Annotated in this window: 176 protein-coding genes, 1 tRNA gene, 2 rRNA genes and 2 pseudogenes (2 of these 181 running past the window's edge); 102 read left to right on the top strand and 79 right to left on the bottom strand. The window is 63.0% G+C overall.

The features are described from left to right. The 6 genes from JHX87_RS07805 to meaB all read right to left on the bottom strand — a co-directional run. On the bottom strand, positions 1–296 hold the 5' portion of the coding sequence (locus tag JHX87_RS07805; RefSeq protein WP_271885858.1) for a copper chaperone PCu(A)C. The gene continues 184 nt to the left of window position 1, outside the view; 296 of the gene's 480 nt are visible here — the first part of the coding sequence; its start codon is at positions 294–296; its stop codon lies beyond the left edge, outside the window. 39 nt (positions 297–335) lie between these two features. Further along, complete coding sequence (locus JHX87_RS07810; RefSeq protein ID WP_271885856.1) at positions 336–668, bottom strand: hypothetical protein; 333 nt, start codon at positions 666–668, stop codon at positions 336–338. A 126-nt stretch (positions 669–794) separates the two neighbouring features. Next, entirely contained in the window at positions 795–1,097 is a 303-nt protein-coding gene (rpmB, locus tag JHX87_RS07815) for a 50S ribosomal protein L28 (protein ID WP_271885854.1), read from the bottom strand. 127 nt (positions 1,098–1,224) lie between these two features. Beyond that, positions 1,225–1,971 carry an isocitrate lyase/PEP mutase family protein gene (locus JHX87_RS07820; protein ID WP_271885852.1) on the bottom strand — a complete coding sequence of 249 codons (747 nt, stop codon included), beginning with the start codon at positions 1,969–1,971 and terminating at the stop codon, positions 1,225–1,227. Beyond that, positions 1,961–3,010 (bottom strand): bifunctional transcriptional activator/DNA repair enzyme AdaA, encoded by a 1,050-nt coding sequence (locus JHX87_RS07825; RefSeq protein ID WP_271885850.1) that lies wholly within the window; start codon positions 3,008–3,010, stop codon positions 1,961–1,963. Before JHX87_RS07825 ends, JHX87_RS07820 begins: the two co-directional genes overlap by 11 nt. Before the next feature lie 69 nt (positions 3,011–3,079). After that, positions 3,080–4,054 (bottom strand): methylmalonyl Co-A mutase-associated GTPase MeaB, encoded by a 975-nt coding sequence (meaB, locus tag JHX87_RS07830; RefSeq protein ID WP_271885848.1) that lies wholly within the window; start codon positions 4,052–4,054, stop codon positions 3,080–3,082. 138 nt (positions 4,055–4,192) lie between these two features. On the opposite strand from meaB, the gene JHX87_RS07835 reads away from it, so the two are divergent. From JHX87_RS07835 to JHX87_RS07845, 3 genes are all read left to right on the top strand, one after another. Further along, positions 4,193–4,600, top strand: coding sequence for a thioredoxin domain-containing protein (locus JHX87_RS07835; protein WP_271885846.1), 408 nt, complete (start codon positions 4,193–4,195; stop codon positions 4,598–4,600). 98 nt (positions 4,601–4,698) lie between these two features. Continuing rightward, a complete protein-coding gene (gene serS / locus JHX87_RS07840) occupies positions 4,699–5,994 on the top strand; it encodes a serine--tRNA ligase (protein WP_271885844.1) in 1,296 nt (431 codons plus the stop codon). A 69-nt stretch (positions 5,995–6,063) separates the two neighbouring features. Next, positions 6,064–6,813: a hypothetical protein gene (locus tag JHX87_RS07845; RefSeq protein WP_271885842.1), complete on the top strand. Its 750-nt coding sequence runs from the start codon at positions 6,064–6,066 to the stop codon at positions 6,811–6,813. Position 6,814: 1 nt separating this feature from the next. On the opposite strand, the gene der is transcribed toward JHX87_RS07845, so the two are convergent. The 11 genes from der to JHX87_RS07900 form a co-directional block, all read right to left on the bottom strand. Further along, on the bottom strand, positions 6,815–8,299 hold the full coding sequence (gene der / locus JHX87_RS07850) for a ribosome biogenesis GTPase Der (protein ID WP_271885840.1): 1,485 nt from the start codon (positions 8,297–8,299) through the stop codon (positions 6,815–6,817). Next, positions 8,296–9,624, bottom strand: coding sequence for an outer membrane protein assembly factor BamB family protein (locus tag JHX87_RS07855; protein ID WP_271885838.1), 1,329 nt, complete (start codon positions 9,622–9,624; stop codon positions 8,296–8,298). The genes der and JHX87_RS07855 overlap by 4 nt, the downstream gene beginning before the upstream one ends. A 41-nt stretch (positions 9,625–9,665) precedes the next feature. Next, a complete protein-coding gene (locus JHX87_RS07860) occupies positions 9,666–10,334 on the bottom strand; it encodes a tetratricopeptide repeat protein (RefSeq protein WP_271885836.1) in 669 nt (222 codons plus the stop codon). A gap of 91 nt (positions 10,335–10,425) precedes the next feature. After that, on the bottom strand, positions 10,426–10,974 hold the full coding sequence (locus JHX87_RS07865) for a hypothetical protein (RefSeq protein ID WP_272833907.1): 549 nt from the start codon (positions 10,972–10,974) through the stop codon (positions 10,426–10,428). A gap of 221 nt (positions 10,975–11,195) precedes the next feature. Continuing rightward, positions 11,196–11,795, bottom strand: coding sequence for a superoxide dismutase (locus JHX87_RS07870; RefSeq protein ID WP_271885832.1), 600 nt, complete (start codon positions 11,793–11,795; stop codon positions 11,196–11,198). Positions 11,796–11,955: 160 nt separating this feature from the next. Then, positions 11,956–12,474, bottom strand: coding sequence for a sarcosine oxidase subunit gamma (locus JHX87_RS07875; protein ID WP_271885830.1), 519 nt, complete (start codon positions 12,472–12,474; stop codon positions 11,956–11,958). Further along, on the bottom strand, positions 12,467–15,397 hold the full coding sequence (locus tag JHX87_RS07880) for a sarcosine oxidase subunit alpha family protein (RefSeq protein WP_271885828.1): 2,931 nt from the start codon (positions 15,395–15,397) through the stop codon (positions 12,467–12,469). The genes JHX87_RS07875 and JHX87_RS07880 overlap by 8 nt, the downstream gene beginning before the upstream one ends. Continuing rightward, on the bottom strand, positions 15,394–15,729 hold the full coding sequence (locus JHX87_RS07885; RefSeq protein WP_271885826.1) for a sarcosine oxidase subunit delta: 336 nt from the start codon (positions 15,727–15,729) through the stop codon (positions 15,394–15,396). Before JHX87_RS07885 ends, JHX87_RS07880 begins: the two co-directional genes overlap by 4 nt. Continuing rightward, on the bottom strand, positions 15,730–16,065 hold the full coding sequence (locus JHX87_RS07890) for a TfoX/Sxy family protein (RefSeq protein ID WP_271885824.1): 336 nt from the start codon (positions 16,063–16,065) through the stop codon (positions 15,730–15,732). 108 nt (positions 16,066–16,173) lie between these two features. Beyond that, a complete protein-coding gene (locus JHX87_RS07895) occupies positions 16,174–16,392 on the bottom strand; it encodes a hypothetical protein (RefSeq protein WP_271885822.1) in 219 nt (72 codons plus the stop codon). Between the two features lie 91 nt (positions 16,393–16,483). Continuing rightward, positions 16,484–17,746, bottom strand: coding sequence for a sarcosine oxidase subunit beta family protein (locus JHX87_RS07900; RefSeq protein WP_271885820.1), 1,263 nt, complete (start codon positions 17,744–17,746; stop codon positions 16,484–16,486). A gap of 192 nt (positions 17,747–17,938) precedes the next feature. On the opposite strand from JHX87_RS07900, the gene ccmI reads away from it, so the two are divergent. The 3 genes from ccmI to JHX87_RS07915 are packed head-to-tail and all read left to right on the top strand — an operon-like array spanning position 17,939 to position 19,817. Then, entirely contained in the window at positions 17,939–19,150 is a 1,212-nt protein-coding gene (gene ccmI / locus JHX87_RS07905; RefSeq protein ID WP_271885818.1) for a c-type cytochrome biogenesis protein CcmI, read from the top strand. Then, entirely contained in the window at positions 19,147–19,623 is a 477-nt protein-coding gene (ruvX, locus tag JHX87_RS07910; protein ID WP_271885816.1) for a Holliday junction resolvase RuvX, read from the top strand. Before ccmI ends, ruvX begins: the two co-directional genes overlap by 4 nt. Next, the gene (locus JHX87_RS07915; protein ID WP_271885814.1) at positions 19,620–19,817 is read left to right on the top strand and encodes a DUF1289 domain-containing protein; all 198 of its coding nucleotides are present in this window, start codon (positions 19,620–19,622) and stop codon (positions 19,815–19,817) included. The genes ruvX and JHX87_RS07915 overlap by 4 nt, the downstream gene beginning before the upstream one ends. A 37-nt stretch (positions 19,818–19,854) precedes the next feature. On the opposite strand, the gene JHX87_RS07920 is transcribed toward JHX87_RS07915, so the two are convergent. The 13 genes from JHX87_RS07920 to cyoA form a co-directional block, all read right to left on the bottom strand. Beyond that, on the bottom strand, positions 19,855–20,211 hold the full coding sequence (locus JHX87_RS07920; RefSeq protein WP_271885812.1) for a hypothetical protein: 357 nt from the start codon (positions 20,209–20,211) through the stop codon (positions 19,855–19,857). Positions 20,212–20,215: 4 nt separating this feature from the next. Then, positions 20,216–21,172 carry a DnaJ C-terminal domain-containing protein gene (locus JHX87_RS07925; RefSeq protein WP_271885810.1) on the bottom strand — a complete coding sequence of 319 codons (957 nt, stop codon included), beginning with the start codon at positions 21,170–21,172 and terminating at the stop codon, positions 20,216–20,218. A 66-nt stretch (positions 21,173–21,238) separates the two neighbouring features. Then, entirely contained in the window at positions 21,239–22,297 is a 1,059-nt protein-coding gene (locus JHX87_RS07930; protein ID WP_271885808.1) for an aldo/keto reductase, read from the bottom strand. Between the two features lie 89 nt (positions 22,298–22,386). Beyond that, a complete protein-coding gene (locus JHX87_RS07935) occupies positions 22,387–23,139 on the bottom strand; it encodes an ABC transporter ATP-binding protein (RefSeq protein ID WP_271885806.1) in 753 nt (250 codons plus the stop codon). A 77-nt stretch (positions 23,140–23,216) separates the two neighbouring features. Then, complete coding sequence (locus tag JHX87_RS07940) at positions 23,217–24,104, bottom strand: ABC transporter ATP-binding protein (protein WP_271885804.1); 888 nt, start codon at positions 24,102–24,104, stop codon at positions 23,217–23,219. Continuing rightward, positions 24,101–25,024: a nickel transporter permease gene (gene nikC, locus JHX87_RS07945; protein WP_271885802.1), complete on the bottom strand. Its 924-nt coding sequence runs from the start codon at positions 25,022–25,024 to the stop codon at positions 24,101–24,103. Before nikC ends, JHX87_RS07940 begins: the two co-directional genes overlap by 4 nt. Beyond that, positions 25,021–26,013: an ABC transporter permease gene (locus JHX87_RS07950; protein WP_334220896.1), complete on the bottom strand. Its 993-nt coding sequence runs from the start codon at positions 26,011–26,013 to the stop codon at positions 25,021–25,023. The genes nikC and JHX87_RS07950 overlap by 4 nt, the downstream gene beginning before the upstream one ends. A gap of 99 nt (positions 26,014–26,112) precedes the next feature. After that, positions 26,113–27,711 (bottom strand): ABC transporter substrate-binding protein, encoded by a 1,599-nt coding sequence (locus JHX87_RS07955; protein ID WP_271885800.1) that lies wholly within the window; start codon positions 27,709–27,711, stop codon positions 26,113–26,115. A 172-nt stretch (positions 27,712–27,883) separates the two neighbouring features. Further along, positions 27,884–28,597 carry an SURF1 family protein gene (locus tag JHX87_RS07960; protein ID WP_271885798.1) on the bottom strand — a complete coding sequence of 238 codons (714 nt, stop codon included), beginning with the start codon at positions 28,595–28,597 and terminating at the stop codon, positions 27,884–27,886. After that, positions 28,594–28,986 (bottom strand): cytochrome o ubiquinol oxidase subunit IV, encoded by a 393-nt coding sequence (gene cyoD, locus JHX87_RS07965; RefSeq protein WP_271885796.1) that lies wholly within the window; start codon positions 28,984–28,986, stop codon positions 28,594–28,596. The genes JHX87_RS07960 and cyoD overlap by 4 nt, the downstream gene beginning before the upstream one ends. After that, positions 28,986–29,603, bottom strand: coding sequence for a cytochrome o ubiquinol oxidase subunit III (cyoC, locus tag JHX87_RS07970; protein ID WP_271885794.1), 618 nt, complete (start codon positions 29,601–29,603; stop codon positions 28,986–28,988). The genes cyoD and cyoC overlap by 1 nt, the downstream gene beginning before the upstream one ends. Before the next feature lie 3 nt (positions 29,604–29,606). After that, the gene (gene cyoB, locus JHX87_RS07975; RefSeq protein WP_271885792.1) at positions 29,607–31,610 is read right to left on the bottom strand and encodes a cytochrome o ubiquinol oxidase subunit I; all 2,004 of its coding nucleotides are present in this window, start codon (positions 31,608–31,610) and stop codon (positions 29,607–29,609) included. 12 nt (positions 31,611–31,622) lie between these two features. Then, the gene (gene cyoA, locus JHX87_RS07980) at positions 31,623–32,843 is read right to left on the bottom strand and encodes a ubiquinol oxidase subunit II (RefSeq protein ID WP_272833909.1); all 1,221 of its coding nucleotides are present in this window, start codon (positions 32,841–32,843) and stop codon (positions 31,623–31,625) included. Between the two features lie 249 nt (positions 32,844–33,092). Here cyoA and JHX87_RS07985 point away from each other — a divergent pair, with 249 nt between their 5' ends. From JHX87_RS07985 to JHX87_RS08000, 4 genes are all read left to right on the top strand, one after another. After that, entirely contained in the window at positions 33,093–34,424 is a 1,332-nt protein-coding gene (locus JHX87_RS07985) for an MFS transporter (RefSeq protein WP_271885788.1), read from the top strand. A gap of 252 nt (positions 34,425–34,676) precedes the next feature. Beyond that, entirely contained in the window at positions 34,677–35,687 is a 1,011-nt protein-coding gene (locus JHX87_RS07990; RefSeq protein ID WP_271885786.1) for a TerC family protein, read from the top strand. 110 nt (positions 35,688–35,797) lie between these two features. Next, positions 35,798–36,517, top strand: a complete 720-nt coding sequence (locus JHX87_RS07995; RefSeq protein WP_271885784.1) for an exopolysaccharide biosynthesis protein — start codon at positions 35,798–35,800, stop codon at positions 36,515–36,517. Positions 36,518–36,568: 51 nt separating this feature from the next. Further along, the gene (locus tag JHX87_RS08000; protein ID WP_271885782.1) at positions 36,569–37,858 is read left to right on the top strand and encodes a hemolysin family protein; all 1,290 of its coding nucleotides are present in this window, start codon (positions 36,569–36,571) and stop codon (positions 37,856–37,858) included. A gap of 32 nt (positions 37,859–37,890) precedes the next feature. Here JHX87_RS08000 and JHX87_RS08005 read toward each other — a convergent pair whose 3' ends face one another. Continuing rightward, positions 37,891–38,697, bottom strand: a complete 807-nt coding sequence (locus JHX87_RS08005; protein ID WP_271885780.1) for a pyrroline-5-carboxylate reductase family protein — start codon at positions 38,695–38,697, stop codon at positions 37,891–37,893. Then, positions 38,694–39,338, bottom strand: a complete 645-nt coding sequence (locus JHX87_RS08010) for a TetR/AcrR family transcriptional regulator (protein WP_271886079.1) — start codon at positions 39,336–39,338, stop codon at positions 38,694–38,696. The genes JHX87_RS08005 and JHX87_RS08010 overlap by 4 nt, the downstream gene beginning before the upstream one ends. A gap of 122 nt (positions 39,339–39,460) precedes the next feature. On the opposite strand from JHX87_RS08010, the gene JHX87_RS08015 reads away from it, so the two are divergent. After that, positions 39,461–41,497: an NADH:flavin oxidoreductase gene (locus tag JHX87_RS08015; protein ID WP_271885778.1), complete on the top strand. Its 2,037-nt coding sequence runs from the start codon at positions 39,461–39,463 to the stop codon at positions 41,495–41,497. 91 nt (positions 41,498–41,588) lie between these two features. Here JHX87_RS08015 and JHX87_RS08020 read toward each other — a convergent pair whose 3' ends face one another. From JHX87_RS08020 to JHX87_RS08040, 5 genes are all read right to left on the bottom strand, one after another. Then, positions 41,589–42,566, bottom strand: coding sequence for a zinc-binding dehydrogenase (locus tag JHX87_RS08020; protein ID WP_271885776.1), 978 nt, complete (start codon positions 42,564–42,566; stop codon positions 41,589–41,591). 15 nt (positions 42,567–42,581) lie between these two features. After that, a complete protein-coding gene (locus JHX87_RS08025; RefSeq protein ID WP_271885774.1) occupies positions 42,582–42,989 on the bottom strand; it encodes an organic hydroperoxide resistance protein in 408 nt (135 codons plus the stop codon). Further along, on the bottom strand, positions 42,986–43,624 hold the full coding sequence (locus tag JHX87_RS08030; protein ID WP_271885772.1) for a TetR/AcrR family transcriptional regulator: 639 nt from the start codon (positions 43,622–43,624) through the stop codon (positions 42,986–42,988). Before JHX87_RS08030 ends, JHX87_RS08025 begins: the two co-directional genes overlap by 4 nt. A 72-nt stretch (positions 43,625–43,696) precedes the next feature. Continuing rightward, positions 43,697–44,062, bottom strand: coding sequence for a DUF983 domain-containing protein (locus JHX87_RS08035; protein ID WP_271885770.1), 366 nt, complete (start codon positions 44,060–44,062; stop codon positions 43,697–43,699). A gap of 88 nt (positions 44,063–44,150) precedes the next feature. Beyond that, positions 44,151–45,218, bottom strand: coding sequence for an ornithine cyclodeaminase (locus tag JHX87_RS08040; RefSeq protein ID WP_271885767.1), 1,068 nt, complete (start codon positions 45,216–45,218; stop codon positions 44,151–44,153). A 408-nt stretch (positions 45,219–45,626) separates the two neighbouring features. Here JHX87_RS08040 and JHX87_RS08045 point away from each other — a divergent pair, with 408 nt between their 5' ends. The 6 genes from JHX87_RS08045 to JHX87_RS08070 all read left to right on the top strand — a co-directional run bounded on the left by JHX87_RS08045 (position 45,627) and on the right by JHX87_RS08070 (position 51,766). Continuing rightward, the gene (locus JHX87_RS08045; protein WP_271885765.1) at positions 45,627–46,859 is read left to right on the top strand and encodes an ABC transporter substrate-binding protein; all 1,233 of its coding nucleotides are present in this window, start codon (positions 45,627–45,629) and stop codon (positions 46,857–46,859) included. A gap of 100 nt (positions 46,860–46,959) precedes the next feature. Continuing rightward, on the top strand, positions 46,960–47,847 hold the full coding sequence (locus JHX87_RS08050; RefSeq protein WP_271885763.1) for a carbohydrate ABC transporter permease: 888 nt from the start codon (positions 46,960–46,962) through the stop codon (positions 47,845–47,847). Between the two features lie 22 nt (positions 47,848–47,869). Further along, entirely contained in the window at positions 47,870–48,754 is an 885-nt protein-coding gene (locus tag JHX87_RS08055; RefSeq protein WP_271886077.1) for a carbohydrate ABC transporter permease, read from the top strand. 15 nt (positions 48,755–48,769) lie between these two features. Next, positions 48,770–49,846: an ABC transporter ATP-binding protein gene (locus JHX87_RS08060; protein WP_271886075.1), complete on the top strand. Its 1,077-nt coding sequence runs from the start codon at positions 48,770–48,772 to the stop codon at positions 49,844–49,846. Between the two features lie 39 nt (positions 49,847–49,885). Next, positions 49,886–50,629: a sugar phosphate isomerase/epimerase family protein gene (locus JHX87_RS08065; RefSeq protein WP_271885761.1), complete on the top strand. Its 744-nt coding sequence runs from the start codon at positions 49,886–49,888 to the stop codon at positions 50,627–50,629. A 15-nt stretch (positions 50,630–50,644) separates the two neighbouring features. After that, complete coding sequence (locus tag JHX87_RS08070; protein WP_271885759.1) at positions 50,645–51,766, top strand: Gfo/Idh/MocA family protein; 1,122 nt, start codon at positions 50,645–50,647, stop codon at positions 51,764–51,766. Between the two features lie 46 nt (positions 51,767–51,812). Here the strand turns inward: JHX87_RS08070 and JHX87_RS08075 are convergent, their stop codons facing one another. The 15 genes from JHX87_RS08075 to JHX87_RS08145 all read right to left on the bottom strand — a co-directional run bounded on the left by JHX87_RS08075 (position 51,813) and on the right by JHX87_RS08145 (position 67,099). Further along, on the bottom strand, positions 51,813–52,457 hold the full coding sequence (locus tag JHX87_RS08075) for an isochorismatase family protein (protein ID WP_271885757.1): 645 nt from the start codon (positions 52,455–52,457) through the stop codon (positions 51,813–51,815). A gap of 13 nt (positions 52,458–52,470) precedes the next feature. Continuing rightward, positions 52,471–52,785, bottom strand: coding sequence for a GNAT family N-acetyltransferase (locus JHX87_RS08080; protein ID WP_271885754.1), 315 nt, complete (start codon positions 52,783–52,785; stop codon positions 52,471–52,473). Between the two features lie 271 nt (positions 52,786–53,056). Beyond that, positions 53,057–53,851 (bottom strand): 5-deoxy-glucuronate isomerase, encoded by a 795-nt coding sequence (gene iolB, locus JHX87_RS08085; protein WP_271885752.1) that lies wholly within the window; start codon positions 53,849–53,851, stop codon positions 53,057–53,059. Between the two features lie 144 nt (positions 53,852–53,995). Next, complete coding sequence (gene iolE, locus JHX87_RS08090; RefSeq protein WP_271885750.1) at positions 53,996–54,910, bottom strand: myo-inosose-2 dehydratase; 915 nt, start codon at positions 54,908–54,910, stop codon at positions 53,996–53,998. Between the two features lie 7 nt (positions 54,911–54,917). Continuing rightward, positions 54,918–56,756, bottom strand: a complete 1,839-nt coding sequence (gene iolD / locus JHX87_RS08095; protein ID WP_271885748.1) for a 3D-(3,5/4)-trihydroxycyclohexane-1,2-dione acylhydrolase (decyclizing) — start codon at positions 56,754–56,756, stop codon at positions 54,918–54,920. A 77-nt stretch (positions 56,757–56,833) separates the two neighbouring features. Then, entirely contained in the window at positions 56,834–58,756 is a 1,923-nt protein-coding gene (locus tag JHX87_RS08100) for a bifunctional 5-dehydro-2-deoxygluconokinase/5-dehydro-2-deoxyphosphogluconate aldolase (protein WP_271885746.1), read from the bottom strand. A 10-nt stretch (positions 58,757–58,766) separates the two neighbouring features. Further along, positions 58,767–59,696, bottom strand: a complete 930-nt coding sequence (locus JHX87_RS08105; protein WP_271885744.1) for a TIM barrel protein — start codon at positions 59,694–59,696, stop codon at positions 58,767–58,769. After that, positions 59,683–59,967, bottom strand: coding sequence for a putative quinol monooxygenase (locus JHX87_RS08110; protein WP_271885742.1), 285 nt, complete (start codon positions 59,965–59,967; stop codon positions 59,683–59,685). Before JHX87_RS08110 ends, JHX87_RS08105 begins: the two co-directional genes overlap by 14 nt. 10 nt (positions 59,968–59,977) lie before the next feature. Continuing rightward, the gene (locus JHX87_RS08115) at positions 59,978–60,919 is read right to left on the bottom strand and encodes a sugar phosphate isomerase/epimerase family protein (protein WP_271885740.1); all 942 of its coding nucleotides are present in this window, start codon (positions 60,917–60,919) and stop codon (positions 59,978–59,980) included. Between the two features lie 69 nt (positions 60,920–60,988). Then, a complete protein-coding gene (locus tag JHX87_RS08120) occupies positions 60,989–62,161 on the bottom strand; it encodes a Gfo/Idh/MocA family protein (RefSeq protein ID WP_271885738.1) in 1,173 nt (390 codons plus the stop codon). 25 nt (positions 62,162–62,186) lie between these two features. Further along, positions 62,187–63,209, bottom strand: a complete 1,023-nt coding sequence (locus JHX87_RS08125; RefSeq protein ID WP_271885736.1) for a Gfo/Idh/MocA family oxidoreductase — start codon at positions 63,207–63,209, stop codon at positions 62,187–62,189. After that, entirely contained in the window at positions 63,206–64,111 is a 906-nt protein-coding gene (locus JHX87_RS08130) for a sugar phosphate isomerase/epimerase family protein (protein WP_271885734.1), read from the bottom strand. Before JHX87_RS08130 ends, JHX87_RS08125 begins: the two co-directional genes overlap by 4 nt. A gap of 66 nt (positions 64,112–64,177) precedes the next feature. After that, positions 64,178–64,996 carry an ATP-binding cassette domain-containing protein gene (locus JHX87_RS08135; RefSeq protein WP_271885732.1) on the bottom strand — a complete coding sequence of 273 codons (819 nt, stop codon included), beginning with the start codon at positions 64,994–64,996 and terminating at the stop codon, positions 64,178–64,180. A 13-nt stretch (positions 64,997–65,009) separates the two neighbouring features. Continuing rightward, positions 65,010–66,008, bottom strand: a complete 999-nt coding sequence (locus tag JHX87_RS08140; protein ID WP_271885730.1) for an ABC transporter permease — start codon at positions 66,006–66,008, stop codon at positions 65,010–65,012. 116 nt (positions 66,009–66,124) lie between these two features. Then, the gene (locus JHX87_RS08145; RefSeq protein ID WP_271885728.1) at positions 66,125–67,099 is read right to left on the bottom strand and encodes a substrate-binding domain-containing protein; all 975 of its coding nucleotides are present in this window, start codon (positions 67,097–67,099) and stop codon (positions 66,125–66,127) included. Positions 67,100–67,383: 284 nt separating this feature from the next. On the opposite strand from JHX87_RS08145, the gene JHX87_RS08150 reads away from it, so the two are divergent. Continuing rightward, entirely contained in the window at positions 67,384–68,421 is a 1,038-nt protein-coding gene (locus JHX87_RS08150; RefSeq protein WP_271885726.1) for a LacI family DNA-binding transcriptional regulator, read from the top strand. Between the two features lie 83 nt (positions 68,422–68,504). Beyond that, the gene (locus tag JHX87_RS08155; RefSeq protein ID WP_271885724.1) at positions 68,505–69,527 is read left to right on the top strand and encodes a Gfo/Idh/MocA family protein; all 1,023 of its coding nucleotides are present in this window, start codon (positions 68,505–68,507) and stop codon (positions 69,525–69,527) included. Positions 69,528–69,546: 19 nt separating this feature from the next. On the opposite strand, the gene JHX87_RS08160 is transcribed toward JHX87_RS08155, so the two are convergent. Both JHX87_RS08160 and JHX87_RS08165 read right to left on the bottom strand, forming a co-directional pair. Further along, the gene (locus JHX87_RS08160) at positions 69,547–70,512 is read right to left on the bottom strand and encodes a substrate-binding domain-containing protein (protein WP_271885722.1); all 966 of its coding nucleotides are present in this window, start codon (positions 70,510–70,512) and stop codon (positions 69,547–69,549) included. Between the two features lie 84 nt (positions 70,513–70,596). After that, positions 70,597–71,556: a sugar phosphate isomerase/epimerase family protein gene (locus JHX87_RS08165; RefSeq protein WP_271885720.1), complete on the bottom strand. Its 960-nt coding sequence runs from the start codon at positions 71,554–71,556 to the stop codon at positions 70,597–70,599. A 117-nt stretch (positions 71,557–71,673) separates the two neighbouring features. Between JHX87_RS08165 and JHX87_RS08170 the strand changes: the two genes are divergently transcribed. The 4 genes from JHX87_RS08170 (at position 71,674) to JHX87_RS08185 (ending at position 75,483) form a co-directional block, all read left to right on the top strand. Beyond that, the gene (locus tag JHX87_RS08170; protein WP_271885718.1) at positions 71,674–72,711 is read left to right on the top strand and encodes a LacI family DNA-binding transcriptional regulator; all 1,038 of its coding nucleotides are present in this window, start codon (positions 71,674–71,676) and stop codon (positions 72,709–72,711) included. Between the two features lie 80 nt (positions 72,712–72,791). Beyond that, positions 72,792–73,805 (top strand): Gfo/Idh/MocA family protein, encoded by a 1,014-nt coding sequence (locus JHX87_RS08175; protein WP_271885716.1) that lies wholly within the window; start codon positions 72,792–72,794, stop codon positions 73,803–73,805. 1 nt (position 73,806) lies between these two features. Continuing rightward, positions 73,807–74,796, top strand: a complete 990-nt coding sequence (gene iolG / locus JHX87_RS08180; RefSeq protein ID WP_271885714.1) for an inositol 2-dehydrogenase — start codon at positions 73,807–73,809, stop codon at positions 74,794–74,796. Between the two features lie 150 nt (positions 74,797–74,946). Next, positions 74,947–75,483 carry a GNAT family N-acetyltransferase gene (locus tag JHX87_RS08185; RefSeq protein WP_271885712.1) on the top strand — a complete coding sequence of 179 codons (537 nt, stop codon included), beginning with the start codon at positions 74,947–74,949 and terminating at the stop codon, positions 75,481–75,483. Positions 75,484–75,545: 62 nt separating this feature from the next. Here the strand turns inward: JHX87_RS08185 and JHX87_RS08190 are convergent, their stop codons facing one another. Then, on the bottom strand, positions 75,546–76,709 hold the full coding sequence (locus JHX87_RS08190; RefSeq protein WP_271885710.1) for a Gfo/Idh/MocA family protein: 1,164 nt from the start codon (positions 76,707–76,709) through the stop codon (positions 75,546–75,548). A gap of 109 nt (positions 76,710–76,818) precedes the next feature. On the opposite strand from JHX87_RS08190, the gene JHX87_RS08195 reads away from it, so the two are divergent. After that, positions 76,819–77,154 (top strand): hypothetical protein, encoded by a 336-nt coding sequence (locus JHX87_RS08195; RefSeq protein ID WP_271885708.1) that lies wholly within the window; start codon positions 76,819–76,821, stop codon positions 77,152–77,154. A 461-nt stretch (positions 77,155–77,615) separates the two neighbouring features. Here the strand turns inward: JHX87_RS08195 and JHX87_RS08200 are convergent, their stop codons facing one another. Continuing rightward, entirely contained in the window at positions 77,616–78,056 is a 441-nt protein-coding gene (locus JHX87_RS08200) for a MerR family transcriptional regulator (RefSeq protein WP_271885706.1), read from the bottom strand. An 88-nt stretch (positions 78,057–78,144) separates the two neighbouring features. Between JHX87_RS08200 and JHX87_RS08205 the strand changes: the two genes are divergently transcribed. Then, positions 78,145–80,427 (top strand): heavy metal translocating P-type ATPase, encoded by a 2,283-nt coding sequence (locus tag JHX87_RS08205; protein WP_271885704.1) that lies wholly within the window; start codon positions 78,145–78,147, stop codon positions 80,425–80,427. Positions 80,428–80,773: 346 nt separating this feature from the next. Here the strand turns inward: JHX87_RS08205 and arsJ are convergent, their stop codons facing one another. From arsJ to JHX87_RS08230, 5 genes and pseudogenes are all read right to left on the bottom strand, one after another. Further along, positions 80,774–81,961, bottom strand: a complete 1,188-nt coding sequence (gene arsJ, locus JHX87_RS08210; RefSeq protein ID WP_272833929.1) for an organoarsenical effux MFS transporter ArsJ — start codon at positions 81,959–81,961, stop codon at positions 80,774–80,776. A gap of 68 nt (positions 81,962–82,029) precedes the next feature. Then, complete coding sequence (locus JHX87_RS08215) at positions 82,030–83,037, bottom strand: ArsJ-associated glyceraldehyde-3-phosphate dehydrogenase (RefSeq protein ID WP_271885699.1); 1,008 nt, start codon at positions 83,035–83,037, stop codon at positions 82,030–82,032. A gap of 4 nt (positions 83,038–83,041) precedes the next feature. Next, positions 83,042–83,881: a metalloregulator ArsR/SmtB family transcription factor gene (locus tag JHX87_RS08220; RefSeq protein ID WP_271885697.1), complete on the bottom strand. Its 840-nt coding sequence runs from the start codon at positions 83,879–83,881 to the stop codon at positions 83,042–83,044. Positions 83,882–84,009: 128 nt separating this feature from the next. Next, a pseudogene (locus tag JHX87_RS08225) lies at positions 84,010–84,138 on the bottom strand (arsenical resistance protein ArsH); the annotation flags it as partial. Between the two features lie 241 nt (positions 84,139–84,379). Then, complete coding sequence (locus tag JHX87_RS08230) at positions 84,380–86,743, bottom strand: heavy metal translocating P-type ATPase (RefSeq protein WP_271885695.1); 2,364 nt, start codon at positions 86,741–86,743, stop codon at positions 84,380–84,382. A 100-nt stretch (positions 86,744–86,843) separates the two neighbouring features. On the opposite strand from JHX87_RS08230, the gene JHX87_RS08235 reads away from it, so the two are divergent. The 5 genes from JHX87_RS08235 to JHX87_RS08255 all read left to right on the top strand — a co-directional run bounded on the left by JHX87_RS08235 (position 86,844) and on the right by JHX87_RS08255 (position 88,792). After that, positions 86,844–87,125, top strand: a complete 282-nt coding sequence (locus JHX87_RS08235; protein WP_036702648.1) for a metal-sensitive transcriptional regulator — start codon at positions 86,844–86,846, stop codon at positions 87,123–87,125. Further along, positions 87,125–87,448, top strand: a complete 324-nt coding sequence (locus JHX87_RS08240) for a hypothetical protein (RefSeq protein WP_136650133.1) — start codon at positions 87,125–87,127, stop codon at positions 87,446–87,448. Before JHX87_RS08235 ends, JHX87_RS08240 begins: the two co-directional genes overlap by 1 nt. 94 nt (positions 87,449–87,542) lie before the next feature. Continuing rightward, positions 87,543–88,022 carry a DUF411 domain-containing protein gene (locus JHX87_RS08245; protein ID WP_271885690.1) on the top strand — a complete coding sequence of 160 codons (480 nt, stop codon included), beginning with the start codon at positions 87,543–87,545 and terminating at the stop codon, positions 88,020–88,022. A 3-nt stretch (positions 88,023–88,025) separates the two neighbouring features. After that, positions 88,026–88,481: a c-type cytochrome gene (locus JHX87_RS08250; RefSeq protein ID WP_271885688.1), complete on the top strand. Its 456-nt coding sequence runs from the start codon at positions 88,026–88,028 to the stop codon at positions 88,479–88,481. A gap of 38 nt (positions 88,482–88,519) precedes the next feature. Next, entirely contained in the window at positions 88,520–88,792 is a 273-nt protein-coding gene (locus JHX87_RS08255) for a hypothetical protein (protein ID WP_271885686.1), read from the top strand. Between the two features lie 28 nt (positions 88,793–88,820). Here JHX87_RS08255 and JHX87_RS08260 read toward each other — a convergent pair whose 3' ends face one another. From JHX87_RS08260 to JHX87_RS08275, 4 genes are all read right to left on the bottom strand, one after another. Further along, on the bottom strand, positions 88,821–89,471 hold the full coding sequence (locus JHX87_RS08260; protein WP_271885685.1) for a L,D-transpeptidase: 651 nt from the start codon (positions 89,469–89,471) through the stop codon (positions 88,821–88,823). Between the two features lie 81 nt (positions 89,472–89,552). Beyond that, the gene (locus JHX87_RS08265) at positions 89,553–90,074 is read right to left on the bottom strand and encodes a DUF305 domain-containing protein (protein WP_165455780.1); all 522 of its coding nucleotides are present in this window, start codon (positions 90,072–90,074) and stop codon (positions 89,553–89,555) included. A gap of 24 nt (positions 90,075–90,098) precedes the next feature. Beyond that, positions 90,099–90,698, bottom strand: coding sequence for a DsbA family protein (locus JHX87_RS08270; protein WP_271885683.1), 600 nt, complete (start codon positions 90,696–90,698; stop codon positions 90,099–90,101). Between the two features lie 28 nt (positions 90,699–90,726). Then, positions 90,727–92,223, bottom strand: coding sequence for a multicopper oxidase family protein (locus JHX87_RS08275; protein WP_271885681.1), 1,497 nt, complete (start codon positions 92,221–92,223; stop codon positions 90,727–90,729). Between the two features lie 654 nt (positions 92,224–92,877). Here JHX87_RS08275 and JHX87_RS08280 point away from each other — a divergent pair. Next, positions 92,878–94,140: a tyrosine-type recombinase/integrase gene (locus tag JHX87_RS08280; protein ID WP_271885679.1), complete on the top strand. Its 1,263-nt coding sequence runs from the start codon at positions 92,878–92,880 to the stop codon at positions 94,138–94,140. Positions 94,141–94,191: 51 nt separating this feature from the next. Here the strand turns inward: JHX87_RS08280 and JHX87_RS08285 are convergent, their stop codons facing one another. Continuing rightward, positions 94,192–94,788, bottom strand: coding sequence for a hypothetical protein (locus JHX87_RS08285; RefSeq protein WP_271885677.1), 597 nt, complete (start codon positions 94,786–94,788; stop codon positions 94,192–94,194). A 505-nt stretch (positions 94,789–95,293) separates the two neighbouring features. Between JHX87_RS08285 and JHX87_RS08290 the strand changes: the two genes are divergently transcribed. The 8 genes and pseudogenes from JHX87_RS08290 (at position 95,294) to JHX87_RS08325 (ending at position 101,408) form a co-directional block, all read left to right on the top strand. Next, on the top strand, positions 95,294–95,542 hold the full coding sequence (locus JHX87_RS08290) for a helix-turn-helix transcriptional regulator (RefSeq protein WP_272833915.1): 249 nt from the start codon (positions 95,294–95,296) through the stop codon (positions 95,540–95,542). Then, positions 95,539–95,802 carry a hypothetical protein gene (locus tag JHX87_RS08295; protein WP_271885673.1) on the top strand — a complete coding sequence of 88 codons (264 nt, stop codon included), beginning with the start codon at positions 95,539–95,541 and terminating at the stop codon, positions 95,800–95,802. The genes JHX87_RS08290 and JHX87_RS08295 overlap by 4 nt, the downstream gene beginning before the upstream one ends. After that, entirely contained in the window at positions 95,799–96,197 is a 399-nt protein-coding gene (locus JHX87_RS08300; protein WP_271885672.1) for a VRR-NUC domain-containing protein, read from the top strand. Before JHX87_RS08295 ends, JHX87_RS08300 begins: the two co-directional genes overlap by 4 nt. Next, positions 96,194–97,204: a helix-turn-helix domain-containing protein gene (locus tag JHX87_RS08305; RefSeq protein ID WP_271885671.1), complete on the top strand. Its 1,011-nt coding sequence runs from the start codon at positions 96,194–96,196 to the stop codon at positions 97,202–97,204. Before JHX87_RS08300 ends, JHX87_RS08305 begins: the two co-directional genes overlap by 4 nt. Then, positions 97,201–97,902: a hypothetical protein gene (locus JHX87_RS08310; protein ID WP_271885669.1), complete on the top strand. Its 702-nt coding sequence runs from the start codon at positions 97,201–97,203 to the stop codon at positions 97,900–97,902. The genes JHX87_RS08305 and JHX87_RS08310 overlap by 4 nt, the downstream gene beginning before the upstream one ends. Positions 97,903–98,280: 378 nt before the next feature. Next, positions 98,281–99,534 carry a DNA methyltransferase gene (locus JHX87_RS08315; protein WP_271885668.1) on the top strand — a complete coding sequence of 418 codons (1,254 nt, stop codon included), beginning with the start codon at positions 98,281–98,283 and terminating at the stop codon, positions 99,532–99,534. Positions 99,535–99,538: 4 nt separating this feature from the next. Further along, a pseudogene (locus JHX87_RS08320) lies at positions 99,539–100,045 on the top strand (DNA cytosine methyltransferase); the annotation flags it as partial. 205 nt (positions 100,046–100,250) lie between these two features. Then, on the top strand, positions 100,251–101,408 hold the full coding sequence (locus tag JHX87_RS08325) for a toll/interleukin-1 receptor domain-containing protein (protein ID WP_272833916.1): 1,158 nt from the start codon (positions 100,251–100,253) through the stop codon (positions 101,406–101,408). Here JHX87_RS08325 and JHX87_RS08330 read toward each other — a convergent pair. From JHX87_RS08330 to JHX87_RS08340, 3 genes are all read right to left on the bottom strand, one after another. Beyond that, a protein-coding gene (locus JHX87_RS08330) for an IS3 family transposase (protein ID WP_140849566.1) occupies positions 101,354–102,543 on the bottom strand; the annotation gives its coding sequence in 2 pieces (ribosomal slippage) (positions 101,354–102,291 and positions 102,291–102,543; 1,191 coding nt in all). The genes JHX87_RS08325 and JHX87_RS08330 overlap by 55 nt on opposite strands. Positions 102,544–103,033: 490 nt before the next feature. Beyond that, positions 103,034–103,582 carry a DUF3489 domain-containing protein gene (locus tag JHX87_RS08335; RefSeq protein WP_271886833.1) on the bottom strand — a complete coding sequence of 183 codons (549 nt, stop codon included), beginning with the start codon at positions 103,580–103,582 and terminating at the stop codon, positions 103,034–103,036. 139 nt (positions 103,583–103,721) lie between these two features. Continuing rightward, positions 103,722–104,048 carry a hypothetical protein gene (locus JHX87_RS08340; protein WP_419182192.1) on the bottom strand — a complete coding sequence of 109 codons (327 nt, stop codon included), beginning with the start codon at positions 104,046–104,048 and terminating at the stop codon, positions 103,722–103,724. Between the two features lie 23 nt (positions 104,049–104,071). Between JHX87_RS08340 and JHX87_RS08345 the strand changes: the two genes are divergently transcribed. The 11 genes from JHX87_RS08345 (at position 104,072) to JHX87_RS08395 (ending at position 113,340) form a co-directional block, all read left to right on the top strand. Next, positions 104,072–104,665, top strand: coding sequence for a hypothetical protein (locus JHX87_RS08345; RefSeq protein ID WP_271886834.1), 594 nt, complete (start codon positions 104,072–104,074; stop codon positions 104,663–104,665). Continuing rightward, positions 104,613–106,655 carry a phage terminase large subunit family protein gene (locus tag JHX87_RS08350; protein ID WP_271886835.1) on the top strand — a complete coding sequence of 681 codons (2,043 nt, stop codon included), beginning with the start codon at positions 104,613–104,615 and terminating at the stop codon, positions 106,653–106,655. Before JHX87_RS08345 ends, JHX87_RS08350 begins: the two co-directional genes overlap by 53 nt. Before the next feature lie 3 nt (positions 106,656–106,658). Then, positions 106,659–106,871, top strand: a complete 213-nt coding sequence (locus JHX87_RS08355) for a phage head-tail joining protein (protein ID WP_271886836.1) — start codon at positions 106,659–106,661, stop codon at positions 106,869–106,871. Positions 106,872–106,874: 3 nt separating this feature from the next. Continuing rightward, positions 106,875–108,380: a phage portal protein gene (locus JHX87_RS08360; protein ID WP_271886837.1), complete on the top strand. Its 1,506-nt coding sequence runs from the start codon at positions 106,875–106,877 to the stop codon at positions 108,378–108,380. Next, on the top strand, positions 108,380–109,765 hold the full coding sequence (locus tag JHX87_RS08365; protein WP_271886838.1) for a S49 family peptidase: 1,386 nt from the start codon (positions 108,380–108,382) through the stop codon (positions 109,763–109,765). Before JHX87_RS08360 ends, JHX87_RS08365 begins: the two co-directional genes overlap by 1 nt. 26 nt (positions 109,766–109,791) lie before the next feature. Continuing rightward, positions 109,792–110,172 carry a head decoration protein gene (locus tag JHX87_RS08370; RefSeq protein ID WP_271886839.1) on the top strand — a complete coding sequence of 127 codons (381 nt, stop codon included), beginning with the start codon at positions 109,792–109,794 and terminating at the stop codon, positions 110,170–110,172. Between the two features lie 116 nt (positions 110,173–110,288). Continuing rightward, positions 110,289–111,311 carry a major capsid protein gene (locus JHX87_RS08375; RefSeq protein WP_271886840.1) on the top strand — a complete coding sequence of 341 codons (1,023 nt, stop codon included), beginning with the start codon at positions 110,289–110,291 and terminating at the stop codon, positions 111,309–111,311. After that, positions 111,311–111,625 carry a head-tail joining protein gene (locus JHX87_RS08380; protein WP_271886841.1) on the top strand — a complete coding sequence of 105 codons (315 nt, stop codon included), beginning with the start codon at positions 111,311–111,313 and terminating at the stop codon, positions 111,623–111,625. Before JHX87_RS08375 ends, JHX87_RS08380 begins: the two co-directional genes overlap by 1 nt. Then, a complete protein-coding gene (locus tag JHX87_RS08385; RefSeq protein ID WP_271886842.1) occupies positions 111,622–112,251 on the top strand; it encodes a DUF6441 family protein in 630 nt (209 codons plus the stop codon). Before JHX87_RS08380 ends, JHX87_RS08385 begins: the two co-directional genes overlap by 4 nt. 101 nt (positions 112,252–112,352) lie before the next feature. Further along, complete coding sequence (locus JHX87_RS08390; protein WP_271886843.1) at positions 112,353–112,904, top strand: hypothetical protein; 552 nt, start codon at positions 112,353–112,355, stop codon at positions 112,902–112,904. Positions 112,905–112,920: 16 nt separating this feature from the next. Then, positions 112,921–113,340, top strand: a complete 420-nt coding sequence (locus tag JHX87_RS08395) for an acyl-CoA transferase (protein WP_271886844.1) — start codon at positions 112,921–112,923, stop codon at positions 113,338–113,340. Between the two features lie 7 nt (positions 113,341–113,347). Here JHX87_RS08395 and JHX87_RS08400 read toward each other — a convergent pair whose 3' ends face one another. Then, positions 113,348–113,722, bottom strand: coding sequence for a thermonuclease family protein (locus tag JHX87_RS08400; RefSeq protein ID WP_166331105.1), 375 nt, complete (start codon positions 113,720–113,722; stop codon positions 113,348–113,350). A gap of 188 nt (positions 113,723–113,910) precedes the next feature. Between JHX87_RS08400 and JHX87_RS08405 the strand changes: the two genes are divergently transcribed. The 13 genes from JHX87_RS08405 to JHX87_RS08465 all read left to right on the top strand — a co-directional run bounded on the left by JHX87_RS08405 (position 113,911) and on the right by JHX87_RS08465 (position 126,223). After that, on the top strand, positions 113,911–114,849 hold the full coding sequence (locus tag JHX87_RS08405; protein ID WP_271886845.1) for a phage tail tube protein: 939 nt from the start codon (positions 113,911–113,913) through the stop codon (positions 114,847–114,849). Continuing rightward, positions 114,849–115,286 (top strand): hypothetical protein, encoded by a 438-nt coding sequence (locus JHX87_RS08410; protein ID WP_166331101.1) that lies wholly within the window; start codon positions 114,849–114,851, stop codon positions 115,284–115,286. The genes JHX87_RS08405 and JHX87_RS08410 overlap by 1 nt, the downstream gene beginning before the upstream one ends. Before the next feature lie 68 nt (positions 115,287–115,354). Next, positions 115,355–115,504: a DUF7697 family protein gene (locus JHX87_RS08415; RefSeq protein WP_235931379.1), complete on the top strand. Its 150-nt coding sequence runs from the start codon at positions 115,355–115,357 to the stop codon at positions 115,502–115,504. A gap of 1 nt (position 115,505) precedes the next feature. Beyond that, complete coding sequence (locus JHX87_RS08420) at positions 115,506–117,689, top strand: phage tail tape measure C-terminal domain-containing protein (RefSeq protein WP_271886846.1); 2,184 nt, start codon at positions 115,506–115,508, stop codon at positions 117,687–117,689. 15 nt (positions 117,690–117,704) lie between these two features. After that, positions 117,705–118,331 carry a DUF2460 domain-containing protein gene (locus JHX87_RS08425; protein ID WP_166331097.1) on the top strand — a complete coding sequence of 209 codons (627 nt, stop codon included), beginning with the start codon at positions 117,705–117,707 and terminating at the stop codon, positions 118,329–118,331. Next, entirely contained in the window at positions 118,328–119,212 is an 885-nt protein-coding gene (locus JHX87_RS08430) for a DUF2163 domain-containing protein (protein WP_271886847.1), read from the top strand. Before JHX87_RS08425 ends, JHX87_RS08430 begins: the two co-directional genes overlap by 4 nt. Further along, the gene (locus JHX87_RS08435) at positions 119,209–119,655 is read left to right on the top strand and encodes an NlpC/P60 family protein (RefSeq protein WP_166331093.1); all 447 of its coding nucleotides are present in this window, start codon (positions 119,209–119,211) and stop codon (positions 119,653–119,655) included. Before JHX87_RS08430 ends, JHX87_RS08435 begins: the two co-directional genes overlap by 4 nt. Before the next feature lie 9 nt (positions 119,656–119,664). Then, on the top strand, positions 119,665–123,663 hold the full coding sequence (locus tag JHX87_RS08440; RefSeq protein ID WP_271886848.1) for a baseplate multidomain protein megatron: 3,999 nt from the start codon (positions 119,665–119,667) through the stop codon (positions 123,661–123,663). An 18-nt stretch (positions 123,664–123,681) separates the two neighbouring features. Next, positions 123,682–124,758 (top strand): DUF2793 domain-containing protein, encoded by a 1,077-nt coding sequence (locus JHX87_RS08445; RefSeq protein WP_271886849.1) that lies wholly within the window; start codon positions 123,682–123,684, stop codon positions 124,756–124,758. Next, positions 124,755–125,042 (top strand): DUF6127 family protein, encoded by a 288-nt coding sequence (locus JHX87_RS08450; protein ID WP_166331087.1) that lies wholly within the window; start codon positions 124,755–124,757, stop codon positions 125,040–125,042. The genes JHX87_RS08445 and JHX87_RS08450 overlap by 4 nt, the downstream gene beginning before the upstream one ends. A 95-nt stretch (positions 125,043–125,137) precedes the next feature. Next, positions 125,138–125,812, top strand: a complete 675-nt coding sequence (locus JHX87_RS08455) for a YcbK family protein (RefSeq protein ID WP_166331085.1) — start codon at positions 125,138–125,140, stop codon at positions 125,810–125,812. Further along, on the top strand, positions 125,812–126,063 hold the full coding sequence (locus JHX87_RS08460; protein WP_271886850.1) for a hypothetical protein: 252 nt from the start codon (positions 125,812–125,814) through the stop codon (positions 126,061–126,063). Before JHX87_RS08455 ends, JHX87_RS08460 begins: the two co-directional genes overlap by 1 nt. Continuing rightward, the gene (locus JHX87_RS08465; RefSeq protein ID WP_334220917.1) at positions 126,017–126,223 is read left to right on the top strand and encodes a hypothetical protein; all 207 of its coding nucleotides are present in this window, start codon (positions 126,017–126,019) and stop codon (positions 126,221–126,223) included. The genes JHX87_RS08460 and JHX87_RS08465 overlap by 47 nt, the downstream gene beginning before the upstream one ends. 9 nt (positions 126,224–126,232) lie before the next feature. Here the strand turns inward: JHX87_RS08465 and JHX87_RS08470 are convergent, their stop codons facing one another. Beyond that, positions 126,233–127,195, bottom strand: coding sequence for an SOS response-associated peptidase (locus tag JHX87_RS08470; protein WP_271886851.1), 963 nt, complete (start codon positions 127,193–127,195; stop codon positions 126,233–126,235). 163 nt (positions 127,196–127,358) lie between these two features. Here JHX87_RS08470 and JHX87_RS08475 point away from each other — a divergent pair, with 163 nt between their 5' ends. From JHX87_RS08475 to JHX87_RS08505, 7 genes are all read left to right on the top strand, one after another. Beyond that, positions 127,359–129,410 (top strand): ATP-binding protein, encoded by a 2,052-nt coding sequence (locus tag JHX87_RS08475; RefSeq protein ID WP_271886852.1) that lies wholly within the window; start codon positions 127,359–127,361, stop codon positions 129,408–129,410. A gap of 65 nt (positions 129,411–129,475) precedes the next feature. Next, positions 129,476–130,342, top strand: coding sequence for a hypothetical protein (locus JHX87_RS08480; protein WP_271886853.1), 867 nt, complete (start codon positions 129,476–129,478; stop codon positions 130,340–130,342). A gap of 37 nt (positions 130,343–130,379) precedes the next feature. Then, positions 130,380–131,576 carry a hypothetical protein gene (locus JHX87_RS08485; RefSeq protein WP_272833919.1) on the top strand — a complete coding sequence of 399 codons (1,197 nt, stop codon included), beginning with the start codon at positions 130,380–130,382 and terminating at the stop codon, positions 131,574–131,576. A gap of 477 nt (positions 131,577–132,053) precedes the next feature. After that, positions 132,054–134,804: a type I restriction endonuclease subunit R gene (locus JHX87_RS08490; protein WP_271886765.1), complete on the top strand. Its 2,751-nt coding sequence runs from the start codon at positions 132,054–132,056 to the stop codon at positions 134,802–134,804. Further along, complete coding sequence (locus JHX87_RS08495; RefSeq protein ID WP_271886766.1) at positions 134,801–136,369, top strand: restriction endonuclease subunit S; 1,569 nt, start codon at positions 134,801–134,803, stop codon at positions 136,367–136,369. Before JHX87_RS08490 ends, JHX87_RS08495 begins: the two co-directional genes overlap by 4 nt. Continuing rightward, the gene (locus JHX87_RS08500) at positions 136,366–136,818 is read left to right on the top strand and encodes a hypothetical protein (protein WP_271886767.1); all 453 of its coding nucleotides are present in this window, start codon (positions 136,366–136,368) and stop codon (positions 136,816–136,818) included. The genes JHX87_RS08495 and JHX87_RS08500 overlap by 4 nt, the downstream gene beginning before the upstream one ends. Before the next feature lies 1 nt (position 136,819). Next, positions 136,820–138,295: a type I restriction-modification system subunit M gene (locus JHX87_RS08505; RefSeq protein WP_271886768.1), complete on the top strand. Its 1,476-nt coding sequence runs from the start codon at positions 136,820–136,822 to the stop codon at positions 138,293–138,295. A gap of 25 nt (positions 138,296–138,320) precedes the next feature. Here the strand turns inward: JHX87_RS08505 and JHX87_RS08510 are convergent, their stop codons facing one another. Further along, positions 138,321–139,283 (bottom strand): SOS response-associated peptidase, encoded by a 963-nt coding sequence (locus JHX87_RS08510; protein ID WP_271886769.1) that lies wholly within the window; start codon positions 139,281–139,283, stop codon positions 138,321–138,323. Positions 139,284–139,531: 248 nt separating this feature from the next. On the opposite strand from JHX87_RS08510, the gene JHX87_RS08515 reads away from it, so the two are divergent. Further along, on the top strand, positions 139,532–140,839 hold the full coding sequence (locus JHX87_RS08515; RefSeq protein ID WP_271886770.1) for a tyrosine-type recombinase/integrase: 1,308 nt from the start codon (positions 139,532–139,534) through the stop codon (positions 140,837–140,839). Here JHX87_RS08515 and JHX87_RS08520 read toward each other — a convergent pair. Next, positions 140,796–141,392, bottom strand: coding sequence for a hypothetical protein (locus JHX87_RS08520; RefSeq protein ID WP_271886771.1), 597 nt, complete (start codon positions 141,390–141,392; stop codon positions 140,796–140,798). The two genes, JHX87_RS08515 and JHX87_RS08520, sit on opposite strands and share 44 nt — an antisense overlap. A gap of 254 nt (positions 141,393–141,646) precedes the next feature. Here JHX87_RS08520 and JHX87_RS08525 point away from each other — a divergent pair, with 254 nt between their 5' ends. The 12 genes from JHX87_RS08525 to JHX87_RS08580 all read left to right on the top strand — a co-directional run bounded on the left by JHX87_RS08525 (position 141,647) and on the right by JHX87_RS08580 (position 154,462). Next, the gene (locus JHX87_RS08525; protein WP_271886772.1) at positions 141,647–143,245 is read left to right on the top strand and encodes a S8 family peptidase; all 1,599 of its coding nucleotides are present in this window, start codon (positions 141,647–141,649) and stop codon (positions 143,243–143,245) included. A gap of 330 nt (positions 143,246–143,575) precedes the next feature. Next, complete coding sequence (locus tag JHX87_RS08530; protein ID WP_271886773.1) at positions 143,576–143,812, top strand: helix-turn-helix transcriptional regulator; 237 nt, start codon at positions 143,576–143,578, stop codon at positions 143,810–143,812. Continuing rightward, a complete protein-coding gene (locus tag JHX87_RS08535) occupies positions 143,809–143,973 on the top strand; it encodes a hypothetical protein (protein WP_271886774.1) in 165 nt (54 codons plus the stop codon). Before JHX87_RS08530 ends, JHX87_RS08535 begins: the two co-directional genes overlap by 4 nt. After that, entirely contained in the window at positions 143,970–144,839 is an 870-nt protein-coding gene (locus JHX87_RS08540; protein ID WP_271886775.1) for a helix-turn-helix domain-containing protein, read from the top strand. The genes JHX87_RS08535 and JHX87_RS08540 overlap by 4 nt, the downstream gene beginning before the upstream one ends. Next, positions 144,826–145,311, top strand: a complete 486-nt coding sequence (locus JHX87_RS08545; protein ID WP_271886776.1) for a DUF6362 family protein — start codon at positions 144,826–144,828, stop codon at positions 145,309–145,311. Before JHX87_RS08540 ends, JHX87_RS08545 begins: the two co-directional genes overlap by 14 nt. Before the next feature lie 270 nt (positions 145,312–145,581). After that, the gene (locus tag JHX87_RS08550) at positions 145,582–146,820 is read left to right on the top strand and encodes a site-specific DNA-methyltransferase (protein WP_271886777.1); all 1,239 of its coding nucleotides are present in this window, start codon (positions 145,582–145,584) and stop codon (positions 146,818–146,820) included. A 108-nt stretch (positions 146,821–146,928) separates the two neighbouring features. Beyond that, positions 146,929–148,026: a restriction endonuclease gene (locus JHX87_RS08555; RefSeq protein ID WP_271886778.1), complete on the top strand. Its 1,098-nt coding sequence runs from the start codon at positions 146,929–146,931 to the stop codon at positions 148,024–148,026. A gap of 114 nt (positions 148,027–148,140) precedes the next feature. Further along, on the top strand, positions 148,141–148,713 hold the full coding sequence (locus tag JHX87_RS08560; RefSeq protein WP_272833920.1) for an elements of external origin: 573 nt from the start codon (positions 148,141–148,143) through the stop codon (positions 148,711–148,713). Further along, complete coding sequence (locus tag JHX87_RS08565; RefSeq protein WP_271886780.1) at positions 148,700–150,688, top strand: phage terminase large subunit family protein; 1,989 nt, start codon at positions 148,700–148,702, stop codon at positions 150,686–150,688. Before JHX87_RS08560 ends, JHX87_RS08565 begins: the two co-directional genes overlap by 14 nt. Further along, the gene (locus JHX87_RS08570) at positions 150,688–150,891 is read left to right on the top strand and encodes a phage head-tail joining protein (RefSeq protein WP_271886781.1); all 204 of its coding nucleotides are present in this window, start codon (positions 150,688–150,690) and stop codon (positions 150,889–150,891) included. The genes JHX87_RS08565 and JHX87_RS08570 overlap by 1 nt, the downstream gene beginning before the upstream one ends. A 2-nt stretch (positions 150,892–150,893) precedes the next feature. Then, positions 150,894–152,429 carry a phage portal protein gene (locus JHX87_RS08575; RefSeq protein WP_271886782.1) on the top strand — a complete coding sequence of 512 codons (1,536 nt, stop codon included), beginning with the start codon at positions 150,894–150,896 and terminating at the stop codon, positions 152,427–152,429. 11 nt (positions 152,430–152,440) lie between these two features. Next, positions 152,441–154,462 carry a prohead protease/major capsid protein fusion protein gene (locus JHX87_RS08580; RefSeq protein ID WP_271886783.1) on the top strand — a complete coding sequence of 674 codons (2,022 nt, stop codon included), beginning with the start codon at positions 152,441–152,443 and terminating at the stop codon, positions 154,460–154,462. On the opposite strand, the gene JHX87_RS08585 is transcribed toward JHX87_RS08580, so the two are convergent. Then, positions 154,432–154,617: a hypothetical protein gene (locus tag JHX87_RS08585; protein ID WP_271886784.1), complete on the bottom strand. Its 186-nt coding sequence runs from the start codon at positions 154,615–154,617 to the stop codon at positions 154,432–154,434. The two genes, JHX87_RS08580 and JHX87_RS08585, sit on opposite strands and share 31 nt — an antisense overlap. A gap of 72 nt (positions 154,618–154,689) precedes the next feature. Here JHX87_RS08585 and JHX87_RS08590 point away from each other — a divergent pair, with 72 nt between their 5' ends. From JHX87_RS08590 to JHX87_RS08670, 17 genes are all read left to right on the top strand, one after another. Continuing rightward, on the top strand, positions 154,690–155,061 hold the full coding sequence (locus JHX87_RS08590) for a DUF2190 family protein (protein ID WP_271886785.1): 372 nt from the start codon (positions 154,690–154,692) through the stop codon (positions 155,059–155,061). Continuing rightward, the gene (locus JHX87_RS08595; protein WP_271886786.1) at positions 155,061–155,375 is read left to right on the top strand and encodes a head-tail joining protein; all 315 of its coding nucleotides are present in this window, start codon (positions 155,061–155,063) and stop codon (positions 155,373–155,375) included. The genes JHX87_RS08590 and JHX87_RS08595 overlap by 1 nt, the downstream gene beginning before the upstream one ends. Beyond that, positions 155,372–155,995 (top strand): DUF6441 family protein, encoded by a 624-nt coding sequence (locus JHX87_RS08600; RefSeq protein ID WP_271886787.1) that lies wholly within the window; start codon positions 155,372–155,374, stop codon positions 155,993–155,995. Before JHX87_RS08595 ends, JHX87_RS08600 begins: the two co-directional genes overlap by 4 nt. Further along, the gene (locus JHX87_RS08605; protein ID WP_271886788.1) at positions 155,992–156,417 is read left to right on the top strand and encodes an acyl-CoA transferase; all 426 of its coding nucleotides are present in this window, start codon (positions 155,992–155,994) and stop codon (positions 156,415–156,417) included. Before JHX87_RS08600 ends, JHX87_RS08605 begins: the two co-directional genes overlap by 4 nt. Positions 156,418–156,450: 33 nt before the next feature. Further along, positions 156,451–157,389 (top strand): phage tail tube protein, encoded by a 939-nt coding sequence (locus tag JHX87_RS08610; protein ID WP_271886789.1) that lies wholly within the window; start codon positions 156,451–156,453, stop codon positions 157,387–157,389. 3 nt (positions 157,390–157,392) lie between these two features. Continuing rightward, positions 157,393–157,830, top strand: a complete 438-nt coding sequence (locus tag JHX87_RS08615) for a hypothetical protein (protein WP_271886790.1) — start codon at positions 157,393–157,395, stop codon at positions 157,828–157,830. A gap of 98 nt (positions 157,831–157,928) precedes the next feature. Next, on the top strand, positions 157,929–158,066 hold the full coding sequence (locus JHX87_RS08620) for a DUF7697 family protein (RefSeq protein WP_271886791.1): 138 nt from the start codon (positions 157,929–157,931) through the stop codon (positions 158,064–158,066). Then, positions 158,059–160,470: a tape measure protein gene (locus JHX87_RS08625; protein WP_271886792.1), complete on the top strand. Its 2,412-nt coding sequence runs from the start codon at positions 158,059–158,061 to the stop codon at positions 160,468–160,470. The genes JHX87_RS08620 and JHX87_RS08625 overlap by 8 nt, the downstream gene beginning before the upstream one ends. A gap of 2 nt (positions 160,471–160,472) precedes the next feature. Further along, the gene (locus tag JHX87_RS08630) at positions 160,473–161,096 is read left to right on the top strand and encodes a DUF2460 domain-containing protein (protein WP_271886793.1); all 624 of its coding nucleotides are present in this window, start codon (positions 160,473–160,475) and stop codon (positions 161,094–161,096) included. Next, positions 161,093–161,977, top strand: a complete 885-nt coding sequence (locus JHX87_RS08635) for a DUF2163 domain-containing protein (protein WP_271886794.1) — start codon at positions 161,093–161,095, stop codon at positions 161,975–161,977. The genes JHX87_RS08630 and JHX87_RS08635 overlap by 4 nt, the downstream gene beginning before the upstream one ends. After that, positions 161,977–162,420 (top strand): NlpC/P60 family protein, encoded by a 444-nt coding sequence (locus tag JHX87_RS08640; protein WP_271886795.1) that lies wholly within the window; start codon positions 161,977–161,979, stop codon positions 162,418–162,420. The genes JHX87_RS08635 and JHX87_RS08640 overlap by 1 nt, the downstream gene beginning before the upstream one ends. A gap of 3 nt (positions 162,421–162,423) precedes the next feature. Then, entirely contained in the window at positions 162,424–166,374 is a 3,951-nt protein-coding gene (locus tag JHX87_RS08645) for a baseplate multidomain protein megatron (RefSeq protein WP_271886796.1), read from the top strand. Positions 166,375–166,393: 19 nt separating this feature from the next. Then, a complete protein-coding gene (locus tag JHX87_RS08650; RefSeq protein WP_271886797.1) occupies positions 166,394–167,137 on the top strand; it encodes a DUF2793 domain-containing protein in 744 nt (247 codons plus the stop codon). Further along, positions 167,134–167,571 carry a hypothetical protein gene (locus JHX87_RS08655; RefSeq protein WP_271886798.1) on the top strand — a complete coding sequence of 146 codons (438 nt, stop codon included), beginning with the start codon at positions 167,134–167,136 and terminating at the stop codon, positions 167,569–167,571. Before JHX87_RS08650 ends, JHX87_RS08655 begins: the two co-directional genes overlap by 4 nt. Continuing rightward, positions 167,543–167,839, top strand: a complete 297-nt coding sequence (locus JHX87_RS08660; RefSeq protein ID WP_271886799.1) for a hypothetical protein — start codon at positions 167,543–167,545, stop codon at positions 167,837–167,839. Before JHX87_RS08655 ends, JHX87_RS08660 begins: the two co-directional genes overlap by 29 nt. 86 nt (positions 167,840–167,925) lie before the next feature. Beyond that, positions 167,926–168,594 (top strand): YcbK family protein, encoded by a 669-nt coding sequence (locus tag JHX87_RS08665; RefSeq protein ID WP_271886800.1) that lies wholly within the window; start codon positions 167,926–167,928, stop codon positions 168,592–168,594. Beyond that, positions 168,591–168,830, top strand: coding sequence for a hypothetical protein (locus tag JHX87_RS08670; protein WP_271886801.1), 240 nt, complete (start codon positions 168,591–168,593; stop codon positions 168,828–168,830). The genes JHX87_RS08665 and JHX87_RS08670 overlap by 4 nt, the downstream gene beginning before the upstream one ends. A gap of 256 nt (positions 168,831–169,086) precedes the next feature. Here the strand turns inward: JHX87_RS08670 and JHX87_RS08675 are convergent, their stop codons facing one another. Together JHX87_RS08675 and JHX87_RS08680 are read right to left on the bottom strand one after the other, a co-directional pair. Continuing rightward, positions 169,087–169,527 carry a hypothetical protein gene (locus JHX87_RS08675; protein WP_271886802.1) on the bottom strand — a complete coding sequence of 147 codons (441 nt, stop codon included), beginning with the start codon at positions 169,525–169,527 and terminating at the stop codon, positions 169,087–169,089. Then, positions 169,517–170,674: a hypothetical protein gene (locus JHX87_RS08680; RefSeq protein ID WP_272833922.1), complete on the bottom strand. Its 1,158-nt coding sequence runs from the start codon at positions 170,672–170,674 to the stop codon at positions 169,517–169,519. The genes JHX87_RS08675 and JHX87_RS08680 overlap by 11 nt, the downstream gene beginning before the upstream one ends. Positions 170,675–171,321: 647 nt before the next feature. Here JHX87_RS08680 and JHX87_RS08685 point away from each other — a divergent pair. Both JHX87_RS08685 and JHX87_RS08690 read left to right on the top strand, forming a co-directional pair. Continuing rightward, positions 171,322–172,389 carry a hypothetical protein gene (locus tag JHX87_RS08685; RefSeq protein WP_271886804.1) on the top strand — a complete coding sequence of 356 codons (1,068 nt, stop codon included), beginning with the start codon at positions 171,322–171,324 and terminating at the stop codon, positions 172,387–172,389. After that, positions 172,386–173,303 (top strand): hypothetical protein, encoded by a 918-nt coding sequence (locus tag JHX87_RS08690; RefSeq protein WP_271886805.1) that lies wholly within the window; start codon positions 172,386–172,388, stop codon positions 173,301–173,303. The genes JHX87_RS08685 and JHX87_RS08690 overlap by 4 nt, the downstream gene beginning before the upstream one ends. A gap of 98 nt (positions 173,304–173,401) precedes the next feature. Here the strand turns inward: JHX87_RS08690 and JHX87_RS08695 are convergent. The 3 genes from JHX87_RS08695 to JHX87_RS08705 all read right to left on the bottom strand — a co-directional run. Continuing rightward, a tRNA-Met gene (locus tag JHX87_RS08695) sits at positions 173,402–173,478 on the bottom strand. Positions 173,479–173,546: 68 nt separating this feature from the next. Beyond that, positions 173,547–173,661: ribosomal RNA gene (gene rrf / locus JHX87_RS08700) — 5S ribosomal RNA — on the bottom strand. Between the two features lie 86 nt (positions 173,662–173,747). Next, positions 173,748–175,261 (bottom strand): 23S ribosomal RNA (locus JHX87_RS08705); it runs 1,318 nt beyond the window's last position.

Below are 175,261 nucleotides of genomic sequence, written 5' to 3' on the forward strand. Positions count from 1 at the left end.
CCACGGGCCAGCGCGCGGGTGGATTGCGCCTCGACCGGGAAGCCCTCTTCGACCTTCATCATCTTCATGACGCCATCGGTTTCCAGATTGGTATGCAGCTCGACCCGCTTGGCCGCGTCCGAGGACGCCCCGACCAGCGTGCAGGCCGTCTCGCGGTGATTGTCCAGAACCATGAAGGCCCCGGCGGTTTTCGGGTTGGAGCTGCGGACATAGGCATTCTCGACCGAAACCCCGTCATGGGCAAAGGCGGTCAGGGGCATCATGGCCGCAACAGCGGCAAATATTTGGCGTTTCATCATATTCCTCTTTCTACGCGTTGATATCTTTCGGAAAGATCAAAGCGCAGGAGGCGCGCGGGCAATCCCCGAAGGGGTTGCTCGGCTGACAAGGGCAGCTTCCTGTCGCAGCGCGATCCGCACGGCATGGGCCACGCGGTCGCCGTCGGCCGGGGCCTCGGCAATGGTGCCCGCCAGCAAGGACAGCGACATGTCGGGACAGATATGCGCGCGAAGGCGACCGGGCGCATCGGGACGGTCGACCACGACGACAGCCTCGCCGATGCACAGCACGACCTGACCGCCGACCATCGCAGTGCCGCGCGCCGCGCCAAGACCGATGCTGGTCAGCACGATACACAGGATCAGCGCAAGATAGCCAAAGGGTCTCAACAGGTTCTCCCAGGGAACAGCGATGCTATAGCTGCCCGGGACCGTCCCCGCAATTCACTTTGCTGCAAATGCGAAAAGCCCTGTCATTTCTGACAGGGCCCGATCGCATCGGCGTATGTGCCGAAATCAGGACAGCGCGGCTGCGGTGTCGGCCGATTTCTTGACCAGCTCACGCTTGATTTTCAGCGCACGCTCGGACAGGTCGGCATCCTTGGCTTTGGCCAGGAAGGCATCCAGACCGCCACGGTGATCGACCGAGCGCAGGGCGGCTGCGGAAATGCGCAGCGAATAGTTGCGGCCCAGAGCTTCCGAGGTCAGCGTGACATCGTTCAGGTTCGGCAGGAAGCGACGACGGGTCTTGTTGTTAGCGTGGCTAACGTTATTGCCGGTCATCGGACCTTTGCCGGTCAGTTCGCAAACGCGCGACATGGTTTCTATCCTTCGTCTCAGCTTAGCGGGCGTTCCCGGCAGAAGGGTCCGTCCCAATGTGAAAGGGCGCCGCGTGGCAGCGCCCGGAATTCCGTTTGCGGGTGGTTACAAAAACCCCGCGGAAAGGTCAAGCGAGAATCCTGAATTCTTCGCCCGCCGCCTGTGTCAGCGCTGCCATTGCGGCCCGCCACGGGAAGGGCCCGTGGCTGATCCGCGCAACCTGCAGCGCCGCCAGTTCGTTCGCCGGTGGTGCCGAGGGCGCGGCCATGATGTTGACCGGCAAGGGACATTCGCGGCACAGGGTCGCGATCAGACCGGCATCGGCCAGACCGGGCGCGAAAAAGCACCCTGCCCCGGCCTGCGCATAAAGGCTGGCACGGGCCAGTGCATCCTCTATCAGATCGGCATGCCGCGTGGCCGGGTTTTGCAGGAACAGATCGGTGCGGCCATTGACGAAAAGGTCGGTCCTGTCGCGGATGGCCGCGATTCGCGCAGCATGTTCGCGGGCCGGGCGGATGCCTTGTTCGGGCGGGATGCCATCCTCCAGATTGATGCCGACCACGCCCAGATCCTGCAATCTGGCTGCATTCGCGGCAATCTGGTTCAGGTCATCGGAATAGCCCGCCTCGAAATCCACGCTCAGCGGCAGATCCGAGCTTTGGCGGATCCGCCGCACGACCGTCAGCAGCAGATCCAGCGGCAGTTCCTGCCCGTCCTCATAGCCAAGCGCGCCTGCAACGGATGCGCTGCCGGTGGCCAGGGCGCTGGCCCCGGCCTCCTGCACGGCCCGGGCAGAGCCTGCATCCCAGATATTGAACAGGACCAGCGGGCGGCCGGGCTGGTGCAACTCGCGAAACAGAACATCAGGCTGCATAGCTTCTCTCGATTTCGATCAGTTTTTCCTTGCGCCACAAACCGCCCGCATAGCCCGTCAACGTACCATCGGCGCCAATGACGCGGTGGCAGGGCACGACCAGCGCCAGACGGTTGGTGGCATTCGCGCGGGCCACGGCCCGTGTCGCCGTGGGCCGCCCGATCTGGGCCGCCAGTTCGGCATAGCTGCGGGTTTCGCCTGCGGGAATGGTCTGCAGCGCGCGCCAGACCTGTTGCTGAAAATCGGTTCCATGCAGCGCCACGGGCACATCCAGCATGGCCGCCTGACCAGCGAAATAGCGATCCAGCTGCGCCTTGGTCGCGTCATGGATGGCGGTGCGGCCAAGCCCGATCCGGCCTTTCGTCAGCGCCGACAATTTCCGCAGCCCTTCGGGCAGGGCCTTGCGTTCGACAAATTCAAGCAGGTGCAGGCTGGTTTCATCGGCAATGGCAATCATCCCGCCCAGCGGGGTGTCGATCCAGTCCGCACGCAGATCGGACGCGCCGCGCATCTGGTGGGGCGCGTGGCCGAACAACCGCTCGAACGCGGTGCGAAATCCGGATGCGGAATCGAAGCCCGCATCCAGCTGTGCATCAATCATCATCGATCCTTTCTGAAGCGTCGACAGCCCGCTGCGCAGACGCGCGGCGCGGGCCATGGTCAGGAAGCTTTCACCGAAATGCCGCTTGAAGGCCCGCCGCACGGTCGAGGGATCATAGCCCAGCCGGGTCAGATCGGCCTCGGACCAGCGATGCTCGGGATCGGCCTTCAGCCGGGCGGTCAGATCGCGGATGATCGGGTCGCCCTCGGCCGTGGCGCCGACGGGATAGCAGCGGCGACAGGGGCGAAAACCTGCGGCGGCGGCCTGGGCGGCGGTGGCGAACCAACGGCAATTCGCCGCCAAGGGTTTGCGCGCGGGACAGGTCAGGCGGCAGAAGATCCCCGTCGTCGTCACCCCCACGAAGGCCCGCCCCTCATAGGCGGGATCGCGGGCCATCAGCGCGGCATAAAGCGTGGCATCATCGGGCAAAGCGGGCATGAGTGGTTTCCTTGTCTCTGCCCCTGTTCTAGCCGATTCGTATCACGCGGGCGCCGCAAAATCGGGCGTTTATTTTGCGGCGGTGCTGGTCAGCCAATCCAGCATCTGGCGCGCGGCCTCGGCCGGGGCGGCGTCGCCCCGGGCCACTGCCGTGCCAAGCTGATCCAGCCGCGCCCGCGCATCGGGCGTGTCCAGCCGTGCCAGCAACCCTGCCCGCAGTTCTGCCATGAACCAGTGGCGGGCCTGCTGGGCGCGGTTCTCATCGAAATGCCCGTTCTTCCGACGCCAGTCGGTCAGCGCCTGCATCTCGGCCCAGGCATTCGGCAACCCGTCCTGCGTGGCGGCCGAGACCGGCAGCGCCTTGGGAAAGCCCTCGGGATCCTGCGGCCTTTTGCGCAGAAGGCGCAACGCCCCGGCATAATCGGCCACCGTGCGGCGCGCCGTGGACAGCAGATCGCCATCGGCCTTGTTGACCAGAATCAGATCGGCCATTTCCATGATGCCGCGCTTGACGCCCTGCAATTCGTCCCCGCCCGCCGGTGCCAGCAGCAGCACGAACAGATCGCACATTTCCGCCACCAGCGTCTCTGACTGGCCGACGCCCACCGTTTCGATCAGCACCACGTCATAGCCTGCCGCCTCGCACAGGCGGATCGCCTCGCGCGTGCGGCGCGCCACCCCGCCCAGTTGCGCGCTGGAGGGCGTGGGCCGGATAAAGGCCATGGGATTGCGCGACAGCGTTTCCATCCGCGTCTTGTCACCCAGGATCGAGCCGCCCGAGCGGGTCGAGGAGGGATCGACCGCCAGAACCGCGACCCGCAGCCCGGCCTCGGTCAGCATGGTGCCAAATGCCTCGATAAAGGTGGATTTGCCGACGCCCGGCGTGCCTGACAGCCCGATCCGCAGCGCCTGACGGTCCGGCAGAGTGGCCAGCAGGGACACGGCCCGGTCGCGGTGGTCGCTGCGTGTCGATTCGATCAGCGTGATCGCCCGCGACAATGCGCGGCGGTCGCCCTGAATCAGCGGGTTCAGAAGATCGTCCATGAGACCCCGTCGCAATATGGCGGCATGGCCGCTTGGACCGTGGATAGGCGGCCATGCGTCAAAAGCCAAGGGTCGCGGCCTTGCTTGTGTGGCTGGCAGAGGGCTAGATCGGGCCAAGGTCTTTTCAGGGATCCGCCCATGCTGCGCCGTCGTGGTTTTCTTGCCATCTGCCTTTTCACCGCCTTGCGGGGCGCGCCTGCCTGGTCGGATGCGGCCCGGGGGCTGCGGCTGCTGATGGTCGAAAGCAAAAGCTGTCTCTATTGCGCGGCCTGGCGGGCAGAGATCGGTCCGGGCTATGGTGGATCGGCGATCGGTCGGCGCGCGCCGCTGGTGCCGGTGAATATAGACGGGCCCTATCCTGACGGGCTTGCCCTGGCGCGCCGCCCCGCCCTGACGCCGACCTTCATCCTGCTGCGCGACGGGATCGAGCTTGGCCGGGTCGAGGGCTATGCCGGTGCAGACCAATTTTATCCCCTGCTGGCGCAGATGATGGCGCATGCGGGAATTCCAGTGCAGCAGGGCGGCAAGGGCGTCGCGGATCGGTGACGTTTCTGGATATTTAGACACAGAAGAAATCGATACTCTTTTGTCGGCAGCCGCGATGCGCTAGGCAGGCGGCATTTCTAAATCAGACGGTGACAGACATGCATGATATTCGTGCCATCCGTGAAAATCCCCAGGCTTTCGATGCGGCGCTGCAACGTCGTGGCCTCAGCGGAATATCGGAGCAGGTTCTGTCGCTGGATGCCGAACGCCGCGCCCATATCGTCGAGGCGGAAACCGCGCAGGCCGAACAGAATCGCGCCAGCAAGGAAGTCGGCGCCGCCAAGGCCCGGGGCGATGAAGAAGAGTTTCAGCGCCTGCGGCAATTGGTGGCCGAGAAGAAGGCCGATGTGGCGCGAATGCAGGCCGAGGCGGCGATGCTGGATAACCGGTTGCGCGATTTCCTGATGGGCATTCCCAACCTGCCGCTTGAGACGGTGCCGGACGGGGCGGATGAAGATGACAATGTCGAGCTGCATCGTTGGGGCACGCCGCGCAGCTTTGAATTCACCCCGGTCGAGCATTTCGAGATCGCGGGCGTGAAGCCCGGCATGGATTTCGAAACCGCCGCCAAGCTGTCGGGCAGCCGCTTTGTGCTGCTGAAGGGCGCCGTGGCGCGGGTTCATCGTGCGCTGGCGCAGTTCATGCTGGATCTGCATGTCAGCCGCCACGATCTGGAAGAGACATGGACGCCGGTTCTGGTGCTGGAAGACATGATGATCGGCACCGGCCAATTGCCGAAATTCGGCGAGGACAGCTATCAGACGCGCGAGGGGCATTGGCTGGTCCCGACCTCGGAAGTGACGCTGACCAATACCGTTCATGGCGATCTGGTCGATCAGGCCAGCCTGCCGCGCCGGATGGTCGCCCACAGCCAGTGCTTCCGGTCCGAAGCGGGCAGCGCGGGACGTGATACCACCGGCATGCTGCGTCAGCACCAGTTCGAGAAGGTCGAGATGGTGTCGATCACGGATGCCGAAAGCGGTCTTGACGAACATGCCCGCATGACCCGCTGCGCCGAGGCGGTGCTGGAGGCGCTGGAGCTGCCCTATCGGACCATGGTGCTGTCGACGGGCGATATGGGCTTTGGCGCGCGCATCACCCATGATCTTGAGGTCTGGCTGCCCGGGCAGGACAAATATCGCGAGATCAGCAGTGTCAGCTATTGCGGCGATTTTCAGGCGCGGCGGATGAATGCCCGCTATCGCCCCGAAGGCGGCGGCAAGCCGGAATTCGTCCATACGCTGAACGGCTCGGGTCTGGCGGTCGGCCGGACGCTGATCGCGGTGTTGGAAAACGGCCAGCAGGCGGATGGATCGGTCCTGTTCCCGGCGGCGCTGCATCCCTATCTGGGCGGCGCCACGCGGCTTGGCGCCGATGGCAAGCTTTCCGCCTGATCGCCCATGCAGTCAGGCCCGGCAGGTTGACATGCTGAAACCGCGCAAGCCCTGCGGGCGTTGAGTCACATGGAACGCGCACAGGATATGCTTTATCTGGCGGCGGTACTGGGCTTCGTCGGAAGTACCCTGGCCTATGCGTTACACCCCACGACCGATGTCATCGCGCAGACAGCGTCGCTGACCAGCGGCCTGCTGATGTATCCAAGCATGGTCGTGCCAGAGGCGATGCGCCTTGCCGATCTGCCGCATGTGTTCCTGCATCCGCATAATCTGGTCGTCTGGGCCCTGCTGATCAGCCTTTGGGCGCTGTTGGTGCTGGATGCGATCGTCCGATTCGTGAATCGCGATTCGCAGGACAATGGCTGGGCGCGATTCTATTTCACCATTGCGCTGATCGTCGGCGCGGCCTGGCCCTGGATCTACGAGGACAGTCCGGTCTTGGCGGCGCTTGGCGCGATCATCATGCTTAGCGCGGCGCTGGCGGCTGCGTTCCACGATTCCGAGGTCCGCAGGCCCGCAATCGGCTATTTCGCGGGCTGGAGTACCGGGATCAGCATGATCACGATCCTGTCTTTGCTGTGCGGGCATGTGGGCCTGTCCATGACCGTCACCACCAGCATCGTGATGGTTCTGGCCGCGCTGTTCGGCATCATCGTGCAGACAGAGCTGAACCACAGGGTCAGCTATGCCGTGGCGCTGATCTTCGTGTTCTGCGGGCTGACTGTGGCGACCATGGGCAATGACATGATCATCACATTGGCCGCGATCTTCAGCATCGCCGCCATGACCATCATGCTGATCCGGGCAGCCAGTTAGCTTAGCTGCCCTTGGGCTTTTGCCGGTTCTTGTGCTTGGACAGGGCGCCCGACTGATTGATCTTGTTCGCCTTGGCCCTGTAGGGGTTGTCATTGCCCTGATCGCGAAAGAACAGCCGGATCGGCGTGCCGGGCATGTCGAAATCCTGCCGCAACCCGTTGATGAGATAGCGCTGATAGCTGTCGGGCAGCTTGTCGGTATGCGTCGCCTTGACGATAAAGGCCGGCGGGCGCGTTTTCACCTGCGTCATATAGCGCAGCCGGATGCGCCGACCGCCCGGTGCCGGCGGCGGGTGGCTTTCGGTCATGGCCTCAAGCCAGCGGTTCAGCCGCGCGGTGGACACACGGCGGTTCCAGACCTCATGCGCCTTCAGGATCGCGTTATGCAGCCGGTCCAGCCCCTTGCCCGTGCGGGCCGAGACGGTGACAAGCGGCGCGCCCTTCAACTGCGGCAGCAGCCGTTCGAAGCTTTCGCGCAGCTCTTTCAGCTTTTCGGGCTTGTCGTCTTCCAGATCCCACTTGTTCGCCGCAACAACCACGGCGCGGCCTTCGGTTTCGGCAAAATCGGCGATACGCAGATCCTGCTGTTCGAAGGGGATCGCGACATCCAGCAGGACGACGACCACCTCGGCGAAACGCACGGCGCGCAGACCATCGGCCACGGACAGCTTTTCAACCTTATCCGTCACCTTGGCACGCTTGCGCATCCCGGCCGTGTCGAAGATCCGCATGGGCGTGCCCATATAATCGGTCGTCACGCTGATCGAATCGCGGGTAATCCCGGCCTCGGGGCCGGTCAGAAGGCGATCTTCGCCGATGATCTTGTTGATCAGGGTCGATTTGCCGGCATTGGGCCGCCCGATCACCGCCAGTTGCAGCGGACGCTGGGCCGAAGGGCGCCAGTCTTCCTCGCCCTCGCCGCTTTCGGCGTCCTCCTCGGACAGATCCACGTCGGTTTCCGCCGCGATGGGCGCGGGGCGATCCGCCTCGATCTGATCGGCCAGCGGCATCAGCACGCGATAGAGATCGTCCATCCCCTCGCCATGTTCGGCCGAGATCCGCAGCGGCTCTCCCAGACCAAGGGCATAGGCTTCCATCGCCCCGGCCTCGCCCGCGCGGCCTTCGGATTTATTCGCGGCAAGGATCACATGTCTGGCCCGGCGGCGCAGGATATCGGCGAAATATTCATCCGCCGCCGTCAGCCCCGCCCGGGCGTCGATGACGAACAGGCAGACATCGGCCTCGTCCACGGCCCGTTCGGTCAGGCGGCGCATCCGCCCCTGCAGGCTGTCATCCTCGGCCATTTCCAGACCGGCGCTGTCGATCACGACAAAACGCAGATCGCCCAGACGGCCCGCGCCCTCGCGCAGATCGCGGGTGACGCCGGGCTGGTCATCGACCAGGGCCAGCTTCTTGCCGACCAGACGGTTGAACAGGGTCGATTTGCCCACATTGGGACGGCCAACAATGGCGAGGGTAAAGCTCATCTGAATGCGATCAATTGGCCCTGACGCGACAGGACGTAAAGGGTTTGCCCTGCGACAACAGGGGCCGAGGCCGCGCCGCCGGGGATGGCGGCCTGACCGACCAGTTGCCCAGAGCGCGGATCGAAAGACCGCAGCACCCCGTCAGAGGATGCGACGAACAGGCGCCCACCGGCCAGCACCGGGCCAAAATGGGCATAGATGCTGTCCTGCCGCTTGACCTTGGTGTCGGTATAATAGGGCATGTCGACGCGCCAGATCACGCCGCCGCTGGCCGCATCCAGACGGATCAGCTGAGCCTGATCATTCACCGCAAAGACCGAACCGCCGGCAACGACCACCGGGCTGTTGGCACCATCGCGGCTGGACCAGTTCTCGATCCCGGTGGCGAAGTCGATGGAATTGATCCGCCCGGCAGAGCTGCCACCATAGACATTCCCGCCCGAGATCACCGGATCGCCGGTCAGATCGCGGATGGCGGTATAGGCGCGGCCACGCCGCGTCCCCGCCACCTGAGAGGTCCAGCGCGTCAGTCCGTCCGCCGTATTCACCGCCATCAACTGCCCCGAGGAGAAGCCGAAGATCACCGTATCGCCCTGCACGGCGGGCACGGTCACGCCCATGATCCCCGCCGTCGACGGGTTGCCCGCCGTCTGCCACAGCACCTTGCCATCCGAGGCCCGAACCGCCCAGCCGACATTGTTGCGCGCGGTGACATAGACGACGCCATTCTGGACCGCCGGGCCGCCACCGATCGGCGCATCGACACGCTGGCGCCACAGCACCCCGCCCGAGCGCGCATCCAGCGCCACCAATTCGCCAAAGCCGGTGGTCACAAAGACCCTGCCGGATTCATAGGCCACACCGCCGCCCGAGACGCTGTAAGAGGTTTCCAGCGCAGGCGTCACGTCGGTGGACCATGCCGTCCCACCCGACACGGCCGAGGCGGTCACCCGCGCGCGGCTGTCCAGCGCATAGACCAAACCCCCGCCCACGACAGGATCGCCGCTGATGCGGTGGCGGCGATCATTCGCCGCCCCGATCCTGTTCGCCCAGATCTGCGTGGTGCCCGTCCCAAGGGCTGGATGGCCCGGCTGATGCGCGGGATTGCCGCCGCGCTGCGTCCATTCGGCATTGCTGCGCGGTGCCGCCAGCGACAGGGCGGTCGAGGTGACAGGCGCCGGACCCTGAATAGCCGGCCCATCGGGCGAGGTCACGGCCAGCGGGTCAAGCCGTTCACCGGGCAGGATGACCTCACGATCCCCGCAGGCGGACAGACCGAATGCAACAGCGGTCATGGCCAAGGTCAGTCGCAGCGTGGCGGTCATGCTCGCCTCTCCCTCGTCTTTTCTTTTTCGCTCCGCCGCGATCAGCCCGCGGAGGCGCTTTCCGTCATTTCGGGCTCTTCGCCCAAAGCGATCATCATCTCGGACAGGCGACGACGCAAGGCCTGGCTCAGCCCGTCTTTCTGCTGGATCTGCCGAATCAGGCTGATCGCGTCATCCTTGCGTCCCGCATCGATCAGCGCGATGGCCTTCTGTTCCAGCGCAAGAAGCTCGAACGGGGCGCCCGCACGCGACAGGCGTGCCAGGATCTCGTCGCGTTCGGTCGGCTCCATCGCAGCGCCTTGCAGGATCACCAGCTTCAGCTTTGCCAGATCCTGCAGCGCGGTATCGCTTTCGGGATCATTTGCCACGGCACGCAGCGCCTCGATCGCGGCATCCTTGCCGCCCGCCTCGGCCCAGTCGCCCGCCGCCAGCAATGCGCCGACGATGCGGCGGCCTTCGGACCCGTCCGGGTCGATCTGCATGATCGCCGCCGGATCGCCCGTCTCTTCCGCCGCCAGCACCGCATCGCCCCAGTCGCGGGCGCGGGTTTCATCGCGTGCCTGACTGTATTCGCGCCAGATCACACCGCCCACGATCAGCAGCACGATCAGCAGCGCCAGCCAGCCCCAACGGCGATACAGCCGGAAAAGCCGCTCTCGACGAAGGTCGTCGAATACCTCATCAATGAAACTGTCGTTCTGGTTGGCCATCGGCGCCTTCCGCAAAGTTTGGTTGCGCCCGGTCATATACCGCGATGATGGGAAATGCCAATGCCGCAAGCATGATCTGTGGGCTGACCGATCATCCGAAAATGAAATCGTCCCGGGTCACTTCGCCAAGAGTTGTCCCGTGATACGCCGACAGCGCGTCCGAACCGCGCTCGGCACCCGCTGAATCGGGTTTCGCGACGCTGTTCTGCGCCGTCAGGGGTACAGGGTCATTCATCAGAAGCTTGCTCAGCGCGGATGGAAAATCAATCTGGAACTCTCGCTCGACGATTACGCCGAATTCAAAGTGATCTTCGGGCAAATCGGCACCGGAACCCGTACCAAGCATCGAAAAGACGGATTCCACCAGCGGAAGATCGCCCCAGGACGCCTCGGCACTGTCGCTATAGACCTTGATCTCGAACACTTCGTTCAGGTGATGGAAGTCGCGGGCGCTGAGTTGCAGGGAAAATCGCTCATCCGCACCCAAGAGCAGAGCTTTCGACAGCGATGCACGCTGCGCCGGTTCGACCGAGCTGACCCAGGCATCCGCCCGCAGATCGGCGACATGTCCCGAAAGCGGCGTCACTTCGACAAAGACGGTCTCGGATCTGGGGATATCCTGCTCGATCCAGAAGCTCATTGGCGCCTGTTTCCCGCGCACAATATCGCGCTCCCCCAAATCTGAGGAGATGGTCCAACCATTACTTTGCGCTATGATCGGCATTCATCCACGGGCTTAAAAGAAAATCTATTCATCCTTTCAGCCGATCTGAACCGAGTCAAACATTATTAATGAATGCACATAAACAAAACCCGCTGCAAACTGCAGCGGGTTTCATTCTTGTCACAATTGCAGGGCAATCACATGCGCGAGGCCACGTTTTCCCAGTTGACCAGCTTATTGAGGAAGTTTTCCAGATACTTCGGCCGCGCATTGCGGAAATCGATATAATAGCTGTGTTCCCAGACATCGCAGCCCAGCAGCGCGGTCTGGCCAAAGCACAGCGGATTCACGCCGTTTTCGCTTTTCGTCACCTCAAGGCTGCCATCGGCATTCTTGACCAGCCATGCCCAGCCAGAACCGAACTGACCGGCACCGGCTTCCGAGAATTTCTTCTTGAACTCATCGACCGAGCCGAAAGACTCGGTGATCGCCTTTTCAAGCTCGCCGGGCATTGCGCCCGAATTCGGCCCCATCATTTCCCAGAACTGGCTGTGGTTCCAATGCTGGCTGGCATTGTTGAAGATGCCGTTCTGCGCGACAGCGCCCTTTTGATAGGTGCCGGTCACGATATCTTCCAGCGATTTGCCTTCCCATTCGGTGCCCGCGACCAGCTCATTCAGCTTGTCGACATAGGCCTTGTGGTGCTTGTCGTGGTGATATTCCAGCGTTTCCTTGGACATGCCGCCTTCGGCCAGCGCGTCATGGGCGTAGGGAAGATCGGGAAGCGTGAAAGCCATTTTATTGTCCTTCCTGAAAGGGTTGCTGTTTCGGTCGGGCGCACAGTCCCGCATTCGTCCAGACAACGCAAGAGCCATCGGCCAAGTTCCTGAGCGCAAGCCAGAGGCGCGCGCAAGATGACGAAAAAAACGCGCGCCCTGCCCTTTTCAACGCCTCGTCTTAGCGCGGGGCCAACTGGCTACCCCCGATGGCGGCATTGTTCAGGATCAGCGCCAGATAATCGGCGGTCGAGCGGAAGCCGATCAGGCGGAAACCGCCCTCGACCCGCCAGATCGCGGCGGCGGTCTGGGCCGCGCGGCTGCGGCGCAGGCTACCCGGCTGCAATCCCGCGACATCGACGGGCGACAGCTTGGTCAGGACATCCGCCGCGTCCGGGCCGATCACGTCGAACACGGCCCGCGCATCCGACACATTCGCCACCAGCGCATGTTCCCCCGACAGCGCCTGTTCCAGATCGGCCATCGCCGCGGCCGTTTCAGCCACTGGCAGGATCAGCAGCAATTCATCGGGCGACATCCAGCCCAGACTGCGGCTGCCGTCGCTGGTGATCTGCGTCGCCCCGGGCAGGGACAGACCCGCGGCTTCGGCAATCGCCTCTCCGGCGCGGTCGAAATCGGCGCGGATCGTGACCATGCCAAGGCCCTCGACGCGGGTGATTTTTGCAAGCGCCTCAGCCATTCAGACGGCTCCCTTCCTTGTCATAGAATACCGGATCGACAATGCGGGCCTTCATCACCTCACCCGAGGGCATGGGGAATTCCAGTTCCTGCCCCATCCGCTCCGGTCCGTGCCGGACCAGCGCCATGGCGATCGGGCGATCCAGCGTCGGGGAATAATAGCTGGAGGTCACGCGTCCCTGTGTCTTGCGCTGGCCATTGGCATTGTGACCTTCATCAACCGCATAGGCGCCATCTGGAATGACCCGGTTGTCCAGGCTTTCCAGCCCGACCAGTTGCCAGCGCGCACGTTCCTTCATGAAGCTGCGGGCCTGAGCACGCTTGCCGATATAATCGGCCTTCTTTTTCGAAATCGCCCAGTTCAGCCCCAGATCCTGCGGAATGATGGTGCCGTCGGTTTCATCGCCGATCATGATAAAGCCCTTTTCGGCCCGCATGACATGCATCGCCTCGGTCCCGTAGGGCGTGATGCCCAGATCGCGACCGGCCTCGTGCAGCTTGTCCCACAGGTCCAGACCGCGACCGGCAGGCACGGCGATCTCATAGCTGAGTTCGCCCGAGAAGCTGATGCGATAGATCCGCGCGGGAATGCCCGCCAGATGGCCCTCGGCCCAGGTCATGAAAGGCAGCGCCTCTTGGGACAGGTCGATATCGCCATCCAGACGCTGCAGCAATTCGCGCGCCTTCGGTCCAGCGACGGCGATCTGGGCATATTGTTCGGTCAGGTTGGCGGTATAGACCTGCCAATCCCACCATTCCGTCTGCAGCCAGTCCTCCATATGACCATGGATGCGATCCGCACCGCCCGTCGTGGTGTGGCACAGCCAGCTGTCTTCCGACAGACGCGCGACCACGCCATCATCCATCAGGAAGCCATTCTCGCTGCACATCAGGCCATAGCGGCATTTGCCGACCGGCAATGTGGACATCATATTGGTATACAGCATGTCCAGCAGCTTGCCCGCATCCGGTCCCTTGACCACGATCTTGCCAAGGGTCGAGGCATCAAGTGTCCCGACCCCGCGACGCACGGCCAGAATTTCGCGATTGACGGCCTGATGGCGGTCCTCGCCGCCCCGCGGATAGCAATAGGGGCGGCGCCAATGGCCGACCGGCTCCCAAGAGGCGCCGTGACCCTGATGCCAGTCATGCATCGGCGTCTTGCGGATGGGCTGAAACGCCTCGCCCCGCGCGTCGGCGGCGATGGTGGCCAGGGTCAGCGGCGTATAGGGCGGGCGGAAGGTGGTCGTGCCGGTCGCGGGGATGGGCTGCGACAGCGCATTGGACAGAACCGCCAGACCGTTGATATTGCTGACCTTGCCCTGATCCGTCGCCATGCCCAGCGTGGTATAGCGCTTGGTATGTTCGACGCTGGCATAGCCTTCGCGCGCGGCCAGTTCGACATCGCTGACCTTCACGTCATTCTGGAAATCCAGCCACATCTTGGCCCGCAGCTTATAGGGCGCGTTCTGGGGCATGACCCAGACCGGCATGGTCACGGCCTCGCCCCGTTCCAGATCGCCTGCGCTGCGCAGATCGCCATTCGCCGCCCCGGTGACCGAGACATTGCCCTGCCCGTCCGCGCCACGCGGCGGACGCTCGGGATCAGGGCGGAACATCGCCTCGGCCTCGTCCCACAGCAGCTTACCGCCGCAATGGCTCCACAGATGGACGACGGGGGACCAGCCGCCGGACATGGCGACCACATCGCAGTCCAGCGTGCCCGTGGGCTGGCCGTCGCCCTGCTGCCTGCACAGGACCACACCCTCGACATGGCGGCCGCCCTTGACCTTTGCGATGCCGGTCCGGGTCAGCACCGGGATATCAAGCGCGCGCACGGCCTGCGCCAGATCGCCATCGGCGGTGTCGCGGGCATCGATGACGGCCACGACCTCCAGCCCCGCGCGATGGGCGGTCAGGGCGGTACGATAGGCGTCGTCATTATTGGTCACGACGACGATGCGCTTGCCCGGTGCGACGCCGTAATCGACGATGAAATCGCGCACGGCCGAGGCCAGCATCACCCCCGGCACATCATTGCAGGCAAAGGCCAGCGGACGTTCCAGCGCCCCGGTCGCGGTGATCACATGGCCCGCCCGGATGCGCCACAGGCGCTGACGCGGGATGCCCTGATTGGGATCGTGATCGGCCAGCGCCTCGCGCGCGATCAGGTAGCCGTGATCGTACAGCCCGGTCGCCATGGTATTGCGGCGCAAGGTGACATTTTCGCGCGCCGCCAGATCGGCCAGAAGCTCGTCGATGACCTGCGCCCCGGTGTCGTGATCGACAGGGGTGCGCCCGCCCCAGACAGGCCCCTGCTCCAGCACAAGGACGCTTTGCCCCTGATCGGCGGCCTCTTGCGCGGCGCGCAGCCCGGCGATGCCGCCGCCGACCACGACCAGATCGGCAAAGCCATAGGCCTGCTCATAGCGGTCGGGATCGGGATCCGTCGGCGCCCGGCCCAGACCCGCGCTGCGGCGGATGATCGGTTCGAAGACATGTTTCCAGAAGGGGCGCGGATGCATGAAGGTCTTGTAGTAGAAGCCGGCCGGGAACAGCGGCGACAGCCAGTTGTTCACCGCGCCGATATCGGCATCCAGCGAGGGCCAGCAATTCTGGCTGCCCAGCACCATGCCCTGCTGCAGGGTCGTCGTGGTGGCACGCTGGTTCGGTTCGAACCGGCCGCCCTGCCCCAGGCCGAACAGGGCGTTCGGCTCTTCCGCGCCGCTGGCCAGCGGGCCGCGGGGGCGGTGGTACTTGAAGGATCGGCCCATCAGCATCTGGCCATTGGCCAGCATGGCCGAGGCCAGCGTATCGCCCTGCAATCCGCGCAGGTGGCGACCGTCAAAGCGGAACGGGATCTGGAAGGCGCGGTCGATCAGGCGACCGCCCTGTGGCAGGCGGTAAGGAGCGGTATGGGTCATTCGGCGCTAGTCCAATCGGGGTTCCAGTCCGGGCGAGCCTTGCGGATCGCGGCGACGACATCTTCGGGCGGGTTCGGGGTCTGTGCCTTGTAGGTGGCATAGACCTGAAGCGTGGCGGTATCGCGGGCGGCCAGAAACCATTTTCCGCAGCCATAGGCATGGCGCCAGCGTTCGAAATGCACGCCACGGGGGTTCTTGCGATCGAAGAGATAGGCCTCGAACTGGCGGTCATCGCCTTCGGGGCCCACGCGTTTCAGATGCGCCTCGCCCCCGGGCGCAAGTTCGGTTTCCTCGGCGGCGATGCCGCAATAGGGACAGGTCAGGATCAGCATCTAGACATCTTTCGCAGGCAGGTGAGAGACGAAATCAAGCGACATGCGCGCCAGAGACTGGCGCAGACTGTCATCGGCAAGCGGATCGCCCGACAGCCAGACATAGCCCGGCGCGGCGCGGCCGCCCTGGACCATCGGCCGGGTTCCGGGAAGGGTGAGCGCCCGCGCCTCGGCCGAGCGCCCGACGCGGTACATGGCCCGGCCCTGGCGCGCAGCGCAGAGCATATGTCCGTTCAGCAGATAGCAGAGCCCGCCGAACATGGCGCGGCTGCTGATGCCTGCCGGGTGGCCGAGGTCGTCGAGCATGCGGGATTCGAGTGCGGGATCGCGCGTCATGGCCGTCCCCGCCTGTGCGGGAAAGCCGGGGGCTGACTGCCCCCGGACCCCCGTGGATATTTTGGCACAAAAGATCGGGAATGCGGTGATCCCGTCCTGCCTGCGGCCTTAATTGGCCGGTTCGACCGCGATTGCGTCGCCCGGATCGTCGGTTGCGGGCGCGTCAGTGGCCGGATCGTCAGGCGTTTCCACCGTGACGGCTGAATCGACACCCTGTTCAGCCGTGTCCGGGCCGTCGCCCGACATGAGAAAGAACAGGAGCGCGACCACCACGACGACCCCGCCGATGATGAACAGGAGCCTGTTATTGCTGTTTCCGTCTGCCATGTGTTTCCCTTTCGGAAGTCGGTTGGACGCAAGGAAAATTCGCATCCCGGCAGATAGGTTCCAGCGCTGTGCGGGCTCGGCAAGACCATGCCTAATGCGCCACGCCGGCGGCCACGGATTCGTCGATAAACCGCCCTTCGCGGAATCGGTTCAGCCCGTAATCGGCCGCAAGGGGCCCCGGTTTGCCATTGGCGATCAGTTCCGCCATTGCCCAGCCCGAGCCGGGGATGGCCTTGAAACCGCCGGTGCCCCAGCCACAATTGACGAAGATATTGTCGACGGGCGTGGTCGACAGGATCGGCGAGCGGTCGCCGGTCATGTCCACGATCCCGCCCCATTGGCGCAGCATTTTCAGCCGCGAGATCATCGGGAAGGTTTCGACCAGCGCACGAACGGTTTCCTCGACATGGTGCCAGGAGCCGCGCTGCGTGTAGTTGTTGAAGCCGTCCGTGCCGCCGCCGATCACCATTTCGCCCTTGTCGGATTGCGACAGGTAGCCATGGACCGTATTCGCCATGACCACCACATCCATGCAGGGTTTGATCGGTTCGCTGACCAGCGCCTGCAGCGCCACGCTTTCGATCGGCAGGCGGAAGCCCGCCATCTCCGCGAGTTGGCTGGAGTGACCGGCGACGACCAGGGCCAGCTTGTCGCATCCGATCCGGCCTTTCGAGGTGTTGACGGCGCGGACCTGACCGGCCTCGGTCTCGATCCCCTGCACCTCGCAATTCTGGATGATATGCATGCCCATGTCGGAACAGGCGCGGGCATAGCCCCAGGCCACCGCATCATGCCGGGCAGTGCCGCCGCGCGCCTGATAGAGACCGCCCAGAACCGGATAGCGCGGCCCGTCCAGATTGATGATCGGCACCAGTTCCTTCAGTCGCGCGGGCTCGATCCATTCGGTCGAGACGCCCTGAAGATTATTGGCATAGACCGTGCGCTTGTAGCCGCGAACCTCATGTTCGGTCTGGGCCAGCATGATCAAGCCGCGCGGGCTGAACATGATATTGTAGTTCAGATCCTGCGACAAATCCTCATAGAGCTGCAGCGATTTATTGTAGATCGCGGCCGAGGGATCCTGCAGGTAATTCGAGCGGATGATGGTGGTGTTGCGCCCGGTATTGCCACCACCCAGCCAGCCCTTTTCGATCACCGCGATATCAGTGATGCCGAAATTCTTGCCCAGATAATAGGCCGTCGCCAGACCGTGTCCGCCCGCGCCGACGATCACCACCTTGTATTTGTCGCGCGGTTCGGGATTGGCCCATGCCCGCTGCCAGCCGGTATGCTGGCGGAACGCTTCGCGCGCGATGGCGAAGATGGAATAATGGCCGGAGCGAGGTGACGGCATCAGGGACCCCCAGAAAAATTCTTGCGTCAGCATGGCGGCAGGTCGCGACATGCTCAAGACAGCATGCGGCAGATCAAGGCGAATTGCGACATCTTCGAAGCGATGCTGTCATATCCGTGATCGGCTGCGACAGCTGTGCGCTTTCAGTCGCGGCGGTTTCACACTAAGGGAAGGGGAGAACGGAGGACATGCATGTTCTGGATCATCTGTGCGGCGCTGGTCTTGGTCGTCGCAACCGCCATCCTCAGCCCGATCCGGCGCGCGCGCAGCGAAACGCGGGCGGAACCGGCGGCGGCCTATGATTTGCAGGTCTATCGCGACCAGTTGCGCGAAGTGGATCGCGATCTGCAGCGGGGCGTGATCGGGGCCGGGGATGCGGCGCGGCTGAAAACCGAGATCGGGCGCAAGATCCTTGAAGCGGACCGGCGGCTGAGCGAAAGCCAGCCGCAATCGGGCGGCGGCGCGTCGGTGCTGCCTGTCGCGGCTCTGGCGCTGATTCTGGTTGCTGCGGGCGGCCTTTACTGGCGACAGGGCGCGCCCGGTGCTGCCGATATGCCGATGGCCGAGCGGCTGCGGACCGCGCAACTGTCCTATGACAACCGCCCCTCGCAGGCGCAGGCCGAGGCTGCCGCGCCCAAGGCCGCGCCGGTCGAGATGTCCGAAGAGGATCAACGCCTGATCCAGCAGCTTCGTGAAACGGTGGCAGCGCGTCCCGATGATGCGCAGGGCCTGACCTTTCTGGTGACCTATGAAACCCGCAGCGGCAATATCGCCGCCGCGCGCGAGGCGCAGCAGCGGCTGATCGATCTGCGCGGCAGCAAGGCGACGGCCGATGACTATATGCGGCTGGGCGCGCTGATGGCCGAGGCGGCAGGCGGCATCATCACGCCAGAGGCCGAGCGCGCCATCGGGCAGGCTTTGCAGATCGATCCCGGTCAATCGCAGGCCCGCTATCTGATCGGGCTGATGTATCTGCAGAACGGCCGACCGGACCGCACCTTTGTCATCTGGCGCCAGTTGCTGGAAGAGGGGCCGGAAACCGCACCCTGGATTCCGCTGATCCGCGCCTCGATCCCCGATCTGGCCTGGCTGGCCGGAGAGCCAGATTATACCGCCCCTGCCCCGACCGGCCCAAGCGCCGCGGATATGGCCGCGGCCCAGGATATGACCCCGCAGGAACGGCAGGAGTTCATTCGCGGCATGGTGGCGCAGCTTGAGGATCGTCTGGCCACCGATGGCGGCAGTCCCGAGGAATGGGGGCGGCTGATCTCGTCTCTCGTCGTGGTCGGTGAAGAGGAGCGCGCCCAAAACATCTGGGCCGAGGCGCAATCGACCTTTGCCGCCTCACCCGAGGCGCTTGCCATGTTGCGCGCTGTGGCGGAAAACGCGGGGCTGGGCGAATGATCCATGACGACATCACGGATTTTGCCGGCGCATTGCCTGCTGCCGGGGCGATTGCGGGGCTGGATCTGGGGACCAAGACCATCGGTGTGGCCGTCAGCGACGGCCTGCGTCAGGTGGCCTCACCGATCAGCGTGATCCGGCGTAAGAAATTCACGCTGGATGCGCAGGAATTGCTGACAATCGCGGCAGAGCGTGGGCTGGTCGGTCTGATCCTTGGTCTGCCGCGCAATATGGATGGCAGCGAAGGCCCGCGCGCGCAGTCCACGCGCGCCTTTGCGCGTAATCTGAGCAAGCTGACGGATCTGCCCATCGGCTTCTGGGATGAGCGTCTGTCCACAGTCGCGGCAGAGCGTGCGCTGCTGGAGGCCGATACCTCGCGCAAGCGCCGGGCCGAGGTGATCGATCAGGTCGCGGCAGGTTACATTCTGCAAGGCGCACTGGACCGGCTGCGTTATCTGGCGAGACCGGCGTGATCCAAAGCCCCTGCATCAATATCTGCGTCATGGACAAGCAGCAGGATCTTTGCGTCGGCTGCTATCGCAGTCTGGCCGAGATCGCCGACTGGGGCGGCATGACGCCTGCTGAACGGCAGGCCATCATGGCGCAGCTTCCGGGCCGCAGGCAGGCGCTGAAAGACAGGCGCCGCCGCGACAGGGCGCGGGATTAGCCGCGCGGCGATTTCGCCACGCGGGGGTTGATCCGTGTCAGCTTTCGCTGTCGACGTGAATGATGCGAATGCTGCGCACGGTGGTGCTGATCCGGCCGCGCACCTCATCGGGTTCCGCCGCAACCGCCTGCATCAGCGCCCGCATATCGCCGCGCGCGGTGTTCAGCTGATCGATCAGCGACATTACCATCGACAGTGAATCGTCAGGCAATTCGTAGGCTTCGGCCAGATCGACCAGCAATTGCAGCCGCGCCAGATCGGCCTCGCGATAGGCCGGGCCATGCGCCGTCGTCACCGGAGAAACGACGCGGGCACGGACAAAGGCCCCCAGACGAGGCTGGGTCAGCTCTTCAACGCGGGAAATCACTTCGGTTTCGCTGTAAAAGCGCGTCATGCCGTTACACCTCCGCCTTCAGTTCGGACCGGGGATCATAGCTGTGATCCTTACGCCATTTTTCCATGAATTCCGTTAAATCGTCATCAACTTTGGGTGGCATCACAACTTTCAGCTCGACCGTCTGATCGCCGCCATTGATGCCGCGCCCCTTCAACCGCAGTTTCCGCCCGGTATTAGAGCCTGCGGGAATGGTCAGGTTGACGGTGCCGTCAATGGTCGGGACCCGCACCTTGCCGCCCAAGGCGGCTTCGTAAATGGTGATCGGCAGGCCAAGATGGATATTGTTTCCGTCGCGCTGAAAATCGGGATGCGGCGCAATGGAGATGGTCAGATAGGCATCGCCCGGACCACCCTGCCCCATGCCCGCGCCGCCCTTGCCCTTCAGCCGGATCGTCTGACCGTCGCGCACCCCCTTGGGAATCGTGACGTCCAGATCCCCCCCCTCGGGCAGCGAGATCCGCGTCTTGCCGCCCTTGGCGGCGGTCATGAAGTCGATTTCCAGATTGAAGCGGTAATCCTGCCCGCGCACATGAAAATCGCGCGGGTTTTCATAACCCTGACTGCGATAGCTGCCAAAGCCGCCATCGCCGAAACCGCTGCCAGCCGCGCCGCGACGGCCAAACAGGTCCGAGAAGACGTCAGAGAGGTCGGGATCGCCCTCGAACCCGTAGCTGCGCGAATAGGGGTTATCCGCGGCCTCGGCATGTTCGCGATAATAGCGCCGCTGCGGTTTTTCCTGACCCTGATCGTCGATTTCGCCGGCATCGAAGCGGCGGCGCTTTTCGGGATCCTTCAGCAGGTCATAGGCGGATGACGCGGCCTTGAACCGCGCCGTCGCCGCCGGATCGGGATTGAGATCGGGGTGATCGTTCTTGGCAATCTTGCGATATGCCTTCTTGATCTCGGCATCGCTTGCCGTCTTCTTCAGCCCCAAGGCTTCATATGGATCACCCGCCATCACGGCCCCCGCACAAAACTGCTCTTATCGCTACCACACACCAAGATAGGTGCGAGGCAGGTTTCATCAATAGGGCATCGCATGCCGCTTGTGCGTGCGATTGATCTCTTTCACCAGATCCTCGGACAGCGACAGATCGAAGCCCGCAATCAGATGCTGCAATTGTTCGACCGTGGTGGCACCGATGATGGGCACGACCTTGAACGGTCGGGTCAATTGCCAGGCAATCGCCATCTGCGCCAGATCGAGGCCATGCCGCGCGGCAAGCTGCAGATAGGCGTCGGTTGCGGTCAGGGCCAGATCGGTCTTGCGCCCGCCCAGATCGCCGGGTCCGCCCGTGGCCTTGTCCACCGCGACGCGGCTGCCCTCGGGCACGGCGCCGTCCTGATATTTCCCGGTCAAGAGGCCCGTCGCCAGCGGTGAATAGGACAGCAGCGTCACATCCTCATTCACGGCGACCTCGGCAAGGTCGGTGTCATAGAGACGGTAGAGCAGCGAATATTCGTTCTGGATCGCAGCCATGCGCGGCGCGCCGATCCGGTCGGCCACGTCGCACCAGCGCGTCAGGCCCCAGGCACTTTCATTGGAAAGGCCCACCGCGCGGATCTTGCCCGCCTTCTGCGCCTGCGCCAGCCCGTCCAGCACATCGGCCATGTGATCCAGCGTCCGCTGACGGTTCTGCCCCGAGGGATCGTAATTCCAGTTTTGCCGGAAAGCATAGCTGCCGCGCACCGGCCAATGCAGCTGATAGAGGTCGATGTGATCGGTCTGCAGCCGACGCAGCGAGGCGTCGACCGTCCGGGCAATCGTCGCGCCGTCATAATCCGCGCCATCGCGCACCATCTGGCTGGGACCGGTGATCTTGGTGGCGATTTCCACCTTGTCGCGATTGCCGGGTCTGGCCAGCCAGTTGCCCAGAATTTTCTCGGAATTGCCGACGGTCTCGCGCCGCACCGGGTTGACCGGATACATCTCGGCGCAATCCATGAAGGTCATGCCAGCCTCGACCGACAGGTCGATCTGGCGATGCGCATCGGATTCTGGCGTCTGGTTGCCGAAGGTCATCGTCCCCAGACAGATCTCGCTGACCTCGACATCGCTTCCGCCCAGTTTCACACGCTTCATCGGATTTCCTTTCCTTGCCATCGCAGCGGAAGCTAGCGATAACGCAGGCAGGTTCAAGGCCCCCTTTTCCGCGTCGATGGCAGCGCGGATCAGGCCCGCTCGTAGCCGGCCGAGGCCCGGATCAGATTGCGGGTATAGTCCTGCTGCCCCTGTCCCTGACGCAGGGCGTCGACATCCATCACCTCGACGATGCGGCCATGCTGCATGACGGCAAGCCGGTCGCACATATGGCCGATCACCGCCAGATCATGGCTGACCATCACATAGGTGAGCCCGTGTTCCTTGCGCAGGTCGCTGAGAAGGTTCAGAATTTCTGCCTGCACACTGACATCCAGCGCGCTGGTCGGTTCATCCAGCAGCAGCAGGCGCGGATCACCTGCCAGCGCGCGGGCGATGGCGACGCGCTGGCGCTGGCCGCCCGAGAGCTGATGCGGGTAGCGAAAGCGGAAACCGCGCCCCAGTCCGACATCATCCAGCACTGTGTTGATGCGGCGGTCGATATCCTGCATCCCCTGAAGCTTCAGCGCCTCGTGCAGGACCGCATCGACCGAATGGCGCGGATGGAGGCTGGCATAGGGATCCTGAAAGACCATCTGCACGGTTCTGTAGAAATCGTGGTCGCGGCGGCTGCCGTCCAGCCTCTGGCCCGCAACCTCGATCCGGCCCGACCAGCTGTCGATCAGCCCGACCACCGCGCGCAGGATGGTGGATTTCCCCGAACCGGATTCGCCCACCAGCCCGAAGCTTTCGCCCTGACTGACGGTGAAGGCGGCCTGTTTGACCGCATCGACGCGATCGGGCGGGAAGCCGAACCAGACATCGAGATTGTCGATTGTCAGCATGGCAGGCACCGTTGCAGCGGGGGTTTTGCACCCCCGCACCCCCGCAGGATATTTGGGCACAAAAGATGGGGCATGGGTTAGAGCCCTCCGGGAAATTCGGTTTCGAGGCTTTCATCGAGCAGGTGGGGATCGCGCCAACTGTCCTGGCGTTGCAGCACCGGCAGGCGGTCGACCGGGTGGTCGAGGCGCGGCAGGCTGTTCAGCAGGCCTTGCGTATAGGGGTGGCGGGCCTGATGCAGATCCCTGGCGGCGAGGGTTTCGACGATCTGGCCTGCATACATGATCAACACCCGGTCGCAGAATTGGGCAACGAGGTTCAGGTCATGGCTGATGAAGATCAGCCCCATGCCGCGATCACGGACAAGGCGGTCCATGATATTGAGGACCTCGGTCCGGACCGAGACATCCAGGGCGCTGGTCGGTTCGTCGGCGATCAGGATCTCTGGGTCGGGGGCCAGCATCATCGCGATCATGATGCGTTGGCCCATACCGCCAGAGACCTCATGCGGATAGGCCCCCATGACGCGTTCGGGATCGCGGATCTGCACCGCTTCGAGCATGTCGAGCGCCTTTTGCCGGGCGGCTTTCTTGCCGCCGCCCGCGTGGAGGCGATAGGCCTCGATGATCTGGTCGCCGATGGTCATGACCGGGTTCAGGCTGAATTTCGGATCCTGCATCACCATGCTGATGCGGTTACCGCGGATATCCAGCATCTTGCGTTCGGGGAGGTTCAGGATCGACTGGCCTTCCAGATCCAGCCTGTCGGCGGTCACCTTGCCGGGCGGGCGGACCAGCCCCAGGATGGCGCGTCCGGTCATGGATTTGCCACTGCCGGATTCGCCCACCACGCCCAGCCTTTCGCGCCCCAGATCGAAGCTGACGCCGCGGACGGCATCGAAGACGCCTTGGCGCGTGGGAAAGCTGACCCGCAGGTTGCGGATCGACAGCATGGGTGTTTGCGTCATGTCTTGGCCTCTTTCGGATCAAGCACGTCGCGCAGCCCGTCGCCCAGCAGGTTGAAGGCCAGCGAGACGATGAAGATGGCCAGACCCGGCATCGCCGCGACCCACCAGAAATCGAGGATATAGATGCGCCCGTCCGAAATCATCGCCCCCCATTCCGGCATGGGTGGCTGCGCGCCGAGGCCCAGAAAGCCCAGTCCCGCAGCCGAAAGGATGATCCCCGCCATATCCAGCGCCACCCGGACAATGAGCGAGCTGATGCAGAGCGGCCAGATATGGCGGATCAGCAGCCGCATCGGTCCGGCGCCCTGCAATCGGGCGGCGGCGATGAAATCGGCCTTGCGGATGGTCAGCGTCTCGGCCCGGGCAAGTCGCGCATAGGGCGGCCAGGCGGTCAGGGCCAGCGCCAGCACCGCATTGCCGATGCCCGGTCCAAGCGCCGCCACGAAGGCCAGCGCCAGGATCAGCTTGGGGAAGGCCAGAAAGATATCGGTAATGCGCATCAGCGCCTGATCGACCCAGCCGCCGGTGAAGCCTGCGACGGTGCCGATGAAGAGGCCGATCACCGGCGCGATCAGCGCCACGGTGCCGACGATGAACAGCGTGATGCGCGAGCCATAGATCAGCCGCGACAGGATATCGCGGCCAAGCGCATCCGTGCCCAGCCAATGTTCGGCGGAGGGCGGTTGCAACCGGCCCGCGAGGTTTTGCGAAAACGGGCTTTGTGGCGCCAGCCAGGGCGCGAAGATCGCCATGCCGATCAGCAGGATCAGGATGATCAGCCCCAGCATGGCCAGCTTGTTGGCGCGGAAGGTCAGCCAGCCCTGATAGAAGGCGCCAAGCCGTGCCTGACGCCGGGTCTGGGGCGCATCTGTCAGCAGCCAGTCGCGCAGGCTTTGCGGATCTTGGGATATATCGCTCATGTCGACCTCGGATCCAGCACGCGATACAGCAGATCGCTGAGAAGGTTCAGTGTCACGAAGCAGACGCCGATCACGATCGTGCCGCCCAGAACGGCGTTCATATCGCCGGCCAGAAGGGCCTTGGTGATATATTGGCCCAGACCGGGCCAGCTGAAGATGATCTCGGTCAGGACCGACCCTTCCAGAAGCGATCCGAAGGACAGCGCGATCACGGTGACCAGCGGGATGGCGATATTGCGAAAGGCGTGTCGCCAGATCACCTTGCGCTCTGGCAGGCCCTTGACGCGGGCGGTGGTGATATATTCCGCCGACAGCTGTTCCAGCATGAAGCTGCGGGTCATGCGGCTGATATAGGCCAGGCTGTAATAGCCCAGCAGGCTGGCGGGCAGAATGATATGGCTGAAGGCGTCCCTGAACGCCGCCCAGTCGCGTGCCAGCAGGGAATCGATCAGGATCATGCCGGTGACATCGGGCACCATGCCGTCATAGATGATGCCCTGCCTGCCCGGCCCGCCGACCCAGCCGAGGATGCCGTAAAAGATCAGCAGACCCATCAGGCCCAGCCAGAAGATCGGCATGGAATATCCGATCAGCGCAACGACCCGCGCGACCTGATCGATCCACCCGCCCCGACGGGCGGCGGCGATGACGCCCAGGGGCACACCGACCAGAACGCCGATCAACGTGCCCAATGTGGCCAGTTCGACCGTGGCCGGAAAGACGCGCCTGATATCGTCAACCACCAGTTGCCCGGTCGAGATCGAGCGACCGAAATCGCCGCTGAGCACATCCGACAGATAGCGCACGAACTGAATATAAAGCGGCTGGTCCAGACCCATGGCCTGATAGGCGGCGTCATATTGCGCCTGCGTGGCGCGGTCGCCGACCACTTTCAGTACCGGATCCACGGGCATGACGCGCCCGATAATGAAGGTGACCAGCAGCAGGCCCAGAAGCGTCAGGGCCAGCGACAGGATCGTGCCGCCGATGCTGCGCAGGCGGCGGCGCCGCGCGGCGCTGCGGTCTGAGGGGGTTGGCGGCGGGGTCGTGCCCCGCCCGCCGGTATCGGTATCGGTGCTGGCCAAGGCTTATTCGCCCTTGGTCACTTGCCAATACATGGCCGAGGTGACCGCCCGGCCAGAGTTCCAGTTCTCGACATTGTCGCGCAGGCCGGTGGCCTCGATCCGCTGGAACATCGGGATCAGCGGCGCCTCGGCCTGATACTGCTTTTGCAGCTCGACATACATGTCGGCGCGTTTGGCGGTGTCCTGTTCCAGCGTCGCGGCCACGGTGGCCTGGCCCATCGCCTCGGGCACGGCATAGGCGTTGCGCCATGCCAGCAGACCGGTCGCCTTCGCCTCATCGCTGTTATCGGGGTTATAGGCGAAGGTCGCGGCATTGGTGTTGGGATCGGCGTAATCCGGGCCCCATTCGCCGATGAAGATCGGCACCTCGCGGGCGCGATAGGCGTCCAGCACCTGCGCGCCGGTCATCTGCTGGATATTCAGCGTGATCCCGACCTCTGCCATCGAGGCCTGCAGCGCCTGCGCCACATCGACATATTCGCGCAGATCGCGGACATTGGTGGTGATCTCGCCCGAGGTGATGCCTGCATCGGTCAGGATCTGCTTGGCCTTTTCGGGATCATAGCTATAGGGCATGTCGTCCAGCGCACCCAGATAGCCCTTGGGCAGGAAGGACTGATGCGGCACGAAGGTGCCCTTCAGCAGCGTGCCCGCGATGCCTTCGTAATTGACCAGATATTTCATCGCCTCGATCATGGCCGGGTTCGACAGAAGCTCGTTCTTCTGGTTCAGGCCCATATACATCATGCGGCCGCGCGGCTCGTCCTGGATCTTGACGCCATCGGCGCCCGAGACGCCCTCGACATCCGTGGGCGACAGGCTGCGCGCCACGTCGATATCGCCCTGTTCCAGCAACAGACGCTGGGCGCTGGATTCGGGGATGTTGCGCACGATGACGCGCTTCATCTCGGGCGCGCCGCCGAAATAATCCTCGTAGGCGGTCAGTTGCACGGCCTCATTCGGACGCCAGCCGGCCAGTGTATAGGGGCCGGAACCGGCCTCATTCGTGTTCAGCCAGGCATGGCCGTAATCGTCACCCTCGGCATTGGCCATGACCAGTTCCTTGTCCACCACGCTGGCGACCTTGGCCGTCAGGCAGTTCAGCACGAAGCTGGGCGCATAGGGCTGATCCAGATGCAGGGTCAGGCTGCTGTCATCGAAGGTGATCTTTTCATCGACATTTTCGGGGGTAAAGCCGAATTGCGTCAGGATGAAGGAAGGCGTCTGGTCCAGCTTGACCGCGCGTTGCAGCGACCAGGCCGCATCCTCGGCCCGGACCGGATTGCCGGAATGGAAGGTCACGCCGTCGCGGATGCGGAAGGTGATCGACATGCCGTCATCGCTGACTTCCCAGCTTTCGGCAAGGCTGGGCTGAAAGCCCGCATCCAGATCCATCGGATCGAATTCGACCAGGCGGCTATAGGTGTTGTTATTGACGTCATTGCCCGCAAATTCAAAGGTTTGCGCAGGATCAAGACTGATGATGTCGTCAATCGCATGGGCAACGACCAGCGTATCGGCGGGGGTTTCCGCATAGGCGGCAGGCGCGATCGCCAAAGCCGAGGCCAACAGAATCGCACGCGGGGTCAGCAGATGTCGCATTCTCATTCTCCCTGAGGTTCGCCCGTCTTTTTCAGCACCGGGCCATTCTGAGGAGAAAGTTGGCGTAACAACAACCCGCTGGCAAGCCTTGTCTCTTGCGATGTGGAAAATACCGGGCATTGCGAAGATGCGCGTGATCGGCCTGCCCGGCTGAGCGGCACCTGCCGGTCTGTCAGATCTCGGACGGGTCGCGCGTGGTGCGGCGCAGGGCAAAAACGGTCAGGGCGATTGTGCCGATGGCCATGGCGAACCAGGTCAGCGCATAGCTGAGATGCGGGTTGCGGAAGCTGATGATGGTCAGCCCGCCGATCGGCTGTGCGTCCGAAATGCGCTGTGCGTCGATGAAATAGGGCGCGGCATTCTGGATCCCCGCCTGACGCGCCATCGCTGCCGTGTCGCGCGAATACCAGCGGCCTGCCGCCGGATCATTGTCGCGCAGGAAGGCACCGTCAGGCTGGCTCATCCGCAACAGGCCTGTCACCGTCACCTTGCCCATGGGCAGGGGCCGGTCGTCGCGCCGGTCGGCGGCAACGAAGCCGCGATTGACCAGCACCGTCCAGCCCTGATCCGCGACCAGTGGCGTCATCACCCAGAAGCCCGCCCCACGTTCAGTGACGGCCTGAACCAGCCTGTCCTGATCCGGAACATATCTGCCGCTGACCTGCACCGGCAGGTATTCGGCATTTTCCGGGGTCAACCCCGCCCAATCGGCGGGACCGGGGGCCGCAACCGGATCCTGCGTCACGCGCGCATCCACCCGCGCGATCAGATCCAGCTTCCAGCCAAGGCGCTGGACCTGCCAGATGCCCAGGCCCAGAAACAGCGCCGTTGCAAGGGCAGCGCAGGTCACAAAGACCGCATGCCCCCGCAAAATCGCAAGGCTCACGATCCGATGCCTAGGGCCTCGTGATCCATGGTCGGCATCATATTCGTGTTCATGTGATACATGACCCAGATCGAGCCAGCCAGAACCACCACAAGGATGATGATGGTGAAAACCATCGACATGAAGGTCCAGCCCTCATCGCTGCGGGTGTTCATATGCAGGAAATAGATCATGTGGACCACGATCTGCACGGCGGCGAACCCGACCACCAGCAGCACGGTCATCAGGCGGCTTTCCAGCCCGCCCGACATGACCACGGCAAAGGGGATCGCCGTCAGGATGACCGACAGCACGAACCCGGTGAAATAGGATTTGTAGCTGCCGTGGTCATAGCCGTTGGCGGCATGGTCATCGGTCTGATGATGCGCGTCCTGAGTATGTACAGACATCAGATCATCCCTATCAGATAGACAAAGGTAAAGACGCCGATCCAGACGACATCAAGGAAGTGCCAGAACATCGACAGGCACATCATCCGCCGCTGGTTCGCCGGGATCAGCCCGCGCTGCGCGATCTGCACCATCAGCGTCACCAGCCAGATCGACCCGAAGGTCACATGCAGGCCGTGTGTGCCGACCAGCGCGAAAAAGGCCGACAGAAAGGCCGAACGCTGCGGTCCCGCGCCCTCGTGGATCAGGTGGCTGAACTCGTAGATCTCGACCGAGAGGAAGGCCAGACCAAAGAGTAGCGTCACCCCCAGCCACATCAGGGTGCTGGTCTTGTTGCCCTTGAACATCGCCAGCATGGCAAAACCGAAGGTGATCGAGGATATCAGCAGAAATGCAGTGTTCAGCGCAACCAGGTTCAGGTCGAACAAATCCTTCGGCGCGGGCCCGGCCGCAAAGGCCCCCGCAAGCACGCCATAAACCGCGAACAGAACCGCGAACATCAGGCAATCGCTCATCAGGTAGACCCAGAAGCCGATACCGGTCGAGGCACCCTCTTCATGGTGATGGGGGTCGGTTTCCCAGAATTCACCCGGTGATGTGGTGTGAATCGCGCTCATGTCTCAGGCCCCCAATGCTGCAAGTTCGCGGTCGCGCTGATCCTCGGTCTCGCGGACCTCTTCGACCGGGATGTAATAGTCGCGGTTGTAGTTGAAGGTATGCGCAATCGCGACCACGACGATCCCCAGGAAGGACAGCGCCGCCAGCCACCACATGTACCAGACCAGCGCAAAGCCGCAGATGGTGGACAGCGCGGCGATCACCACCCCGGTCCCGGTGTTGCGCGGCATGTGGATCGGCAGATAGGGCGCCTTTGGCCGGGTCTGGCCGAACCGCTTCATATCCCACCAGACGTCCAGACCATAGCAGACCGGCGTGAAGGCAAAGTTGTAATGCGGCGGCGGCGAAGAGGTCGCCCATTCCAGCGTCCTGCCATCCCAGGGATCGCCCGAGACATCCTCCAGCGCCTCGCGGTCGCGGATCGAGACATAGAACTGGATCAGCATCGCCAGGATACCGGCCGCGATCACGGCGGCGCCGATGGCCGCGACGATGAACCAGATCTGCAGGCTGGGATCGTCAAAGACCCGCATCCGGCGCGTCACGCCCATCAGGCCCAGCACGTAAAGCGGGCCAAAGGCCAGCCAGAAGCCCACATTCCAGCAGATCAGCGACACCATGCCCCAGAATCGGTTCAGCCGGAAGCCAAAGGCCTTGGGCCACCAGAAATTCACCGCCGCAAAGCAGCCGAACAGCACGCCGCCAATGATCACGTTATGGAAATGCGCCACCAGGAACAGCGAGTTGTGCAGCACGAAATCCGCCGGCGGCACGGCCAGCAGCACGCCGGTCAGACCGCCAATGACAAAAGTGAACATGAAGGACACCGCCCACAGCATCGGCAGCTCGAACCGGATCTTGCCGCGATACATGGTGAACAGCCAGTTGAACATCTTGGCCCCGGTCGGGATCGAGATGATCATCGTGGTGATCCCGAAGAACGAGTTCACCGTCGCCCCTGCCCCCATGGTGAAGAAGTGGTGCAGCCAGACCAGATAGGACAGGATGGTGATGCAGACCGTCGCATAGACCATCGAGGTATAGCCGAACAGACGCTTGCCGCTGAAGGTCGAGACGACCTCGGAAAAGACGCCGAACAGCGGCAGGATGAGGATATAAACCTCGGGGTGGCCCCAGATCCAGATGAGGTTGATATACATCATCGGATTGCCACCAAGGTCATTGGTGAAGAAATTCGTGCCCAGATAGCGGTCCAGCGTCAGCAGGATCAGCGTCATGGTCAGCACCGGGAAGGTGGCGACGATCAGCACATTGGTGCAGAGCGCGGTCCAGGTGAAGACCGGCATCCGCATCATGGTCATGCCGGGGCAGCGCATCTTCAGGATCGTGACCAGCAGGTTGATCCCCGACAGGGTCGTGCCGACGCCCGCGACCTGCAGGCCCCAGATGTAATAATCCACCCCGACCCAGGGGCTGTAACCGATGCCTGACAGCGGCGGAAAGGCCAGCCATCCGGTCTGGGCAAACTCACCGATGAAAAGCGACGCCATGACCAGCACCGCACCGCCCACCGTCATCCAGAACGAGAAATTGTTCAGGAAGGGAAAGGATACGTCGCGGGCGCCGATCTGCAGCGGCACGATATAGTTCATCAAACCGGTGACGAAGGGCATCGCCACGAAGAAGATCATGATGACGCCATGCGCCGTGAAGATCTGGTCGTAGTGATGGGCGTTCAGATAGCCCTCGGAGCCGCCAAAGGCCCAGACCTGCTGGATCCGCATCATGATCGCGTCCGCAAACCCGCGCAGCAGCATGATGATCGCCAGCACCAGATACATGATGCCGATTTTCTTGTGGTCCACCGAGGTGAACCATTCATGCCACAAATAGCCCCACAGCCTGTATTTGGTCAGCACCGCCAGCAGCGCGACCCCAAGGATCGCAACCACGACAAAGGTGGCCCAGACGATGGGTTCTTGCGGGATGGCACCGAAATTCAGGCGCCCGAAGAGGAAGGTTGTCTCGTTACTTGGAATAGCCATGTCGTGATCCGGTTAAAGGTTCCGATCCACGCCGGCGTCCGGCGCTGTCTGCGTAAAATCATTCGGGGTCGTCTGCTTGAAGATCCCCTCGGGCTGCGGCAGGGCACGGCTGCGCAGCGGCGTCGGATCGCGCAGCGGCGTGACCTTCTTGCGCTGCGATGCGGCAAACATCTGCTCCAGCTCGTCCACGGTGCAGATGCCCGCCACCTGGAAGGGATCCCAGCCCAGCACCGGGCGCGCGGTGCCGCGGCGTTCGTATTTGTCATAGGTCAGGGCCTGCACGTTCACGGTCCCTTCAAGCCCCATCCCGCCAGCCCGATCACGGGCCATCATCTCGGCCATGCACATCTTGCCTTCCTCGACACACATGTTCACGGCGCGCTGGAACAATTGCGGATCGACCCTGGAAAAGGCCATCGGATCGACGTTTTCGGTCGGCTTTTCCAGTTCAAGATAGCGGGCACGATCCAGCGTCTGGTCGCTGTCCTCCAGCTTGGCGATCCATTCGTCGAAACCGGCCTGATCGCGGGCCATGGCGGTGAAGTTCATACCGGAAAAACCCGCGCCCGAATAATGCGAGGCGATGCCGTGATAGTCGCCCGGCTCGTTGAAGACGCCGTGCAGCTTGGTCTCCATCCCCGGCATGGCATAGATCATCCCGGCCATCGCAGGGATGTAGAACGCATTCATCACCGTCGAGGAGGTCAGCGTGAATTCGATCGGCCGGTCGACCGGGGCGGCCATCTCATTGACCGATGCCACGTTATATTCGGGATAGATGAACAGCCATTTCCAATCCAGCGCCACAACCTGAACCTGCAGGGGCTCTTTGGCGACGACCTCTTGCGGGGTTCCGTCCAGATGGGTCGCGGTTTCGATCTGCAACGGGCGGTAGGGATCCAGCAGATGCGTGCCAACCCAGGTCAGCGCGCCCAGGGTAATAATGATCAGCAGCGGAATCGCCCAGATCACCAGTTCCAGCTTGGTCGAGTGATCCCAGTCCGGCTCATAGGTCGCATCCTTGTTCTTGGCCCGGTAATGCCAGGCGAACAGGCCGGTCATCAGCATGACGGGGATGATGATGACCAGCATCAGCAAGGTCGAGATCACCAGCAAATCCCGCTGCTGCGCGGCCACATCGCCCGAGGGCGACAGCACGACCGGCTTACATGCCGTCACGGCCAGCGCCAGAAACAACCAGGAAATTCGTTTGAGTGTCTTTGCCAAATTCATTCATGCCCCCCGGTTTGGGGCCTGTGCCCCGACCTGTCTCGGCTCTACTGTGATGCGCCACGCCCCATGCGGGACACAACCCGATATGACTCAAGCGCAATTTGCGACAGAAGACAATTTGTCGCGTGTGCAAAATGAAGTTAATGTAGCAAGCCTATGCCGAACACGGGTGCAGATCCCGCAAGACAATGATATCTGTGCACCACTAGTCTTTTATCTCGGAACGTCGATCACGGAGTGCTTGGCATCATGGTCCATACGGTCGAATCAGCCGCCACAGAGTCAACTGAACCAAGGGATGCCGCCGACCATCCCATCTCGCCCTCGGATATTGCCGTCGGCGTGATCATCGGCCGCACGTCGGAGTTCTTCGACTTCTTTGTTTTCGCCATCGCATCGGTCATCGTCTTCCCCGCGCGACTGTTCCCCTTTCTGGAACCGCTGGAAGGGACTCTGGCCTCTTTCGTGCTGATTTTGCTGGCTTTCGTCGCCCGCCCCATCGGCAATGCCGTCTTCATGCGGGTGGACCGGAATTACGGGCGCGGCGCGAAACTGACCATCGCGCTGTTTTTGCTGGGCACCAGCACGGTGGCGATGGGCCTTGTGCCCTCTTACGCGACTGTTGGGGTCTGGGCGATCGTCATCATGGCCATTTTGCGATTCCTTCAGGGTCTGGCGCTTGGCGGCACATGGGATGGTCTGGCATCGCTGCTGGCCGTCAGCGCGCCCAAGAAACGCAGGGGTTTTTACGCCATGGTGCCGCAGCTTGGCGCACCGCTTGGGCTGATCGTCGCCGCCTTCCTGTTTTCCTATCTGGTCGGCAGCACATCGGCCGAGGATTTTCTGGACTGGGGCTGGCGCTATCCGTTCTTTGTCGCCTTCGCGGTGAACGTCGTGGCGCTGTTCGCCCGGCTGCGAATCGTCGTGACGCCGGAATTCCAGCGCGCCTTCGAATCGCAAGAGCTGCAACCGACCCCGATCCGCAGGACCATCGCCGAAGATGGCCGCGCCATTGCCATCGGCATCTTCGTCCCGCTGGCGACCTTTGCGATGTTCCACATGGTCACGGTGTTCCCGCTGGCCTGGATCTATCTTTACAGCGATGAAACGCTGACCACCTTCCTGAACCTGATGGCCTTCGCGGCGGCGGTCGGGGTGCTTTCGGTCACGCTGTCGGGCTTTCTGTCGGATGAGATCGGGCGCTGGCGGGTGCTGCTGATCGGCGCGGTGGCCATCGGGATCTTCAGCCTTGTCGCGCCCCTGATGCTGCGGGGCGGGATCCTGGGTGAAGCCGGCTATATGATCATCGGCTTCATCATCCTTGGCATCAGCTTTGGCCAGTCTTCGGGCGCGGCGGCGTCGATGTTCGGCAGCCGCAACCGCTATACCGCCTCGGCGCTGGTTTCGGCCCTGTCCTGGCTCTTCGGGGCGGGCTTTGCCCCGCTGACCGCATTGTTCCTGTCAACGACCTTGGGCCTTTATGCCGCCGGGCTTTACCTGCTGTCCGGTGCGATCTGCACGGTGCTGGCGCTGTGGGCCGTGCGGCAGCTGGAATTCCAGGGCGGCGAAGGCGTGGAATAGACACACCACCATCAATCCCGAAGCGGCGCCCCACCGGGCGCCGTTTTCAATTCCGCCACCCTGCATGAAAATTTCGCCCTCCCCCCTTGCGGCAGGCGCGGCGACCGCCCATGTCACCCTCTGCGGGACCGGGCCCCTCTGACGACAGCGAATGTCGTGATGTCGGACCGCATCGAGCGTGCTCGATGTCAAACGGCCCGAACCTGACCTTCCGTCTGACCTCTCGGCACTCAACTGGAATGACGAGGGCAAATGGAACTTCTTTTTCTGACTTTTCTGGGGCAGCCGACATGGATGTGGCTGCTGTTCATCGGCTTGGTTATCACCCTGCTGGCACTGGATCTGGGCGTTCTGAACAAGGGCGACCAGGAAATCGGCGTGGCGCAAAGCCTGAAACTCTCGGCGATGTATATCGCGCTTGGACTGGGCTTTGCGGGCTTTGTCTATTGGCAGATGGGCGGCGAGGCGACGGCGCAATATCTGACCGCTTTCGTGGTCGAAAAGACGCTGGCCATGGACAATATCTTTGTCATGGCGCTGATCTTCAGCTTCTTCGCGATCCCGCGCCGCTATCAGCATCGGGTGCTGTTCTGGGGCATTCTGGGCGTGATCGTGCTGCGCGGCATCATGATCGCCCTGGGCGCGACCATCGTGACGCAATATCACTGGGTGCTGTATATCTTTGCGCTGTTCCTGATCTTTACCGGCATCAAGATGCTGTTCGCATCCGAGGAAAATCACGATCTGGCCGATAACCGGGTGCTGAAATTCCTACGCAGGCGGTTTCGCGTCACGGACGAGCTGCACGGCAATGCCTTTATCGTGAAGCAACCCGATCCCAAGACCGGCAAGATCGCCCGCTATGCCACCCCGCTTCTGCTGGCGCTGGTCCTGATCGAGATCGCCGATATCGTCTTTGCCGTGGATTCGGTCCCCGCCGTCTTCACGATCACCACCGATCCCTATATCGTCTATACCTCGAATATCTTTGCCATTCTGGGCCTGCGCGCGCTGTATTTCGCGCTGTCAGCGATCCTGCATCGTTTCGCCTATCTGAAATATGCGCTGTCGCTGCTGCTGGTCTTTATCGGCTCGAAGATCTTCATCGCCGATGCGATGGGCTGGGAGAAGTTCCCGCCGGCATGGTCGCTGGGCATCACCTTCGCGATCCTGGCTGCGGGCGTGCTGTTTTCGCTGTGGAAGACAAGCGGCAGCGATCAGCCCGCGCAGAGCGGCAAAAACGGCGCCAAAAATCGCGGATAAGCGTGCAAACGTCGAAAAATCGATCCACCGGCTTGTTTGCGGGGATCGCATGAACCAAACTGGACCCGGCAGCGTTACCTGCCGGGTTATTCACGAGTCAGTACGCGACGATGCAGGACAAAGATTGCCAGGCCGGGACGGCCCCGCCCACGGGGTCCGATCAGGACAAGCCTGACGAAAGCGGCGCCGAAGAGGACCGAAGTCAGCCATCACCCGACGGCCCCAGACGCCGCAAGAAACTGTCCGAAGTGCTGGCCGAGATTGCCGCAGATGACAGCCGCGAACGGATCTCTGTCTCTGACCTGATGGAAGAGACACGCTTGCGGGCCTCGGGCGCGCTGATCCTTCTGTTCGCGCTGCCCAATGCGCTGCCAGCCCCGCCAGGCACCTCGGCCATATTGGGCCTGCCGCTGCTGTATCTGTGCATCCAGATGGCGCTTGGCCGGACGCCGTGGCTGCCGAAATTCATCCGCGACCGGTCGCTGGCGCGCGACGATTTCGTGGCCCTTCTGGGCCGGATGGGACCGATCCTGCAACGTGCCGAACGCTATCTCAGGCCCCGGCTGTTGCCGCTGACCACGCGGTCTGCGGAACGCCTTCTTGGCGGTTTTTGTGCCTTTCTGGCGCTGCTGGTCGCGCTGCCCATCCCCCTGGGCAACATGCTGCCCGCGCTGGCCATCAGCATCATCGCCATCGGCATGGTCGAACGCGACGGTGCGTGGATCATCGCCGGGCTTTGCGTGGGCATAGCCTCGATCATCCTTGTCTGGGGGGTGCTGGTGGTTCTTGTCAAAAGCACAGCATACCTTCTTACTCAGGCATTTAGCTGATATGCACGGCCTGAAAGCTTTCTTTATGTCCCCTTATCCAACCTTCGAGCCATGATCCTAGAAATTGCAATTGTCCTTCTTCTGACCATGTTCAATGGCCTTCTGGCGATGTCCGAACTGGCCATCGTCTCGGCCCGCCCGGCGCGGCTGAAGGTGATGGCGGAACAGGGCAATCGGGGCGCACAGATCGCCTTGGAACTGGGGGCAGAGCCGGGGCGCTTTCTGTCCAGCGTCCAGATCGGCATCACCATGGTGGGCGTGCTGTCGGGCGCATTTTCGGGCGCGACACTGGGCAACCGGGTGGCCGCCGCGCTGATCGATGCGGGGATGTCGGCCACGATGGCCCAGACCCTGGCCGTCGGCGGCGTGGTTGTGGTGATCACCTATCTGTCGCTGATCATCGGTGAACTGGTCCCGAAACAGATCGCGCTGCGGTCACCCGAAGGTGTGGCTGCGCGGGTGGCGCCGATCATCCTGTGGATCTCTCGCATCGCGGCGCCGATCGTCTGGGTGCTGGACAAGTCGGGCAAGGCGGTACTGCGCCTGCTGGGGCAATCGGGGGAAACCGACCGTTCGATCACCGATGAGGAAATCAAGGTCGTCATTTCCGAGGCCCGTCTGGCCGGCGTGATCGAGGATGCCGAGCGGGACATGATTGCGGGCGTGATGCGCATCGCCGACCGCACGGCGCGCGGGCTGATGACGCCGCGCCATGAGGTCGAGACGGTCGATGTCGGGGCCTCGCTGTCTGCGGTGGCCGAGGATTTCAAGAAATTCGACCGCTCGCGCCTTCTGGTGCGCGACGGATCGGATGATGAGATCATCGGCATCCTGACCAGCCAGGACCTGCTGGGTCACACGGATGAGGACACGCCCGATCTTCGCGATCTGGTGCAGCCGGTGCCGGTGATCCGCGAGGGGCTGCCCGCGCTGAACGTGATCGAACAGTTGAAGACCACGCCATCCCGGATGCTGCTGGTCTTTGACGAATATGGCCATTTCGAGGGGGTGGTGACCTCGATGGACGTGCTGGAGGCGATTGCGGGCGATTTCCCGGAACCCGGCGATGACGAGCCAAAGGCCGTTACCCGCGAAGATGGCAGCATGCTGGTCGCAGGCTGGATGCCTGCCGATGAATTTGCGGACATGATCGGGCTGAACCTGCCAGAGGATCGCGGCTATGAATCCGTCGCCGGTCTGGTGCTGGAACATGCGGGCATCCTGCCCGAGCTGGGATCGGTCTTCACCATCGGCAACTGGCGGGTCGAGGTCGTGGATATGGATGGCCGCCGCATCGACAAGATCCTGATCTCGCGTGAGGCGGAACCGGCATCGGAATAGGCGCTCGCCCGCTCCGACCCAGCCCGGCCCGGCTATTCGCGCGACATGGCGTTGACCCGGTCGATCCCGGCCGTCACGGCGGCGCGAACCGCGTCCTGAAATCCGGCATCCTGCGCCGCCGACAGCGCCGCGGCGGTGGTGCCGCCGTAATCGATGTAATCCGCGACAAGCTGCGTGGCGCCCTCGATCTGCCCCGCCATCATGGCGGGCGCGTCGCAGATCATCGCCTCGACCGATTTTCGCGCAATGTCTTCTGGCAGACCGTGATCGCGTGCCGCCTGCAACAGCGCATCGGCCAGCAGCGCGGCATAGGCCGGACCGGCACCCGACAGGATCGTAGCCGCTGCCAGATCCTCTTCCCGTGGCAAGGCATCCGCATCACCCACCGATGACAGGATCGCGGCGACAATGTCCCGGTCGCGCGCCGTGACGTCCGGGGTAGGAAACCAGGGCGAATAGGACCGACCGATCCCCGCCGCCGCATTGGGCAGCGCCCTGACGATCCGCTCTGCGCCCGTGCTGTCGGCGATTTCGGCGCAGGACACACCGGCCATGAAGGACAGCACCAGCCGGTCCCGGCAATCCAGCGCCATCTGCCGGAAATCCTGCGGCAGGACCGACAGGATCACGATATCCGCCCTGCCCGCCGCTACAGCCGGATCGGTGCTCCACTCCAGATCCGGCCAATCGTCATAGGCCGGATGCGCGCCTGACCGATTGGCCGCGATCAGATGGCCCGGCGCGACAACGCCCTGTCGCAGCATCGCGGGCCCGAAGGCGCGACCCAGCCATCCCGAAGCGCCAATCAGCGCGACCCTGTCCTGTCCGATATCACTCATTCCTTCCCCTCCACATCATTGACCCCATGCCGCGCGTGAAACCGCGCCAGATCCCGCGCGCTTGGCACCTGCCCGGTATAGGTTTTCACATAGGCCGGGATCCGCGCCATCCGCACCGGCAGCGTTTCCTGTACCTGCATCGAGATATAGCCGATCTGGACCAGATAGACGGTCCGCGCGCGCACATCCGCCTCGTCCGGATCAAGATCGAAACGCAGGAACATCTGCCTGATGGCGTCCAGCCGTTGCGCATCCGCCGCCGCGACCCGCGCCATCACCGCATCGGATTGCAGCGCCCAGCCGCGAATGGCGAAATCAAGGCGGGGATCGAAATCTTCGTCCCGCAAAAAGACGCTCAGCAGGTTCAGGATCGCCTCGGGCAAAGTCTCGGCATAGGCGGCGCAGGCCTGGGTCAGCGCCCCGGTATTGGTCGCGTCCCAATCGGCCAGCAGCGCGTCCAGAATCGCGGCCCGATCCTTGAAGAACCAATAGAAGCTGGTGCGCGACAGGTTCAGCCGCGTCGCCAATGGCTGGATCTTGACCGCATCAATCCCGCCCTCCAGCAGCGCGGCGCGGGCCGCCTCCAGCCAAAGGTGACGCGATCCGCGCCAGCCCGTCTCTTTCTCGTCGCGATCAGCCATCTGCATGGCCACAGCCTAACCGCGCGCACACGACGCCTCAATATAAATCGACATTGGTGAACCTAAACTTGACATAACTGAACATTTCTGCCCTGCTGACGGGAAGCCAACAGGAGGTTGTGATGTCGAATGATCCTCTTCTGCAGCCATATCAGCTGAAACATCTGCGGCTGAAGAACCGGCTGATGCTGACCAGCCATGAACCCGCCTATCCCGAAGACGGCATGCCCAAGGATCGCTATCGCGCCTATCACGTGGAACGGGCGCGGGCGGGGATTGCGCTGACCATGACGGCAGGATCGGCCTCGGTCTCTCGCGACAGCCCGCCGGTCTTCAACAATATCCTGGCTTGGCAGGATGAGGTCGTCGGCTGGATGAAGCGCCTGACGGATGAATGCCACGATCACGGCTGCGCGGTGATGATCCAGCTGACCCATCTGGGCCGGCGCACCCGCTGGGACAAGGGGGACTGGCTGCCGGTCGTCTCGGCCAGCCATGCCCGCGAACCGGCGCATCGCGCCTTTCCCAAGCGGGTCGAGGACTGGGACATTGCCCGGATCATCACCGATTACGCCGATGCGGCGGAACGCATGCAGGCGGCCGGGCTGGACGGGATCGAGATCGAGGCTTACGGCCATCTGATGGATCAGTTCTGGTCGCCGCTGACCAATGATCTTGAGGGGCCCTATGGCGGATCGCTGGACAATCGCCTGCGCTTTACCTTCGACACCCTGCGGGCGATCCGCGACCGCGTCGGGCCGGATTTCATTGTGGGCATCCGCTATACCGGCGACGAGGTTCTGCCCGGTGGATTGACGCGAGAGGACGGCTTGCAGATCTCTGGCCGCCTGAAGGATAGCGGTCTGGTCGATTTCCTGAATATCATTCGCGGCCATATCGACACCGATGCCGGGCTGACCGACGTGATCCCGGTGCAGGGCATGCGCAGCGCCCCGCATCTGGATTTCGCCGGAGAGATCCGCGCCGCGACCCGTTTTCCCACCTTCCACGCCGCCAAGATCCAGGATGTCGCGACCGCGCGCCATGCCATTGCCAGCGGCAAGCTGGACATGGTCGGCATGACCCGCGCCCATATTGCCGATCCCCATATCGTCGCCAAGATCCTGCGCGGCGAGGAAGACCGCATCCGCCCCTGCGTCGGCGCGAATTACTGTCTGGACCGCATCTATCAGGGCGGCATGGCGCTGTGCCTGCACAACCCCGCCACGGGACGAGAGCTTGAGCAGCCGCATATCATCCCCCGGACTGACACCCCGCGACGAATCGTGATCGTGGGGGCAGGTCCGGCGGGGCTTGAAGCCGCGCGCGTCTGTGCCGAACGCGGCCATGAGGTGATCCTGCACGAGGCCGCCTCTGAACCCGGCGGTCAGGTCCGACTGACCGCCCGGACGCCGCGCCGCCAGGATATGTATCAGCTGATCCAGTGGCGCCTTGATGAATGTCAGCGCATGGGCGTGCGGTTCCACTTCAACAGCCTGGCCGAGCCCGACACCGTGCAGGCCGAAGCGCCGGATGCGGTGATCGTCGCGACGGGCGGGCTGCCTGCGACCGATGGTCTGGCCACGGGCCACGATCTGGCCGTCACCGGGTGGGATATCCTGTCAGGCGATGTGCGGCCGGGTGCCGATGTCCTGATCTATGACGATGCGGGCGATTACGTGGCGCTGCAGGCCGCCGAGAAGATCGCCGCCACCGGTGCGAGGGTGGAGATCGTCACCCGCGACCGCAGTTTCGCGCCCGAGGTCATGGCAATGTCGCTGACCCCGGCCATGCGGGAACTGCAACGACGCGACTGCCGCTTTACCGTGACCTGGCGTCTGGACGCGGTGCGGCGCGAGGGCAATCGGTTGATCGCGACGCTGGGCAGCGATTACGGCGACATGACGCAGGAACGGACGGTCGATCAGGTGGTGCTCAATCAGGGGACGCGGCCGCTGGATGACCTCTATTTCGATCTGCGCCCGGCCTCGACCAATCTGGGAGAGGTCGATTACGAGGCGCTGATCCGGGGCGATCCGCAGCGCCTGATCGGAAATCGCGACGGCGCCTTTCAGCTTTTCCGGATCGGCGATGCGGTCTCTGCAAGAAATACCCATGCCGCGATCTATGACGCGCTGCGTCTGGCCAAGGCGCTGTAGGAAAACGCCATCCGTGTGGCGCCGGCTTGCTGAATGCCAGCGCGGATCCACATTCGGAACAGGGCTGCGGCGCTGGCCGCAGCCCATGCCATTACGGGCGCAACAGAACCTTGCCCGCCTTGCCCGGCGTCAGAGAGGCGCGCATGGCATCGGCGACCTGATCCAGACCAAAGACGCCCTCGACCGGCAGGTTCAGCGTGCCATTGGCCACAAGGGTCACGATCTCTGTCAGCAGCGCCACCCGCTTCTCGGGCGCCATTTGCGCAATGACGGTGCTGCCCCAGAACCCCTTCACGGTCGCCTGCTTGAAGATCAGATCGCCCGAAGGGATCTGCATCGGCGCGCCCTCCATGCTGCCAAAGCTGACCAGAAGGCCGTTTTCCCCCAGCAGCCCGACCAGATCGCCGCTGGCCTGACCGCCGATGGAATCCACCGCCGCGCGGATCGGGGCGTCGCCGGTGATCTGACGCACGCGATCCTTCCAGCCCTCGCTTGCGGTCGAGACGACATTGTCGATGCCTAGCTGCGACATCTCTTCGACACCCGCATCGCGGCGGACCAGCCCGATGACATTGACGCCGCGCGACTTGGCCAGCGTGAACAGCATCTTGCCCACGGCACCGTTGGCCGCATTCTGGATCACCCAATCCCCGGATTGGACATTCAGGAAATCCAGCAGGCAGATGGCGCTGAAGGGCATCGCGATCAGCTGCGCGGCAGATTCGTCCGAAATCGCGTCCGGCACCGGCAACAGCCCGCCCGCAGGGGCAATGAAATATTCCGCCCAGGAGCCGTGGACGCTGGCCGTCGCCACCCGCTGGCCGACCTGAAAGCCCGTCACATCGGGGCCAAGCGCGTCGATGATGCCGACCCCTTCACTGCCGCCAATGGCGGGCAGTTCCGGCTTGTAGCCATAGCTGCCGCGGACGGTCCAGATATCGTGATTGTGGATCGGCGACAGGATCGTTCTGATCCGCACCTTGCCGGGACCCGGTTCGGGAATGGGGGCCTCTTCCATCGCAAGGACATGGGCCGGTTCACCGAATTTGTGATGCATTGCGCTGCGCATGTTCATCTCCGGCATTCAGGCGGCGGTGACGTGCAGGCGCACATCGACATTGCCGCGGGTGGCATTGGAATAGGGGCAGACCTGATGCGTGGCCTCGATCAGCTTCTGTGCCTCGTCCCGGCTGATGCCGCTGGTCTCGACATGGATGTCGATATCCAGCGCATAGCCGCCCTCGGCACGCTGACCGATCCCGACCTCGACCGAGGTCTTGCTGGTTGTGTCCAGCTTCATCTGCTGGGCCACCAGCGACAGGGCGCTGTCGAAACAGGCGGCATAGCCGAGCGCGAAAAGCTGTTCGGGATTGGTGCCGCTCTTGTCAGTGCCGGGCTGCGCCAGGTCGAAGCCCAGCGAGCCGTCATCCAGTTCCGTACGGCCCGAGCGGCCTCCGGTCGCGGTGGCACGGGTCTTGTAGAAAATCTTCATCGACTATTCCTTTCGGGCATATCGCCAACCTCGCAGGCCAGCAGGTGTTCCGTGGCCACCACCGCCCGCCGCATCGGTTGATCCGTGCGGGTCAGTTTGGACAGCAGCGCCGCCCCCAGCCACATCTGATACAGACATTGCGCCAGCGCCCCGGCCTCGGCCCCTGCGGGCAGCGAACCATCGGCACGGCCCTGGGTGATCAGCGCCGCGATCCGCGCGACCAGCCTGTCGGTCGCATGGGTCAGCACCAGCCGCATGTCTTCGGACAGATCGGCAACCTCGGCGGCAAGCTTGACCACCAGACAGCCTTCGGCCCAGCCCGCAGCCGCCGGGTCATCCGGGTCGGCGATCCAGGCCTGCCAATAGCGCATCAGGCGGTCGCGCGCCGTTCCGGGCCGGTCCAGCAGGACATTCAGCCGGTCCGCATAGCGCGCCACGTAATCGGTCAGAAGTGCCGCCCCGAATGCCTCTTTCGACGGGAAATAGTGGTAGAAAGAGCCCTTCGGCACGCCAGAGCTGCGCAGGATTTCCTGCAAGCCCAGACCGGCAAAGCCCTTGTTCAACACCAGCGCATAGCCCGTATCCAGGATATGCTGCCGTGTCGCCTGGGCCTTGGGTGTCAGTTCTGTCTGCATCATAGCGACAAAAATAGACCGGTCGTCTAGCGGATCAAGGCAGGGTCGTTCGAAATTCGGAATGACGTGGGGTCAGGCCCCGCGATCCTTTTCGTGATTGGCCCAGAGATAGCCGACAAAGGCGCCCTTCACATAGCGCAGCAGCGCCAGCGTCAGCACGGTGATCAGCACCCCGATGACCAGCGACAGGGTGACAGGATCGGGGCGGAACAGCACCCATCCGAATCCAATGATCGGGATCAGCAGCAGCATGACGATGGTGATGGTGAAAAAGGCCGGGCCATCCGCCGCAGGATATTCGCCCAAAGGCTCGCCACAGCTGTCGCATTTGCTGACGACCTGCAGATAGCCGTCGAACATCCGCCCCTTGCCGCATTTCGGACAGCGGTTCATCGCGCCCAGTCGCGCGGCGGTCTTCACGTTCCGAACCTCTGTCATGATCGGCAAGCCCCTTGGTCAAATCGAATATCACTATCGCGCGGACGTAAATCAGAGGCCGAGCATAGCGGACATGAGTTAAAATGTCTCAGGCGGCGTCCATGCTTTTGCCAAAGCGCTCGATCATGCCGAACAGGTCGCGGGGATCGTCGGGATCGGCCAGCAGGTCCAGCTTCTGGAAGCTGTCGCTTTGACGGACCAACTCGTTGATATAGCGCAGGGCGCTGAAATCCTCGGTCGCGAAGCCCACGGAATCGAACAGGGTGATCTGACGCGCGCTGGTGCGGCCCTTGGTCGCGCCGGTCACCACCTGCCAGAATTCGGTGACGGGGTGATCTTCGGGCAATTGCTGAATCTCACCCTCGATCCGGGTCTGGGGCGGATATTCCACGAAGATGTCCGAGCGGGTCAGGATGTCGCGGTGCAATTCGGTCTTGCCGGGGCAGTCACCGCCAATGGCGTTGATATGGACGCCCGCGCCGACCATGTTGTCGGTCAGGATGGTGGCGAATTGCTTGTCGGCGGTGCAGGTGGTGATGATTTCCGCGCCCTCCATCGCCTCTTCCCCGCTTTTGCAGGCAACGACATTCAGGCCCTTGCCCTGCAGGTTACGCACCGCCTTTTCGGTGGCGTTCGGGTCGATGTCATACAGGCGGACATTTTCGATCCCGCAGATCGCCTTGAAGGCCAGGCACTGGAATTCCGACTGCGCGCCATTGCCGATCATGGCCATCGTCTTGGCCCCTTCGGGCATCAGATATTTCGCCACCAGCGCCGATGTGGCCGCCGTGCGCAGCGCCGTCAGCAGGGTCATCTCGGTGATCAGCACCGGATAGCCGGTTTCCACATCCGACAGCACGCCAAAGGCCGTCACCGTCTGCCGGCCCGAGCGGAAATTCTTCGGATGCCCATTCACATATTTGAAGCCATAGCTGCGCCCGTCCGAGGTCGGCATCAGCTCGATCACGCCCTCGGGCGAATGCGCGGCGATGCGGGGGGTCTTGTCGAACTGCTCCCACCGGCGGAAATCCTCTTCGATATATCCGGCCAGCTCGACCAGCATCTTTTCCACGCCCTGCTGCACGATCAACTGCATCATGCCCTCGACACTGACAAAGGGAACAAGGCTCATCGGACCCGGCTTGGGAAGCGACATGATACTCTCCTGTTGGGGCGGCGCATGGGCCGTGTGGCGCGTTCATCAAGATATAGCCCAGAAGCCAGCCCATCCGCCAGCCTGCCGGGACGTCAGGCAGACACCGCCGGATCGCGCAGGACCAGCGATCCGGCGCATGATTCGAGGGGTGACGCAGCGATATGCGCGGGAAACGACGCGAAAGATCAATCTTTTTCTGGCGAATACAGAACCTTACATCGCCAACCCTCGCCTCGCAAAGCAAGCCGCTTGACAAGTAATCCCATCGCTTCAAAGATGCATGTAATGGTTTTCATTGGCAAACCCTCCTGATGGGAAAAAGGGTGCGCCATGACGCAATCAGATGCGATTTGAGGAGATCGCATATCGCAAGGGGCGCCCCATCGCCCCAAGGGAGGGGAAAGACATATGACCAAGACACGGATGATGCTGGCCGCAAGTGCCGCGATCTGTCTGGGCGGCAGCGCCTGGGCCGAAGAGCTGGAGGTGACGCATTGGTGGACCTCGGGCGGGGAAGCGGCGGCGGTGGCGGAATTCGCCAAGGCCTTCGACGCGACCGGCAACAAGTGGATCGACGGCGCCATCGCCGGATCAGGGTCCACCGCGCGCCCGATCATGATCAGCCGCATCACCGGCGGCGATCCCATGGCCGCGACGCAGTTCAACCACGGTCGGCAGGCCGAAGAACTGGTGGATGCGGGGATGATGCGCTCGCTGACCGAACTGGCCGAAGCCGAGGGCTGGGCGGATGTGATCACCGCGCCCTTCCTGCTGGAAAACTGCACGCTGGACGGCGAGCTTTATTGCGTGCCTGTCAATATCCATTCCTGGCAATGGCTGTGGCTGTCGAACAAGGCCTTCGAGGATGCGGGCGTGCCCGTGCCGACCAATTGGGATGAATTCGTCGCCGCAGCGCCCGCGCTGGAAGCGGCGGGCAAGGTGCCGCTGGCCATGGGCAAGCAGGGCTGGCAATCGGGCGGCGCGTTCAACAGCATGGTGCTGTCGCTTGCCGGTCCCGACATTTACATGAAGGTGTTCCAGGATCACGACGCAGAGACGGCTGCCGGGCCGGAAATGGCCAAGGTCTGGGCCGCCGCCGATGCCGCGCGCAAGATGGCGGCAAATTCCAATGTGCAGGACTGGAACCAGGCCACAAACATGGTCATCACCGGTCAGGCCGGCGGGCAGATCATGGGTGACTGGGCACAGGGCGAATTCCAGGTCGCCGGGCAGGTCGCGGGCAAGGATTACACCTGCCTGGCAGGACTGGGCGTGGGCCAGTATCTGTCGGCCAATGGCGATGCCTTCTATTTCCCGAAACTGTCGGATGATGCGAAATCGGAAGCCCAGGGCGAGTTGGCCTCGGTCATGTTCTCGCCCGAGGCGCAGGTGGCCTTCAACCTCAAGAAAGGCTCGGTTCCGGTGCGCAAGGACATCGACCTGGCCGCCGCAAATGACTGCATGAAGAAGGGGCTGGAAATCATCGGCGCGGGCAATATCGTCCCGGGCACGGATGCCCTCATCACCCCCGACACCAATACGCAGCTGGAAGACCTGCATAACCAGTTCTTCAGCGACATGAGCCTGTCGGCCGAGGATGCGCAGGCCCGTTTCGCCCAGATCATCGGCGACGCCTCTTGATCGCCTGCATCGGGCTGCCGTCACCCTGACCGGCAGCCCAACCACGCAACACGTCCCGTCCGTTGCCCCGCGCAATGGCCAACCTGTCCGAGGATGACGCATGTCTCATCGTCCCTCACGTCTGTTTCAGAATCTCAGCGCCAAGGTCGCCGCCATTCCCATGGTTCTGACAGCGATGGTCGTCTTTCTTGGCGGCAGCCTGTGGACGATTGTCTACTCTTTCACCGACTCCAAGATGCTGCCCCGCGAAAGATGGGTGGGGTTCAGCCAATATGACCGGCTGTGGGGCACCGAAAGATGGGTCGTCTCGATCGAGAATCTGGCGATCTATGGCGTTCTGTCGCTGATCTTCAGCCTTGTGATCGGCTTTGTGCTGGCGGCGCTGATGGATCAGAAGATCCGGTTCGAGGACGCCTTTCGCACGATCTTCCTCTATCCCTTTGCGCTGTCCTTCATTGTCACCGGACTGGTCTGGCAATGGCTGCTGAATCCCGATTTCGGCGTGCAAAGCGTGATCCGCGCCCTGGGATTCGACAGCTTCACCTTCGACCCGCTCTATAATGCCGATATCGCGATCTATGGCATCCTGATCGCCGGTCTGTGGCAGGGCACCGGGCTGGTCATGTGTCTGATGCTGGCCGGATTGCGCGGCATTGACGAGGATATCTGGAAAGCCGCGCGGGTTGACGGGATCCCGATGTGGAAAACCTATCTTTTCATCGTCATCCCGATGATGCGCCCTGTTTTCATCACCACGCTGGTCATCATCACGGCAGGCATCGTCAAGCTGTATGATCTGGTCGTGGCGCAGACCGGCGGCGGGCCCGGCATCTCGACCGAGGTGCCCGCAAAATACGTCTATGACATGATGTTCCGGGCGCAGAATCTGGGACAGGGGCTGGCGGCCTCGACCATGATGCTGCTGAGCGTGATCATCATCATCATCCCCTGGGCCTATCTGGAATTCGGAGGAAAGCGCCGTGGCTGATCTGTCCCATCCCGCGTCCCGCATGACCGACGGCCCGCGCGGCCCCCGCCCCAACCGGGCGCTGTCGGGGCGCAATATCATGATCTACGGCACGCTGATCCTGGTGGCGCTGTATTACCTGCTGCCGCTTTACGTGATGGTGGTGACCTCGCTGAAGGGGATGCCGGAAATCCGCATGGGCAATATCTTCGCCCCGCCGATGGAGATCACCTTCGAACCGTGGAAGAAAGCCTGGGCCGAGGCCTGCACCGGGCTGAATTGCGACGGGTTGTCGCGCGGATTTGGCAATTCGATCAGGATCACGGTGCCCTCGGTCCTGCTGTCGATCGCCATCGCCTCGATCAACGGCTACGCGCTGGCGAACTGGAAGTTCAAGGGCGCGGATATCTTCTTTACCATCCTGATCATCGGCGCCTTCATCCCCTATCAGGTGATGCTGTACCCCATCGTGATCCTGCTGCGCGAAGCGGGGCTTTACGGGTCGCTGACCGGGCTGGTCATCGTGCATACGATCTTTGGCATGCCGATCCTGACGCTGCTGTTTCGCAATTACTTCACCTCGGTCCCCGAGGAATTGTTCAAGGCGGCACGGGTCGATGGGGCAGGTTTCTGGGGCATCTATTTCCGCATCATGCTGCCCATGTCGCTGCCGATCTTCGTGGTCGCGATGATCCTGCAGATCACGGGCATCTGGAACGATTTCCTGTTCGGCGTCGTCTATACCCGGCCCGAAAACTACCCGATGACGGTGCAGCTGAACAACATCGTCAACTCGGTTCAGGGCGTCAAGGAATACAACGTCAACATGGCCGCCACGCTGCTGACCGGGCTGGTGCCGCTGATCATCTATTTCATCTCGGGCAAGCTGTTCGTGCGCGGCATCGCGGCCGGCGCGGTCAAGGGCTGAGGGGGCAACATGACTATGGAACCAAGTATCTCGATCCGCAATCTGGACCTCAGCTTCGGTGCGGTGAATGTGCTGAAAGACCTGAACCTGGATATCGGTCAGGGCGAATTTCTGGTCCTGCTGGGATCGTCGGGCTGCGGAAAATCCACGCTGCTGAACTGCATCGCCGGGCTTCTGGAGGTCACCGACGGCCAGATCTTCATCGGCGGGCGCAATGTGACATGGGAAGAGCCCAGCAAGCGCGGCATCGGCATGGTCTTTCAAAGCTATGCGCTTTATCCGCAGATGACGGTCGAGGGGAACCTGACCTTCGGGCTGAAAAACGCAGGCGTCCCCAGGGCCGATATCGAAAAGCGCGTCGCCCGCGCCGCCAGCATCCTGCAGATCGAGCCGCTGCTGAAGCGCAAGCCCGCCGCCCTGTCGGGCGGGCAGCGTCAGCGCGTGGCCATTGGCCGGGCGCTGGTGCGCGATGTGGATGTGTTCCTGTTCGACGAGCCGCTGTCCAATCTGGATGCCAAGCTGCGCGCCGATCTGCGGGTCGAGATCAAGCAGCTTCACCAGAAGCTGGACAATACCATGATCTATGTCACCCATGACCAGATCGAGGCGATGACCTTGGCCGACCGCATCGCCATCATGCGCGGCGGGCTGATCCTGCAACTGGGCACTCCGGATGAGATCTATTCGCGCCCGGTCAACAAATATGTCGCGGAATTCATCGGCTCTCCGGCGATGAATTTCTTTGACGGCCATCTGGATGACAGCGGCTTCAACGCGGGCGATGTGACCTTCACCGTGGATGGCTATGACTTCGCCAATGCCCGCCGCCACGGGCCCGCATGGTTCGGCATCCGGCCCGAACATATCCGCACCGGAGCCGAGGCCGAAGGCCGCGCCGTCCGCATGACCGGACAGGCCGAACTGGTCGAGCCGCTGGGCTCGGACACGCTGGTGCGCCTCAGGGTGGGACAGCGCCTGATCTGGGTGCGCATGGACGGCCGGATCAAGCCCGCCCCGGGCGAGGAATTGCAGATCGGCTTCAACCCCGCACGGGCCTCGATCTTCGACCGGGACAGCGAAGAACGGCTGTAAGCCCAGATCTTTGAAACTTCACTTTAAAGGAATGACATCATGGATATTTCCTTCCAGCTTTATTCGGCGCGCAATTTCACCCCCTGGCCGGATGTGCTGCGCAAGCTGGCAGATCTGGGCTATACGCAGGTCGAAGGCTTCGGCGGCGTCTATGACGACCCGGCGGCGTTCCGGGCGGCGCTGGATCAGGCGGGGCTTTCGATGCCATCGGGACATTTCTCGGTGGAGATGCTGGAAAACGATCTGCCCGCCGCGCTGGATATTGCCAAAACGCTGGGCATCACACGCATCTATTGCCCCTATCTGATGCCCGATCAGCGTCCCCGGGATGCGGCAGGCTGGACCGCTTTTGCCGAACGGCTGGCCGCCATCGGTGCGCAACTGCGCGCAGAGGGCTATCCCTTTGGCTGGCACAACCATGATTTCGAGTTCGAGCCGCTGCCCGATGGCAGCATCCCGATGCAGATCATCCTGGACACCGCGCCGCAGATCGACTGGGAGGCCGATATCGCCTGGATCACCCGGGGTGGCGCCGATCCGATGGGTTGGATCGCCCGGCATGGCGACCGGATCACCGCCGCCCATGTCAAGGATATCGCGCCCGATGGCGACAATACCGATCAGGACGGCTGGGCCGATGTCGGCCATGGCACGATGCCCTGGGCCAAGATCATGGCCGCCCTGCGCGACGCGAACTGCGAGCTTTACGTGGCCGAGCATGACAACCCCTCGGATATCGACCGCTTTGCGCGTCAAAGCATCGCCAGCATCCGCAGCTTCTGACAAGGAACCGCAAGAATGAGCAAGACTTTGGGGATCGGCGTCATTGGCGCCGGCAATATCTCAGCCGCCTATCTGCGCCTTGCACCGCTGTTTCGCGGGATCCAGATGCGCGCCGTGGCCGACCTGAATGCCGAGGCCGCAAAGGCCCGCGCCAAGGAATTCGGCATCCGGGCCGAAACGGTGGACAGCCTTCTGGCGGCCGGGGATATCGACATCGTGGTCAACCTGACCATTCCCGCCGCGCATTACGAGGTCTCGAAAAAGATCCTGCTGGCGGGCAAGCATGTCTATTCCGAAAAGCCCTTCGTCCTGACGCTGGAAGAGGGTCAGGATCTGGACCGGATCGCGGCGGAAAAGGGCCTGCGCATCGGATCGGCGCCGGATACCTTTCTGGGCGGAAGCCATCAGCTTGCGCGGCGGCTGATCGACGATGGTGTCGTCGGCAAGATCACCTCGGGCACCTGTTTCGTGCAAAGCCCGGGGATGGAGATGTGGCATCCGAACCCGGATTTCTTCTTTCAGCCGGGCGGCGGCCCGGTGCTGGATCTGGGTCCGTATTACATCTCGGAAATGGTGCAACTGCTGGGCCCGGTCACGCGTGTCGCCGCGACCAGCGGCATGGCCAGCCCGACCCGGACGATCACGTCGCAACCGCGCTTTGGCGAGGAAATTCCGGTCGATACGCCGACCACCTTCCACGCCATCCTGCAATTCGCCTCGGGCGCGCAGATCGCCTATATCACCAGCTGGGACGTCTGGCATCACGACCACAACAATATCGAGCTTTATGGCCGTGACGGCACGCTTTACATCCCGGACCCGAATTTCTTCGGCGGCGAGCTGCGGATGACCCGCAAGGGCAGCTTTACCACCATCGGACTGGACTGGGATCACCCCTTCATGCAGGAAAACGACAATGGCCACGCCAATTATCGCGCCGCCGGGCTGGCCGATATGGCGCTGGCCATTGTCGAAGATCGCCCGCATCGCTGCAATAACAGCTTTGCCCTGCATGTGGTGGATGTGATGACCGCGATCCTGAAATCCGGCGACAGCGGCGCGTTCGTGCAGATCACCACAAGCTGCGACCGCCCCGAGGCGCTGGACCCCGAACAGGCCCGCGCCCTGCTGGCCTGACACCGACGACGGCAAAAGGGCGCGAGGTCATCGCGCCCTTCCTTCTTCAGATCTTGCCCTCTTTCAGCAGGGCAAAGCGCTTGGGGAAATACCATTGCAGCACTTCGCGGAACCGCTGAGAGCTGTCGCGCGCCCAGTTGCGCATCAGTTCGGACCCGAACTGGATCGCGGTGATGGGCGTGGCGCCCGCAGCCTGCATCCGCTCGATGGCGCGATCATGCGCGACGGGGGAAATCCCGCCCACAGCATCGGCAACCGGATAGACATGATAGCCCTCGGCCTGCATGTCCAGCGTCGGGAATGTCAGGCAAACCTCGGTCCACAGCCCGGCCATGACGATATTCTTGCGCCCGGTGGCCGCGACGGCATCGCGAAACTCTTCATCTTCCCAGGCATTCACACCGCTGCGGTCGATCTCTTTCACGCCGGGCAATTCCGCCATGATCTCTTCCGCCGTGCCGGTATTCACGCCCATATCCACACCCACGGTCGAGACGATGACCGGAATGTCATAGGCCTTGGCCAGCTTGCACAGGGCAATGACGTTCAGGTCAATCTCTTCGCGGGTGGAAGAGGTGATGGTGCGATATTGCTCGGGCTGGTAATCGATCAGCACGATGGCACAGTTTTCCGGCGTCAGCAGACGGTCTGACTTCGGATCGCGGATGGGCTCTGGTTCAGTCTTGGCCATGGTCATCTCCTGTTCATGGATCTTCGCCGGGTTTGGTCGTAAACAGTTCGGCCCATTCGGGATGGCGGGCATATTGGCCGCGCACATAGGGGCAGATCGGTATGATGCGGAACCCGGATTGACGCGCGTCATCCAGCAGGAAATTCAGCAGGGCCCTGGCAACCCCCTGTCCCGACATCGCATCGGGCACGCCAGTGTGATCGGCGCTTATGATCCCCTGCCCCCGATGGGTAAAGGTGATCTCTCCTTCCGCATCCACGCCCTCGATCCGGGCCACATAACGCCCGCGCAGCGCGCCATCCTCTTTGGTAATCGTCACCTCTGCCATTTCAGACCTCTCCCTTTCGGGTCACGGCCAGCCGGGCCATGACTAAGACTGTACAATAAGGCAGTAGCAGACACGGATATAAGCCGGATGGAAAGCGAAACCGGCATTCGATGGCAAAGAACGGCCCGCAGGACAAAGAAGGATCGCAGCGACCGTCAGCCCATCTGGCCCGCGCAACATCTGCCCTGAGGTGATCTCACCCGAGGCGACGCCAAACGTCACCGGCCATCATTGGCGCGACAGCGGTCGCCGCCTCCGCTGCACCTCTTTTTCAGAACAGATGCTCGACTTCCGGTGCGGGAACGAAGCGCCAGTTGCGGCGCGGCCCGGCCATGACGTTCAGGTAATAGAGCTCGAACCCATGTGGCGCGCCGCAGGGATGGTGTCCACGCGGCACGCAGACCACATCGCCATCCCTGACCGCCATCACCTCATCCAGCGATCCGTCATCGGTATAGACCCGCTGAACGGCCCAGCCATTGCCGGGATTGATCCGGTGGTAATAGGTCTCTTCCAGATAGGTGATGCGCGGAAAGTCATCCTCGTCATGGCGATGGCTGGGGTAGCTGGACCAATGCCCGGCAGGGGTAAACACCTCGGTCACCAGCAGGCTGTCGGCGACATCCTGATCCTCCATGGCGATATTGTTGATAAAGCGTGCATTCGTGCCCTCGCCTCGCTGCGTCAGCGTGATCCCCTCGGGCCCGATCCGCCGCGCGGGATGGCCGCCGCGACCGGGCGCATGACAGACAGCAATCACGCAATCCGTCTCGGCCTCGGCCTGCCAGTCCTGACTATTCGGAACATACAGACAATGCGGCGGGGTCTTCTCGAAGACATTCATGCGCTCGCCCAACACGCCCCAATCCTGCCCGGCGGCCCGGATCCGCGCGCGGCCCTCAACCATGACCAGGATCACCTCGCGATCGCCGGTCGCATCCCCGGCCCGGTCCCCGGCCCGCAGCCGATGCAGCCCGAACCCCACATAGCGCCACCCGGCATCCGCCGGAGTGATCCGATGCACCTCGCCCCGGGTGCCAAAAGCCTTGCGAAGAAGGTGACTCATCCCCTGTCCTTTCCTGAACGCGGCCCGACGGCCCCTGCACATATCCCCATCCGGACGTCCACCACCCGGCCTTTCTTCTTTGCCCAAATATCCCGGGGTGAATTGGCCGCAGGCCAAGAGGGGCAGCGCCCCTCCACCCCGGCCTCAGACCGCCAGATGCCGGTCCAGACCCGCACGCGCAGCCATCTGCCGCAAGGCCCGATGGCCCATGGACTGATAGTGCAGCGGATCGCGGATGGCACTGTCCTGCTCGGCCTCGATCACCAGCCAACCGTGATAACCGACCTCGGCCGCAATCCGCAGCACCGGGGCAAAATCGACGCAGCCCTCGCGATCTCCCGGCACGGTAAAGGCCCCGCGCCGTACCCCCTCGATAAAGGACAACCCCTCGGCCCGCACCTCTTCCATCACCTCACGCCGGACATTCTTGCAATGGATATGCCCCACCCGGCTCATGTATTTTCGCGCCACCCGGGCCGGGTCGGCCCCGCCAAAAGTGCAATGCCCGGTATCCAGCAACAGATACACATCAGGACCGGCGCCCGCCATGAAGCGGTCGATATCATCCGCGCTTTCCACGCAGGTGCCGACATGGTGGTGATAGCAAAAGCGCATCCCCTGCCCCGCCGCATGGGCGGCCAGATCATTGATCCCCGCCATGAAGCGCTCCCATTCCGCATCGCTCAGCACCGGCCTGTCATTGGCGGCGACCTGATCATTGCCATGCACCGTGTTCGAGCATTCGCAGATGATGATCACATCGCTGCCCGCCGCCTTCGACATGGCGATATGGGCATCCATCGCGGCACGCTCGACCTCGGGCGTCGATCCCGTGGCAAGGATATTCGTCGAATGCCAGCCGCCGATGAAGCGCAGCCCGTAGCCGCCAAGCGTCGCCTTCAGCGCCGCCCCGTCCGAGGGCATCTTGTGCCCCTTCTCGATCCCGTCAAAGCCGATCTCGCGGCAATCGGACAGGCAATCGTCCAGCGACAGATGCGCACCGATGCTGTGATCGTCATCATTGGACCAGGCGATGGGATTGGTGCCGTAAAGGATCATATCGACCTCAATTAACCAGCCGCTGACGCGCGGCGTTTTGCAGGTAACCGGCATAAGCCGCACGCAGCTTCTCGGTCTTACCGACCTCGGGCACGGCCACGTCCCACCAATGGCCAGCGCCCGCCAGCCCGTCGCCGGGACCGGGCACCGCCGTGGTGTCGATGACAATGACCGTCGGAATATCGCGGCTCCGCGCGGCGGCGATCTCGGCCTCCAGCGCCGCAATGCCGCCCGCCTTGACCGCATGCGCGCCCATCGACCCGGCATGGGCGACAAAATCGATCTGCGGCTGCACCTCGATCCGGCTGTCCACATACATGTTGTTGAAGGCCGCGCCGCCCGTGCCCTGCTGCAGCCGGTTGATGCAGCCATAGCCCCGGTTGTCGGTCAGCACGACGGTAAAGGGCACCCGCCGCATCACCGCCGTCGCCAACTCGCTGTTCATCATCATATAGCTGCCATCGCCGACAAAGCAGATCACCTCGCGCTCAGGCCGCGCCAGCTTCAGCCCCATGGCACCCGCGACCTCGTAGCCCATGCAGCTATAGCCATATTCCATGTGATAGCCGTGTCGGCTGGCCTGCCACAGCAGCTTCAGCGCGCCGGGCATGGTCCCGGCCGCACACATCGCAATCGCGTCCTCGCCGGTCGCGCGCTGCACCGCCCCGATCACCTGCGCATCGGTCGGCAGATCATTCCCGCTCGGCGCCGCGCAATGCGCATCGACCGCCGCCAGCCAATCCGCCCGGATCGCCGGATCGGGGGCCTCGGCCCGGTGATCGCCCAGTTCCGCCGTCAGCGCCTCCAGCGCCACCTTCGCATCCGCCACCAGAGAGACCCCGCCATGCTTGGCTGCGTCATAGGGCTGGATATTCAGGCTGACCAGCTTCGCGCCCCCAAACAGCGTCCGCGAACCGGTGGTGAAATCCTGCAGCCGCGTGCCGATCCCGATCACAAGGTCCGCGGCCCCCGCCACCATATTCGCCGCCGCCGAACCATCGACCCCGGCCGCGCCGTAGTTCATCGCATGGGCCTGCGAAAGCGAGGACTTCCCGGCCTGCGTCTCGATCACCGGGATATTGTGGCGCGTCGCGAACTCGGCCAGCGCCGCCTCGGCCCCGGAATAGATCACCCCGCCCCCGCAGACGATCACCGGACGCGCGGCCCCCCGGATCAGCCCCGCCACCTCAGAGAGTTCCTCCGGATCGGGCGCAGGCCGCCGGATACGCCACACACGCGGTTCAAAAAACGCCACCGGCCAGTCATAAGCCTCGGCCTGCACATCCTGACAAAAGGCCAGACAGACCGGCCCGCAGTCGGCCGGATCGGTCATCACCCGCATGGCGCGGGGCAGCGCGGTCAGCAGATGCTCGGGCCGGGTGATGCGGTCAAAATAGCGCACAACGGGGCGGAAACAGTCATTGGCGCTGACCGTGCCATCACCCCAATCCTCGACCTGCTGCAGCACCGGATCGGGCCGCCGGTTGGCAAAGACATCCCCCGCAACGATCAGCAAGGGCAACCGGTTCACATGGGCCAAAGCCGCCGCCGTCACCACATTCGTGGCCCCCGGCCCGATCGAGGTCGTCACCGCCTGTGCCCGCCGCCGCCCCTGCCCCTTGGCATAGGCAATCGCGGCATGGGCCATGGATTGCTCGTTCTGCCCGCGCCAGGTCGGCAAGCCATCGCCAATCCCGTGCAGCGCCTCGCCCAGACCAGCCACATTGCCATGCCCGAAGATCGCCCAGACCCCCTCGATGAACCGCTCGCCCTCCTCCGTCATCTGCACCGAGAGCCAGCGCACCATCGCCTGCGCCGCCGTCAACCGGATCGTCTCACCGCTCATCACGCCGCCCTTTCTTCTTTGTCCAAATATCCCGGGGTGAATTGGCCGCAGGCCAAGAGGGGCAGCGCCCCTCCCCCTTACGCAACCGCCCGCGCATCGGCCCGCGCCCGGTCCCAGATCGCGCAAAGCCGCCGGAACCGCCCGGCCATCTGCGCCACCGCCGCCTCGTCATCGATCCGGCCCTCCAGCCAGCCCCGCGCCGCATCGCCAAAGATCGTCCGGCCCACGGCAAAGCCCCTGACCAAGGGCTGAGCGGCGGCCAGCGCAAAACTCTCGGCCAGCTCATCCTCGGGCGCATCCAGCCCCAGAACAACGATGCCGCGCGTGTTCGGATCATTCCGCTCAATCGCATCCACCGCGTTCTGCCAGGCCGCGGCATCGCGAAACGGCTCCAGCTTCCACCAATCGGGGTAAACGCCCAGATCGTAGAACCGCTGGATGAGATGCGCGGTGGTCATGTCATCCACCGGGGCCACCTTCGACGGGATCACCTCCAGCAGAAACTCCAGCCCGCTCCTGCGCGCCGCCGTGAACAGCCGCAGGACGGTCTGCTCCTGCGCGGCCCAGGTCGCGGCATCGTCATCGGGATGACAGAAGCACAGGCATTTCACCACCTGATCCTTCGGCCATTCGGAAAGCCCGCCCAGATCAGCGCCCAGTTCCGGCTCCAGCTGCAAGGGCCGCGACCCCGGCCACTCCACCGGCCGCCCGACCCACAGGCCAGAGCCCATCGCCGCCTGCAGCGCAGACCGCCCGATCCGGTCATCGCACAGAATGCCGTAACCCGGCTGGCCATCCGCCACCTTCAGCGCCGCCTCAAGGCACAGCTCCTTGAAGGCACCGCCCTTCTTGCGGCTGTAGCCCGGCATCTCCTCCAGCTGCATCCGGTGATCAAAGGCAAAGGTCCGGATCGTGGACCAGTCGCCGCCATTGTGATTGCGCGCCCGGTTCGTAGCCCAATGCACCTGCTCCAACTCGGCATCATTGCGCAGATCGGCCCGCGTGACCCCGCGCCTCAGGAAGAATTCCAGTTCCGTCAGCGAGGGATAGGCCGGGGTGCAACCATGCCGGCTGACCGCAAAGGCCCCGCAGGCATTGGCATATGTCAGCGCCGTCGGCCAATCCGCCCCATCCAGCCAGCCCTTCATCAGGCCCGAGAAAAACCCGTCCCCCGCGCCCAGCACATTGAAGACCTCGATCGGAAAGCCCGGACCCGTCTGGCCATCGTCAAGACTGTCGGGGACCGCGCCTTCAAAGGCCACCGCCCCCGCCGCGCCGCGCTTGCAGACCAGCGTGGCATCACTGACCTCACGTACGTTGCGCAGCGCCGTGATCGTATCCGTGCTGCCCCCGGCTATGTGGAACTCTTCCTCGGTCCCGACGATCAGATCAAAGAGATGCAGCGTCTTTTGCAGCTCTGCCGTCACCTCGGCGCTTTCCACGAACCGGCTTTCCCCCTCGCCATGCCCGGCCACGCCCCAGAGGTTTGGGCGGTAATCAATATCCAGCGCCGTCCGCGCCCCATGCTTCCGCGCCAGGCCCAGCGCCTTCAGCACCGCCGCCTTGGTGCGGGGATGCGACAGATGCGTCCCCGTCGCCAGCAGGCTGCGCGCCTCGGCGATGAACCCCTCGTCGATATCCTCCTCGGTCAGCCCCATATCCGCGCAATTCTCGCGATAGAAAATCAGCGGAAAGCTGTCCTCATCCCGGATCCCCAACAGCACCAGCGCCGTCAGCCGATCCGGGTCCACCTTCACCCCCCGCGTATCCAAACCCTCGCGCAAAAGCTGCTCGACAATGAACCGCCCCATATGCTCATCACCCACCCCGGTGATCACCGCAGAGCGCAACCCCAACCGTGCCGTCCCGCAAGCAATATTCGTCGGACTCCCACCGATATACTTCGAAAACGACCCCATATCCTCCAAACGACCACCAATCTGATCGCCATACAAATCAACCGAACTGCGGCCAATCGTGATCACGTCCAAGGACTTCATGTGCATTCTCCTAAAATCCGGTGTGGCGCAGGAAGGCGCGGCTGGCAGAGAGGTCTGCAAGAATTGATCCGTCATTCTGCGGATCTCGTTCCTGCTCGATGGTGATATAGCCGCCATAGCCAAGCTCGCTCAGCAGGCGACGGATGGCGGGATAGTCGATAGTGCCGCGCCCGATGGGGCACATCACACCCCGCGCGCAGGCATCGAAGAAGCGAATTCTTTCGCTCAGTATGCGATCATAAATCGCCGGATCGATATCCTTGAAATGGAGATAATCCACGCGGTCCCAATAGCGGCGCAGCGTTTCCAGCGGGTCCATGCCGGAATAGGCCATGTGTCCGGTATCGAGGCAAAGCCCGGCCAGATCGGCCGGAATATCGGCAGCCACGCGGTCCAACTCGTCGGCGAATTCAATATAGCCGCCCGCATGGGGATGGACCACGGCGCGCGGACCATGATCTGCGGCGCGGGTGGCGATGGCGCGGATATTGGCCATCATGCCTTCCCACGCCCCCGCATCCAGACGTGGCGCGCGGTCGGAATGGCCGGCGGCATAGTCCCGTTCATCATGGCCACAGTCCATCACCGTCAGGTAGGGCGCGGGGAAGCGCTGGCCCCTATGGGTCGCGGGTTTCGGCAACGCGGCGATCAGCGCGCAGATGTCGTCGGTCTGGCGTAGCAGGTTATCGCGGTTTGCGGGTGAGACGAGGTCGTCGAAGATGGTGCCCGCTACGATGGAAAGGCCGCGACGATCAAGCGCCTCCGTCAGGACCGTTACGTCCAGCGGCATATAGCCATAGGGCCCCAACTCCAGTCCGCCAAAACCTGCAGCGGCTGCTTGATCCAGAACCGTTTCCCATGCGGGTAGATGCGGGTTTGTCACATCATCCACGCCCCAGCAGCAGGGCGCGCAGGTGAGGGTGATGTCAGTCTGCGACATTGACCGTCTCGAATGTCAGGCTTTCATGGAACTGTTCATGAAAGGCGATGAAGCCTTTGGTGTAATCCTGCTGCATGTGGAAATCGTGGGCGGCACGGTCCGTCCAGCTTTCGACGAAAACCAGCCGTTCGGGATTGTCGGTGCAGGTGTAGAAATCATAGGCGATGCAGCCCGGCTCGGCCCGCGTGGCGGCCTGCACTGCGGGTGCGCGCGACAGGATGGTGTCGCGCGTTCCCGGGCGGCAGTCGATGGTAATGATGAACTTGTACACCTGCAGGCCCTCAGCGGCTGATGGTTGCTTGCAGCGCGTCGATGGAGGACTGGATGCCCGCATCGGTGGACATGGTGAAGTCCTCCATCTCCAGCGAAACCCAGTCGTTATAGCCCATCATACGCACGACCGAGAAGAATTCCCTCCACCATTGCAGATCCTTACCCGCACCAACCGCGACATAGTTCCAGGTGCGGTTGGCGACATCGGTCACCTCGCGCAGTTCCAAAAAGCCATCGACATCGGCACGGCCGCGTTCAATGCGGGTATCCTTGCCGTGGCAATGGTGGATCGCATCGCCAAGCGCGCGGGCCGAATGGATCGGGTCGGCGCCCATCCAGATCAGGTGGCTGGGGTCTAGGTTCATGCCCACTGTCGGGCCAACCTCACCCCGCAGCCGGAACAGGGTTTCCGGGTTCCAGACCAGCATGGCCGAGAAGTTTTCCAGCGCGTATTTTTCCACGCCGACCTCTTTGGCCAGCTTGACCAGATCGTGCCACAGCGGAAAGGCGCGGTCTTCCCATTGGTAGCGGTCGCGTTCGGGCATCTCGTTGGGCCAGCTTTTGGTATAGACCAGCCAGTTCGGGACCATATCGCCCGGCGCGGCCTCTGGCAGGCCCGACATGGTAACGATCTTCTTCACCCCGATCTCGCCCGCCAGACGGATCGTGTCCTGCATTTCCTTCAGATGGCGCTTGCCCATCTCGCCCGGGTCCAGCGGGTTGGCCGAGCAGTTCAGCGCCGCAATTTCCAGCCCTCGGGCTTCGATCTCGGTCAGCTTCTGCTTCAGCAGCCCCTTGTCGGCCAGAAGTTCATCGGCACGAAAATGCGGCGCGGGCGACCAGCCGCCGCCAGTCATCTCGACCCCTTCGACACCAAGGGCCACGCATTTATCCAGCATGTCCGTAAAGGACAGATTGCCCATGACATCGGTGCAAATCGAAAGTTTCATTTCTTGGTCTTTCTGATGCGATGAAAGTTGGGCGCACCGGGTGGAGGAGGTCCGGCGCGCCCGTTCCGGTTATTGATAATCCACCCAAGTCCCGCCCGCCTTGGCCGAGCGGACACAGTTTTCCAGCCAGCGCACACCTTCGGTGCCCGCTTGCATGCCGGGATAGCGGTGGGTTTGCAGGAATGCCTCATCCCCGCGTCGTTTCGCGTCGATGGCCTGAGCGATCCACAGATAGATATTGGCCCAGCTATCGCCCAGCCCCTCGGTGTGCAGCGCGCCCATACGATCCACGGCAAGGCTTTCGGGTTCCAGATAGGGCATGCCGTGATGCAGGATCTGTTCGGGTTCGCCCTGCACCTGATACAGCAGCTGATCGGGGCGGCTGTCGGACCATTCGACCGAGGCCTTGGACCCCACGAAACGATAACGCTGCGAGCCCATGTTGCCGGTATCGACCGAGCTGACCCACAGATGGCCCCGCGCGCCATTGTCGTAATGCATCAGCACCGTGGCGTTGTCTTCCAGCGGTGCGCGCGAGGGGATGAATGCCTTGCGGTCGCACAGCAGCCGCTCGATCCGAAGATCGGGCAAGACGACCTCGGACAGGTAGAACAAGTGCGTACCGATATCGCCCAACACGAAGGTCGGGCCGGATTTCGCCGGATCGGTGCGCCATTTCTGGGCCTCGGACGCGTTGGTGTCATCGCCCGCATTGAAGCCGTGAGTATATTGCAGATCGACGATGCGGATCTCGCCCAGCACGCCGCTGGCGATCATCGCCGCCATCTGGCGCACCAGCGGGTGGCCGGTAAAGCCATAAGTGACGCCGACGATCAGGTTCCTTTCGGCGGCGAGCGCCGCGATCTCGTCGCATTCGGCGACGGTGAAGAACAGGGGCTTCTCGCAGATCACGTGGATGCCCGCCTCCAGCAGCGCCTTGGTGATCGGGAAATGGGTGAAATTGGGCGTGGCGACGGAGACGACCTGAACGCCATCTTCGCGGTCCGCCTCACCGGCGATCAGCGCCTGAACATCGTCATAGCAGCGATCGGGATCGACGCCCAGATTGGTGCCGAAATCGCGGCCGCGCTTGGCATCCAGATCGAAGGCCCCGGCAACCAGCCGATAAGTGCCGTCGCGCAGCGCGCCGGTGCGGTGCTTGTAGCCGACCTGACCGGTACGGCCGCCACCGATCATACCCCAACGCAGGGGCGCGGCGATTTTGCGTTCTCCGTTGATCATCTGCGCTGCCCCCCTCTGGTTCAGTTCATGCCGCCCTGGCGGCTGCCTTGCCGTAAAGCGCCGGTTTCTCGATCATGGTAATGGCTTCGCGCGCGCCGGAATCGACGGCCCGCAGCGCCGCATCGCCGACCAGCGTGGCGGCGTATCCATCCCAAGTGCTGGGGCCGGTGGCCGTGCCCTGCCCCGCCGCGACGATCCATTCGCGGAACTCCTGATCATAGGCGTCGATAAAGCGTTCGCGCCAATCCTCGGGGATCGCCTGCCGGATGCCATATTGGTCGCTGACCACGACCGCAGGGCGATTGGGCAGCGCTGCGACGCCGTTTTCGCAGCTGACCTCACCGCGAATGTCATAGCCATAGGCAATGTTCACGCTGATCTCGACATCGACAATCGCGCCCGAGCCCATGTGCAGCAGCACCATCACCGGGTCGCGCAGATCCTTGCCGCGTGTGTTCCGACGGGGCACACGCACCTCGACGGCCGCGACCTCATCCTCCAGCAGCCAGCGCGAGATATCAGCGTCGTGCACCAGCGTATCGTTCAGCGGCATGTCCGAGGTATACAACCCCTCGGGCACGGACGCATTGCGATGGGTCGAATGATACATCAGCGGCGCGCCAAGGCTGCCGCCGTCGATGACCTTTTTCAGCCGACGGTAATCGGCATCGAAGCGGCGCATGAAACCGACCTGAACCAGACGCGTGCCATGGGCCACCTCGGCTGCGATCACGCGGCGCGCCGCTGCCTCGGACGTGACCAGCGGCTTTTCGCAGAAGACCGGCTTGCCCGCCGCAATGCAGTCCAGCAATTGCTCTTCATGCGCGGGGCCCCAGGAACAGATCACCACCGCATCGACCTTATCGGAATTGATCAGCGCCTTGGGCGTGTCGAACACCTCGGCCCCTTTGGGCGCGGCGGTGGCGGCGCGAGCGCGGTCAATATCGTTGACCGCGACCACATCGACGCCTGACAAGACCTGCGTCAGCCGGCGGATGTGATCCTGACCGATCATGCCAGTTCCCAGAACTCCGACCCGCAGCGTCATTGGCCCACTCCATGCTTTTCGATCAGGCGCTGCATTTCGTTGCGCATGAATTTGCCGGATTCGTCGGCCTTTTCTTCCCAGGCGAAGACGCAGGCGGTCATGATGCCGTCAAAGCCGATCTCGGCCAGCGTCTTGTAGAAATCGTCCCAGGGCACCTCACCCTGACCGATGTTCAGGTGCTGATGCACGCGCGCCGTCGATCCGGGCGGGTTGATGATATAGCGCAGCCCGCTGCTGGCCTTGTGGTTGAACGTGTCGGCGATATGGACATGGGCCAGCACATCCGCGCATTCGCGCAGCATCGCCACCGTGTCATCGCCGAAATAGAAGGTATGCGGCGTGCAATATAGGAACCTGACGCGCGGGCTGTTTACCGTGCGGATCAGGTCCACGGATGGCTGCAGGGTCTCGGTCCAGTCCTCGGGATGCGGTTCGATATGCAGGTTGATGCCTTCGCGTTCGAAGACCGGCACCAGTTCTTCCATGCTGCGCCACCAGGCATCCTCGCAGGCCTCGATCATGCTGCCGGTGTGGCAGCAGTAGCAGCTGCCCTTGTCGGGATGCGGGCCACGGCCGAATTCGCTGTTCATCGTGTCGACGCCCAGTTCGACGGCGATTTCGATGGCGCGTTTCCAGTGGCGGACGGCGGCCTGACGTTCGTCTTCGTCATTGCTGGCCCAGCGATACATCGGCAGCAATGTGGCGATGCCGACATTGGCATCCGACAGCGCGCGCTTGAACGATTTGACGCGGTCGGGGAACACGCGCGGCGCCTTGAACCATTCCAGAAAGTCGGCGCGGGGGCTGAGTTCGATCCACTCATAGCCCAGTTCGGCCACTTTGGACGGCAGTTGTTCCAGCGTCAGATGACGATGCATGAACGGGTCTAGGGCGATTTTCATAAAGATCACCTTGAGATAAAGATTGGATTATCCGGCTGCGCAGTGGATCACCGCGCGCCGTGAGGATCAGTGCTGCGGTGGCGGGGCATGGCCGTCATGAGTGGCCATGTATTCCTCGACCTCTTCACCCAGATCGGCCAGCGCCTCGCCCCCGGCCATCAGGTCGGTGATCTCCTCGCGCGATTTTTCGCCCTTGCGGAAATCTGCGGCCAGCGCGCCCTTGATCAGCACTCCGAAATGGTCGCCCACGGTCATTGCATGCATGACCTGATGGGTGATGAAGATCACCGCCAGACCGCGCTTCTTCGCCTCCAGCACGATGCGCAAAACGTGGCTGGCCTGTTTCACGCCAAGCGCGGCGGTGGGCTCGTCAAGGATCAGGACGCGGGCACCGAAATGGACGGCGCGGGCGATGGCCAGCGACTGACGCTCGCCCCCCGACAGCCCGCCGATCAGCCGGTCGCCATCGTCGATGCGGGTGATGCCGAAATCCTGCACGGCCTTCACCGCGATCTCATTGGCGGTCTTGCGATCATAGCGCTTGAAGATGCCCCAGCCCTTGGTCGGCTCGACACCCACGAAGAAGGACCGCCCGATGGACATCAGCGGGAAGGTGCCGCCGAACTGGTGCACCGTGGCGATGCCCATATCCTGCGCCTGTTTCGGATTGTCGAATTCGACCGGCTTGCCGTCGAACTTCACCGTCCCCGATGTCGGCTTGTGCACACCGGCCAGCGTCTTGATCAGCGTGGATTTACCGGCACCGTTATCGCCCAGCAGGCATAGAACCTCGCCCGCGCGGACCCGCAGGTTGATGTCATGCAGGACATCGATGGGGCCGAAGGACTTGTTGACATTCTCAAGTTCGATAATAGGGGTAGACATCTGTGTTCCTCCCTTATTTTTTCTTCTTCGGCGAATAGCTGAGCGCTTTTTCGCGGAAGGTGTTGTTCATCAGAACGGCCAGCAGCAGCATGATCCCGATGATCAGCGACGACCAGTTGCGGTCGAAATCGGTGAAGTAGATGCCCTGATTGACGATGGCGAAGGTGATCGTGCCGAAGAAAATGCCAATGACCGAGCCGAAACCTCCGGTCAGCAGCACGCCGCCGACCACGACCGAGATGATGCAGTTGAAGATGAAGATCATCCCGCCCGAGACCTGGGCCGAGTTGAACAGGATCGCCTGGCACATGCCGACGAAGGACGCGCTGGTCGCCGACAGAACGAACAGAAGGATCGTCAGCTTGTCGGTCGGAATGCCGGCATTGCGGGCGCTGACCTTGTCGCCGCCAAGAGCGAACAGCCAGTTACCGAAGGGCGAGTAATGCACAAAGAACACGTAAAGCGCCGTAATCCCCAACCACCAGAGGATGATGACCTGAAAAGAGTTCGAAATGAAATGACCGAACAGGAACTTGGCCCAGGGCGCCGCATCCAGCGCGACCGAAGTGGTGCCGGTCAGCAGCACCGAAAAGCCCAGCGTCAGCCCCTGCACCGCAAACAGCATCCCCAGTGTCACGATCAGCGAGGGCACGGCGGTTCGAACGACAAGAATGCCGTTGATCAGGCCCACAACGATGCCTACGGCCAGTGATCCCAGAATGCCGACGATCATCGGCAGTTCATAATGCCCGGACAGGATTGCCACGGTCATTGACCCCGCCGGGATCATCGCACCGATGGAAATATCCAGTTCTCCCGCGATCATCAAAAGCCCGATGGGCAGCGCGACGATACCGATATTCGCAGCCACGTTCAGCCAGCTTGCGGTGCCGGCGGGCTTCAGAAAGTTGATGCCGCCAAAGACCACAAAGAATATCAGCACCGCCAGCAGACCCAGCAGGGCCCCTGCCTCGGGACGGCGCATAAGATCGCCGAATGTTAGATTTCTCATCGCAGAATCCCTCCAGTTTCGATGCAATGGTCACACTGCGCGCGGCCATTGGCAGCGGGTGCGAATATGAAGGCCGATCCGCAGGGTCCCTGCGGACTGCCAGTATGATGCGACGCCTAACGCGCGCCTTTTTCGACGCCCTCCAGCGTGGATTCGATATTCGACGCATCGACGATGCCCGGCCCGGTCAATACCGGCGAGGTCGGAAGCTTGGTGCCAAAATCGATATGCGAGGCCAGAAGCTGCACGGCCAGAAGCGACTGCAGATAGGGCTGTTGATCGATGGCAAAGGCTTGGGTTCCATCCTGAATACGTTTCAGCCCGGCACCGTTAAGATCAAAGGTTCCGTGCATGACCGTGCCCTGCTTGCCCGCCTGCATGATGCCGCTTGCCCCCGCATCCGCATCGGTGGCGCTGACATTGATGACACCGTCGATGCTGCCATCCTGCAGCAATGTGGCCTTGATCGCCTCGGCAATCGCGGTCTGGTCACCAAAGGAAGAGGCTGGCAGTGGAAGTTGTGTGCCTGCGCCGCCGCCCTCTGTGATACCGTCGATCGCGCCTTTGCAGCGGGCTTCCTGATTGGCAGCGCCGGGTACGGTGTTGACGCATATGATATTCTTGGCGCCGTGTTCCGCGAAATATTGTCCGCCTGCGTGACCTGCGACATATTCGTCAGAGCCCACATAATTAAGCGCGCCCAGCTCATCCGCCTTTTCCTTGTTGCCGGCATTCATCAGGATCACGGCAACGCCCTGATCGATGGCCGATTTAATCGCGTCATCTTCGGCCTCGGGCACCCAGTTCGGCACGACAATGCCATCAGCGCCCTGGCTGATCGCGGTGCGGATCAGTTGTGCCGCATCGGGGCCCAGATTGTCATAGCTTTGCAGTTGCAGATAGTTGACGGTGCCGCCATTGGCTTCGACCATCAGACGGGCATCGTCGATGCCTTTCTTGACGCGGTTCCAGAATTCTTCATCTGCGCGGCCACCGACAACGGCGATATCCGCGGCGATTGCCGTGACCGAACTTGCGGCCAATGCGACACCAGCCAACAGCACGCGCAAGCGTGTTCCAGTAAGTTTCATGTCATCCCCCTTTTGGCTGTCCGGCTCAGCCAGTGATATCTTGCGCCGGAGCGTCCCTGCGCCGGGACGCCGCCTCCTCTGACAGGACATCATGTCCCGACCTTGCCCCGGCTGCCCTGAACAGAGAACCGAGTGCCTGATCGAAAACCATCAAACCTGATCCGATCTGGCAGGATTCGTATCCTTGCACATGAAAATAGCAAATGACGCAGGGTCAGGAAATAAATCTTGTCACAAAATGACATTATTGTATCATTATGTTTCATGATACGATGAGATACAGCATGAAGCAGAAACGCCCCACCATCGCCGCACTGGCGGAAGCGGCCGGCGTCAGCGTCGCCACGGTCAACCGGATTCTGGCAGGCAACGGTTCGGTCAGGCATGAGACAATAGGCCGTGTCCATGCCGCCGCCGAAGAGATCGGATTTTACGGGCTGGGCGTGATCGAGGCGCGGCGCAACGATGCGCTGCCGCACTACAAGCTGGGCTTCCTGCTGCAGCAATCGACGCGGGAACTCTATCGCCTGTTCGGCGACAAGATCATCGAGGCGGCGGGCCGTCGGCACACCGAAAAGATCGAACCCCTGGTCGATTTCGTCGATTTGCTGACAGCGGAAAACATCGCCGAACGGTTGGCCAGATTAGGACAGGCCTGCGATGCGGTGGCGATCATCGCGGGCGATCACCCGCTGATCGGCCAGACCATCGCGGATCTGCGCGCACAGGGAACGCCGGTCGTCACCTATATCACCGATCTGTCTGCGCCCGACCGCGCCGGTTACGTGGGGCTGGACAATTGGAAACTGGGACGCACGGCGGCCTGGTTCATCGCCCAGACGACCCACGCGCCGGGTCGCGTTGCGGTTTTTATCGGCAACCACCGCTATCAATGTCAGGACGTGTCAGACGCCAGCTTTCGGTCCTATATGCGCGAGAATGCGCCGCATCTGACCGTCGATGACAGTCGCCCGACCCATGAGGAACCCGCCGAGGCATATCGCATGGTGCGCGATCTGCTGGAGAACGGCGATGATCTGCGCGGGATCTATATGGCTGGCGGCGGCATCTCGGGCGTGTTGAAGGCGCTGCGCGAAGCGCCGCCAGAGCGCCGGGACGTGCGCATCGTCTGTCGCGACATCGGCCCCGAGACCCGCAAGGGCCTGACCGAAGGACTGATCACGGCGGCATTGTGCCACCCTCTGCCGCACAGCTCGGACGAATTGATTGACACGATGATCGCATCGCTGACCAATCGCCGTGGCAGTTCTGTGCGACAGCGGATTGTGCCATTAGACATCATTACCCCCGAAAGCGTGTGATCAAAAGCAATCAGCGTGTGCTTTGTGTTGACCCGCTGTCCCACCGACACTCGGACCATTTGCATCAAGTGAGGGAATGTATCATGCGGATCGGAATTGTCGGATACGGCACAGGCGGGCGGCATTTCCACGCGCCCTTCATCATGGCGGCCGAAGGCGTAGACCTGGCGGGTATCGTCGCCCGCGCACCTGCAACGATTGAGCGGGTGCAGGCGGATTATCCCGGCCTGCCAATCTATCCCAGCCTGACCGATATGCTGGCCGCTGGCGTCGATGCCGTCACCATCACCACGCCCCCGCAGACAAGGCGCGAGCTGGTGCTGGAAGCCATCGCGGCAGGTGTTCATGTCATCGCCGACAAGCCCTTTGCCCCCTCGGCCGAGGTCGGGCGGGAAGTGGAACAGGCGGCGAAAGACAAGGGCGTCACGCTTGGCGTGTTTCACAACCGTCGCTTCGATACCGATGTGCAGACCCTGAAATCGGTGCTGGACAGTGGGCGATTGGGCAATATCTGGCGCATCCACGCGCGGATGGAACAGGATGATCCCGCGACGCTGGAGGCCGGGCCGCAAGGCGGGCTTCTGCGCGATCTGGGCAGCCACATGGTCGATCAGATCCTGTGGCTGCTGGGGCCTGCGCGATCTGTCCATGCGCATCTGGACATGATCGACCTGCCCGAAGGCCCAACCGATGCCGGGTTTGTCATTTCGATCCGCCACCGGAACGGCGCGTTTTCACAGCTTGTGTCCAGCAAGATCAATCATATCGACGCCAAGGACTTCGTCGCCTATGGCGATCAGGGCAGCTATCGGTCCTCGCAGACAGACGTGCAGGCGCAGGCCATCTTTTCGGGCCAGCGCCCGGTCGATGATCTGGCGGGCTGGGGCTATGAAATCGAGGACCGCTGGGGCATTCTGGCCACCGAGGCGGGCGAAGAGCGCGTGCCGTCACGGCAGGGCCGCTATCACGATTATTACGAATGCTTCGCGCAGGCCGTCCGCGATGGCACCCCGCCACCGGTCACACCCGCCGATGCCATCGAGGTGCTGCGGGTTCTGGACGCCGCGCGCAAAAGCGCCGCCGAGGGGCAAGAGGTCGCGCTGTAACGCGCGACCCCGGCCCGGTTCAGCGGACGCCCTCTTCAACGCCCTTCATCGTCACCTCGACATTCTCGGCATCGACGATGGCCGGTCCGGTCAGCACCGGGTCAGTTGCCAGTTCGACACCGAAGTCGATATTCGCGGCCAGCATCGTCGCCGCCAGGAAGGATTGCAGATAGGGCTGCTGGTCGATGGCCATATTCTGCGTGCCATCCTTGATCCGGTTCAGAACCGATGGGCTGAGATCAAACGTGCCCAGCATGACCGGGCGTCCCGCCTGCTGGATCGCGATGGCGGCAGAATCCGAGGCCCATGCCGCGCCGGTAATGACCGCGTCGATGGAGGAATCCTTCAGCAGCTCGGCCTTGATCGCCTCGGCGGTGCCGGTGGCATCTGAATCGAGGTTGGCGGGGGTCGGCACGCGCACGACCTCGGCGCCATTTGCCTCGGCGCCTTCGGTGACGCCGTCGCAGCGGGCTTCAAGGTTGACGGCGCCCGGCACATGGATGTGGCACAGAATGCGCTGCGCGCCGTTCTTGGCCAGATATTCACCGCCGGCGACACCGGCGATACGGTCATCGGCGCCGAAATAGTTGATGCCCTTGACCGCTTCGCGATGCTCGGCGCCGGAATTATACATCATGATCTTGACGCCCTGCCCGGCAGCCGCCTGCAAGGCAGGAACCTGCGCCTCGGGGACCCAGATCGGGATGGCGATGCCGTCAACGCCCTGCCCGACCGCCGTGTTGATCAGCCCGACCAGATCGGGGCCGAAATTGTCGTAATTCTGGGTCGGCAGATAGGTGACCTTGCCGCCATTCGCCTCGATCACCAGCGCGGCCTGATCGACGCCCTTCTTCACGCGGTTGAAGAATTCGTCATTGGCCGAACCGGCGATCACTGCGATCTCGGCCGCCTGAACCGAGGCGACGCTGCCAGCGACGGTCGCGCAAGCCAGCAGGGCTGTCACGGTGGATTTCATGAAAGACATTGGTGTTCCTCCCTCTTTGCCTGTCGGAATTCTGGGTCGACACGGCGCTATGTCACAGCCGAAACTTGATGGAAAACGATCAGATCAGATGTCCTGAAGCCTGAAGTCCGACGGCTTGACCGGCGCCACCCGCCGCAACAGCTCGACCGAACGTTCCAGCCCCTCCAGCGAGTTCAGGATCATGTCCTCATGCTCGATCGACAGCCAGCCGTCATAGCCGCCCATTCTCAGCCGGTAACAGAACTGCCGCCACCAGGTTTCATCATGCCCGAAACCCAGCGTGATGTAAGACCACGCCCGCGCCGGTATATCGGTCAGCCCGCCATTCTCCAGCAGGCTGGTCGTGGCCTGCACGGGCGTGTTCAGCATCGTATCCTTGGCATGAACGTGATAGATCGCGCCAGCCAGCGCATCCGCCGCCATCAAGGGATCAGCCCCCATCCAGAACAGGTGGCTGGGATCCAGATTGGCGCCGATCACCGGCCCGATGGCCTCGCGCAGGCGCAGAAGCGTCGGCACGTTGTAGACGCATTGATTGCCATGCAGTTCCAGCGCGATACGTTCGACCCCACAATCCTTCGCCAATGCCGCGATGTCCGTCCAGAACGGGATAAGCACCTCGTTCCACTGGTAATCGAGGATCGACCGCGTCTCGGGCGGCCAGCTTGAGACGACCCAGTTCGGCATCTCGTCCCCCGGTCGTCCTGCTGGCAGGCCCGACATGGTGCAGACGGTTTTCAGCCCCATCTCGCCAGCGATGCGGATCGTGTCGCGCAACCCCTCGCCCTGCTGCGGCTCGGTCGGATGGGTCGGGTTGCCATTGGCGTTCAGCGCAATGATTTCCAGCCCGCGCGCCTCGAATTCCTTGGCAAAGGCGCGCCGGGCGCCAGCATCGGACTTCATCGCCGCCATGTCGAAATGCGGGCCGGTGGACCAGCCGCAAGTATTCACCTCGACGCCATCGACGCCCAGCCGAACGGCCTGATCCAGCAACTCACCGAAAGACAGACTGCCGAGGCTGTCCGACACGAACCCGATCTTCATCGAATGATCCTCCCAATTTGTCCCGATTCTTAGTCCCGCCAGAGCGGGCCGGCAGCGGCTGGAATGATTGCTTTCGATCAGGCCTCCACATATCCTTGGTGAAGGAGAGAGGAATTCATGCCAGGCAAGATCACGCTGAAAGATGTGGCCGCGCGCGCAGGCGTCGGTTCGGCCACAGTTGACCGGGTCATCAACGACCGCGGCAATGTCTCGAAGGATGTCAGCCGCAAGGTGCTGCAGGCCGCGCGGGACCTGGGCCTGAAGCGCATACTGCCCGAACATTACCGCAAGACCATCCGGATCGAGGTCATCCTGGCGCGCCCGGAACTGCCACTGATCGAGCGGATGCGCCAGCAGTTCCAGCGGCTGACGACAGTGTTGGACACCTCGATCCTGATCCACCGCACGATCCTCAAGGATGAAAGCGCCGCCAGCATCGCGCGAGCGCTGCGCAAGACCACATGCGATGCGGTCATTGTGTACATGCCCGACGATCCGGCAACCCATGCCGCCGTCGCCGCGCTGAAACTGCGCGATATTCCGGTCGTCACACTGATCTCGGATGTGCCCGGCTCGGACCGGATCGCCTATGCGGGGCCGGATCATTTCATGTCGGGACGCTCGGCCGGTTACTTCATCACCCGGATGGCGATGCGGCCGGGGCCGGTCGCGGTGCTGTGCAATACCCGCCAGATCCAGTCGCATGACGACCGGATTCGCGGGCTGGAGGCCTATCTGGCCGACCAGCCCGGCTTTTCCATCGCCGCCGTCGTGGAAGGGCGCGATGACCGCGACCGGTCCGAGACGCGGCTGCGTCAGCTTTTCGCCGCCAATCGCGATATCGTCGCCGTCTATAATGTCGGCGCCGGCAATCTGGGCGTCGCGGAGGCGATCCGCGCCGATCTCTTGCCCGCGCGACCGGTCTTTGTCGGCCATGAACTGACGAAATACAGCGCTGCCCTGCTGCGCGAGGGCGTCATGTCGCTGACCATCGACCAATGCCCGGAACTGCAGGCGCGGCTGGCCGTGAACCACATCCTGCGCCATTTCGACTTTGCCGATCTGGGGCAGGAAAACCCGCTTTACGACACGCGCCCGCTGCAAGTCGTGCTCTACGGCCCCGAGAACCTGCCGGCGAATACAGATTTCGACTGATTGCTTTCAATCATAAAGCTCCGGGTAGCCCGTCTGTTTTCATGCCACATCTTCGACCCGAGACAGCGGGAGTAAGAAAAATGGCCCAATTCGATCCGGTCAGATGGGGCATTCTGGGCGCGGCCCGGATTGCCGATGGCGCGGTCATTCCCGGCATGGTGGCCAGCGCCGATGCGGTGCCGCTGGCCATCGGCGCACGCGACCTGACCCGCGCGCAGGCAATGGCGGAAAAGCATGGAATCGCGCGGGCCTATGGCAGCTATGACGAGGTGCTGGCCGACCCGGATGTCGAGGCAGTCTATATCGCCCTGCCCAATCACCTGCATGTGGAATGGGCGCGCAAGGCCGCCGATGCCGGCAAGCATGTTCTGATCGAAAAGCCGGGCGCGATGCGGGCGGCGGATTACGCGGCGCTGAAGGGCGTGGACCCTGCCCTGAAAATCTCCGAGGCTTTCATGGTCCGCCAGCAACCGCGCTGGATCAAGCTGCGCGACATCCTGCGCAGCGGCGATTACGGTGCTCCGCTGACGTTCTCATCACTTCTGTCCTTCATGATGACGAACGAACAGGATTTCCGCCAGAAACCCGAATGGGGCGGCGGCGCCTATTATGATCTGGGCTGCTATACAGCGATGGCCGCGCGTTACTTTCTGGATGCCGAGCCCTTGCGGGTGATGGCCCTGATGGAGCGCAATGCGGGCGGAATCGACATGTTCACCTCGGTCATCATGGATTTCGGCAAAGGGCGGCAGGCGAGCTTTATGGTCTCGCTGGCGCAGGCATCATCGCAATCGATCCAGATCGTCTGTGAACGCGCCTTTGTCACGCTGCCGCAGGCCTACGTACCCTCGCGCAGCGCACCGAACATGATCCTGATCGACACTTCCGCCGATCACGCCAATTCCGATATCACCTCGCTGGAATTCCCGGCACTTGACCAATACAAGGCCGAGGTCACGAATTTCTCGCGTGCCGTCCGGGGCGAGGATGCCCCCTATTTCGACCTTGCCGATGCCCGCGCCAATGCGGCCGTCTGCGATGCTGTCTTCGCCTCGGCTGCCTCGGGCGGTTGGGCGCTTGTCAAAGGAGCCTGAGATGACCGTGACGCTCGCCCTGATCGGCGCCGGCCGTATCGCCAATGTCCACGCGGACGCCATCGCCGCGCATCCGGATGCCCGGCTGGCAGCCGTGACCGACGCCTTGCCCGAAGCGGCACAGGCCTTGGCGCAGCGCAGCGGTGCGGAATATCGCAGCACCGAAGACATCGCAGCTGACCCGGCCATCGATGGCGTGCTGATCTGCACCCCCACCGACACCCATGCCAACCTGATCGAGCGTTTCGCCCGCGCCGGCAAGCATGTCTTCTGCGAAAAGCCGGTCGATCTGGATATCGCCCGCGCGCGGCAGGTGGTGGACATCGCCCGCGAGGCCGGGGTGAAGCTGATGATGGGCTTCAACCGCCGGTTTGATCCGAATTTCGCCGCCGCCCGCCGCGCGATTGACGAGGGCCGCATCGGCGCGGTCGAGATGGTGACGATCACCTCGCGCGACCCGGGCGCGCCCGACATCAGCTATGCCGCGCGTTCTGGCGGAATCTTTCGCGACATGACTATCCACGATCTGGATATGGCCCGTTTTCTGCTGGGCGAGGAACCTGTCACCGTCTCTGCCCATGCCTCGGTCCTGATCGAGCCGCGCCTGCGCGAGATCGGCGATTACGACAGCGCAACCGTGATTCTGGAAACCGCCAGCGGCAAACAGGCCGTCATCACCAATTCCCGCCGCGCCACCTATGGCTATGACCAGAGGATTGAGGTGCATGGAAGCGAGGGCATGGTCGACGTGGCCAATTTCCACGAAAACACCATGCGCATCGGCACAGCCGAGGGATATACGACAGCGCCGCTGATGAATTTCTTCATGACCCGCTATACCCCGGCCTACGCCGCCGAAATCGCCGAATTCATCGCCAGCATCGCCGATAACCGTGCGCCCTCCGCGACCGGTGAGGACGGCGTGATCGCGCTGCGGCTGGCAGATGCCTGCGTGGAGTCGGTGCAGACGGGGCGGAGAGTCAGGGTGTGAGTGGGTGCAGCGTCGCCGAGGCCTGATCTGCACAACCCCATCCGGCTGGCACAGAGATCGGCTCTGAGCCCGGTGTGACGGATGCTTCACGATGTGCAATTGTCCGCTTTGGAGGTTGTAAGGCCTCCGTGATGGTGGCTAGGTGCCTCTATGACAAACCGTATTGCCCACTCGTTCGACGCTATTGACCTTGAAGCCTTGTCAGACGCCGAATTGGCCGTTTTCGCCCGTCTCGACGTCTCGAAGGAACAGGAGGACTTCGGGGGCACATTCCTAGGTTCTGTCGAGGAGTGGAAACGGGTACCAGATTCGAACACATACGGGCTGGCTTTTTTCATCAGGGGTCGGACGCCAGCAGGTATGGTTCTGCTCAAGCGTCCGCCGGCTTCGCCCAGTTGGACGCCAAACGATGCTGTTTCCCTGCACGGCCTGAAGATTTCTAGGGAATTTCAGGGTCGTGGTCTCGGACGCTTCGCGCTTCAACTTGCTATCGAGATGGCGAAGGCTCGGTGGCCTGATGCAACGAAGCTGGTCTTGGCCGTCGATGCTGAAAATGTCGCCGCGCTAACTCTCTACCGACGCTTCGGAATGTCGGACAGCGGCCCGGTTTTCGAGGGGCGTGTTGGGTTGGAGCATCGGTTGGAGTTGTCTTTGCCGTTCAAAACGCAGGCCAGTTTGACGCCATGAGGACATTCGTGCGAGTGCCGTGAAAGTTCACTTTGTCCGCAAAGCTCTTATCACGACACCCCTCAATCCTCAAACGCCACCTTTACCGGTTCGTTCACAACACTAGCCCTCTGGATCGCGTCCAGCACCTGCGCCGCGCGATAGCCATCCTCGATGGAACCGTTCTCCAGCGGCTTGCCCTCAGCAATCGCACCTAGGAATTCGTGGATCAGATAGCCGAAGACCTCGGCATAACCGATCGCGGCAAGGTCATGCGGCACCGGTGCCAAATCGCCGATAGAAGGAGAGGATGGGCGGTTCGGCACGCGCATGAAGTTCGACGGCTGGCCGGGCGCGAACAGCGCAAGTTCATAGAAGGAGGGCATCTCGGTCGTGAAACGCGCCGTGCCCCTGGTTCCATGCACCTCGACCGCCAGCCGGTTACCCGACCCCACCGCGACCCGGCTCGCCGAGACAAAGCCCTGTGCGCCATTCGCGAAACGCACCAGCCCGGACATCACATCGTCGTTGTCGACGGTGGCCGTTTCATCCGACAGTTCCACATGGCCATGCCCGGTCGTCGTGCCCAAAGGTAGATGCCGCTGCGGCACAGAGATGGTCGAGACCGCACCCACGACCTCGGCCACATCGCCGAACATGAAGCGCGCCATATCGACCGCATGAGTGCCCAGGTCCAGCAGCGCGCCCGGTCCGGCCTTGTCGAATTCGTACCGCCAGGAATGCGGCAGCATCGGATCGGCGGCGTAGTCGCATTGAAACAGGACCGAGATCTGGACCGGCGCGCCCAGGTCGCCCGCTTCGATCCGCGCCCGGATATCGGCCAGAGCCGGAATGCGGCGATAGTTGAAGACGGTCCCCGACACGCAAGCTGCCGTGCGCGCTGCATCCCGAACCGGCCGCGCCTGATCCGCCGACAGCGCCAGCGGTTTTTCGCACAGCACATGCTTACCCGCCGCCAGCGCGGCCTGTGTCACCTCGGTGTGCAGAAAATTCGGCAGACAGACCGAAACGACATGAATATCGGAATCGGAGATCACCTGCTTCCAATCGCTCGCAACCGCCTTGAACCCGTATTTCTGCGCCAGATCGCCGGCCATCTCGGCATTTGTGTCGCAAACGATGGCAAGCGGCATGTCCCCGAACCTGTGGGCAAATTGCCGATAGGCATTGGCATGTGCCCCACCGATCATTCCCGCACCGATGATCGCGATTCCCTTTTGCGCCATGAGCAGCCCTCCCCGCGCTGAAACTGTTGCGCTCAGATTAGGGCCATCCGCCGGCTGGGGCGCCGTGCTCGCTGATGGATTTGCATCACCGCAGGGTTCGGATTATCCGGTGACCGATTTCGCCATCGGTTTCAAAGGGCGAAAGCGCCTGAGCCTGTCCGGTTTCAATCGCGCGTTCGATTGCCAGCATGATACGAATATCGGCCAACCCTTCTGCCAGGCCGGTCTCGGGCCGCTTCCGGCTCAGGATACAATCCGAGAAATACGCGGTCATTCCGGCAAACTGATCGACAGCCGGAAAGTCTATCCGTTCCACCAGACCGTTCCGACGCATGATCAGCCGGTTCGGCGTCTCGAAGCGAAACCCGGGATCGACCTGAAGGCTGCCCATTGTGCCCGTCACCTCGCACCCGCCTTGTCAAACGTTGATGTGGCGTTGACGTAAAATCGCGCTTGTGGTGTCTGACTATTTCTGTCGGCATATAAGTATTTGACATACATGGATTATTGTTGTTGCGGGGCTCGATTTGGACATTGTTTCGTAATGTCGAAGCTTGCTCGAACGACCGCATGAACTGCCTCATCTACGACCTTCGGGTTATGAGCCGATCCGGGCTGAAAATTGGAAATCAAACGATTTCAGCAACTTACAAGACAACCGTTTGATTTATTGCGATTTCCATTCCGGCGTTCGACCGCATTGAGCGGCTTTAGACAGCACAAGCTGCGCGAAAACTGCAGCCAAGGGTTGAGGTGGCGTTGAGGTGAGCAATTTTCAGTACCATCCATTTCGCTAGATGATCACGCAAAACGTGGTCCCGCACGAACGCAGCGACGAAAGTGCACGTTTGACTTGACAGAATTTCGTTCGGCTCACCGCCGATATGCCAATCGATCTGGCTGAGATCAGGTTGTCGCCCCGAGGTCAGGGTAACGATGATCGGTCGCGCAAAGCGAATGGTCGCCCAATGCTTCGATGACGCGGCAGTCCGCTATTTTACCGCCCGCGCATTGCGTCAGAATCCGCTGCAGTTCGACCTTGAGCGCGCCCAGCCGCGCAAGACGACTTTCAACCTCGGCCAATTGCGCGACAACGATTGCATCGGCCGCCGCGCAGGGCTGGCCGGGCTGGTCTGACAGGCTGAGGAGGTCACGGATCGCCTCGAGCGTGAAACCCAGATCGCGCGCGTGCCGGATGAAAGCCAGCCGTTCCAGCGCCTTTTGGCTGTAGAGCCGCTGGTTTTCGGCACTGCGTTCGGCCTCGGGCAAAAGGCCGATCTGCTCGTAATAACGGATCGTCGGCACCTTCACGCCTGTTGACGCCCCCAGTTTTCCAATCGTCAGCATCAGATTCCTCTTGAAGCTCTAGTTGCTAGAGACATTAGGTTCGCGAATCAATGAAGGCAATTCCCCGATCCGGGGCGAGGATAGTGACATGACAACGACAGATCCCAACAGCGGAACGGCCTGCGACTGGACTGTTTCCGGCATGGATTGCGGATCCTGCGCGGCCAAGATCAAGGATGCCGTGACACGTCTGCCAGGCGTCAGCGGCGTTGAAATCGGCATCATGTCGGAACGGCTGCGACTAACGCTGGACGAAACGCAGACCGGCCGCGACAGAGTCGAAAAGGTGGTGAAATCGCTTGGCTATGGAATCACGCCGCGTGCGGCAGGGGCGAAGAAGGACTTCGTCATGCCCGTCATGAGCGATTCGTCGGCAGATGGTCATGATCAGAATCATGCCGACCATAGCCATGACCGCAGTGGCACCACCGCAGTGGCGCGGGACGACAGCGGTCATGGCAGCCCAGGCCATGTGCATGACGACCCCGCCGACCGCGGCAAGCGATGGTATCAGACCAGCAAGGGCAAGCTGGTGATCTTCACGGCGATCCTGCTGGGCTCTGCCTGGATCATCGAATTGCTGGCGCCGCAGATCGGCAAATGGGCTTTTGTCGCGGCCTGCCTGATCGGCGTGGCCCCGATTGCGAAACGCGCCTTTGCGGCCCTGCGTCTGGGCCAGCCCTTCACCATCGAAAGCCTGATGACGGTCGCGGCCATTGGCGCCTTGTTCATCGATGCTGCGGAAGAGGCGGCGTTGGTCGTGTTCCTGTTCGCGGTCGGCGAGGTGCTGGAGGGTGTGGCCGCCGGCAAGGCGCGCGATGGCATCCGGGCACTGGCCAATCTGGTGCCCAAGACTGCGCTTCTGCTGGTGAATGGTACAGCGCAGGAAGTACCGGCATCAAGCCTTGCCGTCGGGCAGATGGTGCTTGTCCGTCCGGGCGACCGCATCCCGGCAGATGGCGAGATCGCCGAGGGCACTTCGGGCGTGGATGACAGCCCGGTGACCGGCGAAAGCGTTCCCGTCACCAAGGGTCCGGGCGATCCGGTCTTCGCCGGCTCGATCAATACCGAGGCCGCGCTGCGCGTGACCGTCACCAAGGCCGCCGAGGATAACACCATCGCCCGCATCATCCGGCTGGTGGAAGAGGCCGAGGTCGCGCGCGCGCCGACCGAACGCTTCATCGACCGCTTCAGCCGCTGGTATATGCCCGCCATCGTCACCGTCGCGGCTCTGGTGGTTCTGCTGCCGCCGCTGGCCTTCGGTCAACCCTGGGACACCTGGATCTATCGCGGACTGGCGCTGCTGCTGATCGGCTGCCCCTGCGCTCTGGTCATCTCGGTGCCGGCCTCGATCGCTTCTGCGCTGTCCACGGGCGCCCGGCGCGGGATGCTGATGAAGGGCGGTGCGGTGATCGAGGCGGCGGCCAATGTGTCCCGCGTCGCCTTCGACAAGACCGGCACCCTGACCCATGGGCGCCCGGTGGTGACGGATGTTGTCACCTTCGGCGCGACGACCGAGGCCGAGCTGCTGGCCGTGGCGGCGGGGGTCGAAACCGGATCAAGCCATCCGCTGGCCGTCGCCATCCTGACCAAGGCCGACCAGGCAGGCATCGAAGCGCTGCCGTCACGCGATGCGAAAGCACTGCTGGGCAAAGGCGTGGTCGCAACGGTGGGTGACGCCTCGGCATGGGTCAGCTCGCCGCGCTATGCGCTGGAAAATGGCGGGATCGACCCGTCTGACCTGCAACTGGCCACGGCCTTAGAGGAAGATGGCAAGACCGCCGTCGCCGTCTTCCGCGAAAAGACCCCGCTCGGCCTGATCGCCATGCGCGATGAGCCAAGACAGGATGCGGCCGAGGCGGTTCGCCAATTGACCGCGATGGGCGTGAGTTCGGTGATCCTGACCGGGGACAATCCGCGCACGGCGGCAGCAATCGCTGGCGGGCTGGGCATGGAGTTTCGGGCCGACATGATGCCCGAAGACAAGCTAACCGCGATCCGTGAAATGGGCGAGCAAGGCGGCGTGATGATGATCGGGGACGGCATCAACGACGCTCCGGCCCTGAAGCAGGCCAGCATCGGTGTCGCGATGGGATCGGGCACGGATGTGGCACTGGAGACGGCCGATGCCGCGATCCTGCGCGACCGGGTGACCGACATCCCCGCACTGATCCGCCTTGCCCACACGGCCATGGGAAATATCCGCCAGAACATCACCATCGCGCTTGGGCTGAAGGCGGTGTTTCTTGTGACCTCGGTTCTGGGGATTACCGGTCTGTGGATCGCCATCATGGCCGATACCGGGGCGACGGTTCTGGTCACGCTGAACGCTTTGCGCCTGTTGCGCTTCGATCCCGAGCGCGAGGCGTGACGCCGTGATTTCCGCTTTCGGTTGGGCGGCGCTGACCCTGCTTTCCGCCTATCTCATGCTTTTCTTTTCCGGCAATGCCATGGCGGCGCAAGCGGCCGGTCGGCCGGTCTGGCTGTTCTCGTGGGCGAAACGGCGCGACTGTTATGCCGCGCTCGGCTTTCGGGCTGGTTGGCGCTGTTCGACGCCTCAGAGTGCGGGCAGAGACTCGGCTCGCTCAAGACCCCGGCTCGACTGTTGCAGGCCGCCGCCCCGCTGATCTTCGGGATGGCGCTTTCGGTCTGGGGGCTCGGGGCGCTATATGTGACCGCCGGGATTGGCGCGCTGGCCACGCGCGCGCTCCTGGCAATCAGACGGCCCTGAGGCGGCGGGCGGCCAGCCAGCTGGCAAGCGCCATCGCCCCGGAGGTGGCAAGGCAGAGCGGCAGGCCTCCAAGCTGAAAACTGACGCCCGAGAGTAAAGTCCCGATCAGGCGGCCGGCGGCATTGGCCATATAGTAGAACCCCACGTCGCGGGTGATCCGCTCGGCCGATCCGAAGGCGAGAATCAGGTAGGAATGCACGGAGGAGTTCACCGCGAAGATAAAGCCGAACACCAGAAGTCCCACGACCAGCAGAATCGTCAGCCAAGGGGCGGGCCCGCCCGCAACCCATGCGGCTAGGGCAAGCACAAAGGGCACCGGCACCAGCAGCCCGGACCAGAAGACCGCCTTGTTGACCGTCTCAGCCTCGGGCTGCCCTTTGCCCCCCAGAAGGCGCGGTGCGAAACCCTGCACCACGCCATAGGCGATGATCCAGAGCGCCATGAAGCCGCCGACAAGGAAGAAGGCCTCGCGCCGGCCCTCGGCCGTGCCGTCAGACAGCACCGCCTGGAAATAGACCGGGATGCCCACGACGAACCACACATCGCGCGCGCCGAACAGGAACATGCGGGCCAGCGACAGACGGTTCACGCGGATGTCCTTGGACCGCCAGCCGGACCAGCTCTCGTCGGATTTCATCCGCCCGGGCAGACCCGCAGGCAGAAACAGCACAACGGCAATCAGGATCACCGCCAGAACCGCCGCCATGCTCCACACCGCCGTCTCGAACCCGGCAAGGCCAAGCAGCGCCGCACCCAGGAAGAAGCCGAAACCCTTGACGGCATTCTTCGATCCGGTCAGCGCCGCGACCCAGCGGAACAGCCCTCCGTCCTCGGTCGGGGCCAGCAGTTTCACCGCAGATTTCGACGACATCTTGGCCAGATCCTTGGCCACGCCCGAGACGCCCTGCACCGCCATGACGAAGGCGACCGAGGCCGCGATCGACCAGGCCGGGTCAAGCTGCGCCAGGGCGACCAGCGCCCCGATCTGCAGCGACAGCCCGCCGTAAAGCGTCGCCGCCAAGCCGAACCGCGCCGCCAGCCAGCCTGCGGCAAGGTTGGTCACGATGCCCGCGACCTCATAAAGCAGGAACAGCCAGGCCAGTTGCACGGGCGAAAAGCCAAGCGCGTTGAAATGCAACAGCACCAGCATCCGCAGCGCGCCATCCGACAGCATGAAGGCCCAATAGGCCGCCGTCACCGCCGCATAGGCGCGCAAGGGGTTCGCAGAGGCAGTCACGTCGCTCACATCGTCCCCGCGACCATGCGGGCGATATCGGCCAGTCGGCAGGAATAGCCCCATTCGTTGTCATACCAGGCGTAGATTTTCACCTGCGTGTCATTGATCACCATGGTCGACGGCCCGTCGATGATGGACGAGCGAGGATCATTGGTGAAATCGCAGGACACCAGCGGCCGCGTCTCGAACCCCAGAATGCCCTTCAGCGGCCCTTCGGCGGCGGTTTTGAACAGGGCGTTGACCTCTTCGGCGGTGGTTTCGCGCTCAACCTCGAACACGCAGTCGGTCAGTGACGCGTTCAGCAGCGGCACGCGCACGGCATGGCCGTTCAGGCGACCTTTCAGCTCGGGATAGATCAGCGTGATCGCGGTGGCCGAACCTGTGGTTGTCGGGATCAGGTTCATCAGGGCGGACCGCGCGCGGCGCATGTCCTTGGCGGGGCGGTCGACGATGGTCTGGGTGTTGGTCACGTCGTGGATCGTGGTGATCGAGCCATGCCTGATCCCAAGGTTCTCGTGGATCACCTTGACCACCGGCGCGAGGCAGTTCGTCGTGCAGGAGGCCGCCGTCACAAGGTTCTGCGATCCGTCGTAAAGATCATGGTTGACACCGTAGACAAGGTTCAGCGCCCCGCCGTCCTTGACCGGGGCAGAGACGACGACCTTCTTCACCCCGGCGGCATAATAAGGCGCGACCTTGGCCGCTGTCTTGAAGACGCCTGTGCAATCGATCACCAGATCGACACCAAGCTCTGCCAGCGGCAAAGCCTCGATGGTCTTCTCATGGGTCAGCCTGATGCGTTTTCCGTTCAACTCCAGCGCACCCTCGGCGGCGGCAACCGGCGTGCGCCAGCGACCATGGACCGAATCGAACTCCATCAGCAACGCGTGCTGTTCGGCGTCGCCGACAGGATCGTTCAGCAGGACGATGTCGCCACCTGCGCCTGTATCGATAAGGTCGCGCAAGACAAGTTTGCCGATCCGGCCAAGGCCGTTGAGGGCGATACGGGGCATGATCTCAGTCTTTCTTGAGGGCTTCGGTGTCGATGGCGTCGACGCGGTTTTGCAGCGATAGCCGGTTAAGGCTTGCGAAGGGCAAGGAAATGAACGTTTCGATCCTGCGACGCAGCGCACCATAGGTCTGGGCGAAGACCAGTGCCTTTTCGGCGTCGGTACCCATGGCTTTGACCGGGTCTGGCAGGCCCCAATGGCCGGTAATCGGCTGGCCGGGCCATGGCGGGCATTCCTCGGCGGCGGATGTGTCGCAAACTGTAAAGACGAAATCCATGACGATGGAGTCAGGCTGCTGGAACTCGGACACATGCTTGGATCGCAAGCTTGAGGTGTCATGGCCATTTCGCTCAAGCACCTCCAGCGCGAAGGGATTCAGCGCAGTATTGGGGCGGGTGCCGGCCGAAAAGGCCTGAAACTTCCCTTTGCCAAGATCGCGCAACAGGGCCTCGGCAAAGATCGAGCGGGCGGAATTTCCTGAACAGATGAAGAGCACGTCGAAGTCGATATCGTCCATGGCGGGATCCTTCTGAGCCGACAGGGAGGGAGAAATGAGGTCAGGTCGGGCGCGGCCTACGTCTAGCGCGAGATAGTCGATCAGCGCCTCGGTGAGTTGGCGGTTCGCGGAGTAGAAGAGTGACCGCCCTCGCCGTTCGACACTCGCGAGCCCTGCCGACGCAAGGTCCGAGAGATGGTGCGACAGCGTATTGGCCTTCAGACCTAGCGCCTCGGCAATCTCGGTCGGGCGCACGCCACGAGGCGCAAAGCGCATCAGCAGCCTGAAGACGGCGAGGCGGTCAGGGTGACCGAGGGTGGCGAATGCATGGGCGGCGCTGTTTCTTTCCATAATTCCGGAATACAGGAATTAACAATGCTGTCCAGTGAAGTTTTTATGACGCAGCCTGATCGGGCCACTCCATCCATTCGCGCAGGCTCACCCCTGCGGACTTCTGCGTCCACCGGTCGCAGTGTGCACTAGGTCGAGGCCGAGAGATTGACCCGCCGCGTCAGGGCCTCCGCGCTTTCCTTGCGCTCGGAGAAGCGATCAACAGGATAGTCAGCCCGGTCGCGGGTCAGCAGGGTGAACTTCATCAACTCCTCCAGCCACAGCGGCAGGCGAACGGGATGGCGGCCAGTACCGGGATCAAGTCCCCTCAGGTGAGGCGGGAACGGCTTCAATGCAATCGGCGCCGCCCAAATCGAGCGCGACACATGAACTCAACGGGGAGGGGGAAACCTTGGTCAAAGGCCAAGTATTGCAACTATATCGAGCATAGGCGCCACTGATGGTGGGAGTTTCAGATCTTCGCAATGCTGTCTTTGCAATGTTACATGGCCTGCTGTGTCACAGATCGACCCGTTTCAGCCGTAGCGCGTTGGCGATGACGGACACCGAGGACAGCGACATGGCCGCCGCCGCGATCATCGGCGACAGAAGAAGGCCAAAGATCGGATAGAGCAGCCCCGCCGCCACCGGGATGCCGGCGGCGTTGTAGATGAAGGCGAAGAACAGGTTCTGGCGGATATTGCGCATGGTGGCCACGGCAAGCTTGCGGGCGCGGACGATGCCGGTCAGATCGCCGCCCAGCAGGGTCAGCCCGGCGCTTTCGACCGCCACATCGGCGCCGGTGCCCATTGCGATGCCCACATCCGCCGCCGCAAGGGCTGGCGCATCATTCACCCCGTCGCCCGCCATGGCGACCTTGTCCCCCTTGCCGCGCAGCCCGTCGATCAGGTCCTTCTTACCCTCGGGCAGCATCCCGGCGCGGACCTCGTCGATGCCCAACCGGCTGGCCACGGCCAGCGCCGTGCGTTCATTGTCGCCGGTTGCCATGATCACCTTGATTCCCAGATCATGCAGGTCACGTATCGCCGCCTCGGCCGTTGGCTTGATCGGGTCGGCAACGGCGACAAGCCCCGCCAGCCTGCCATCCAGCGCCACGAACATCGCCGTCTTGCCCTCGCCGCGCAGGCGGTCGGCGGTCTCCTCGCCCGTGTCGCAGTCGATGCCAAGCGACGTCATCAGCGCGTTATTGCCAAGCGCCACATCGCGTCCATCGACCTTGCCAATCACCCCCTTGCCGGTTACGGCCTCGAACTCCTCGCCATTGCCAAGGCTCAGCCCACGCGCCTTGGCACCCTCGACGATTGCCTCGGCCAGCGGGTGTTCGGAGGCGCGTTCCAGCGCGGCGGCGGCGGCCAGCAACTCATCCTCGGGCACATCGCCGAAGCTGGTCACATCGGTCAGTGCAGGCTTGCCTTCGGTCAGCGTGCCGGTCTTGTCGACGATCAGCGTATCGACATCGGCCATCAGTTCCAGCGCCTCGGCATTCTTGACCAGCACGCCGGCCTGCGCGCCGCGTCCCGCTGCCGTGGTGATGGAAATCGGCGTCGCCAGCCCAAGCGCACAGGGACAGGCAATGATCAGCACCGAGACCGCAGATGCGACGGCAAAGACATAGGACGGGCTGGGACCGAAGATCAGCCAGACGACAAAGGCCGCGATGGCGATCACCACCACCGCCGGCACGAAGATTGCCGAGACCCGATCAGCCAGCCCCTGAATCGGCGCCTTGGACCGCCGCGCCCCGGCCACCATCTGGACGATCTGCGACAGAACCGTATCGGCGCCGACATCTGTGGCGCGGATCGCCAGCGTCCCGTTCTTGTTGATCGTGCCGCCGGTCACGCGATCGCCCTGCACCTTCTCGACCGGCACCGGCTCGCCCGTGATCATGCTTTCGTCTAAGGACGACCGCCCCTCGACCACCTCGCCATCCACCGGCACGCTGTCTCCGGGACGCACGCGCAAGAGATCCCCGGCCACGATGTTTTCCAGCGGCGCGTCATATTCGCTGCCATCGGGCAGGATGCGCCGCGCCGTCTTGGGTGCCAGATCCATCAGCGCCCGGATCGCATCGCCGGTGCGTTCCCGCGCCCTGAGTTCCAGAACCTGTCCGACAAAGACCAGGGCAACGATGACCACGGCAGCCTCGTAATAGGTGCCGACCATGCCGCCCATCCGGTATTCTTCGGGAAAGATGCCCGGCAGGAAGGTCGCAAACAGCGAATAGAGATAGGCCGCGCCGACCCCCAGCGAGATCAGCGTCCACATGTTCGGCGAGCGGTTTTTGAAGGAATCCAGCCCGCGCTGAAAGAAGGGCCGCGCCGCCCACAGCACGATGGGCGTAGCCAGCAGGAATTCCAGCCAAGCGGCGGTGCGGTGCCCGATCCAGTCGCGGACCGGAAAGCCCACCATCTCGCCCATGGTCAAGATCAACAGCGGCACGGCGGCGGCCACGCTGACCCAGAGCCGCCGGGTAAAATCGGTCAGTTCATGGCTGGGCTCGTCCGAGGGAATCATCGGCTCCAAGGCCATGCCGCAGATCGGGCAGGCGCCAGGTTCGTCGCGGACGATCTCGGGATGCATCGGGCAGGTCCACTGCGTGCCTGCCGGGGCGGATTTTTCGACCTTGACCGCCGCGCCCGAGGCGTAGAACCACGGATCGCCGTCGAACTTCGACTGGCAACCGTCCGAGCAGAAATAGAAGGTCTGTCCCTCATAGTCGCGCTGGCGTGCCTCGGGCTTGATCGTCACCTGCATGCCGCAAACCGGGTCGATGGCCTTACCGGGATCAGCCTGTGCCGGTGCGCCACCGTGTGTCCCGTGATCGTGATGCCTATGCGAATGATCGTGCTTGTGGTCCATGACTCTCTCCCGGCAGATACCTATAGGGGGTATATCAGACTTGCTCTATACCCCTTGAGGGTATAGCACAAGCTGCAGATGTTGAAGTTCGGAGCCCTCCTTGGCGCATGACAAGCAGAACCGAGACGCGATCCTGAAGCGGCTTTCCCGCCTGAACGGTCAGGTGCAGGGCGTGTCGCGCATGGTCGAGGACGGGCGCTATTGCGTCGATATCCTGAACCAGACCGCCGCCATCCGCTCGGCCCTGCGCGGGGTCGAGCGCCTTTTGATCGAGGATCATGCGCGAAGCTGCATGGAAGACGCGATCCAATCTGGCGATCAGGACCGGCAGAGGGTGATGTTCCGTGAGGTGGTTGAATTGATGGACAAGGTGCGCGACTGATGCGGTTCCTGCTGTCGGCCCTGCTTGCTGTCATGCTGGCGGTGACGATGCCGCTGGCCCTGACCGGCGCCGCAACGGCGGAAGCGTCGCAGACGGCCTCGATAGCCGAAACATCCGTGCCGCCGGCCGCGCATGAATGCTGTACCCCACAGCCGGACTCTCAGCATGGCGACTGCACAGCCTGTGCCGCCATCGGCCATGCCGAAGTCACGCCGAACGCGGCCCGTTTGCCACGCCGCATCCGGCACATTCCCGCGTTGCAGGATATGAAATCCGCCAGGCCGCGTTTGCCGCTGCCCCCTCCGCGACCCGTTGCTCTCTGACGCCGCCTGGCCCGATGGGCCTGCAAGCTGATCAATTGCGCCACGAGAGGGGCGAATGCCCCTACGGCGCGCAATATCCTGAAGGACATCAGATATGAGCAATCCCAATTTCTCGCGTCGCGGGGCGATCCTGGCGGTCGCGGCGATGCTGTCGACAACCTCTACCCTTGCCTTTGCCGCCACCGGCTCGGACGAAAAGCCGAACCTGCTGAGCATCACCAAGGACCCCGGCTGCGGCTGCTGCGGCGCCTGGGCCGATCTGGCCATCGAGGCGGGGTTCGAGGTCGAGACGACCGAAACCGGCGATTATGTCGGCATGAAGCGTGACGCCGCTGTGCCCGAAAACCTGTGGTCCTGCCACACGACCCGGATTGTCGGCTATATCGTCGAGGGCCATGTGCCCTTCGCGGCCATCAGGCAGCTTCTGGAACAGCGCCCCGATATTACCGGAATCGCCGTGCCGGGGATGCCCGCCGGATCGCCGGGAATGGGCGGCGAGGTCGAGGCCACCGCCGAGGTCATCGCCTGGGGCGGCATTGCCGGCGATGGGCGCGCCTTTCCGCTGGACGGGTAGCAGATGACGCGCTACGCACTCATCCTCGTCGCAGCGGCCGGTCTGGCCGCTGCGATCCTGATACTATGGCGCGGCAGCGGGGCCACCGGAACAGCCGCGCAGGATCAGGCCGTGATAACGCTTGGCCAGCGGCTCTACGCCGAAAACTGCGCCAGTTGCCACGGCGCCGATCTGGAAGGCCAGCCGGACTGGCAGACCCCGCTCGCAAATGGCCGCTATCCGGCGCCCCCGCATGACGAGACCGGCCACACCTGGCATCATGCCGACGCGCTGCTGCAACAGATCATCCGTCACGGCACCGCCGCCGTGGTCGGGGATGGCTATGAAAGCGACATGCCCGGTTTCGGCGATGTCATGAGTGACGCCGAAATTGCCGCCGTTCTGGCCTATATCAAATCTACCTGGCCGGAACGCGAGGGCGCAATCCAGAGCCGCATTACCAAGGACAGCGCGCCGTGACACCCCGGCGCATCACCACCATAGCCAAGGAGTTTCCCATGCAGAAAAGAACCGCCGCCATCGTCCTGACGCTCCTCATCCTCGCCGGATGCGCAGCCCAGACGCCCGATATCGCCGCCGAGGAGGCCTCGCCCTATCCGATCCCAAACGAGGTCGTCGCCATTGCCGGCCCTAACCAGGACCTGACCACGGCGCGCCTCGACCCGGCGGATGACTGCTATTGGTACTACCACGCAGGTCCGGTCGAAACGACGCTGGTGCCGCTGCGGGCCGCGAATGGCAACCAAATCTGCAACGCAAAACCGGTCTGACCCATCAGGATCGCCGGAGGGCAGCAGACTAGCTTATCGTTGTCACGCTGCCCTCCGGTGAATAGAGATAGGCGGTCGAACCGATCTGGACCCGCGGGTAGAGCCCGTTGATATGGGCCATGACCATGCGGACGCAGCCGGAACTGGCGCGGCTGCCGATCGAGGTTGGAAACGGCGTGCCGTGAATGCGCAGATAGGTATCGCGGTCGCCGAGATAGAGATACAGCGCACGCGAACCCAGAGCGTTCCGAGGGCCGGGTTCCATGCCGTCCTCATATTGCGCATAGACCTCGGGTTCGCGCTCGATCATGTTGCGCGTCGGGGTCCAATGCGGCCATTCGGCCTTGCGCTTGATCGTATAAGTGCCCGGCTCGTAAAGATCGCCCCTGCCGATGGCCACGCCGTAACGCATCGCCGTGCCGCCCTCTTCGATGTGATAAAGGTATCGGGCCACCGCATCGACATGAATGTCGCCCGGCACCAGCCCTGCGTTCGCAGTGACTCGCTGCGGCAGGTAACGCGCGTGCAGTCCCCAGGGATTGGGACCACCGGCCTCGACCTCGGCATCCCAAGCGGCCTTTTGCGCCGCGTCGGGCCAGGTTGAGGCCATGACCGGCGTGGCGGCGGCCGCCGAAAACAGCGCCGTCGTCGTGCGGATGAAATGTCTGCGTGTCAGCATGTGATTGCTCCTTGTCCTTTCCTTGTATCTTCAGATGGAAGCGGCAAGCGCAGCGACTTCTGCGATTGCCGTGCCGTATCTTCAGCGCCCATCGACCTCTGGCGTCGCCGCTGGCCCGCCTTCCAGATCGGCGATCAGCGCCTTCATTTCCGCGATTTCCAGAGTCTGCGCCTCGATGATGCTGTCCGCCAGCGCCCGGACGCGAGGATCCGAGATATCCGCACGGGTGGATGTCAGGATCGCAATGGAATGATGCGGAATCATCGCCTTCATCCAGGCGGTATCATCGACCGTTGCCTGACTGCGGACCAGAAACAGGCCAAGCGCAAATGCCAGAATCGAAACGCCCGCGACGATCAAATTGGCACGCGGACTGCGATACATCCCCAGCATGAAGGCCAACATGATCAGCGCCATGGCACCGCCCATGTAGAGCGCCATCCACATCCGGGTCTGGCTGAAAAAGACGTGATCGATCGCCCAGGTGTTCAGATACATCAACCCGAACATGATGACCGTCGAGGTGACGATCATCGCCGCAAAACGGCCATAGCTTCCGCCGCTCAGGCTTCCGTGGCTGTTGTGTTGATCAGAATGATCCATGACGTTGTCCTTTCGTGAAATTTGTCAGTTCCGGCGCGAGGCCGCGACCAGTTCGGCCAGTTCCGACGATGAAATCGCTCCAAAGCGCGAATCTGATCCGGCTATAAAGGTTGGTGTGCCGGCCAAACCCATCGCCTCGGCCAGCCCATTGGACTGCTGGATATGCTGAGCAATCTCCGGGCTGTCCATGTCGCGCTGTAATTGCTGGGTGTTCAACCCTATAGATCGCGCAACACGCAGGACACCGGCCTTTTCAGCCCGGGGTTTCTGCCCCATCAGGGCGCGATGAAAGTCGGCGTAGCGGCCCTGCTTGCGCGAAGCCAGCGCTGCGCGGGCCGCGAAAACCGAACCCTCGCCAAAGACCGGCCATTCCCGCATCACCATCCGCAACCCGGGATCAGCTGCGAGAACCGCATCGATCACCGGCATCATCGCGCGGCAGAATTGGCAGTTGTAATCGAAGAACTCGATCAAAGTTGCATCGCCGTCAGGATTGCCGAAGATCGGGGCATTCGCGTCACGTTCAAGCTGCCTGCGGAACTCGGGTGGCAGCGAATGCCCGGCCCACGCCAGACGAGGAGCAATGGCCATCGTCGGGGCCGCGAGCGCCAGGGTCAGGATCATGCGTCGCTGATACATGGTGCTTCCCCCCTCACGCCGAGACCGCGAAAGTCGTCATCATGCCGCTGGCAAGATGCGGCATGTGGTGACAATGCAGCATCCACTCCGCCGCCTCGCCCGCATCCAGCGCCACCGTGACCATTGACATGGGCGGCACATAGACCGTGTCGCGCAAAGCACCGGCGAACCGCTTGCCATTGAGGGCGACGACCTGAAAATGATGGCCGTGCAGATGCATCGGATGGCCCATCATCGACATGTTGTGAAACATGATCTCGACCCGCTGACCCGATTTGGCCGCAACCGGAATTCGGTCCTCGAACACACGGTCATTGATGGTCCAGCGATAGGGCTGCATCTGCCCGCCCAGCATCACCATGGGTGAGGCATCGGCAGCACGTTCCGTCAGCGGAGCAACGGCCCGCAAGGCGGCTTCCTGCGCAAGGTCGATATCGAATGCAGGTGCCGCATCGTCGGCCATTCCGAGAATGACCGGCACGTTGGCGCCAGAAGTGGCAAGGATAAGGCCGGTGCGCTCATGCGCGCCTTCGCGCAGAGCAAGGATCGGCCAGGCGCCGCCACCGGCGGGCAGGTCAAGTTCGATATCCAGGCGCTGACCCATGGCCAGACCGAAGCGTGTTCCCGGCAAGGGCTGCACCGGCTGGCCATCCACCGCGACAAGCCGGCCTGGAACCTCGCCGCTGTCGATCCAGAACACCGTGGCAGCAGCCCCATTGATGACCCGCAAAAGGATGCGGCCACCCTTTTCCACCTGCACGACCTCGGGGTCGCCCAGGGTGCGGTCATTCGCCAGATAAGCGTCGAAATCGAAATCGTTGAGGTCCATCTGCATCCCGCTCATGCCGGGCATGGACATGCCGCCCATTTCCGACATCCCGTTCATGGCCATACCGCCACCCATTTCATGGCCGACATTGGGATCGTTTGCCTGCGGCATTTCGGTTTCGGCCGCCTCTTCATGCCCCTTTCCCGAGCGAATTTCGTCCAGCACCTCTTCCGGCGAGCGGAAGGAAAAATCATGCAGGAACATGGTGACCTCTTGCCGATCAACTCGCAGATCCCCGGGGCGGCGGACGATCAGGGGTGCGGCCAGTAACTGCATCTCCTGAATGGGCACATGGCTGTGCATCCAGTGCGTGCCTGCTGCGGCCTCAAAATCATAGCCACGCGTCTCTCCTGGCTGCAGCAGCGGCATCGGCATATCGGGAACGCCGTCCTGCGCGTTCGGCGGGATCTGTCCATGCCAATGAATGATCGTCGGCTCGGTCAGATCGTTGGTCAGGTCCAGCAGGAAACGCTGGCCGGGGTCCAGAATAAGCCCGGGTGTTCCGTTGCCGTTGATCAGCCCGAAAACCGTGGCGGCGCGGCCATCGATGTCAAGCGTGCGCGTCGTTGCCTGCAATGCCAGCGCGGCTGGCTGAGCAAAGCCCGCGCGCGGGATGGCAAAAGCTGCGGCCATGGCAGCGGATGCGGTCAGAAAGCCGCGGCGATTCAGTGTGCAAGTCATATGAATAATCCATCAGACCCCGTAGGGCGAACCATGTTCGGCACCTTGAAAGGTGCGGCAAGCAAGTGTTCAGATGGATTTCGGAGGGCGGTATCCGGGGCCGACCAGAAGGCCCTCACGTGTCTCCGATATAGAGTGCCATTTCAGCGAATGCTCTGTCTCAACAGGCGCAAGTTGCGCGGCAGCAAGCCAGGGCGTAGGTGCGCCGACACATACAATCGCACAGGCATCGGTCATATCGTGCCGAGAGGTTGCCCCCGGAGAGCCGTGCTCATGCCCGCCTTTGTCACCGGGATGGCTGATCGAAGCGACAACGTGATCGGCCGACAGTCCGGCTGTGCCAGCACTTTGCCCATGCTGCGTCACGCCCGCGAACACGAGCAGGACAACAAGCAGAGAATATATCGCGCGGCACATCATGTGGTTGAGTTGGAACCGATGAAACTAGCTTGACAATACGCAGGACAGGCTCTCGTTGCAATTCACGGTTTAATCAAAAGAGGGTGTAGGTTTCTCCCTTCAGAGCCATTGACCGGCAGCCCTCCCCCGAGGTTCTGCCACCTTCCGCCTCCCCGCCGGTCTGACCGGCGATGTATGACTTGCCATGCGCGCGAGGCTGAGCCTCATGTGGGATGCAAGTAGGAGGCACTGGGCATGGTGAAGCGATTGAGGTTGAACGAGAAATCGGTGCGCGAGGCGGCACCGGAACCGGGCCGGGACTATCAGATCTTCGACAGTGAGGTGCGGGGATTTGCCATCTGCATCTACCGTTCCGGAAACCGGGCCTTCACACTGGATTACCGACATGCCGGGCGGCAGCGGCGGATGACGCTGGGGCGGTGGCCGGAATGGTCGACGGCAGCGGCGCGGGAACGGGCCAAGGAACTGCGCCGCGACATCGATGCCGGCGGCGATCCGCTGGGCACGAAGGAGGATGGACGGGACGCGCCCCGCTTCAAGGATCTCGTCGAACGCTATGCCGAGGTGCATCTGCCCAATCTGGCGAAAACCAACGCGTCGGATCAGCGGTCAATGCTGACGAAGCTGGTCGGACCGGACTGGAACAACCGGCTGGTGACCGAGATCACCCCCTATGATGTGGAAAAGCTGCTGAACCGGATCGCCGAGGGACGGTCCCGGCCGCATAAGGCCAAGCCCAACAACCGGGCGCGGAAGCTGCAGGGATCGAAGCCCACGCCGGTGCGCGCCAACCGTGTCGGCGAAGTGCTCCGAAAAATGTTCACCTATGCGCAAAGCTGGGGCTGGCGCGAGGACAATCCGGCCTCGGGCTTTCGCCGCCGGATCGAGAACCCGCGCGAGCGTTTTCTGAGCCAAGATGAGATCCGCAAGCTCGCCGCCGCGCTGGACGCAGCCGAGGACCGGCGCGCGGCGGATATCATCCGGCTCTGCATGCTGACCGGCGCGCGTGTCGGCGAGGTCAGGCAGGCGCGGTTCGAGCATTTCAATCTCGAACACCTGAGTTGGTCCAAACCCGCCAGCATGACCAAGCAGCGGAAGATTCATCGCTTGCCGATCTCGGATGAAGCCGCCGCCATCGTTCGACAGCGGCAATTGCTGGTGCCGCGCGGCTGCCCGTTTCTGTTTCCCGGTGACGTGCCCGGTCAGCCGGTCAAGGAAATCCGCCGCTTCTGGCACCAGATCCAGAAGCAGGTCGGCATTCCCGATGTCCGCATCCACGATCTCCGCCATACCTTCGCCTCGCTGCTGGTCAGCGGCGGCGCCTCGTTGGAGATGATCGGCAAGCTCTTGGGTCACAGCCAGACCCAGACCACGGCACGTTACGCCCATCTGATGGATTCGCCGCTGCGCGCCGGGGTCGATGCCGTGGCCAGCGCCTTCCGGCCGAAGCCGGTGCTGGTGCATGATGCTGGGGAGCAAGCGCGGAAGAGCGCCTGAACGCCTGATCCACCACATTGCCGTTGCGCTGGACGCTGCCGCGCTCTGCCTTCAGCCATCCTCCTGCAGCGATTTCCAGATCGGTCCCAGCCTGCGCCGGATGGTGCTTTCGTCCGGCACCTCGCCATTTCGGGATTTTTCGGCGAACCATGCCTGCGCGTCCGCGATCCATTCGGCCTGCGTCGCCGGTAGACCGTGGAAATGAACGCGCCGGATCAGGGCGACATAGAGCCCCTCCCAATCATATCGTGATGGCGCACCGCCCGGGTCGGTCCAGCGGTTCGCCATGCCATTCAACAGTTCGAACTGATAGACCTCATCGGCCAGAACCATCAGATCGGCCAGTTCCACTTCGATGTGGTGCAAGGGATCGGCGATCATGGTCCAGCCCTCCTGTCCCGGCACGCGGATCCGCCGGATGCTCCGTGAGGCCTGTCCATTGTCCCACCGCCTGAACATGCTGAGAATATCGGCCACCGGCACGACGACCAGCCCTGCCAGTACCTCGCCGCCCTGTTCGATCGGTTCGATCGCGGTGACGATGTCCAGCTTGCCGGCAATCGCCCATCCCGCCAGATCGTAAGGGCTGCAATCCCAGCGGATCGTCACCTCCTGAACCGTGAAAAACGTGCGTTGCGGCAATGTCATGTTCCCTGCTCTCCCTGCTTTCGATGTCCAACGACCCGTTATCAGGACGCAGGCACCTGCCTTCATTGACCTCGCGCCCGGACACAGCTCCGCCGTTCGCGGAGTTACGGGGAACTCCGCGTTGATCGACCGCATCGGGCGTGATTGGGCGGATTTCTTCACCACCGGGGCGCGATTTGGCAAGAGCATTTGGCTGTGGAAAACGAACTCTTTGTTCTTGACATGTTCCGGGGCCAGCAACGGCAGAAACTGTTAGCGGCAACCGGCAGAACCGGTTCTGCCGGTTGTGGTTTCGACGGCTTTCGACGGCGTTCAGACCCGGCGCCGAATCACTGTCCTTCGCCCTGAGTTACGCCAAACCCAGCAAAACATGGGGTGGCATAACCTCCGGCGAGGTTACGCCACCTTCCGCCTCCCCGCCGGTGCTTTCGATGTGATTGTTCTTCTCCCCGTCAGCCGCCCGGTTCGGGCGATGCAAGATGGAGGCAAGAGCATGACACAACCCATGAGTGCGGAACCGGCAATTGAACCGCGCCTGCTGCGCGGCTGGATCAGCCGCTACGACCTGGCGCAGGAGCTGGGTCTCACGGTCGACACGCTGGGGCGCTGGGAGCGGCGGCGGAAAGGTCCGGCCTGTGTCCGCGCCGGTCGCAAGATCTTTTATCGGATGAGCGTGGTGCAGGACTGGCTGCAGTCGCAGGAGATGCCGCGGGTCGCAGAGGCGAAGCCCAGTAAGGCGCGGGGGCGGAAATGAACGCCATGACCCAGCTTGCTGATGCAGTCACCAACAGCGCATCGGTCGCGCCCTCCCCTGCTGATTGGCCCGCCCAGCGCCTGACCGAGGCGCGCGGCATCGTCGTCGATTTCGTCCATCACCCGGACAGCCTGATCATCCTCGCTTGCCGCGCCATCGCCGCGCATAGCCCGGACCCGCGGGAACGCGGCGAGGCCGTGGCTCTCGCTGGTCTGCTGATTGCCGTATCAAACCGTAGGCCGAAAGGCGGTGACGCATGACGCGCCGCACGCCCGAGGCCGAAATCCAGCGCGCCATCGTCCACACCTTGCGGATCGTATTGCCCCGCGATGCCATCATCCACCACTCCGCCAATGAGGTCGGGTCGAGTGGCAATGCCGCACGGCAGCGCCAGGCGATCCTGACCGGCATGGGCGTCTTCTCTGGCTTCGCCGATCTGATCATTCTCGCGGGCGGTCAGGTGCTGTTTCTGGAGGTCAAAAGCCCGTCCGGCAGGCTCAGCCCGTCACAAAAAGCGTTTCGCGACATGGTGAAAGCCCAGGGCTTTGGCTGGGCGCTGGTGCGCTCCGTCGAGGATGCGCTGGGCGCACTTGCCGATCACGGCATCACCACCCGGGTGCAGGCCATGAACCCGCGCCGGAGGGCCTGCGCATGAGCCATTTCGCGACCAACTGGGCGATCCTGCAACGCGGTCTGAAGCCCGCGACCAAGATCGTGCTCTGGCATCTCTGCGACCGCCATAATCCCGATTTCGGCTGTTTTCCGACACAGGCGCGGCTGGCCGCCGATTGCGAGATCAGCCGCTCGGCCCTGAACGACCATCTGCGGAAACTGGAACGGGCCGGTCTGATCCGGCGCTGTGCAAGCGTCGATCCGGTGACGAAACGCCAGCAGCCGACCCGCTACATTCTCGGCTTCGAGGACGGCTTCGATCACCCGAATTCGGACCCATCTCCGAATTCCGGACATGGCGATTTTCCCGGGTTTTCGGGCGACGATTCTGACGGCGAATGTCGTCCTTTGTCGGCCAATGCTGTCAACCCGTGTCCGGAATCTGCACACGGAGCCGTGTCCGGATTTGGGGCAGAGCCGTGTCCGGAAAATGGCGATTTCCGTGTCCGAATTCCGGACACTAACCCTGTAAGAGAACCATTAAGGGAACCAGTAAAGGAGGAGGAGGACGCGCGAGCACGCGATGATCGATTTGAGGAATTTTTCGGGAAGCTACTCGACGCCCTCGGTCTGGACACCGATGCCGCCCTTCCGGGCTGGTGGCAGGGCTGGCCACCCCGCGAACATGTCCGTCGCTGGATTACCGATCTCGGCCTGACCGAGGACCGGATCGTCGCCACGGCCCGGGACAGCCGCAGCACCCACCCCAATCCACCGGACGGTCCAAGAGCGCTGGACCGGGTCATGGAACGGGCGGCACGCGCTTCCAGCAATCCTGCGCCCAGCACCGACGGCCAGCGTCGCAAGCCTCGAAGCAAGCCAGCAGACGCGCCGCGCGCCAGCATGGACGAAATCGCGGATTTCTATGCCGGGCTGGTGAACGGGGATGGCTATCTGCCGTCCAACGCCATCTCCAACACCGTGCGCAATGCCATGCTGGAGCGCGGGCTGGTGACGGCTGAACGGCTCAAAGCGCGGGGTGTGCTGTGACGGTTCATCCCAGCTTCCCAACCAAAGACGGTCGACCCACTCGAACCAAACGCGCACTGGGCGTCCAGCAGGTGCTGGAATGGGCCTTTCGGACCGAGAAGGCCCGGCTGGACCTGCCCGAGCCACCCGACCCGGAACGTGGCGATAGCGCTGGCTTCGGCCTCGAATACGTGCTGATGCAGCGCGCCGCGCTGGGCTGCCGGATCGATGGCGGGCGGTACAAGCCCGACAGTTCCACCCACGAGGATGCCGAGGTCATCGCCGCATGCGTCGCAGGATTGCCGACCTCGCTGGGCGGGCTGCGCATGGCGATCCGCATCGCCGAGCTGGCCCGCGCCGGGATGACGCCGGACTGGATGCCCGGCGCTGTGCCGCGCTGTGTCCCGGTGGAGATGAAGCGCAACCAGCATGGCGAACGCTCGATCACCATCGCCGTCGGCACGACCCGCGTCCTGTCACGCGGCAAGTGGCGGACGGTGGAACTTCGCGCCTGCCCGGTCACTTTCTCGCCGCATCCGGATCAGATCGCTGCGGCGCACCGGCATTACGAGCACTGGTGGCGGGCGCTGGACTGGGTTCACGACGGGTTGCGCGAGGGCGGCATGCTGCGCAGCATCGAGGTGACGGATGCGATGCCGAAACCGCAACCGTGGGAGCCCCGGACAGGCTGCGAACAGATCGGCAACAAAACAGTTTGACATTCGTGCCCCTCTTGACTCATACACCAAGCATCGAAGACGAGCGCCCGGAGAACAGACCTGCTCAGGCGCTCTTCCGGTTAGATCCTCCAGCACTACCCCCTGCCTCGGTTCCTCCCCGGCGCTGTCCGTATTCGGGGGGGCGCAGCGCGGAAGTTTGCCAGCGTCAGGCGTTTTCACCGGGGAATCCACCCGGAATCCACCTGAGCCAACCGAGCGCCGTTTCAGTCAATAAAACAAGGCGTTAGTTGCCGCCGCAGGGTGGATTCCCACTGGATTCCGAGGTGAATTCCAGAAGCCACTTCGCGGAAGCCACCGTGATCCAGGCGGAAGCCACCTCGCCAGAAGCCACCCAAAACCACAGGACGACCCCACCCCATGGACCTCACCTTCGCGCCGCGCCAGATCGAGTTCTGGCCGATCGAACGGCTGCGCCCCTATGCCCGGAACGCGAAGATGCACGGGCCCGATCAGGTCGCCCGGATCGCCGCCAGCATGGCGCGCTTCGGCTGGACCGTACCCTGCATGGTCGGCGACGATGGCGAGCTGATCGCGGGCCATGGCCGCGTGCTGGCGGCGACCGAGCTGGGGCTCAGCGAAGTGCCGGTGATCCGGCTCGGCCATCTCGACGAGGTCGAGCGCCGTGCCTACCGGATCGCCGACAACAAGCTGACGGAACTCGGCGACTGGGACGAGGCGCTGCTGCGTGACGAGGTCGCGGGGCTGCTGGCCGAGGATTTCGAGCTGTCGCTGCTGGGCTTTGCCGAGGACGAGCTGGAGGCGCTGCTGCAGGATCCGGCTCTCGGCGAAGATAGCGGCGCCGAGGGCGAGGACGAGGTTCCTGAAACTCCCGCCGACCCGGTCTCGCTGCCGGGCGATCTCTGGCGGCTCGGGCCGCACCGGCTGATCTGCGGCGACAGCACCAGCGCGGATGTCGTCGCAAAACTGCTGGGCGATGTCCGGCCGCTGCTGATGGTCACCGATCCGCCCTATGGCGTCGAATACGACCCGAGCTGGCGGAACCAGACCGGCGCATCGGCCACCAAGCGCACCGGAAAGGTGCTGAACGACGACCGGGCCGACTGGCGCGAGGCCTGGGCGCTGTTCCCGGGCGATGTCGCCTATGTCTGGCACGGCGCGCTGCATGCCACCACGGTCGCCGACAGCCTGATCGCGGCGGGCTTCGATATCCGCTCGCAAATCATCTGGGCCAAGGACCGGTTGGTCCTCAGCCGCGGCGATTATCACTGGCAGCACGAGCCCTGCTGGTACGCGGTGAAGAAGCGCGGCAAGGGCCATTGGTCCGGGGATCGCAAACAGACCACCCTCTGGCAGATCGCCAATCGCGATCAGGATGCGGAAACGGTGCATGGCACGCAGAAGCCGGTCGAATGCATGCGCCGCCCGATCCTGAACAACTCCAGCCCCGGGCAGGCGATCTATGAGCCCTTCATGGGCTCCGGCACGACACTGATCGCCGCCGAGACCACTGGTAGGGTCTGCTACGGGATCGAGTTGAACCCCGCCTATGTCGATGTCGCCATCGCCCGCTGGCAGAACCTGACCGGGCAATCGGCGGTGCTGGAAGGCACAGACAAGACCTTCGCCGACCTGACAACCTCCCGACGCTGAGACCATGAATGACCTGGCTTTACCTGCCCCCGGATACGCTTCCGGGGCCGATGACACCTGCCTCTTCGGGCTTTCCCTCTGTTCCGGCGCGGGCGGGATCGATCTCGGCCTCACCCTCGCCCTGCCCGGATATCGAACTGTGGGCCATGTCGAGCGGGAAACCTTCGCTGCGGCCACTCTCGTGGCGCGGATGGCGGACGCGGCCCTGGATCAGGCTGTTATCTGGGACGACATTGCCACTTTCGACGGCAAGCCTTGGCGCGGCGCGGTGGATATCGTTTCTGCGGGCTATCCGTGCCAGCCGTTCAGCGTGGCGGGAAAGCGCCGGGGTGCCGAGGATCCCCGCCATCTCTGGCCGCATGTTGCCCGGATCATCGGCGAGGCTGAGCCGCCCTTCGTCTTCCTCGAAAACGTCGCCCATCATCTCCGCCTCGGCTTCCCCGAAGTCGCAGGCGGACTGGTCGGCATGGGCTACAGGCTTGCGGCAGGATTGTTTACGGCGGCGGAAGTCGGCGCGCCCCATCGGCGCGAACGGCTCTTCATCCTCGCCATTCGGGAAGGCGACGAACTGGCCGACCCCGCGCGCCTGCTCCGGCACCCGCTCGAGTGGCGGGAACCGGACGGAACTTTTGCGCCTCTGGCCGACGCCAAGGGCCAGCGCCAACGAGAACCGGCAGACGAAACCGACGCCATCGCAGGTGGCGGGCAAGCACGGGATGAACCTCGCGACGACGGCCGCGCAATGGCCGACGCCGCTGGCGACGGATGGTGCGAAACCGAGCGCTGGCAGCCGCAAATCGGCGGACCTGACCCATGCGGCGGGCATGTGGATGACGCCGACAGCGCGGGATCACAAGGACGGGGCAACGACGCTGGCGAACACGCCGGTGAACGGCCTCCTTGGCCGCCAGGTCCTCACGACGCCGAGGGCTGGCAGCGATACCTCCGATCAGCGCCGGACGCTGAACCCGCTGTTCGTCGAGGCGCTGATGGGCTGGCCCACCGGGTGGACCGGCTCCGCCTCTGTGGCAATGGCGTGGTCCCCCTGGTTGCGGCGCATGCGCTCCGAACTCTGGCGCATCAGCTGCTGGAGGGCGGGTGAAATGGTGGGGCAAATGGCCGATGTCAGCCCATTGCCGATCCTCGCAGACTGCGGCTATGCTAGACGTATGGCTGAAAATCGAGACTATGATATCGCACTTTCATTCGCCGGCGAAGAACGTGATTACGTTGATCGAGTGGCAAATCTTCTGAAAGAGCGAGGTATAAAGGTATTTTATGACCTCTTTGAGGAGGCGGACCTCTGGGGCAAAGACCTCTATGTCCACCTTTCGGAGGTCTATCACCGGCGCGCCCAGTTCACTGTTATGTTCATCTCCAGAGCCTATGCTGATAAGCTTTGGACTAATCATGAGCGGAAATCGGCGCAGGCCCGCGCTTTCCAAGAAGCGCAGGAGTACATTCTACCTGCAAGGTTCGATGACACTGAAATACCCGGCGTCCTGCCTACTGTGGGTTACATCTCGCTGAGAAACCGCTCGCCTGAAGATTTTGTTTCTCTCGTGACAAAGAAGCTCGTTAGTTCGGGAGGATCGGTCCCCACTGAGCTAGTTCGTCGCGATTTCAGCACGCTAGCGCGCGCAGAAGCGTCAGCCGGAAGTAAGCTTTCAATCAGTGTCCGAGATGACGAAGGTACGCCAATAAAGGGCTGTAACTTGACGGTGCAGGCCAACAACGGCACCTCAATCGCCGCTAAAACCGGCGATGACGGTCTCGCCGTATTCGAGCTAAAGGTTCGCAGTGACCTGCCCCTGAACTTTCATCCAGCCGCGACCGGAGCCCGGTTAGTGTTTACGCCAATTGGCGCAGGTTGAGCAATCGCCCGACGCGCGGAGCTTTCATCTCGCGCAGCGGGGCGGGCGATTGCGGCGGTCAGGGTCCGCGCGTAGTCAGCCGGGGTCTGGTAGTCCAAGGCCGAGTGCGGGCGTTCGGTGTTGTAGTCGGCAGCCCAGGCGGCGATCACGATACGGGCATGGGCCAGGTTGCGGAACATGGTCTCGTTGAGCAGCTCGTCCCGCATCCGCCCGTTGAAACTTTCCACAAATCCGTTCTGCATCGGCTTGCCCGGGGCGATGTAATGCCACTCAATGTCGCGATCGGCGGCAAAGGTTAAGATCGCGTTACTGGTCAGTTCGGTGCCGTTGTCAGAGACGATCATCCCGGGCTTTCCGCGGCGTTCGATCAGGGCGGCCAGTTCTCGCGCCACGCGCCGCCCCGAGATTGAGGTGTCCGGGATCGCCGCCAAACATTCCCGGGTCACGTCATCGACGATGTTCAGCACCCGGAATCTTCGCCCGCAATCGAACTGGTCATGGACGAAATCCAGCGACCAGCGTGCATTGGGCCGCGCCTCGACCAGGATAGGGGCCCGTGTTCCGACCGCCTTGCGCCGCGCCTTCCGCTTGCGCACCGTCAGCCCTTCTTCGCGGTAGAGCCGATAGATCCGATTGATCCCCGAGGGCTCGCCCTCGCGGCGCAGCAATACGAACAAGCGCCGGTAACCGAACCGCCGGCGCTCGTTGGCCAAGTCCCGCAACCGACCGCGTAACGCCGTATCCGGCGCGCGTCGGGATCGATAGCGGATCATCGTTCGATCCGCGCCGACGATGTGACAGGCCCGCCGTTCCGAGAGGCCATGCTCGGCCCGAAGATACGCAACGGCTTCACGCTTCACGGCGGGCCCTACCACTTTTTTGCAACCAGGTCCTTCATCGCCGCCAGATCCAGCATCTGCTCGGCCAGCAGCTTCTTCAGCTTGGCGTTCTCATCCTCGAGCCCCTTCAGCCGCTTCGCCTCCGACACCGTCATGCCGCCAAACTTGGCCTTCCAGTTGTAGAAGGTGCCTTCCGACATGCCGTGCTTCCGGCACAGGTCAGCGCACTTCGCGCCTGCCTCATGCTCTGCCAGGATGCCGATGATCTGTTCGTCCGTGAATCTCGTTCGCTTCATTGTCCGTCCTCAAGTTGGGCCGGACTCTAATCGCATCTGGAGGAAAAATCCCGGGGCAGGTCAGCAGGCCTAGCACTCTACTAGCCTCTCACCCAAGTTTTCCGGCAGCAATGTATGAAAAAGTGGACACCGAGGGAGAGATGGAGATTACGTTGCCGCGAATGGACAATATTGGCTCAATCACTATCCGGTCGACTGGTTATATTCCCGACCTGGAAGGGCGCTTGAACCCAATCCTTGATCACTCGAATAGAACCTATCTCTACGCCGACAACATTGCCATCAACGGGGGAGAGGTCCAGCCGAGTGTTTTCAAGATCAATGTGCCTTTTGAACTTGAGGACGCCAACGGAACCGTTGTGTACGCCACAGTCAAGCACATTGCGGCTGACCTTTCGCTACTTCAGTACACTAGAAGGCCTAAGGTTTAGTTTTTCCTGAACGGCCGCTTTCTACCGCGTCGCCATTCGATGCCACTGGCAGGCTGGTCCTATCTGATTGCTGCGTCGACATTTCCGGCAAGAATATAAACCCGCCCGCGGCGCTCGACCCTTTCGGAGGTCACCGTCAGCCCCAGTTTCTTCTTCAGCGAGCCGGAAATGGCGCCCCTGATGCTATGGTGCTGCCATCCCGTCGCCTCGGCAATCTCCGCGATGGTCGCGCCCTCCGGCGTTTGCAGCATGGCGATCAGCTGGGCCTGTTTCGTGCCGGGGCGCTGGGCGGCGGCAATGGCCTCGGGTTTTGCGTCGCGCAATCCGGCCATGGTCCTCACCACCACCGGGTCGATACCGATGGCGTCCAGCCCGGCCTCGGTGGCGATCAGCGTGGTGCCGTGACCGTCGCCGGTCTCGCGCCAGAGCGGCTCGTTGCGCCGGAGATTGGCTTCGACCTCTTCGATCCAGCCGAGTTTGATCATCCGACCGATGGCCATGTTCGCCGCCGCGCCATGTAGCCCCTCGGGCAGCGGCAGCGCGAGATTGCCCGGCCGCGCGCCGGCGCGGGTCAGGATCAGGGTCTGGGTGTCGGTGAGTTTCGTCATGGCTGGCTCCGTGCATCGCCGCCGCAGGCTGCGGTCGGCTTCTACGGAGCGTTCGCCCGGCTTACGCGGCCCCACGGGGGCCACAGTCCGGGCTCACCCCGCATAATGCGGGGCTCAGCGGTCGGCGCAGACCAGCGCGTCAGGCGGCGTGCTCACCTTCGCCGAAAGCAAAATCGCTGATCTGCTTCAGCAGGTGGGCCTGATATTCGAGGCTGCCGACATCGCCCCAGTTCAACCGCTCCGGGTCTGCCCCGAAATGATCCTCGCTGAAGTCCTGCAGCCGGGCCAGCATCGCGTCGATTTCGGCCTTCTTCGCGATAAAGGCGGCAAGGGCGGCGTCATTGGTGCGGGCGGTTTGGCGGGTCATTTCGGTCTCCGGGAGTTGCGTTTCGTTGATGCAGCATCGCTCCGGGGCGTCCTGAAGTGTAGAGAATTCGGAGCAATAACAGTGCTTTCTGATGCACATCACCATCATCTTCGGTGGCACCTATGAAGGGCATGAGCGAACGGGCCTATGCGGCCCATGCGGGACTGTCGCGTGGGGCGATCCAGAAGGCGCGCAGGAGCGGCAGGCTGGTCTTGTTTGAGGACGGCTCCATCGACGCGGCGGCGTCGGACTCAAGGCGCGCGGCCACCACCGATCCCGATCAGCAGAACCGATCCAACGGTGGCACGGCGCGGCAGGCTGCGGCATCGGAAAGACCAACCCGGCCCGCCGACAGTCTCGCCGCCCCTTCGATCTCCGGTCCGGGCGACAGCTCCTCCTATCTGAAGGCCCGGACGGCGCTGACGGTCTATCAGGCGCAGGAGCGCCAGATCGCGATCCAGAAGAAGAAGGGCGTGCTGGTCGACCGGGCGCGGGCCGAGACGCTGGTCTTTCGCCTCGCCCGGCAGGAGCGCGATGCCTGGGTGACCTGGCCCGCGCGCGTCGCCGCGATCATGGCGGCGGAACTGTCGGCCGAGATGGAAAAGACCACCGGGGAAGCAGCGAGCATCGGCACCGGGGTGCTGCAGAGGGTGCTGGAAACCCATGTCCGAGACCAGCTTGCCGCCCTCGCCGACCTCAAGGTTTCTCTTGAATGATGACGATAGGAGCGATGATCACAGCCCCGACCTGAGTTTCGACGGCGCCGAGGACATGTTGCGCGCCTGGTCGCGCGGCATCCGGCCCGATCCCGATCTGACGGTGTCCGAATGGGCGGACAGGCATCGCTGGCTGTCCTCGCGGGCGGCGGCAGAACCGGGGCGCTATCGCACCGCGCGGACACCGTACTTGCGCGAGATCATGGATGCGCTTTCGCCCCGGCACCCGGCTCAGCGGATCAGCTTCATGAAGGCCGCGCAGGTCGGAGCGACCGAGGCCGGGAACAACTGGATCGGCTTCGTCATCCATCACGCGCCGGGGCCGATGCTGGCGGTGCTGCCGACGGTCGAGATGGCCAAGCGCGCCTCGCGCGGGCGGCTCGATCCGTTGATTTCGGATTCGCCCGCGCTGCGCGAACGGGTCAGCCCGGCACGGTCCCGCGATGCCGGGAATTCGATGCTGTCCAAGGAATTCCCCGGCGGCATTCTGGTCCTGACCGGGGCGAACAGTGCGACCGGGCTGCGGTCCATGCCCGCGCGCTATCTGTTTCTGGACGAGATCGACGCCTACCCGCCCTCGGCCGATGAAGAGGGCGATCCGGTGACGCTGGCCGAGGCGCGCAGCACCACCTTCGCGCATCGCCGAAAGGTGTTTCTGGTCTCGACCCCGACGATCCGGGGGCTGAGCCGGATCGAGCAGGAATTCGAAGCTTCGGACCAGCGGCGCTTCTTCGTCCCCTGCCCGCATTGCGGTGCGATGCAATGGCTGGAGTTCGAGCGCCTGCGCTGGGAAAAGGGTCGGCCCGAGACCGCCGCCTATGCCTGCAACGCTTGCGATACGCTGATCGCCGAGCATCACAAGACCGCCATGCTGGAAGCTGGCGAATGGCGCGCGACGGCGATTGCAACTGACCCGCATCATGTCGGCTATCACCTCTCGGCGCTCTATTCGCCCATCGGCTGGAAAAGCTGGGAACAGATCGCCCGGGAATGGCTGGCCGCGCAAGGCAATGACGAGATGCTGCGCGCGGCGCGCAACACGCTGCTGGGCGAGACCTGGGTCGAGCGCGGCGAGGCGCCGGAATGGCAGCGGCTGGCCGACCGGCGGGAAGTTTTTGGCGCCCAGATCCCGGAGGGCGGTCTCTTCCTGACCGCCGGAGCCGATATCCAGAAAGACCGGATCGAGGTCGATATCTGGGCCTGGGGACGCGGACTGCAAAGCTGGCTCATCGATCACATCGTCATCCCGGGCGGTCCTGACAGCCCGGCGGCATGGGCGGAGCTGACCAAGTTGCTCGGCCGCACATGGCAGCATGCGCATGGCGCGGTCATGCCCATCGCAAAGCTGGCCATCGATACCGGCTATGAGGCGGCGGCGGTCTATGCCTGGGCGCGGGCGCAGGGCTTTGAACAGGTCGTGCCGGTCAAGGGGCTTGAGGGCTTCAACCGGGCAACGCCGGTCTCCGGGCCGACCTTTGTCGATGCGACCGTGGGCGGCAAACGCCTGCGCCGCGGCGCCCGGCTCTGGTCGGTGGCCACGGCCACCTTCAAGATCGAGACCTACCGGTTTCTACGGCTGGAACGGTCCGAAGAGGATCAACCCGATCCGCCGGGGATGATCCATCTGCCGGACTGGGCGGACAGCGAATGGCTGAAGCAGCTGGTCGCCGAACAGCTGGTCATGGTCCGCAACAAGCGCGGCTATGCCCGGCAGGAATGGCAGAAGCTGCGCGAAAGGAACGAGGCGCTGGACACCCGTGTCTATGCCCGCGCCGCCGCCTGGATCATGGGCGCGGATCGCTGGGACGAGCGCATGTGGCGGCAGCTGGAGGATCAGGCCGGAGTCGTGGCGCCAGTACCGGATGCGGGCGCAGCCCATTCAACCGATACCGCCGAGCCTGCTGCAGACCCGCCTGCCCGTCAGGCCGGTGCGCCACCGACCACGCCACGCCGCAAGCGGCAGACTTACACACCGCGTTTCATGAGGTGAGAGATGGAAATCGATCGGATGCAGGCGCTTTTGACGGCCCTGCAGGAGGCCCGGTTCAGCGGGCTGCGCAGCGTCAGCTATGACGGCAAGACCCTGACCTATGGTTCGGACGCCGAACTGGCCGCTGCCATCGCGGATCTGGAATCCCGGATCGCACGGGCGACGGGTTCCACGCGCCGTCGGCGCTGGGGCACCGTGGCCACGAAGGGACTCTGATCCATGGCGTTTGACGGCATCCGCGCGCGCCTCGGCGCGATTATCGGCGGGTTCGACGCGGCGCAGTCGCACCGGCGGTTGCGCGGTTTCCGGGCCAGCCGTGCCCATGTGAACACGCTGATCGCGGGCGCGGGCGAGACCATCACCGCGCGGGCCCGCTGGCTGGCGCGGAACAACGGCTATGCGTCGGGGGCAGTCGAGGCCTTCGCCAGCAACGTCGTGGGTGACGGCATCAAACCCTCCTCCTCCATCGCCAATGCCGCGCAAAAGGAAGCACTGCAGAAACTCTGGCTTGGCTGGACCGACGAGGCCGATGCCGAGGGGCTGACGGACTTTTATGGTCTCCAGCGCCGTGCCGCCCGGGAACTGTTTCTGGCGGGCGAGGTGTTTTTGCGACTCCGTCCGCGCCGCACCGAAGACGGGCTGTCGGTGCCGCTGCAGCTGCAGATGCTGCCCTCGGAAATGCTGCCGATGGATCTGAACCGGGAACTGCCCGGCGGCGGGACGATCCGTCAGAGCATCGAATTCGACCGGATCGGGCGTCGCGTGGCCTATCACCTGCTGCGCCGCCATCCGGGTGATATGACCGATCCGGGCCTCGTCAGCGAAACGGTTCGCGTCCCGGCCTCGGAGATCATCCATGTGCTGGACCCTGTCGAGGCAGGTCAGCTGCGCGGCGTGTCGCGTTTTGCACCGGCCATCGTGAAACTCTTCACGCTGGATCTTTATGACGACGCAGAACTGGAGCGGAAAAAGACCGCGGCGATGTTCGCGATGTTCATCACCTCGCCCGCCCCGGAAACGCCGCTGGAACCGGCCGAAGAGGATCTGGAGGTCGAGCCCGGTCAGGTCGTGCGCCTCGATCCGGGCGAGGATGTCTCGACACCCGCGACGCCAGACTCGGGGTCCACCTATGAGCCCTTCCAATACCGCACGCTCCTGCAGATCGCGGCAGCGCTGGGCATTCCGTATCCCTATCTGACCGGCGACACGGCACGAGGCAATTTCTCGAACACGCGCGTCGCGCTGCTGGATTTCCGCCGCCGGGTCTCGGCCATCCAGCACAGCGTCATCGTCCATCAGCTCTGCCGCCCGGTCTGGCAGCGCTGGCTGGATCTGGCGGTGCTGTCCGGCGCCATCGACCTGCCCGGCTATGACCGCAACCGGCGCGGATTTCAGGCAGTCAGCTGGCTGCCGACGCGCTGGGACTGGGTCGATCCGATGAAGGATGCCTCGGCCGAGATCCTGCAGATCGAGGCGGGGCTCAAATCCCGCAGCCAGGCGATTTCCGAGCGCGGCTATGACGCGGAACAGGTCGACCGCGAGATCGCGGCCGAACGCAAACGCGAGGCAGCGCTGGGCCTCGACTTCCGCCGCCCCGGATCGCCCGCGCAGGGGCCGAAGAGCGAAGCCGCTGGTGAGCGCACCGACAATACGAACGGCAAGGACGAAGACGAAGACCGTCCAACGGACCCTGACGACGAAGACGATGCCAAGGAGGACCGCTGATGCATCATGCCCAGATCGCCCAGCGGGCCTTCGACACGCCGCTGATGATCGCACCCGCCAAGGCACTGGCCTTTCTCAGCGGTCTGGGGCCGCGCATCACCGGGCAGGAAATTCGCTTTAACGGCATGACGGTCGCCGAACCGGACCAGTCGGCCGCGCGGCAGACGGCCCGCGCGTCGCTGATCGGCGGCGATCTGGTCGGACGTCATGGTGAAGACACCGATGCGCCGTTCCCGGTGATCGATGGCGTGGCGGTGATCGCCATCGCCGGAACGCTGGTCCATCGCGGCGCCTGGATCGGCCAGAGCTCGGGGCTCACCTCCTATGAGGGCCTCGCGGCCCAGATCGACGCCGCAGTCAGCGATCCTGCCATTCGCGGCATCGCGCTGGAAATCGACAGTTTCGGTGGCGAGGTGGCCGGGGCCTTCGATCTCGCCGACCGCATCCGCGCCGCACGGGATACAAAGCCGGTGCACGCCTTTCTCGCCGAACATGCGCTCTCGGCCGGATACGCGCTGGCCTCGCAGGCGACCCGTATCACCCTGCCCCGCACCGGCGTGGCGGGCAGCATCGGTGTCATCACCATGCATACCGACATGTCCGGCATGCTGGCCCAGAAGGGCGTCGCGGTGACACTGATCCATGCCGGAGCCCAAAAGGCCGACGGCAACCCCTATGCCGCGCTGCCCGAAGCTATCCGCGACCGGCTGCAGGCCGAGCTGGAGGATCTGCGGATCCTCTTTGCGGAAACCGTCGCCGCCGGGCGCGGAGTCATGATGACAAGGGAAGCGGCGCTCGCCACCGAGGCCGCCATCTTCCGTGGCGCGGCGGCTGTAGATGCCGGTCTGGCCGATGCCGTGGCCGATCCACGTGCCGCCTTTCGCGCCTTTGCCGAAAGCCTCGGCCGCCCGGCATTGCCGGTCGGCCTACAAGCGCAATCCCCAACCCTTTCACCACCCCACCCCAAGCAGGAGATGATCATGACCGATCAGACGGATGAAGATGCCCGGACACCGGACCAACAAGCACCGAACGCCACCGCCTCCGGTGCAGAGGCCGCGCCGACAGCGCAGCAACCGGCGGCAGTGCCGTCCACGCCTGACACCGCACCGGCTGCTGCCCCGACCGATGCCGATGCCATCCGTGCCGAAGCCGCAGAAGTGGCCTCGATCTGCGCCCAGGCGGCCAAGCTGGGCGTCACCATGGACGCGGCCGATGCCGTGAGGCGGGGCGTAAGCCCCGATGCGCTGCGCGGCCAGATCCTCGACAGTCTCGCGGCCAGAAGCGACGCCAGTGGCATTCTGGCCAGCGCGCCCGCGCCCACAAACAAGCCGAGCCCGCTTGTGGCCGCCGTCCGTAAATCCGCCGACAGCGCCGCGCGCTGATCGCCTGACACCTTCCGGAGACCATGATGCCCGTCCTGACCCAACCGCCCAGCATGGGCGATGCGCTCAAATATGAGCTGAACCCCAATTATACCCGCGAGACCGTCACCCTGGCCGAGGGGACGCAATACCCGGCAGGTGCGGTTCTGGGCCGCGTCACCGTCAGCGGCCAATACACCTTCGCCAGTCATGGCGGCAGCGATGGTGCGGAACTGGCCGCAGGCATCCTGCTCTATCCGGTCGATACGCGGCTTGCCGAGGCCACCGGCATCCTGCTGGTCCGTGGCCCGGCGATCCTGTCGCGCGATGCCCTCTTCTACGATGGCAGCGTCGATGATGCCGCCAAGATCGCCGCCAAGCATGGCGAACTGACCGCGCTGGGCATCGTCATCCGCGACAGCGCCTGACGGGTTGCGAACCGGCCCCGGGGTCACGAACCCACCCGGCGGTTACGAACCGGACCGAGGGTCACGGACCCGCCCGACCAAGATCCTATCTTCCCCTTCCCCGACAAGGTTTCCCCATGACCATCATCCGCAATCCCTTCGATGCCGGCGGCTATTCGCTGGCAGAGATGACGCAGGCCATCAATATCCTGCCGAACCTCTATACCCGCCTCGGAGAACTGGGCCTCTTCCGCTTCGAGGGCGTCTCCCAGCGTAGCGTCATCATCGAGCAGATCGAAGGCGTGTTGAACCTCCTGCCCTCGGTCGCGCTGGGCGGCCCGGCTACCGTCGGCTCGCGAGAGGGGCGCGCCATGCGCAGCTTTGCGCTGCCCTGGATCCCGCATGACGATGTGATCCTGCCCGCCGATATTCAGGGCGTGCCCGCCATCGGCGCAGGCGACGAGGCCGATCCGCTGGTCGCGGTGATGACGCGGAAACTGACGCTGATGCGCCGCAAGCATGCCCAGACCCGCGAATATATGGAAATGAACGCGCTGCGCGGCATCGTGAAGGACGGGGCGGGCACGACGCTCTACAATTACTTCACCGAATTCGGCATCGCGCAGATCAGCGTCGACTTCGTCCTGGGCACCGCTGGCACGAACATTCAGGGCAAGGTCCGCGAGGTGCTGCGCGCCGTCGAGGACAATCTGCTGGGCGAAAGCATGTCGGGGGTCCACGCGCTGGTCAGCCGCGAGTTCTTCGACAAGCTGATCTCGCATCCGAAGACGGAAGAGGCATACAAGTTCTACGCCGCGACCGGTGCCCAGCCGCTGCGGCAGGATGTACGTCGCAACTTCCCCTTCGCCGGCATCCTCTTCGAGGAATATGCGGGCACAGTAACGCTGTCCACGAAAGCCAGCGAACGGCTGGTACCGGCCAATGAAGGCATCGCCTTCGCGACCGGCACCATGGACACCTTTACGACCTATGGCGGGCCTGCGAACCTGCTGGAAACCGCCAATACCATCGGTCTGCCGCTCTATGCCCGCCAGCATCTCGATCCCAAGGGCCGCTGGATCGACCTGATGACCGAGGCATCGATCCTGCCGGTCAACAAGCGCCCGCGGCTGGCGATCCGGCTGCACAGCTCGAACTGATGAACGCCTTCAGCGCCGCCATGAACCGCATCTTTGGCCATCCCGATATGTCGGTATCAGCCGTCTGGATCGCCGCCGACACATCGGAGGAACGCCCGATCCGCCTCATCCGCCGCGCGCCGGACCGGATCACCGAATTCGGATCGGCGCGGATCCTGTCCGAGACGCTGACCGTCGATATCCGGATCAGCGAACTCACCGATCCCCGGGAGGGCGATCTGATCGTCATCGGCGCCGACAGCTTCGCCATTCAGGGCGAGCCGATCCGTGACCGCGACCGGCTGATCTGGACGGTAGAACTGATACCTGCATGAGACTGAAGCTCGATATCGATCCAGATCTCGTCGCCATGATGCAAGCTGAGATCGAGGCAGGCGAGAAAGCCGTGACCGGTGCCATGCGCGAGGCAGGCGTGGGCCTGAAGACGGCATGGCGCGGCCAGATCACCGGGGCGGGCCTTGGGCGCAGACTGGCGAATTCGATCCGCAACGCCACCTATCCGAAGGCGGGCGACAGTCTGAATGCCACCGCGCTGGTCTGGTCGAAGGCGCCGGTCATCGTCGGCGCGCATAATGCCGGTCCGCTGATCCGCTCCCGCGATGGCTTCTGGCTGGTCATCCCGACCGAAGCCGCCGGAAAATCCCTGCGCGGCGGGCGCATCACGCCCGGCGAATGGGAGCGTCGCACCGGGCTGCGGCTGCGCTTCGTTTATCGCAAGCGCGGGCCAAGCCTGCTGGTTGCCGAGGGGCGGTTGAACACCAAGGGCCGGGCGGTGGCATCCAGATCCAAAACCGGGCGCGGACGCACCACCGTACCAGTCTTCCTGCTGGTGCCGCAGGTCAGGCTGCCGAAGCGGCTGGATCTGGCACGGGAGGCGGAGCGGGCGGCGGATGGCGTGCCGGGGAGGATCGTCGGGAAGTGGGTGGAAGGAAAGCGGTGATGAAGAAAACAAAATTGTCCATGCAATAACGTCGCTTGCCTTCGCGCAGCTTGCAGTGCTTGCTGACCAAACTGGCAGTCATAAACACGGGACTATAACCTATGAGAACAGTTCATAACCAGGCAGGTATCGAGGAGATTGAGCAGGAGCGAGCGCTTGTCGGCACTTATATCGACCGTGTGTACAATCCAGAAAAGATCGGCTGGGTTCTCGAGGCCAGAGAGGGCTTTGACGAACATGCGAGGGGCGCGTGGCATCTGCTAATCCCCGTCAAAGAGGGCTATGGTGTGGACAGCTGGATTCAACCAAAACGATATGGCGTGGCGCTGGCTGCCGGCATGATCGATAAGTTAGAGATAGCCTTTCCGGATCTGCCGTGCGTCGTATTTCGAGCAAGTGGCGACGAATTCTTCTTCTTGAAGCTTGGAGGGAAGTCAAAGGATCAGTTTTTTGAAGAAATCGGGCGAATCGCAGATCTAGCCAGAAAGTGTCAGCGCGAAAGTAAGGCCGATGGAGCGGCATTTCGTTACTACGTGAATATGCAGGTGGCGAACCATCTTAGGCGTAGAAAGCTACTTAGCGCTACAAAAAGCGCGCTTCCCGCACTGTCAGCGCTATTAGGCGGAATAGTTGATCTCAGAGATCTGGTCTAACGGCAATCGCAGCTCTATGCCCACCACCCGCGAGACCATCCTGACCGCGCTGCACGCGCGGCTCTCAGCGCTGTCCGCCAACGCCCTCCGCAGCGACGTCCTACCCGAACGCGTGCCGCCCGACGGCCTGCTGATCTTCCGCGATGGCGAACCGGGCGAGCCCGAGGTGACGCTGTCGCCGCTACGCTACCACTACCAGCACCGCGCCGAAATTGAGGCGGTAGTACAGGGTGCCGACCGTGACGCTGCCTTCGACGCCCTCTGCACCAGCATTGGCACGGCAATCGCCGCAGACCGGACGCTGGGCGGGCTGTGCGACTGGATCGAAGCCGAGTCGCCGCGCTCGGTCGATCTGCCTGTCGAGGGCGCGCCCAGCCTGAAGGCGGCGGTGATTCCGGTCATCCTGCACTACACCACGACCGACCCACTGGCATGACGGCCGATCAGCAGGTGCCGTAATAATTGCCCGAGAACCGGCAATATTCGCGCGCGGTGCCGCTGGCGATCATCGTCGCCGCGATGTCGCGACCGTCCGGCAACCAGCATTGCCCGACGATGCGCCCGTAGCGGTCGACATCGCGCATCCGGCACTGAACAGACCGCCCGGAGACGAGGCCCGCCAGTTGCGCCGTCGCGGTCGACCCGCCCGCCCGGCCGATCTCCGGTGCGTCGAGCCCCCAGACCCGGATGCGGGTGCGTTGCCCGTTGATCCAGAAGGTGTCGCCATCGACAACCCGGGTCACCTGCCCGGCAAAATCGAACCGTGATGGCGTCGCGGGTGCCGCAACCTCGGACGGCACACATCCCGTCAGAACCATGGCCACTATGACCGCGAGGGGCGCCCGCTTTCCAAACAACCAACCTGCGCCTCGAAGCAATCCCAACACCACCATCGCACCTCTCACAAACCGTATCCCACCACCGGCCCATTCTGCGGCGCAGCGCCCGGACTCGCAACCGCGCGCCGCAAATCACCTTAACCTGACACCGACCGAAAGGACATTTCATGGCACGAGCCCAGGGGGCGCGGGCGCAGATGGCGCTTGCGTTCGAGACCGTCTATGGCACGCCGCCGATTGGCGGCTTTACCAAAATGCCGTTTGCCAGCACCACGCTCGGCGCGGAGCAACCGCTGCTGAATTCCGAACTGCTGGGCTATGACCGCGATCCGCTGCCGCCGATCAAGGATGCGGTGACGGCCGACGGCGATGTCTTCCTGCCGATCGATGCCGAAGCGTTCGGCTTCTGGCTGAAGGCGGCGTTTGGAGACCCGGTCACCACCGGCACCGGGCCCTGGACGCATGAGTTCCGCTCGGGCGCCTGGACGCTTCCCAGCCTTACCATCGAGACCGGCATGCCCGAGGTGCCGCGCTATGCGATCTATTCGGGCTGCGTGCTGGACCAGCTTAGCTGGCAGATGCAGCGCTCCGGTCTTCTGACCGCGACCACGCGCCTGGTCGCGCAGGGCGAGACGGTCGGGACCGTCAGCAATGCCGGAACCCCTACCCCCATCGACCTGAAGCGCTTCGGCCATTTCAACGGCGCGATCACCCGCAACGGCGCGGCATTGGGCAATGTTGTCTCGGCCCAGATCAGCTATGCCAACAATCTCGACCGGATCGAGACCATCCGCGCCGATGGCCGCATCGATGGTGCCGATCCGTCCATTGCGGCCCTGACCGGCTCGATTGAGGTCCGGTTCTCGGACAGCACGCTGGTGAGCCAAGCCATCAATGGCGAACCCTGCGAGTTGGATTTCTCCTATGCCCTGCCCTCGGGAGAGAGCTTCAGCTTCACCGTGCATGCTGTCTATCTGCCCCGCCCCCGGATCGAGATTTCCGGTCCGCAGGGCGTGCAGGCAACCTTCGACTGGCAGGCCGCGCGCGACAGTGCGCTGGGCCGCATGTGCACCGCCACCCTGATCAACGACCGCGAGGAATACTGATGCTGACACTCGACCTGACCAACGAACCGCGCTGGCACGCGCTGGCGCCCGGCGTCCGCGTGCAGCTGCGCCCGCTGACCACCGCGCTGATGGTCGCCACCCGTAGCGATCCGGATGTCGAAGCAGTGCCGGACGGGACCATCGACGAGACCCGCGCCCTGATCTTCGCCAAGGCGCTGGCCCGGCGCGCGGTGCTGGACTGGGAGGGTGTCGGCGACGCCGAGGGGAATGCCATTGCCCCCAGCCCGGATGCCATCGACGCGCTTCTGGATATCTGGCCGATCTTCGAGGCTTTCCAGCTGGTCTATGTCTCGAAGGGTCTGCTGCTGGAACAGGAAAAAAACGTCTCCGCGCCCTCGCCGAATGGTCTTTCGGCGGGGGCGACAGCTACTGCGCGGCCTGCACGCAAAGCTGCGAAGACTGCCCGTCGCGGCTGAACCAGCCGCTGACCTTCGAGGGCTGGCAGATCTGGGATCTGGTCGGGCGGCTTGGCGGTCAGCTGCGGGTGCTGCCGGGCGCAGTGGTCGGCTGGGATCTGAACGCGGCGCTGGGGCTGGCAGCGGCGCTGGGCATTCCAGCCCCGGCAGCCGCCGAACTGCTGCCCATCATCGAGGCGGTGATGGTGCGCAAGATGAACGAACAGATGGAACGATGAGATGGCAGAAAAACGCGTCAGCGTCCGCCTTGCGGCAGTGGGCGGACGACAGGTGCGCGCCGAGCTGGAAGGTGTCGGCGAGGCCGGATCGCGCGGCTTCGGGCGGCTCTCACGCGATATGGAGGCGGCGAATGCCCGTATGGCCGGGTTCACCCGCAAAGTCGGTGTGGCAGCAGCCGCTGCGGTCGCCGCCGCCACTGCGGCCGGGATCGCCATGGTCCGGGCCGGACTCCAGACGGTGGATGCGCAGGCCAAGCTCGCGCAATCCCTCCGCACCACAGTCGCCTCGATCCAGACGCTGGAGCGGGCAGGAGAACTGGCAGGTGTGTCGATGTCCGGGATCGAACAGGCAACCAAGGATCTGACCCGGCGGCTGAGCCAGGCGGCAGCGGGCGGAGGTCCGGCGGCGGACGCGCTGGCGCGGCTGGGTCTGACGGGCGCTGACCTGCTGGCCCTTCCGCTGGATCAGCGCGTCGGCGCGATCAATGCCGCCATTGCCGAGTTCGTGCCGGTCGCGCAACGTGCAGCCGTGGCGGGGCAGTTGTTTGGCGAAGAAGGCTCCATCGCCATGTCGCGCATTGACACCGCCAGTTTGCGGCAGGCGACTGAGGATGTCCGGGCTTTCGGGGTCGTGGTTTCCGAGCAGGATGCCGACCGGATCGAGCGCACGAATGACGCCATCTCGCGGCTGGGCCTGGTCTGGCGCGGGTTGTCGAACCAGCTGGCGGTGGCCGCCGCACCTGCGTTGGAAGCCGTCGCCGACGCAATGGCGGCGCTGGCCAGCCGCACCGGCCCGCTCGGCATGGCGATCTCCGGGATCTTCGACCAGATCGGACGTCTGTCCACCTATGCGGCCAGCTTCGCGGGTTTCATGGCCGGCCGCTGGGTCGCAGGGCTGGCGGCAGCGGCACTCTCCGTCCGGGGCCTCGCCACAGCACTGGTGGTGCTGCGCGGGGCGCTGATCCGCACCGGCATCGGCGCATTGATCGTCGGCGCCGGGGAACTGGTCTATCAGTTCACGAAGCTGGTCAACGGCGCGGGCGGCTTTGGCAATGCCATGGCGCTGATGGCCGATGTGGCCAAGGCCGTCTGGGAGGGGATCAAGGTCACGGTCATGTCCTTCGCCGATGATTTCCGGGCCATGCAATCCGAGATCGAAGCGATCTGGACCCGGCTGATGGCCTTCCTCGCCGGGAAATGGGCGGATTTTCTGGGGATGATCGCGCCCACCTTCAACAAGGTGGCCGAAGAAATCGGCTCCGATACCCGCATCGACGTGTTCGAGGCGCTAGGCCGTGCCTCGATGCTGGAACATGCGGCCAGCAATTCGGCGCATATGGCGGGGCGCTATCGCGACCGTGCCAGTTCCAGCCGAGCCTCGGCCTTCGATGGCGTCGGTCGGGCGATGGATGCGCTGCGTGCCGCGATGTCGGGCGGCGAGGATGATGCCGGTGGCGCGGCGCTGGACGTGGCGACGGAAGCCGCCGGGCATTACGAGGATGCGCTGGGCGGGGTCGAAACGGCTGCCAGCGGCGCGGGCGCAGCGGCAAAGGATGCCGGGGCCGCTGGCAAGGAAGCGGCGGAAGAGGCCAAGCCCGCGACCGAGGCCACGGCGACCGGCTGGAAGGCCGTGACAGAGGCGCTGTCGGACTACGCGAAGAAGGCAAAGGATATCGGCGCCGATATCGGACAGGCGCTGGTGGGCGCATTCCAGAGCGCCGAGAACGCCGTTGGGGAATTCGTGAAGACCGGCGAACTCGATTTCCGCGATCTGGTGACCTCGCTGCTGGCCGATCTCTCGAAGCTGGCCGCGCGGCGTTTCCTGCTCGGGCCGATTGCCAATGCGCTTTCGAGTGCGCTGGGCGGCGCGGGCGGGATTTTCGCCAGCATCATGCATACGGGCGGAATGGTCGGTGCCACAGGTGCTGGCCGCATGGTTCCGGCACTCGCCTTTGCGGGCGCGCCACGCATGCATGCTGGCGGCATGGTCGGGCTGCGCCATGACGAGGTGCCCGCGATCCTCCAGCGCGGCGAGCGTGTGCTCTCGCGCCGCGAGGCGCAGGATCACGGCAAGGGCGTCACAGTCAACATCCATGCGCGCGACGCCGAGAGCTTCCGGCAGTCCCGCACCCAGATCGCCGCCGATATCGCCCGTGCCGTCTCGCTCGGCCGGCGCGGATTGTAAGAAAGAGATCAGAACATGGCATTCCACGAAGTCCGGTTTCCGGACACGATCAGCCGCGGCGCGCGGGGCGGACCGGAACGGCGCACCCAGATCGTCGAACTGGCAAGCGGCGACGAGGAGCGCAATGCCAGCTGGGCCAATTCGCGCCGCCGCTACGATGTCAGCTACGGCATCCGCCGCGCCGACGATCTGGCGGTGGTGGTGGCCTTTTTCGAGGCGCGGAACGGCAGGCTTTACGGCTTCCGGTTCAAGGACTGGGCGGATCATCGGTCCTGCCTGCCGTCGCAGACTCCGTCGCCGATGGATCAGCAGATCGGCACCGGCGATGGCGTCGCGACCGCGTTCCAGCTGGCAAAGCGCTACGCCTCTGGCGGCCAGTCCTGGACGCGAACGATCAGCAAGCCGGTCGCGGGCACCGTCCAGATCGCCGTGAATGGCGTGCCACAAGCTGGCGGCTGGTCGGTCGATCACAAGACAGGCCTGATCAGCTTCGAGACCGCGCCCGCCACCGGCATCGCCATCACCGCCGGGTTCGAATTCGACGTGCTGGTCCGCTTCGACAGCGACGTGCTGGACGTCACGCTGGATATCGAGCGGCTGGGATCGATCACCTCCATTCCGCTGCTGGAGATCCGGCGATGAAGAACATCCTGCCCGCATTGCAGACCCATCTCGACAGCGGCACCACGACACTGGCCTGGTGCTGGCGCATCACCCGCGCCGATGGCACAGCTTTCGGCTTCACCGATCACGACCGGGTGCTGATGTTCGACGGCACGGAGTTCGAACCGGAAAGCGGGCTGACGGCCAGCGAGATCAGGTCGGGCGCGGACCTTTCGGTCGATGCGCAGGATGCGGCAGGCGCGTTGCGCTCGGACCGGATCACCGAGGCCGATATTCTGGACGGGCGCTGGGACAATGCCGAAGTGGAACTCTGGCGGGTCAACTGGCAGGCGCCATCGGAAAGGGTGCTGATGCGGCGCGGCGCCATCGGCCAGATAAGGCGCGGGCGCCATGCCTTTGTGGCCGAGGTCCGGTCGATGTCGCAACTCCTCGGCCAAACCGTCGGGCGGACCTTTCAGGCCAGCTGCGACGCCGCGCTGGGCGATGCGCGCTGCTGTCTCGATCTGGAGGATCCGGCTTTTCGCGGCGCGGGGACCGTCATCGACAGCCTGCGCGACCGGGCGTTCACCGCCTCCGGACTCGGTGGGTTCGCACCCGGCTGGTTCCGCTTCGGCACGCTCACATGGACATCCGGGCCCAATGCCGGTCGCCGCGCGGAGGTGCTGGCCCATGACCGCAGCGATGGGATTGCGGTGCTAACATTGCTGGAAGCGCCGATCCGCCCCATCGGCGCGGGGGACGGCTTCACGATCCGGGCGGGCTGCGACAAGCGCATCGCCACTTGCGGCCAGAAGTTCGGGAATGTGGCGAACTTCCGGGGCTTCCCGCATATTCCCGGTCAGGACACCATTCTGCGCTATGCCTCATCGGACGGTCGCCACGATGGCGGTGTGCTGTGACCCGGTCGCAAACCGATGGGGCTCCGGACCGCATCATCGCCACCGCGCGCGGCTGGCTTGGAACGCCCTATCACGATCAGGCGAGCCTCCGGGGCGTCGGATGCGATTGCCTCGGGCTGGCGCGCGGCGTCTGGCGCGAGGTCGTGGGCGACGAGCCTTTTCCGATCCCGCCCTATAGCCGCGATTGGGGCGAGACGGGCACCCGCGAAGTCTTGGCCGAGGGCGCGCGGCGGATGATGATCGAGTTATCCGTCGCGGATGCCGGGCAGGGTGCACTGGTCCTCTTCCGCATGAGAACGGATGCCATCGCCAAGCACGTCGGAATTCTCACCGCGCCCGACCGTTTCATCCACGCCTATGAGCGGCTTGGTGTGATCGAAGAACCTCTGACGCCTTCTTGGCGCCGCCGCATCGCTTTTGCCTTCCTCTTCCCCAGCATTTGAGACTTTTTCATGGCAACATTGGTATTGGCCTCGGTCGGCGCTACGATTGGCGGCGGCTTCGGCGGCGCGATCCTCGGATTTTCCGGTGCTGCCATCGGCGGCATGATCGGCTCCACCATAGGCGCGGCCGTGGACAGCTGGATCGTCTCCTCGCTGGCCCCGGCCCAACGAATCGAAGGCGCGCGGCTCGACAATCTGCGCATCACCGCCTCGACCGAGGGCGCAGTGATCCCGCGCATCTTCGGCCGCATGCGCATGGGCGGGAATATCGTCTGGGCCACGGATTTCCGCGAGGAGACCCGCACCAGCCGTCAGGGCGGCGGCAAGGGTGGCGGACCGAAGGTCGAGACCACGGAATATCTCTATTATGCATCCTTCGCGGTCGCCTTATGTGAAGGCGAGATTACCGGCATCGGGCGGATCTGGGCCGATGGCAAGCCGCTCGACACCTCGGGACTTACCTGGCGCTGGTACCCAGGCAGCGAGACGCAACAGCCCGATCCATTCATCGCCGCCACGATGGGCCCAGAGGCCACGCCCGCATATCGCGGCACCGCCTATGTCGTCTTCGAAGATCTGCCGCTGAACGATTACGGCAACCGCCTGCCGCAGCTGAGCTTCGAGGTCTTCCGGCCGCTGGCCGATCCGGATACCGCCGAGGGGCTGACCCGTGCCGTGACGCTGATCCCGGCCTCGGGCGAGTTCACCTATGCCACCGAGCCGGTGCGCAAGACCACGGGCGCCAAAACCAATGTCTTCGGCCACAGTACCGGCGGCACGACCTCTACCGAGAACCTGAACGCCATGCCCGGCAGCCCGGACATGATCGTGGCGCTGGACCGGCTGCAGGCCATGGCGCCGAAGGTCGAAAGCGTCAGTCTGGTCGTGGCCTGGTTCGGCGATGATCTGCGCTGCAGCCATTGCGCCATCCGGCCCGGCGTCGAGGTCGCCGAGAAGTTGAGCAGCCCCTGGACATGGTCCGTGAATGGCGTCAGCCGGGCCGATGCCCATCTCGTCAGCCGCGATGGTCAGGATCGTCCCGTCTATGGCGGCACGCCGGCGGATTTCGCGGTGGTGCAGGCAATTCGGGAGATGAAGGCGCGCGGGCTGCGGGTGACCTTCTATCCCTTCATCCTGATGGATATCCCGCCGGGCAACACTCTGCCGGACCCCTATTCGGACAACGCCGCCGGGACGGGTCAGCCCGCATTCCCCTGGCGTGGACGGATCACCTGTTCGCCCGCCGCCGGTCAGGCAGGCAGCGCCGACAAGACGGCGACGGCCGGAGATCAGGTTGATGCCTTCTTCGGCAGTGCCAGCGCGGGCGACTTTACCATTACCGGTGATGATGTCCGATGGACAGGCGACCCGAGCGACCATGGTCTGCGGCGCATGGTGCTGCATTACGCCCATCTCTGCGCGGTGGCGGGCGGGGTCGATGCCTTCCTGATCGGTTCAGAGATGCGTGGACTGACCACGATCCGTTCGGAATTGAACAGCTATCCGGCCGTCGCTGCCTTCCAGGCGCTGGCCGCTGATGTCTGCGCCATCCTCGGGCCGGGCCCGAAGATCAGCTACGCCGCCGATTGGTCGGAATATTTCGGGCATCAGCCGGGCGACGGCAGCGGGGATGTCCATTTCCATCTGGACCCGCTCTGGGCCGACCAGAACGTCGATTTCATCGGCATCGACAATTACCTGCCGCTCTCCGACTGGCGCGACGGCTTCGATCATCTGGACGCCCAAGCTGGCTGGCCTGCCATTCATGACCGGACCTATCTGCAGTCCAATATCGCGGGCGGCGAAGGGTTCGATTGGTTCTATGCCTCCGAGGCCGACCGCGCGGCGCAGGTCCGCACCCCGATCACCGATGGTGCCCACGGAAAGCCATGGGTCTTCCGGCCCAAAGATCTGCGCTCATGGTGGTCGAACCGGCATTTCGACCGGCCGGGCGGCGTCGAGGCCGCGACACCGACGCCGTGGGTGCCGCAGTCAAAGCCGATCCGCTTCACCGAACTCGGCTGCCCGGCCATCGACCGCGGCACCAACCAGCCGAATGTCTTCTACGATCCGAAGTCGTCGGAGAGCTTCGCGCCCTATTTCTCGCGCGGCTGGCGCGACGATGCCATCCAGCGCGCCTATCTGGAGGCGTCCTATCTCCATTGGGGCAAACCAGCGAACAACCCGGTCTCCGCGATCACCGGCCAGCGCATGGTCGAGGTCTCGGAATGCGCGGCATGGACCTGGGATGCCCGCCCCTATCCCTTCTTTCCGGCCCTCAGCGACGTCTGGACCGATGGCGCCAATTGGCGGCTAGGGCACTGGCTGACCGGGCGGCTGGGCGCGGTCTCGCTCGCGGCCCTCGTCCGCCATCTCTGCGGGCGCGCCGGACTGCCGGAAAGCCGCATCGATGTCTCCGGCCTCTGGGGCGCGGCCGAGGGCTACGCCATCACAGCCCTCGAAAGCCCCCGCGCCTCTATCACCACGCTGGCGCGGCACTTCGGGTTTGACGCGGTCGAGAGCGAGGGCGTCATCCGATTTGTGATGCGCGGCCGGGCACCGGTTGCCACCATCGCCCATGACGATCTGGCCGCGGGTAATTCGGACGGCGAACCCATCGAGCTAACTCGCGCCCAAGAGACGGAGCTGCCACAGGCGCTGAAGTGGCAGGTGGCCCGGGCCGACGAGGATTACGATGCCGCATTGGTGGAAGCCGCGCGCATCACCGTGGACACCAGCCGCATCGCCTCGGAGAGTTTTCCGATGGCCGTGCCGCCGGAAGAGGCCGAACGCCGCTGCCGCCGGGCATTGCAGGAGGCTTGGGCAGGCCGCGAAAGCGCGGTGTTTCGCCTGCCGCCCTCACGGCTGGCGCTGGATCCGGCGGATATCATCGCGCTGGACCATGACGGGCGCCAGCAGCAGTTCCGCCTGACCGCGATTGCCGATGCCGAAGCGCGCGGCATCGAGGCGGTGCGGCAGGACCGCGAGGCCTATGACCTGCCGCCCGGCGCCGAGCGCCCTGCCACCCTGCCCCGCGCGGTGACCTTCGGTCCGCCGGAAGTCATCCTGCTCGACCTACCTCAGCTCCGAGATGATGTTCCGGCCCATCAGCCGCTGATCGCCGCCACCGCAAAACCCTGGCCCGGCGCGCTGGCCGTGTATCGCAGCCCCGGCGAAGACGGGTTCGATCTGGTGACGACGGTGCGCCGTCGGGCCAATCTCGGACGCCTTGCGTCGGACCTCTGGCCTGGGCCCACGTCGCGGGTCGATCTCGGCAATGTCCTGATCCTCGATCTGATGAGCGGCCAGCTGGACAGCGTCAGCGATCTGGCCCTCTTTGGCGGTGCTAATGCGCTGGCTGTGGAAGCCGCGCCGGGACGCTGGGAAATCGTCCAGGCGGGCCATGCCGAGCTGATCGCGCTGGGGCGCTATCGCCTGACCCGGCTGCTGCGCGGCCAGCGCGGCACCGAACAGGCCATAGGCAATCCCACCCCGGCCGGAGCGCGGGTCGTGCTGCTGAACGAAGCGCTGACTCCGCTGCCGATCCCGGAAGCCGATCTCGGCATCCCCTTCAACTGGCGCATCGGTCCGGCCCGCCACCCGGTCAGCAGCGACACCTTCGCTGCCATCAGTTTCACGGCCGAGGGCGCTGGGCTGCGGCCGTTCTCGCCGGTTCAGGTTGCCCAGCCATGGCGGCGCCCACATGTGCCAGGCGATCTGACGCTCCGCTGGACGCGCCGGTGTCGTGATCTCGCCGCCGACAGCTGGCAGGGCATGGAGGTGCCGATGGCCGAAGAACAGCAAAGCTACGAGGTCCGGATCATGGACGGTGCGGCCGTGAAGCGGATCCTGACCAGCAATGCGCCGTCGGTCGTCTACAGCGCCGCGCAACAGACCGCCGATTGGGGCGCGTTGCTGACACCGGGTGGCAGTCTGACGATCCGCATCTGTCAGCTCTCGACCCGCATCGGGCGCGGCACCGTCCGAACGACCACCCTTTATCTCTGAAGACCGGGAATCCAAAAAATGTCCGACAGCACGACAAACCTGCTGCTGCCATATCTGATGGCGGCGCAGGCGCAGAAACACGTCACCCATAACGAGGCCCTGCGCCTGCTCGACGGGCTGGTGCAGCTCTCGGTCAAAAGCCAGGGTCTGACCGCGCCACCGGCAAGCCCCGCCGATGGCGACCGTTATATCGTCGCCTCGGGCGCGACCGGCGGCTGGGCGGGCTGGGATCTGAACGTGGCCCTCTGGACCGAGGGTGCCTGGCTGCGCCTGCCGCCGCGCGCGGGCTGGCGGGCATGGGTCGAGGATGAGGCGGTCCTGCTGGTCCGGCATGGCGCGGGCTGGCAGCCGATGGTCCCGACCGCCTTCGACGATCTGACACGGCTTGGTATTGGCATGGAAGCCAGCGCGGGTTCCCCCTTTTCGGCCAAGCTGAACAGCGCCCTCTGGACAGCCCTCTATGCGGCCGATGGCGGCAGCGGCGATCTGACCCAGACCCTGAACCGGGAAACGGGTACGGACGATGCCGGGCTGATCCTGCAGACCGGGTTTTCCACCCGGGCGCTGATCGGGATGTTCGGATCGGACAAGCTGCGCATCGCGGTTTCGCCCGACGGGTCCAGTTTCCGCGATGCGCTGGGCGTCGATCCGGCGACGGGCATTGCCGACCAGCCGAACCTGCCGCGCTTCAAGGCTTATACGAATTACGACAATTACGTCGGCACCGATACCTGGACCACCCTCGGCATCAATGTCGCCGAATACAATGATCAGGGCTGCTTTGACGCGGGCACCAACCGCTTCGTGGCGCCGGTCGCGGGAACCTATCTCCTCGGCGCCTCGCTGTTCTTCAAGATCAATGCCAGCGGCAACGCCCGGATGCGCGGGCGGCTGGTCCTGAACGGATCCACGGAAATCCGGGGCTCGTTCGGCGAGGTTTCCGGTGCGCATGTATCCGAGGCGACCGCCCTCTGGCTGCAGACCATGGTCGCGCTGGACGCGGGCGATACCGTGACGCTGCAGGGCAGCTTTCGCGCGGCGGATGGGTATTTCGCCGCCAATCACACCACTTTCTGGGGAGCGAAGATCGGATGACACCCAAACGTCTCGATGACATGCTGCAGATGAGCGAGAGCGAATTCGAGGAGCTGCTGGCCCGGGCGGCGCAGGAAGGCGCAAGACGCGCCCTTGTCGATGTCGGGCTCGATGGCAGGGAAGCCGCCCTCGATATCCGCGACCTGCGCGCACTGCTGGAGGGCATCCGCCTGATGCGCCGCACCGCTGCCCAGACCGTCATTCGCATACTGACGGCAGGGCTGATCCTGACACTGCTGGCCGGACTCGCCCTGAAGCTCAAGCTCTTCGGCGAGGGCGGCTGAGCCGCTGGACGGGAATCGCCGCCGCACCCCCCACAACCCCATTCACCCCATGGCCCGCCATCCCGGCGGGCCCTTTTCATATCCGGAGGATCCTCATGACCACCCGCTTCTATCGCCATTGGCGCGACGTGCCGAAAGACAGCTGGCGCTGGCCGAACTTCTCGCCCGCCGAGATTGCCTGTCGCGGCACCGGAGCGATCCTGATCCATGAGGCGGCCCTCGACCGGCTGCAGGCGCTGCGCAGCCGTCTCGGCAAGCCGCTGATCGTGAACTCGGCCTATCGCAGCCCCGAGCACAATGCCCGGGTGCGAGGCGCCAAACGCTCCAAGCACCTTGAGGGCACGGCCTTCGACATCTCCATGGCCAATCACGATCCGGCGGTCTTCGAGAAGGCCGCGCGAACCGAGAACTTTCTCGGCTTTGGCACCTATCCCCGATCCGGCTTCATGCATATCGATCTCGGCCCGGCCCGGCGCTGGGGCGAGCCGTTTCCCACCCGCGTCATCCCCTTTGCAGAGGACCAGCCACCCGCGCGGGAACATCTGGCGGACAGCCGCACGATGAAGGGCAGCGGGGCGGCAGGACTGGCAACCGTCGGCGCAGCGGGCATCGAACTCGCGCAGGACACGCTCAGCGATGCGCAATCGGCGATACAGCCGCTGATCCCCTATCTCGACACCCTGCGCTGGGCCTTCATCGCCCTGGCACTGGCCGGGATCGGCCTGACCGTCTGGGCCCGGCTCGACGACTGGAACCGAGGGCGGCGGTGATGTGCGCCCTTGCCGCGCTGATGGCGTCGCGCTGGGCGCGGCGGCTGTTCGTCTGGGCCGCGCTGATCGGCGCGGTCCTGCTTTTCCTCCTCAACCTGCGGCGGGCTGGTGAAACCGCAGGTCGTCACGCCGAACGCCTGAAACAGATGGAGCGCCAGAATGACATCCAACGCCGCATGCTGGAGGCATCCAGCAACCGCCCTCGTGATCGCGACGATCTTGCTGACCGCCTGCGCGACGGGCGGTTCTGATCCAGGCAGCGCGGTCTGCCCGCCGGTCGTCGCTTACGATCAGGCGCTGCGCGACAAGGCGGCGGCAGAATTGGAGGCGCTGCCCGAGGATGCCGCGCTGGTCGGGATGATGGCGGACTATGCGGTTGTGCGGACGCAGGCGCGGGCCTGCGCTGGCTGACCGCCGATGTCAGGACGCCTCAGAAGGGGCATCGACCAGCGCCAATGCGCCATCCGGCAGCGGGCGTTGCAGCTTGCTGGCGATTTCGATCGGTGCCGAAAGCCAGGTCTCCCAATCCCGGGGATCGGTCAGGATGACCGGCATGGCTTTCGGATGCACCGATTCCACCTCGGCATTGGGCGCGCAGGTCAGAAATGCGTAGAGATCGTCGGTGGTTTCGCCATCCTTCACCTTCCGAACCGAAGTCCAGCCCCGGACCTCGATCCCGGCGAAGAACATCGGCGTCTCTGCATCGGCCGGGGCAAACCACTGATTGCCGCCCTTGATCGGTTCGGCGAAGGCCGTGACCGGCACCAGGCAGCGATGCGCCGGGCCCAACCACCGCCGCCAATGCGGCGACGTCAGGTTGCGGACATTGGTGACGCCCGGATCCCGTTGGGTCTTCAAAACCGAGGGCGGCGATGGCATCCCCCACCGCGCCTTCACCAATTCCAGCGAAGCGCCATCATGGCGGATGATCGGAGCCAGCTGATCCGGATAGACCTTGCCCGGTGCGACATTGCCCGCGCGGTCGGTCATGGTCAGACCCTTGAAAAGCTGGCGCATCGCCTCCTGCGTGGTGGTCTGATTGTAAAGGTTGCACACGGTATCGTCGTCCTCGGAACGGCCAAAGGGCAGATAGGGTGAACTGTAGCTCGGCAGGCATGTTCTGTCAGCCAGTTCCAGATCCGGAAAGGCGGTCAGGCAGGCGCTGGCCGCATCCGGCTCACGGAAGTAAAGCGCGATCCGGTCCCGCGTGCCGCCGCGCCCACCGCCATGCCAGGCATAGTTGCCTCGGCCGATCCGCGTCGCCAGCCACTCATGCAGCGCGTCGGACCGTCGGCCAAAGCCCATCTCCGGCACGCAAATCAGCACCCGGACCGGGAAGGCCGAATCGTCTATCTTGGCTTGAGGTGTGCTGCGGCGCGTCATGGACAAGAACAAATGCAGAACATATAGTCTGTTTCAAGGTCTGATCAGTACTGAGCCAACAAAAGACCGCATGCACTGCCTGCGATCGGCGCTGGCGACGAGGGGGTGACAAATGCGATTTTCTTCGCAAACTGCGTCTCAGACCGAAATTAAGAGTGCTTCTGTGCCAAAGCTGATTCCGAATATTGAAAATCGCGTCCGCAAGCTCCCCAAGCCCGCCACATACTCCCAAGCACTGCAGCCGTTGTTCGAGGCGGTCAGCAATGCGCTTTACGCTATCGAGGATCGTTCGGCGCTCGGCGCGACCATGGCTGGTGATGTCCGGATCAGCATCACGAACCTCACCGACGCCGGCAAATTCCGTGTTGAGATCGCCGACAACGGGATTGGGCTCGATGCTGACCGGTATGAAGCATTCCAGACGATTGATACCGATTTCAAGCGCGCACGAGGGGGCAAGGGAGTAGGTCGGCTGTTCTGGCTCGATGCGTTTGAACGAATCCACGTCGAAAGCTTATTCAACGAGGAAGGCGGCATAAAGCGGCGCTGCTTCGCATTCACGCTGCGAAATGATGAACAAATTGTCGAAGAAGATCTTCCGAATGGCTACGTCGGCAGGCAAGAAGTTGGCACGACGATCATATGCGAAGGTCTGCGCGGCACGAGCTACCAGAAGGCATTCCCAAAACAAAAGGCCACCTTCCTTCGATACTTCAGTGCCCATTTTATCGCTGATTTCTTGGTCGGTAATGGTGCGAGCGTCGAGGTAAATCTCGACGGTGAGCCGACAAAGTATCCTGAGGCGGTAGCTGACCTTGTGATCGGTCGAGACCTAGAGACCGGCGATTTCGACATTAGCGATTACGGAACATTTTCGGTGAAAGGCTTTGCGTGCGATAAAGAAGCAAGCACTGGTCTTGATGGCAACCACCAGCTCCATTTGCTTGCCAACGGAAGAACCGTGGAGTCTCGAAAAGTCGATGGGCTCATTGGACTGTCGACGATTGCGGCCGGAGAACGCGACGACCTTTATTTTCATGGATGCGTTTCAAGCGAGTATTTAGATGAAAGGGTCAACGAAGGCAGGACCGCGTTCAATCTGCCGGAAGACATTCTAAAGGAAATTTCACGCAAATGCGTAGAGCAGGTCCGAGAGACCGCCCTTGCCGACCAGATGGTGAGCTACAATGCAACGCGTCGAAGCAACTATGATGAGTTCGTTTCTCGGCATCCGATTTACGGCTTCGACGATCCCGACGTCCAGTTGTCACGTGTGCCTTTTAGCGCCCAGACGCCCGAAGAGTTTGCAACGGGTCTCGTCAAATATCAGATACGCCGCGATGAAGAACGCCAATCGACGATGGAGAACGTGATCGAGCTTCTGGCCAAGGGCGATTCTGTTCCGGAAAGCTTCGCCGAACGGCTGCAGACCGCAGTTCGGGAAGTCCAATCGTCAGAGCAGCTTGCGCTTGCGCAACATGTTGTCCGTAGGAAATTGGTTCTCGATCTGATGGGGAAGCTTCTGACGCGGGTCCGTGAAAGGGCAGACAAGCAGGATGATTTCCATTTGGAGCAAACACTCCATTCATTTATCGTCCCAATGCACGTTGCGGGCCATGACGCGGCGGAGAAGCGTTCGCGCGCACATGATCTCTGGATCCTGGATGAGCGGTTGGCATTCACGCGGGCCTTCTCTTCAGACAAACGCTTCGACGCGCTATTAAAAGATTCTGAAAATGCAGAACGCTCGGATTTGATCGTCTGGGATTTCGCGAGTGGCTTGGGCGTGGTTGACCCTCTGCGAGACGGCGAAAGAGTGGATACAAGTAAACCACTCGAGAAGGTCATGATCGTCGAGTTCAAAAAACCCGGGCGCAAGCACTATGGTCCTGAAGATCAAATTCACTTTCAGATCACCAAATATATCGATGAGCTGCGGGGCGGCGAAATCGAGGGCTTTGAGCGGCAGAGAATTCGGATCGCACAAGACTGTGTTTTTTACTGTTATGTCGTCGCCGACATCGAAGGTGATTTAAAACGGCAACTATCAACTTGGTCGAAGTCCGCAAATGGCCAAGGCCGGTTCATGCCGCTTCAAGGTGACGTAAACGGATCAATCGAGGTAATTCAATGGCAAGACTTGGTGAACGACGCATGGGCGAGAAACGAAGCAACCCTTTACGCGGCAAAGCTTCAAAGGGGGCGCCCGGGCTAAATACCTGGGACATCTCGTGTTCACAAAAAAGCCATACTCATCCAAAAACGTGAGGGAATGCTGTATTGGTCAAATCCACAAATCAGCCTACCGAATTTACGGACAACACACATCGAAGCCTAAAGCGTCTCGTCGTAGTTGACGCTTGGTTCCGGCGTTCGCGCGACAATCCAAGCCGCTACACGCTGCACGCGGACATAAGTTTTAATATTGAGCGCCTCAGCGGTGGAAGTGCTTCAGCCGTGACATTCAAAGTCGCCGTTAAGCAGTGCGAGGTTGTTTTTATCCGCCCTCTTGATGGGTTCTCCGTGGATCGCTCTAGTGTTCGCCGCCAAAAGCCGATGGGTCGACAGAATATTGAGCAGAAAAAGCAGAAGAAGGCTTCAGCCGGCTTTCACAGTAAACTCGGCCTGTCGCGCCGTCCGACTTTAGAGGCCGGAGCTGAGGCCGATGTCGGCGTGAGTTCGGAGCATTCCGTCGACTCTAAGCAATCCAAAAGCTTCTACAACGAGCAGTTTACTCGCTCACGCGAAGGCCATGATGCCTGGACCGTCAATGGAGAAGAGCTTGGAGGCCACCTCACAGGACCTGTCTTTGATGTCGAAGCAGAGCCGAGGCTGACGTTGATAGATATACGGGAAGAGGCGCGGCGCCAACGCGATGAAGCCCACCAGTTGACGCCCGTCACGCGCATTGAGATTAGATGTCTGCGCGAGGACATCGATATTCATGATGTTAAGTTGAAGGATGAAGCACGGGCAGAGAGCTTTTTCACGAAGCCAGGAAGCAAGGAGCGAATGCAGATTGCGCGAGGTGTTTTGCGCGAAGCACTCATAGCGGAAGGCCTCTCTGTTGGCCAACTTCTCGATGACCCTTACGCCGAAATGACGATATGCGATGCGACAATCCCCATCCTTGATCAAAGCTCTTGAAGCAGCCGCAGAGGCCCTAAATTCGCAGAGCAACGACTTGAAGGAGCTTGCAGACAGGGCGGCTGCCACATCCGGCATTCCAGCGGACAGAATCCTCATGAACATAGATCTGACCGGAATAAACCTTACTGGAAAGCCCATTGACTATCTTACGGATAGGGGTGCACTTTATCTGGCCGCGACGCTGACTGACGAACAGCGCGCCAAATTTCACAAAGGCGAGCGCGAAGGTAGAGCACGTCAAACGCGCAAACAGATCCGTTCGATCCGTGTCCAGATGATTTCAGACTTTGTCGATACCTTTGAGGAGCACTCCGTTCCTCCCTTGGACGAAAAGCACGAGCGCCTCCTCGATGCCACACTGTTGCGGCATATCCTACTTGACCCTATTGGCTCAGACTACCCTTCTGACAAACCGCTTGATGAGCACTATACTCAACGTGTCCTCGTAAGACTTGTCCCATTCGCACAGAAAAGAAATCTTGATTTCTTCAGAGAGCTTTTTCGGCTTCTTGGTGATCTCCACTGCAAAGTTGGAGAGACTGTGGTCGGTTTGGTTTTCGACGACTATTTCGCACGCTTTCAAGATGCCGTTGTAGATCTGATCAGACAGCTTCAGCCGAATGGTTTGCTCGACGCCAAATGGATCACAAGAGAGGGTCGCGACCGACATTGGCTGAACGTAGGAAAAGGAAAGTATAACGACCCCCAAATTTTGCCTATCGTATTCACCAAGCGTGCCCAGGAAATAAATGATTTCAGAACTGTCCACCCAGCGGCAATCGAATTCGCCCTAGACCAGATCCAAAATCCCCTCCAGCGCTTGAGCTTTCTAGAAGAAGTCGCTTTTGAGTGCTCAGGCGATGAGGCTGAGCGCATCGCCCTTCGAATAGTCAACGCTGACTGGCCTGCATCTCAAACTCGAAAAGTCCTGGAGGCTGATGTGCCTCCTAGGGTCCGAGGCGCTCTGTTTCGTCAGATATTGAAGCAGGGAAATGTGGAGCGCACCCTAGAGATGCTCAGATGGCTAGACAACAATCGCGGAGCCGTTGGGGCGCTCTCACTCGATGATGCCCTCGCTACGATTAATAGCTTTGTCGCCCTCTTCGACTTCGCATCGGACGTGCACATGGAGCTAAGGACAAATCAAAAAGAGGTTCTGCGCCGGGCTCTCGACCGTACCGCGACATCTAGCGCTCAAAGAGAAAAGGTTCGAAGATTGCTACCCAACTAAGCTGAGCTACCCGCCACCCGCCACCCGTCTCCTCAAACGTTGATGTGGCGTTGATGTAAAGTCGCGCTTGTGATGCCTGACTGTTTCGGTCGGAATCCAAGCGTTTGATTTATTTATAGATTTTGGTTGCGGGGACAGGATTTGAACCTGTGACCTTCAGGTTATGAGGCTATAGACCCGACCGATACCAGATATAACGAAATCAATGCCTTACCCGACATGCCTTTGATATGTTTGGCTATAGTCCCCACATCCACCGCCGCCCATCAGCATTCGCCGCGTCTCAAGGTCACTCGAAGGGCGTTCACCTGTTGAGTAGGCGTTGAGTCAATTCCTGCGCCCCTGCGCACCAGCACCCGGTCCAAACCCATAGCTGACTGTATTCTGACGAGGCGCATCTACCAAACCACTGGAATTGCATTTCCCCTAGCTGGCGGCCAATATCTGCGGGAAATTGCAGTCCAATGGAATTCCGAAGTGCCGCACGATCTGAACCAGAACCCCGAGCAGGTCGCCCGCGATCGGATAGATGAGCGCCTGAATGCTGCGGGGTGGATCGTCCAGGACAAAGCCAAGCTGGATTTCAACGCCGGTCCCGGAATCGCCGTGAGAGAATATCAAACAGATGTTGGCCCCGCTGACTATGTTCTGTTCGCAGACCGACAGGCGGTTGGGGTCGTCGAGGCGAAGCCAGATAACTGGGGGGTCCACCTCACGACGGTCGAGGAGCAATCGGCAGGGTACGCCAGCGCGAAGCTGAAATGGGTTTCAAATGCAGAGCCGCTGCCTTTTCTCTACGAAAGTACGGGCAAGATCACCCGTTTCACCAATGCGCGAGACCCCTCGCCACGATCCCGCGAGGTGTTCACGTTTCATCGGCCGGAGACCTTGAAGGCTTGGGCGCAGTCACCGAAATCCCTACGGGCCGGCATTGCCGCCCTACCCGCACTCGACCCCGACGGGCTGCGTGACTGCCAGATCACTGCAATTACGAAGCTCGAGGAATCACTGAAAGCTGACAGGCCCCGCGCGCTGGTGCAGATGGCCACAGGTTCGGGTAAGACCTTCACTGCAATTACACAGGTTTACCGTCTTCTGAAACATGCAGGCGCGCGCCGCATCCTGTTCCTCGTCGACACCAAGAACCTGGGCGAACAGGCTGAACAGGAATTTATGGCCTTCGTCCCCAATGACGACAATCGCAAGTTCACCGAACTCTACAACGTCCAGCGCCTGACGTCGCCATCGATGGCGAATGACACGCAGGTGGTGATTTCTACCATCCAGCGCATGTACGCGACGCTGAAGGGAGAACCGCTGGACGAAGCCGCTGAAGAAGAGAACCCGGCCGAGCAGACCTTTCGTCGCAAAGATCCCCTGCCTGTCGTCTATAACCCCAAACTGCCGCCCGAATACTTCGATGTCGTCGTCATCGATGAATGCCACCGTTCGATCTACAATCTGTGGCGGCAGGTCATCGAGTATTTCGATGCCTATCTGATCGGGCTGACCGCGACGCCGGACAACCGGACCTTCGGCTTCTTCCAGAAGAACGTCGTCAGCGAGTACACCCATGAAAAGGCCGTTGCCGACAAGGTGAACGTCGGCAACGAGGTATATCTGATCGAAACGGAAATCATGCAGAAGGGCCAGACGCTGAAACCCAAGCAGCTGGTCCAGAAGCGTGAACGTGATACCCGGGCCAAGCGCTGGGCAGTTCAGGATGACGAGGAAGCATATGCCGCTACGCAACTGGATCGCTCGGTCGTCAATCCCGACCAGATCCGCACCGTAATCCGTGCCTTCCGCGACAACTGGCCCGATATCTTTCCAGGCCGAAAGGAACTGCCTAAAACACTGATCTTTGCCAAGACAGACAGCCATGCGGACGACATCATCCAGACCGTCCGGCAGGAGTTCGGCGAGGGCAATGACTTCTGTCGCAAGATCACCAACGGCGCCAAGAACCCGAAATCGTCGCTGACAGCCTTTCGCAACGAATACTATCCGCGCATCGCGGTAACCGTAGACATGATCGCCACCGGCACCGATGTGAAACCGTTGGAATGCCTGATCTTCATGCGCGACGTGAAATCGAAGAACTATTTCGAGCAGATGAAGGGCCGCGGCACCCGGGTTGTCAAACCGGACGATCTGAAGAAGGTCTCGCCCTCGGCGCAGGCCAAAACGCATTATGTCATCGTCGATGCCGTCGGTGTCACCAAGTCTTTGAAGACCGCTAGCCGCCCGCTCGACAGCAAGCCATCGATCCCATTCAAGGATCTGGCGATGGGCCTGATGATGGGCGACCGGTCAGAGGAAACGGTCAGCTCTCTCGCATCGCGCCTTTCGCGGCTGGACAACATGCTGGGCGATACTGATCAAGCCAAGATCGCGGAACAGGCGGGCAAGCCGCTCTCTGCCATCGTTCGTGACCTTTTCGACGCCATCGATGCTGACAAGGTCGAGGCAGATGCGAAGGCCGCAGGTCATCCAGAGCCTGACGATGCCGCGATGCAAGCAGCGCGCGAGGAGCGGATCAAAAACGCCGCAAATGTCTTCACCGGCCCGCTGATCAACATGATCGACACCATCCGGCGCGACAATGAACAGACGATTGACCACGACAACCTCGACACGCTGACCCGTGCCGAGTGGGCGGGCGATGTCGAGGAAAACGCCAAGAAGATCGCGCAGGAGTTCGAGGTTTACCTGAACGAGAACCGCGATGAGATCGAGGCGCTGTCGATCTATTTCAACACACCCGCCCGCCGGTCCGAGGTCACCTTTGCCATGGTCAAGGATGTGCTGAGACGGCTGACGGCCGATCAGCCCCGCCTTGCGCCGCTGACCGTCTGGCGCGCCTATGCGCATTTGGATAACTACAAGGGCGAAAGCCCGGCTGGCGATCTGACGGCGCTGGTGGCGTTGATCCGGCGGGTCTGCGGGCTGGATGCGACCTTGACGCGCCACTCCGAACGGGTGCGCCGAAACTTTCAGAACTGGATCCTGAAGCGCCATTCGGGCGCGGGCGAGAAGTTCACCGAGGCGCAGATGGAATGGCTGCGCATGATCCGCGACCACCTTGCGACTTCGTTCATCATCGAACGCGACGATCTGGACATGTCGCCCTTTGACGGCAAGGGCGGATTGGGGCAGATGTACGCGCTGTTCGGAGATAATACGGAGAACATCATGACCGAGATGAACGAGGCCCTTTCGGCATGACGGATCTTCCGCCCGGTTGGGCTGCGACCAAAATTACTGAAGTGGTCGAACTTCAAGCAAACGGGAATCCTTTTCAGCAAGGGTGGAGTCCGCAGTGCGAAAGCCGACCGGCAGCCGAAGGTGAATGGGGCGTGTTAAAAACAACGGCCATTCAGCATGGCGAGTTTTGGGCCCACGAGAACAAGGCACTACCGAGCAAGCTATCCCCTAGGCCTCAGATTGAAGTTAGGCAGGGTGACGTTTTGATGACGTGCGCCGGCCCGCGCAATCGCTGCGGGGTCGCTTGTTTGGTACAGTCAACACGTACCAAGCTTATGATGTCCGGAAAAATGTATCGCTTCCGCCCCCACTCCGAGGCACTGGATGCGAAATTTCTTTCAAGTTTTATACGACTCCACGAAACCCAGCTTCGCATCGACGCTATGAAGAGCGGCATCAGCGATAGTGGCTTGAATTTAACGCACGGCCGCTTTGGCGAGCTACCGATTGTGATACCGCCATTAAATGAACAACGGCGCATCGTGGAGAAGATCGAGGCGCTGTTTGACGAGATCGACAAGGGGGTCGAGAGCCTTACGGCGGCGAAGGCCGCGCTTGGGCTCTATCGCCAATCCCTGCTGAAAGCGGCCTTCGACGGCCGCCTCACCGCCGACTGGCGCGCCCAGAACCCCGACAAACTGGAAGACCCCCAAACCCTCCTCGCCCGCATCCGCAAGGAACGCGAGGCGCGTTATAAAGCTGATCTTGCTGGATGGCGAGAAGCCGTGGTCAATTGGAGAGAGGGTGGCGAGAAAGGCAAGAAACCCCCGAAGCCTAAACCGCAAACTGAATTTAAGTACCAAGCGACAGAAAGCTCATCGCCGTGGCCGGTGACAAGCGTAGGAGCGATCCTAAGCGCGCCATTGATTAACGGTCGCTCCGTCAAGGACAAGTCCGGTGGCTTTCCAGTGCTGCGCCTCACAGCTTTGAAAAATGGAAAAATAGTCCTCTCGGAGCAAAAAGAAGGCAACTGGACACGGGATGAAGCCTTTCCGTTCCTCGTTGAGTACGACGATATCTTCGTTGCTCGCGGCAATGGAAGTAAGAAACTGGTCGGGATTGGCGGGCGAGTGTTGGATCAACCAATGCCCGTGGCTTTCCCTGATACGATGATCCGTGTGCGCCTTGATGCTTCCGTGGTTCGACCCGACTTTTTTTTGCTCTGCTGGAACTCATGGTCGGTTCGCCGCCAAATTGAGGACGCCGCGCGTACGACGGCCGGTATTTACAAGATCAATCAAGATCATGTCTCTGGCTTCACGTTGCCCTTACCCTGCCTGACCGAGCAGGCCGAAATCGTTCGCATCCTCGACACACGCCTCGACGCGGCTGATCGTCTCGCGACCGAGATCGACGCCGCCCTCTCCCGCGCCGACGCCCTGCGCCAGTCCATCCTGAAACGCGCCTTCTCCGGCCAGCTTGTCCCGCAGGATCCGACCGACGAACCGGCCTCGGCCCTGCTGGCACGCATCCAGCAGGAACGCGCGGCAACCTCTAAGAAGGGCAAGCGCAAGGTGTCGGCGTGAACAATTTCCAGCGAACCGGCGCGATCAGCAACGCCCATGTCGGCCGCGATTTCGAAGCTCGGGCACGGGCCATTCTTAAGTCGCGGGGCATCTCTCTTGAACTGAACCACAAGGTGCCCTGCGGCCTTGGCAATCTGCGCAAGAACCACGCCTTCGATCTCGGATCGGACGATCCGCCCGTGATCGTGGAGTGCAAGTGCCAGACCTGGACTGTTGGTGGCAACATCCCCAGCGCCAAGATGAAGAACTGGGCCGAAGCCATGTTCTATTTCCACATGGCGCCCCCGAATTATCGCAAGATCTTCTTTGCCGAGCGCAGCTTGCGCAGCGGGCGCGATGAATCCTTGCTGGCCTATTTTCGTCGCACACAAGCACATATGATCCCTGCCGATGTCGAGTTTTGGGAACTGGACCGCGACAGCGACGCCCTCATCATTCACGAGGACTAAGATGAACACCGCTTCCATCGTCTCCAAAGTCTGGAGCTTCTGCACCACGCTGCGCGACGACGGCGTCGGCTACGGCGACTATCTGGAACAGCTGACCTATCTGATCTTCCTGAAGATGGCGGATGAATACGGCAAGCCGCCCTATAACCGCGATGTCGGCATCCCTGCTGGCTTTGACTGGACCAGCCTGACCACGCGCAAAGGCGCCGAGCTCGAGTCCCATTACATCGCCCTGCTGCGCAAGCTGGGCGAACAAAAGGGCATGCTGGGCCAGATTTTCACCAAGGCGCAGAACAAGATCACCGACCCGGCCAAGCTGTTCCGCCTGATTGACATGGTCGATGGCGAAAAGTGGGTGATGCTGGGCGCCGATGTGAAAGGCGACATCTATGAGGGGCTTCTTGAACGCAACGCAGAGGACACCAAGTCCGGAGCGGGCCAGTATTTCACCCCGCGCGCGCTGATTCGGACGATGGTGGAATGCGTGCGGCCCGAGCCCGGCAAGACCATCGCCGATCCGGCCTGCGGCACGGGTGGGTTCTTTCTGGCTGCCCATGATTTCCTGACAAACCCTGAGAACTACTCCTTGGATAAGGACCAGAAGGAGTTTCTGAAACACTCGACCTTTCACGGCAACGAGATCGTCGCTGGCACGCGTCGTCTGTGCCTGATGAACATGTACTTGCATGGCATCGGCGAAATGACGGGTGATACGCTGGTGTCCCCGGCTGACGCCCTGGTCGCACCGCCGTCGGACACCTTCGATTATGTGTTGGCCAACCCTCCTTTCGGCAAGAAAAGCTCGATGAGCTTCACCAATGCCGAGGGCGAGCAGGAAACCGACGACCTGACATATAACCGACAGGATTTCTGGGCGACGACCTCGAACAAACAGCTGAATTTTGTGCAGCATATTCGCGCAATGCTGAAAACCACAGGGCGGGCGGCGGTCGTCGTCCCGGATAATGTGCTGTTCGAAGGCGGCGCGGGCGAGACCATCCGCAGAAAGCTGCTGCAGAACACCGATCTGCACACGATCCTACGCCTGCCTACCGGTATCTTCTATGCGCAAGGGGTCAAGGCTAACGTCATCTTCTTTGATAACCGAGCGGCCAGCCCCGACCCGCAGACATCAAAGGTCTGGTTCTACGACTACCGAACCAACGTGCATCATACCTTGAAACAGAAGCCGCTGACCCACGCGCATCTGTCCGACTTCGTGAAATGCTACAATGCCGACAATCGTCACCAGCGTGTGCCCACATGGGGTGACGACAATCCCGACGGCCGCTGGCGCGCCTACACGCGCGAAGAGCTGTTACAGCGCGACAAGGCGAGCCTGGACCTGTTCTGGTTGCGCGATGCGTCGATGACCGATTTGGACAATCTGCCCGAGCCGGACGTGCTTGCCGCCGAGATCATGGATCAACTTGGTGCGGCAATGGCGAGCTTCGAGGCGGTGACCGAAAAGATCTGATAGTGCTGGCCGATAGCTTCAGCCTTCATGACACCTCGGCCGGGGACTCCACCAGCGCCAAGGCGCCATCCGGCAGCGGGCTTTGCAGCTTACTGGCGATTTCGATCGGTGCCGAAAGCCAGGTTTCCCAATCCCTGGGATCCGTCAGGATGACCGGCATGGCTTTCGGATGCACCGATTTCACCTCGGCATTGGGCGCGCAGGTCAGAAAGGCATAGAGATCGTCGGTGGTTTCGCCATCCTTCACCTTCCGAACCGAAGTCCAGCCCCGAACCTCGATCCCGGCGAAGAACATCGGCGTCTGTGATCCCGTTGGGGCAAACCACTGACTGCCGCCCTTGATCGGCTCGGCAAAGGCTGTGACCGGCACCAGGCAGCGATGTGCGGGCCCGAGCCAGCGCCGCCAATGCGGCGAGGTCAGGTTACGGACATTGGTAATACCCGGATCCCGCTGGGTCTTCAGGACCGATGGTGGCGATGGCATCCCCCACCGTGCCTTCACCAATTCCAGCGCACCGCCATCATGGCGGATGATCGGTGCCAGTTGATCCGGATAGACATTGCCCGCCGCGACATTGCCCGCGCGGTCGGTCATGCTCATGCCCTTGAAAAGCTGGCGCATCGCCTCCTGCGTGGTGGTCTGATTATAAAGATTACACACGGTATCATCGTCCTCGGTACGGCCAAAGGGCAGATAGGGTGAACTGTAGCCCGGCAGGCAGGTTCCGTCAGCCAGTTCCAGATCCGGAAAGGCCGTCAGGCAGGCGCTGGCCGCATCCGGCTCACGGAAATAAAGCGCGATCCGGTCCCGCGTGCCACCACGCCCGCCGCCATGCCAGGCATAGTTGCCGCGGCCGATACGCGTCGCCAGCCACTCGTGCAGCGCGTCGGACCTGCGGCCAAAACCCATTCCCGGCACGTAAATTAGCACCCGGACCGGGAAGGCCGAATCGTCGATCTTGGCTTGAGGTGTGCTGCGGCGTGTCATGGACACGAACAAATGCAGAACTTGATGCGCTCTGCAAGGTTCGACCGCTTATCATGCTGACAAAGTGAACTTGGCCTGAAGAAGATAGCGGCAGGCCCGTGACGGTGCATTCCTCGCCGTTCGTCCGAACCGGCGCCCCTGCCCGGCTTCCCGTTCCGGTCCGTTCCTGTATTCCGGTCCGCGAATGATCTCGTTGATAAGCCTGCGATTCTACGCATGTGTCGATGGCAAAGACGGGAGATTCATCCTTGCGGAACAGAGAAAAGCTTAACGAGAAACTGGTCCGGGCCTCTGAAACCCGACCCCGGCCATGGCAGATTTTCGACACCGAGGTGTTGGGCCTGTCGATCTGCATCTACCCCTCCGGCAGCCGGTCCTTCATGTTCGACTACCGGGTCGCCGGGCGCCAGCGCCGCTTCACCATCGGTCGCTGGCCGGAATGGAGCGTCACCGCCGCCCGCGACCGCGCCAAGGTCCTGCGCCGCGACGTGGACAGCGGACAGGATCCGATGGCCGAACGCGAGGATGCCCGCGAGGCACCGCGCTTTCCGGATCTGGTCGAACGCTATCTGCGTGAACATGCCACGCATCTGGCGCCGCGGAACGCCGCCGATCAGGAATCCATGCTGCGCAAGCTGATCGAGCCGCATTGGAAGCACCGGCTGGTCAGCGAGATCGAACCCGTCGATGTCGAGCGTGTGCTCAACCTGATCGCGCAGGGCCGGTCGCGTCCGGCGAAGAAAAAGACCAAAGCCAAGCGTAGCAAGCCGTTGGCGCCTCCGAAGCCCACACCGATCCGGGCCAACCGTGCAGGGGAAATGTTGCGCAAAGTCTTTAACCTCGCCATCGCATGGAAGATGCGGCCGGATAACCCGGCGCTGGGCTTCCGTCGCCGAATGGAGGTAGAACGCGAACGGTTCCTGTCCATGGACGAGATCGCCCGGCTTGGCGATGCGCTGGCCGCAGCCGAGGACCAGCGCGCAGCCGCCATCATCCGCATGTGTATGTTGACCGGCGCTCGGGTTGGCGAGGTACGGACCGCCCGTTTCGAGCATTTCGATCTGGAACGCGCCATCTGGACCAAGCCCGCCGCCAATACCAAGCAGCGCCGCATCCACCGGGTGCCTGTCTCGCTGGACACGGTGGCGCTGGTCCGCAACCGCATGGGCGCCGTGCCAACCGGTTGCGACTGGCTGTTTCCGGGCGATGTCGAGGGCAAGGACCAGCCGGTGCAGGAACTCCGACGGTTCTGGATCGGCATTCAGAAACAGGCCGACCTGCTCGATGTCCGCATTCACGACCTGCGCCACACCTTCGCCTCGCTGCTGGTCAGCGGCGGCGCCTCGCTGGAAATGATCGGCAAATTGCTCGGGCATTCGCAGTCGCGCACCACCCAGCGCTATGCCCATCTAATGGATTCGCCGCTGCGTGCCGGTGTCGATGCTGTTGCCGATCTGGTGCGGGCGAGGCCCCGGCTGGTTCACTCTGCCTCGCCCGCCGAAATTTGCGAACCTATGCCGGAACCGGCGCGCGCAGCTGGTGCCAGATCGCGCTGATCCGCTTGCGGATGGTGCTTTCGTCCGGGGCATCGCCATCCGCGCTGTTCTGGATGAACCATTCCTGCATCTCTGCAACCAGTTCGGTCAGACTTTCTGGCAACCCATGTTCATGAATACGGATCATCATCGCCAGATAGGCTGCCTCCCAATCGTATTTCCTGACCGGACCCGTATTGCTTCGCCGACAGACTCTGTGACGCTCCTCGAATTTTGCCAACGTGTCGGCCGTGATCATCAGATCATGCAGATCAATCAGCAGCCCCTCCTCGGGCGAATGCGCGACTGACCAGTTTTCTGTCCCCGGGCCACGGACCCGAAGGATCAGTATCTCATCATGCGCCACCCCGAAACGCCGGCACATCCGCAGCACATCGCTCGGCGCGACGGCGACAAGATCGGAGAACAACTCCCCGCCGAACCGGGTAGGCGGAATGGCAACGAGAATCTCCAGATGCCCCGCAAAGGCCCATTCGACAATATCGGCAATCGTGCAGCCCCAGCGAGCAGAAACTTCGATCAGCGAGTAAAGGGCGCGGGGCGGCAAAGACATGGTGTATCTCCTCGTTCGTCTTCATGCCTGAAAGGGTGGTCCTTTCAGCGCGAAGGACTTGGCACGAATGCAGCCTGAGGTTGATAGGTGCCGTCGGGAACATGCTGTCGGAATTCAGCTTCGAGCCCGCTTGAAAGCAAACATTCAGGCTCTATCCAGCGCCAGAAAATACGCGATTTACCAACGTCTAAAATCAACAGGCTGTTCGTGGTATTATTTATTCTGAAGCACCCCCTATGCTCGGAGAGTAAGTGATGCAGGATTACGACGACCGCGATCATAGTCCGCGGGACACGCGCGATGACTGGGCAGAGTTGGAACTGGTCTATGCGGAGCCCCGCAGCGAAGACACCGTACAGGCGTTGGTTACCGAGGTTCTCGGCGAAGGGCTGCCCGTTGCAGCAGTGTTCGACCCACAATCCGACCATCATTTCTTTCTTACGCTGGTCGGACTGCTGCGCATGAGTGAGGAAGAAGCCGTCTTTGCGCTGGCACGCGAGTATCGGCCAGTCCTGCAAGCCGATGAAATAAACCCGGCGCTTATCGGCGGCCTCTATTTCCAACGTGCAGGGGTAGCGCCCGGCCTGCTGGCCAATCTGTGCTCAACGCCCGAGGTGCCATTGTCACCAACGGGGTGGCCGCATCAGATGGTCGGCACCAAGGGCGGTTGGAACACGCAAAAAGCTCCTAAAGGCCGGGGCGGCATTGTTGCGGTGATCGACACAGGCCATTCGAGCCATGACGAGTTAACCGGCTCGATCCTGACACATGGTCAGTTGAATCTGGTGGAAGGCGGAACGGATGCGCGCGACCGATTCAACGCGGGCATAGGCAAAAATGCGGGTCATGGAACACTCGTTTGTTCGGTTCTAGCAAGTCGCGGTGATATCGATTCTGGCTTCAACATGACAGCGCCGGGGAAAATTACCGGTGTCGCCCCTGCGGCCGATGTCCTTCCCATTCGCGCATTTCGGTCGGTCATGAACCTGTCGCAACGAACAATCCCACGCGCGATCAGCCATGCAACCCGCCATGACGCACGAGTCATCACAATGGCCATGGGTGCGCCGTACAGGATATCGGCCACCGAAAAGGCAATGCGCCAGGCCGTTGACGAGGGGGTTCTGCTTGTTTGCGCCGCCGGTAACTGCTGGCCTTGGACCGTGTTTCCGGCGGCCTATGCACCATTAAATCTCTGCAGCGCTGCGGGGGCAGTGCGGCAAGACAAAAGCGCTTGGCCCAATAGTTCAAGAGGGCCTGAAACGACCATTTCCGCCCCCGGGGAAAATGTCTGGGGTGCGACTAAGCCTGCCGCGAGCAGCCCCGACGATGCCGTGAAACCCGCACAAGGCACTACGTTGGCCACTGCGATGACCTCTGGCGCGGCGATATTGTGGTCGACGGCCATCGGCAGTCGCGACGACCTAAAGAATCTGGCGAAGAAAAATGGCATGACTGGCCAGCAATTGTTCAATCGCATCCTTCAGCAAACGGCCGAGCGTCCAGCAAACTGGCCACCAAATTATGGCCTGGGAGCCGGCATCCTGCGCATTGACCGTATGTTTCAAGCGGTCACATCAGGCGGCAATGTTGCGCGCACGGATGCCGGTGATCCCGGCCCTGATATCGATCTAGCGCTTGCGCCGTGGGGTACGGTTCGAACAATCGACATCGTTCGGATGCTGTTTCGTGCCCGCGCACCTGAGATTGAGGCAGAGCTAGGGGAAGAGATGGCCGACTATGCGCCCGAGATCCTCTGGCGTGCACAGATCCGTGGCAGCGGCAGGTCGATCGACGGAGTTCCCCCATGGCTCAGGGATCGCCCATTGTTGCGCTCATACCTGACACAGTGAACACCCACACCGCCCAAGGCGGCAAGAAGCGCGGTCGCAAAATCGTCCGGCCGACCTGTCAGGGGTGCTTAGCGTTGGTCCGGATTTTCGACCCGAAGTCCGGTCAGTCGTCGGGAAATTTGCAAAAAATAACGGGGGGTCGCGATAGCTTGATGGCGAGGAATGTACCGGTGCGGCAACAGCATTCCTGCCCCGCCACTTCCTGAACCCAAAAGCCCCGATGAATCAAGGACCGGCGCACCTCTCGCCATTCCCGTTCCGGTCCATTCCGCGCTTTCCGGTGCGCCGTCATGCACCCGTTGATCCCGCAATCACGGAAGGATCGGGATCATGACGGAAGAAGCTATCAGCGCCCCTGAGGGGCTGCTGGATGAGTGGATGCCGCGGCGGGAGCTGGCGGGAATCATCGGGGTCAGCAGCGATACGCTGAAGCGCTGGGAGACCCGGCGGATCGGGCCACCCTGCATCCGGATCGGCCGTAAGGTGCTTTACCGGCGCGGAGCGGTGAAGGACTGGCTCCTGGAGCAGGAAAGCCGGAAGACCGGCGGACGCAGGATGGCACGATGAGGCTGGGTGTCGTGATCGCCGCCCTCGCCATCGTCGTTGCCCTTGCAACCCTCGCCCTGCCCTTTCCAGCCATCGACCGCGATGCAATCCTGCGCTTCATCGCGCCCACAGCCTTCGAGATCCGCTCGATCGAGGAAATCCTCGAAGGAGGCGGGCCATGAGCAATCTGATCGCGGCCTCGGTGCAAAGGCGGGTGGTCGGATCGGCAACCCGCAAAGCCGTGCTGCTCTACATGGCCGACAAGGCCGCCGATGACGGTTCCGGCATCTGGACCTCCAAGGCCAACATCGCCCGCGATCTGGAACTGTCGCGCCGCGCGGTGCAGATCGCCATCGCCGAACTGATCCGTGACGGGCTGGTTTCCGAGGCCGGTCAGCGCGACTGCAAACACGGCTACACGGTCGAATATGCGATCCTGCCCGAAGCTGTGGATAAGCTGGTTTCGACCCGTGAACAGGGTTCACCCCGTGAATCTCATTCACGGGTAACCCGTGAACCACGTTCGCATGACCCCGTGAACCAGATTCACCCGAACCATCCTTATAACCTTACTACTACGCCGGAGGGCGAGAGCGAGCCTGTGGATAACTCCGATCCCCAGACCCGCTGTCTCGCCGCCGGAGGCCCCGGCCTCTGCCCGGCGTCACGGGCGGCAATCACCGGCACGGCGGATGTCATCGATGGCTGGCTGCGCGAGGGGATCGACCTCGAGGCGGACATCCTGCCGACCATCGCCAAACGAACCACGCAGATCAGGATCAGCCCGATCCGGACCTGGGGTTATTTCACCGACGCCGTGCGGGCGGCCAGGCAAGCGAGATTGCGCAGAGAAGCCGATCCCCGCATCACCGCCCAGCACCGGTTCTTCGCCGACTGGATCAACTCCGACCGCTACCTGCCGCCGACCGCGGTGACCAATACCATGGCCCGCACCCTGCTGCGCCTCTCACTGGTGACGGTGGACCGGCTGACGGGGCGCGGCGTGCCCATTCCGCACAGAAAGGCTGGTGAAGATGACGCCGCGTGAGATCGAGGACCGCTTCGAGGAAGCCGCATTGACGCTGAAGCGCCTGCCGAACCCGCCCTCTTCAGGGGCACGCGGTTACGGTCGGTCCTGGCCGGAATATGTCCATGAGGCAAAGCATGCCTATGGCTATGAACCGGCCCGGATGCGGGTGATTCCCAATGCCCGCGAGATCCAGCGCATGGAAGAGGCGCTGAGCTGGCTGGCCCTGATCGGCGGCGAGACCGAGCAGTTGGCCGCCGACAATCGGCGCATCGTCTGGATGCGGGCCGAGGGTCACCGCTGGCAGACCATCTGCCGCCATGTCGGCTGCGTGCGCTCCACCGCTTGGCGGCGCTGGACGGCGAGCCTGCTGACCATCTCCAAGGCCCTGAAGAAGCTTGAGAAAAAGCCCGCGCAAACGGTCGGCGCAAAATCGACCGGTGCAGAACAGGGCGCCAAACCGCGCGGCGGGGGCGCCAGCGGGGCGCCGTGAGGGCGCGAATGGGTCGAACTTAGGGCGCGACATTATCAGCGGTTTCGGCCCATATTCGACCTACGATCAGGCGAGGTGAGGCCGGGCCAAGCGCCCGTCCCCGGCTCTGGTTCCTCCGCCGGATCGATCCTATGCGGGGGGCAGAGGCTCGCTAACCCTCCAGCGACAGAGAAAAATTCTGGGTTCGCGCCCGGGTTCGCACCTTTGGGTTCGCAGGGTTCGCGGCCGCAACAAGACCACCCGCCGGGCGTCCCATCGCCCGGCTTTTTCATGACCCGCCACGGCGGCAACGGAGAACGTGCCTTGCAGATCGAGATGATGGCGGCCGCAAAGCTGGTTCCCTATGCCCGCAACGCCCGCACCCATTCCGAGGATCAGGTCGCCCAAATTGCGGCCTCCATCGCCGAGTTCGGCTTCACCAACCCGATCCTGATCGGCGGGGACGATGTGATCATCGCCGGTCACGGCCGGTTGATGGCCGCGCAGAAGCTGGGGCTGGCCGTGGTGCCGGTGATCGTGCTGGACCATCTGACCGAGGCGCAGCGCCGGGCGCTGGTCGTCGCCGACAACAGAATCGCCGAGAATGCCGGTTGGGACGAGGAACTGCTGCGCGCGGAACTGGAAAGCCTGCGCGACATAGATTTCGATCTCGACCTGATCGGCTTTTCCGAAGCCGAGCTGGACGCGCTGCTGGGCGATCTGGACGGCAGCGAGGACGGCACGGTCGATGGCGAGGACGAGGTGCCCGAACCGCCGGCCGATCCGGTCTCGCGACCGGGTGATCTCTGGATCATGGGCGGCCACCGCCTGCTCTGCGGCGACTCCACTGTCGCCAGTGACGTAGAACAGCTGCTGGGCGGGGTGAGGCCGCTGCTGATGGTGACCGACCCACCCTATGGGGTCGAATACGACCCGGCATGGCGCAATGCGACCGGCGCGGCAAAGACCAAACGCACCGGCAAGGTGCTGAACGACGACCGCGCGGACTGGCGCGAGGCCTGGGCACTGTTTCCGGGCGACGTCGCCTATGTCTGGCACGGCGCGCTGCATGCCACGACCGTCGCCGACAGCTTGATCGCCTGCGGCTTCAACATCCGCTCGCAGATCGTCTGGGCCAAGGATCGGCTGGTCCTCAGCCGGGGCGATTACCATTGGCAGCACGAACCCTGCTGGTATGCCGTCAAGAAGACCGGCAAGGGCCACTGGGCCGGGGGTCGCAAGCAGACAACGCTCTGGCAGATCGCCAACAAGGATCAGGACGCGGAAACGGTCCACGGCACACAGAAGCCGGTCGAATGCATGCGCCGCCCGATCCTGAACAATTCCAGCCCCGGGCAAGCCATCTACGAGCCGTTCATGGGCTCCGGCACCACCCTGATCGCGGCCGAGACGACGGGTCGGGTTTGCTACGGAATCGAGCTGAACCCCGCCTATGTCGATGTCGCCGTGGCAAGGTGGCAGAACCTGACCGGAGGGACGGCGGTCCTCGACGACAACCCCCAATCCTAATTTTACGACGCTGAAGACAATGAAACTCGAACCTTCAAGGTTTAAGTTTGCAAGTAGAAGTCGTGCTGAATAGTCTCCGATACAGAGCATGCATACGGAGAGACAGCAATGTGGCCCTGGAAGAGAAAACAGCAAGCTGATACGGAGGCTGACCTTCCGTCCAACGAGGAGGCTGTTGTACCGGAGCTACCGATGGTTTCGATTAGCGAAATTGGCGATGCCATCATCACTCTGCGAGGTGACGGCTTTCACTTCGCGATGAGCTACGCACAAATGGGCGGATATGACGCGGCGCTTCTAATCCCGGACAGATTTTCAGAAATAATTCAGATAATCGAAGAAGAGCCAAATTTCTCAGATGAAGGAATAAAATTTGCTGCCGCGCATCAAATATCGGAACTTTCGTCAATAGCGAAAACGGACAACGCATACCTATTTGGCGCAAAAGATAACTTTGCTACTCGGGAAGAGAAAGAAAAAGCGCGCGAAGTTATTGGTCTTGTATCAGAGATCGGAAAGGGAAACCTCAAGAAAGGTTTTGAGGAAGTTGGCTTTGATTTCGAACAGTTTCTCGTCTCAACAGCAACAAAAAGACGTCGAGCAGATATAGATCAAATTTTAAATCTTGCTGTCGAAAAGAAAACCGTTCTGCGGCCACTATTTGTTAGAGCGCTTTCGGCAGGCCGAGATAGATACGGAGACGTTCAGTACGATAAGTTATCCAAAGAAGTTGAAGATTTCATCGAAAATTTCTTCCCAGAAGGCTCATTCAAGTTTTTCCATATGTACAGACCCTTCCGTGCAATGTTCCGACTTGCGTGTGCTTGGGCGGAAGAAAGCCTCGAAGAGCACGAGTTTCCGACGACAGGCCTCGACTTCGAGCACTGGTGCGCCGCCCAGATTGAATCACAGGGGTGGAATGTCACGGTAAGCAAGGCCTCCGGAGATCAAGGGGTTGACCTTATAGCCATGCGAGAGAGCTTGATCGTTGCAGTTCAGTGCAAGCTATACAGCACTCCTATAGGAAACAAAGCAGTCCAAGAAGCCTATGCAGGAACGAAGCACTATTGCGCAGATATGGCAGTAGTAATTGGGACCGGCGGATTTACGCGGTCGGCAATAGAGCTAGCTCAAACCACCGACGTCGTATTGGTCGACGCTGAGGCGATACGTGACTTTACCCAGTTTGTCATGGCCAGGATATAGTTTAGAGGCAGTACTCAATAACTTTGGATGCAGTTTGATATGATCTGCTCGTTCACTCGCAATCTATCTTAAGGGTTCTCAGCCATGGGCGTCTCGCGCCGCAGATATGCGTCGATGCGCGGCGTGAGCGACATGGCGGTTCGCAAGGCGATTGCCAGCGGCCGGATTTCTGTCGAGGCGGATGGGACGATCGACCCTGCGAAGGCCGATGCGGAATGGGAACGCCAGACCGACCCGGCGAAGCAGCGCGGGGTGCATGCGCAGGCGCTGGGCACAAGGACGGCCGCCGGTACCGCCCGTGCGGCAGCGACAAAGCCGGTGCCGAAAGCGGCGATCGACGCGGTGAATGCAACGCTGGGCGATGCGGGCCGCGATACCACTTCCGGCGCGGGCGGCGAGGTGTCCTTTCTGCGCGCCAGGATGGCCAATGAGGTGCTGAAGGCGCAGACGGCGCGGGTGCGGCTGGAGAAGATGAAGGGCGAGCTGATCAACCGAGCGCGGGCGACGAACTCGGTTTTCGATCTGGCGCGGCGGGAGCGCGATGCCTGGCTGAACTGGCCGCCGCGGGTGGCGGCGAACATGGCGGCCGAACTCGGCGTCGAGGCCCATGCGCTGGAACAGGTTCTGGACCGCTATCTGCGGGCGCATCTGGCGGACATGGCCGAGGTGAAGATTGACCTTCGCTGACTATGACGGCGCCGAAGACATCCGACGGGCATGGCTGGACGGTCTCGCCCCCGACCCGAGCCAGACCGTGAGCCAGTGGTCGGACCGGCACCGGATTCTGTCCTCGCGTGCGGCCTCGGAGGCCGGGCCATACCGGACCGACCGGACGCCCTATATGCGCGGGATCATGGATGCGCTCTCGCCCGCCAATCCGGCGCAGCGGGTCATATTCATGAAGGCCGCGCAGGTCGGCGCGACCGAGGCTGGGAATAACTGGATCGGCTTCTGCATCCACCGCGCGCCGGGGCCGTTTCTGGCGGTGCAGCCGACGGTGGACCTCGCCAAGCGCCTGTCGCAGCAGCGGATCGACCCGCTGATCGAGGAAAGCCCGGATCTGCGGACGCTGGTGATGCCGTCGCGGTCGAAGGACAGTGGCAATACCATTCTGGGGAAGCGCTTCCCGGGCGGGCAGCTGATCCTGACCGGGGCGAACAGCGCGGTCGGGCTGCGGTCGATGCCAGCGCGCTGGGTGTTTCTGGACGAGGTCGATGCCTATCCGGGCGATATCGATGGCGAAGGCGATCCGATTGCGCTGGCCGAGGCCCGCACGATCAGCTTCGGGCATCGCAGCAAGGCGTTTCTGGCCTCGACGCCGACGGTAAAAGGCCTGTCGCGGATCGAACGGGAATACGAACTGTCTGATCAACAACGCTATCACCTCCCCTGCCCGCATTGCGGCGCGCTGCAATGGCTGAAGTTCGACCGCCTGCGCTGGCAACCGGGCCAGCCGGAAACGGCGGCATATCATTGCGAGCATTGCGACGAGCCCATCGCAGAACGACACAAGACCGAGATGATGGATGAGGCCAACGGGGCCAGATGGCTGCCGACGGCCGATGCCGAGACAAGGCGCCGGGCCGAAGCCGCGGGCATCACCGGTTTCCATATCAGCGGGCTTTATTCGCCGCTGGGCTGGCTCTCCTGGGCCGAGATCGCCCGGGGCTGGGAGGCCGCGCAGGGCAATGACGCGGCGCTGAAGACGCTGAAGAACACGGTGCTGGGTGAGACATGGCAGGAACGCGGCGAGGCGCCGGACTGGCAGCGTCTTTATGAGCGGCGCGAGGATTTTACGCTGGGACAGGTGCCGGAAGGCGCGCTGATGCTGACGGCAGGGGCCGATGTGCAGCGCGACCGGATCGAGATCGATGTCTGGGGCTGGGGCCGCAATCTGGAAAGCTGGCTCGTCGATCACCTGGTTCTCGAAGGCGATACCGCCCGGGAAGAGGTCTGGGTCGATCTGACGGATTTTCTGGGCGAGACATGGGAACATGCGGGCGGCGCGCGCATGGCATTGGCGCGGCTGGCCATCGATACCGGCGACGGGGCCACGACAGACGCGGTCTATGGCTGGTGCAGGCGGATGGGCCATGGGCAGGTGATCGCCGTGAAGGGCGTCGGCGGTTTTGATCGCGCAACGCCCGTGGACGGGCCGACCTATGTCGATGTGACCGAGGCCGGACGACGGATCCGGCGCGGCGTGCGGCTCTGGAAAGTGGCTGGCGCTGTGTTCAAATCCGAGACCTACCGGTTTCTGCGGCTCGCGGCACCGACTGACGAGGAACGGGTGGAGGGCAGCGGCCATCCGGCCGGTTTCGTGCATATCCCGCGCGGCACCACCGCCGAATGGACGAAGCAGCTGACGGCCGAGCAGCTGATGACGGTGAAGACCCGGCAGGGATTCCAGCGGCTGGAATGGCAGCAGACCCGGGATCGCAACGAAGCGCTGGACTGCCGGGTCTATGCCCGGGCCGCCGCCTGGCTGATCGGCATGGACCGTTGGAATGAGGACCGCTGGGAACAGCTGGAAGAGCAGCTGTTGCCCGGCAAGACCGAGACAACACTGCCCGCGGGTCAGCCGCAGCGGCAGAATATCACAGCGCCCCGGCCCCGGAATTCCGGCTGGCTGGGTGAACGCAATAGAGGAAACTGGTTCTGATGGCTTGGACAGAGACGGAACTCGACGCCCTGCGCCGGGCCTATGCGGCGGGCACGACCCGCGTCGCCTATGACGGCAAATCGGTGGACTACGGCAGTGCCAATGATCTTTTGGGCCGCATCCGCCTGATCGAGCGCGAGATGGGGGGTGCTGCCGGTCGTCCCCGCCCCGTCGCCGGGTTCGCAGGCTTCCGCAGGAGCTGATGATGCCCGATATCCGCGATCACACGGCCCCGCGCGTGCGCTGGGGACTGATCGATGCTGCCCTCTCGGCCGTCGCACCGCGGAGTGCGGCCCGACGCTATGCCGCAAGGGTGGCGATCAGCAATCTGCGCCGGGACTACGATGCCGCCGGACGCGGGCGCGGAACCTCGGGCTGGTCATCGCGCGGCACGGCCGCCGATGCCGAGATCGCCGCCGACGGGCCGCTGCTCAGGCACCGCATGCGTGATCTGGTGCGCAACAACCCGATGGCCGCGCAGGCCGTGCAGGTGCTGGTCAATAATATCGTCGGCACCGGCATCCGCCCGCGGGCTGCAACCGGCGATGCGGCGCTGAACAGACAGGTCGATGCGCTGTGGAAACGCTGGGCGGAAGGCTGCGATCAGCACGGGCACACGGACTTCCACGGCATCCTCGGGCTGGCGGTGCGGGAGATGATCGAGGGCGGTGATGTCTTCGCCATCCGACGGAATGTGCGGGCAACCGGCTCGCGTGATGTTCCCCTGCGGATCGAGTTGCGCGAGGCCGACCATCTCGACGCCGCCCGTTTCGACAGCCGCAGCGACGGATCCCGCATCAGCCAGGGTATCGAATATGACCGGAGCGGGCGCCGGGTTGCGTATTGGATGTTTTCGGATCATCCGGGCGATACCGCGCCGGTCTTTTCCCGACGGCTGGAATCTTCGCGCCTGCCCGCGGATCGCGTCGCCCATCTCTTCGAACGCCAGCGGGTGCAGTCGCGCGGCGTGCCCTGGGGCACCCCGGCGATGCGGGCGATCCGCGATGTCGATGACTGGCAGCAGGCGGAACTCGTGCGCAAGCGCACCGAAGCCTGTCTGGTCGGCATTGTTTTCGGGGCCGACGAGGATCAGCAGTCGATCGCCCCGGTGGTCGAGGATGCTTCCGGCAACCGGATCGAACAGTTCGAACCGGGCCTCATCGCCTATGCGCGTGGCGGCAAGGATATCAAATTCAACCAGCCCGCCTCGACGGCCGGGGTCTACGAATGGCACCGGGTGCAGCTGCACATCATCGCCGCCGGTTTCCGCGTCCCCTATGCGCTGATGACCGGCGATCTCAGCCAGACCAGTTTCTCTTCCAGCCGCGTGGGCCTCAACGAATTCCGCCGCATGGTCGAGCAGCTGCAATGGCAGACCGTCATCCCGATGTTCTGCGCACCGATCTGGCGCTGGTTCGTCGATGCCGCCGTGATGGTTGGCCTTCTGCCCGAGGGCGTGGAGATCCCCGTCGAATGGGGGCCGCCCAAGTTCGAAAGCGTGAACCCGCTGCAGGATGCCCAGGCCGATCTGCTGGAGGTCCGGGCGGGATTTTCCACCCTGCCGCAGCAGATCGCCCGGCGCGGCTATGACCCGGACGAGGTGCTCGCCGAATGGGCCGGGTTTGCCAAAAAATCCGATGCCGCCGGTCTCATTTTCGACAGCGATCCGCGCCGCGTCACCAAGGGCGGCCTGGTGCAGACAACTGACCCGACATCGCCGCCTGCGTGCGAGGATAAGTAAGGAACCGAAGAATGCCCAACGATCAGATTATCGACCTGCCCGTGATCGGGCGGGCCGGTTCGCTGCAGGCTGTCGATGAGACGGCCCGGACATTCGAGGTCCTCTGGACGACCGGCGCGCAGGTCCGCCGCTATTCCTGGGCACGCGACGAGGAGTTCGACGAGGAACTGGTGGTCACGCCCAATGCCATGCGTCTCGAGCGGCTGAATGGCGGCGCGCCGTTTCTGAACAGCCATGCGTCTTACAGCCTGCGCAGCATTCTGGGCGTGGTCGAAGAGGGCTCGATCCGGATCGAGAATGGCCGCGCCTTTGCCCGCATCCGTTTGTCCGAACGCGGCGAGGTCGAGGATATCTGGCGCGATATCCGCGCCGGCATCATCCGCAATGTCTCGGTCGGCTACCGCGTCCACCGTTTCGAACGCGTGGCAAAAGCGGATCGCAGCGACGGCGGCGCCCGGGCGCTTTACCGCGCCGTCGATTGGGAACCGCTGGAGATTTCCGCGGTCGCCATCGGCGCCGATGCCAGCGCCGGCATCCGCGCGGAGCCCGGCGACCACATCACCCGCCTGCATCCCTGCACCATCACCATGAGAGGAATGACCATGCCCCAGAATAGCCCGGCCGAGGCCGATGACGCCTGTGACGACCTTACAACCCGCAGCGCCGATCCTGCGCCGCAGGCACCTGCCGCACCTGCCCCGGCCAACCCGACGCCGACCGCGCCCGATGCGGAGGCGATCCGTGCCGAGGAACGCCGCCGCAGCGCCGATATCATGGCCCTGTGTCGCCGCGCCGGTTTCGCTGACATGGCCGATGATCTGATCGGCCGCGGCGTTTCGATCGATGAGGCCCGCGCCGCGGTGCTGGACAAGCTGGTCGAGAGCGACCCGGCCGGGCGAACGGTGGAACCCGCCCCGGCGCAGGCCAGCGGCGATGGCGCTGCCGAAACGGCCTATCGTGATGCGGTCACGAATGCGATGCTGCACCGTCACAATCCCGGCGCCCATGCGCTTGAAGCCACCGCACGGGAATTCCGCGGCCTGACCCTTCTGGAAATGGCCCGCCATGCCATCGAGCGCCGGGGCGGCAGCACGCGCGGGATGTCCAAGATGGAGGTGGCCCGCGCAGCCTTCGAGCAGCGCGCCACAGGCTATCACGCCACCAGCGATTTCCCGGCGATCCTTGCCAATGTCGCCAATGCCACCCTGCGCCAGGCCTATGCGTCGACGCCGCGGACCTTCGGCGCCTGGGCGCGCCGCGCGACCATCACCGATTTCAAACCCGTGCAGCGGACGCAGCTCGGTGGCGCGCCCGATCTGCAGAAGGTGCTGGAATCGGGCGAGTTTCAATATGGCACCATCGGTGAGGGCCGCGAGGTCTATGCGCTCGCCACCTATGGGCGCATTGTTGCCATCACCCGGCAGGTGCTGATCAATGATGACCTCGACGCTTTCACCCGCCTGCCCGCCTCCTTCGGCGCCTCGGCGGCCGATCTCGAATCCGACATCGTCTACTCGATCCTGATGCAGAACCCCGCCATGGGCGACGGCAAGACCCTCTTCCATGCCGATCACGGTAATAGCGGGACCGCCTCGACGATCTCGGAATCAGCACTGGCCTCGGCCTATCGCGCCTTCGGCCAGCAGAAGGGCCTCGAGGACCGGCTGATCTCGATCCTGCCGCGCTGGATCCTGACGCCGCCCGGCCCGCGCGCGGTCGAGGCCCGCAAGCAGGTCACGGCGACCACACCCGGCAGCACCGCCGAGGTCAACACCTTCTCGGGACGGCTGGAAGTCATCGAGGAACCGCGCCTGATCCCGGCCAGCGGTCAGGATCCGTGGTTTCTCGCCGCCGATCCGGCCCGCATCGACACCGTGGAATATGCCTATCTCGACGGCCAGGAGGGCGTCTTCACCGAGACCCGCACCGGCTTCGAGGTCGACGGGCTCGAGATCAAGGCGCGGCACGATTTCGCCGCCAAGGCCATCGACTGGCGCGGGCTCTATCGCAACCCGGGTGCGGCGCCGTCCTGATCATGGTTACGGCGGGCTTCTGCCTTGATATCGGCCATGGTTGTGCCGGACGCGGCAGGCCCGCTCGCCAGACCTTCGTCCCACAATCGACCGATCAGCTGGCACTGCTCTTCCTGCGCGGCATTGCCGCCATCGTCTCCGGGTTTTTCACCCATGCCACAGCTCCATCCCGACCGTAGGGCCACCGCGCCCTTCGGCGCAACACACAATCCCGAAAGGATGCTCCCATGAAGAACTTTGTTGCCCAGAGCAATGTCATCACCGTCCCGACCGAGGCCCTCCTCCTCGGCGACAGCGTCATCGGCGGCAAAGGCTATCTCCTCTCCGGTGGCCTCTTCGGCGTCGCCTGTGCCACCGTCGAGGTCACCGATATCGGTCAGGGCAAGGACTGCAGCATTGCCGTGACCGGCATTTTCGACCTGCCGAAACAGCCCTCGCAGGCCTGGTCCGTCGGCACAAAAGTCTATTGGGACGCTGCGAACGAACGGGCCACAACCACGGCCACTGGCAACACCCTGATCGGCATTGCCATGCAGGCAACCGGCGGCACGGCGGGCGAGACCATCGGCCGGGTGCGGCTGAACGGGGTGGCGGTCTGATGCTGGCTTTCGAGACCGCGCTGGCCCGGGTCTTTGCCGATCCGAACATGGCCGTGGACGCGCAATGGCTTGCGGGCGGCGTCGAACCGGCCCTGCCGATCCGGCTGATCCGCAAAGCGCCGGACGAGGTGACCGGTTTCGGCGGCACCCGGGTCTGGTCCGAGACCCTGCGGGCCGATGTCATGATCGCGCAGGTCCCCGAACCCGGACCGGGCGACCGGGTGACGATCAACGACGAGACCTTCGAGGTGCAGGGCGAGCCCCTCCGCGATCGCGAACGGCTGATCTGGACCCTCGATCTGCGGCCTCTATGAAGCTCTCGGCCTCCATCACCGATCTTGCAGAACTGATGCGGGGCGAGATTGCGGCCGGCGAGAAGGCAGTGACGGCTGCGGTCAAACATGCCGGCAACGGGTTGCGCGACGACTGGCGCGGTCAGATCACCCGTGCCGGTCTTGGGCATCGTGTCGCCCGGACCATCAGATCCGAGACCTATCCCAAGACCCGCGACAGTCTGAATGCCGCCGCCATGGTCTGGAGCCGGGCTCCGGTGATCCTTGAGGCCCATGATACCGGCCCGCTGATCCGCTCGGCCGACGGGTTCTGGCTGGCCATCCCGACAGAAGCCGCCGGGAAAAGCCTGCGCGGCGGGCGCATCACGCCCGGCGAATGGGAGCGGCGCACCGGTCTGCGCCTGCGCTTCATCTATCGCCGCAGCGGCCCCAGCCTGCTTATCGCCGAGGCCCGGCTGAGCAAAAAGTGCCGTGCCGTCCGCTCGCGGTCAAAGACCGGGCGCGGGCTGACCTCGGTGCCGATCTTCCTGCTGGTGCCGCAGGTCCGGCTCAGCAAGCGGCTGGATCTGGAACGGCCGGCGGAGGCGGCACTCGCCGCCCTGCCCGCCGCGATTGCCCGGCGCTGGAGCGGGATCACATGATCACCCGCCGCGAGACCGTGCTGAAGGCGCTGCATGAAGCGCTGCTGGGAATGCCGGGCGGCGCGACCGTGATGCGCAATGCCGTGCTGCCGGAACGCATCCCGGATGCGGGCCTCGTGATCCTGCGCGACGGCACGCCGGGCACACCTGAAGTGACCCTGTCGCCGCTCCGCTGGCACTGGCAGCACCGCGCGGAACTGGAAGTGTTTCTGCGCGGCGGCGATCTCGATGAGAGATTCGATGCCCTGACCGCCGCCATCGGTGCCCTGCTGGCCGGCGACAGAACGCTTGGCGGCATCTGCGACTGGATAGAGGCCGAGGCCCCGGAACCGGCCGATCTGCCCGTCGAGGGCGCCACGACCATCCGCGCCGCCGCGCTGGGCATCACCCTCCATTACACCACCGCAGATGCACTGGCCTGACAGGCCACCTCACAACCACTGAAAGGATTTTCCATGGCCCGAGCCCAGGGGGCGCGATCGCAGCTGGCGGTCGCGTTCGAAAGCACCTATGGCACACCGCCCGCGGGCAGTTTCACCCGCCTGCCCTTCGCAAGCTCCACCCTCAGCGCCGAACAGCCGCTCCTGTCTTCCGAACTGCTGGGCTACGGCCGCGATCCGCTGGCCCCGATCAAGGATGCGATCACCGCCGATGGCGATCTGAGCGTGCCGATCGATGCCGAAGCTTTCGGTTTCTGGCTGAAGGCAGCGTTCGGCGCGCCCGTGACCACCGGCACCGGGCCTTATGTCCACGAATTCCGCAGCGGCAACTGGTCCCTGCCCTCGATAGCGATCGAGACCGGTATGCCGGAAGTCCCGCGCTATGCCATGTATTCCGGCGTGATGCTGAACCAGCTCTCCTGGACGCTGCAGCGATCCGGTCTGCTGACGGCCACCGTAAGGCTGATCGCGCAGGGCGAGACGGTGACGACCACATCGCAGGCCGGCACGCTTGCGGACTTCGAGCTGATCCGCTTCGGGCATTTCAACGGATCCGTGGAACGAAACGGCGCAGCCCTCGGCAATGTTGTCTCGGCGCAGCTGACATACTCCAACAATCTCGACCGGATCGAGACCATCCGCGCCGATGGCATGATCGACGGGGCCGATCCGACCATCGCGGCGCTGACCGGTCAGATCGAAGTGCGATTTGCCGACAGCACGCTGGTGCAGCAGGCGATCAGCGGCACGCCCTGCGCGCTGCAGTTCTCCTATGAGCTGCCCGCAGGCCAGAGCCTGACGCTGACCGCCCATGCCGTCTATCTGCCGCGCCCGAGGATCGAGATCAGCGGCCCGGCCGGGGTGCAGGCCAGCTTCGACTGGCAGGCGGCGCGCGATCCCGTCACCGGCCGCATGGCCACCATCACCCTCACCAATGACATCGAAGGCTACTGATCCATGATCCGTCTGAACCTCACCGCCGAGCCCCGTTGGCTCGATCTCGGCGCCGGGTTGCGCCTGCATGTGGCGCCGGTCACCACCGCTATCATGGCCGCCGCCCGCAGCGATATCGCCGCCTCGGACATGAGCGAGGATCTGCCGCAGGAGGCACTGGCCGTCACCATGGCCAAGGCGGTCGCCCGCCGGGTCATTCTCGACTGGCAGGGTGTCGGCGATGCGGCGGGGAACCCGCTGCCGGTCACCTCTGAGGGGATCGACGCATTACTGGATATCTGGCCGATCTTCGAGGCGTTTCAGCGCGACTGCCTCGCACCGCATCTGATGCTGGATCAGGAAAAAAACGCCTCCGCGCCCTCGCCGACTGGCAGTTCGGTGGGGGCGACCGCTACTGCCAAGCGTGCCCGGGCCTCTGCGAAGACTGCCCGGCGCGGCTGAATGCACCGCAGACCGAGGAAGGCTGGGCGGTCTGGGATCTGGCCGGGCGGCTGTCGGGCCAGATCCGGGCCATTCCCGGCGCCGTGCTGGGCTGGGACATGACGGCCGCGCTTGCGCTGGGGCGCGCGCTTGGGATTCCGGCCGTAGCCATCGCCGAGCTGCTGCCGGTGATCGAGGCGGAGATGATCCGCCGCACGAAGGAACAGATCGGGAAGGACCGGGACAATCATGGCTGAGAAGAAGGTGTCCGTCCGGCTGGTGGCCGAGAACGGGCGGCAGGTCCGTGCGGAACTGCAGGGCGTCGGCGATGCCGGGGCAAAAAGCTTCCGGCGCATGTCGGCCGAGGTGGGCCGTGCCGGGATCATGCTGAAGCGTCTCGCCGGCATTGCCGCCGGCGCCTTCAGCCTGCGGCAGGTGCAGGGCTATGCGGATCAGTGGACCGATCTGCGCTCGCGCGTCGATCTGGCCACCGGATCACAGGCAAAGGGCGCGCTGGTCATGGAGCGGCTGGCCGCCATGGCGCGTCGCACCTATTCGGAACTGGGCCAGACGACGGAATCCTGGCTCGCAAATGCCACCGCCCTGCGGGAACTGGGCCTGTCGACGGCCGAGAGCCTCGATTTCACGGAGGCGCTGAACAATGCCATGGTGGTGTCCGGCGCCCGGGCCGAACGCGCGGCATCCGTCCAGAACGCGCTCTCCAAAGCCATGGCGCTGGGCGTGCTGGCGGGTGACGATCTGAACACCATTATCCAGAGCGGCGGGCGGCTGGCAGAACTGCTGGCCGAGGAACTCGGCAGCACGGTCTCGGGCCTGCGCCAGCTCGGCTCGGATGGTCGGATCACCGGAGATGTCATCCGCAGTGCCCTGCTGGGCAATCTGACCCGCCTGCGCGAAGAGGCCGACAGCATGCCCGCGACCATCGGCGATGCCTTCACGCTGATCGGCAATACCGCCCTGCGCATGGTCGGGACATGGGACCGGATGATGGGCACCTCCTCGGCCGTCGCCGATGTCCTGATCATGGTGGCCGATAATCTCGAACGGCTGGCATCGATCGGGATTGCCTTTGCCGGTTTCATGGCCGGGCGCTGGGTTGCGGCCTTCGTTGCGGCCCGGATCGCGACCTTCAGCCTCGCCACCGCGCTGACCGCCCTGCGGGTGGCGCTGATCCGCACCGGCATCGGCGCCCTGATCGTTGCGGCGGGCGAGCTGATCCATCAGTTCACCCGGCTGGTGGAGAAGGTGGGCGGTCTCGGTGAAGCCTTCCGCCTATTGGGAAGCCTCGCCATGGAAATCGGGCAACGTATCAGCATGGCGTTTCAGGGGGCTTTCGCGCTGATGGGGGCAGGCTGGGAGAGCTATCGGGCCGTTGTCTTCACCGTGCTGGACGGAATCCTCAGCGGCACCGTCACCGCCGTCGACCGCACGGTCGCCGTCTGGTCCGGGGGTTTCGATGCGGTGGCGGCGATCTGGGGACGGTTGCCCGGCACCATCGGCGATTTCGCGTTTCAGGCGGCGAACGGGCTGATCTCGGGCATCGAGGCCATGCTGAACGGCGTCGTCACCCGCATCAACAGTTTTATCGCTGCGATCAACGGCGCGCTGGCCCTGCTGCCGGACTGGGCCGTCGGTGAGGGAGGGGCCGAGATCGGCAGGCTCGATCCGTTGGACCTCGGCCGCATCGACAATCCCTTCGAGGGCGCGGCGGCCGATGCAGGGACCGCAGCCGCGGATGCTTTTGCCCACGCCTTCGCCCGCAGCTATGTCGAAGCACCCGATCTCTTCGGCGATCTCGCGGGCGAGGCTGCATCCCGCGCGGCAGACTATCTCGAACAGGCAGGCGCTTTCGGGGAGGCGGCGACAGCACCGCTGGAAAGCTGGCAGGCGCTGCAGGAGGCGATGTCGGCCGGCGGAACCGAGGGGGCGGAGGCGCTGAACGATGCTGCAGCGTCAGCAGGCGGTCTCGATCAGGCACTGGAGAAGGCCGGTGGTGCCGCTCGGCGCGCGGGCGCGGCCGGAAAGCAGGCCGGACGCGAGGTGAAAGAGGGCGCGGAAGAAGCGAAACGGGGCTGGGAGGCGGTCGCGGAATCGCTGTCGGATTATGCCGAGAGTGCCCGCGACATGGGCAGCGGCATCGGCGCGGCGCTGACCGGGGCATTTCAGAGCGCCGAGAATGCCATCGGCGATTTCGTCAGGACCGGCAAGGCCTCGATCCGGGATCTGGTCACCTCGATCATCGCCGATTTCGCAAAGATCGGCGCAAGGCGCTTTCTGCTCGGACCGCTGGCAGGCGCGCTGAGCGGCTGGGCAGGGTCATTGGGCAGCGCCGGGGTGATGGCCAATGTCATGCATGCTGGCGGCATAGTCGGATCGGGCGGGACGGCACGCATGGTCCCGGCAAGCATCTTTGCCAATGCCCCGCGCATGCATTCCGGCGGCTGGGCCGGGCTGCGCTCGGACGAGGTCCCGGCAATCCTGCAGCGCGGCGAGCGGGTACTGTCGCGCCGCGAGGCCGCAGGCCATGGCGGCGTCACCGTCAATATCCAGACCCGCGATGCCGAGAGTTTTCGGCAGTCGCGGGCGCAGGTCTCGGCCGATATCGCCCGCGCCGTCGCCATGGGCCGGAGAGGAATGTAGCCATGTTTCACGAGATCCGCTTTCCCGACGATATTTCGCGCGGCGCCCGCGGCGGGCCGGAACGGCGCACCACCATCGTCGAACTGGCCTCCGGCGATGAGGAGCGCAATGCGGCATGGGCCAGTTCGCGCCGCCGCTATGATGTCAGCTATGGCATCCGCCGCGCCGACGATCTGGCGAAAGTCGTCGCTTTCTTCGAGGCCCGCAACGCAAGGCTGCACGGCTTCCGCTTCAAGGACTGGTCGGATTATCGCTCCTGCCCGCCCTCGCAGATCCCGGCTGCCACCGATCAGGTCATCGGCACCGGCGATGGTGTGACGACCACGTTCCAGCTGGTGAAGCGCTATGCCTCGGGCGCGCAGGTCTGGACGCGGGCCATCACAAAACCGGTCGCGGGCACCGTCACCATTGCCCTGAACAGCGCACCGCAGGCCAGCGGCTGGAGCGTGGATGCGGCAACCGGCGTGGTCAGCTTCGCCGCCGCGCCCGGCGACGGGATCGCCATCACCGCCGGCTTCGAATTCGACGTGCCGGTGCGCTTCGACAGCGACGCGCTGGACGTGACCCTCGATATCGAGCGCCTCGGCTCGATCACCTCCATCCCGCTTCTGGAGATCAGACGATGAAAGACCTTTCTCCTGCCCTGCAGGCACATCTCGCCAGCGGCACCACCACACTGGCCTGGTGCTGGAAGATCACTCGCACCGATGGCGTGGTGATGGGTTTTACCGATCACGACCGGGTGCTCGGGTTTGGCGGCACCAGTTTCGAACCGGAGAGCGGCTTTGCCGCCGCCGAGATCAGGTCGGGCTCTGATCTTTCGGTCGATGCACAGGATGCCGAGGGCGCGCTGTCGTCGGACCGGATCACCGAGAGTGATATTCTGGACGGGCGCTGGGACAATGCGCTGGTGGAACTCTGGCGGGTGAACTGGCAGGAGCCCGGCCAGCGGGTGCTGATGCGCCGCGGCGCCATCGGCGAGCTGCGCCGGGGCCAGTCCAGTTTCGTGGCCGAGATCCGCAGCCTCTCGCATCTGCTCGGCCAGACCGTGGGCCGGGTGTTTCAGGGCAGCTGCGATGCCGCTCTCGGGGATGGGCGATGCCGGGTGAATCTCGATGACCCCGCCTATACCGGCCGCGGCCATGTCGCAGACATCCTCCGCGACCGCGCCTTCATCGCCACCGGGCTCTCGGGCTTTGCCAACGGCTGGTTCGACTTCGGATCGCTGACATGGACCAGCGGCGCCGATGCCGGGCGCGCGGCCGAGATCGCGCTGCATGAAGCGGGCGGCGGCGCGGTCACCCTGACCCTGCTGGAAGCCCCGGTGCGCGGGATCGGGATGGGCGACGCCTTCACCATCCGCGCGGGCTGCGACAAGCGGCTGGAAACCTGCCGGGCAAAATTCGGCAATGCTGTCAATTTTCGCGGCTTTCCCCACATACCGGGGCAGGACGCCATCACGCGCTATGCGAAGCCCGGCAGCGCCAATGACGGGGGCGTGCTGTGATGCCCGCCGATCCGCAGCGGGTGGTCGCCATCGCGAGACGCTGGCTTGGCACACCCTATCACGATCAGGCCAGCCGGCGCGGGGCGGGCTGCGACTGCCTCGGCCTCATTCGCGGTGTCTGGCGGGAGCTGCTGGGACCGGAAACGCTCTCGGTGCCCGCCTATTCGCGCGATTGGGGCGAAACGGGGTGCGAAGAGGTGCTGGCCGAGGCGGCAAAGCATGTTCTGATCCGTATCGACGCGACTGGAGCCGGAACCGGGGCGGTCGTCCTGTTCCGGATGCGCTCCGGCGCCATCGTCAAGCATTGCGGCATTCTGACAGCGCCGGACCGCTTCATCCACGCCTATGAACGCCTCGGCGTTATCGAGGAAGCGCTGACCACTGCCTGGCGGCGGCGCATCGCCTTCGCTTTTCTTTTTCCCGCAGCCGCGACGGAGAGCTGATCCATGGCCACGATCATTCTGGGCGCCGTCGGCACCGCCATCGGCAGCGGCTTTGGCGGGGCGGTCATAGGGTTTTCGGGTGCGGCCATCGGCGGCATGATCGGATCGACCATCGGCAGCATGGTCGACAGCTGGATCGTTTCCTCGCTGATGCCCGGCCAGCGGATCGAAGGGCAGCGCCTCGACAGCCTGCGCCTGACCTCAGCCAGCGAGGGTGTCGTCATCCCGCGCCTCTATGGCCGGATGCGCATCGGCGGCAATATCATCTGGGCCACGGATTTCCGCGAAGAGGTGAACCGCAGGAAACAGGGCGGCGGCAAGGGCGGTGGTCCCAAGGTCGAGACCACCGAATATCTCTACTATGCCTCCTTTGCTGTCGCACTCTGCGAGGGCGCCGTCACCGGCATCGGCCGGATCTGGGCCGATGGTGATATCGTCGATCTGAAGGATGTCACATGGCGCTGGTATCCGGGCGATGAAGATCAGGCGCCAGACCCGTTCATCGCCGCGAAGATGGGCGCTGATGCCACGCCTGCCTATCGCGGCACCGCCTATGTCGTCTTCGAGGATCTGCCGCTGGCCCCCTTCGGCAATCGCTTGCCGCAGCTTTCCTTCGAGGTGTTCCGGCCACTGGCCGATCCCGACACGGCGGAGGGGCTGGTCCCGGCGGTGACGATGATCCCGGCCTCCGGCGAATTCGCCTATGCTACATCCGTGGTCCGCAAAGCCGAGGGCGGCGCCGAGAACGTCAATGCCATGGCTGGCATCTCCGATCTGGAAGTCTCGCTCGACCGCCTGGAAGCCATGGTCCCGGCGGTCCGGTCCGTCTCGCTGGTCGTGTCATGGTTCGGCGACGATCTCCGCGCCGGTCATTGCCAGATCCGACCGAAGGTCGAGATCCCGCAGAAAACCACAACACCGGCATGGTCGGTGAACGGCGTCACCCGCGATGCGGCACAAGTGGTCAGCCCCGACGATCAGGGACGCCCGGTCTATGGCGGCACCCCGGCGGATTTCTCGGTGATCGAGGCGATCCGGGCCATCAGGGCGCGGGGACACAGGGTCACCTTCTATCCCTTTCTGATGATGGATATCCCGGCCGGCAATACCCTGCCCGACCCGTATTCCGATCATGCCGACACCCTCGGCCAGCCGGTGCTGCCATGGCGCGGGCGGATCACCTGCGCACCAGTCGCGGGCTTTGCCGGATCGGTCGACCGAACCGCAGCGGCGGCAAATCAGGTCGAGGCGTTTTTCGGCAGCGCTCAGCCTTCGGATTTCGCGATCTCCGGCGAGACGGTGACATGGGCCGGACCGGAGGAAGACTGGGGTCTCCGGCGGATGATCCTGCACAATGCCCATCTCTGCGCCCTGGCCGGAGGTGTCGATGCCTTCCTGATCGGCTCGGAACTGCGCGGGCTGACGCAGATCAGGTCCTCGGCCTCCGTCTATCCGGCCGTGGCACAACTGCGGTCTCTCGCTGCGGCCGTGCGAACGATCCTCGGGCCAGTGACAAAAATCAGCTATGCCGCCGACTGGTCGGAATATTTCGGGCATCATCCCCAGGACGGCAGCGGGGACGTTTTCTTTCATCTCGACCCGCTCTGGGGCGACCAGAACGTCGATTTCATCGGCATCGACAATTACATGCCGCTCTCGGACTGGCGCGATGGCTGGGATCATCTCGACGCAAAGGCAGGATGGCCGTCTATCCATGACCGCGCCTATCTGCAGTCCAACATCGCGGGCGGCGAAGGCTATGACTGGTTCTATGGATCAGTTGCGGATCGGGCGGCACAGATCCGCACTCCGATCAGCGATGGCGCGCATACCAAGCCATGGGTCTTCCGATATAAAGACCTGCGCGCATGGTGGTCGAACCGCCATTACGACCGGCCGGGCGGCGTGGAATCCGCTACCCCGACCGCATGGCTGCCGCGGTCAAAGCCGATCCGCTTCACCGAACTCGGCTGCCCCGCCATAGACCGCGGCACCAACCAGCCGAATGTGTTTTATGATCCGAAGTCGTCCGAAAGCTTCGTGCCGTATTTTTCGCGCGGCTGGCGGGACGATGCCATTCAGCGGGCATATCTCGAGGCGACCTATACTTTCTGGAACAAGGCATCGAACAACCCAGCCTCGACAGAATATGCGGGTCGCATGGTCGAGGTTTCGGAATGCGCGGCATGGACATGGGATGCCCGGCCCTATCCTTTCTTTCCCGAACTGCCGGATGTCTGGTCGGACGGCGCCAACTGGCGGCTCGGCCACTGGCTGACCGGGCGGTTGGGGGCAGTTTCGCTTGCCGCCCTCATCCGCCATCTCTGCCGGCGCGCCGGGCTGCCCGAGGCATGGATCGATGTCTCCGGCCTGACCGGCGCCTGCGACGGGTGTGTCATCTCGGCGCTGGAAAGCCCCCGCACCTCGATCACCATGCTGGCCCGGCAGTTCGGCTTTGACGCCACTGAGAGCGAAGGTGTGATCCGCTTTGTCATGCGCGGTCAGTCAGCGGTGGCGACCATTTCGCCCGATGACATGGTCGCCAATAGTAAGGGCGAGGTGATGGATCTGACCCGGGGACAGGAAACCGAACTGCCGCAGGCCCTCAAATGGCAGGTGGCCCGCTCCGACGAGGATTACGACGGGCTGACCGTCGAGGCGAACCGCATCACCGTCGACGCAAGCCGCGTCGCCTCGGACAGTTTTGCCGTGGCCGTCCCGCCCGAAGAGGCTGAGCGGCGCTGCCGCCGGGCTCTGATGGAGGCCTGGACCGGACGCGAGACCGGCGCCTTCCGCCTGCCACCCTCCCGGCTGGCCATCGATCCGGGCGATGTGATTCATCTCGACCATGACGGGCGGCTGGTGGAGATGCGGATCCTGTCGGTGGCCGATGCCGAGTCCCGCGCCATCGAGGCGATCCGGCAGGACCGCGACAATTACGACCTGCCGCCCGGCAGCCCGCGACCGGCAAGCCTCGCCCGTCCGGTCACCTTCAACCCGCCGACCCTGGCCTTTCTCGATCTGCCGCAGCTTCGCGAGGATCAGGCCCCGCATCAGCCGCTGATCGCTGCCCATGCAAAACCATGGCCCGGGCAGATGGCGGTCTTCCGCAGCTTTGAAAGTTCGGGCTTCGATCTGATGACGACGTTTTCGCGGCGGGCGCGGATGGGCGTGCTGGTGGCGCCGCTTCATGCCGGGCCACACTCGCGCTTCGATCACGGCAATCAGATCTATCTCGATCTTCCGGACGGCACGCTGGAAAGCGTCAGTGATATCCGGCTCTTCGCGGGCGAGAACGCCATGGCTGTGGAACAGCCGAACGGGCGTTGGGAGGTGCTGCAGTTTTCCCGGGCCGAGCTGATTGCGCCGGGTCTTTATCGCCTCTCAAAGCTGCTGCGCGGGCAGCGCGGCACCGAGATGGACATGGCGCCGGTCGTGGCCTCCGGTGCCCGCATCGTCATGCTGGACGAGCAGCTGGTGCCCCTGCCGATCCCCGAGGCCGATCTCGGCCTGCCCGCCATGTGGCGCATCGGCGCGGCATCGCAGCCGGTCAGCGATTCCAGCTATGCAGCCCAGAGCTTCACACCCGAGGGGATCGGGCTCCGTCCCTTCGCGCCGGTCCATGTCCGCCAGCCCTGGCAGCATGGGCGCGAACCGGGAGATCTGGAGATCCGCTGGATCCGTCGCGACCGGGCGCTCGCCGCGGACAGCTGGAACGCCGCCGCCATCCCGATGAGCGAGGCCAGTGAAGACTGGCAGGCGGAGATTCTCGACGGCGCGGAGGTCACCCGCACCCTGACCGCATCGACCACCCATGTCATCTATTCCGCCGCACAGCAGCTGGCGGATTGGGGCGCGCTGCTGGGACCGGGCGACAGCCTCCGTGTCCGCATCGCCCAGATCGGCCAAGCATATGGCCCGGGCGCCGCCCCCATCACCACACTCTGGTTCTGAACAGCAGGAGAACAAGACAATGTCCGAGACCACAGCGCATCTGGCGCTGCCTTTCCTCATGGCCGCACAGGCACAGAAACACGTCACCCATAACGAGGCGCTGCGCATGCTCGATGCCATGGTGCAGCTGTCCATCGTGACCCGGGCTCTGGCGGCACCGCCCGCCAGCCCGGCCGAGGGCGCGCGTTACATTGTCGCGCCCAGTGCGACGGGCGTCTGGTCCGGCTGGGACGGGAATGTCGCCTGCTGGCTGGACGGGGCATGGATGCGGTTCCCGTCACAGCCCGGCTGGCTGGCATGGGTCGAGGACGAAGCGCAGGTGCTGGTCTGGACCGGCGCCGCATGGCTGCCGCTGGTCGATGCCATGGGGTTCATCGCGCAGGGACCATCGGTCGCTGTGGCAAAGGGCGCAAATGGTGCCAGTACCGGCATGGCGGTCATCGAGGAAACCTTGTCCAGCCTGTCGGGGACCAGCCGCGACAGCACCGTCACCATTCCCGACCGCGCCATCGTGCTGGGCGTATCGTCGCGCACAGTGACGGCAGTCACCGGCGCCACATCCTATGACTGCGGCATTGTCGGCGAGGCGTCAAAATTCGGCGGCTCGTTGGGGATTGCCGCTGGCAGCACCAATCGCGGCGTCGTCGGCCCGCAGGCTTTTTATGCCGACACCCCGATCCGGCTGACGGCACGCGGCGGGAATTTCACCGGCGGCGCGGTGCGCATCGCCATCCATCTCCTGACCGTGGGGCTGCCCTCGTGAGGTTTTCCGACGTGTTTCTGCATCACGGCCGTGGGCTGGAATGGATGACATCTGCCTTGCTGCTGGTTTTTGCCATTACCGTTGCCCTGCCCGGCGATACGCTGGCGGAGAATCCGGGCTTTGCCGGTTTCCTGAGCGCGGGTCTGAACGAGGCGGCGCTGGCCATGCCGCTCTCATGGATCGCCCTTCTGCGCATGGCCGGGCTGGTGGTCAATGGCGCATGGCGGCGCTCGCCGCTGCTGCGGATGATCGGCGCGGTGCTGGGCGCCGGGATCTTCGCCTTTCTGGCGATGATCTTTGCCCTGCCCTGGTGCCTCGGCCAGCAGCCCGCCCTCGGCATCGGTGCGGGCACCTGTGCCGTGGCCTGCCTCTTCGATCTTCTCGCGGCCTACAGGACCGGTGCCGATGCTGGACATTCTGAACGGGCTCGATGAACCGGCATGGGCCGGGCTGACCGCTTTGGCACTGGCCATTATTGGCGCCATCGGTGCTGTGGTGAAAGGCCTGCGCCGACAGAAGGATGGTCCCGGACAGCCGATCAACGATCCCATCACCGGCCTCGCGGCCGAGATCCGCACCCTCGCCGTCCGGCAGAACGAAGCAAATGCCGAAGCCGACCGCCGTTTCGATCGCATCGACCGCGATCTGGCCCGGATCCACACCGACACACAGGTCATCCGCGAGCGCCTGCCGCCGCGCTGATCGCCCCAGCTGATCGCCCCAATCGAAACCCACCGCAACCGGTCGTCCCCAATTCCGGGGGCGGTTTTTTCACATGGAGAACCGACATGAGTTTCTATCAGCACTGGCGCAATGTCCCCGCCACCGCATGGCGCTGGCCGGATTTTTCCCCGGCCGAAATCGCCTGTCGCGGCACCGGCAGGTTGCTTGTCAACGAGCAGGCCCTTGACCGGCTGCAGGCCCTGCGCCGCGCCCTCGACCGGCCGATGATCGTGAACTCGGCCTATCGCAGCCCCGAGCACAATGCCCGGGTCGGCGGCGCGACGAAATCTCTGCACCTGTCCGGCGCGGGTTTCGACATCTCCATGGCGAACCACGATCCGGAAGGTTTCATTGCCGCCGCGCGCGAGGCCGGCTTCACCGGCATCGGCACCTATCCACGGTCGAACTTCATCCATATCGATACCGGACCGGCCCGGGTCTGGGGCGAGCCGTTTCCGGACAGGGTATCGCGCTTTGCACCCGACCGGCCACCGGCACGCGAAAAGCTGGCGGACAGCCGCACCTTGAAAGGCGGTGGCACGGCCGGCATCGCGACCGTCGGCGCTGCCGGTATCGAAGTTCTGCAGGACGGCATCGCCGAGACGCAGGGCGCCGTGCAGGCGCTGGTGCCCTGGCTTGATACCTTCCGCTGGGTCTTCATCGCGCTGGCACTGGCCGGAATCGCCGTCACCATCTACGCCCGGCTGGACGACTGGAAGCGGGGGCGGCGATGATCGCCGCCCTCACAACCCTCTGGCGGCGGGCGCTGCCCTGGCTGGCCCTCGCCGCAGCCATTCTTCTCTTCACCCTCGGCGCAAGGCGATCCGGCGAAACCGCCGGGCGCGCCGCCGAGCGCCTGCAACACATGGAAAGGACCAATGATGCGCTGCGACACATGCTGGAAGCCGGGGCGGATCGGCCCCGTGATCGCGATGACCTTGCTCAGCGCCTGCGGGACGGAAAGTTCTGATCATGGCGCCTGCCCGCCGGTGGTCCAGTATCCGGCAGCGCTGCAGGAAGCGGCGGCGGCGGAGATCGAAGCGATGCCAAGGGAATCCGTCGTCGTGGGGATGATGACGGATTACTATGTCCTGCGGCAGCAAGCGCTGGCTTGTGGGGGTGCATCTGATCACAATGGCTGAAAATTGGTCAGGAAATTAGGGATCTATAGTTCTGCAACGTCCTGATAGAATCAGACGAGATGTCCACACAACACTGCGCACCTCCTAGCCCGGTCGGACGTCGAACCCCTTCTGTCGCATGCAAGCATCTATTCTAACTATATCACGTTCATGAGTTACCGGCAGCTTGTTGGCGCCATATTCCCGTCCACCGCAGGTGAGATAGGCGGCGCGCACCTGTTCAAGGCTTTTGCCGTCACCGTAATATGTAAGTTGCAGGACCGGATTGATTTCGTAGCCCTTGCTACGCATGCATTCATCAATCTCTACGAGATCCTCTTGCCGAGAGGTAAGCTGGGTCGGCCCGCCCATGCTAGGGCGCATCCCGCATGCCAGCGAGTCGGCACGATTTTCCTGATCGCTCATAGACGATTGGACATAGTCGAACACGATGAGGTTGCTGCGGTCGCCCGAGGACTGCTCATTCGTTGAGCAGCCAGCAAGCCAAGCCGTGATCAGGATGATGAGAGATTTATCAAAGGTCATCGCAAGCCGGGTTAATATTTGGGACTATATTGCCGCAGGGATCGACCACGCAAGTCAGTCCGCGCCTTCTAATGACGCGATTTTGTCCGTCGCACAATTGCGGGGCAACTTGTCTAGTGCTGCGCGGCGTTGACGCGGTCTGATTCGGCGCGATCGACATCTGGCTGGGGACTGTTTGGGATTTTTGTGGGTCTGTTGGCCGTTCTGGTGGTCTACTGCTTACATTAAGTGCCGGGGCGACGGGCGGTGCCGCTAGCTCTGATGGGGTATCTCTTGCCGTCCCAGCGTCTGGCCGCTGGGCAGCCGTCGGTTCGCTCGGTGCTGGCGCAGACGGTTCCGCCTTCAGGGTTTCGGGCGCAGGCCCCAAGACTGGCGTGGCGGCTTGTGCGGGAGGTATCGCGGCGAGGCCGGGTTGGCCAAGATTTTGCGGCTCCGCCGTGGCTGCAGCCGTACTTTCTGGCGTTTGCGACAGCCATGGCTCCAATTCGTGATCCCGGCTTGCTGGCTGCACCGAATTGACCGAGGAATCTGACGCGATCGGCACGTGAGGGCCAAGTTCAGATGTGGTACGTCGCGCGGTAGCGTTGCTGACATCAGGTAAATCAGGTGTGGCGACGCCCCAGACTGCAGTGTCGATAGCACTGCAGACCGCAGCCAGCCGCGCCGAAGAGCACAGCAACTCGTTACGCAAACCACTGATATTGATGAATGCAATAACCATGAGAACCGCGGCGACGATGCGCGAAAATAACAACGAAACTTTCTTGAGAAGGCGCGCTAGGGCGGAATCTGTTGCTTCATCCAAGCTAGCTTCCCGATCCCTAATTTCAGCGACAATGACAGCTATCGTGAAAACCGAGAAGCACAGAATGATGAATATCGCCCAAAACGGCCAGTTCCGTGCTGCATTGCTCAACGCCGGCACCTCGAGCGCAGGAAACGCGTAGCGCAGCACCAGCAATATTGGCCCGAAACTGGCGACCGCTGCAGTGCTCGTGATCAAAACGACGTAGCGGATGGCCAGTGCCAGCCAGTCGTTCATCCTGAACAGTGAATTGCCAATCCCTTTCAAAACTCGTAAAAGAAACCGACCGAGGGACTTGAGACCGTTCCAGATCGACGTGACGACCTCGGCGACTAGATCCATCGTCGCCTCCAGTATTGCAACCGCTCGGCGCATCATGCGCTGGGCGATGACAATGGGATCGGAGCGGAAAAGACGACCAATCGACTTTGTTACTCGCATAGTCCTCCGTACGGCTTCATGTAGGCGTTACTGGCTCCCTGCCAGCTTAGCACTGCAGACCACCAAAGTCTGCAAGGTAGTGGTATCAATCCTATTTTCGAACGCCCGGCCGAGGCTATGAGATGCCTGTAACATGGATCTGGACAAAAATTCTTGACGCTTTCCGGTAAACGCGAACCGATCAGTCTCTCGGGCATCACACTAGCATTGTGTGCGACACATGCTGGAGGCAGGGGCGGATCGGCCCCGTGATCGCGATGACCTTGCTGACAGGCTGCGGGACGGACGGTTCTGATCATTCAGCCTGCCCGCCGGTGGCTGAGTATCCGGCGGCCGTGCAGGAACGGGCGGAGGCAGAAAAATTCGGCGTCCGCAAGGTTGACAGGGTGCTGCACCGGCGCGCAGTATTCAACTATCGGCCAACCAGCTCATAATATTATATCGGGTTTTATATGTTAAGGCGCGAATTCTTAAAATCCTCTTGCTCGATTGGCGTTCTTGCCGCAGCGCCAGCTATTTTCGCTCCTGCTCCGGCCAGGGCGGGATGGGTGGCGATTGCCAGCGCAGCATTCAGTGTAGCATCGTCTTTGACCGGGTACCTTTCGCGCGGGGCAAATCCCACGGTTCCTTTGCTGATTTCACTGCATCAAGCAGTTGAGGCAATGGGACTTCAGATCGAAGCAATTGACATGAAACTCGAGCTGATTCTAAGCGAATTGGCCGAACTCAGGCAAGATGTTCTAAATATCCCCGAAAACGTCCAATTGTCGGATGCTTACTATAAGATGAGGGAGCCATATACCGCGTTCTTGGAGCTTGATCCTGATGCGCACAAGGATGAACCAAGTGATGGCTATCTGCGTGCGTTGCCAAGTATATTTGACCGTCTTCAGATCGCGCGAAGGATATTCGTAGACGTATCAATGAGCGGAAATCGTTTGATCGCTGATGGTGCGCCGCATCTCGCTCTCGCTCAGGACGCAGAGATTCTGATTGGCGCAGACATGCTGCGCGTGGAGATGATGGAGCGTGGACTCCAGATCGACCCGCAGGCCTTGTTAGGTGCGCTCGGCGAGTATGAGGCATTTTTCCGGGCCACGCTTGATCCTGATGTTCCCGCTTCTTTTACCGCAATTAAGATCTCGCTCATGTCACAGATTCAAGAAATTGTCGCGCGATCTTGGATATCAGATGACCTCATTGAGCTTCGTGAGACAGTGATGTGCTGGTCAACACATACATCTTGTCTCGTTGCGGACCCCATCAGCGGTCATTGTTATGAACCCGGTCCCGGCATTAGAATGGAACACCAGTCTTTTTCCTACTCCAAGACGGGAATTTCGGATTCCCCAACGGTTTTTCCCGATGAAATTGCTCACCCTTTTATATACGAGGTGATCAACAACAATGACTGCCCACTAGCACTGTCAAGCATCATGGAGGCTAGTATTGATCGGCAGTATACAAGCACTGTGCAGCAGGTTGAGGCACTAAATGCGCTTATTATCAGCGCTTATAAAGCGCAGTATTTCGAGGCGCTTTGCCGGAGGGCGCTAGATATCAACCTGCGCCATCAGAGCAATATAATGGCGGCTTTAGGGGTGTCTGAACCATGAGTGGGCTATTAGCCGGGGGAACAAAGGTAGCTGTGGGTGCAGCTGGTGAGGCATTGCTAGAGCGTGCAATAGATGATGGCTTGTCCTATGGCGCGACCTTTCTGACTGAATACTATGATCGCTCCCAAGTTGTTGACGGCTATGGCGGTGCACTAATAAATTTGCCGCAAGGACAGGGCATGCTCTTTGCAGTGACCGTGCTGAACAATCCAGACGGCAGCACTTTCGCGTACCCGCCTATTTCGCTGGGGACGGGAAGGCGTCCCGTGGATCCGTTGGTCAATATCAACATTTCAAAGGCAGCGCTGGCTCATCTCGGACTGGAGACTGCGCAGAGCCTAGATGCGGGCCGCTCATTTACTTACAAGGAAATGCGGTTTTATTGGGCCGCAAGGCTCCCGGATGGCGATGTAGAGATCTTTAGGGCCGATAGTGCCAGCCTGCATGCGCAGCAGACTGCTGAGATCATCAGAACGTCAATCCTTGCCACTTCGGCATCCGATAGCGACAGTTTGCGTAAACTGGCTGCTCAAGCCGATTTATTCGATACTTTAGAAGATAGGATGCGTGATGAACTGCGAGAAAAGGGGCTTGAAGGGCAACTTACGTCCGCACGAGCGAAGATGCGTGATGCTCGGCAGCTGTACGAGCGCGCTGCTGCTGATCGAGATCGCGCCTTAAAGGAAGCATCGGATTTGGAAGGACTTCAGGAATTGTCTTCTCTGTTTGGTCTGGCAGCTAATTTTGGTTCCCTAATTGGAGCTGCAAACGCCAAATCGGAATACGCAAAGACTGAAATGCAAAACGGAGCGAATCAATACAACTTAAATATCCAGACGACGATCAGCATTTATCAGCAGACGACACTATCGCCCAATCTCCTGCCGGAAGCTCCAGAACTCATCCTCCCATAGGATCGCGTTTTTGTTGAGTAGGTGTTGAGTCGCCGGCTTGGTATTATGATACCACACAGCCAAGTGTGGCGTAACGCGCTGTTATATCGGGAGATTTTTGGTTGCGGGGGTTGGATTTGAACCAACGACCTTCAGGTTATGAGCCTGACGAGCTACCGGGCTGCTCTACCCCGCGCCGATTGCGCTGATCTTTGTTTTGATTGCGCGTATTTTCATCGTATCAGAGATTTCGCTTCTTTCCAGGTCTGGCGGTGACCTACTCTCCCACGTCTTAAGACGCAGTACCATCGGCGCAGCGGCACTTAACGGCCGAGTTCGGGATGGGATCGGGTGTTTTGCTCGCGCTAGGGCCACCAGACCAGGAAAGAAGCGATCAGCGTTGCTGCATGTGCAGTTTGTTGTCCAAGGATGCTTTTGGAAGCGACAGTCTGTCTTCTTCCGGATCAAATCAAGCCTATCGAGCCATTAGTACCGGTCAACTGAATGCATTACTGCACTTACATCTCCGGCCTATCGACGTGGTGGTCTTCCACGGCTCTCAAGGGATACCTTGTTTTGAGGGGGGCTTCCCGCTTAGATGCCTTCAGCGGTTATCCTGTCCGTTCATAGCTACCCAGCACTGCCGTTGGCACGACAACTGGTCCACCAGTGGAACGTTCACCCCGGTCCTCTCGTACTAGGGGCAACTCCTCTCAAGTATCCAACACCCACGGCAGATAGGGACCGAACTGTCTCACGACGTTCTAAACCCAGCTCACGTACCTCTTTAAACGGCGAACAGCCGTACCCTTGGGACCTGCTCCAGCCCCAGGATGAGATGAGCCGACATCGAGGTGCCAAACGATGCCGTCGATATGGACTCTTGGGCATCATCAGCCTGTTATCCCCAGCGTACCTTTTATCCGTTGAGCGATGGCCCTTCCACTCGGGACCACCGGATCACTATGGCCGTCTTTCGACTCTGCTCGACTTGTCAGTCTTGCAGTCAGGCTGGCTTCTGCCATTGCACTCAACGAGCGATTTCCGACCGCTCTGAGCCAACCTTCGCGCGCCTCCGTTACTGTTTGGGAGGCGACCGCCCCAGTCAAACTACCCGCCACGCAGGGTCCCGGATCCTGATAACGGACCGCGGTTAGACATCAAGAGTGCGAAGGGCGGTATCTCAAGGATGGCTCCCCAGAAACTGGCGTCTCTGGTTCAAAGCCTACCGCCTATCCTGCACATCGCAATCCTGATGCCAGTGCGAAGCTGTAGTAAAGGTGCATGGGGTCTTTCCGTCTAACCGCGGGAAGTCTGCATCTTCACAGACAATTCAATTTCGCTGAGTCCACATTTGAGACAGCGGGGAAGTCGTTACGCCATTCGTGCAGGTCGGAACTTACCCGACAAGGAATTTCGCTACCTTAGGACCGTTATAGTTACGGCCGCCGTTTACCGGGGCTTCAATTCAAGGCTTGCACCTCTCCTTTTAACCTTCCGGCACCGGGCAGGCGTCAGACCCTATACGTCGCCTTACGGCTTCGCAGAGCCCTGTGTTTTTAGTAAACAGTCGCCACCCCCTGGTTTGTGCCCCCGACCGACAGTTGCCTGCCAATCGGGCCTCCTTCTCGCGAACTTACGGAGGTATTTTGCCGAGTTCCTTAAATGTGGTTCTCTCAAGCGCCTTGGTATTCTCTACCAGTCCACCTGTGTCGGTTTCGGGTACGGTCTCATGGAGGGCTATTTCCAGGAACCGCTCAGCTGCCAGTTCAATCCGATAAGGACTGACAACCTCTGCGATCCGTCACCATCTCCTGGCCCAGGAATATTAACCTGGTTCCCATCGACTACGCCTTTCGGCCTCGCCTTAGGGGCCGGCTTACCCTGCTCAGATTAGCTTTAAGCAGGAACCCTTGGACTTTCGGCGACAGGGTCTCTCACCCTGTTTGTCGCTACTCATGTCAACATTCTCACTTCTG

The organism is Paracoccus fistulariae, from assembly GCF_028553785.1.
Lineage (GTDB): Bacteria > Pseudomonadota > Alphaproteobacteria > Rhodobacterales > Rhodobacteraceae > Paracoccus > Paracoccus fistulariae.

Coding starts and splice junctions, on each gene's coding strand:
- JHX87_RS08575 (WP_271886782.1), top strand. CDS start 150,894: ATGCCCGATATCCGCGATCACACGGCCCCGCGCGTGCGCTGGGGACTG.
- JHX87_RS08140 (WP_271885730.1), bottom strand. CDS start 66,008: ATGAGAAATCTAACATTCGGCGATCTTATGCGCCGTCCCGAGGCAGGG.
- JHX87_RS07865 (WP_272833907.1), bottom strand. CDS start 10,974: ATGAGCTTCTGGATCGAGCAGGATATCCCCAGATCCGAGACCGTCTTT.
- JHX87_RS08570 (WP_271886781.1), top strand. CDS start 150,688: ATGGCTTGGACAGAGACGGAACTCGACGCCCTGCGCCGGGCCTATGCG.
- meaB (WP_271885848.1), bottom strand. CDS start 4,054: ATGGACGATCTTCTGAACCCGCTGATTCAGGGCGACCGCCGCGCATTG.
- JHX87_RS08015 (WP_271885778.1), top strand. CDS start 39,461: ATGTCGAATGATCCTCTTCTGCAGCCATATCAGCTGAAACATCTGCGG.
- JHX87_RS07885 (WP_271885826.1), bottom strand. CDS start 15,729: ATGCTGATCCTGACCTGTCCCTATTGCGGCATCGCCGCCGAGGAAACC.
- JHX87_RS08075 (WP_271885757.1), bottom strand. CDS start 52,457: ATGGCCAAGACTGAACCAGAGCCCATCCGCGATCCGAAGTCAGACCGT.
- JHX87_RS08390 (WP_271886843.1), top strand. CDS start 112,353: ATGAGAACAGTTCATAACCAGGCAGGTATCGAGGAGATTGAGCAGGAG.
- JHX87_RS08395 (WP_271886844.1), top strand. CDS start 112,921: ATGCCCACCACCCGCGAGACCATCCTGACCGCGCTGCACGCGCGGCTC.
- JHX87_RS07890 (WP_271885824.1), bottom strand. CDS start 16,065: ATGACGCGCGATCCCGCACTCGAATCCCGCATGCTCGACGACCTCGGC.
- JHX87_RS08450 (WP_166331087.1), top strand. CDS start 124,755: ATGACACCCAAACGTCTCGATGACATGCTGCAGATGAGCGAGAGCGAA.
- JHX87_RS08585 (WP_271886784.1), bottom strand. CDS start 154,617: ATGGGTGAAAAACCCGGAGACGATGGCGGCAATGCCGCGCAGGAAGAG.
- iolD (WP_271885748.1), bottom strand. CDS start 56,756: ATGAGCGGTGAGACGATCCGGTTGACGGCGGCGCAGGCGATGGTGCGC.
- JHX87_RS08680 (WP_272833922.1), bottom strand. CDS start 170,674: ATGGATCTAGTCGCCGAGGTCGTCACGTCGATCTGGAACGGTCTCAAG.
- JHX87_RS08350 (WP_271886835.1), top strand. CDS start 104,613: ATGTCCGAGACCAGCTTGCCGCCCTCGCCGACCTCAAGGTTTCTCTTG.
- JHX87_RS08300 (WP_271885672.1), top strand. CDS start 95,799: ATGACGCGCCGCACGCCCGAGGCCGAAATCCAGCGCGCCATCGTCCAC.
- JHX87_RS08275 (WP_271885681.1), bottom strand. CDS start 92,223: ATGACTTGCACACTGAATCGCCGCGGCTTTCTGACCGCATCCGCTGCC.
- JHX87_RS08400 (WP_166331105.1), bottom strand. CDS start 113,722: ATGGTTCTGACGGGATGTGTGCCGTCCGAGGTTGCGGCACCCGCGACG.
- JHX87_RS08425 (WP_166331097.1), top strand. CDS start 117,705: ATGGCATTCCACGAAGTCCGGTTTCCGGACACGATCAGCCGCGGCGCG.
- JHX87_RS08205 (WP_271885704.1), top strand. CDS start 78,145: ATGACAACGACAGATCCCAACAGCGGAACGGCCTGCGACTGGACTGTT.
- JHX87_RS08295 (WP_271885673.1), top strand. CDS start 95,539: ATGAACGCCATGACCCAGCTTGCTGATGCAGTCACCAACAGCGCATCG.
- JHX87_RS08025 (WP_271885774.1), bottom strand. CDS start 42,989: ATGAAGATTTTCTACAAGACCCGTGCCACCGCGACCGGAGGCCGCTCG.
- JHX87_RS08640 (WP_271886795.1), top strand. CDS start 161,977: ATGCCCGCCGATCCGCAGCGGGTGGTCGCCATCGCGAGACGCTGGCTT.
- iolE (WP_271885750.1), bottom strand. CDS start 54,910: ATGATCCTTTACGGCACCAATCCCATCGCCTGGTCCAATGATGACGAT.
- JHX87_RS08600 (WP_271886787.1), top strand. CDS start 155,372: ATGAAGCTCTCGGCCTCCATCACCGATCTTGCAGAACTGATGCGGGGC.
- JHX87_RS08035 (WP_271885770.1), bottom strand. CDS start 44,062: ATGACAGAGGTTCGGAACGTGAAGACCGCCGCGCGACTGGGCGCGATG.
- JHX87_RS08010 (WP_271886079.1), bottom strand. CDS start 39,338: ATGGCTGATCGCGACGAGAAAGAGACGGGCTGGCGCGGATCGCGTCAC.
- cyoA (WP_272833909.1), bottom strand. CDS start 32,843: ATGAATTTGGCAAAGACACTCAAACGAATTTCCTGGTTGTTTCTGGCG.
- JHX87_RS08100 (WP_271885746.1), bottom strand. CDS start 58,756: ATGAAGTCCTTGGACGTGATCACGATTGGCCGCAGTTCGGTTGATTTG.
- JHX87_RS08290 (WP_272833915.1), top strand. CDS start 95,294: ATGAGTGCGGAACCGGCAATTGAACCGCGCCTGCTGCGCGGCTGGATC.
- JHX87_RS07940 (WP_271885804.1), bottom strand. CDS start 24,104: ATGACGCAAACACCCATGCTGTCGATCCGCAACCTGCGGGTCAGCTTT.
- JHX87_RS07935 (WP_271885806.1), bottom strand. CDS start 23,139: ATGCTGACAATCGACAATCTCGATGTCTGGTTCGGCTTCCCGCCCGAT.
- iolB (WP_271885752.1), bottom strand. CDS start 53,851: ATGAGTCACCTTCTTCGCAAGGCTTTTGGCACCCGGGGCGAGGTGCAT.
- JHX87_RS08690 (WP_271886805.1), top strand. CDS start 172,386: ATGAGTGGGCTATTAGCCGGGGGAACAAAGGTAGCTGTGGGTGCAGCT.
- JHX87_RS08530 (WP_271886773.1), top strand. CDS start 143,576: ATGACGGAAGAAGCTATCAGCGCCCCTGAGGGGCTGCTGGATGAGTGG.
- JHX87_RS08050 (WP_271885763.1), top strand. CDS start 46,960: ATGTCTCATCGTCCCTCACGTCTGTTTCAGAATCTCAGCGCCAAGGTC.
- JHX87_RS07820 (WP_271885852.1), bottom strand. CDS start 1,971: ATGCAGCCTGATGTTCTGTTTCGCGAGTTGCACCAGCCCGGCCGCCCG.
- JHX87_RS08590 (WP_271886785.1), top strand. CDS start 154,690: ATGAAGAACTTTGTTGCCCAGAGCAATGTCATCACCGTCCCGACCGAG.
- JHX87_RS08250 (WP_271885688.1), top strand. CDS start 88,026: ATGACGCGCTACGCACTCATCCTCGTCGCAGCGGCCGGTCTGGCCGCT.
- JHX87_RS08070 (WP_271885759.1), top strand. CDS start 50,645: ATGAGCAAGACTTTGGGGATCGGCGTCATTGGCGCCGGCAATATCTCA.
- JHX87_RS08185 (WP_271885712.1), top strand. CDS start 74,947: ATGACAAACCGTATTGCCCACTCGTTCGACGCTATTGACCTTGAAGCC.
- JHX87_RS08000 (WP_271885782.1), top strand. CDS start 36,569: ATGATCCTAGAAATTGCAATTGTCCTTCTTCTGACCATGTTCAATGGC.
- JHX87_RS07880 (WP_271885828.1), bottom strand. CDS start 15,397: ATGACCCATACCGCTCCTTACCGCCTGCCACAGGGCGGTCGCCTGATC.
- JHX87_RS07895 (WP_271885822.1), bottom strand. CDS start 16,392: ATGGCAGACGGAAACAGCAATAACAGGCTCCTGTTCATCATCGGCGGG.
- ruvX (WP_271885816.1), top strand. CDS start 19,147: ATGATCCATGACGACATCACGGATTTTGCCGGCGCATTGCCTGCTGCC.
- JHX87_RS08605 (WP_271886788.1), top strand. CDS start 155,992: ATGATCACCCGCCGCGAGACCGTGCTGAAGGCGCTGCATGAAGCGCTG.
- JHX87_RS08245 (WP_271885690.1), top strand. CDS start 87,543: ATGAGCAATCCCAATTTCTCGCGTCGCGGGGCGATCCTGGCGGTCGCG.
- JHX87_RS08650 (WP_271886797.1), top strand. CDS start 166,394: ATGTCCGAGACCACAGCGCATCTGGCGCTGCCTTTCCTCATGGCCGCA.
- JHX87_RS08215 (WP_271885699.1), bottom strand. CDS start 83,037: ATGCCCCGTATCGCCCTCAACGGCCTTGGCCGGATCGGCAAACTTGTC.
- JHX87_RS08345 (WP_271886834.1), top strand. CDS start 104,072: ATGAAGGGCATGAGCGAACGGGCCTATGCGGCCCATGCGGGACTGTCG.
- JHX87_RS08200 (WP_271885706.1), bottom strand. CDS start 78,056: ATGCTGACGATTGGAAAACTGGGGGCGTCAACAGGCGTGAAGGTGCCG.
- JHX87_RS08550 (WP_271886777.1), top strand. CDS start 145,582: ATGACCCGCCACGGCGGCAACGGAGAACGTGCCTTGCAGATCGAGATG.
- JHX87_RS07930 (WP_271885808.1), bottom strand. CDS start 22,297: ATGAAGCGTGTGAAACTGGGCGGAAGCGATGTCGAGGTCAGCGAGATC.
- cyoB (WP_271885792.1), bottom strand. CDS start 31,610: ATGGCTATTCCAAGTAACGAGACAACCTTCCTCTTCGGGCGCCTGAAT.
- JHX87_RS08410 (WP_166331101.1), top strand. CDS start 114,849: ATGCTGACACTCGACCTGACCAACGAACCGCGCTGGCACGCGCTGGCG.
- JHX87_RS08645 (WP_271886796.1), top strand. CDS start 162,424: ATGGCCACGATCATTCTGGGCGCCGTCGGCACCGCCATCGGCAGCGGC.
- JHX87_RS08365 (WP_271886838.1), top strand. CDS start 108,380: ATGCATCATGCCCAGATCGCCCAGCGGGCCTTCGACACGCCGCTGATG.
- JHX87_RS08580 (WP_271886783.1), top strand. CDS start 152,441: ATGCCCAACGATCAGATTATCGACCTGCCCGTGATCGGGCGGGCCGGT.
- JHX87_RS08360 (WP_271886837.1), top strand. CDS start 106,875: ATGGCGTTTGACGGCATCCGCGCGCGCCTCGGCGCGATTATCGGCGGG.
- JHX87_RS08020 (WP_271885776.1), bottom strand. CDS start 42,566: ATGCGCAGCGCAATGCATCACAAATTCGGTGAACCGGCCCATGTCCTT.
- JHX87_RS08040 (WP_271885767.1), bottom strand. CDS start 45,218: ATGTCGCTTCCCAAGCCGGGTCCGATGAGCCTTGTTCCCTTTGTCAGT.
- JHX87_RS08305 (WP_271885671.1), top strand. CDS start 96,194: ATGAGCCATTTCGCGACCAACTGGGCGATCCTGCAACGCGGTCTGAAG.
- JHX87_RS08355 (WP_271886836.1), top strand. CDS start 106,659: ATGGAAATCGATCGGATGCAGGCGCTTTTGACGGCCCTGCAGGAGGCC.
- JHX87_RS07985 (WP_271885788.1), top strand. CDS start 33,093: ATGGTCCATACGGTCGAATCAGCCGCCACAGAGTCAACTGAACCAAGG.
- ccmI (WP_271885818.1), top strand. CDS start 17,939: ATGTTCTGGATCATCTGTGCGGCGCTGGTCTTGGTCGTCGCAACCGCC.
- JHX87_RS07990 (WP_271885786.1), top strand. CDS start 34,677: ATGGAACTTCTTTTTCTGACTTTTCTGGGGCAGCCGACATGGATGTGG.
- der (WP_271885840.1), bottom strand. CDS start 8,299: ATGAGCTTTACCCTCGCCATTGTTGGCCGTCCCAATGTGGGCAAATCG.
- rpmB (WP_271885854.1), bottom strand. CDS start 1,097: ATGTCGCGCGTTTGCGAACTGACCGGCAAAGGTCCGATGACCGGCAAT.
- JHX87_RS08325 (WP_272833916.1), top strand. CDS start 100,251: ATGAACCTCGCGACGACGGCCGCGCAATGGCCGACGCCGCTGGCGACG.
- JHX87_RS08340 (WP_419182192.1), bottom strand. CDS start 104,048: ATGTGCATCAGAAAGCACTGTTATTGCTCCGAATTCTCTACACTTCAG.
- JHX87_RS08405 (WP_271886845.1), top strand. CDS start 113,911: ATGGCACGAGCCCAGGGGGCGCGGGCGCAGATGGCGCTTGCGTTCGAG.
- JHX87_RS07900 (WP_271885820.1), bottom strand. CDS start 17,746: ATGCCGTCACCTCGCTCCGGCCATTATTCCATCTTCGCCATCGCGCGC.
- JHX87_RS08620 (WP_271886791.1), top strand. CDS start 157,929: ATGACGGCCGCGCTTGCGCTGGGGCGCGCGCTTGGGATTCCGGCCGTA.
- JHX87_RS08460 (WP_271886850.1), top strand. CDS start 125,812: ATGTGCGCCCTTGCCGCGCTGATGGCGTCGCGCTGGGCGCGGCGGCTG.
- JHX87_RS08315 (WP_271885668.1), top strand. CDS start 98,281: ATGGACCTCACCTTCGCGCCGCGCCAGATCGAGTTCTGGCCGATCGAA.
- JHX87_RS08430 (WP_271886847.1), top strand. CDS start 118,328: ATGAAGAACATCCTGCCCGCATTGCAGACCCATCTCGACAGCGGCACC.
- JHX87_RS08630 (WP_271886793.1), top strand. CDS start 160,473: ATGTTTCACGAGATCCGCTTTCCCGACGATATTTCGCGCGGCGCCCGC.
- JHX87_RS08335 (WP_271886833.1), bottom strand. CDS start 103,582: ATGACGAAACTCACCGACACCCAGACCCTGATCCTGACCCGCGCCGGC.
- JHX87_RS08625 (WP_271886792.1), top strand. CDS start 158,059: ATGGCTGAGAAGAAGGTGTCCGTCCGGCTGGTGGCCGAGAACGGGCGG.
- JHX87_RS08155 (WP_271885724.1), top strand. CDS start 68,505: ATGCGGATCGGAATTGTCGGATACGGCACAGGCGGGCGGCATTTCCAC.
- JHX87_RS08170 (WP_271885718.1), top strand. CDS start 71,674: ATGCCAGGCAAGATCACGCTGAAAGATGTGGCCGCGCGCGCAGGCGTC.
- JHX87_RS08445 (WP_271886849.1), top strand. CDS start 123,682: ATGTCCGACAGCACGACAAACCTGCTGCTGCCATATCTGATGGCGGCG.
- JHX87_RS08595 (WP_271886786.1), top strand. CDS start 155,061: ATGCTGGCTTTCGAGACCGCGCTGGCCCGGGTCTTTGCCGATCCGAAC.
- JHX87_RS07995 (WP_271885784.1), top strand. CDS start 35,798: ATGCAGGACAAAGATTGCCAGGCCGGGACGGCCCCGCCCACGGGGTCC.
- nikC (WP_271885802.1), bottom strand. CDS start 25,024: ATGAGCGATATATCCCAAGATCCGCAAAGCCTGCGCGACTGGCTGCTG.
- JHX87_RS07860 (WP_271885836.1), bottom strand. CDS start 10,334: ATGGCCAACCAGAACGACAGTTTCATTGATGAGGTATTCGACGACCTT.
- JHX87_RS08495 (WP_271886766.1), top strand. CDS start 134,801: ATGACGGATCTTCCGCCCGGTTGGGCTGCGACCAAAATTACTGAAGTG.
- JHX87_RS08380 (WP_271886841.1), top strand. CDS start 111,311: ATGAACGCCTTCAGCGCCGCCATGAACCGCATCTTTGGCCATCCCGAT.
- JHX87_RS08105 (WP_271885744.1), bottom strand. CDS start 59,696: ATGTCGCAGACTGACATCACCCTCACCTGCGCGCCCTGCTGCTGGGGC.
- JHX87_RS08635 (WP_271886794.1), top strand. CDS start 161,093: ATGAAAGACCTTTCTCCTGCCCTGCAGGCACATCTCGCCAGCGGCACC.
- JHX87_RS08055 (WP_271886077.1), top strand. CDS start 47,870: ATGACCGACGGCCCGCGCGGCCCCCGCCCCAACCGGGCGCTGTCGGGG.
- JHX87_RS08675 (WP_271886802.1), bottom strand. CDS start 169,527: ATGACCTTTGATAAATCTCTCATCATCCTGATCACGGCTTGGCTTGCT.
- JHX87_RS08285 (WP_271885677.1), bottom strand. CDS start 94,788: ATGACATTGCCGCAACGCACGTTTTTCACGGTTCAGGAGGTGACGATC.
- JHX87_RS08420 (WP_271886846.1), top strand. CDS start 115,506: ATGGCAGAAAAACGCGTCAGCGTCCGCCTTGCGGCAGTGGGCGGACGA.
- JHX87_RS08220 (WP_271885697.1), bottom strand. CDS start 83,881: ATGGAAAGAAACAGCGCCGCCCATGCATTCGCCACCCTCGGTCACCCT.
- JHX87_RS07920 (WP_271885812.1), bottom strand. CDS start 20,211: ATGACGCGCTTTTACAGCGAAACCGAAGTGATTTCCCGCGTTGAAGAG.
- JHX87_RS08175 (WP_271885716.1), top strand. CDS start 72,792: ATGGCCCAATTCGATCCGGTCAGATGGGGCATTCTGGGCGCGGCCCGG.
- JHX87_RS08125 (WP_271885736.1), bottom strand. CDS start 63,209: ATGACGCTGCGGGTCGGAGTTCTGGGAACTGGCATGATCGGTCAGGAT.
- JHX87_RS08005 (WP_271885780.1), bottom strand. CDS start 38,697: ATGAGTGATATCGGACAGGACAGGGTCGCGCTGATTGGCGCTTCGGGA.
- JHX87_RS07870 (WP_271885832.1), bottom strand. CDS start 11,795: ATGGCTTTCACGCTTCCCGATCTTCCCTACGCCCATGACGCGCTGGCC.
- JHX87_RS08120 (WP_271885738.1), bottom strand. CDS start 62,161: ATGATCAACGGAGAACGCAAAATCGCCGCGCCCCTGCGTTGGGGTATG.
- JHX87_RS08505 (WP_271886768.1), top strand. CDS start 136,820: ATGAACACCGCTTCCATCGTCTCCAAAGTCTGGAGCTTCTGCACCACG.
- JHX87_RS08255 (WP_271885686.1), top strand. CDS start 88,520: ATGCAGAAAAGAACCGCCGCCATCGTCCTGACGCTCCTCATCCTCGCC.
- JHX87_RS08145 (WP_271885728.1), bottom strand. CDS start 67,099: ATGAAACTTACTGGAACACGCTTGCGCGTGCTGTTGGCTGGTGTCGCA.
- JHX87_RS07925 (WP_271885810.1), bottom strand. CDS start 21,172: ATGGCGGGTGATCCATATGAAGCCTTGGGGCTGAAGAAGACGGCAAGC.
- JHX87_RS08160 (WP_271885722.1), bottom strand. CDS start 70,512: ATGTCTTTCATGAAATCCACCGTGACAGCCCTGCTGGCTTGCGCGACC.
- JHX87_RS08670 (WP_271886801.1), top strand. CDS start 168,591: ATGATCGCCGCCCTCACAACCCTCTGGCGGCGGGCGCTGCCCTGGCTG.
- JHX87_RS08115 (WP_271885740.1), bottom strand. CDS start 60,919: ATGAAACTTTCGATTTGCACCGATGTCATGGGCAATCTGTCCTTTACG.
- JHX87_RS08545 (WP_271886776.1), top strand. CDS start 144,826: ATGACGCCGCGTGAGATCGAGGACCGCTTCGAGGAAGCCGCATTGACG.
- JHX87_RS08230 (WP_271885695.1), bottom strand. CDS start 86,743: ATGGACCACAAGCACGATCATTCGCATAGGCATCACGATCACGGGACA.
- JHX87_RS07855 (WP_271885838.1), bottom strand. CDS start 9,624: ATGACCGCCACGCTGCGACTGACCTTGGCCATGACCGCTGTTGCATTC.
- JHX87_RS08130 (WP_271885734.1), bottom strand. CDS start 64,111: ATGAAAATCGCCCTAGACCCGTTCATGCATCGTCATCTGACGCTGGAA.
- JHX87_RS08555 (WP_271886778.1), top strand. CDS start 146,929: ATGTGGCCCTGGAAGAGAAAACAGCAAGCTGATACGGAGGCTGACCTT.
- JHX87_RS07955 (WP_271885800.1), bottom strand. CDS start 27,711: ATGCGACATCTGCTGACCCCGCGTGCGATTCTGTTGGCCTCGGCTTTG.
- JHX87_RS08525 (WP_271886772.1), top strand. CDS start 141,647: ATGCAGGATTACGACGACCGCGATCATAGTCCGCGGGACACGCGCGAT.
- JHX87_RS08660 (WP_271886799.1), top strand. CDS start 167,543: ATGCTGGACATTCTGAACGGGCTCGATGAACCGGCATGGGCCGGGCTG.
- JHX87_RS08060 (WP_271886075.1), top strand. CDS start 48,770: ATGGAACCAAGTATCTCGATCCGCAATCTGGACCTCAGCTTCGGTGCG.
- JHX87_RS07875 (WP_271885830.1), bottom strand. CDS start 12,474: ATGGCTGAGGCGCTTGCAAAAATCACCCGCGTCGAGGGCCTTGGCATG.
- JHX87_RS07835 (WP_271885846.1), top strand. CDS start 4,193: ATGCTGCGCCGTCGTGGTTTTCTTGCCATCTGCCTTTTCACCGCCTTG.
- JHX87_RS08510 (WP_271886769.1), bottom strand. CDS start 139,283: ATGACACGCCGCAGCACACCTCAAGCCAAGATCGACGATTCGGCCTTC.
- arsJ (WP_272833929.1), bottom strand. CDS start 81,961: ATGCTGTCGGATGGCGCGCTGCGGATGCTGGTGCTGTTGCATTTCAAC.
- JHX87_RS08265 (WP_165455780.1), bottom strand. CDS start 90,074: ATGGATCATTCTGATCAACACAACAGCCACGGAAGCCTGAGCGGCGGA.
- iolG (WP_271885714.1), top strand. CDS start 73,807: ATGACCGTGACGCTCGCCCTGATCGGCGCCGGCCGTATCGCCAATGTC.
- JHX87_RS08030 (WP_271885772.1), bottom strand. CDS start 43,624: ATGCAGACAGAACTGACACCCAAGGCCCAGGCGACACGGCAGCATATC.
- JHX87_RS08540 (WP_271886775.1), top strand. CDS start 143,970: ATGAGCAATCTGATCGCGGCCTCGGTGCAAAGGCGGGTGGTCGGATCG.
- JHX87_RS07825 (WP_271885850.1), bottom strand. CDS start 3,010: ATGCCCGCTTTGCCCGATGATGCCACGCTTTATGCCGCGCTGATGGCC.
- JHX87_RS08470 (WP_271886851.1), bottom strand. CDS start 127,195: ATGACGCGCCGCAGCACACCTCAAGCCAAGATAGACGATTCGGCCTTC.
- JHX87_RS08135 (WP_271885732.1), bottom strand. CDS start 64,996: ATGTCTACCCCTATTATCGAACTTGAGAATGTCAACAAGTCCTTCGGC.
- JHX87_RS08270 (WP_271885683.1), bottom strand. CDS start 90,698: ATGATCCTGACCCTGGCGCTCGCGGCCCCGACGATGGCCATTGCTCCT.
- JHX87_RS08665 (WP_271886800.1), top strand. CDS start 167,926: ATGAGTTTCTATCAGCACTGGCGCAATGTCCCCGCCACCGCATGGCGC.
- JHX87_RS08165 (WP_271885720.1), bottom strand. CDS start 71,556: ATGAAGATCGGGTTCGTGTCGGACAGCCTCGGCAGTCTGTCTTTCGGT.
- JHX87_RS08240 (WP_136650133.1), top strand. CDS start 87,125: ATGCGGTTCCTGCTGTCGGCCCTGCTTGCTGTCATGCTGGCGGTGACG.
- JHX87_RS08385 (WP_271886842.1), top strand. CDS start 111,622: ATGAGACTGAAGCTCGATATCGATCCAGATCTCGTCGCCATGATGCAA.
- JHX87_RS08280 (WP_271885679.1), top strand. CDS start 92,878: ATGGTGAAGCGATTGAGGTTGAACGAGAAATCGGTGCGCGAGGCGGCA.
- JHX87_RS08045 (WP_271885765.1), top strand. CDS start 45,627: ATGACCAAGACACGGATGATGCTGGCCGCAAGTGCCGCGATCTGTCTG.
- JHX87_RS08455 (WP_166331085.1), top strand. CDS start 125,138: ATGACCACCCGCTTCTATCGCCATTGGCGCGACGTGCCGAAAGACAGC.
- cyoC (WP_271885794.1), bottom strand. CDS start 29,603: ATGAGCGCGATTCACACCACATCACCGGGTGAATTCTGGGAAACCGAC.
- JHX87_RS08370 (WP_271886839.1), top strand. CDS start 109,792: ATGCCCGTCCTGACCCAACCGCCCAGCATGGGCGATGCGCTCAAATAT.
- JHX87_RS08520 (WP_271886771.1), bottom strand. CDS start 141,392: ATGTCTTTGCCGCCCCGCGCCCTTTACTCGCTGATCGAAGTTTCTGCT.
- JHX87_RS08440 (WP_271886848.1), top strand. CDS start 119,665: ATGGCAACATTGGTATTGGCCTCGGTCGGCGCTACGATTGGCGGCGGC.
- JHX87_RS07845 (WP_271885842.1), top strand. CDS start 6,064: ATGGAACGCGCACAGGATATGCTTTATCTGGCGGCGGTACTGGGCTTC.
- JHX87_RS08615 (WP_271886790.1), top strand. CDS start 157,393: ATGATCCGTCTGAACCTCACCGCCGAGCCCCGTTGGCTCGATCTCGGC.
- JHX87_RS08260 (WP_271885685.1), bottom strand. CDS start 89,471: ATGCTGACACGCAGACATTTCATCCGCACGACGACGGCGCTGTTTTCG.
- JHX87_RS08375 (WP_271886840.1), top strand. CDS start 110,289: ATGACCATCATCCGCAATCCCTTCGATGCCGGCGGCTATTCGCTGGCA.
- serS (WP_271885844.1), top strand. CDS start 4,699: ATGCATGATATTCGTGCCATCCGTGAAAATCCCCAGGCTTTCGATGCG.
- JHX87_RS08560 (WP_272833920.1), top strand. CDS start 148,141: ATGCGCGGCGTGAGCGACATGGCGGTTCGCAAGGCGATTGCCAGCGGC.
- JHX87_RS08065 (WP_271885761.1), top strand. CDS start 49,886: ATGGATATTTCCTTCCAGCTTTATTCGGCGCGCAATTTCACCCCCTGG.
- JHX87_RS08610 (WP_271886789.1), top strand. CDS start 156,451: ATGGCCCGAGCCCAGGGGGCGCGATCGCAGCTGGCGGTCGCGTTCGAA.
- JHX87_RS08535 (WP_271886774.1), top strand. CDS start 143,809: ATGAGGCTGGGTGTCGTGATCGCCGCCCTCGCCATCGTCGTTGCCCTT.
- JHX87_RS08190 (WP_271885710.1), bottom strand. CDS start 76,709: ATGGCGCAAAAGGGAATCGCGATCATCGGTGCGGGAATGATCGGTGGG.
- JHX87_RS08150 (WP_271885726.1), top strand. CDS start 67,384: ATGAAGCAGAAACGCCCCACCATCGCCGCACTGGCGGAAGCGGCCGGC.
- JHX87_RS08080 (WP_271885754.1), bottom strand. CDS start 52,785: ATGGCAGAGGTGACGATTACCAAAGAGGATGGCGCGCTGCGCGGGCGT.
- cyoD (WP_271885796.1), bottom strand. CDS start 28,986: ATGTCTGTACATACTCAGGACGCGCATCATCAGACCGATGACCATGCC.